Annotated in this window: 205 protein-coding genes, 4 tRNA genes and 1 riboswitch (2 of these 210 cut by a window edge); of the genes, 67 read left to right on the top strand and 142 right to left on the bottom strand. The window is 64.3% G+C overall.

All coding sequences use genetic code 11. The annotated features are described in order from the left end of the window. From PSQ39_RS10210 to pdxR, 4 genes are all read right to left on the bottom strand, one after another. Nucleotides 1–313, bottom strand: the 5' end (the start) of a protein-coding gene (locus PSQ39_RS10210) for an ABC transporter ATP-binding protein (protein ID WP_273926663.1). The gene continues 401 nt to the left of window position 1, outside the view; the window shows 313 of its 714 coding nt (coding positions 1–313); it begins with the start codon at nt 311–313; its stop codon lies off the left edge, out of view. 8 nt (nt 314–321) lie between these two features. After that, nucleotides 322–762: a DUF2141 domain-containing protein gene (locus PSQ39_RS10205; protein WP_273926662.1), complete on the bottom strand. Its 441-nt coding sequence runs from the start codon at nt 760–762 to the stop codon at nt 322–324. 198 nt (nt 763–960) lie between these two features. Then, complete coding sequence (locus tag PSQ39_RS10200) at nt 961–1,968, bottom strand: tripartite tricarboxylate transporter substrate binding protein (RefSeq protein ID WP_273926661.1); 1,008 nt, start codon at nt 1,966–1,968, stop codon at nt 961–963. 135 nt (nt 1,969–2,103) lie between these two features. After that, nucleotides 2,104–3,549: a MocR-like pyridoxine biosynthesis transcription factor PdxR gene (pdxR, locus tag PSQ39_RS10195; protein ID WP_273926660.1), complete on the bottom strand. Its 1,446-nt coding sequence runs from the start codon at nt 3,547–3,549 to the stop codon at nt 2,104–2,106. Nucleotides 3,550–3,627: 78 nt separating this feature from the next. Here pdxR and PSQ39_RS10190 point away from each other — a divergent pair, with 78 nt between their 5' ends. Both PSQ39_RS10190 and PSQ39_RS10185 read left to right on the top strand, forming a co-directional pair. After that, entirely contained in the window at nt 3,628–4,104 is a 477-nt protein-coding gene (locus tag PSQ39_RS10190; protein WP_273926659.1) for an OsmC family protein, read from the top strand. Nucleotides 4,105–4,153: 49 nt separating this feature from the next. Beyond that, entirely contained in the window at nt 4,154–4,609 is a 456-nt protein-coding gene (locus PSQ39_RS10185) for a GNAT family N-acetyltransferase (RefSeq protein WP_273926658.1), read from the top strand. A 20-nt stretch (nt 4,610–4,629) separates the two neighbouring features. Here PSQ39_RS10185 and PSQ39_RS10180 read toward each other — a convergent pair whose 3' ends face one another. After that, a complete protein-coding gene (locus PSQ39_RS10180; RefSeq protein ID WP_273926657.1) occupies nt 4,630–5,229 on the bottom strand; it encodes an NADPH-dependent FMN reductase in 600 nt (199 codons plus the stop codon). A 127-nt stretch (nt 5,230–5,356) separates the two neighbouring features. On the opposite strand from PSQ39_RS10180, the gene PSQ39_RS10175 reads away from it, so the two are divergent. Further along, entirely contained in the window at nt 5,357–5,833 is a 477-nt protein-coding gene (locus PSQ39_RS10175; protein WP_273926656.1) for an EVE domain-containing protein, read from the top strand. Between the two features lie 100 nt (nt 5,834–5,933). On the opposite strand, the gene lpdA (PSQ39_RS10170) is transcribed toward PSQ39_RS10175, so the two are convergent. The 4 genes from lpdA (PSQ39_RS10170) to aceE are packed head-to-tail and all read right to left on the bottom strand — an operon-like array spanning nt 5,934 to nt 12,784. Beyond that, nucleotides 5,934–7,760: a dihydrolipoyl dehydrogenase gene (gene lpdA / locus PSQ39_RS10170; RefSeq protein WP_273926655.1), complete on the bottom strand. Its 1,827-nt coding sequence runs from the start codon at nt 7,758–7,760 to the stop codon at nt 5,934–5,936. Then, a complete protein-coding gene (locus tag PSQ39_RS10165) occupies nt 7,757–8,347 on the bottom strand; it encodes an Ntn hydrolase family protein (protein ID WP_273926654.1) in 591 nt (196 codons plus the stop codon). The genes lpdA (PSQ39_RS10170) and PSQ39_RS10165 overlap by 4 nt, the downstream gene beginning before the upstream one ends. A gap of 46 nt (nt 8,348–8,393) precedes the next feature. Further along, on the bottom strand, nt 8,394–10,049 hold the full coding sequence (gene aceF, locus PSQ39_RS10160) for a dihydrolipoyllysine-residue acetyltransferase (protein ID WP_273926653.1): 1,656 nt from the start codon (nt 10,047–10,049) through the stop codon (nt 8,394–8,396). A gap of 20 nt (nt 10,050–10,069) precedes the next feature. Continuing rightward, on the bottom strand, nt 10,070–12,784 hold the full coding sequence (gene aceE / locus PSQ39_RS10155; protein ID WP_273926652.1) for a pyruvate dehydrogenase (acetyl-transferring), homodimeric type: 2,715 nt from the start codon (nt 12,782–12,784) through the stop codon (nt 10,070–10,072). Nucleotides 12,785–12,956: 172 nt separating this feature from the next. Here aceE and PSQ39_RS10150 point away from each other — a divergent pair, with 172 nt between their 5' ends. The 9 genes from PSQ39_RS10150 to bktB all read left to right on the top strand — a co-directional run bounded on the left by PSQ39_RS10150 (nt 12,957) and on the right by bktB (nt 25,231). Next, nucleotides 12,957–15,503, top strand: coding sequence for a PAS domain-containing sensor histidine kinase (locus PSQ39_RS10150; protein WP_273926651.1), 2,547 nt, complete (start codon nt 12,957–12,959; stop codon nt 15,501–15,503). A 3-nt stretch (nt 15,504–15,506) separates the two neighbouring features. Further along, the gene (locus tag PSQ39_RS10145; RefSeq protein ID WP_019576848.1) at nt 15,507–16,133 is read left to right on the top strand and encodes a response regulator transcription factor; all 627 of its coding nucleotides are present in this window, start codon (nt 15,507–15,509) and stop codon (nt 16,131–16,133) included. An 89-nt stretch (nt 16,134–16,222) separates the two neighbouring features. Beyond that, nucleotides 16,223–17,080, top strand: coding sequence for a bifunctional methylenetetrahydrofolate dehydrogenase/methenyltetrahydrofolate cyclohydrolase FolD (gene folD / locus PSQ39_RS10140; protein WP_273926650.1), 858 nt, complete (start codon nt 16,223–16,225; stop codon nt 17,078–17,080). Nucleotides 17,081–17,111: 31 nt separating this feature from the next. After that, nucleotides 17,112–19,133 carry a M3 family metallopeptidase gene (locus tag PSQ39_RS10135; protein WP_273926649.1) on the top strand — a complete coding sequence of 674 codons (2,022 nt, stop codon included), beginning with the start codon at nt 17,112–17,114 and terminating at the stop codon, nt 19,131–19,133. A 40-nt stretch (nt 19,134–19,173) separates the two neighbouring features. Then, a complete protein-coding gene (locus tag PSQ39_RS10130; RefSeq protein ID WP_273926648.1) occupies nt 19,174–19,854 on the top strand; it encodes a glutaredoxin family protein in 681 nt (226 codons plus the stop codon). 101 nt (nt 19,855–19,955) lie between these two features. Continuing rightward, nucleotides 19,956–22,082 carry a PAS domain-containing hybrid sensor histidine kinase/response regulator gene (locus PSQ39_RS10125; RefSeq protein ID WP_273926647.1) on the top strand — a complete coding sequence of 709 codons (2,127 nt, stop codon included), beginning with the start codon at nt 19,956–19,958 and terminating at the stop codon, nt 22,080–22,082. 24 nt (nt 22,083–22,106) lie between these two features. After that, entirely contained in the window at nt 22,107–22,991 is an 885-nt protein-coding gene (locus PSQ39_RS10120; protein ID WP_337961935.1) for an RluA family pseudouridine synthase, read from the top strand. Nucleotides 22,992–23,162: 171 nt separating this feature from the next. Then, the gene (locus PSQ39_RS10115; RefSeq protein WP_273926646.1) at nt 23,163–23,921 is read left to right on the top strand and encodes an SDR family NAD(P)-dependent oxidoreductase; all 759 of its coding nucleotides are present in this window, start codon (nt 23,163–23,165) and stop codon (nt 23,919–23,921) included. A 125-nt stretch (nt 23,922–24,046) separates the two neighbouring features. Next, nucleotides 24,047–25,231 (top strand): beta-ketothiolase BktB, encoded by a 1,185-nt coding sequence (bktB, locus tag PSQ39_RS10110; protein ID WP_273926645.1) that lies wholly within the window; start codon nt 24,047–24,049, stop codon nt 25,229–25,231. A 110-nt stretch (nt 25,232–25,341) separates the two neighbouring features. Here bktB and PSQ39_RS10105 read toward each other — a convergent pair whose 3' ends face one another. From PSQ39_RS10105 to PSQ39_RS10080, 6 genes are all read right to left on the bottom strand, one after another. Beyond that, nucleotides 25,342–25,551 (bottom strand): DUF2788 domain-containing protein, encoded by a 210-nt coding sequence (locus tag PSQ39_RS10105; protein ID WP_273926644.1) that lies wholly within the window; start codon nt 25,549–25,551, stop codon nt 25,342–25,344. A gap of 2 nt (nt 25,552–25,553) precedes the next feature. Then, the gene (locus tag PSQ39_RS10100) at nt 25,554–26,390 is read right to left on the bottom strand and encodes a DUF2189 domain-containing protein (protein ID WP_273926643.1); all 837 of its coding nucleotides are present in this window, start codon (nt 26,388–26,390) and stop codon (nt 25,554–25,556) included. A gap of 171 nt (nt 26,391–26,561) precedes the next feature. After that, the gene (locus PSQ39_RS10095; RefSeq protein WP_273926642.1) at nt 26,562–26,999 is read right to left on the bottom strand and encodes a universal stress protein; all 438 of its coding nucleotides are present in this window, start codon (nt 26,997–26,999) and stop codon (nt 26,562–26,564) included. Between the two features lie 137 nt (nt 27,000–27,136). Beyond that, complete coding sequence (locus PSQ39_RS10090) at nt 27,137–27,895, bottom strand: 2OG-Fe dioxygenase family protein (RefSeq protein ID WP_273926641.1); 759 nt, start codon at nt 27,893–27,895, stop codon at nt 27,137–27,139. Nucleotides 27,896–28,032: 137 nt separating this feature from the next. Further along, nucleotides 28,033–28,422: a hypothetical protein gene (locus tag PSQ39_RS10085; protein WP_273926640.1), complete on the bottom strand. Its 390-nt coding sequence runs from the start codon at nt 28,420–28,422 to the stop codon at nt 28,033–28,035. Nucleotides 28,423–28,475: 53 nt separating this feature from the next. Then, nucleotides 28,476–28,823: a hypothetical protein gene (locus PSQ39_RS10080; RefSeq protein ID WP_273926639.1), complete on the bottom strand. Its 348-nt coding sequence runs from the start codon at nt 28,821–28,823 to the stop codon at nt 28,476–28,478. Nucleotides 28,824–29,304: 481 nt separating this feature from the next. On the opposite strand from PSQ39_RS10080, the gene PSQ39_RS10075 reads away from it, so the two are divergent. The 5 genes from PSQ39_RS10075 to PSQ39_RS10055 are packed head-to-tail and all read left to right on the top strand — an operon-like array spanning nt 29,305 to nt 32,960. After that, nucleotides 29,305–30,084 carry a GntR family transcriptional regulator gene (locus PSQ39_RS10075; RefSeq protein ID WP_273926638.1) on the top strand — a complete coding sequence of 260 codons (780 nt, stop codon included), beginning with the start codon at nt 29,305–29,307 and terminating at the stop codon, nt 30,082–30,084. Then, complete coding sequence (locus tag PSQ39_RS10070) at nt 30,081–30,881, top strand: transporter substrate-binding domain-containing protein (RefSeq protein WP_273926637.1); 801 nt, start codon at nt 30,081–30,083, stop codon at nt 30,879–30,881. The genes PSQ39_RS10075 and PSQ39_RS10070 overlap by 4 nt, the downstream gene beginning before the upstream one ends. A 30-nt stretch (nt 30,882–30,911) precedes the next feature. Further along, nucleotides 30,912–31,586: an amino acid ABC transporter permease gene (locus PSQ39_RS10065; RefSeq protein ID WP_273926636.1), complete on the top strand. Its 675-nt coding sequence runs from the start codon at nt 30,912–30,914 to the stop codon at nt 31,584–31,586. 2 nt (nt 31,587–31,588) lie between these two features. After that, nucleotides 31,589–32,239 (top strand): amino acid ABC transporter permease, encoded by a 651-nt coding sequence (locus tag PSQ39_RS10060; RefSeq protein WP_273926635.1) that lies wholly within the window; start codon nt 31,589–31,591, stop codon nt 32,237–32,239. Continuing rightward, entirely contained in the window at nt 32,226–32,960 is a 735-nt protein-coding gene (locus PSQ39_RS10055; RefSeq protein WP_273926634.1) for an amino acid ABC transporter ATP-binding protein, read from the top strand. The genes PSQ39_RS10060 and PSQ39_RS10055 overlap by 14 nt, the downstream gene beginning before the upstream one ends. A 34-nt stretch (nt 32,961–32,994) precedes the next feature. On the opposite strand, the gene PSQ39_RS10050 is transcribed toward PSQ39_RS10055, so the two are convergent. The 5 genes from PSQ39_RS10050 to hrpA all read right to left on the bottom strand — a co-directional run bounded on the left by PSQ39_RS10050 (nt 32,995) and on the right by hrpA (nt 43,970). Further along, nucleotides 32,995–33,855: an ion transporter gene (locus PSQ39_RS10050; protein ID WP_273926633.1), complete on the bottom strand. Its 861-nt coding sequence runs from the start codon at nt 33,853–33,855 to the stop codon at nt 32,995–32,997. A gap of 72 nt (nt 33,856–33,927) precedes the next feature. Continuing rightward, a complete protein-coding gene (locus PSQ39_RS10045) occupies nt 33,928–35,583 on the bottom strand; it encodes a methyl-accepting chemotaxis protein (RefSeq protein ID WP_273926632.1) in 1,656 nt (551 codons plus the stop codon). A gap of 753 nt (nt 35,584–36,336) precedes the next feature. Next, complete coding sequence (locus PSQ39_RS10040; RefSeq protein ID WP_273926631.1) at nt 36,337–37,944, bottom strand: methyl-accepting chemotaxis protein; 1,608 nt, start codon at nt 37,942–37,944, stop codon at nt 36,337–36,339. Nucleotides 37,945–38,182: 238 nt separating this feature from the next. Continuing rightward, on the bottom strand, nt 38,183–39,871 hold the full coding sequence (locus PSQ39_RS10035) for a long-chain fatty acid--CoA ligase (protein ID WP_273926630.1): 1,689 nt from the start codon (nt 39,869–39,871) through the stop codon (nt 38,183–38,185). Nucleotides 39,872–40,046: 175 nt separating this feature from the next. Then, nucleotides 40,047–43,970, bottom strand: coding sequence for an ATP-dependent RNA helicase HrpA (hrpA, locus tag PSQ39_RS10030; protein WP_409242022.1), 3,924 nt, complete (start codon nt 43,968–43,970; stop codon nt 40,047–40,049). Nucleotides 43,971–44,236: 266 nt separating this feature from the next. Then, a riboswitch (FMN riboswitch) is annotated at nt 44,237–44,395 on the top strand. 93 nt (nt 44,396–44,488) lie between these two features. Here hrpA and PSQ39_RS10025 point away from each other — a divergent pair. From PSQ39_RS10025 to PSQ39_RS10015, 3 genes are all read left to right on the top strand, one after another. Continuing rightward, on the top strand, nt 44,489–45,007 hold the full coding sequence (locus PSQ39_RS10025) for a 6,7-dimethyl-8-ribityllumazine synthase (protein WP_273926628.1): 519 nt from the start codon (nt 44,489–44,491) through the stop codon (nt 45,005–45,007). Nucleotides 45,008–45,261: 254 nt separating this feature from the next. Beyond that, a complete protein-coding gene (gene argA, locus PSQ39_RS10020; RefSeq protein ID WP_273926627.1) occupies nt 45,262–46,608 on the top strand; it encodes an amino-acid N-acetyltransferase in 1,347 nt (448 codons plus the stop codon). Nucleotides 46,609–46,783: 175 nt separating this feature from the next. Continuing rightward, nucleotides 46,784–47,413: a protein phosphatase CheZ gene (locus PSQ39_RS10015; RefSeq protein ID WP_273926626.1), complete on the top strand. Its 630-nt coding sequence runs from the start codon at nt 46,784–46,786 to the stop codon at nt 47,411–47,413. Nucleotides 47,414–47,482: 69 nt separating this feature from the next. On the opposite strand, the gene PSQ39_RS10010 is transcribed toward PSQ39_RS10015, so the two are convergent. From PSQ39_RS10010 to PSQ39_RS09985, 6 genes are read right to left on the bottom strand one after another with little or no spacing between them, the layout of a single operon-like run. After that, entirely contained in the window at nt 47,483–48,007 is a 525-nt protein-coding gene (locus tag PSQ39_RS10010; protein ID WP_273926625.1) for a disulfide bond formation protein B, read from the bottom strand. A 1-nt stretch (nt 48,008) separates the two neighbouring features. After that, nucleotides 48,009–49,124 carry a sulfate/molybdate ABC transporter ATP-binding protein gene (locus PSQ39_RS10005; protein ID WP_273926624.1) on the bottom strand — a complete coding sequence of 372 codons (1,116 nt, stop codon included), beginning with the start codon at nt 49,122–49,124 and terminating at the stop codon, nt 48,009–48,011. A 20-nt stretch (nt 49,125–49,144) separates the two neighbouring features. Next, nucleotides 49,145–50,062 (bottom strand): sulfate ABC transporter permease subunit CysW, encoded by a 918-nt coding sequence (cysW, locus tag PSQ39_RS10000; protein WP_273926623.1) that lies wholly within the window; start codon nt 50,060–50,062, stop codon nt 49,145–49,147. Further along, nucleotides 50,059–50,943 carry a sulfate ABC transporter permease subunit CysT gene (gene cysT / locus PSQ39_RS09995; protein WP_273926622.1) on the bottom strand — a complete coding sequence of 295 codons (885 nt, stop codon included), beginning with the start codon at nt 50,941–50,943 and terminating at the stop codon, nt 50,059–50,061. The genes cysW and cysT overlap by 4 nt, the downstream gene beginning before the upstream one ends. Before the next feature lie 6 nt (nt 50,944–50,949). Next, on the bottom strand, nt 50,950–51,951 hold the full coding sequence (locus PSQ39_RS09990; protein WP_273926621.1) for a sulfate ABC transporter substrate-binding protein: 1,002 nt from the start codon (nt 51,949–51,951) through the stop codon (nt 50,950–50,952). After that, nucleotides 51,948–52,529 carry an RBBP9/YdeN family alpha/beta hydrolase gene (locus PSQ39_RS09985; protein WP_273926620.1) on the bottom strand — a complete coding sequence of 194 codons (582 nt, stop codon included), beginning with the start codon at nt 52,527–52,529 and terminating at the stop codon, nt 51,948–51,950. The genes PSQ39_RS09990 and PSQ39_RS09985 overlap by 4 nt, the downstream gene beginning before the upstream one ends. Nucleotides 52,530–52,983: 454 nt before the next feature. Here PSQ39_RS09985 and PSQ39_RS09980 point away from each other — a divergent pair, with 454 nt between their 5' ends. Beyond that, the gene (locus tag PSQ39_RS09980; RefSeq protein WP_273926619.1) at nt 52,984–53,595 is read left to right on the top strand and encodes an FMN-dependent NADH-azoreductase; all 612 of its coding nucleotides are present in this window, start codon (nt 52,984–52,986) and stop codon (nt 53,593–53,595) included. 82 nt (nt 53,596–53,677) lie between these two features. Here PSQ39_RS09980 and PSQ39_RS09975 read toward each other — a convergent pair whose 3' ends face one another. The 8 genes from PSQ39_RS09975 to PSQ39_RS09940 form a co-directional block, all read right to left on the bottom strand. After that, complete coding sequence (locus PSQ39_RS09975; protein ID WP_273926618.1) at nt 53,678–54,163, bottom strand: cupin domain-containing protein; 486 nt, start codon at nt 54,161–54,163, stop codon at nt 53,678–53,680. A 155-nt stretch (nt 54,164–54,318) separates the two neighbouring features. Beyond that, a complete protein-coding gene (locus PSQ39_RS09970) occupies nt 54,319–54,807 on the bottom strand; it encodes a GlcG/HbpS family heme-binding protein (protein ID WP_273926617.1) in 489 nt (162 codons plus the stop codon). Between the two features lie 122 nt (nt 54,808–54,929). Beyond that, nucleotides 54,930–55,583, bottom strand: coding sequence for a response regulator transcription factor (locus tag PSQ39_RS09965; RefSeq protein WP_273926616.1), 654 nt, complete (start codon nt 55,581–55,583; stop codon nt 54,930–54,932). Next, nucleotides 55,580–57,076, bottom strand: a complete 1,497-nt coding sequence (locus PSQ39_RS09960) for a sensor histidine kinase (RefSeq protein ID WP_273926615.1) — start codon at nt 57,074–57,076, stop codon at nt 55,580–55,582. The genes PSQ39_RS09965 and PSQ39_RS09960 overlap by 4 nt, the downstream gene beginning before the upstream one ends. 70 nt (nt 57,077–57,146) lie before the next feature. After that, nucleotides 57,147–58,046, bottom strand: coding sequence for an aspartyl/asparaginyl beta-hydroxylase domain-containing protein (locus tag PSQ39_RS09955; protein ID WP_273926614.1), 900 nt, complete (start codon nt 58,044–58,046; stop codon nt 57,147–57,149). A gap of 120 nt (nt 58,047–58,166) precedes the next feature. After that, nucleotides 58,167–60,578: a YgiQ family radical SAM protein gene (locus tag PSQ39_RS09950; protein WP_273926613.1), complete on the bottom strand. Its 2,412-nt coding sequence runs from the start codon at nt 60,576–60,578 to the stop codon at nt 58,167–58,169. Between the two features lie 128 nt (nt 60,579–60,706). Continuing rightward, nucleotides 60,707–61,162, bottom strand: coding sequence for a nuclear transport factor 2 family protein (locus tag PSQ39_RS09945; protein ID WP_273926612.1), 456 nt, complete (start codon nt 61,160–61,162; stop codon nt 60,707–60,709). Nucleotides 61,163–61,372: 210 nt separating this feature from the next. Continuing rightward, nucleotides 61,373–63,286: a B12-binding domain-containing radical SAM protein gene (locus PSQ39_RS09940; RefSeq protein ID WP_273926611.1), complete on the bottom strand. Its 1,914-nt coding sequence runs from the start codon at nt 63,284–63,286 to the stop codon at nt 61,373–61,375. Between the two features lie 105 nt (nt 63,287–63,391). Here PSQ39_RS09940 and PSQ39_RS09935 point away from each other — a divergent pair, with 105 nt between their 5' ends. Beyond that, nucleotides 63,392–64,048, top strand: a complete 657-nt coding sequence (locus PSQ39_RS09935) for an ABC transporter ATP-binding protein (protein ID WP_273926610.1) — start codon at nt 63,392–63,394, stop codon at nt 64,046–64,048. A gap of 48 nt (nt 64,049–64,096) precedes the next feature. Here PSQ39_RS09935 and PSQ39_RS09930 read toward each other — a convergent pair whose 3' ends face one another. After that, nucleotides 64,097–64,228 (bottom strand): DUF3149 domain-containing protein, encoded by a 132-nt coding sequence (locus tag PSQ39_RS09930; protein WP_273926609.1) that lies wholly within the window; start codon nt 64,226–64,228, stop codon nt 64,097–64,099. 213 nt (nt 64,229–64,441) lie between these two features. On the opposite strand from PSQ39_RS09930, the gene PSQ39_RS09925 reads away from it, so the two are divergent. Next, the gene (locus PSQ39_RS09925) at nt 64,442–65,038 is read left to right on the top strand and encodes a 3-keto-disaccharide hydrolase (protein ID WP_273926608.1); all 597 of its coding nucleotides are present in this window, start codon (nt 64,442–64,444) and stop codon (nt 65,036–65,038) included. A gap of 43 nt (nt 65,039–65,081) precedes the next feature. Here PSQ39_RS09925 and PSQ39_RS09920 read toward each other — a convergent pair whose 3' ends face one another. Beyond that, nucleotides 65,082–66,245, bottom strand: coding sequence for an acyl-CoA dehydrogenase family protein (locus PSQ39_RS09920; RefSeq protein WP_273926607.1), 1,164 nt, complete (start codon nt 66,243–66,245; stop codon nt 65,082–65,084). 144 nt (nt 66,246–66,389) lie between these two features. Further along, nucleotides 66,390–68,678: a putative bifunctional diguanylate cyclase/phosphodiesterase gene (locus tag PSQ39_RS09915; protein WP_273926606.1), complete on the bottom strand. Its 2,289-nt coding sequence runs from the start codon at nt 68,676–68,678 to the stop codon at nt 66,390–66,392. A 174-nt stretch (nt 68,679–68,852) separates the two neighbouring features. Here PSQ39_RS09915 and PSQ39_RS09910 point away from each other — a divergent pair, with 174 nt between their 5' ends. The 5 genes from PSQ39_RS09910 to PSQ39_RS09890 all read left to right on the top strand — a co-directional run bounded on the left by PSQ39_RS09910 (nt 68,853) and on the right by PSQ39_RS09890 (nt 73,971). Next, the gene (locus tag PSQ39_RS09910; RefSeq protein WP_273926605.1) at nt 68,853–69,056 is read left to right on the top strand and encodes a putative motility protein; all 204 of its coding nucleotides are present in this window, start codon (nt 68,853–68,855) and stop codon (nt 69,054–69,056) included. 226 nt (nt 69,057–69,282) lie between these two features. After that, on the top strand, nt 69,283–70,488 hold the full coding sequence (locus PSQ39_RS09905; RefSeq protein WP_273926604.1) for an acetyl-CoA C-acetyltransferase: 1,206 nt from the start codon (nt 69,283–69,285) through the stop codon (nt 70,486–70,488). Between the two features lie 44 nt (nt 70,489–70,532). Continuing rightward, entirely contained in the window at nt 70,533–72,674 is a 2,142-nt protein-coding gene (locus PSQ39_RS09900) for a 3-hydroxyacyl-CoA dehydrogenase NAD-binding domain-containing protein (RefSeq protein ID WP_273926603.1), read from the top strand. 77 nt (nt 72,675–72,751) lie between these two features. After that, entirely contained in the window at nt 72,752–73,369 is a 618-nt protein-coding gene (locus PSQ39_RS09895) for a chromate transporter (protein WP_273926602.1), read from the top strand. A gap of 8 nt (nt 73,370–73,377) precedes the next feature. Beyond that, the gene (locus PSQ39_RS09890; protein ID WP_273926601.1) at nt 73,378–73,971 is read left to right on the top strand and encodes a chromate transporter; all 594 of its coding nucleotides are present in this window, start codon (nt 73,378–73,380) and stop codon (nt 73,969–73,971) included. Nucleotides 73,972–74,007: 36 nt separating this feature from the next. Here the strand turns inward: PSQ39_RS09890 and PSQ39_RS09885 are convergent, their stop codons facing one another. After that, nucleotides 74,008–74,901, bottom strand: a complete 894-nt coding sequence (locus tag PSQ39_RS09885) for a helix-turn-helix transcriptional regulator (protein ID WP_273926600.1) — start codon at nt 74,899–74,901, stop codon at nt 74,008–74,010. A gap of 89 nt (nt 74,902–74,990) precedes the next feature. Between PSQ39_RS09885 and PSQ39_RS09880 the strand changes: the two genes are divergently transcribed. Both PSQ39_RS09880 and PSQ39_RS09875 read left to right on the top strand, forming a co-directional pair. After that, the gene (locus PSQ39_RS09880) at nt 74,991–75,458 is read left to right on the top strand and encodes a DUF3237 domain-containing protein (RefSeq protein WP_273926599.1); all 468 of its coding nucleotides are present in this window, start codon (nt 74,991–74,993) and stop codon (nt 75,456–75,458) included. A gap of 46 nt (nt 75,459–75,504) precedes the next feature. After that, nucleotides 75,505–76,518, top strand: a complete 1,014-nt coding sequence (locus PSQ39_RS09875; protein ID WP_273926598.1) for a Bug family tripartite tricarboxylate transporter substrate binding protein — start codon at nt 75,505–75,507, stop codon at nt 76,516–76,518. An 85-nt stretch (nt 76,519–76,603) separates the two neighbouring features. Here the strand turns inward: PSQ39_RS09875 and PSQ39_RS09870 are convergent, their stop codons facing one another. Then, nucleotides 76,604–76,798 (bottom strand): oxidoreductase-like domain-containing protein, encoded by a 195-nt coding sequence (locus tag PSQ39_RS09870; protein WP_273926597.1) that lies wholly within the window; start codon nt 76,796–76,798, stop codon nt 76,604–76,606. A gap of 146 nt (nt 76,799–76,944) precedes the next feature. Here PSQ39_RS09870 and PSQ39_RS09865 point away from each other — a divergent pair, with 146 nt between their 5' ends. Then, on the top strand, nt 76,945–77,202 hold the full coding sequence (locus PSQ39_RS09865; protein WP_273926596.1) for an HNH endonuclease: 258 nt from the start codon (nt 76,945–76,947) through the stop codon (nt 77,200–77,202). A 76-nt stretch (nt 77,203–77,278) separates the two neighbouring features. On the opposite strand, the gene PSQ39_RS09860 is transcribed toward PSQ39_RS09865, so the two are convergent. The 3 genes from PSQ39_RS09860 to PSQ39_RS09850 form a co-directional block, all read right to left on the bottom strand. After that, a complete protein-coding gene (locus PSQ39_RS09860; protein WP_273926595.1) occupies nt 77,279–78,079 on the bottom strand; it encodes an SIR2 family NAD-dependent protein deacylase in 801 nt (266 codons plus the stop codon). An 11-nt stretch (nt 78,080–78,090) separates the two neighbouring features. Beyond that, the gene (rlmB, locus tag PSQ39_RS09855; protein WP_273926594.1) at nt 78,091–78,825 is read right to left on the bottom strand and encodes a 23S rRNA (guanosine(2251)-2'-O)-methyltransferase RlmB; all 735 of its coding nucleotides are present in this window, start codon (nt 78,823–78,825) and stop codon (nt 78,091–78,093) included. Nucleotides 78,826–78,904: 79 nt separating this feature from the next. Then, complete coding sequence (locus tag PSQ39_RS09850) at nt 78,905–79,612, bottom strand: ABC transporter ATP-binding protein (RefSeq protein ID WP_273926593.1); 708 nt, start codon at nt 79,610–79,612, stop codon at nt 78,905–78,907. A gap of 96 nt (nt 79,613–79,708) precedes the next feature. Between PSQ39_RS09850 and PSQ39_RS09845 the strand changes: the two genes are divergently transcribed. Next, nucleotides 79,709–80,314 carry an arylesterase gene (locus tag PSQ39_RS09845; RefSeq protein ID WP_273926937.1) on the top strand — a complete coding sequence of 202 codons (606 nt, stop codon included), beginning with the start codon at nt 79,709–79,711 and terminating at the stop codon, nt 80,312–80,314. A 120-nt stretch (nt 80,315–80,434) separates the two neighbouring features. Here PSQ39_RS09845 and PSQ39_RS09840 read toward each other — a convergent pair whose 3' ends face one another. The 3 genes from PSQ39_RS09840 to PSQ39_RS09830 form a co-directional block, all read right to left on the bottom strand. Beyond that, on the bottom strand, nt 80,435–80,635 hold the full coding sequence (locus PSQ39_RS09840) for a hypothetical protein (protein ID WP_273926592.1): 201 nt from the start codon (nt 80,633–80,635) through the stop codon (nt 80,435–80,437). A 59-nt stretch (nt 80,636–80,694) separates the two neighbouring features. After that, the gene (locus PSQ39_RS09835) at nt 80,695–81,570 is read right to left on the bottom strand and encodes a DUF2189 domain-containing protein (RefSeq protein ID WP_273926591.1); all 876 of its coding nucleotides are present in this window, start codon (nt 81,568–81,570) and stop codon (nt 80,695–80,697) included. Between the two features lie 140 nt (nt 81,571–81,710). Beyond that, entirely contained in the window at nt 81,711–82,943 is a 1,233-nt protein-coding gene (locus PSQ39_RS09830; RefSeq protein ID WP_273926590.1) for a PLP-dependent transferase, read from the bottom strand. A gap of 135 nt (nt 82,944–83,078) precedes the next feature. On the opposite strand from PSQ39_RS09830, the gene PSQ39_RS09825 reads away from it, so the two are divergent. The 3 genes from PSQ39_RS09825 (at nt 83,079) to PSQ39_RS09815 (ending at nt 86,427) form a co-directional block, all read left to right on the top strand. Beyond that, nucleotides 83,079–84,746: a SulP family inorganic anion transporter gene (locus PSQ39_RS09825; RefSeq protein ID WP_273926589.1), complete on the top strand. Its 1,668-nt coding sequence runs from the start codon at nt 83,079–83,081 to the stop codon at nt 84,744–84,746. A gap of 84 nt (nt 84,747–84,830) precedes the next feature. Then, nucleotides 84,831–85,604, top strand: coding sequence for a GGDEF domain-containing protein (locus PSQ39_RS09820; protein ID WP_273926588.1), 774 nt, complete (start codon nt 84,831–84,833; stop codon nt 85,602–85,604). Between the two features lie 4 nt (nt 85,605–85,608). Then, nucleotides 85,609–86,427 carry a MinD/ParA family protein gene (locus tag PSQ39_RS09815; RefSeq protein WP_273926587.1) on the top strand — a complete coding sequence of 273 codons (819 nt, stop codon included), beginning with the start codon at nt 85,609–85,611 and terminating at the stop codon, nt 86,425–86,427. Nucleotides 86,428–86,526: 99 nt separating this feature from the next. Here PSQ39_RS09815 and PSQ39_RS09810 read toward each other — a convergent pair whose 3' ends face one another. From PSQ39_RS09810 to PSQ39_RS09715, 20 genes are all read right to left on the bottom strand, one after another. After that, nucleotides 86,527–87,051: a phosphoribosyltransferase gene (locus tag PSQ39_RS09810; protein WP_273926586.1), complete on the bottom strand. Its 525-nt coding sequence runs from the start codon at nt 87,049–87,051 to the stop codon at nt 86,527–86,529. A gap of 93 nt (nt 87,052–87,144) precedes the next feature. Beyond that, nucleotides 87,145–88,518, bottom strand: a complete 1,374-nt coding sequence (locus PSQ39_RS09805; RefSeq protein ID WP_273926585.1) for an adenylosuccinate synthase — start codon at nt 88,516–88,518, stop codon at nt 87,145–87,147. A gap of 13 nt (nt 88,519–88,531) precedes the next feature. Then, nucleotides 88,532–89,680 (bottom strand): ATP phosphoribosyltransferase regulatory subunit, encoded by a 1,149-nt coding sequence (locus PSQ39_RS09800; protein WP_273926584.1) that lies wholly within the window; start codon nt 89,678–89,680, stop codon nt 88,532–88,534. A 53-nt stretch (nt 89,681–89,733) separates the two neighbouring features. Beyond that, a complete protein-coding gene (locus tag PSQ39_RS09795) occupies nt 89,734–89,922 on the bottom strand; it encodes a DUF2065 domain-containing protein (protein WP_273926583.1) in 189 nt (62 codons plus the stop codon). Nucleotides 89,923–89,931: 9 nt separating this feature from the next. Continuing rightward, nucleotides 89,932–90,840 (bottom strand): protease modulator HflC, encoded by a 909-nt coding sequence (gene hflC / locus PSQ39_RS09790; RefSeq protein ID WP_273926582.1) that lies wholly within the window; start codon nt 90,838–90,840, stop codon nt 89,932–89,934. Nucleotides 90,841–90,851: 11 nt separating this feature from the next. After that, nucleotides 90,852–92,195, bottom strand: coding sequence for an FtsH protease activity modulator HflK (hflK, locus tag PSQ39_RS09785; protein ID WP_273926581.1), 1,344 nt, complete (start codon nt 92,193–92,195; stop codon nt 90,852–90,854). A 40-nt stretch (nt 92,196–92,235) separates the two neighbouring features. After that, nucleotides 92,236–93,408 (bottom strand): GTPase HflX, encoded by a 1,173-nt coding sequence (gene hflX, locus PSQ39_RS09780; protein WP_273926580.1) that lies wholly within the window; start codon nt 93,406–93,408, stop codon nt 92,236–92,238. Nucleotides 93,409–93,468: 60 nt separating this feature from the next. Next, the gene (gene hfq / locus PSQ39_RS09775; protein ID WP_273926936.1) at nt 93,469–93,720 is read right to left on the bottom strand and encodes an RNA chaperone Hfq; all 252 of its coding nucleotides are present in this window, start codon (nt 93,718–93,720) and stop codon (nt 93,469–93,471) included. Nucleotides 93,721–93,851: 131 nt separating this feature from the next. Beyond that, nucleotides 93,852–95,195, bottom strand: coding sequence for a ribosome biogenesis GTPase Der (der, locus tag PSQ39_RS09770; protein ID WP_273926579.1), 1,344 nt, complete (start codon nt 95,193–95,195; stop codon nt 93,852–93,854). 17 nt (nt 95,196–95,212) lie between these two features. Then, the gene (bamB, locus tag PSQ39_RS09765) at nt 95,213–96,355 is read right to left on the bottom strand and encodes an outer membrane protein assembly factor BamB (RefSeq protein ID WP_273926578.1); all 1,143 of its coding nucleotides are present in this window, start codon (nt 96,353–96,355) and stop codon (nt 95,213–95,215) included. Beyond that, on the bottom strand, nt 96,355–97,032 hold the full coding sequence (locus PSQ39_RS09760) for a YfgM family protein (protein WP_273926577.1): 678 nt from the start codon (nt 97,030–97,032) through the stop codon (nt 96,355–96,357). The genes bamB and PSQ39_RS09760 overlap by 1 nt, the downstream gene beginning before the upstream one ends. A gap of 12 nt (nt 97,033–97,044) precedes the next feature. Further along, nucleotides 97,045–98,382, bottom strand: a complete 1,338-nt coding sequence (gene hisS, locus PSQ39_RS09755; RefSeq protein WP_273926576.1) for a histidine--tRNA ligase — start codon at nt 98,380–98,382, stop codon at nt 97,045–97,047. Nucleotides 98,383–98,389: 7 nt separating this feature from the next. Beyond that, nucleotides 98,390–99,694 carry a flavodoxin-dependent (E)-4-hydroxy-3-methylbut-2-enyl-diphosphate synthase gene (gene ispG, locus PSQ39_RS09750; RefSeq protein WP_273926575.1) on the bottom strand — a complete coding sequence of 435 codons (1,305 nt, stop codon included), beginning with the start codon at nt 99,692–99,694 and terminating at the stop codon, nt 98,390–98,392. Nucleotides 99,695–99,696: 2 nt separating this feature from the next. Continuing rightward, nucleotides 99,697–100,671 carry a helix-turn-helix domain-containing protein gene (locus PSQ39_RS09745; RefSeq protein WP_273926574.1) on the bottom strand — a complete coding sequence of 325 codons (975 nt, stop codon included), beginning with the start codon at nt 100,669–100,671 and terminating at the stop codon, nt 99,697–99,699. Beyond that, on the bottom strand, nt 100,664–101,506 hold the full coding sequence (gene pilW, locus PSQ39_RS09740; RefSeq protein WP_273926573.1) for a type IV pilus biogenesis/stability protein PilW: 843 nt from the start codon (nt 101,504–101,506) through the stop codon (nt 100,664–100,666). Before pilW ends, PSQ39_RS09745 begins: the two co-directional genes overlap by 8 nt. Next, nucleotides 101,506–102,657, bottom strand: coding sequence for a 23S rRNA (adenine(2503)-C(2))-methyltransferase RlmN (rlmN, locus tag PSQ39_RS09735; RefSeq protein ID WP_273926572.1), 1,152 nt, complete (start codon nt 102,655–102,657; stop codon nt 101,506–101,508). The genes pilW and rlmN overlap by 1 nt, the downstream gene beginning before the upstream one ends. A gap of 17 nt (nt 102,658–102,674) precedes the next feature. Next, nucleotides 102,675–103,100 carry a nucleoside-diphosphate kinase gene (gene ndk / locus PSQ39_RS09730; protein WP_273926571.1) on the bottom strand — a complete coding sequence of 142 codons (426 nt, stop codon included), beginning with the start codon at nt 103,098–103,100 and terminating at the stop codon, nt 102,675–102,677. Nucleotides 103,101–103,205: 105 nt separating this feature from the next. Then, nucleotides 103,206–104,657, bottom strand: a complete 1,452-nt coding sequence (locus PSQ39_RS09725) for a pseudouridine synthase (protein WP_409242015.1) — start codon at nt 104,655–104,657, stop codon at nt 103,206–103,208. Beyond that, the gene (gene scpB / locus PSQ39_RS09720; RefSeq protein WP_273926569.1) at nt 104,611–105,348 is read right to left on the bottom strand and encodes an SMC-Scp complex subunit ScpB; all 738 of its coding nucleotides are present in this window, start codon (nt 105,346–105,348) and stop codon (nt 104,611–104,613) included. Before scpB ends, PSQ39_RS09725 begins: the two co-directional genes overlap by 47 nt. Nucleotides 105,349–105,489: 141 nt before the next feature. Continuing rightward, nucleotides 105,490–106,533, bottom strand: coding sequence for an RluA family pseudouridine synthase (locus tag PSQ39_RS09715; protein WP_409242014.1), 1,044 nt, complete (start codon nt 106,531–106,533; stop codon nt 105,490–105,492). A gap of 76 nt (nt 106,534–106,609) precedes the next feature. On the opposite strand from PSQ39_RS09715, the gene PSQ39_RS09710 reads away from it, so the two are divergent. Beyond that, the gene (locus tag PSQ39_RS09710; RefSeq protein ID WP_273926568.1) at nt 106,610–107,428 is read left to right on the top strand and encodes an outer membrane protein assembly factor BamD; all 819 of its coding nucleotides are present in this window, start codon (nt 106,610–106,612) and stop codon (nt 107,426–107,428) included. On the opposite strand, the gene PSQ39_RS09705 is transcribed toward PSQ39_RS09710, so the two are convergent. After that, nucleotides 107,388–109,460: an ATP-dependent DNA helicase gene (locus PSQ39_RS09705; protein WP_273926567.1), complete on the bottom strand. Its 2,073-nt coding sequence runs from the start codon at nt 109,458–109,460 to the stop codon at nt 107,388–107,390. The two genes, PSQ39_RS09710 and PSQ39_RS09705, sit on opposite strands and share 41 nt — an antisense overlap. 158 nt (nt 109,461–109,618) lie before the next feature. Between PSQ39_RS09705 and PSQ39_RS09700 the strand changes: the two genes are divergently transcribed. Then, nucleotides 109,619–110,401: a PP2C family protein-serine/threonine phosphatase gene (locus PSQ39_RS09700; protein ID WP_273926566.1), complete on the top strand. Its 783-nt coding sequence runs from the start codon at nt 109,619–109,621 to the stop codon at nt 110,399–110,401. Nucleotides 110,402–110,475: 74 nt separating this feature from the next. Here the strand turns inward: PSQ39_RS09700 and PSQ39_RS09695 are convergent, their stop codons facing one another. The 26 genes from PSQ39_RS09695 to PSQ39_RS09570 all read right to left on the bottom strand — a co-directional run bounded on the left by PSQ39_RS09695 (nt 110,476) and on the right by PSQ39_RS09570 (nt 141,087). After that, entirely contained in the window at nt 110,476–111,153 is a 678-nt protein-coding gene (locus PSQ39_RS09695; RefSeq protein WP_273926565.1) for a hypothetical protein, read from the bottom strand. Next, the gene (zapE, locus tag PSQ39_RS09690; RefSeq protein ID WP_273926564.1) at nt 111,150–112,259 is read right to left on the bottom strand and encodes a cell division protein ZapE; all 1,110 of its coding nucleotides are present in this window, start codon (nt 112,257–112,259) and stop codon (nt 111,150–111,152) included. The genes PSQ39_RS09695 and zapE overlap by 4 nt, the downstream gene beginning before the upstream one ends. 5 nt (nt 112,260–112,264) lie before the next feature. Further along, entirely contained in the window at nt 112,265–113,692 is a 1,428-nt protein-coding gene (gene lpdA / locus PSQ39_RS09685) for a dihydrolipoyl dehydrogenase (RefSeq protein WP_273926563.1), read from the bottom strand. A gap of 117 nt (nt 113,693–113,809) precedes the next feature. Beyond that, nucleotides 113,810–115,063 carry a 2-oxoglutarate dehydrogenase complex dihydrolipoyllysine-residue succinyltransferase gene (gene odhB / locus PSQ39_RS09680; protein WP_273926562.1) on the bottom strand — a complete coding sequence of 418 codons (1,254 nt, stop codon included), beginning with the start codon at nt 115,061–115,063 and terminating at the stop codon, nt 113,810–113,812. A gap of 48 nt (nt 115,064–115,111) precedes the next feature. Further along, nucleotides 115,112–117,988, bottom strand: a complete 2,877-nt coding sequence (locus tag PSQ39_RS09675) for a 2-oxoglutarate dehydrogenase E1 component (RefSeq protein ID WP_273926561.1) — start codon at nt 117,986–117,988, stop codon at nt 115,112–115,114. Nucleotides 117,989–118,274: 286 nt separating this feature from the next. Then, complete coding sequence (locus tag PSQ39_RS09670) at nt 118,275–119,519, bottom strand: GNAT family N-acetyltransferase (protein WP_273926560.1); 1,245 nt, start codon at nt 119,517–119,519, stop codon at nt 118,275–118,277. Beyond that, the gene (locus tag PSQ39_RS09665; protein WP_273926559.1) at nt 119,516–121,282 is read right to left on the bottom strand and encodes a hypothetical protein; all 1,767 of its coding nucleotides are present in this window, start codon (nt 121,280–121,282) and stop codon (nt 119,516–119,518) included. Before PSQ39_RS09665 ends, PSQ39_RS09670 begins: the two co-directional genes overlap by 4 nt. Then, nucleotides 121,279–123,759, bottom strand: a complete 2,481-nt coding sequence (locus PSQ39_RS09660) for a glycoside hydrolase family 2 protein (protein ID WP_273926558.1) — start codon at nt 123,757–123,759, stop codon at nt 121,279–121,281. The genes PSQ39_RS09665 and PSQ39_RS09660 overlap by 4 nt, the downstream gene beginning before the upstream one ends. A gap of 3 nt (nt 123,760–123,762) precedes the next feature. After that, nucleotides 123,763–124,719, bottom strand: coding sequence for a DUF1839 family protein (locus tag PSQ39_RS09655; protein WP_273926557.1), 957 nt, complete (start codon nt 124,717–124,719; stop codon nt 123,763–123,765). Then, nucleotides 124,719–125,630 carry an amino acid--[acyl-carrier-protein] ligase gene (locus PSQ39_RS09650; protein ID WP_273926556.1) on the bottom strand — a complete coding sequence of 304 codons (912 nt, stop codon included), beginning with the start codon at nt 125,628–125,630 and terminating at the stop codon, nt 124,719–124,721. Before PSQ39_RS09650 ends, PSQ39_RS09655 begins: the two co-directional genes overlap by 1 nt. A 1-nt stretch (nt 125,631) precedes the next feature. Next, complete coding sequence (locus PSQ39_RS09645) at nt 125,632–126,840, bottom strand: acyl-CoA dehydrogenase family protein (protein ID WP_273926555.1); 1,209 nt, start codon at nt 126,838–126,840, stop codon at nt 125,632–125,634. Then, on the bottom strand, nt 126,837–127,088 hold the full coding sequence (locus tag PSQ39_RS09640; RefSeq protein WP_273926554.1) for an acyl carrier protein: 252 nt from the start codon (nt 127,086–127,088) through the stop codon (nt 126,837–126,839). The genes PSQ39_RS09645 and PSQ39_RS09640 overlap by 4 nt, the downstream gene beginning before the upstream one ends. Nucleotides 127,089–127,415: 327 nt before the next feature. Next, nucleotides 127,416–128,891, bottom strand: a complete 1,476-nt coding sequence (locus PSQ39_RS09635) for an FAD-binding domain-containing protein (protein ID WP_273926553.1) — start codon at nt 128,889–128,891, stop codon at nt 127,416–127,418. Nucleotides 128,892–128,897: 6 nt separating this feature from the next. Further along, the gene (locus PSQ39_RS09630; protein WP_273926552.1) at nt 128,898–130,097 is read right to left on the bottom strand and encodes an FAD-binding domain-containing protein; all 1,200 of its coding nucleotides are present in this window, start codon (nt 130,095–130,097) and stop codon (nt 128,898–128,900) included. Further along, entirely contained in the window at nt 130,094–130,258 is a 165-nt protein-coding gene (locus tag PSQ39_RS09625) for a DUF2256 domain-containing protein (protein ID WP_273926551.1), read from the bottom strand. The genes PSQ39_RS09630 and PSQ39_RS09625 overlap by 4 nt, the downstream gene beginning before the upstream one ends. Before the next feature lie 222 nt (nt 130,259–130,480). Further along, a tRNA-Pro gene (locus PSQ39_RS09620) sits at nt 130,481–130,557 on the bottom strand. A 26-nt stretch (nt 130,558–130,583) separates the two neighbouring features. Then, on the bottom strand, nt 130,584–131,018 hold the full coding sequence (locus tag PSQ39_RS09615; RefSeq protein ID WP_273926550.1) for a MerR family transcriptional regulator: 435 nt from the start codon (nt 131,016–131,018) through the stop codon (nt 130,584–130,586). 308 nt (nt 131,019–131,326) lie between these two features. Beyond that, a complete protein-coding gene (locus PSQ39_RS09610; RefSeq protein WP_273926549.1) occupies nt 131,327–131,662 on the bottom strand; it encodes an integration host factor subunit alpha in 336 nt (111 codons plus the stop codon). Nucleotides 131,663–131,678: 16 nt separating this feature from the next. Continuing rightward, nucleotides 131,679–134,114 (bottom strand): phenylalanine--tRNA ligase subunit beta, encoded by a 2,436-nt coding sequence (pheT, locus tag PSQ39_RS09605; protein ID WP_273926548.1) that lies wholly within the window; start codon nt 134,112–134,114, stop codon nt 131,679–131,681. A gap of 81 nt (nt 134,115–134,195) precedes the next feature. After that, on the bottom strand, nt 134,196–135,248 hold the full coding sequence (gene pheS, locus PSQ39_RS09600) for a phenylalanine--tRNA ligase subunit alpha (RefSeq protein WP_273926547.1): 1,053 nt from the start codon (nt 135,246–135,248) through the stop codon (nt 134,196–134,198). A 104-nt stretch (nt 135,249–135,352) separates the two neighbouring features. Continuing rightward, complete coding sequence (gene rplT, locus PSQ39_RS09595; protein ID WP_027475500.1) at nt 135,353–135,712, bottom strand: 50S ribosomal protein L20; 360 nt, start codon at nt 135,710–135,712, stop codon at nt 135,353–135,355. Nucleotides 135,713–135,738: 26 nt separating this feature from the next. After that, entirely contained in the window at nt 135,739–135,942 is a 204-nt protein-coding gene (gene rpmI, locus PSQ39_RS09590; RefSeq protein WP_027475501.1) for a 50S ribosomal protein L35, read from the bottom strand. Nucleotides 135,943–136,118: 176 nt separating this feature from the next. Beyond that, the gene (gene infC / locus PSQ39_RS09585) at nt 136,119–136,724 is read right to left on the bottom strand and encodes a translation initiation factor IF-3 (RefSeq protein WP_273926934.1); all 606 of its coding nucleotides are present in this window, start codon (nt 136,722–136,724) and stop codon (nt 136,119–136,121) included. Nucleotides 136,725–136,799: 75 nt separating this feature from the next. After that, nucleotides 136,800–138,707, bottom strand: a complete 1,908-nt coding sequence (gene thrS, locus PSQ39_RS09580; protein ID WP_273926546.1) for a threonine--tRNA ligase — start codon at nt 138,705–138,707, stop codon at nt 136,800–136,802. 297 nt (nt 138,708–139,004) lie between these two features. Next, complete coding sequence (aceA, locus tag PSQ39_RS09575; protein ID WP_273926545.1) at nt 139,005–140,324, bottom strand: isocitrate lyase; 1,320 nt, start codon at nt 140,322–140,324, stop codon at nt 139,005–139,007. A gap of 271 nt (nt 140,325–140,595) precedes the next feature. After that, nucleotides 140,596–141,087: a gamma-glutamylcyclotransferase family protein gene (locus PSQ39_RS09570; RefSeq protein WP_337961378.1), complete on the bottom strand. Its 492-nt coding sequence runs from the start codon at nt 141,085–141,087 to the stop codon at nt 140,596–140,598. Here PSQ39_RS09570 and PSQ39_RS09565 point away from each other — a divergent pair. Then, nucleotides 141,082–142,026 carry a DMT family transporter gene (locus PSQ39_RS09565; protein ID WP_273926544.1) on the top strand — a complete coding sequence of 315 codons (945 nt, stop codon included), beginning with the start codon at nt 141,082–141,084 and terminating at the stop codon, nt 142,024–142,026. The genes PSQ39_RS09570 and PSQ39_RS09565 overlap by 6 nt on opposite strands. Here PSQ39_RS09565 and rraA read toward each other — a convergent pair. Beyond that, the gene (rraA, locus tag PSQ39_RS09560; RefSeq protein ID WP_273926543.1) at nt 142,023–142,529 is read right to left on the bottom strand and encodes a ribonuclease E activity regulator RraA; all 507 of its coding nucleotides are present in this window, start codon (nt 142,527–142,529) and stop codon (nt 142,023–142,025) included. The two genes, PSQ39_RS09565 and rraA, sit on opposite strands and share 4 nt — an antisense overlap. 369 nt (nt 142,530–142,898) lie before the next feature. On the opposite strand from rraA, the gene PSQ39_RS09555 reads away from it, so the two are divergent. The 5 genes from PSQ39_RS09555 to PSQ39_RS09535 all read left to right on the top strand — a co-directional run bounded on the left by PSQ39_RS09555 (nt 142,899) and on the right by PSQ39_RS09535 (nt 145,784). Next, nucleotides 142,899–143,333, top strand: coding sequence for an SWIB/MDM2 domain-containing protein (locus PSQ39_RS09555; protein WP_273926542.1), 435 nt, complete (start codon nt 142,899–142,901; stop codon nt 143,331–143,333). Nucleotides 143,334–143,567: 234 nt separating this feature from the next. Further along, nucleotides 143,568–143,840, top strand: a complete 273-nt coding sequence (locus tag PSQ39_RS09550) for a (2Fe-2S)-binding protein (RefSeq protein WP_273926541.1) — start codon at nt 143,568–143,570, stop codon at nt 143,838–143,840. Between the two features lie 97 nt (nt 143,841–143,937). Beyond that, nucleotides 143,938–144,639, top strand: coding sequence for an energy transducer TonB (locus PSQ39_RS09545; protein WP_273926540.1), 702 nt, complete (start codon nt 143,938–143,940; stop codon nt 144,637–144,639). Between the two features lie 15 nt (nt 144,640–144,654). After that, the gene (locus PSQ39_RS09540) at nt 144,655–145,371 is read left to right on the top strand and encodes a MotA/TolQ/ExbB proton channel family protein (RefSeq protein ID WP_273926539.1); all 717 of its coding nucleotides are present in this window, start codon (nt 144,655–144,657) and stop codon (nt 145,369–145,371) included. 2 nt (nt 145,372–145,373) lie between these two features. Then, nucleotides 145,374–145,784 (top strand): ExbD/TolR family protein, encoded by a 411-nt coding sequence (locus tag PSQ39_RS09535; protein WP_273926538.1) that lies wholly within the window; start codon nt 145,374–145,376, stop codon nt 145,782–145,784. Between the two features lie 126 nt (nt 145,785–145,910). Here PSQ39_RS09535 and PSQ39_RS09530 read toward each other — a convergent pair whose 3' ends face one another. Continuing rightward, complete coding sequence (locus PSQ39_RS09530; protein ID WP_273926537.1) at nt 145,911–146,318, bottom strand: GlcG/HbpS family heme-binding protein; 408 nt, start codon at nt 146,316–146,318, stop codon at nt 145,911–145,913. A gap of 216 nt (nt 146,319–146,534) precedes the next feature. On the opposite strand from PSQ39_RS09530, the gene PSQ39_RS09525 reads away from it, so the two are divergent. Together PSQ39_RS09525 and PSQ39_RS09520 are read left to right on the top strand one after the other, a co-directional pair. After that, nucleotides 146,535–147,236, top strand: coding sequence for a Bax inhibitor-1/YccA family protein (locus PSQ39_RS09525; protein WP_273926536.1), 702 nt, complete (start codon nt 146,535–146,537; stop codon nt 147,234–147,236). A 130-nt stretch (nt 147,237–147,366) separates the two neighbouring features. Continuing rightward, nucleotides 147,367–147,732, top strand: a complete 366-nt coding sequence (locus tag PSQ39_RS09520; protein ID WP_273926535.1) for a hypothetical protein — start codon at nt 147,367–147,369, stop codon at nt 147,730–147,732. A 110-nt stretch (nt 147,733–147,842) separates the two neighbouring features. Here PSQ39_RS09520 and rlmD read toward each other — a convergent pair whose 3' ends face one another. From rlmD to surE, 5 genes are all read right to left on the bottom strand, one after another. Further along, on the bottom strand, nt 147,843–149,381 hold the full coding sequence (rlmD, locus tag PSQ39_RS09515; RefSeq protein ID WP_273926534.1) for a 23S rRNA (uracil(1939)-C(5))-methyltransferase RlmD: 1,539 nt from the start codon (nt 149,379–149,381) through the stop codon (nt 147,843–147,845). Between the two features lie 77 nt (nt 149,382–149,458). Then, nucleotides 149,459–150,457: an RNA polymerase sigma factor RpoS gene (gene rpoS, locus PSQ39_RS09510; RefSeq protein WP_273926533.1), complete on the bottom strand. Its 999-nt coding sequence runs from the start codon at nt 150,455–150,457 to the stop codon at nt 149,459–149,461. Nucleotides 150,458–150,477: 20 nt separating this feature from the next. Continuing rightward, nucleotides 150,478–151,353 (bottom strand): peptidoglycan DD-metalloendopeptidase family protein, encoded by an 876-nt coding sequence (locus PSQ39_RS09505; protein ID WP_273926532.1) that lies wholly within the window; start codon nt 151,351–151,353, stop codon nt 150,478–150,480. A gap of 13 nt (nt 151,354–151,366) precedes the next feature. Further along, nucleotides 151,367–152,200 (bottom strand): protein-L-isoaspartate(D-aspartate) O-methyltransferase, encoded by an 834-nt coding sequence (locus PSQ39_RS09500; protein WP_273926531.1) that lies wholly within the window; start codon nt 152,198–152,200, stop codon nt 151,367–151,369. Further along, a complete protein-coding gene (gene surE / locus PSQ39_RS09495; protein WP_273926530.1) occupies nt 152,197–152,967 on the bottom strand; it encodes a 5'/3'-nucleotidase SurE in 771 nt (256 codons plus the stop codon). The genes PSQ39_RS09500 and surE overlap by 4 nt, the downstream gene beginning before the upstream one ends. A 138-nt stretch (nt 152,968–153,105) precedes the next feature. On the opposite strand from surE, the gene PSQ39_RS09490 reads away from it, so the two are divergent. After that, nucleotides 153,106–154,095: an NADPH:quinone oxidoreductase family protein gene (locus tag PSQ39_RS09490; RefSeq protein ID WP_273926529.1), complete on the top strand. Its 990-nt coding sequence runs from the start codon at nt 153,106–153,108 to the stop codon at nt 154,093–154,095. 61 nt (nt 154,096–154,156) lie between these two features. Here the strand turns inward: PSQ39_RS09490 and PSQ39_RS09485 are convergent, their stop codons facing one another. From PSQ39_RS09485 to PSQ39_RS09465, 5 genes are all read right to left on the bottom strand, one after another. Further along, nucleotides 154,157–156,733, bottom strand: a complete 2,577-nt coding sequence (locus PSQ39_RS09485; RefSeq protein ID WP_273926528.1) for a sensor domain-containing protein — start codon at nt 156,731–156,733, stop codon at nt 154,157–154,159. 136 nt (nt 156,734–156,869) lie between these two features. After that, the gene (locus PSQ39_RS09480) at nt 156,870–158,168 is read right to left on the bottom strand and encodes a voltage-gated chloride channel family protein (RefSeq protein ID WP_337961934.1); all 1,299 of its coding nucleotides are present in this window, start codon (nt 158,166–158,168) and stop codon (nt 156,870–156,872) included. Nucleotides 158,169–158,336: 168 nt separating this feature from the next. Next, the gene (locus PSQ39_RS09475) at nt 158,337–160,430 is read right to left on the bottom strand and encodes a TonB-dependent receptor (RefSeq protein ID WP_273926526.1); all 2,094 of its coding nucleotides are present in this window, start codon (nt 160,428–160,430) and stop codon (nt 158,337–158,339) included. Between the two features lie 227 nt (nt 160,431–160,657). Next, entirely contained in the window at nt 160,658–161,032 is a 375-nt protein-coding gene (locus PSQ39_RS09470) for a DUF2946 family protein (RefSeq protein ID WP_273926525.1), read from the bottom strand. A gap of 170 nt (nt 161,033–161,202) precedes the next feature. Then, nucleotides 161,203–162,777 carry a methyl-accepting chemotaxis protein gene (locus PSQ39_RS09465; protein WP_273926524.1) on the bottom strand — a complete coding sequence of 525 codons (1,575 nt, stop codon included), beginning with the start codon at nt 162,775–162,777 and terminating at the stop codon, nt 161,203–161,205. A 1,166-nt stretch (nt 162,778–163,943) separates the two neighbouring features. Here PSQ39_RS09465 and PSQ39_RS09460 point away from each other — a divergent pair. After that, the gene (locus tag PSQ39_RS09460; protein WP_273926523.1) at nt 163,944–164,243 is read left to right on the top strand and encodes a hypothetical protein; all 300 of its coding nucleotides are present in this window, start codon (nt 163,944–163,946) and stop codon (nt 164,241–164,243) included. A gap of 210 nt (nt 164,244–164,453) precedes the next feature. On the opposite strand, the gene PSQ39_RS09455 is transcribed toward PSQ39_RS09460, so the two are convergent. Beyond that, the gene (locus PSQ39_RS09455) at nt 164,454–166,427 is read right to left on the bottom strand and encodes a PhoX family protein (protein ID WP_273926522.1); all 1,974 of its coding nucleotides are present in this window, start codon (nt 166,425–166,427) and stop codon (nt 164,454–164,456) included. Nucleotides 166,428–166,709: 282 nt separating this feature from the next. On the opposite strand from PSQ39_RS09455, the gene PSQ39_RS09450 reads away from it, so the two are divergent. Next, nucleotides 166,710–166,946: a hypothetical protein gene (locus tag PSQ39_RS09450; protein WP_273926521.1), complete on the top strand. Its 237-nt coding sequence runs from the start codon at nt 166,710–166,712 to the stop codon at nt 166,944–166,946. A gap of 105 nt (nt 166,947–167,051) precedes the next feature. Here PSQ39_RS09450 and PSQ39_RS09445 read toward each other — a convergent pair whose 3' ends face one another. Further along, the gene (locus tag PSQ39_RS09445) at nt 167,052–167,843 is read right to left on the bottom strand and encodes an IclR family transcriptional regulator (RefSeq protein ID WP_273926520.1); all 792 of its coding nucleotides are present in this window, start codon (nt 167,841–167,843) and stop codon (nt 167,052–167,054) included. Between the two features lie 164 nt (nt 167,844–168,007). On the opposite strand from PSQ39_RS09445, the gene PSQ39_RS09440 reads away from it, so the two are divergent. After that, a complete protein-coding gene (locus tag PSQ39_RS09440; protein WP_273926519.1) occupies nt 168,008–168,463 on the top strand; it encodes a type II 3-dehydroquinate dehydratase in 456 nt (151 codons plus the stop codon). A gap of 76 nt (nt 168,464–168,539) precedes the next feature. Beyond that, entirely contained in the window at nt 168,540–169,550 is a 1,011-nt protein-coding gene (locus tag PSQ39_RS09435; protein ID WP_273926518.1) for a TRAP transporter substrate-binding protein, read from the top strand. A 65-nt stretch (nt 169,551–169,615) separates the two neighbouring features. On the opposite strand, the gene icd is transcribed toward PSQ39_RS09435, so the two are convergent. Further along, complete coding sequence (icd, locus tag PSQ39_RS09430) at nt 169,616–170,881, bottom strand: NADP-dependent isocitrate dehydrogenase (protein ID WP_273926517.1); 1,266 nt, start codon at nt 170,879–170,881, stop codon at nt 169,616–169,618. A gap of 275 nt (nt 170,882–171,156) precedes the next feature. Here icd and PSQ39_RS09425 point away from each other — a divergent pair, with 275 nt between their 5' ends. Beyond that, nucleotides 171,157–171,636: a DUF192 domain-containing protein gene (locus PSQ39_RS09425; protein WP_273926516.1), complete on the top strand. Its 480-nt coding sequence runs from the start codon at nt 171,157–171,159 to the stop codon at nt 171,634–171,636. Nucleotides 171,637–171,750: 114 nt separating this feature from the next. Here the strand turns inward: PSQ39_RS09425 and PSQ39_RS09420 are convergent, their stop codons facing one another. Beyond that, nucleotides 171,751–172,332, bottom strand: a complete 582-nt coding sequence (locus PSQ39_RS09420) for a superoxide dismutase (RefSeq protein ID WP_273926515.1) — start codon at nt 172,330–172,332, stop codon at nt 171,751–171,753. Between the two features lie 711 nt (nt 172,333–173,043). Here PSQ39_RS09420 and PSQ39_RS09415 point away from each other — a divergent pair. The 6 genes from PSQ39_RS09415 (at nt 173,044) to adk (ending at nt 176,969) form a co-directional block, all read left to right on the top strand. Next, the gene (locus PSQ39_RS09415) at nt 173,044–173,679 is read left to right on the top strand and encodes a MotA/TolQ/ExbB proton channel family protein (protein ID WP_273926514.1); all 636 of its coding nucleotides are present in this window, start codon (nt 173,044–173,046) and stop codon (nt 173,677–173,679) included. A 7-nt stretch (nt 173,680–173,686) separates the two neighbouring features. Beyond that, on the top strand, nt 173,687–174,112 hold the full coding sequence (locus tag PSQ39_RS09410; protein ID WP_273926513.1) for an ExbD/TolR family protein: 426 nt from the start codon (nt 173,687–173,689) through the stop codon (nt 174,110–174,112). Beyond that, complete coding sequence (gene lpxK / locus PSQ39_RS09405; RefSeq protein WP_409242021.1) at nt 174,109–175,191, top strand: tetraacyldisaccharide 4'-kinase; 1,083 nt, start codon at nt 174,109–174,111, stop codon at nt 175,189–175,191. Before PSQ39_RS09410 ends, lpxK begins: the two co-directional genes overlap by 4 nt. Next, nucleotides 175,172–175,354, top strand: a complete 183-nt coding sequence (locus tag PSQ39_RS09400) for a Trm112 family protein (RefSeq protein ID WP_273926511.1) — start codon at nt 175,172–175,174, stop codon at nt 175,352–175,354. The genes lpxK and PSQ39_RS09400 overlap by 20 nt, the downstream gene beginning before the upstream one ends. Next, nucleotides 175,351–176,130 (top strand): 3-deoxy-manno-octulosonate cytidylyltransferase, encoded by a 780-nt coding sequence (gene kdsB, locus PSQ39_RS09395; RefSeq protein WP_273926510.1) that lies wholly within the window; start codon nt 175,351–175,353, stop codon nt 176,128–176,130. Before PSQ39_RS09400 ends, kdsB begins: the two co-directional genes overlap by 4 nt. Nucleotides 176,131–176,312: 182 nt before the next feature. Beyond that, nucleotides 176,313–176,969 carry an adenylate kinase gene (gene adk, locus PSQ39_RS09390; protein WP_273926509.1) on the top strand — a complete coding sequence of 219 codons (657 nt, stop codon included), beginning with the start codon at nt 176,313–176,315 and terminating at the stop codon, nt 176,967–176,969. Between the two features lie 98 nt (nt 176,970–177,067). On the opposite strand, the gene PSQ39_RS09385 is transcribed toward adk, so the two are convergent. After that, entirely contained in the window at nt 177,068–177,310 is a 243-nt protein-coding gene (locus PSQ39_RS09385) for a TIGR04438 family Trp-rich protein (protein WP_273926508.1), read from the bottom strand. Between the two features lie 106 nt (nt 177,311–177,416). Here PSQ39_RS09385 and PSQ39_RS09380 point away from each other — a divergent pair, with 106 nt between their 5' ends. After that, the gene (locus PSQ39_RS09380) at nt 177,417–177,722 is read left to right on the top strand and encodes a c-type cytochrome (protein ID WP_273926507.1); all 306 of its coding nucleotides are present in this window, start codon (nt 177,417–177,419) and stop codon (nt 177,720–177,722) included. 115 nt (nt 177,723–177,837) lie between these two features. Here PSQ39_RS09380 and PSQ39_RS09375 read toward each other — a convergent pair whose 3' ends face one another. From PSQ39_RS09375 to PSQ39_RS09365, 3 genes are all read right to left on the bottom strand, one after another. Continuing rightward, a complete protein-coding gene (locus PSQ39_RS09375; protein ID WP_273926506.1) occupies nt 177,838–178,650 on the bottom strand; it encodes a polysaccharide deacetylase family protein in 813 nt (270 codons plus the stop codon). Continuing rightward, nucleotides 178,647–179,930, bottom strand: coding sequence for a hypothetical protein (locus PSQ39_RS09370; RefSeq protein WP_273926505.1), 1,284 nt, complete (start codon nt 179,928–179,930; stop codon nt 178,647–178,649). Before PSQ39_RS09370 ends, PSQ39_RS09375 begins: the two co-directional genes overlap by 4 nt. Before the next feature lie 147 nt (nt 179,931–180,077). Then, nucleotides 180,078–181,070, bottom strand: a complete 993-nt coding sequence (locus PSQ39_RS09365; protein ID WP_273926504.1) for a glycosyltransferase family 4 protein — start codon at nt 181,068–181,070, stop codon at nt 180,078–180,080. A gap of 275 nt (nt 181,071–181,345) precedes the next feature. Here PSQ39_RS09365 and PSQ39_RS09360 point away from each other — a divergent pair, with 275 nt between their 5' ends. Next, nucleotides 181,346–182,584 (top strand): hypothetical protein, encoded by a 1,239-nt coding sequence (locus PSQ39_RS09360; protein WP_273926503.1) that lies wholly within the window; start codon nt 181,346–181,348, stop codon nt 182,582–182,584. Between the two features lie 58 nt (nt 182,585–182,642). Beyond that, the gene (locus PSQ39_RS09355; protein ID WP_273926502.1) at nt 182,643–184,097 is read left to right on the top strand and encodes an O-antigen ligase family protein; all 1,455 of its coding nucleotides are present in this window, start codon (nt 182,643–182,645) and stop codon (nt 184,095–184,097) included. Here the strand turns inward: PSQ39_RS09355 and PSQ39_RS09350 are convergent. The 6 genes from PSQ39_RS09350 to PSQ39_RS09325 form a co-directional block, all read right to left on the bottom strand. Beyond that, complete coding sequence (locus tag PSQ39_RS09350; protein ID WP_273926501.1) at nt 184,076–184,981, bottom strand: glycosyltransferase family 2 protein; 906 nt, start codon at nt 184,979–184,981, stop codon at nt 184,076–184,078. The genes PSQ39_RS09355 and PSQ39_RS09350 overlap by 22 nt on opposite strands. Beyond that, the gene (locus PSQ39_RS09345) at nt 184,974–186,245 is read right to left on the bottom strand and encodes an MATE family efflux transporter (RefSeq protein ID WP_273926500.1); all 1,272 of its coding nucleotides are present in this window, start codon (nt 186,243–186,245) and stop codon (nt 184,974–184,976) included. Before PSQ39_RS09345 ends, PSQ39_RS09350 begins: the two co-directional genes overlap by 8 nt. A 13-nt stretch (nt 186,246–186,258) precedes the next feature. Further along, nucleotides 186,259–187,236, bottom strand: coding sequence for a polysaccharide biosynthesis tyrosine autokinase (locus PSQ39_RS09340; RefSeq protein ID WP_273926499.1), 978 nt, complete (start codon nt 187,234–187,236; stop codon nt 186,259–186,261). Between the two features lie 5 nt (nt 187,237–187,241). Then, nucleotides 187,242–188,597 carry a Wzz/FepE/Etk N-terminal domain-containing protein gene (locus PSQ39_RS09335; RefSeq protein ID WP_337961377.1) on the bottom strand — a complete coding sequence of 452 codons (1,356 nt, stop codon included), beginning with the start codon at nt 188,595–188,597 and terminating at the stop codon, nt 187,242–187,244. A gap of 25 nt (nt 188,598–188,622) precedes the next feature. Continuing rightward, a complete protein-coding gene (locus PSQ39_RS09330; RefSeq protein WP_273926497.1) occupies nt 188,623–189,486 on the bottom strand; it encodes an SLBB domain-containing protein in 864 nt (287 codons plus the stop codon). A gap of 439 nt (nt 189,487–189,925) precedes the next feature. Beyond that, a complete protein-coding gene (locus PSQ39_RS09325) occupies nt 189,926–190,651 on the bottom strand; it encodes a GNAT family N-acetyltransferase (protein WP_273926496.1) in 726 nt (241 codons plus the stop codon). Between PSQ39_RS09325 and PSQ39_RS09320 the strand changes: the two genes are divergently transcribed. Beyond that, complete coding sequence (locus PSQ39_RS09320; protein WP_273926495.1) at nt 190,625–190,924, top strand: hypothetical protein; 300 nt, start codon at nt 190,625–190,627, stop codon at nt 190,922–190,924. The two genes, PSQ39_RS09325 and PSQ39_RS09320, sit on opposite strands and share 27 nt — an antisense overlap. A 101-nt stretch (nt 190,925–191,025) precedes the next feature. On the opposite strand, the gene PSQ39_RS09315 is transcribed toward PSQ39_RS09320, so the two are convergent. The 11 genes from PSQ39_RS09315 to PSQ39_RS09265 all read right to left on the bottom strand — a co-directional run bounded on the left by PSQ39_RS09315 (nt 191,026) and on the right by PSQ39_RS09265 (nt 204,470). Beyond that, entirely contained in the window at nt 191,026–191,802 is a 777-nt protein-coding gene (locus tag PSQ39_RS09315; protein WP_273926494.1) for a WecB/TagA/CpsF family glycosyltransferase, read from the bottom strand. A gap of 17 nt (nt 191,803–191,819) precedes the next feature. Next, nucleotides 191,820–193,061 (bottom strand): tetratricopeptide repeat protein, encoded by a 1,242-nt coding sequence (locus PSQ39_RS09310; RefSeq protein ID WP_273926493.1) that lies wholly within the window; start codon nt 193,059–193,061, stop codon nt 191,820–191,822. Nucleotides 193,062–193,430: 369 nt separating this feature from the next. Next, a tRNA-Cys gene (locus tag PSQ39_RS09305) sits at nt 193,431–193,504 on the bottom strand. 51 nt (nt 193,505–193,555) lie between these two features. Next, nucleotides 193,556–193,631 (bottom strand) — tRNA-Gly (locus PSQ39_RS09300). Nucleotides 193,632–193,743: 112 nt separating this feature from the next. Continuing rightward, nucleotides 193,744–196,194, bottom strand: coding sequence for an endopeptidase La (lon, locus tag PSQ39_RS09295; protein WP_273926492.1), 2,451 nt, complete (start codon nt 196,192–196,194; stop codon nt 193,744–193,746). Between the two features lie 126 nt (nt 196,195–196,320). Next, nucleotides 196,321–197,586 carry an ATP-dependent Clp protease ATP-binding subunit ClpX gene (clpX, locus tag PSQ39_RS09290; protein ID WP_273926491.1) on the bottom strand — a complete coding sequence of 422 codons (1,266 nt, stop codon included), beginning with the start codon at nt 197,584–197,586 and terminating at the stop codon, nt 196,321–196,323. Between the two features lie 97 nt (nt 197,587–197,683). Continuing rightward, nucleotides 197,684–198,292: an ATP-dependent Clp endopeptidase proteolytic subunit ClpP gene (clpP, locus tag PSQ39_RS09285; RefSeq protein WP_273926490.1), complete on the bottom strand. Its 609-nt coding sequence runs from the start codon at nt 198,290–198,292 to the stop codon at nt 197,684–197,686. A gap of 106 nt (nt 198,293–198,398) precedes the next feature. Next, a complete protein-coding gene (tig, locus tag PSQ39_RS09280; RefSeq protein ID WP_273926489.1) occupies nt 198,399–199,709 on the bottom strand; it encodes a trigger factor in 1,311 nt (436 codons plus the stop codon). A 73-nt stretch (nt 199,710–199,782) separates the two neighbouring features. Beyond that, nucleotides 199,783–199,869 (bottom strand) — tRNA-Leu (locus tag PSQ39_RS09275). A gap of 216 nt (nt 199,870–200,085) precedes the next feature. Then, nucleotides 200,086–203,256: an efflux RND transporter permease subunit gene (locus PSQ39_RS09270; protein ID WP_273926488.1), complete on the bottom strand. Its 3,171-nt coding sequence runs from the start codon at nt 203,254–203,256 to the stop codon at nt 200,086–200,088. An 8-nt stretch (nt 203,257–203,264) separates the two neighbouring features. Continuing rightward, the gene (locus PSQ39_RS09265; RefSeq protein ID WP_409242013.1) at nt 203,265–204,470 is read right to left on the bottom strand and encodes an efflux RND transporter periplasmic adaptor subunit; all 1,206 of its coding nucleotides are present in this window, start codon (nt 204,468–204,470) and stop codon (nt 203,265–203,267) included. A 138-nt stretch (nt 204,471–204,608) separates the two neighbouring features. Here PSQ39_RS09265 and hpnC point away from each other — a divergent pair, with 138 nt between their 5' ends. The 3 genes from hpnC (at nt 204,609) to hpnE (ending at nt 207,835) form a co-directional block, all read left to right on the top strand. After that, nucleotides 204,609–205,541: a squalene synthase HpnC gene (hpnC, locus tag PSQ39_RS09260; RefSeq protein ID WP_273926486.1), complete on the top strand. Its 933-nt coding sequence runs from the start codon at nt 204,609–204,611 to the stop codon at nt 205,539–205,541. A 91-nt stretch (nt 205,542–205,632) separates the two neighbouring features. Continuing rightward, a complete protein-coding gene (gene hpnD / locus PSQ39_RS09255) occupies nt 205,633–206,472 on the top strand; it encodes a presqualene diphosphate synthase HpnD (protein ID WP_273926485.1) in 840 nt (279 codons plus the stop codon). A 16-nt stretch (nt 206,473–206,488) separates the two neighbouring features. Beyond that, entirely contained in the window at nt 206,489–207,835 is a 1,347-nt protein-coding gene (gene hpnE / locus PSQ39_RS09250; protein WP_273926484.1) for a hydroxysqualene dehydroxylase HpnE, read from the top strand. A gap of 4 nt (nt 207,836–207,839) precedes the next feature. On the opposite strand, the gene PSQ39_RS09245 is transcribed toward hpnE, so the two are convergent. Beyond that, complete coding sequence (locus tag PSQ39_RS09245) at nt 207,840–208,553, bottom strand: HAD-IA family hydrolase (protein ID WP_273926483.1); 714 nt, start codon at nt 208,551–208,553, stop codon at nt 207,840–207,842. Between the two features lie 49 nt (nt 208,554–208,602). Between PSQ39_RS09245 and hemH the strand changes: the two genes are divergently transcribed. Both hemH and PSQ39_RS09235 read left to right on the top strand, forming a co-directional pair. Next, nucleotides 208,603–209,697, top strand: coding sequence for a ferrochelatase (gene hemH / locus PSQ39_RS09240; protein WP_273926482.1), 1,095 nt, complete (start codon nt 208,603–208,605; stop codon nt 209,695–209,697). 139 nt (nt 209,698–209,836) lie between these two features. Further along, entirely contained in the window at nt 209,837–212,272 is a 2,436-nt protein-coding gene (locus tag PSQ39_RS09235; protein ID WP_273926481.1) for a Lon protease family protein, read from the top strand. Nucleotides 212,273–212,301: 29 nt separating this feature from the next. Here the strand turns inward: PSQ39_RS09235 and PSQ39_RS09230 are convergent, their stop codons facing one another. The 8 genes from PSQ39_RS09230 to PSQ39_RS09195 form a co-directional block, all read right to left on the bottom strand. Continuing rightward, on the bottom strand, nt 212,302–213,177 hold the full coding sequence (locus PSQ39_RS09230; protein WP_273926480.1) for an alpha/beta fold hydrolase: 876 nt from the start codon (nt 213,175–213,177) through the stop codon (nt 212,302–212,304). A 68-nt stretch (nt 213,178–213,245) separates the two neighbouring features. Further along, on the bottom strand, nt 213,246–215,360 hold the full coding sequence (locus PSQ39_RS09225) for a D-(-)-3-hydroxybutyrate oligomer hydrolase (RefSeq protein WP_273926479.1): 2,115 nt from the start codon (nt 215,358–215,360) through the stop codon (nt 213,246–213,248). A 97-nt stretch (nt 215,361–215,457) separates the two neighbouring features. Beyond that, nucleotides 215,458–216,540, bottom strand: coding sequence for a branched-chain amino acid ABC transporter permease (locus PSQ39_RS09220; RefSeq protein WP_273926478.1), 1,083 nt, complete (start codon nt 216,538–216,540; stop codon nt 215,458–215,460). 10 nt (nt 216,541–216,550) lie between these two features. Next, nucleotides 216,551–217,534, bottom strand: a complete 984-nt coding sequence (locus PSQ39_RS09215) for a branched-chain amino acid ABC transporter permease (protein ID WP_273926477.1) — start codon at nt 217,532–217,534, stop codon at nt 216,551–216,553. Next, nucleotides 217,531–218,274 carry an ABC transporter ATP-binding protein gene (locus tag PSQ39_RS09210; RefSeq protein WP_273926476.1) on the bottom strand — a complete coding sequence of 248 codons (744 nt, stop codon included), beginning with the start codon at nt 218,272–218,274 and terminating at the stop codon, nt 217,531–217,533. Before PSQ39_RS09210 ends, PSQ39_RS09215 begins: the two co-directional genes overlap by 4 nt. Beyond that, a complete protein-coding gene (locus tag PSQ39_RS09205) occupies nt 218,271–219,035 on the bottom strand; it encodes an ABC transporter ATP-binding protein (protein ID WP_273926475.1) in 765 nt (254 codons plus the stop codon). Before PSQ39_RS09205 ends, PSQ39_RS09210 begins: the two co-directional genes overlap by 4 nt. Nucleotides 219,036–219,170: 135 nt before the next feature. Next, entirely contained in the window at nt 219,171–220,370 is a 1,200-nt protein-coding gene (locus tag PSQ39_RS09200) for a substrate-binding domain-containing protein (RefSeq protein WP_273926474.1), read from the bottom strand. Between the two features lie 85 nt (nt 220,371–220,455). After that, nucleotides 220,456–220,650 carry a hypothetical protein gene (locus tag PSQ39_RS09195; RefSeq protein ID WP_273926473.1) on the bottom strand — a complete coding sequence of 65 codons (195 nt, stop codon included), beginning with the start codon at nt 220,648–220,650 and terminating at the stop codon, nt 220,456–220,458. 22 nt (nt 220,651–220,672) lie between these two features. Here PSQ39_RS09195 and PSQ39_RS09190 point away from each other — a divergent pair, with 22 nt between their 5' ends. Further along, entirely contained in the window at nt 220,673–221,086 is a 414-nt protein-coding gene (locus tag PSQ39_RS09190) for a VOC family protein (protein WP_273926472.1), read from the top strand. A gap of 10 nt (nt 221,087–221,096) precedes the next feature. Here the strand turns inward: PSQ39_RS09190 and PSQ39_RS09185 are convergent, their stop codons facing one another. The 4 genes from PSQ39_RS09185 to PSQ39_RS09170 all read right to left on the bottom strand — a co-directional run. Next, entirely contained in the window at nt 221,097–222,713 is a 1,617-nt protein-coding gene (locus tag PSQ39_RS09185; RefSeq protein WP_273926471.1) for a sigma-54 interaction domain-containing protein, read from the bottom strand. A gap of 74 nt (nt 222,714–222,787) precedes the next feature. Then, nucleotides 222,788–224,290, bottom strand: coding sequence for a tripartite tricarboxylate transporter permease (locus tag PSQ39_RS09180; RefSeq protein ID WP_273926470.1), 1,503 nt, complete (start codon nt 224,288–224,290; stop codon nt 222,788–222,790). Between the two features lie 22 nt (nt 224,291–224,312). Then, on the bottom strand, nt 224,313–224,828 hold the full coding sequence (locus PSQ39_RS09175; RefSeq protein WP_273926469.1) for a tripartite tricarboxylate transporter TctB family protein: 516 nt from the start codon (nt 224,826–224,828) through the stop codon (nt 224,313–224,315). Between the two features lie 129 nt (nt 224,829–224,957). After that, nucleotides 224,958–225,019, bottom strand: the 3' portion of a protein-coding gene (locus tag PSQ39_RS09170) for a Bug family tripartite tricarboxylate transporter substrate binding protein (RefSeq protein WP_273926468.1). The gene runs 901 nt beyond the window's last position; only the last 62 of its 963 coding nucleotides appear in the window; the start codon falls outside the window, past its right edge; the stop codon is at nt 224,958–224,960.

Raw genomic sequence — 225,019 nt, 5'->3', positions numbered from 1 at the left:
GAATCAGGTTGAAGCTCTGGAACACAAAGCCGATGCGCCGGTTGCGGCAGTCGGACAGGGCATCATCGGAGAGCTGACGCACGTCCTGGCCCTCAAAGCACAGCAGACCCTGGTCAGCCTGGTCGATCAGTCCCAGTAAGTTGAGCAGCGTGGACTTGCCACTGCCCGAGGGGCCCCAGATGGCCATGAATTCGCCAGCAGCCACCGTCAGGTCGATGCCGCGCAGGGCCCGAAGGCGGGTCTGCCCGAGCTGAAAGCTGCGCTCAATGCCGCGCAGCGACAGCAGCGGCGCCGTTGAAGAAGCGTCGGTCATTGCGCTCCTCACTGGCCAGACAGGTTGACGAGGACCTGCTGCGCTTCGGCACCGACGCGGACCACGGCGTCCTCAAACTTGGGTGGTCCGAACTTGCCCCGAGCGTCGCGCGAAAAACCATAGGGTTCGGTGGGCATGCCCACCAGGTTGGCGTCCAGGCGCTGGTTGCTGTTGAGGTCTTGGTAGGCCGACACGGCGTAGGCACCCGGGGCCAGGTCCTTGAAGACCAGCTCCACCTGACCGGGCTTGGCCGCCACCATCTGGCCCTGCAACACCTTGCCGCGTGGGAAGCCCGCCGCGTCGTTGAACAAGGCCACCATGACCTGGCCTTCGGCCTTGGCCACGCCCTTGACCACCACGGTCAAATCGGCCGCCTGCGCCAGGCCAGCACCGGCCAAGGCCAGCCAAACACCACACACCCCACTCAAAACACGCTGTTGGAACATCATTGCGACTCCTGGTTGAACAAGTGTCGGCAGTGTCCTTGCGAGCCCTTTGGCGGGCCAGCGGCATGAGACCAAGGCTTGGCAGCGTGTCGCGAAATGCCGTTGGGGCGGATGAAACGACGGCGCGCCCGGCGCCATGTGGGGCGCCAGCGGGCTTCAACCGACGTCCGTCAAGGTCGGCTGGGCCAGGCCCCCCAGGCCTCAATCCGGCTTGATGCCGCCCTCGCGGATCACCTTGCCCCACTTGGCGTTCTCGGCCACCAGGAAGGCATCGAACTCTTCCGGGCTGCCTCCCGCCGGGAAAGTGCCCATGGCCTCCAGGCGCGGCCGCATTTCCTCGCTGCGCACGATGCGGGTGACCTCATCAGACATGCGGCGCAGGATGTCGCGCGGTGTGCCCGCCGGGGCGATCACACCGGCCCAGGTGCTGCCCGTGAAGTTCTTGAAACCCTGCTCAATGAAGGTGGGCACATCGGGCAGGACAGGCAAGCGCTGTTCGCTGGCCACGCCAATCAAACGCACCTTGCCCTGCTTGCCCATGTTGATCAGGCCGGTGGCCGCATCAAAGAACAACTGGATCTGGCCCCCGATCAGGTCGGTCAAGGCGGGCGCCGCGCCCCGGTAGGGGATGTGGACCATGAAGGCCCCGGTCTGCTGCTTGAACAGCTCGGTGGTCAGGTGCACGGCCGAGCCATTGCCCGAGGAGCCATAGCTCACCTTGCCGGGGTTGGCGCGCGCGTAGCGGATGAGTTCTTGCGCGGTCTTGAAAGGCGCATCCAGGGGCACGGCCGCCACCAGGGGCGAGATGCCCATCAGGGACACACCGGTCAGGTCTTTGCGTGCGTCATAGGGCAGCTTGGGGTAGAGCGAGTTGTTGGCCGCATAGGCCGCGATCACCACACCAAAGGTGCTGCCATCGGGCGCACTCTTGGCCACCGCGTCGACGCCGATCATGCTGCCCGCGCCGGGCTTGTTTTCAATCAGCACGGTCTGGCCCAGGCGGGTTTGCAGGCCGTTTTGCACCAGACGCGCCATCTGGTCGGTGAAGCCGCCCGGGGTGTAGGGCACGATCAGGCGAATCGGCTTGTTGGGCCAGGCGCTGCCCTGGGCCTGGACTGCCGGCAGGGCCAGCGCGGCGGCGCCACCCAGGGTGCTGCAGAGCACCTGGCGGCGGGACAGGGAGGCAGAGGTCAGGGGCTTCAGGGACATGGGACGGGCTCCGGCAAACAAAGGGGGTATCGAACCATTCTGTCCGCCCCCATCGCCCCCGCCCATAGGGGCAAGCCCGGCCAGACGGTCACCTGCGTGACCGGGTGGTGCGCGGTCGGCCCTCGCTTCACCGGCTCAGGCAGCCCCCGTGCTCAAGGACTGCCGCAACAAGGGCCCCACCTGCTGGGCTGCCGACTGCAACTCAGCCCGTTCATACCCGGCATAGCCGAACAGCCATCCCCGGCGTGGCGATGTCACCGTGTAGCGCGACAAAGGCGTCAGCACCACACCGCGCGCAGCGGCCTGGTGGCTCAGGGCCAGGTCGTCATGCGGGGTGGGCAGCGGCCAGCACAGGTGCATGCCGCGATCGGAAGACGGCAGTGGCAAGGCGCCCTCCGTGGCCTCGGCCAAGGCCTGAATGAGCTGCTGCTGGCGTTGCTGGTACAGCTCACGCATGCGACGCAGGTGGCGCAGCAAATGCCCCTCGGCGATGAAGCGGGCCAGCACCCACTGGCTGTCACCCGGCGGGTGGCGGTCGCTCAAGGCCCGGGCCATGGCAAAGGCCGACACCCAGGCGGTGGGCAGCACGATGAAGCCCAGGCGCAGGCCCGGGTGCAAGGTCTTGGAAAAAGTGCCCACGTACAGCACCCGATCGGCCTGCGGCAGGCTGCACAGGGCGGGCAGGCGCTGCGCGCCGTACTGGAATTCGCCGTCGTAGTCGTCTTCCACCACCCAGGCTTGGCGGCGCTGGGCCCAGTCCAGCAAGGCCTGGCGGCGTGACAGGCTCATGGCCACGCCCGTGGGAAACTGGTGGGTGGGTGTGACCACCGCCAGGCGTGCATTCGGCCACTGGTCCTCGGCCTGCTCGAGGCACAGGCCTTCGGCGTCCAAAGGCACCGGCCGCACCTGGGCCCCGTGGCCCAACAGGCTGGCCCGGATGCCGGGGTAGCCGGGGTCTTCCACCAGCACCTCATCGCCCACGTCCAGCAGCAAGCGGCCGACCAGATCGATGGCCTGCTGCGAACCTGAACAGACCAGTACCCGCCCCGCATCGCAGCGGATGCCGCGCGAGGCCCACAGCCACTGCGCGATGGCCTCGCGCAGCACGGGCTCGCCGGCCGGGTCCAGGTACTGGGCGCCGGCCCGGCGCTCGCTGGCGCTGAGCTGCCGGCCCAGCCGGTCCCAGGTGGCGAAGGGGAAGCTCGCCACCTCGGGCGCACCAATGCGAAACGCGCTGGCTGCCTGGCGCGGCGGGTTCCAGTGGCGCACCGTCTCGGCCATCAACTGACCGCGCCGCGACAGGCCCAGGGGCAAGGCGCTCAGACCGGGCGCTCCCTTGGGAGGCCTCAGGTTCGGGCTGACATAGCTGCCATCACCCACCCGGGCCTGCACATAGCCCTCGGCCTGCAGGCGCGCCATGGCCCACAGCAAGGTGTTGCGCGACACCCCCAGGGTCAGGGCGTGCTCACGCGTGGCCGGCAGGCGGCTGCCGGCGGGCAGGTGACCGTTCTCCATGGCCTGGCGCAGTTGCTCGTACACCTGTTGGCGCCTCAGCGGCGCGCGTTGGCTCTTTGCACCCATGCGGATTGGCTCCTTCGAAGGCTTCAAAAATTCTTAAACTGAGGAATCATTTCACACAGTCCCAGAACGGATCAAGCCATGAGCCAACACCTCGCCACCGTCCAGTGGCAGCACGACGGCAGCCCCTTCACCCAGCGCCGCTACAGCCGCCGCCACCGCTGGCAGTTTGATGGGGGGTTGCAGGTGCCGGCCTCGTCTTCACCCGACGTGGTGCCCCTGCCCTACTCCGACCCCAGCGCGGTCGACCCCGAAGAAGCGTTTGTGGCGGCCCTGGCCAGCTGCCACATGCTGTGGTTCCTGGACCTGGCATCGCGCGCCGGTTGGGCCATCAGCGACTACCAGGACGCCGCCATCGGCCACATGGGGCCCGATGCGCAAGGCCGCACCGTGCTGCGCGAGGTGCTGCTGCGCCCCGTGTTACGCCTGGGTCCAGACGCCGCTCAGCGCCCCAGCCAGACCGAGCTGGAGGCCATGCACCACCGGGCCCATGAGGCTTGTTTTCTGGCCAATTCCGTGCGCTGCACCATCCGCTGCGAGCCCCGCTGGGCCGACTGATCCCGCGCGCCCCTGTGAGCACCACCCCACGCCTTTTTGAAAGCCCCCGATGAGCCCGAACACCCGCGTCCAAGTGAGCCCACTGCAAGCCTCAGACCATGCCGACTGGCTGCGCCTGGCCCAAGGCTACAAGGCCTTTTACGAGAGCCCGACCTCAGACGAAACCTACGCCATCGCGTGGCAAAAACTGATGGCGGGCGACGCTGTTCACGGCCTGGGCGCCCGCGTAGAGGGCCAACTGGTGGGCTTCACCCACTACCTTTTTCACGCCAGCACCTGGGCGCCCCGCGTGTGCTACTTGCAGGACCTGTTTGTCGACGAGTCGCTGCGCGGGCAGGGCACGGCCAGCGCCTTGATCGAAGCGGTGGCCCAGGCCTCGCGTGCCGCCGGCGCCCAGCGCCTGTATTGGCTGACGCAAACCCACAATGCGCGTGCCCGGGGCCTGTACGACCGGGTGGCGCAGTTTCAGGGCTTCATCCGCTACGAGTACCCCTTGTTGGCCTGAGGCGCAGGCCAGGCCCCAACTCAGGCCGGCCGCACCGCGCGGCTCAGTTGGGCCAGCGCGTCCAGCACACCTTGCACGGCCTGGCGGTTGCGCTCCTCTTTCAGACCGCCCTCGGCATCGAAAGCATCCGCCGCGTGGCCCAGCGCGAACTGCTGCGGAATCACCAGCGAGGCGAAGTTCATCTGCAAAAACTGTCGCACATAGTTGAGCGCCCGCAAGCCCCCCAGCGCGCCAGGCGAGGCCGACAACAAGGCCGTGGGCTTGTTGGCCGTGGCCGCCACGCCCGAAGGCTGACCCGCGCCGCCCTGGATGCGCGACAACCAGTCAAAGGCGTTGATGAACAGCGGGGTCGGAAAGCCGTTGTACTCGGGTGTGAGCAGCAGCAAGGCATCACTGGCCAGCAGGGCTTGCTGCAGTTCGGTCGCGCCCGCCGGGATGCCCTGGGCCAACTCGAAGTCGCCGTCGTACACGGGCAAGGCCAGGGCGCGCAGGTCCAGCTCCTGGGCGCTGAAGCCCGCCTGGGTCGCGGCCAGCGAGGCGGCATGGGCCAGGCGGCGGGTCAAGGAACCGGTGCGGGCGCTGCCAGAGATGATCAGCAGGCGGGGCGAAGTCGACGACATGGTGAAACTCCATCAGGTGGTTGAGGACGGGCGGGCCCGCAGCGAGGGCCGCACGCAGCCCGAGATTGTGCGATGAGACCCCCTGGCCTGGCCGTGTGTCGCCTCACTTTGTGGCGAAAATCACGCGATGAACTCCTCCACCCGCTATTGGCTGATGAAGTCCGAGCCCGAAGAATGCTCGATCGACGACGCACTGGCTGCCCCCGCCGCCACCGTGGCCTGGATTGGCGTGCGCAACTACCAGGCGCGCAACTTCATGCGCGACGCCATGCAGGTCGGCGATGGCGTGCTCTTCTACCACTCCAGCTGCGCCGAGCCCGGCATCGTCGGCCTGGCCCGCGTGGCCTCGGAGGCCTACCCCGACCCCAGCCAGTTCGACCCCGCCTCGCCCTACTTCGACCCCAAGTCCAAGGCCGACGCACCCCGCTGGCTGCTGCGCGATGTGCAGGCCCTGCGCAAGACGCGCCTGCTGAGCCTGGCCGAATTGCGACAACACCCGGGACTGGCCGAGATGAAGTTGCTGCAGCGTGGCAACAGGCTGTCGATCACCGAGGTCAGCGCCGCAGAATGGGCTCTGCTGAGCCCGCTGCTGTCAGGCCACTGAGCCGCAGCGAACCGCAGCGCCCGACAAACGAAAAGCCCAGGCCGTGACCGGACTGGGCTTTGGGCTGGCAGAGGCGCCAAAGCGCCTTCTGAGGCTGACCTTACTTGCGTGCCGGCGGCACGTCCGTGCAGCTGCCGTGGGCGATTTCCGCCGCCATGCCGATGCTTTCGCCCAGCGTGGGGTGCGGGTGGATGGTTTTGCCGATGTCCACCGCGTCGGCGCCCATTTCGATGGCGAGGGCAATCTCGCCGATCATGTCGCCCGCGTGGGTGCCGACCATGCCACCGCCCAGGATCTTGCCGTGGCCATGGACCTCGGGCGAGTCGTCGAACAGCAGCTTGGTCACGCCCTCGTCGCGGCCATTGGCAATGGCGCGGCCCGAGGCCGTCCAGGGGAACAGGCCCTTCTTGACCTTGATGCCTTGGGCCTTGGCCTGGTCTTCGGTCAGACCCACCCACGCTACTTCGGGGTCGGTGTAGGCCACGCTGGGGATGACGCGGGCGTTGAAGGCGGCAGCCGCCAGCTCCTTGTTGCCTTGCAGTTCGCCGGCAATGACTTCGGCCGCCACGTGGGCCTCGTGCACCGCCTTGTGCGCCAGCATGGGCTGACCCACGATGTCGCCAATGGCGAAGATGTGCGGCACGTTGGTGCGCATCTGGATGTCGACGTTGATGAAACCACGGTCGGTCACCGCCACACCGGCCTTCTCGGCACCAATCTTCTTGCCGTTGGGCGTGCGGCCCACGGCCTGCAGCACCAGGTCATAGACCTGGGGCGCGGGGGCGGTACCGCCCTCTTCGGCCGGCGCGAAGGTGACTTCAATGCCTTCGGGCAAGGCGCGTGCGGACACGGTCTTGGTCTTGAGCATGATGTTGTCAAAGCGCTTGGCGTTCATCTTCTGCCAGATCTTGACCAGGTCGCGGTCCGCGCCTTGCATCAGGCCGTCCATCATTTCGACCACATCCAGGCGGGCGCCCAGCGTGCTGTAGACGGTGCCCATTTCCAGGCCGATGATGCCGCCGCCCAGGATCAGCATGCGCTTGGGCACTTCCTTGAGGGCCAGGGCGCCGGTGCTGTCGACCACGCGCGGGTCGTTGGGCATGAAGGGCAGGCGCACGGCCTGGCTGCCGGCGGCGATGATGGCGCGCTGGAAGCCGATGGTCTGGGTCTTGCCGGTGCGCTCTTGCGCGCTGCCATTGGTTTCTTCGACCTGCAGCTGGTGACTGCTGATGAAGTTGCCGTAGCCGCGCACCACCGTCACCTTGCGCATCTTGGCCATGGCAGCCAGGCCACCGGTCAGCTTGCCGATGACCTTTTCCTTGTGGCCGCGCAGCTTGTCGATGTTCACCGACGGGGCGCCAAAGTCCACGCCCAGGTCGGCCATATGGCTGACCTCATCCATCACCGCGGCCACGTGCAGCAGCGCCTTGGAGGGGATGCAACCCACGTTGAGGCAGACGCCGCCCAGGGTGGCGTAACGCTCGACCAACACGACCTTGAGGCCCAGGTCGGCGGCGCGAAAGGCGGCCGAATAACCGCCAGGACCACCGCCAATGACCAGCACGTCGCAGTCCAGGTCGTTGCTGCCCGTGGGGGCAGCGGCGACCGGGGCAGGCGCGGCGACGACGGGCGCAGCCGCCACAGGCGCTGCAGCGGGCGCGGCGGCCGGCGCTGGTGCTTCAGCCGCACCGGCGGCCTCCAGCGTCAGCACCACCGAGCCTTCGGCGACCTTGTCGCCGAGCTTGATCTTGAGTTCCTTGACCACGCCAGCATGCGAGCAAGGGATTTCCATCGAGGCCTTGTCGGACTCGACGGTGATCAGCGACTGCTCGGCCTTGACGGTGTCGCCCGGCTTGACCAGCAGTTCAATGACGGTCACTTCGGAAAAGTCGCCGATGTCCGGCACTTTGATGTCTATCAGGCTCATACGGAACCTTTCAATTTGATCGTGAAGAGGTTGATCGGCGCGGCCGAGTTGCGATCGAATTCGCAGCTCGCGGCCAGGCCGGCTTCGACCACCTCGCGGGCCGTCTTGGCCCGGGCGTAGGTGGCGTGCATGGCGCCCAGCGCAAAGCTGCGTCCAGAGCCTATGCCCCAGAACTCTTTGAACTCGAACACCTCGCGGTAGCTGTACAGCCCGTAGATGCCGCTCGCATTGGCGATCAGCACACTGAACTGGCTGGACTCGTAGGGGTCGTTGTCGTCTTCCTTGGTCTGCAGGAAAAAGGTTTCCTTCAGCAAGGGGTGCAGCCGGGTGAAGGTGTCAAATACCTCGTCTCGGCTGCCCAGACGCAGCTGATCCTGGGGCAAGGCGTTGAGCGCCTTGCGCAGCACGGGAAAGTGGGCCACCGTGCCCGCCATGCCGATGTAGCTGGGCCCGCCATGCGCCTGCACCTTGAAGAGCTTTTCGTTCGCTTCAAAGCGCTGCGACAGGCGGGTGTCGCCAAAGGTCACCAGCGAGTCCGCACCGATGGCCACCTGGCCCCCTTTGCGGACCACGACGACGGTCGTCATGCGATGACCTGCGCCGTGGCGGTGAGCATCATGGCGGCCCGGGTGCTCACAGCAGCACGCGGCGGAAGTCAGCCAGGATCTGGCCCAGGAAGGCGTTGAAGCGCGCGGCAGCAGCGCCGTCGATCACGCGGTGGTCCCAGGTCAGCGACAGCGGCAGCATCAGGCGCGGCTGGAAGGCCTTGCCGTCCCACTTGGGTTCGATCTGGCTCTTGCACACACCCAGGATCGCCACTTCAGGCGCATTGATGATGGGCGTGAAGTAACGCCCGCCAATGCCGCCCAGGCTGGAGATGGTGAAGCAGGCGCCGCTCATGTCGGCCGGACCCAGCTTGCCGTCGCGGGCCTTCTTGGCCAGCTCGCCCATTTCCTGGCTGATTTGCAGCACGCCCTTCTTGTCGGCGTCCTTGATCACCGGAACGACCAGGCCGTTCGGGGTGTCAGCGGCAAAACCGATGTGGAAGTACTGCTTGTAGATCAGCGCGTCGCCGTCCAGCGAGCTGTTGAACTCGGGGAACTTCTTGAGCGCGGCCACGCAGGCCTTGATCAGGAAGGCCAGCATGGTCACCTTGACGCCGCTCTTCTCGTTTTCCTTGTTGGTGGAGACGCGGAAGGCTTCGAGGTCGGTGATGTCGGCGTCGTCATGGTTGGTGACGGCCGGGATCATGACGGCATTGCGCAGCAGGTTGGCGCCGCTGATCTTCTTGATGCGGCCCAGTTCCTTGCGTTCGATCGGACCGAACTTGGCGAAGTCGACCTTGGGCCAGGGGATCAGGCCCAGCTCGGAGCCGCCACCGCCCGTGGCCACCGGGGCCTTGGCGGCTTGCGCCTTGGTTTGCGTGGCGCCGGCCATCACCGCCTGGGTGAAGGCTTGCACGTCGGCCTGGGTGATGCGGCCCTTGGGGCCGGTGCCCTTGACTTCGGCCAGCGGCACGCCCAGTTCGCGGGCGAACTTGCGGATCGAAGGCGAAGCGTGCGGCAAACCAGCCGAGGGCGTGCCCGGCTGGTGGGCCGGCACGGCCGCAGCAGCCGGGGCCGCCACGGCCGCAGCCGCGGCCACGGGGGCCGCTGCCGGCGCAGCGACGGCGGCGGGGGCCGGTGCAGCGGCCGGTGCGGCCGCGCCCACGGCGCCTTCCAGCACCACCACCAAGTCACCGATGTTCACGGTGTCGCCCAGCTTGACCTTGATTTCCTTGACCACGCCAGCATGCGAGGACGGGATCTCCATCGAGGCCTTGTCCGACTCGACGGTGATCAGCGACTGCTCGGCCTTGACCGTGTCGCCCACCTTGACCAGCAGTTCAATGACGGCCACGTCCTTGAAGTCGCCGATGTCGGGCACCATGACCTGCACCGGGCCAGTGGCGGCCGGGGCGGCAGCCACTGGCGCCGCAGCGGCCACGGGGGCAGCCACCGGAGCGGGGGCGGCGACCGGGGCCAGGGCGGCCGCCGGTTCAGCCGCGGCACCCGCCACTTCCAGGGCCACGACGATCGAGCCTTCAGCGACCTTGTCGCCCAGCTTGACCTTGATTTCCTTGACCACGCCAGCGTGCGAGGACGGGATTTCCATCGACGCCTTGTCCGACTCGACGGTGATCAGCGACTGCTCGGCCTTGACCGTGTCGCCCACCTTGACCAGCAGCTCAATGACGGCCACTTCGTCGAAATCCCCGATGTCAGGGACCTTGATGTCTACCAATGCCATGTTTGTGTCTCCTGGCCGCTTCAGGCGTACAGCGGGTTGATCTTGTCGGCTTGGATGCCGTATTTGGCGATCGCTTCAGCCACCTTGGTGGCCGGCACGGTGCCTTCTTCGCTCAGCGCCTTGAGGGCGGCCACGACGATGTAGTGGCGGTTCACTTCAAAGTGCTCGCGCAGCTTGCCACGGAAATCGCTGCGGCCAAAACCGTCGGTGCCCAGCACCTTGTAGGTGCGGCCCTTGGGGATGTAGGAGCGGATTTGCTCCGCGTAAGCCTTCATGTAGTCGGTCGATGCCACCACCGGGCCACCGTGGGCGGCCAGTTGCTGGGCCACGAACGGAACCTTGGGGGTTTCCAGCGGGTGCAGCAAGTTGAAGCGCTCGGCGTCCTGGCCGTCACGGGCCAGTTCGTTGAAGCTCGGGCAGCTCCACACGTTGGCGGCCACGCCCCAGTCTTGCTCCAGCAGTTCCTGGGCGGCAATGCTTTCGCGCAGGATGGTGCCCGAGCCCAGCAGTTGCACGCGCGGGGTCAGCTTGGCGCCTTCCTTGCACAGGTACATGCCCTTGATGATCTGCTCTTCCGTGCCGGGGATCAGGCCTGGCATGGCGTAGTTCTCGTTGAGCAGGGTCAGGTAGTAGAAGACGTTTTCTTGCTTCTCGACCATGCGCTTCAAGCCGTGGTGCAGGATCACGCCGACTTCGTGGGCGAAGGTCGGGTCGTAGCTCACGCAGTTCGGGATGGTGCCCGCCAGGATGTGGCTGTGACCGTCTTCGTGCTGCAGGCCTTCGCCGTTCAGCGTGGTGCGGCCCGAGGTGCCGCCCAGCAAGAAGCCACGTGCCTGCATGTCACCCGCCGCCCAGGCCAGGTCGCCAATGCGCTGGAAGCCGAACATCGAGTAGTACACGTAGAACGGCACCATGATGCGGTTGCTGGTGCTGTAGGACGTTGCCGCCGCAATCCAGCTGCTCATGCCACCGGCTTCGTTGATGCCTTCTTGCAAGATTTGGCCAGCCTTGTCCTCGCGGTAGTACATGACCTGGTCCTTGTCGACCGGGGTGTACTGCTGACCTGCGGGGTTGTAGATGCCGACCTGACGGAACAGGCCTTCCATGCCGAAGGTACGGGCCTCGTCCACCAGGATGGGCACCACGCGCGGGCCCAGGGCCTGGTCGCGCAGCAACTGGGTCAGGAAGCGCACATAGGCTTGGGTGGTGGAGATCTCACGGCCTTCGGCGGTGGGCTCCATGACCGACTTGAACACGTCCAGCGAGGGCACGGTGAACTGCTCGTCCGCCTTGGTGCGGCGGTGCGGCAGGTAACCACCCAGGGCCTTGCGGCGCTCGTGCAGGTACTGCATTTCGGGGGTGTCGTCTGCGGGCTTGTAGAACGGGATGTTCGGCAGCTCGCTGTCTGGCACCGGGATGTTGAAGCGGTCGCGGAAGGTCTTGATGTCCTCGTCGGTCAGCTTCTTGGTCTGGTGAACGTTGTTCTTGCCTTCACCAGCCTTGCCCATGCCAAAGCCCTTGACGGTCTTGATCAGCAGCACGGTGGGCTGGCCCTTGTGCTTGACGGCGGCGGCGTAGGCGGCGTAGACCTTTTGCGGGTCGTGACCACCCCGGCGCAGCGCCCAGATTTGCTCGTCGCTCATCTTGGAAACCATCTCCAGCGTGCGCGGGTCACGGCCGAAGAAGTTCTTGCGCACGTAGGCGCCGTCATTGGCCTTGAACGACTGGTAGTCGCCGTCCAGGGTTTCCATCATGACCTTGCGCAGGGCGCCGTCCTTGTCGCGCGCCAGCAGCGGGTCCCAGTCCGAGCCCCACAACAGCTTGATGACGTTCCAGCCCGCGCCACGGAACTCACCTTCGAGTTCTTGCACGATCTTGCCGTTGCCGCGCACCGGGCCGTCCAGGCGCTGCAGGTTGCAGTTGACCACGAAGATCAGGTTGTCGAGCTTTTCACGCGCGGCCAGGCCGATGGCGCCCAGCGATTCGACTTCGTCCATTTCGCCGTCGCCGCAGAACACCCAGACCTTGCGGTTTTCAGTGTTGGCAATGCCACGGGCGTGCAGGTACTTCAGGAAGCGGGCTTGGTAGATGGCCATCAAGGGGCCCAGGCCCATCGAGACGGTGGGGAACTGCCAGAACTCAGGCATCAGCTTCGGATGCGGGTAGCTCGACAGGCCCTTGCCGTCCACTTCTTGGCGGAAGTGCAGCAGTTGTTCTTCAGTCAGGCGGCCTTCCAGGTAGGCGCGGGCGTACACACCGGGCGACACGTGGCCTTGGATGTACAGGCAGTCGCCACCGTGGTTTTCGCTCTCGGCGTGCCAGAAGTGGTTGAAGCCGGCGCCAAACATGTGGGCCAGCGAGGCGAAGGAGCCGATGTGGCCGCCCAGGTCACCGCCGTCCACCGGGTGGTGGCGGTTGGCCTTGACCACCATGGCCATGGCGTTCCAGCGCATGTAGGCGCGCAGGCGCTCTTCGATTTCGATGTTACCGGGACAACGCTCTTCCTGATCGGGCTCGATCGTGTTCACATAGCCGGTGTTGGCCGAGAACGGCATGTCGATGCTGTGCTCGCGGGCGTGTTCCAGCAGCTGTTCTAGCAGGAAGTGGGCACGTTCTGGGCCCTCACTCTCGATGACCGCGGCGAGCGCGTCCATCCACTCGCGGGTTTCTTGGTTGTCCAGGTCTTGCGCCGGGTTGGCAGCAATGCCGGGCACGTGCTCGGGTTGGGCTGACATGTTTTGTCTCCTGCTAAAGGGGGGTTGACGTCACATTGACTGACCGGGCGAGTGTCGCACAAAAAATTCAAATTTCAAATGGTGCTCAGCCATTTCACATTATGAATTTATGTGAACAAGAAGCTCCGGCTTGCGGGCCTGCCCCCCAGGCCGCTCCCCTACACTTGAGCCCATGCAAACCCCCGAACATGCCGCTCCTCGCCTGGGCGGCCGGCGGCGCACCTTGGCGTGGATCCGACGCTGGTGGAGCCGCCAATCACCCAACCGACAAGACCGTTTCGCCATGCTGGCGCCGCTGGTGGCGGTGCTTTTGTTTTTGGCGGCCATCGCAGCCGCCTTCCTGTACCTGCGGGCGGAAGAAATCGAGCGCGAGCAAGAAGCCGTCAAGCGCGATGTCGAATACGCCCAGCAGCGCCTGCGCCTGCGCTTGCTGGAGCGCCAGGAGCAACTGATGCGCCTGGCGCGGGACGTGTCCAACCGCGAACTCAACCGCAACGACTTCAACGCCCGCGCGGACGGCCTGATCAGCCAGTACCCCGAGCTGCAAATGCTCAGCTGGATCGACGAAAAGCAGCGCGTGCGCGCCAGCCGGGCTGCCCCCACCGTGCCCAGCGCCCAGTTGCTGAGCGTGGGCGAAGTGCTCAAGCGGGGCGAAACCGAAGCCACCTTCAGCCTGACCCGGGACATGCAGCAACCCGTGTACTCCCCTCCCGCTGGCAACGCGGAAGACGGCGCGCTGCTGCAGCTGCATGTGCCGCTCAATGAGCAAGGCCGCTTCACAGGGGTGGTCGCGGGCGAGTACTCGGTCGACGGCCTGCTGCGCTACGGCGCCCCCACCGAGGTGCTGGCCAAGTACGCGGTGGCCTTGGTCGATGCCCAAGGCAGGGTGCTGGCGGGCTCGGCCCTGCCACCGCGCAGCAAAGCCACCCAGTTGCTGCCCTGGGCCGTGAAAGCCAATGAATTCGAGGTGCCCGTCTCGCCGGTGGGTAACAGCTTGCTGCTGCGCGCCCAGGGCTACCGCACATCGCTGGGCCTGATCGGCAGTGGCCAGTTCTGGTTGGTCGGCGTGCTCAGCGCCATGACGGCCTGGATGCTGATCGCCAACTGGCGCCACACCCGGCGCCGTGTGCGGGCCCAGGAAGCGCTGGTGGCCGAGACCAACTTCCGACGCGCCATGGAGAACTCCATCCTGACCGGCATGCGCGCCATGGACATGAATGGCAAGGTGACCTATGTGAACGCGGCCTTCTGCCAGATGACCGGCTGGACCGAACGGGAGCTGGTGGGCCAGATGCCCCCCTTTTCCTACTGGCCCGAGGAAGACCACGCCGCCTTGTCGGCCCGTTTGCGCGACGAGTTGTCGGGCAAAACCATCCAGGGGGGCTTCCAGGTCAAGGTCAAGCGCAAGAACGGGGCCTTGTTCGATGCCCGGCTCTATGTGTCGCCCCTGGTGGATGCCCATGGCCAGCAGACCGGCTGGATGACGTCGATGACCGACATCACCGAGCCCAACCGCATCCGCGAGCAGTTGTCGGCCTCTTACGAGCGCTTCACCATCGTGCTGGAAGCGCTGGACGCTTCGGTCTCGGTGGCCCCGTTGGGCAGCGAGGAACTGCTGTTCGCCAACAAGCTCTACCGACTGTGGTTTGGCGCGCACACCGGCGGCCACCTGCACCTGGTGGCCCAGGCCGGCGTGCCGACCACGCGCACCCAAGAGCAGTCGCTCGACGATGTGGACGGACTGGCCGGCCTGCCCACCGAGTCCCTGACCGCAGCGCAGGCGGAAAACGCCGAAATCTTCGTGCCTGAACTGGGCAAATGGCTGGAAGTGCGCTCGCGCTACCTGAACTGGGTCGATGGACGCCTGGCGCAAATGGTCATTGCCACCGACATCACGCCGCGCCGCCAGGCCGAAGAGCAAGCCGCCGCCCAAGCCGAGCGCGCCCAGAACGCCAGCCGCCTGATCACCATGGGGGAAATGGCCTCCAGCGTGGCCCATGAATTGAACCAACCGTTGACCGCCATCAACAATTACTGCAACGGCATGGTCTCGCGCATCAAGGACCAGCAAATCACCGAAGAGGCCTTGCTGACGGCGCTGGAGAAGACCTCCAAGCAAGCCCAACGTGCCGGCCAGATCATCCAGCGCATCCGCTCCTTCGTGAAGCGCAGCGAGCCCAACCGCACGCTGTCGGACGTGACGGAGATGGTCAGCGAGGCCGTGGAACTGGCCGAGATCGAACTGCGCCGCCGCAGTGTGCGCCTGAGCTACTACGTGGCCGCGCGCCTGCCCCGCCTGGTGGTGGACCCGATCCTGATCGAGCAGGTGCTGGTCAACCTGATGAAGAACGCCTCCGAATCGATTGACGCGGCGGACCGCCCCTCGCCCCGCCGCAGCGTCGAGCTGCGCGTGGTGCCGCGCCAGGTCGAAGGCCTGTCCGCGGTGGAGTTTTCGGTGGTCGACACGGGCGGCGGACTGGCCCCCGAAGTGATGGAACGGCTGTATGAAGCCTTCTTCACCACCAAGGTCGAAGGCATGGGCATCGGGCTCAATCTGTGCCGCTCCATCATCGAGTCGCACAGCGGCCGGATGGAGGCTGAGAACCTCTACAATGGCGCCGACATCACGGGCTGCCGCTTCTCCTTTTGGCTGCCTGTGACACAACAGCCGCTTGACAGCGCTACAAGTTCTGCCGAACAGACAAGGATCCTGGGGTAACGCATGAGTTTGATTCCGAAGAAGGGTACTGTTTATGTCGTCGATGACGACGAAGCCGTTCGTGATTCCCTGCAGTGGCTGCTCGAAGGCAAGGATTACCGGGTTCGCTGCTTTGAATCCGCCGAAGCCTTTCTGAGCCGCTACGACCCGCGCGAAGTCGCCTGCCTGATAGTCGACATCCGCATGGGCGGCATGACCGGTCTGGAGCTGCAAGACCGCCTGCTGGAACGCCGCTCCCCCCTGCCCATCGTCTTCATCACCGGCCACGGCGACGTGCCCATGGCGGTGAACACCATGAAGAAGGGCGCGATGGACTTCATCCAGAAGCCCTTCAAGGAAGAAGAACTACTGGGTCTGGTCGAGCGCATGCTGGAACACGCCAAGGGTGCTTTCAGCGAATACCAACAAGCCGCCAGCCGCGACGCCCTGCTGTCCAAGCTGACCTCGCGTGAAGCCCAGGTGCTGGAACGCATCGTGGCCGGCCGCCTGAACAAGCAGATCGCCGACGACCTCGGCATCAGCATCAAGACGGTCGAGGCGCACCGCGCCAACATCATGGAAAAGCTCAACGCCAACACCGTGGCCGACCTGCTGAAGATCGCACTGGGACAAAACGCCCCGAAGGCCTGATCACCTTTATTTTGCTATCAACGTCATAGCCAACTTCGCCCGCTCAGGACAGCCCGCAGCGGGCGTTTTTACTTGAAAATCGCACCACCATGACCGCCCAACTCATCGACGGCAACGCCCTCTCCAAGCAACTGCGCACCGAAGTCGCCCAACGCGCCAGCGCCCTCAAGGCCCAGGGCGTGACCCCCGGCCTGGCCGTGGTGCTGGTCGGCGACAACCCCGCCAGCCAGGTGTATGTGCGCAACAAGGTCAAGGCCTGCGAAGACAGCGGCCTGCATTCGGTGCTCGAAAAATACGCCGCCGACATGAGCGAGGCCGACCTGCTGGCCCGCGTTGACGCCCTCAACAATGACCCCAGCATCCACGGCATCCTGGTGCAACTGCCTCTGCCGGCGCACATTGACGCGCAAAAAGTCATTGAAGCCATCTCGCCGCTGAAGGACGTGGACGGCTTCCACATCGCCAGCGCCGGCGCACTGATGACCGGCATGCCCGGCTTCTGGCCCTGCACGCCCTACGGCTGCATGAAGATGCTCGAATCCATCGGCTATGACCTCAAGGGCAAGCACGCTGTGGTGATCGGGCGCAGCAACATCGTGGGCAAGCCCATGGCCTTGATGCTGCTGCAAAAGAACGCCACTGTGACCATCTGCCACAGCGGCACGCAAAACCTCAAGGCCCAGACCCTGCAAGCCGACGTCATCGTCGCGGCCGTGGGCAAGCGCAACGTGCTGACGGCCGACATGGTCAAGCCCGGCGCCGTGGTGCTGGACGTGGGCATGAACCGCAATGACGAGGGCAAGCTGTGTGGCGACGTTGATTTTGAAGGCGTGCGCCAAGTTGCCAGCCACATCACCCCGGTTCCCGGCGGTGTGGGCCCAATGACCATTACCATGTTGCTTGTCAACACCCTCGAAGCTGCTGAACGGGCTGCAGCAGGGGCTTGAAGACCGACCACCCGGCGCCAACATCCAAAGCATGAGCAATCCACTTCTCGACTTCTCCGGCCTTCCCCTGTTTGACCAAATCCGACCCGAGCACGTGGCCCCCGCCATCGATGCCTTGCTGGTCGACGCTGAACAGGCACTGGAAGCTGTCACCGCCCCCAGCTTTGCCGCCGACTGGCAAGCCATTGCCAGCGTGCTCGATGTCGCCACCGAACGCCTGGGCCGCGCCTGGGGCTCGATCAGCCACCTCAACTCGGTGGCCGACACGCCCGAGTTGCGCGCCGCTTACAACGAGGCCCTGCCCCGCGTCACCGAGTTCTGGACCCGCCTGGGCGCCGACGAGCGCCTGTACGCCAAGTACAAAGCCATCGACCCGGCCCAGCTCAACCCCGAACAGCGCCAGGCCCACCTGAATGCCGTGCGCAACTTCGTATTGTCGGGCGCCGAACTGCAAGGGGCCGCGCGCGAGCGTTTTGCCCAAATCCAAGAGCGCCACGCCGAAGTCACGCAAAAGTTCAGCGAAAACGCGCTGGATGCCACCGACGCCTTCAGCTACTACGCCAACGAAGACGAGCTGGCCGGTGTCCCCGCCGACGTGGTGCAAGCCGCCCGCCAGGCCGCCGAGGCCGAAGGCAAAGCCGGCTACAAGCTGACGCTGAAAATGCCCAGCTACCTGCCCGTGATGCAGTACGCCCACAGCAGCGCGCTGCGTGAAAAGCTCTACACCGCCTACGTCACCCGCGCCAGCGAGCTGGGAGATGCACGCTTTGACAACACCCCGCTGATCCGCGAGATCCTGGCCCTGCGCCACGAAGAAGCGCAGCTGCTGGGTTACCAGAATTTTGGCGAAGTGTCCCTGGTGCCCAAGATGGCCCACTCGCCCCAGCAAGTGACCGAGTTCCTGCGTGACCTGGGCCGCAAAGCCCGGCCTTACGCCGAAAAGGACGTGGCCGACATGCGCGCCTTCGCGGCGGCCGAACTGGGCCTGGCCAACCCGCAACCCTGGGACTGGCCGTACATCGGCGAGAAGCTCAAGGAAGCACGCTACGCCTTCAGCGAACAAGAGGTCAAAGAGTACTTCACGGCCCCCAAAGTGCTGGGCGGCCTGTTCAAGATCATCGAAACCCTGTTCGAAGTCAGCATCCACCGCGACCAGGCGCCGGTCTGGAACGCGGCGGTGGAGTTCTACCGCATCGAGCGCGGCGGCCAATTGGTGGGCCAGTTCTACCTGGACCAACCCGCGCGCACCGGCAAGCGCGGCGGCGCCTGGATGGACGATGTGCGTGCCCGCTGGCTGCGCCCGGACAACGGTCAGCTGCAAACCCCGGTGGCGCACCTGGTGTGCAACTTCGCCGCGGGCGTGGGCGACAAGCCGGCGCTGCTGACGCATGACGACGTGATCACCCTCTTCCACGAATTCGGCCACGGCCTGCACCACCTGCTGACCCAGGTCAACGAACGCGATGTCTCGGGCATCAGCGGCGTGGAGTGGGACGCGGTGGAGCTGCCCAGCCAGTTCATGGAGAACTTCTGCTGGGAATGGGATGTGCTGCGCCACATGACCGCCCACGTCGACACCGGCGCGCCACTGCCACGTGCCCTGTTCGACAAGATGATCGCCGGCAAAAACTACCAAAGCGGCCTGGGCACCTTGCGCCAGCTGGAGTTCGCGCTCTATGACATGGAACTGCACACCCGCGCCGACGCGCCCGACACCTTCATGCAGGTGCAGGCGGCGGTGCGCGCCGAAGTCGCCCTGCTGCAACCGCCGCCCTTCAGCCGCACGGCCCACACCTTCAGCCACATCTTTGCCGGTGGCTACGCGGCCGGCTACTACAGCTACAAATGGGCCGAAGTGCTCAGCGCTGACGCCTATGCCGCGTTTGAAGAAACGCCCCTGGACGACGGCAGCCACAACCCTGAAACCGGCCGCCGCTACCGGCAGTCGATTCTGGAAGCCGGTGGCAGCCGCCCCGCCATGGAGTCCTTCAAGGCCTTCCGAGGCCGCGAGCCCAGCCTGGAGGCGCTGCTGCGCCACCAGGGCATGAACTGAGCCCCAGCTGTTTGTCACGCTGCCTTCTGGAAGCTGCCCCATGAAGACCTCTGCCGCCGCTCTGCCCCGCCGCCCACGGGCCTCAGCCCCTGTGCTGAGCCTGCTTGCCCTGGTGGCTTGGCTGGCGCTCAGCCCAGGGGGCATGGTGCAGGCGCAGCAGGTCTACCGCATCGTGGGGCCGGACGGCAAAGTCACCTTCTCCGACCGCCCCCCTGAAAAACCCAGCGAGAAAGCGGCCACGGTGCGCACGGCAGGCACGGGGGCGGACGCCAACAGCAGCCTGCCCAGCGAACTGCGCCAGGTGGCCAATCAGTACCCCGTGACGGTCTACACCACCCGCGACTGCAGCTTGTGCGAAGAAGCGCGCCAGTTGTTGATTCGACGTGGCATTCCGTTCGCCGAAAAAACCGTCAGCACCAAGGCCGATGTGGACGCGCTGCGCAAGCTCAGTGGCAGCGACACCGTGCCCAGCCTGTCGATCGGCAGTCAGTTCCTCAAGGGCCTGCAGGAGTCCGAATGGTCCAATTACCTCGATGCGGCGGCCTACCCACGGCAAATCCAGTTGCCGCCGGCATACCGCCGGCCCGCGGCGGTAGCCCTGGCGCCTGCTGAAGCCGCCCCTGCGGCCCCCGCAGAGCGCAAGCCCGCCCCCGCAGCGCCTGCGGTGCCAGTGGCCCCGCAACGCACCAGCCCCACCAACCCGGCCGGCATCCAGTTCTGAGCCCACCCCGTGCCAGCGCCCAGCCCCGCTGATCCCTTGGCGGCGCCCCAGGCAGGCCGCTCAGACCCCCACCCCACTTTGCTGACGCGCCCCGCACCGCCATGACCGTTCCCCCAAGCCCCCTGCCCGAGCCCTTGCTGGCCGACACGCTGGCCCAGCGGGTGGCCGAGTTGGAAAGCCAGAACAAGATCCTGCGCTACAGCCAGGCCAATGCCGAAAGCGCCTCGGAGCGCTTCGAAACCCTTTTTTCCAGCGTCCCGCTGCCCCTGATGGTGGTGGACGAGCACGACATGGTGGTGCAGGCCAACTCCATGGCCCACCGCCGGTTTCAGCCCACGGAGTTTGACCGCCCCCTGGTCTCGCTGATGCCTTTTGTGCGCGAAGACCACCTCCCCAAGGTGAGCCAAGCCTTTGCCCTGGCCCAACACGAAGGCCAGGCCGAGGCCACCGAGGTGGTCTTTGCCATCGGTGACAGCGGCCAGCTCACCGGCGACCTCCATGTGCGCCGCCTGGAAACCCACCAAGAAGGTGCCGAGCCCCTGGTTCAGTACATCTGCGCGGTGATCGACCAAGGCCCACTGCTGGCCGAGCGACAGGCCTTGCAACACAGCGCCAGCGTGCTGCAAGAGCGCAATGAGCAGCTTTATGCCGGGGAGCGCCGCCTGGAGGCGGTGATCAACTCGGCCCTGGACGCCATCATCTGTGTGGACAAGGACCAGCGCATCACGGTGTTCAACCCCACGGCGGCGGCCCTGTTCCAGTGCGCGGCCTCGGACGCCCTGGGTAGCCCGCTGGAGCGTTTCTTGCCCAATGCGAACGAAGCCCTGGGCTTCATGCAGGTCTCGACCCAGGCCTTGCTGGGCGAGCTGACCGCGCGCACCGCCAGCGGCAAAGAACTGTCGGTCGAGGTCAGCGTGTCGGTGGAGCGGCACAACGAAGGCGAGACCACCACCGTCTTCGCGCGCGACCTGACCGCCCGCAAAAAGGCCGAAGCCCAGCGCGAAGTGCTGGAAGCCCAACTGCGCGAATCGCAAAAAATGCAGGCTGTGGGCACCATGGCCGGGGGCATAGCGCACGACTTCAACAACATCCTGGGGGCCATCCTGGGCAACGTGGAGCTGGCCCGGGGCGACCTCAGCGCGGATTCGCCTGCCCTGGTCAGCCTGCAGGAGATCGACAAAGCCGGCCGCCGCGCACGCGAACTGGTGCGCCAAATCCTCACCTTCAGCCGCAACGAGGCCCCCCAGCGCCAGCCCCTGTGCCTGGCCGAGGTGGTGCATGAAACCGAGCGCCTGCTGCACGTCACCCTGCCGCCCGGCATCGGGCTGCGCCTGCACCTGGCGCCCAACACGCCGCCCGTGCTGGCCGACGCCACCCAGGTGGAGCAAGCCCTGCTCAACCTGTGCACCAATGCCATCCATGCCATCGGCGAGCACCGCGGCTGGGTGGACATTCAATTGCAAGCCCTGGAGCCCGACACGCGCAAGCGCGAGCGCCTGGGCCTGCAGCCAGGGACCTATGTGCGCCTGAGCGTGCAAGACAGTGGCCAGGGCATGGACGCCGCCACCATGGAGCGCATCTTCGAGCCCTTCTTCACCACCAAGCCGGTGGGCCAAGGCACGGGCCTGGGCCTGGCCGTGGTGCATGGCGTCATGCGCACCCACGACGGCGCAGCCGACGTGCAAAGCGTGAGCGGTGTGGGCAGCACGTTTTCGCTGTACTTCCCGGCGCTCAGCACCGCCATCGCCCCCAGCGCGCCCCCGGAGGCCGCCCCCCCGCCAGCCCATGCCCCTGCCCCGGCGGAAGGCCAGGCCCCGCACCATGTTTTTTATGTGGACGACGACACCGCCCTGGTGTTCCTGGTCGAGCGCCTGCTGCGCAGGCGTGGCTACCGGGTCACCACCTTCACCGACCCGCAGTTGGCCGCGGAAGCCTTGCGTGCCAACCCGCAGGCCTGCGACCTGCTGGTGACGGACTACAACATGCCTGGCTTCTCAGGCGTGGACCTGCTGCGCGAGGTGCGCCAGATCCGCCCGGACCTGCCCGTGGCCCTGGCCTCGGGCTATGTCACCACAGAGATCGAACGCAGTGCGCTGGCCGAAGGTGCGCGCGCCCTGATCCACAAACCCAATGACGTCGAGGAGCTTTGCGCCACGGTGCAAAGGCTGCTGCTGGCAGGCCCTTGCGGGCCACCAAGTGCCTCCGTCGACACCCCGCCGGCCACCTGAGCCAGGCCGTCTCCGTTTTTTGCCATGGTCACTTTTCAATTGCGCGGCGCCGATGGCCGCCCTCTCCCTGCGGCCCCCGCCGTGCCCCAGGCCAAGGCCCAGGGGCCGGACGTGACACCGCGCCCAGCCCTCACCGGCCGAGCAGCCCGGCGCGAGCGCGCCGCGCAAGCCGCCGCTGCACGCCCGGAGCCGATGCCCGTCACAGCCCCCGGCCAGCTCTGGCTCTGCGGCCCGGCCCTGCCTGCGCCACGCACCCTGCACAGCCCGAACGGCCCCCTGCTGTGCCTGTACGAAGACGACTCGGTGCTGGCCTTTGACAAGCCTGCGGGCATGCACTCCGTGCCTGGCAAGGGTGAAGACAAGCAAGACTGCCTGTCCGCGCGCGCTCAGGCCTTGTTCCCCGAAGCCCGGGTGGTGCATCGCTTGGACCTGGACACCTCGGGCGTGATCGTCATGGCGCGGGGTGCCGAGGCGCAACGCCGGCTCAACCGCAGCTTCGAGCTGCGCCAGGTCGACAAGCGCTACGTGGCCGTGGTGCAAGGTTGCCTGAGCGCCCCCGATGGCCCGTGGGGCCTGATCGACCTGCCCATTGCGCTGGACTGGGAGCGCCGCCCCCTGCACACCGTGGACGCCGCCACCGGCCGGCCCAGCCAGACCCACTGGCACCTGCTCGATGTCGACCCGGCCCAAGACCGCTCCCGCGTGTTACTGGAGCCCTTCACTGGCCGTTCGCACCAATTGCGCGTGCACCTGCAGGCCCTGGGCCACCCCATGCTGGGCGACCGGCTCTACGGCGGCCCCATCGCCATGCCGCGCTCGCCGCGCCTGCTGCTGCACGCCACACAGATCCTGCTACCCCACCCCGTGCATGGTCAGCCCTTGTTCATTGAAAGCCCCGTGCCTTTTTGAGGCGCCTGGTCGGGGCCTAACACCGTGCCCGAGTCCAGCGCAGCGCCGGGCCGGCCCGCCTTGAGGCCGGCCCCAGCAGCTCCGCCCCGCTTTGCCAAGCCCTGGTGTTGCAAACATGCACTCAGGGGCACACACCCTGGCATTTGTCAGCGGTGGCGCTAGCATGGCAGGATGACCACCTCGCTCTACATCCTCACCGGTGCCTCGCGCGGCATGGGCCTGGCCATGGCCCAGCAACTGCTGCAACCCGGCAACACCTTGCTGACCTTGTCGCGCAGTCCCAACCCGGCCTTGGCCGAGGCGGCTGAGGCGGCGGGCATCCCGCTGATCCAATGGGCCATGGACCTGGCCGACGGCAACGCCGTCGCCCATGAGCTGGGCTTGTGGCTGACCACCCTGGACCCGCAGCAATTCGACCGCGCCGTGCTGATCAACAACGCCGGCGTCATCCCGCCGATTGCACCGCTCTCGGCCACACCGGCGGTGGACATCGCCTGGGCCTTGCGCGTTGGCCTGGAAGCCCCCATGCAACTCAGCGCGGTGTTTCTCAACACCACCTTGGCCTGGCGGGCGCGGCGTCAGATCCTCAACATCTCCTCCGGCCTGGGCCGGCGGGCCATGGCCTCGCAAGCGGCCTACTGCGCGGCCAAGGCCGGCATGGACCACTTCAGCCGTTGCGTGGCGCTGGATGAAGCCCAAAAGCCCCATGGCGCCCAAATTTGCTCTTTGGCCCCTGGCGTCATCGACACCGAGATGCAAGAGCAGCTGCGCGGGACCAGCGCCGAGGCCTTTCCGGACCAGCAAAACTTTGCGGCGCTCAAGGCCAATGGCCAGTTGACCTCGGCCGATGAAGCTGCCCGCAGCGTGCTGGCCTGGCTGGAGCGTCCGGACTTCGGCCACAACCCGGTCGCCGACGTGCGCGACACCTGAGGGTCTGAACGTTCAATGCCTGCAGAGCGGGTCACTTCGGTGTCCGTTCCGGGTCAGGCTGCGCGGCTAAGATCAGCCCCGCATTTTTCTACTCATCCCCCTCTGTTCCAGACAGGAGACTCAGCATGTCCCGTGAAGTTGTAGTGGTCAGCGGTGTGCGCACCGCCATCGGTACTTTTGGCGGCAGCCTCAAAGACATCCCCCCCACCGCCCTGGGAGCCCAGGTGGTGCGCGAATCGCTCAAGCGCGCCCAAGTGGACGGTGCCGATGTCGGCCATGTGGTGTTTGGCCACGTCGTCAACACCGAGCCGCGTGACATGTACCTGTCGCGCGTGGCAGCCATCGAAGGCGGCTGCGGCGAAGGCACGCCCGCCTTCAACGTGAACCGTTTGTGCGGCTCGGGCCTGCAAGCCATTGTGTCGGCCAGCCAAGCCATTTTGCTGGGCGACGCCGACATCGCCATCGGTGGCGGTGCCGAGAACATGAGCCGTGCGCCCTATGCCAGCTTGGCCACCCGCTTCGGTGCCCGCATGGGTGACACCAAGATGGTCGACATGATGACCGGCGCCCTGCATGACCCCTTCCACACCATCCACATGGGCGTGACGGCCGAGAACATCGCCGCCAAGTGGGGCATCACCCGCGCCGACCAGGACGCGCTGGCCGTGGAGAGCCACAACCGTGCCGAGCGCGCCACCGCTGCGGGCTACTTCAAAGAGCAAATCACCCCGGTGATGCTCAAGAGCCGCAAGGGCGAAGTCGCCTATGACACCGACGAGCATTTCCGCGCCGGTGCGACGCTGGCTGACATGGACAAACTCAAGCCCGTGTTCATCAAGGAAAACGGCACCGTCACCGCCGGCAATGCCTCGGGCATCAACGATGCCGCCGCTGCCGTGGTGCTGATGGAAGCTGGCACCGCCAAGGCGCGGGGCCTGCAGCCCCTGGCGCGACTGGTGGCCTACGCCCACGCCGGTGTCGACCCCAAGTACATGGGCATCGGTCCGGTGCCCGCCACGCAACTGGCGCTGAAGAAAGCCGGTTTGACGGTCAATGACCTGGACGTGATCGAGGCCAACGAGGCCTTTGCCGCCCAGGCCTGCGCGGTCACCCGTGACCTGGGCCTGGACCCAGCCAAGGTCAATCCGAACGGTTCGGGCATTTCGCTGGGCCACCCGATTGGCGCCACCGGCGCGGTGATCACGGTCAAGGCTTTGTACGAGTTGCAGCGCATCCAGGGCCGCTACGCCCTGGTGACCATGTGCATTGGCGGCGGCCAAGGCATTGCCGCCATTTTTGAACGCGTTTGACCCTCGGGTCCCGGGCCTGCCAGCTGCTGAGCCCGCCCAAAGCAAAGCCCGTGGGCCTGACCAGGCCCACGGGCTTTTTCACGGGGGTCCAGCAGATACCGACCCGGTGCCTATTTGCTGATCATCCACTGGATGATGAATTTGGCAGCAAAGCCGACCAGGCCCAAACCCAGGCCCAGAAACAGCACAAAGGTACCAAAGCGCCCAGCCTTGGACTCCCAGGCCAGCTGACCGATGATGAACACCATGTAGAGCATGAAGCCGCCCACCCCAAAGGTGAGGCCAAAGGCAGAAATCTGCTCTTCCGAAAAACCAAACATCGCTATCTGACCTGAACAGGGGCCACGGACGCATCCCGCGCAGGCAGGGCCGACGCATCCACCAAATCGCGGTATGCATGCCAGCTGGCGTGACCCAACATGGGCATGACCGCAATCAGCCCCATTAAAAAAGAGCCCATGCCCAGCAGCGTGAAGCCCGCGATCAGCGCGGCCCACACAGCCATCGGGACGGGGTTGTCGAGCACGGTGCGCCAACTGGTCAACACCGCCTGCAGCAGGGTGATGCGTCGGTCCAGCAAAAGCGGAATCGACACCACACTGGACGCAAAAATAGGCGCGGCCAACAAGGCGCCCATGGCCAGCCACAGCTCAAACAGCCACCCTTGGGGCGCCGCGACCACGATGCGCAAAAAGTCGATCGGGGTGTGCACGGGCTCAGGGGCCAGCAAGGTGATCAGGGCGGCCGAGGTCAGCACCCAACCCGTGGCCGCCAGGGCCAGCAGGAGGCCGAACTGGACCAGGCACCAATACGGGCTGGACCACTTGTCGACATGGCTTTGCTGCCAGTTCCACCAGGTCTTGAGCACCAAGTCGAGGGAAGGCTCTTCGCCGCGCTCCAGGGCACGGCTCAAGGCGTAGAGGCTGGTGGCCAAAACAGGGGCCACCACCAAAAAGCCTGACAGGGCGCCAGCCAACAACCAAAAGCGGTCGTGCGCTCCCCACATGATCAGCCCCCCCAGCACAGCCAGCACCAAGCCATGGGCGAAGCTGATCCAGCCCGCGCGAGCCATGTCACGCCAGGCCAGGACCAGCCAGGTCAGCGGTTGCATGAGGGTGATGGTGCGAACCAAAGGTGCAGGATCTGTGGAGGCGGACATGGTGATTCAGGGCCGGGATGCGGCACGGGTTGCAGATCGTGCCTCCATGCTATGCCGCTGAGTGCGGCATCGACAGACTCAAGGCCCCGAGAGGCTCCCAAACTAGGGAGAACCATGAGGCTGAAAACCCTCAAGCGACCTGCGCTGGGGCTCCGCTCGCCTGGCCCAGGCTCAGTCCCGAACGACCATCACGGGCAGGTGTGCATCGGACAAGACCTTTTGGGCCACGCTGCCGAGTACCAGCTTCTCAATGCCACGACGGCCATGCGAGCCCATGACAATCAAATCGCTGCCCAGGCTCTGGGCGGTGTCCAGGATGCCGCGGTGGATGGCATGGGCCTCGACCACGGTGGTCTTGACCGGCAAGCCAGCCGCCTCCAGTGTGCTGCGGGCGCCATCCAAGGCCGCATTGGCCTCCGCGGTGGCCGCGCCCAGGTACTGCGATTGGCCATAGGCAAAGTCTGCACCCACACCCGAGAAGGGATAGGGGTCGATCACGTAAATGGCGGTGACATCGCTCTGGAAAGCCTTGGCCAGGCCCACCGCCTTGTCCAATGCCAAGGTGGAGGTGGCAGAACCGTCGACGGGAATCAGAATGTGCTTGAACATGGATCGCTCCTGTAAGTGATGGGGCCAGTGTGCCCGCTGACCGACTCATCCCTATTGACGCGCATCAAATTCAGCGCGGGCAGTTCAAACCCACAGGCTGACCAGACACCGCCCAGTCAGCCGCCCCATGCCTTCGCTCAGCCGGGCAGACCTTGGAACCCACCCGAACGGCAGGTCAACACCAGGGTGTCCCGGTAACCACCGGGGCTCAATGGCTGGATCGGGGTGGACTCATGGATCACGCTTTCGTCGTCCAACAGCAACAGGGACCAGGGCTGGGTCAGGGTGAAGCGCTGGCCATTGGGCCCTTGGGCCTCGAAGACCCGGGTTTCACCGCCCTTGATGCCCTCGCGCGCGATCATGAACACCGCCACCAAGTCCACACCGTCGCGGTGCGCGCCTTCGGGCGTGGGCCGACCGATGCCGTCGGTGGTGTCGATGCGGAACTGGTGCGCCTCAATGAACCAGGGCTGGGCGGGCTCACCCGCAGGGCGTCGCAAGGCAGCGCTGGCCTGGGCCACCGCCGTCAACAAGCGGCCCCAGGCCGGGGAATTCAGGGTCGGGGCGGTCATGGGTTCAAACCAGCGCTCCATGCCACCGTGCAAGGCGTTGTACTCCAGGGGCTGCCAGTGGGCACGGTGCGGCACCGGGTTGACCTCGTCGCCCGTCACCACAAAGCAGCTGTGGCGGCGCCGCCGGTAGCGGCCACCGTCCTTGAGGTAGTTGTCCGGCGGCAGGCCTTCCCAAGTGGGGATCAGGGCTTGCAGATCGGCCAAATCACAATCGGCCCAACGGGCCACGTCCTCGGCCGTCAGCACGGCATAACCGCGTTGACGCAGTTGTTGAGGCACTTGCTCCGGGGACACCGAAGGAGGGGCAAAGGTAGCGGTGGTCATATGGGCGGCTAGCTTAACGCGAGCCGGACCCGGCGAGCGGGCTCCGGACCCAGAACCCCTGTCAAACGCGGTGTCGACAGGCCCTGGTGTTGAGCTGCCACAAGCAGCGCGGCCGCCTTGGGGAGCGATCGCAGGGCTCAATCGGCCGCGCCCTGACTGGCTGCTGATGGCGAGCCTTCGCTCAACTCCGCGCTGGGCGTCGTCGCGGCTGCCGGGCGGGCCGACGCGGGCAACCCCGCCTGGCGCTGCTGCAACCAGCGGTGCGCATCCACAAAATAGACCTGGGCGGCGCAAGCGTGGTGGCGGGCGCAATGCTGAGCCCAATGACGCATTTCCGAGCGGGGCACATACAAGTACAGCACGTTCGCCTGTGGCGAAGGGCCACGCTGGCGCACCTGCAGCGGGCGCTGGTTCAGCACCGGGGGAGGCCCGTCAGGGCCAGGGCTGATGCGGCCGTACACCCCCACCGACAGGTCCGAGCCAGCCACCGCACCAGGGGCCTGTGCCAAGCCCAGGGTGGCGAGCACGCATGCCGCACTGCACCGCAGCCCGCGCAACACAGACGCCACCATGCCTCGGTTCACCGTGCAGCCACGGACTGGGGCGCCGGAACCAACCCGGCCAGCACCGATGGATCGCCCGGCACCGAGACCTTGGACGCTTCGCTCACCCCGCCCCCACCTGCAGCGGTCGCCGGTAAGGCTGACAGGTCGATCTCCCCTTCTGCCTGGGCCAGCGCGGCACCGGCGGGCGACAAGAGGGGCGAACGCCCTTCTGCGTATTGCCAGCTCAAGGTGCCGACCAAGGCCAGGGTGATCAGGCACAAGGACAGGCCCAGCGGCCACAGCGAACGGCTGTGACGCAGGCGATCAAGCCAGCCCAACGACCAGGCCCGACGGGAGATCAAGGTCAGTGATTGGTTTTTCATGGTGTTCAAGCTCCCAAGTAAGTCGGTCAGATCGCCTGTGGCACCAGGCTGGCGGCATTCAGCCAACTGGAATGTGCTTGAAGCGCCCACCAGGGGCCTTACAAGATGTAGCAAGCGCAAAAACATCAATTTCGTTCATAGGTCGAACTTAACCGGTTGTCATTATTGAGAAAAGCAAATGCCGAGCCATTTTTGGGCCCGAAAAAACAATGTTCAAAACCGGTACTTTGTTTGCAAATTGATACACAAATATGAAGGTGACGGCCCGGGCAGCGCCACGGTTGGTTTTTTGCACCGGATCAGACCCATTCAGTGCGTCCATGCACCAGGCTGGTCAGGCGCGACGCACCAAGGACGCGCAAAAGTTCAAGACCAGGCTTCGGCCACTGCACCGGATGTCACACAGTGATGCATCACAGGCCCTGGTTCTGGCTCATCGGGCTTGTATACCAGTGGCACGGAACCTGCTGTGTCTCAGGCAATGACCACCGCCACTGACATCAGCGATCGCATCATGGAAGCCGTGATGGCCCAGAAACTGCCGCCCGGCGCCCGCCTGGGCGAGCAGCAACTGGCCATGTTGTTTGACTGCAGCCGCACCATCGTGCGGGAGGCCCTGACCCGATTGGCCACACGCGGCATCGTCACCGTCAGCGCACGCCGCGGCTGGTATGTGATCGAACCCTCGGAAGACGAAGCCCGCGAGGCTTTTGAAGCGCGCCGGGTGATTGAGTTGGGCCTGCTGCACCAGTTCAAGAACCGCCGAGTCGACGCCGCCGCCATGGCCCAACTGAAGCAGCACCTGGCGCGCGAGCAAGCCGCGGTGGAAGGCTCGGACGTGGGGGCGCGCAGCTTTTTGCTGGGTGACTTCCATGTCTGCCTGGCCGAGTGCCTGGGCAACGCCTTGCTGGCCGACACCTTGCGCGACTTCACCGCCCGCACCACGCTGATCGCCATGCTGTACCAGTCTTCGCACGATGCTGCCCAGTCCTGTGCGGACCATGTCCGCATCGTGGAGGCCCTGGAAGCTGGCGACATTGAGCAGGCCGAAGCGCTGATGGCCGAGCACATCGGCACCGTGCAGGCCGCGCTCCAACCCGTGGCCAGCAGCGATCCGCTGGAGCACCTGCGCCAGGCCCTGTCGCCGGTGGCCAAGGCCCCGGGCAGCAGCCCAGCCCAACCGAATCCCCCCTCGCCCGACGCCTGTGCGTCGGACTCCTCCTCTGAAATCCCCTCGACCTACCTTGGAGCACTGCTATGAAAGCCTTCACCCGCCGCACCACCCTGAGTCTGCTGGGCGCCGCCAGCCTGGCCTGCTGCCTGAGCAGCCCCGTGCAAGCGCAAAACGCGCTGGACAACGTGCTCAAAAGCCGTGAGATCAAGATCGCCATTCCCACCGACTACCCGCCCTACGGCTTTGTCGGCACCGATCTCAAGCCCCAAGGCCTGGACATCGACATGGCCAACTACATCGCCACCAAACTGGGTGCCAAGGTCGAGCTGATCCCGGTGACCAGCGCCAACCGCATCGCCTACCTGCAAACGCAGAAGGCTGACCTGGTGATTTCCACCCTGGGCAAGAACCCCGATCGTGAAAAAGTCATCGACTTCACCGCGGCGTATTCGCCCTTCTTCCAGGCCGTGTTTGCCGGCAAGAGCGTGGCCATCAAGAGCTTTGCCGACCTGGCCGGCAAGTCGGTCGGCGTGACGCGCGGCGCCATGGAAGACCAGGAACTGGCCAAGGTCGCCCCCGCTGGCGTGGACGTGAAGCGCTTTGAAGACCACGCGGCCACCATCTCGGCCTTTGTGTCGGGACAGACCCAAGCGATTGCCACCAGCGCCTCGACCGCCGGCACGATCATGCAGAAGAACCCCAACCTGGCCACCGAGTACAAGCTGCTGCTCAAGGACAGCCCCAACTTCATCGGCGTGGCCAAGGGTGAAGAAAAGCTGCGTCTGAAGGTCAACGAGATCATTGCCGAAGCCAAGAAGTCTGGCGACCTGGACAAAATGTCGCAACGCTGGCTGGGCCGCCCCGCTGGCGATCTGCCGCAGTAAGCCCGACCGAACCCGCACCGGGCTTTTGCCATGCTGATCGAACTTGACTTCCCGGCCGTGCTGGCCGACTGGCCCATGCTGCTGCGCGGCGTGGCCTGGACCCTGGGCCTGACGGTGGTGGGCACCGTGCTCGGGCTGCTGCTGGGCACGGCCTGCGCCTGGGTGCGGGCCCGCAACCTGGGCGACCGCCCAGCCGCCCTGCGCCTGGCGGTGGCCAGCTACGTGGAACTGATGCGCAACACGCCCTTCATCGTGCAGTTGTTCTTTCTGTTCTTCGGCCTGCCGGCGCTGGGGGTGAAGCTCAGCCCCGAAGTGGCCTCGGTGCTGGCCATGGTGATCAACCTCGGCGCTTACTCGGCTGAGATCATCCGCGCCGGCCTGGAGGCCACGCCCAAGGGCCAGATCGAGGCGGCACACAGCCTGGCCCTGACGCCCAGCCAAACCTTCCGCCGCGTGGTGCTGCCGCCGGCGCTGCGCAAGGTCTGGCCGGCGATGGTGAGCCAAATCATCATCGTGATGCTGGGTTCAGCGGTGTGCGGGCAGATCTCCACCCCGGAGCTGAGCTACGCCGCCAACCTGATCCAAAGCCGCAACTTCCGCGCCTTCGAAGCCTTCATCGTCGCCACCGCGCTCTACCTGGGTCTGTCGATCCTGGCGCGCCGGCTGCTGAACTGGCTGGGCCAGCGCTTTCTTTTCGGACACTGACCATGGTTGATTTTTCCCTCTGGGACATCTTGCGCAACCTGATGCTGGCCGCGCGCTGGACCGTGGGCCTGTCGCTGCTGGCCTTCGTGGGTGGTGGCTTGGCGGGCCTGGGCCTGCTGGTGCTGCGGCTCAGCGGCTGGCGCGGCAGCCAAACGCTGGTGGGCGCCTATGTGCAACTGTTCCAAGGCACCCCCTTGCTGATGCAGTTGTTTCTGACCTACTTCGGCCTGGCCTTGCTGGGCGTGAAGACCACCCCGTGGACGGCGGCCGCTGTGGCCCTGACGCTCTACACCAGCGCCTACCTGACCGAAATCTGGCGTGGTTGCGTGGCCGCCATTCCCAAAGGCCAATGGGAAGCCGCCCAAAGCCTGGCGCTGAACTTTGGCGAGCAACTGCGCCACGTGGTGCTGCCGCAGGCCTTGCGCATTGCCGTGCCCCCCACCGTGGGCTTTTTGGTGCAGGTGATCAAGGGCACGGCCCTGGCTTCGGTGATCGGCTTTGTCGAGCTGACCAAGGCCGGCAGCATGATTTCCAACGCCACCTATCAACCGTTCCTGGTCTATGCCTGCGTGGCTCTGATGTATTTTTCGCTGTGCTTCCCCGTGAGTCTGATGGCACAGCATCTCGAAAGGAAACTCCATGGCCATCGTTGACATTGCCGCCCTGCGCAAATCGTATGGCACCCACGAGGTGCTCAAGGGCATCGACCTGCGCGTCGAGCCTGGTGAAGTGATCGCCATCATCGGCAAAAGCGGTTCGGGCAAAAGCACCTTGCTGCGTTGCATCAACGGCTTGGAAGTGTTTCAAGAAGGCGGCCTGGTCGTCAACGGCAAGCCCTTGCTGCACGACAGCCCGACCGCCATGCGGGAACTGCGCCAGCAGGTGGGCATGATCTTCCAAGGCTTCAACCTGTTTCCACACCTGAGTGTGGGCCGCAACATCATGCTGGCCCCCACCCTGGTCAAGCAAAAAGACGCCACCGCCGCAGCCACCCAAGCGCGCCAGCTGCTTGAGCGCGTGGGCCTGGCCGAGAAGTTTGATGCCATGCCCGAACAGCTCTCCGGTGGCCAGCAACAGCGCGTGGCGATCGCGCGCGCCCTGGCCATGGAGCCACGCGTGCTGCTGTGCGATGAAATCACGTCGGCCTTGGACCCGGAACTGGTGGGCGAGGTGCTGCGCGTGGTGGAAAGCCTGGCCGACGAAGGCATGACGCTGCTGATGGTGACGCACGAGATGAGCTTTGCGCGCAAGGTCAGCGACCGAGTGATCTTCATGCACCAAGGCCGGGTGCACGAAATGGGCCCGCCAGCCGAGCTGTTTGGCCAGCCCCAAACGCCCGAGCTGCAACAGTTTTTGTCCTCCTTGCACAACTGAAGGAAGCGCCCCGGGTCCACGCCGTGGGCGGCGATCAGGCCGGCGGCAGTTCAGCGCCGCAATGCTGGCAAAAACGGGCTTCCAGCAGATGGCCTTCGGTCAGGCATTCATGGCAGCGCCGCGTGGTGGGGGGAGCCTGCGGCTCGCGGCGTTGCTGCACCATCTCGGAACTGACAATGCCCGTGGGCACCGCCAAAGTCCCCCAGCCCAGCAGCATCATGGCCGAAGAGATGAAACGGCCCAGATCGGTTTTGGGCGTGATGTCGCCGAAGCCCACCGTGGTCATGGTGGTGATGGCCCAGTACATCGAGGTCGGGATGCTGCTGAAGCCGTTTTCCGCCCCCTCCACCAAGTGCATCACCGTGCCCACCACCAGCACGATCATCATCACCACCGACAAGAAGATCAGGATCTTGCGCCGTGTGGCCACCAGCGCCCGGCCCAGGGACTGGTACTCGCTGATGTAGGCCGATAACCTGAAAATGCGGAACACGCGCAGCAAGCGCATGACCCGCACGTCGATCAGCAGGTGCAACTCGGGCACGAAGAGCGCCAGGTAAGTGGGCAGCAAGGCCAACAAATCGACCACGCCAAAAAAGCTGGTCGCATAGCGCCAGGGGTGGCGCACACAGATCAGGCGCGCCAGGTACTCCAGGGTGAACAGCGCCGTGAACACCCATTCCGCCACATTGAACACCCCGCCCAGAGACTGGCGCAAGGTCTGCACGCTGTCGGCCAGCACCACGCCGACGCTGACCACGATCAAGGCAAACAAGGCGTAATCAAAAAAGCGGCCTGCGGGTGTGTCGGCCTCAAAAATGATGCGAAACAGGCGCTCGCGCCAAGGGCTCAGGGCATGTTGCGGCTGGACCTGAGGATGCAGAGATGACTTCATGGTCGAAGTGTAGGGGCGCCCGCAACCGGCTTCCGCACGGCCACCACCGCCCGGGCGCGAAACCACACCCGTTCAAACGGGCAAGCGAAAGCGCGCCACCTGGGTCGACAAATGGGTGGCTTGCTCGCGCATGGCCGCCGAGGCAGCTGCGGTTTGCTCCACCAAAGCCGCGTTTTGCTGGGTCATGCGGTCCAGCTCCTGCAGGGCTTGGCCCACTTGGTTGACGCCCAGGCTTTGCTCCCGCGAACCCGAGGAGATTTCATCCAGCAAGGCATTGACGCGTTGGGCCGAACTGACGATGTCTTCGATCGTGCTGCCCGCGCGCCGGACCACGCTGGTGCCCAGCTCCACCTGCTCCACGCTGGTGCCGATGAGGGACTTGATCTCGCGTGCCGCCTCGGCGCTGCGCTGGGCCAGCATGCGCACCTCACCCGCCACCACCGCAAAGCCCCGGCCCTGCTCGCCCGCACGCGCGGCTTCCACCGCCGCATTCAAGGCCAGGATGTTGGTCTGAAACGCAATCCCGTCGATGGTGCTTATGATTTCGGCGATGCGGTTGGACGAGCTTCGGATCTGATCCATGGTGAGCACCACCTCCCCCATCACCTGACCGCCATGGGTGGCGGACTGGGCATTCTGGCGCGCCACACGCGAGGCTTCATCCGTGTTGCCATGCGTGACGTTGACCGTGGCTGAGATTTGCTCCATCGAAGCCGCCGACTGCTCCAGGCTGGCGGCGGCCTGCTCGGTGCGGGACGACAAGTCCATGGAGCCCGAGGCCACTTCGTTGCTGGAATGCACGATCTGATCGCTGGATTGGCGCACCTGGGTCACCATGTCGCGCAAAGAGCGCTGCATGTGGCGCAGCTCCAGCATCAGTTGCGCCGCCTCATCGCGGCCCCAGGGGGACGGCGAGGTCGTCAAATCGCCCTCGGTCATGGCGCGCAGGTGGCGGCGGGTCTCCTTCAGCCCCCCATCCATCACGCGGTAAAAGCTCAGGAACAGGTAGCCGGCAAACAGCACCGCCGCCACGGTGATCGACACGTTCAACACCAGCAAACGCTGGGTGTCAGCGCGCAAGTCATCGACGTAAATGCCTGAACCCACCACCCAGCCCCAGGGCTCAAAGCCTTTGACATAGCTGATCTTGTCGACCGGATGGTCCAGCCCCGGCTTGGGCCACTGGTAATTGACAAAGCCCTCGCCCTTGGCTTTGACCACGGCCACAAAGGCTTTGAACAGGGCCAGGCCATTGGGGTCCTTCAAGTCCGACACGTCTTTGCCATTGAGCTCCGGCTTGTAAGGGTGCATGACCACATGCGGATGCAGGTCGTTGATCCAGAAATACTCGTTTTTGTCGTAGCGCAACTCACTGATGGCCTGCTTGGCCATGCCCTGGGCTTGCTCGCGGCTGATCTGACCAGCGACTTCTTGTCGATGGGCCCAGACCATCAGGCCATGGGCGATTTCCACATGTTGCCGGGTGGCGTTCTGGCGGGCCTCCAGGGCTGTTTGGGTGTGGGTGTCCAGTTGCCAGGCCAGCAGGCCCAGCAGAGGCAGCAAAAAGGCCAAGGAGATGATCAAGGCCTTGGACGCGAAACGCAGCTTGCGAAACAAGCGCACCCCAGGTGCCCAAATCCCGTGGTAGCGAAAGAAGCCTGGGTCGGATTCGCGGCGGCGAATCGGTTCGGGCGGGCGCTTGGGATCCAGAGACAGAATGGCAGACATGCGCGAGGCTCCAAAGGTGAGAGAGACTGAAAATCAGTGTACTTAGTTACAAATTATGTCCATTCTCATGTCAGGGTATTTACCATACTGACGGTCAATTCATCAGAGTGAATGGTGGATTGATGGCGCGGAGCTGCTGATTCAACCGGCGATAGCGTGGTCCATGTGCCGCCAGGCAGACTTGGAGCTGTTTGATTTGTAAGGATTTTCTCAACAAGCCGCCCTCAAGCTCACTGGGTACCGACCTCGCCCAAATCAGAGGCTGTCATCGCCAAGCACGATGGCTCATCCATGAAAAATGCACCGCCATGGGGCATCGACAGGCTTCGTGACGGCAGGCGGCCCTTCGTCGCCAGGCAACCCGCAGTTCTCCCCGGTCAGCGTGGACAAACTTGTGGACAAGCCGTGCCCTCTCAGCGGAACAAGGGTCTAAGTCCTTGATTCACAAGAACAATGCTTAAAGCGCCTCATTTTTAGGCAGGGGACAACTTTCGACGCCCTGACCGGGGCTCCAAGTGCCCAAAGACGCCGACGGGGAGCAGATCGAAGCCCCCACATCAGGTTGGCACTGGTGATCGAGGCGGGACCTGGAAAGCGGGCCCAGTTCTCCCCGTCAGCCTGGGACAAGCTTGTGGACAAGCCGTGCCCAGGGCGTTGAAGGCCACGCTAAGTCCTTGATTTCAAAAGACAGTACTTGCACTGCCTGCCATTTAAGCAAACGCATCAGCAAGCGCTTTGCAGGCCCACGCGCCCTCAGGCCAGCAGCCCCGCCGGCACATGCCGCCCCAGCCCGTTGGGCACCGACTCCGAGGGCAGGACAAACACCGACACCGCCGACACCAGGTCATGGGCTTGCGCTTGTAAGCCCTGCGCGGCTGCGGCACTTTCCTCGACCAGTGCGGCGTTTTGCTGAGTCACCTGATCCATCTGGGTGATGGCCAAGCCGACTTGGCTCACGCCGGCACTTTGCTCAGCACTGGCCACGCTGATCTCACTGACGATGGTGCTCACGTTTTGGATGGCCGCCACCACCTCTTCCATGGTGCGCCCAGCTTGGCCCACCAAACGGCTGCCATCTTCAACCCGCGCCACACTGTCGGTGATCAGGGTGTTGATCTCCTTGGCGGCGGCCGCGCTGCGCTGGGCGAGGTTGCGCACCTCGCTGGCCACCACGGCAAAGCCCCGGCCTTGCTCACCGGCGCGCGCAGCCTCCACCGCAGCGTTGAGGGCCAGGATGTTGGTCTGGAAGGCGATGCCATCGATGACACCAATGATGTCCGCAATGCGGTGCGAGCTGTCGTTGATCCCCTGCATGGTGCTGACCACCTGCCCCATGACATGGCTGCCCTTCAGAGCCACCTGGCTGGCTGTGTCCGCCAAGCCGTGGGCGTGGTGGGCATTGGCCGCGTTCTTTTTGACGGTTGAGTCCAGTTCTTCCATCGACGCAGCGGTTTCCTGCAAGGCCGAGGCCTGGCGCTCGGTGCGCTCGCTGAGGTCGTGGTTGCCCGTGGCGATTTCGCCGCTGGCCGCCGCCACCTGGCGGGCATTGCGGCGCACGGTGCTGACGGTGTGCAACAGGCTGTCCTGCATGCGGCGCAGCGCCCCCAACAAGCGGGCAGTTTCGTCGCGGCCGCGAACCTCGATGTTTTGTGTCAAATCGCCTTCAGCCACCCGATCGGCCACCCCCATGGCCAGGGTCAGGGGGCCGGTGATGCTGCGGATGATGAACACCGCCACGCCAATGCTGGCCAGCACGGACAGCAGCACCATGCCCAGGGCCCAGCCGGTGGCCTGGGCAATGTTGCGCTCGGCATCCTGCTCATCGCGGGCTGCACGCTCATTGACTCGCACCACCACCTGGTCAATGACCTGGCGATGCGCTTCATAGGCGCGCCGGATTTCGGCCGTGGCCGCCGTCACCGCGGCAGCGTCCGAACGCTGCACTGCAGGGAACAACTGAGATTCGAACAGGCTGAAAATTTGCAGGGCCGGCACATGGGCCTGTTCCAGAATCAAGCGAGCCAAGTCGGGCTCCAGTTGGGCCTGCTGCCAATACTGGCGCCGCTTGTCATAGTCTTTGCGCAAGGCCTCCATGCGCTGGCGCAGCGCGGCTTGCTCAGCCGCCCCGGACGTGTCGGCGAACTGCAGGGTGACGAGATAAGGCTCCAGCACGTACAAGGGCGGCGGCAAGACATCCGCCACCAGGTCCTTGCTCTGGACGATGCGCTGGTACAGCGGGCCGTTGACCTTCAGTTCATTGAGGGTGTGGAAAGACCACCCTGCACACAGGCCAAATCCCAGAACAAACACCCCCAACAGGAGGACGAAACGGGTGCGAATGGTGGTGTTGGACAGGGTCATGGTGGCCTCAAAAGGTGAAGGCTCGTGGATCTTCCTTGATACCGAGCCCGCAGCGAAGATGAGTTCGCTGACGTACGAAAGCTTTTTTGTGCCGAATTGATTTGATATTTATGATTTTATTGATTTATTCAATCCTGTAAAGTGATTTTATTTACCATTTATAAGGAGGAATGCCTGGACTCAGACGCAAAAAAGCCGGGACACGCCCGGCTGCTGCTTGGGTGTTGAGGGGGCCGACTCAGGGGCTTGGCTCGGCCTCCTGCAAGGCTCGCCACATGACCTTGCCGCTGCCGCTCTTGGGCAGGGCCTGCACGAACTGCACCACGCGCGGCACCTTGTAGACGGCCATGTTCTCGCGGCACCAGTCAATGATCTCGGCCTCGGTCACATGGGCGTGGCTGGCCCGTAGCACCACCACGGCTTTGACCGACTCCCCCCGGTACGCGTCTTTGGTGGAGATGATGCAAGCCTCCTGGATGGCCGGGTGGCGAAACATCAAGGCCTCCACCTCGGCCGGCCAGACCTTGAAGCCCGAGGCATTGATCATGCGCTTGAGCCGGTCGGTCATGAAGAAGTAACCGTCCTCATCAACCCGCCCCATGTCCCCCGAGCGGAAGAAGCGCTTGCCCTCGAGCTCGATGAAGGCACTGGCCGTGGCGTCGGGTCGCTTCCAATAGCCCTGGAACACCTCGGGGCCGTGGATCACGATTTCACCGGCCTCGCCCTGGGGCAGCTCTTGCAAGGTGTCAGGGTCGATGACGCGGGCCTCGGTGCTCATGAACGGAATGCCCAGGCACTGCTGCTTGGGCGCATCCACCGGGTTGGTGTGCGAGGGGGCCGAGGTTTCAGTCAGGCCATAGCCTTCGACATAGCGCAGGCCATAGTTCTCCAGCAGGCGCTGGGCCACGGCCTGGGGCATGGCCGCCCCGCCGCCGCCGATGTAGACCAGGGACGAGAGGTCGTAGCTGGCAAAGTGCGGGCTGGCCAGCAAGTCAATCACCATGGTGGGGATGTTGGTCCAGTTCGACACCTTGTAACGCGAGATCAAACGCCCGGCCAAATCGCGGTCCCAGCGCGGCATCAGAACCAGCGTGCCCCCGGTGTAGATCGTGGTGTGCATCACACTGACCATGCCCGTGATATGGAACATGGGCACCACGCACAGGACCACACTTTCGGGCGTGGCCGTGCCCCACAGGCTGCCCGCCACGGCGTTGTGCATGATGCTCGAATGGATGTGGATGCACCCCTTGGGCAGGCCCGTCGTGCCACTGGTGTAAGGCAGCAGGGCCATGTCCGTCCCGCACGTCGAGGGTTCGGGCGCTGGGCCTTGGCCCTGCACCGCCTCGCTCCAGCTGCTGACTTGACCGCCCTCCAGGGTGGGCAGTGCGTGCTGGGTCAGCAGCCAGGACTCCCAAGCCGCAGGCAGGGTTTCGCCCTGCATCTGTGTGGGATCAAAACCGTCGGTGAATTGCGTCACGATCAGGTGCTGCAGGCGCTGCGCCTCGGGCAAGGCGTTGCTGGCGCGGGCCAGCTCGCCCGCCAGGTCCCCCGTGGTGAAGGCCACCTTGGCGTCAGGGTCGACGATGTAGTGTTTGAGCTCTTCGGCCCGGTTCATGGGGTTGACGGGCACCACCACCGCGTTGGCGCGCAGGATCGCGAAATGCGCGATCACCAATTGCGGGCAGTTCTGCATGCTGAGCAGCACGCGGTCCCCCCGGCGCACACCCAGCGCATGCAGCCGGGCCGCAAGCTGCTCGACCTGGGCCATCAACTCGGCATAAGGGTACCGGCGCCCCAAGAAGACCAAAGCCGCCTTGTCGGGGTAGCGCTTGGCGCTGACGGCCAGGTTGTCCCACAGCGGTGTGGCAGGCGGGGTGATGGCGTGCGGTAGGCGTTTGGGCCAGAACTTGTAGTGCGGTCGCATGAGGTCTCCTTGAGGCTCAGCTTACAAGCCCCCCTGCTCACGCACATCGGGGAAGCTCCGGGGGCCTCAGGTCGCCTGGGTGACCGACGGCAGCCCCGGGCTTGGGGCTGCAAACCAGCAGCCAGGGCCCCATCACACGATACCCATTGGATCGGACATCGCCGCGCCTGGGGACTCAGCTGTTGATCTGCGCCCAGGCCTTGTCCAGGCGTTTGACGCTGACTGGCTGGGGCGTGCGCAGTTCCTGCGCAAAGAAGCTCACGCGCAATTCCTCCAGCAGCCAGCGGAACTCCTGCATGCGCGCGTCCACCACGCCCTTGCGTTCGGCCACCAAGCGCCAGTAACGCTGCTCCTGCGGACGCAACTCGGCCAGACGGCTGGTGTCACGCGCCGGGTCGGCCCGGTACTTGTCCAAACGCAAGGTGATTGCCTTCAGGTAGCGCGCAAAGTGCTGCAATTGGCCCCAGGGGGTTTGCGACAGGAACTTCTTGGGCACCAAGCGCTGCAATTGCTGAGCGCAGTCGGCGCTGGCCTCGGGGGCGTTCTTGCTGTCCTTGATCTTGCGCGCCGCAGCGGCGTACTCCACCAGGATGGTGCCGGCCAAGCGGGCGACCTCATTGGCAATCAGGGTGAGGCGCCCTCGCCCTTCCTCGATGCGGCGCTTGAAAGCGTATTCGTCCGTGGGCAGCGGGTCGAGCAAGAAGGCACGCTCCAGCGCCAGGTCCAGGATCTGCTCGCGCAACTCCTCCTGCGTGCCCAGGGGCATGAAGGCCACGGCCATCTTTTGCAGCTCGGGGATGTTTTTCTCGAGGTACTTGAGCGCGTCCTTGATCTGCAGCGCGAACAAGCGGCGCAGGCCGGCGCGGTGCTTGGTGGCCGCCACCTCGGGTTCGTCAAACACCTCGATGCTGACGGCGTCACCCCCATCGATCAGGGCGGGAAAGCCAATCAGGGTCTGCTGGCCCCGGCGGATCTCCATCAGCTCGGGCAGCTCGCCAAAGGTCCAGGCGGTGTAGCGTTGCTCGGCACTGCGCGCCGGCGCCGCCGGCGGAGCGGCCGTGGCCGCCTTCTTGCCTTGGGTCGCTGCAGCGGTCGACACAGCCGCGGCAGGGGCGGGCGCCGCCGCCACCTTGAGGCCCGCCAGGGCCTGGAAGGCCCCGCGTGCCTTGGAGCCCAGCTCCGCCTTGAGCGCGCCCAGGTTGCGCCCCGTGCCCAGTTGCCGCCCGTGCTCATCGACGATGCGGAAGTTCATGAACAGGTGCGGCGCCAGCATGTCGAGCTTGAAGTCGGCCCGCTTCACATCCAGCTGCACCTGCTCGCGCACCAGCTTGAGCAAGGCTTCGGTCAGGCTGCCATGGCCAAACACGGCGGGCTCGTTGAGCTTCTCGGTCAGGCGCGTGGCGCTTTCGGGCAGCGGCACCAGGCGGGCGCGCGGCTTTTGCGGCAGGCTTTTGAGCAAGGCCTGCACCTTGTCCTTGAGCATGCCGGGCACCAGCCACTCGCAGCGGTCTTCATTGACCTGGTTGAGCACGAACAGCGGCACATCCACCGTCACACCGTCCTTGGCGTCGCCGGGCTGGTGCAGGTAGGTGGCCACGCAATCCACGCCGCCCAGGCGCACATGGCGCGGGAAGGCGCTGGTGGTGATGCCGGCCGCCTCGTGGCGCATCAGCTCTTCACGGGTCAGCTGCAGCAGCTTGGGGTTGAGGCGCGAGGCCTCCTTGAACCAATGCTCCAGCGTGGCGCCGCTGTACACGTCGGCGGGCAGCAGTTGGTCGTAGAAGGCGTAGATCAGCTCTTCGTCGACCAGCACGTCCTGGCGGCGCGATTTGTGCTCCAGGTCCTCGACCTGGCGGATCAGTTTTTGGTTGGCGGCCAGAAAGGGCAGGCGGGTCTCGAACTCACCCTCGACCAGGCCCTGGCGGATGAAGATCTCGCGCGCGGCCACCTGGTCGATGCGGCCATAACTGATGCGGCGGCCGCTGTAGACCACCAGGCCGTAAAGCGTGGCGCGCTCATAGGCCACGACCTCGGCGCTGCGCTTTTCCCAGTGCGGGTCGAGCATCTGTTTCTTCAACAGGTGGCCGCCAATCTGCTCCAGCCACTGGGGCTCGATGTTGGCAATGCCGCGGCCGAACAAGCGGGTGGTCTCCACCAGCTCGGCGCAGACAATCCAGCGCCCTGGCTTCTTGCGCAGGTGGGCGCCAGGGTGGCGGTGGAACTTGATGCCGCGCGCGCCCAGGTACTCGCCTGAGGGGGCTTCTTCCTCCATCTTCCAGCCCACGTTGCCCAGCAGGCCAGCCAGCATGGACAGGTGAATCTGCTCGTAGCTGGCGGGGTTGCGGTTGATGACCCAGCGGTGCTCGGTCACCACGGTCAGCAACTGGCTGTGGATGTCGCGCCACTCGCGCAGGCGGCGCACATTGATGAAGTTCTGCCGCAGCAGGTTCTCGTATTGGCGGTTGCTCAGCTTGTGGGTGGCAGCCACCGGCTCGGGTGGCGCGATGATGGCCGGCGCCTGCAAGCGCTGCGCCACCGGCAGAACGGCCGCGCTGGCCCGGCGCTGGGGCGGCGGTGGTGGCGCGACCTGGCCCCGCTTGGTCAGGGCAATGGCACCGCCCTTGGCGTCGGCCAGCCACTGCCAGAGGCGGATGTAGCCGCTGAATTCGCTCTTCTCATCGTCCCACTTGGCATGCGCCTGGTCGGCCTGCGCCTGAGCCTCCATGGGGCGGTCGCGCACATCCTGCACCGACAAGGCGGCGGCGATCACCAGCACCTCTTCGAGCGCATTGCGCTCGCGCGCCTCGATGATCATGCGGCCCACGCGCGGGTCCAGCGGCAGGCGGGCCAGTTCCTGGCCCATGGGGGTCAACTCGTTGGCGTCGTCCACCGCGCCCAGCTCGGACAGCAGTTGGTAGCCATCGGCAATGGCCCGACCGGATGGCGCTTCGAGGAAGGGGAACTCCTCCACCACGCCCAGGTGCAAGGACTTCATGCGCAAGATCACGCCGGCCAGCGAACTGCGCAGGATTTCGGGGTCGGTGAAGCGCGGGCGGCCGGCGAAGTCTTTTTCGTCGTACAGGCGGATGCAAATGCCGTCAGCCACCCGACCGCAGCGGCCGGCGCGCTGGTTGGCGGCCGCCTGGCTGATGGGCTCGACCAGCAGCTGCTCCACCTTGCTGCGGAAGCTGTAGCGCTTGACGCGCGCGGTGCCGGCATCGACCACGTAACGGATGCCGGGCACCGTGAGCGAGGTTTCCGCCACGTTGGTGGCCAACACGATGCGCCGGCCCGTGTGACCGTCAAAAATGCGGTCCTGCTCGGGCTGGGACAGGCGGGCGAACAGCGGCAGGACCTCGGCGCTGCGCAGGTGCGGCACATGGGCCAGGTGGCCGCGCAAGTGGTCAGCGGCTTCGCGGATCTCGCGCTCGCCGGGCAAGAAGACCAGGATATCCCCGCCCACCCGGCCCTGCCACAGCTCGTCCACCGCGTCGGCAATGGCCTCGTTCAGGCCGTGGTCGCGTGACTCTTCAAAGGGCCGATAACGCTGCTCGACCGGGAAGGTGCGGCCCGACACATAAATCACCGGGGCGGGCCCCTTGGCCGAGGCAAAGTGCTCGGCAAAGCGGTTCGCGTCGATGGTGGCGGAAGTGACCACCACCTTGAGGTCCGGACGGCGCGGCAGGATCTGACGCAGGTAGCCCAGCAAGAAATCGATGTTCAGGCTGCGCTCATGGGCCTCGTCGATGATCAGGGTGTCGTAGGCCTTGAGCAGCGGGTCCGTCTGGGTCTCGGCCAGCAAGATACCGTCGGTCATCAGCTTGACCGAGGCGTCCTTGGACAGCCGGTCCTGGAAGCGCACCTTGTAACCCACTACCTCGCCCAAGGGGGTCTTGAGCTCTTCGGCAATGCGCTTGGCCACCGAGCTGGCGGCAATGCGGCGGGGCTGGGTGTGGCCGATCAGCTGGCCTTTTTGCCCTGGTGCTGCGTTGAGCTTGCCGCGCCCAAGGGCCAGCGCGATCTTGGGCAGCTGGGTGGTCTTGCCAGAGCCGGTCTCACCGCAGACGATGATGACCTGGTGCTGGGCCAGCGCCGCCATGATCTCCTCGCGTTTGCCCGAGACAGGCAGCGATTCAGGGAATTCAATCTGGAGCGGGGCAGTGGACAAGGGCAGGACCGGTGGGGACAAGACAACCCGACATTATCCCCGACACCTGCGCACCATGCCGCCCCAGCGACAGGCCCCTCGGCCGCACCGATGCCGGCCCAGGCCACGCCAGCCCCCGGGGGCTGTCACCCCCAGCACCCACGGGGCCATCGCGAGGGCCCTAGAATTCATGCCGCTGAGGTGCATGCCTCAGCAACAAGCGTTCTCAGGGCGGGGTGAAATTCCCCACCGGCGGTGATGGCCAGGGCAACCTGGCACGAGCCCGCGAGCGCCCGGCCACCGCTGCGTGGCCGGGGTCAGCAGACCCGGTGTGACCCCGGGGCCGACGGTCACAGTCCGGATGAAAGAGAGCGCGACCCCCTGCCCTGCGGGCCGGCGCGTCCCTGCGCCGGCGGCGGTGCGGGTGTTCGTGCGCACCCTGATTTCTGGCAACCCTTATTGGTCACACCATGAATCAGAAAGACTTTTCCCTTCCTCCCCTCGGCGAAGCCGACTCACTGGCCCCGGTCAGCCTGCCAGCAGGCGCCCGTTTTGCCTTCATTGAAGCCGCCTGGCATGCCGACATCGTGCAGCAGGCGCGCGCCGCCTTCCTGGTCGAAATGGCCCGCCATGGCGTGGGCGCCGACGCTGTGGACGTGATCGGCGTGCCCGGCGCGTTCGAGATCCCGCTGCACGCCAAGCGACTGATCCAGAGCGGCCGCTACCAAGCCATCGTGGCCTGCGCACTGGTGGTGGACGGCGGTATTTACCGCCACGAGTTCGTGGCTCAGACGGTGGTCCAGGCCCTCATGACGGTACAACTGGACAGCGATGTGCCGGTGATCTCCGCCGTGCTGACGCCGCACCACTTCCACGAGCACCTGGAGCACCGCAAGTACTTCCAGAACCACTTCAGCGTGAAGGGCACCGAAGCGGCCCGCGCCTGCGTTCAAACAGTGGCCAGCCTGCAGCAACTGCCCCGGACCTGAGGCCCTCCGCTGCGCCCGGCCCCCAGCCCGCACTGGGGGCTCAGGGGCTGAAATGGCTCCAACCTCAGCCCCTGCACCAGCCCCTCTGCCGGGGCTGAACCGGCGCCAGCAGGCCGCACAGGCGCTCGCGTCCAACCCCGTTACGCTGCACTGCAACAGCAGCGCGCTACACTTTGCAACCCCGCCTTCCGGCCCGCCCTCGGCGAGCGCCCGAAGATTGCCTGCCACCCCGCTCTGCCGCACGCTCCACGCCCATGTCCGCTGTCTTCAATTTCACGTTTGTGCCTTGGTTTCGCTCCGTGGCGCCTTACATCCACATGCACCGGGGCAAGACCTTTGTGGTGGGCATCGCCGGCGAGGCCATTGCGGCCGGAAAGCTGCCGCACATCGCACAGGACTTGGCCCTGATCCAGAGCATGGGCGTGAAAGTGGTGCTGGTGCACGGCTTTCGGCCTCAGGTGAACGAACAACTGCGCGCCAAGGGTCAGGAGCCCAAGTACGCCAACGGCATCCGCATCACCGACGAGATCGCCCTGGACTGCGCCCAGGAGGCCGCGGGCCAACTGCGCTACGAAATCGAAGCCGCCTTCAGCATGGGCCTGCCCAACACGCCCATGGCGGGCTCCACCGTGCGCATGATCTCGGGCAACTTCCTGACCGCGCGCCCGGTCGGCATTGTGGATGGCGTGGACTTCAAGCACTCGGGCCTGGTGCGCAAGGTGGACGTGGCCAGCATCCAGCGCTCGCTGGACTTTGGCGCCATGGTGCTGCTGTCGCCCTTTGGCTTCTCGCCCACCGGCGAGGCCTTCAACCTGAGTATGGAAGAAGTCGCCACCCGCGTGGCCGCAGAAATGCAGGCCGACAAGCTGATCTTCCTGACCGAGGTGCCCGGCATCCGCCTGGATCCGCTGGCCCCCGAGGGCGAAGACAACCCCATCGACACCGAGCTGCCCCTGGCGGCCGCCGAAAAGCTGTTGCTCAAGTTGCCCAAGGCCGAGGTGCCCACCGACACCGCCTTCTACCTGCAGCACTGCGTGCAAGCCTGCAAGGCCGGCGTGGAACGCAGCCACATCCTGCCCTTTGCAGTGGATGGGGCCTTGCTGCTGGAGGTCTATGTGCACGACGGCATCGGCACCATGGTGGTCGATGAAAAACTCGAAGAGCTGCGCGAGGCCACCGCCGACGACGTGGGCGGCATTCTGCAACTCATCGAGCCCTTCGAAAAAGACGGCACCCTGGTCAAACGCAGCCGCACCGAGATCGAGCGCGATATCGAGCTCTACAGCATCATCGACCACGACGGCGTGACCTTTGCCTGCGCCGCGCTGTACCCCTACCCCGAGGCCCGTACCGGCGAGATGGCTGCGCTGACCGTGTCGCCGCAGAGCCAGGGCCAAGGCGACGGCGAAAAAATCCTCAAACGCATCGAACAACGCGCCCGCGCCATGGGTTTGCAGAGCATTTTTGTGCTGACCACCCGCACCATGCACTGGTTCATCAAGCGCGGCTTCCAACCGGTCGACCCCGACTGGCTGCCCGAAGCGCGCAAGCGCAAGTACAACTGGGACCGCAAGAGCCAGGTGCTGGTGAAGAAGTTCTGACGGGAACGCCCCTGGGTTTCCCCCAGGATCAGCGGCAAAAGAACAGATTCAGCGCGACAACCGGGCTCCAAAGCCGCCCCGGCGCGCTATATTGCGTGGACCGTCCCCAGCCCAGCGCCACTGCCGATGGGCGGCTGGGGAAAAAACTGTTTGCCAACGCCGCATCCGACCCACCATGACCGAACCGACCGACTCCCTCTTTGTCCACAGCCAAAACGAAGTCGACGTGCACTTCCGATTGGGCCAGCTCACGCGGCAACTGCATGACTCGCTCAACGCCCTGGGCATTGCCGAGAAGCTGCATGGCGCGGCCGAAGAACTGCCGGACGCCAAGAGCCGCCTCAGCTACATCGCCCGACTGACCGGCGAAGCGGCCGAGAAAGTGCTGAACTCGGTGGACAAGACCAAGGAGGCGCGCGAACCTGTGGACGTGGAAACCCGCCGCCTGACCGAGCTGATCGAGCGCTACCCAGGCACCACCTTCACCGGCAAGGACTTGCTGACCTACCTGCACCTGGTCAGCCGCTCCAACGCGGCGATGGACGAGAACCTGACCGACATCATGATGGCGCAGGACTTCCACGACCTCACCGGCCAGGTGATTGCGCGTGTGGTCAACCTGGCCTCGGACATCGAGAAACAGTTGCTCGACCTGCTGGTGAGCACCGCGCCAGAAGCGGGCGGCAACAGCACCCCGATCGCGACCAAGGACCTGCAAGGTCCGGTGGTCGACGGCCAGGCCAACCGCGAAGTGGTGACCAACCAGTCGCAGGTCGATGACCTGCTGGCCAGCCTCGGCTTCTGAGCGCCCAGTCAGCCAAGAAAAAACCGGCCGCCAGGGCCGGTTTTGCTTTGGGGCGTGGCGCGCCGCAGCTCAGAAGCCAGAGCGGGAGCCCGCCTGGCGCTGACGGATCAAGCCCAGCACCGCGCCCGTGCCCAGCAGCACAAAGGTCACAAAAGACCAATTGGCGATCGAGCCACCGAGAAAGGTCCAGTCCACCGCAGCACAGTCGCCGCTGCCCTTGAACACCATGGGGATCACGCGTTGCAGCGGGAAGGCCTCGATCATGCCGTACAGGTCGCGCCCGCAGGTCATGATTTCAGGCGGGTTCCATTGCAGCCAGCTCTGGCGGGCGGCGACAAAAGCGCCAAAAGCCGATGTCACCAGGATCAGGCCGCTGCCCAGCAACCAGGCGCCCCGGCGCGACGACAAAGCGGCCAAGGCCGCCCATACCGCGACCAACAACAAGGCATAGCGCTGGACGATGCACATGGGGCAAGGCTCCAGGCCCACCACGTGTTGCAGGTACAGCCCAAAAGCCAGCAAGGCCAGGCAGGTGGCACTGGCCAGCGCCAGCAAGAGGCGCGGTGCGCGATCAAACCAATTCAGCAGAAACAAGTCACTGTCCTTCAACAAACACGCGGGCTCGGCGCGGTGTCACCACCAGCGTCTCGCCTTCGCGGAAGCCCAATTCACGGAATTGCTGCGCAGGGATCTGCGCCTCAATGATCGTGTCCTGAGCGGGATTTTCCGCTGGTTTGTTGGATTCGGTCGGAATAAGTTCCAAACGTGCGATCGGTCCCACCACAATCGCGCGGCTCAACTGGGCCACGATCCCGCTGGGGCGGCCCGATGCATCCACGCCCGCACCAGGCGAGTAGCGCTCCACATCGAGGTCGTGCGGGCGCACATAGGCAAACGCCTTGGCGTTTTGCGCACTGGCGTGCTCAGGCGAATCGAGCTGCAAGCCATCGAGGTGGACCAAGCCCTCGTGGGCGCGACCGTGAAACAGGTTCACGTCACCCAGGAAGCCGTAGACAAAGGGGCTGGCCGGATGGTCCCACACTTCTTGCGGCGAACCACTTTGCTCGACCTGGCCCTGGTTCATCAGCACCACGCGATCGGCCACTTCGAGGGCTTCTTCCTGGTCGTGGGTGACGAAGATGCTGGTGACATGCAACTCGTCATGCAGGCGGCGCAGCCAGCGGCGCAGCTCTTTGCGCACCTTGGCGTCCAAGGCACCAAAAGGCTCATCGAGCAACAGCACTTTGGGCTCGACCGCCAGGGCGCGCGCCAAGGCGATTCGCTGGCGCTGGCCACCCGAAAGTTGGGAGGGGTAGCGGTCGGCCAGCCAGTCCAGTTGCACCAGCTTGAGCAGGTCGTGCACCTTGGTTTTGATCTGGGCATCGCTGGGGCGCTGAGCGCGGGGCTTGACGCGCAGGCCGAAGGCGACGTTTTCAAACACCGTCATGTGACGAAACAGCGCGTAATGCTGGAACACGAAACCCACTTGGCGGTCGCGCACATGCACGTCGGTGGTGTCTTCACCCGAGAACAGAATGCTGCCCGCGTCGGCGGTTTCGAGGCCGGCAATGATGCGCAGCAAGGTGGTTTTGCCGCAGCCCGAGGGGCCGAGCAAGGCAATGAGTTCGCCCGAGTCGATGTCGAGGCTGACGTCCTTGAGGGCGTGGAAGTCACCAAAATGCTTGCTGACGTTGCGGATCTGAATGCTCATGAAATGGGTCCTCAGCTGGCTTAGACAGCGGGGGTGGAAGCGATGGGGGCAGTGGGTGTGTGGGGAGCTTCGGGCGGCTGAGCCTCGGCGTCACGCATCTCTTGCGCGTGGCGCCACTCGACCAACGACTTGATGACCAAGGTCACCAAAGCCAGCAAAGCCAGCAAGGAAGCCACGGCGAACGCCGCCACGGACTGGTACTCGTTGTAGAGAATTTCGACATGCAGCGGAATGGTGTTGGTCTGGCCCCGGATGTGGCCCGACACCACGGACACGGCGCCGAACTCGCCCATGGCCCGGGCGTTGCACAGGATCACGCCATAGATCAGACCCCACTTGATTTTGGGCAGGGTTACCAGCCAGAAGGTCTGCCAGCCACTGGCGCCCAGCACGATGGCGGCTTGCTCTTCGTCGCTGCCCTGGGCCTGCATCAGCGGGATCAGCTCGCGCGCCACAAAGGGGAAGGTCACGAACACTGTCGCCAGCACAATGCCCGGCACGGCAAAGATGATCTTGATGTCATGCTCGGCCAGCCAGGGGCCAAACCAGCCTTGGGCACCGAACATCAGCACATAAATCAGACCAGCCACCACGGGTGACACCGAAAAAGGCAGGTCGACCAGGGTCGTCAAAAAAGACTTGCCTGGGAATTCAAACTTGGCGATCGCCCAAGCGGCAGACACGCCAAACACCAGGTTCAGCGGCACGGCGATGGCCGCCGTGATCAGGGTCAGGCGAATGGCGGACCAGGCGTCCGGCTCCTTCAAGGCCTCGAAGAAAGGGCCCACGCCTTTGCGCAAGGCCTCGGTGAACACAGCCGCCAGAGGCAAGACCAGGAACAGGAACATGAACACCAGAGCGATGCCGATCAAGGTCCATTTGACCCAGGTGGCTTCGGTGGTGCCTGCTTCAATGCGGGAAACTGGGGCTTGGCTCATGCGGGGGCTCCGGTGTGGCGACGCTGCCAGGCTTGCAGCGCGTTGATGACCAGCAGCAGCACGAAGGAGATGACCAGCATCACCACGGCCACGGCGGTGGCGCCGGCGTAGTCGTATTGCTCCAGCTTGCCGATGATGATCAGCGGGGTGATCTCAGACACCATCGGCATGTTGCCGGCGATGAAGATCACCGAGCCGTACTCGCCAATGGCCCGTGCAAAGGCCATCGCAAACCCGGTCAACAAGGCGGGGGCAATCGAGGGGAAGATCACGCGGGTGAAGGTCTGCCAACGCGTGGCGCCCAGGCAGGTCGCGGCTTCTTCCAGCTCTTTTTCTGCGTCCTCCAGCACCGGTTGCACCGTGCGCACCACGAAGGGCAGGCCAATGAAGATCAGCGCCACCACAATGCCTGCGGGCTTGAAAGCGAGCTGAATGCCGTGGGGCTCGAGGTACTGCCCCACCCAGCCATTGCCAGCCAGCAAGGCCGTCAGCGAAATGCCCGCCACGGCCGTGGGCAGCGCAAAAGGCAAATCGACCAAGGCATCGACAATCTTCTTGAACGGGAAGGTGTAGCGCACCAACACCCAGGCGACCAACAGGCCAAACACCACATTGACCAGGGCTGCGATCAGCGAGGCCCCAAAGGTCAGGCGGTACGAAGCCAGCACGCGCGGTGCTGTGACCGCGTTCCAGAACTGGTCCCAACTGAGGGTTGAGGTTTTGAACAGCAAGGCCGACAGCGGAATCAACACGATCACACTGAGGTACAGCACGGTGTAACCCAGGGTCAGACCGAATCCAGGCAACACGCGTTTGGCGCCCCCGGCGCGGCGCACCAGGGGGTTGGCGGGGCTGGCCCCCGTCACAGAAGAAGCACTCATCTTGTTTTACTTGCCACCGGGGCTGTAGAGCTTGTCGAACTGACCACCATCATTGAAGTGGACTTTTTGGGCTTCGGCCAAAGAGCCGAAGTAATCAGACACCGCGAAGAGCTGAATGGGCTTGAACACCTCGGCGTGCTTTTTGAGCACGGCCGCCGAGCGCGGGCGCAGCGCGTGTTTGGCGGCAATTTCCTGGGCTTCATCGGAATACAGGTAGTCAAGGTAAGCCTTGGCGAGATCGCCCGTGCCCTTCTTGGCCACGGTGCGTTCCACCACCGCCACGGGGTTCTCCGCGATGATGCTGATCGAGGGGTGAACCGCGTCGACCTTGCCTGCGCCGAACTCACGGTCCACCGACACCACCTCAGACTCGAAGGTCACCAGCACGTCGCCGATGTTGCGTTGCAAGAAGATGGTGGTCGCGTCGCGCCCGCCCTTGGCCAGCACGGGCACGTTCTTGTAGAGCTTGCCCACAAATTCCGCCGCCTGGGCGTCGGTGCCGCCCTTCTTGCGCACATAGCCCCAGGCCGCCAGGTAAGCCATGCGGCCATTGCCACCGGTCTTGGGGTTGACCACGATGACCTGGATGCCGGGCTTGATCAGGTCATCCCAGTCCTTGATGTTCTTGGGGTTGCCGTTGCGGGTCAAAAACAGCATGGTCGAGCTGGTCGGCGAAGCGTTGCCGGGGAAGCGCTTGGCCCAGTCCTTGGCCACCACGCCGGTGCTGGCCAAGAAGTCCACATCGGTGGTGGTGTTCATGGTCACGACATCGGCGTCCAGGCCGTCATTGACGGCGCGCGCCTGGGCGCTGGAGCCACCGTGGGCCTGGTCGACCTTCACGTCCTTGCCGGTGGTCTTCTTCCAGTGCGCCACAAATGCAGCGTTGTAGTCCTTGTAGAACTCACGCGCCACATCGTAGGAGGCATTGAGCAAGGTGGTTTGAGCGCTGGCCAGAGAGCCAGCGGCCAGGGCCAAGGCGGCCAGGGTCAGCTTGAAGTGGGTTTTCATGTCGATTCAAGAGTCGGTTGGAGAGGGGCCGAGGCCACGCCCAAAGCGAGGTCGCCAGCCAGCGACTGCAACAACGCCAAACCCAGAGGCCATTCACCATGCCCAGACTCGACATGGATGTGGCCGGCGTCCTGCAAGCGAACAAACTCGCTGCCCCAGGATCGGGCGTAAGCCCCCGCCAGGCGGATCGGACAGAAGGGGTCGTTGCTGCTGGCCACAAGGATACTTCGATATGGCAAACGCTCACACGGCGCCGGGGCAAAGTCACTCAGCACGGCGCGGCGCTCGGGGTCGGCTGGCGCCACCAACAGCGCGCCTTGAACGCGCCCCAGGACCTCGGTGGGCAGATGCACCACCGCCATGCAACCCAGGCTGTGGGCGGCCAAGACCACAGGGCCGGAAGCCTCCTCGATGGTGCGCGCCAAAGAACCCACCCAAGCCGCCCGGCTGGGGGTAACCCAGTCGTCTTGGTGCACCCGTTTCGCCGTCGGCAAGCGCTCGGCCCACAGGCTTTGCCAATGGCCTGGTCCGGAATCGCGCCAGCCCGGCACGATGATCACTGAAGGGGTGGCCGCCATGCGCTCAGTCCCTGGCGAGGACCCGGCGCATTGGCCGGATCATGCAGCAGTGGACAGAGATGAGATGGGGCATAGGGCATCCTTGACTTGGGTTAGGCTGCGATTCTGCGAAGAAACACTTAAAACAAGAACGAATACTTCGTTGTTTGTTTATCCGTAATTCAACATATAGATTGACCACGGGGCCCCTGCCGCCTTGCGCGGACCGCAGAGCGCGCCCTCACAGCCTCCCGACTTGAGCCCAGGGACGGCAGCCAGGTCATCCCACCCGCCCCCGCCCTGCAGAGACCTGAACCCAGTGGGTCAAGCCATGCAGCATGACGATCACAGCGCCCCGGCTGATTAGCTACACCAGCAAGACAATCAATTCCAAAATTGACGGCTTATCAAAGATTGGATCGGCCTGGACAATATTCCCATCGCCCCAGCGGCATTCAACACCTCAGGATTGACCATGAAACTGCTTCACATTGACTCCAGCGTCCTTGGCGACAACTCCGTGTCGCGTCAACTCACGGCCCAGACCGTGGCCCAATGGAAGGCCAGCCATGCCGACCTCGAGGTGAGCTACCTGGACCTGGCGACCCAAGCCCCCAACCACCTGAACATGGATTCGCTGGGCTTTCGCCTGCCCGCTGGCACGGCCGAACTGAGTGCCGTGCAGCAACAAGAAAACGCGATCTCGGAAGCCCTGGTGAGCCAATTCCTGGCCGCTGACGTGATCGTGGTGGGGGCGCCGCTGTACAACTTCAGCATCCCCAGCCAACTGAAGGCCTGGATCGACCGCATCTGCCAGGCCGGTCGCACCTTCCGCTACACCGCCAACGGCCCTGAAGGCCTGGCAGGCGGCAAGAAGGTGGTCGTGGTGTCCACACGCGGCGGCAAGTACGCCACCTCGGAAGCCGGTCGTGCCATGGAACACCAAGAAACCTACCTGACCACGGTGTTCGGCTTCCTCGGCATTCGCGATGTAAGCATCGTGCGCGCCGAGGGCCTGGCCATGGGGGACGCGGTCAAGAGCGAAGCACTGGCCTCGGCCCAGGCAGAGATCGCCGCCTTGGCGTAAAGCCATCCCTGGGCCCATGGGCCCGGCCTCCCTGTCAAGCAAAACGGCCCGTCAAGGGCCGTTTTGCTTGATACCCCCCGCGTCACGCCTGGGTGCTGAGATTCAAGCGCCGCCACAGGCGAATCAAGCGACCCGGCTCGTGCAGGCTGAAGGCCTTGCGGGCCAATTGCGGCACGTGCCAAGTCGCTCGCGTGCCGGCCAAAAAGGTCGCCGTGTCGCCCGGCTTCAGGGTGAACTGGCGGCCCTGGTAGGTGACTTGCACCTCGCCCTCGAGCAGGTGCACGGTTTCATCAATCCAGAAATGCCACTCAAAAGTGCTGGGGCCATCACAGGCCCACAAGCCCGTGGTGGTCCGCCCATCGTGTGAGCGCCTAATTTCCGTCGCCCGAAAATTGGGCTTGCCATCGATCACCCACTCCGGGTTGACCTGGAATTCGGACAGGGGCCGGTGCACCGAGCCGTCCGAGGCGGGCTCGGCCCGTTTCAAATAAAGCGCTGCGTCCACCAAACTGGTGGCTGCCAGCGCCAACAGAGCCCCTCCCAGGGCTGCAGCAATGGTCTTCTTCATAAGTGTCAAGAATTATGAAGTTGATTGACCATTCAGCCAAGTTTCCTGACCGCTTACCCCCATCCCACGGGGGTGTTCGCGGGAGGAATTCACACACAGCGAAAGCACGAACGAGCAGCCGCTCCGCGCTGTGCTGCCACGCCACCCAACGCGGTTTACTTGAGCAGGTCTTTGACCTTGTCCAGCGCTGCCTGGGCGCACTGCTCATCCAAGTGCCCCCCCGGTGCGCCACCCACGCCCACCGCACCAATGGTTTCGTTTCCGACCTTGATGGGCACGCCACCGCCAACCAGCAGAAAACCAGGGATGTGCACCAGGTTGGCGGCGGCAGGGTTCTTTTGGGCGTTTTCCATCATCGCCAGGGTGGTGTTTTTGGCCGAGGCCGAGGTGAAGGCTTTTTGCTCGCTCGCGCCCAGGGTGTGGGGGCCCGCCAGGTCCGCGCGCTGCACGGCGCGGACACTGCCAGAGCGGTCCACCACGGTGGCCGTGACGGCGTAGCCATTGGCAGCGCAACTCGCCACGCTGGCGGCGGCAATTTGGTTGGCCAGTTCCAAGGACATGTTGCGCTCGGTGCGCACCGCTTGGGCCTGGGCCGCGCCCGCCATGCACAGCGCCACAGTGATCAGGGCCAAAGGTTTTTTCATGGTGTCTCCAAAAAGGTAGGGGCCGGAAGGCCGAAGGAAGCGGTGCCAAGCACCGTGCCGCTACTTTAGAAAACGAGTCCTGCCCCGTCCATTCGGGCGCCTACGCGTGCGCCTGCGTAGAACTACGGAGCCGCTGGCGTAGCCCCCTCCACCGCAGCCAGGGTCTCGACCAGTTCGGCGTAGCCGCGAATCAACTGGGCCAGGGACTGCGCTTCGAGTTTGGCGAACACATTGGCGCGGTGGGTTTCAACCGTGCGTGGCGACAGGGCCAAGGCACGTCCGATCTCCTTGTTGGTCAGCCCCTGCACGATCAGGCCCAGCACCTCGCGCTCACGCGCTGACAGCTGGGCGAACCGTTGGCGCGCACTGCGGTCAGCCTGCCAACGTTGGCGCGATTTCACGTGCTGGCGCACCGACGCCTGCAAGGTGTCGATCAGCAGTTCGTCATCGACAGGCTTTTCGAGAAACTCCGTGGCGCCCGCCTTGAACGCCCGGCGGCACAAATCCACCGTGCCATGCCCGGTCAGCATGATCACGGGCTGGTCCACCCCCTGGGCCACCAAGCTGTCCAACAGGCTCAGGCCACTGATGCCCGGCATGCGCACATCGAGCACGATGGCGCCAATGCCCTCACGGTCGAACTCCGCCATGAAAGCCTGCGGGTCGGCCCAGGTGCAGACCCGCAGGCCAACGGTGCCGATCAGCAAGGCCAGGCTGGCGCGCACGGCCTCATCGTCGTCGATCAGGTGGATCACAGGAGACAGCGTGGTGTTCATGGCGAGGCCAGCGGTAATGAAAGGGTAAATTCAGCGCCCCGAGGCGAGGCCTGTGCCGCCGTCAGCGAGCCCCCCATCCCCGAAGCCAGGGTCTCGCACAGGCTCAGCCCCAAGCCCAAACCCCCTTCCCGGGTGCTGAAGAAGGGTTGAAACAAGCGCGTCATGACCTCAGGACTCAGGCCAGGGCCATTGTCTGTCACGCGCAGAGCCCCCATCGGGCCTTGGGCGACCAGGCGCAGCGTGATGCGGCCCGAGGCGGTCGGCGTGCTGTCCAGCGCCTGCAAGGCGTTCATGAGCAGGTTGTGCACGATTTGCTCGACCGCCACGGGGTCGGCCAGCACGGCGGGCACCGGTGAGGACAGGATCAACTCCGCCTGAACTTGGCGCCGTAGCAGCTCTGGTTCCAGCAAATGCAGGGCCCCCCGCACACAGGCCTCCAGGTCAAGGGCTTGCAGCGCCTGGCCCAGGGCCGGTCGCTCGACCACACGGCGCAAGCGCCCCACCACGTCGGCAGCACGGCGCGCTTGCTGAACAGCCTGGGCCATGGCCTCGCGCACCAGAGGCAGTTCGGGCGCTTCCTCATCCAGCAAACGCGCTCCCGCCCGGGTGTTGGCCAGGATGGCCGTCAGCGGCTGGTTGAGCTCATGGGCCAGGCCAGCGGCCAATTCGCCCAGGGTGTTGAGGCGACTCACCTGTCCCAGGCGCAGCAGCTCCTCAGCACGTCGTCGGGCTTGCGCCTGCCCACGCCAAGCCCGCCACAAGACGCTGGCGCCCAGCACCAGCGCCAGCCAAGCCCCCAACCCGATCCAGGGCCAGTCCGCCCAGCCCACGCGACCTTGCAGCACCACTTTGAAGGGCTGGCTCTCCGCCGCGAGCTTTTTCTCAAAGTCAAAACGCCAGACAGCGCCCTCAAAACCATCCGACCGAGCGCTCAAGGAGAATGCCGGCCACCCCGGCAAGGCCAAGCGGACGGTGACGGGACTGCCCTGCGCGGGAAAAGGCCACTCCTCCCAAGGCACGGTTTGCAGCAGATCGATTTGCAAGGCATAGGCCCCCGGCCCGGCCGCGGCGACCAGCCCATAGCGCCCTTGGGCCCAATCACGCGCGTCCATGCACAGCGCAGGCTGCGACTGCGCGCGCGAGCTGCGCTCGGCCGCCTCTGCGCACGCCCAGTCAGCCGGCCAAGACTGGCCCGCCAAGCGTTGGCGCACTTGCACGATTTGCGGGTAGACCTTGGACAAGGCCTGCAGACCTGACAGCGCCAAGGAAGGCGGTGCGGCGGAGCCCATCCCCACCGTGGCCAGGGTGGCCAAAATGGCGTCGTGCTGCACCACCCGCTGGCTCAGCAGGCGGTGGGCAATGCGGGCCTGGGTGTCGAATTCCTCGTGCAACTGCGCCACGCGCCACTGCAGCAGGGCCACGACACCGAGGCAAGCGAACAGGCCAGCGGCCAGCCAGGGCGCGTGTCGGGACCAATGAGAGCGGACGTGCATCGCCCGATTTTGCACCCCTCAGGGCATCGCCCGAGGCGGTGCGCCCGCCCCCCGGTGCCGGCGTGCCCGGTCAAACCCATAGCAAGAGCGCCAGCAAGCCACCGAGGATCAGCCACTTCAGCAGGTAGTACAGCGTGCGGTTGCGCGCTTTGAGCCCCTTGCCCCAGACACGCGCCAGGTAGGCCACGGCAAAGAAGCGGTTCAAGCCACCGGTGTGGTCCACCGCCGTGTTGGGTGAGCTGGCCGCTCCCACCACATGGCGCCCAAACCAGCGGTTGAAAGCGCGCAGCCAAGCGCCCGCGACAGGCCGCTCGACATCACAAAAGAGGATCAGCCGGTCCTGCTCGGTCTGGTTTTCGGCGTGGTGGAGGTAGGTCTCGTCGAAAAACACCGCCTCGCCATCGCGCCAGCTGTAGCGCTGACCATCGACCTCGATGAAGCAGCGCTCGTCATTGGGCGTGGCCAACCCAAGGTGAAAACGGATCGAGCCGGCGTAGGGGTCTCGGTGACGCACCAGGCGCGCGCCTGGCGGCAGGTGCGCGAACATCGCCGCCTTGACCGAGGGCGCTTGCTGCAGCAAGCCCACCGTGACTGGGCACAGCTGTTGTGCTGAGGGATGCGGTTGGTCGTACCACTTCAGGTAGAAACGCTTCCAGCCGGTGCGAAAAAAGGAATTGAAGCCGATGTCGTTGTAGCCGTCAGAGGCCTTGATGCGCCCGAGTTCGGCCAGGTGCAAGCCCTCGTCGCGGATCGCCTGCCAATGCTGCACCAGCAACTGCATTTCGGGAAAGTGGCTGGCCGCTAGATAGGGCTGGTTAGGCACCTGGGACAGGCTGTAGAGCAGCACATTGACCGGCGCAAAAAAGGTGGAGTGGTCGGTGATCTGGCGGAACGCCCCCAGGCGAACCCGCCCCCGAAAATGCACCACCAAGGTAGTCAAGACAAACAAACTGAGGATGGCCCACTTCACGGCGTCGCCTGGCGAAAGTTGAAGCCTGCCATCCTAGGGGCGGGCAGGCGCCCGCTTTCGCTTCAACTCGACCGGCCAAACCCCGAGTTCCCCCAGGCGTCGGCAGATTCCGGCACAGGCTCAGCGAGCGCCCTTGCGGGGCTTGCTGGCACCCACCGGTTTGCCGCCGGTGACACGGGGAGGCAGGCCCGTGTGCTGGGTCAGGATCCGGCCCTTGGACGGCACGGCGGCCTTGCCCAGCGCAGGTCCGCGCGCACCCGCTGGCGCGGCCCCCAAAGGCTTGCCCGTGGGCTTGGCGGACACCGGGGTCGAGTTCTTGCGCCGAGCGCTTTGGTAGGCCCCATCGGTCATGGGCTGGAACGTCGGGATCAAGTGCTGCTTGCCGTTGCCGATCAGGTCGGCCCGGCCCATGGTCTTGAGCGCTTCGCGCAGCAAGGGCCAGTTGTTCGGGTCGTGGTAGCGCAAGAAGGCCTTGTGCAGGCGGCGGCGCTTTTCACCGCGAACGATGTCCACCGCCTCGCTGTCGCGCGTGATCTTGCGCAGCGGGTTGCGGTTGCTGTGGTACATGGCCGTGGCCGTGGCCATGGGGCTGGGGTAAAAGGTCTGCACTTGGTCGGCGCGAAAGCCATTGCGCTTGAGCCACAGGGCCAAGTTCATCATGTCCTCGTCGCTGGTGCCCGGGTGGGCGGCGATGAAGTAGGGAATCAAGAACTGCTTCTTGCCCACTTCCTCCGAGAACTTCTCGAACATCTGCTTGAACTTGTCGTAGCTGCCGATGCCGGGCTTCATCATCTTGGACAGCGGACCTTGCTCGGTGTGCTCGGGCGCGATCTTCAGGTAACCGCCAACATGGTGCTGCACCAGTTCCTTGACGTACTCAGGGCTTTTCACCGCCAGGTCGTAGCGCAGGCCAGAGCCAATCAAGATCTTCTTGATGCCCTTGAGCGCGCGGGCGCGGCGGTAGATTTTGATCAGCGGGTCGTGGCTGGTGTTGAGGTTCTGGCAGATGCCCGGGAACACACAACTGGGCTTGCGACACGCGGCCTCGATCTCCGGCGTCTTGCAGCCGATGCGGTACATGTTGGCGGTCGGGCCACCCAGATCGGAGATCACGCCGGTGAAGCCCTTGACCTTGTCGCGGATGTCTTCGACCTCGCGGATGATGGATTCTTCAGAGCGACTCTGGATGATGCGGCCCTCGTGCTCGGTGATGGAGCAAAAGGTGCAGCCGCCAAAGCAGCCGCGCATGATGTTGACGCTGAAGCGAATCATCTCCCAGGCCGGGATCTTGGTGGCGCCATCGTGGCCACCTTGCTCGTCAGCGTACGCCGGGTGAGGGCTGCGGGCGTAGGGCAGGTCAAAGACCATGTCCATCTCGGCCGTGCTCAGCGGAATGGGGGGCGGGTTGATCCACACATCGCGCGCGGTGACGCCATCGCCATGGGCTTGCACCAGGGCGCGGGCGTTGCCGGGGTTGGTCTCCAGGTGCAGCACGCGGTTGGCGTGGGCGTAGAGCACCGGGTCGCTCTTGACGGCCTCGTACGACGGCAGGCGGATCACGCTGCGCTCGCGCGGAGGCACCTTGATCTTGCCCTGCAAAGCCGGGTTGGGCACAAAGTTCAGCGGCTTGATCAGCGGGTTGACGGCCGCAGAGCCTTGGGCTTCGGCGCGCGCGGCAGTGGCAGCCGCTTCGTCTTCCTTGGCGCAGGTGGCGCCTTGCTCACGCGCCTGGTCCGAGATCATCAAGTAGGGGTTGACGTGGGCTTCCACACGGCCGGGGGTGTCGATGCTGGTGGAATCGATCTCAAACCAGCCTTGGCTGGACTCGTCACCCGAGCGGCGGATGAAGGCGGTGCCACGCACATCGGTGATCTGCTCCACTGGCTCGCGCGCGGCCAGACGGTGGGCGATCTCGACAATGGCGCGCTCGGCGTTGCCATAGAGCAGCAGGTCGCACTTGGCGTCCACCACCACGGAGCGACGCACCTTGTCAGACCAGTAGTCGTAATGCGCGATGCGGCGCAGCGAGCCTTCAATGCCCCCCAGGATGATGGGCACGTCCTTGTAGGCTTCCCGGCAGCGCTGGCTGTAGACGATGGCGGCCCGGTCGGGGCGCTTGCCGCCAACATCGCCCGGGGTGTAGGCGTCGTCTGAGCGGATTTTGCGGTCAGCCGTGTAGCGGTTGATCATCGAATCCATGTTGCCGGCGGTGACGCCGAAAAACAGGTTCGGCTTGCCGAGGACGCGGAATGGGTCGGCGCTTTGCCAGTCGGGCTGGGCGATGATGCCCACGCGAAAGCCCTGTGCCTCCAGCATGCGGCCAATGACGGACATGCCAAAGCTGGGGTGGTCCACATAGGCGTCGCCCGTGACCACGATGATGTCGCAGCTGTCCCAGCCCAGTTTGTCCATCTCCGCACGGCTCATGGGCAGGAACGGTGCCGTGCCAAAGCGTGCCGCCCAGAACTTGCGGTAGCTGTTCAGGGGCTTGGCGGCGCGCGCGAAAAAGGACACGTCAACGGGGGCGTTCATGCAGGTGCTTCTTGGGGGTAACCCTTTATTTTACCGGTGGGGTCGCCCGGCCTGCCCTTGCCAGTACGCTTTGCAGGGCTAATCAAGGGGCCCGCCAAGGCACGGGCCGATTCGCAAGCTTGGCAAGCTCAGTAAACACCACCGACCTGATGGGACACGGCCTCGGGGTTGTCGGGCAGTCCCAAGGCCTCTCGCTCGGCGCCATCCAATTCATGGCTGCGTTCGTAGATTTTGAGTTGGCTGACGAGGTCGTCTTGCAGCGTGTAGTGCGATGCAAACCCAACGCGCAGGTACTGGTGGGTCTTCCGAAGCCAAATGACCAGCTCGCCAAGGGCGATGGCATGCGATCCCTCGACAATGAACTGCCGCAATTCAAAGCTTTGCGGTAGGACATCGGCACGGTATCGATCAATGAAAGTGGCCAATTCCTCGCGTGTGCGCAAAGCCCCTGACCACGGAATAGCCGCAGAAGGCTGTGGGATGTCGAAAACCAGGTCTTCCGTGAAAAGCCCTGCCATGACCACGCCAGGGGCGCGAAGCTCAACCTGACCAAAATAATGGGCCAAGGCGCGGCGTGTGCGCATGGTGACGCCTTGATCGGGTACCGGGGCATGGATCCAAGCAGCACGGGAAGTCAGTGACATGAGCGAACCTCTTTCCTTCGAGAAGGCGGAATTCTCCCAAATTCGATTGAAACAATCAACAAAACAGCTAATTTGATTCAAGTATCAAAAAAATCAGCATTTTATTTGCTCAAATCTTCGACCGCGCCCCGCGACGCCAGCGAATGCCCCTCAGGCCCGCGCGGCCAAGGCCCGCGCAATGTGATGGCGCTTGACCGTGGTTTTGGGCACATGGAAGTCAAACCAGCTCCGCACATCCTGGTCCAGACCGATGCCGTGCATGTAGTTGTAGATGGCCTTCTTGAGACCGACGCCCAGGGCATCGTGGTCCACGCCGCTGGGGTCGCGGAAGGCAATGTCATTGCGCGCAAACTGCCCTGGCGGCAGCGGCACCAAGGTCACGCCGTAGTCCTGTGGGTTCTGGCCCACCGGTGAATGCACGGTGCACACAAAGCGGTGCCAGAAGCCCGACTGGATGCAGCCGTTCTCAAAGAGCTGGCGCACATACTCCAAGGCATCCACCGTGTCCTGCACGGTCTGGGTCGGAAAACCGTACATCAGGTAGGCATGAACCAGAATGCCCGCGTCAGTCAGGCTGCGCGTGACCCGCGCGACCTGCTCGACCGAGACGCCTTTCTTCATCAGCGTCAGCAACCGGTCCGAAGCCACCTCCAGTCCACCGGAGATGGCGATGCAGCCACTGTCGGCCAATTGCTGGCACAGCTCCGGCGTGAAGGACTTCTCAAAACGGATGTTGCCCCACCAGGAGATGGAGGTACCTCGCTGCTGCAGTTCCTGGGCCAGGGCTTTGAGCGACTTGGGTGGCGCGGCCTCGTCCACAAAGTGAAACCCGGTCTGGCCGGTCTCGGCCACGATGGCTTCAATGCGGTCCACCAGGGTGGCAGCACTGGCGGTCTCGTAACGCGAGATGTAGTCCAGACTGACGTCGCAAAAGCTGCATTTCTTCCAGTAGCAGCCGTGCGCCACGGTGAGCTTGTTCCAGCGCCCGTCACTCCACAGCCGGTGCATGGGGTTGAGCATGTCCAGCAGCGACAGGTAATGCTGCAACGGCAGACCGTCCCAGGTCGGGGTGCCGACCTGCTCAAAGGGCACGTCAGGCTCGGCGAAGTTGATCCAGCGCACCGCCGCACGGTCGGCATCGCGCACAAAGGTGCGCACCAGGCGCTGCTGCGAGCGCCGGCCCTGCACATGCTCCAGCAAGGCCAGCAAGGGGCGTTCGCCGGCGTCCAGGGTCACAAAGTCAAAGTAGTCGAACACGCGGGGGTCGGCCAGTTCACGCAGCTCGGTGTTGACAAAGCCTCCGCCCAGCACCGTCACGATGTGCGGGTGCTGCGCCTTGATGCTCTGGGCCATGCGAAACGCAGCATAGACCGCCCCTGGAAAGGGCACGGACACCAGCACCACGGTGGGCGCGTGGCGCTCGATGGCGGCCAGAGTCAAGGCATGCAGGGTGCGGTCCACCAGGTTGTGCGGATCGGCCAGCGCCTGGGCCAAAGGGTCGAAGGTGGGCTGGGCCGCAGCCAGCGACTCGGCATAGCGCACAAACTCAAAGCGCGGGTCGACCGCATCGCGCAGCACGTCCGCCAGGTCATTGAGGTAGAGCGTGGCCAAGTGGCGGGCGCGGTCTTGCTGACCCAAGGCGCCGAAGGCCCAGGCCAAGGGGTCTTCGCCCTCCTCGGCCAGATACACCTCCAGCGACTCAAAACGCGGCCCCTCGGGCAAAAACTGCCGGCTGGCAATGCGGTGTGCCAGGGTCAGGTCCCGGCCCTGCAAGAAAGCCATGGTGGGCGCCAGCGTGGCCAGGTAACGGTCAAACTGCGATAGAAACAGCTGCACCCGGGCGGTCTGTGGGCGGTCGGGCTCCGCTTCGATGTGGTCGCGCACCTGCTGCAAACCGGCAGGCGAAAACAGCTGCAGCACCAGCGCCAAAGCCAGGTCCTCCTGCACGGCCTGCACCCCCTGGGCACGCAAAAAACCCGTCAGATAAGCGGTGGAGGGGTAAGGCGTGTTGAGCTGCGTCATCGGGGGGATGAGCGCCAAAACGCGAACGGGAGCAGCAGACATGAGCGAAGAACGGGGCAAGGGACAGGGACGACGCGGCTGAAAACAGGCGTCTGTGGATGCGATGATCATAGGCGTAGCCGCCTTCACTGACTTCACCTCGCCACCATGACCCCGTCATCTTCTTTGCTGCTGATCCGTGACCTCCACCTCGCCTACCCTGCGGCGGCGCGCCAGCCTGCCGTGCCCGTCTTCAGTGGACTCAGTGCCACCATCGCCCCCGGCGTGGCCTGGATTGGTGGTGGCGAAAGCCGGGGCAAGACCAGCCTGTTGCGCTTGTTGGCTGGTGAACTCGCGCCTCAGCGCGGCCAACTCCAACTGGGCCCGTTGGCCTGGACGGCGCCCCAGGTCGCCCCGAGCGCCTGGCGCCCCCAGGTGGCCTGGTTTCCCCACCAGACCGAGGGGCAGGATGACTGGCGGCCTGCCCAGTGTTTTGAGCTGGCGCGTCAGCGCCATGCCAGCTTCAGCGATGAGGCCCTGAGCGACCTGGTGGACGGGCTGGACCTGACCCAGCACCTGGACAAATCGCTCTACATGCTTTCCACCGGTACCCGGCGCAAAGTCTGGCTGGCGGCCACCCTGGCCAGCGGCTGCGCGCTGACCCTCATGGACGAGCCCTTTGCGGCCCTGGACAGGAACTCAATCGACTTTTTGCGCGAACTGCTGCAAGACGCGGCCCAACACCTCCAGCGCGCCTGGGTGCTGGCCGCCTACACCGCGCCCGCCGGCGTGCCGCTGAGCACCCGCATCGACCTGGGCGACTGAGCCTGGACCTGAGCGCGTCCGGCCCGCACCAGGGCCGTGGCCATGCACTCAGCGCGGCCCGCGGCCGATTTTGTTGAGAAACAGGCTCAGAAAAAACACGCCCATGCCCAGCATGAACAGGATGCCGATCAGGCTCATCAGCCCGTAGTCGGTGGAGATCAGGTCGTGGAACAGCTTCATGGGGCACCTCTTTGCTCGATGGTCAACAGAAGCCTCCACTGTGGGACCTGGCATGGCGCCAGCCTTGAGAAAAATCAGGGTGCTGCGCGGGACTAGCACATCACTGACCTGAATCAAAGCTTAAGACCCGGCTAAAACCGCATAGCCGGTTCGTCTGGCCGGCTGTATGCTGCGACGGCCCCAGTCCGAGGGCATCAAAGAGGAGATCACTGCATGAACATCGTTCGCTGGGGCGCCACCGCTGCCGCCATCACCGCGCTGACTTTGACGGGCTGCGCCAGTCCGGGCCCCAATGCCGGTTTCACCCCCCTGCTCGGCTCGGCCCAGGGCCTGGCCGCGTTTGACCGGGTGGCAGAAGCCAACTGGACCCTGGTCGATGGGGTGCTGGCCGCTGACCAGGGCGGCAAGGTGCCGGCATACCTGGTGACCCGGGAGTCCTACCAGGACTTCGTGATCCGGGCGGAGGTCTGGGTCAGCGACGACGCCAACAGCGGCATCTTCTTCCGCTGCGCTGAGCCCAAGAACATCACGGACAAGACTTGCTACGAAGCCAATTTCTTCGACCAACGCCCAGACCCAAGCTACGGCACGGGCGCGATCGTCAACATCGCCAAGGTCAACCCCATGCCCAAGGCCGGTGGCCGATGGAACACGATGGAAGTCACGGCCAAGGGTCCCCAACTGACCGTCGTGTTGAACGGTCAGAAGACCGTGGACGTGCAAGACCGGCAACTCAGCAAGGGCCCCGTGGCGCTGCAATGGGGCCGTGGCACGGTCAAATTCCGCAAGGTCGAGATCAAGGCACTCTGAGCCGGCTCAGCCCACCCCGGGGGCTGACAGCGCCTCCCGAGGCTCAGCGCCCGCTCAAACCCATGGAGCGGGCGATGACCTCTTTCATGATCTCGTTGGTGCCGCCGTAAATGCGCTGCACGCGCGCATCGGCATAGGCGCGGGTGATGGGGTACTCCCACATGTAGCCATAGCCGCCGTGCAACTGCACGCATTCGTCCATCACCTTGCATTGCAGGTCCGAGCACCAGTACTTGGCCATGCTGGCCGTGGCGGTGTCGAGCTGGCCCGCCTCCAACAACTCCACGCATTTGTCGACAAACACGCGCGCCACCTGCACCTCGGTCTGCAATTCGGCCAGGGTGTAGCGGGTGTTCTGGAAAGCGGCCACGCTTTGACCAAAGACCTGGCGCTGCTGCACATAGTCCAAGGTCCAGCCAATGGCAGCCTGCGCGGCAGCCACCGCGCCAATGGCAATCTGCAGGCGCTCCCAGGGCAGCTGCTCCATCAGGCCAATGAAGCCCTGGTTGAGCTGGGCCTCGCCGCCCAGCAGGTTGTCGGCCGGCACACGGACATTGTTGAAGAACAGCTCCGAAGTGTCCTGCGCCTTCAGGCCCAGCTTCTTCAAGCGCTGGCCTTTCTCAAAGCCCGGCATGCCCTGCTCGACCAAAAACAGGCTGGTGCCCTTGGCGCCCGCGCTCGGGTTGGTCTTGGCCACGACGATCACCAAATCGGCATGCCAGCCGTTGGTGATGAAGGTCTTGCTGCCATTGAGCAGGTAGCTGCCATCCGCTTGCAGCAACGCGGTGGTCTTGATGCCTTGCAGGTCGCTGCCCGCCGCGGGCTCGCTCATGGCGATGGCGCCCACCATCTCGCCGCGGGCCAGGCGCGGCAGGTAGCGCTGTTTTTGGGCCTCCGTGCCGTAGTGCAGCAGGTAAGGCGCGACGATCTCGCTGTGCAGGCCAAAGCCAATGCCGCTGTAGCCGCCGGCAGAAAGCTCCTCCATCTGCGCCACCGAGTAGCGTCGGTCCGCACCCGCCCCCCCGTAGGCCTCGGGCAGGGACATGCACAGGAAACCGTTCTCGCCGGCCTTGCGCCAGACCTCGCGGTCCACATAGCCCTGCTCCTCCCAGGCCGCGTGATGGGGCGCGATCTCCTGCAGGCAAAAGCGGCGGAAGCTGTCGCGGAAAGCCTCGTGCTCAGGGCTGAACAGGCTGCGTTCGATCATGGTCTTGTCTCCTGATGGGGCTGCACGTGCCCGTGACAGAGCCGTGCAGTTGATTTTTAAAAAGCAAATGCTTTGTTAAATTATGCCCAAGAAGGACGCATCTGCGAACCGCGCTGCCAACCGCCGTCAGCCATGTCCGTGCACTCAACCGGGCGCCAAATCACGAACACTGTCGAGCCACTGCTCGGTGGGCATGGGGCGCCCCAGCCAATAGCCCTGAAACAAGATGCCTGGCAGGCGCTGGGCCATGAAGTCGGCCTGCGCCTGGGTTTCCACACCCTCGGCGACCACGCGCAGCCGAAGGCGCTCAGCCACCAACAAAATGCTGTCGACGAGGGAGGCATCGTCCGGGCTGTCTTGGGCGCACTGGACAAAGGTTTTATCGATCTTGAGTTCATGGATCGGCAGACGCTTCAAATAGGCCAGCGACGAATAGCCGGTGCCAAAGTCGTCCAGTGAAAACTCAATGCCCAGGGCCGCGAGTTGGCGCATCTTGTCCACGGCATCCTCGAAGTCGCCGATCACCACGCCTTCAGTCACCTCGAGCGTCAGTTGACCAGGGTCGGCCCCGCTCTCGCTCAAGCACGCCTGCAGGTGCTCGACGAAGCCTGGACGGGCGAACTGCCGGGGACTGAGATTGACCGACAGCCGAAACCCAGGCACGGACGGGGCTTCACGCGCCAGCCAGCGGCAGGCCCGCGACAACACCCAATCGCCCACCGCCACGATCAGCCCGGACTCTTCAGCCACCGGAATGAACTCGCCGGGCGGCACCAGGCCACGCTGCGGATGCAACCAACGCACCAGCACTTCGGCACCACACAGGCGGCCGTCGGTGTTGATCTGGGACTGCAGGTGAATGACCAACTCGTCGGCCGCCACAGCGTGACGCAGTTCCCGCTCCAGGGTGAATCGGCGCTCAGCGACTTCGGCCATGCCGGGTGAGAACAGGCAGCTTTGCCCAGCCCCCTGGGAACGCGCATCGTGCAAAGCCATCCCACTGCGGCGCAGGCCTTCCAGCGGGCCATCGCCCTTGTGTTGCGGAAACAGGGTGATCCCCAGGCTGCAGGCCACGCGGCAACTGTCATGGCTCGCCCCCTCCCCGGCGGCGGTCGGCAAGTCCAGAGGCGCCTGCAAAAGATCATGCACCTGCGTGGCAAATGCCAGCGCATCCGCAGCGGTCACCCTGTCGTCCTGCCCCGGGCGGGCGGGCAAAAGAATGGCAAATTCGTCGGAGCCCAAGCGGTAAGCATGCGCGCCCTCGGGCAGGTGCTCGCTCAAGCGCAGCGCCACGGCGCGAAGCAACTGGTCACCCACGGCATGGCCTCGGGCCTCGTTGAAAGTGCGAAAGCGCGCCAGGTTCAGCTGCAGCAAAGGCCTGGACACCGTCGCGCGCGCACTGAGTCCTTGCAAGCGCTCCAGCAAGGCGGCGCGGTTGGGCAAACCAGTGAGGCTGTCGAAGTAGGCCAATCGGTGAATTTCGGCCTCGGCACGGCGCCGCTCCGTGATGTCGTGCTTGATCTCCACCCAATGGGTGACCGCGCCGTCGGGTTGCCGCACCGGCGCCACCACCAGCCATTCCACACCAGGCTGGCCATCGCGCCGGCGCCGCACCAATTCGCCGCTCCAGGTCTGGCCTTGCAATCGCGCGGCTTGAAGATCCGCCTGCTGTTCGGGACTCAGGCCCCGGGTGGATACCTCCCCGGACAAGCCCCCCAGCGCCTGGCCAGGCCCCAATCCCAAGCTTTGCTCAAAAGCCGGGTTGGCGTACTCGATGCGCTGGTCGAGGTTGGTGATGACCAGGCACTCCGGACTTTGCTCCACGGCCAATTGAAGCTTGCGCAACTCAAGCTCTCGGCCCGCCAGGTCCGCTGCCGTTCGCTGAACCTGCCGCAACTGCCCCAGGTAGCTGTGCCGGGACATCAAGGTCATGTAGGCGGTGAGCACCAAAATACCGGTCAGGTAAATGCCGTAGGCGATGTGGTTGTCAAAATCCGCCGGTGGAATCAGGGCCTGGGTGTCCGCCCATAGCAGCGCGCCAAACAGGCCTGCGGTGCACAAAGTCAAGGCCACCGTGGCGCGGATGCCCAGCACCCAGCCCGCGAACACCACCATGACCAGAAAATTCAGCAGATTGGGGCCCCGCACCCCCCCGTTGTTGATCGTGACCAGGGTCGCCAGCACCCACATGCCCCAGACCACACAACGCGCCGCAAAAACCACCCGCCCCCGCGCCACACCCAACACCGTGACCAGGCCCAGCAACACCGCGCCGAGGTGCAGCCAAACGTGAAGCCAGGGCACCTCGTCCTGGCTCAGCAAAGCCAGCAAGATGCCGAACGCAGCCAAGAGCACGGTCCAGCCAGCCACCTTGACCAAGGCAACCAGCGTGGCGTCGTCCTCCTTCGGTCGCGAAAACAACGCAAGGGGCATGTTCGCTCACTGAAGCGGGAAAGCCCCATGCTAGCGCTCTGTTTACAAGTTGGGAATATGCCCAAGCCACCACAACCCGCTTCCTTGGCCATGGCGCCCACTCAGGCATTGGGCCAAATCCGTCACAAACCCGTTACATTCCAGAAACGCAGCCCGCGCACCTCTGGAGCACTCATGAACATCAGCAACACCCCTGCCGTGCAATCCGCCACCGCGGGTGCCCAAAGCACACCCGACGGCCTCAGCGCCTTGGTGCTGCGCAAAGCGCTGAACACCCAGGCCACCGCCGCGGCACAGTTGATCCAGAGCCTGCCCCCCGCGCAGCCTGGCCTGGCCAGCTCGGGTTCGCTGGGCACCCAGCTCAACACCTACGCCTGAGGCCGCGCGCCAGCGCCACCCAACCCGCCTCCCCCCACCACCCGCCCGCGTGCCACGCCGGCGGGTTTTTTCATGCCCGAACGGCGCGCCTGCTTGACGGCTGACGGAAGCTTGCGGGTGTCTCTATTTTTACAGAGCGTTTGCTTTTCAAAATATATACTGCGCCCCAAACCCTGCGCTGCGGCGCATCCGGGCGCCTGCCGCCCCACCCTGCTGGAGACCTGCCATGACCGAAGCCTATGTGTTTGACGCCATCCGCACCCCACGCGGCAAAGGCAAAAAAGACGGGAGCCTGTACGAGGTCAAGCCCGTGAACCTGCTGGCGGGCTTGCTGCAAAACCTGCAGGCGCGTAACGGCTTTGACACCGCCCTGGTCGATGACGTGGTGATGGGCATCGTCTCGCCGATTGGCGAACAGGGTTCGGTGCTGCCCAAGGTGGCCGCCCTCAAGGCCGGCTGGGACTTCCGCTGTGCGGGCGTCCAGGTGAACCGCTTTTGCGCCTCAGGCTTGGAAGCCGTCAACCTGGCGGCGCAAAAAGTGCGCTCAGGCTGGGAGGACCTGGTGGTCGCCGGCGGCGTGGAAAGCATGAGCCGCGTGCCCATTGGTTCGGACGGTGGCGCCTGGGCGCAAGACCCTGAAACCAATTCAGCCACCTTGTTTGTGCCGCAAGGCATTGGCGCTGACCTGATCGCCACCTTGGACGGCTACAACCGCCACGATGTAGACGCCTTTGCGCTGGAGTCCCAACGCCGCGCCACGGCTGCGCGGGCCGCCGGCCACTTCACGCGCTCGGTCGTGCCGGTGCGTGACGCGCTGGGCCAAACGATTCTGGCGCAGGATGAATTCATCAAACCGCAGACCACGATGGAGGGACTGGCCGGGCTCAAACCCTCGTTCGAGCAACTGGGCGCCCTGGGCTTTGACGCGGTCGCTTTGCAGCGCTACCCCCAGGTCGAGCGCATCCACCATGTGCACCACGCCGGCAACGCCTCGGGCATTGTGGACGGTGCCGCCGCCGTGTTGATTGGCTCGGACGCCGCAGCCCGCCAGCATGGCCTGACACCACGCGCCCGGATCGTGGCCACCGCCCTGAGCGGCGCCGACCCCACCATCATGCTGACAGGCCCGGTGCCCGCCACCCGCAAGGCACTGGCCCGCGCGGGCTTGAGCGTGCAAGACATCGACCTGTTCGAGGTCAACGAGGCCTTTGCCGCCGTCCCCATGCGCTTCATGAAAGAGTTGGGCGTGCCGCATGAGAAGGTCAACGTCAACGGTGGCGCCATCGCCATGGGCCACCCACTGGGCGCCACCGGCGCCATGATCCTGGGCACCTTGATCGATGAGCTGGAACGCCGGCAATTGCGTTACGGCCTGGCCACACTGTGTGTCGGCGGCGGCATGGGCATTGCCACCATCGTCGAGCGCCTCTGAGCCCCCGCGCCCGCCCTCCCCCACAGAACGACGGAGACATTGCCTTGAACACCATCCGCTACGAGCTCGCCGACGGCATCGCCACCCTCACCTTTGACGAACCGGGTTCGGCCGTCAACACCATGTGCCAAGCCTGGCAGCAAGACCTCACCGAGGTCACTGCCCGCGTGCTGGCCGACCGAGCCCAGCTCAAAGGCCTGATCCTGGCCTCGGCCAAGACCACTTTCTTCGCTGGCGCCGACCTCAAGGCCACCATGCGCCTGCAAGCCGAAGACGCCCCCCGCGTCTTTGCCGAGATCGAGCAAACCAAGAAGAACTTCCGCACCCTCGAAACCCTGGGCATTCCCGTGGTCAGCTGCCTCAACGGCACAGCGCTCGGTGGCGGTTGGGAAGTGGCCCTGATCGGCCACCACCGCATCGCCGTGGACAACCCCAAGATCCAATTTGGCCTGCCCGAGGTGACCCTGGGTCTGATCCCCGGCGCCAGCGGCATCACCAAAATGACCCGTTTGCTGGGCCTGATGGGCGCCCAGCCCTATGTGCTGGAGGCCCGCCTGTTCACCCCCCGCGAGGCACTGGACCTGCAACTGGTGCACGCCTTGGTCAACAGCCCCGAGCAACTGCGCGCGGCCGCGCTGGACTGGATTGCCGGGCACCCGGAGTCGCGCCAGCCCTGGGACGACAAGAACTACAAAATCCCGGGCGGCACCCCCAGCAACCCCAAGATCGCCAGCGCCCTGACCGTGGCCCCCGCCATGCTCAAAAAGAGCACGCGCGGGCTCTACCCCGCCCCCGAAGCGGCCCTGGCCGCCATGGTGGAAGGCGCGCAGGTGGACTTCGACACCGCCTTGCGCATCGAAAGCCGCTACCTGGCGCAGCTCATCGTCAGCCCCGTGGCCAAGAACATGATCAACACGTTCTTCCACAACATGAACGCGATCAAGAGCGGTCAGTCGCGCCCCGGCACCAGCCCGCGCTACCAGCCCCAGAAAGTGGGCATTCTGGGTGCGGGCATGATGGGCGCGGGCATCGCCTACGCCCAGGCCAGCCGGGGCATCCAGACCGTGCTCAAAGATGTGAGCCTGGAGCGCGCGCAAGCGGGCAAGGCCTACAGCCAAGCCCTGACCCAAGCGCGGGTCGACAAAGCCAAACTCAGCCTGGCCGCGCAGCAAGCCCTGCTCGACCGCATCGAAGCCACCGACCAAAGCGCCGACCTGCAAGGCTGCGACTTGATCATCGAGGCCGTTTTCGAGAACCGCGAACTCAAGGCCCAGGTCACCCGGGAAGCCGAGCCCCACCTTGCCAGCGGGGGCTTCTTCGCCAGCAACACCTCGACCCTGCCCATCAGCGGACTGGCCCAGGCCAGCATGCGGCCCGAGCACTTTGTCGGCATCCACTTCTTCAGCCCGGTGGACAAGATGAAGCTGGTTGAGATCATCCGCGGCCAGCAAACCGACGACGCCACGGTGGCGCGTGCCTTCGATTACGTACAGGCCCTTGGCAAGGTGCCCATCGTGGTCAACGACGCGCGCGGTTTTTACACCAGCCGCACCTTCGGCACCTTTGTCATGGAGGGTGCCGCCATGCTCAGCGAAGGCATCCCCGCGCCCGTGATCGAAAACGCCGCCATGCAAGCCGGCATGCCGGTGGGCCCGCTGGCCGTGCTGGACGAAACGGCGCTCAGCCTGAGCGTGCATGTGCTGGACCAGACCCGGGCCGACCTGGCCGCCCTGGGCCAGACCTACACCGCCAGCCCCGGCGAGCTGCTGGTCGAGCGCATGGTCAAGACCTTGCAGCGCCCTGGCCGCGCCGGTGGAGGCGGGTTCTACGACTACCCGACGGGGCAGAAAAAGCGGCTCTGGCCTGAACTGCGCCCCTTGTTCGAAAAGCCTGACCAGCCCTGGGATCTGCAGGAGGTCAAAGACCGCCTGCTCTACCGCCAGGCCATCGAGACCGCGCGCTGCCTGGCCGAGGGCGTGCTGGGCAGCGTCCACGACGCCAACATCGGCTCCATCTTCGGCATCGGCTTCCCTGGCTGGACCGGGGGCACGATGCAGTTCATCTACGGCACAGGCATTCCGGTCTTTTTGGCACGGGCCGAACAACTGGCCCAGCGCTTTGGCCCCGGCTTCGCCATCGACGCGGCCACGCGCCAGGCCATTGAGTCCCATCGACCGGTGTACTGAGCAAGGTGTGCCCCTGCGACTGCTGACTTCGTCAACCGAGCCGGCGCGAAAGGGGGCACCCTGGCGATAATGGAGCCATGCCTACGTCGCCCCCAGACCACGCCCCCAACACTGCGGGCGAGACCTCTCCCCCCGCCCTGCCCCGCCCCCAACCCCAGTCGCTGAGCGATCTGTTTTTCTCGTTCAGCATCCTCGCCTTGCAAGGCTTTGGCGGGGTGCTGGCCGTGGTGCAGCGCGAACTGGTGGAGAAAAAGAAATGGATGACGAATGAAGAGTTCGTCGAAGAGTGGGCGGTCGCGCAGATCATGCCCGGCCCCAACGTGGTGAACCTCTCGGTGATGATTGGCGAGCGCTACTTTGGCTGGCGCGGTGCCTTAGCGGGCTTGGCCGGGATGCTGACCTTTCCGACCCTGGTGGTGCTGGGCGCTGCCCTCCTGTACGCCCACTTCGCCCAGAACCCCCAAGTGGCCGGCGCCCTGCGCGGCATGGCGGCCGTCGCCGCTGGCATGGTGGCGGCCACGGCCTTCAAACTGGCCGCACCGCTCAAAAAACACCCCCTGGGCCAGGGCCTGTGCGCACTGCTGGCGGCCCTGTGTTTTGCCATGGTGGGGCTGCTGCACTGGCCGCTGGGCTGGGTGGTCCCGGGCCTGGGCCTGGTGGCCTGTGCACTGACCTGGAGAAAGCTCAAGCCATGAACCTGCACATGAGTCCCCTCGATTGGCTGCACTTGATGCTGCACTACATGTCGCTGTCCCTGCTGGCCGTGGGCGGCGCCATCACCTTGGTGCCCGACATGCACCGCTACCTGGTGCTGCAACAGCGCTGGTTGACCGAAGCCCAGTTCAATGCCTCGATTGCCATCGCGCAGGCGGCCCCCGGGCCCAACGTGCTCTTCATTGGCCTGATGGGTTGGAACGTGGGCTTGAACGCGGCCGGCGCCAGCGGCGCCGACAGCGTGAGTGGTCAGGCCGCCCTGTTGGGCCTGCTGGGCATGGGTTTGACGCTCATGGGCATGCTGCTGCCCAGCACCGTGCTGACCTGGCTGGCCACCCGCTGGGCCGCGCGCAACCGCGAGCGCCGCAGCGTGCGCGCCTTCAAGCAAGGCATGGCCCCCTTGGTGGTGGGCCTGCTGCTGGCCACAGCCTGGACCTTGGGCAGCGCCAGCGGCAGCCCGGCCCGCGACGGGGCGCTGTGGGCGCTCAGCGCGGTGGCCGCGGTGATCGTTTGGCGCACCCGCATTCACCTGCTCTGGCTGCTGGCTGCGGGCGCGGTGCTCGGGGCTTTGGGCTGGGTTTGAGCCAGGTCTGGGCTGACCTGGCCCGCGGGCTGCGGCTCAGTCCGTTGGGCTCAATACCCGGGCAAAGAGTTCGTTTCGAAAGTGAATGCCCAAGCGGGCAAAGGCGCGATTGCGGTAGGTTTTGACGGTGGGCAGGCCCAGGCCCAGGTCGGCCGCGATGCCTTCTTGCGTCATGCCTTGCAGCAGGCGCTCACACACCTCCAACTCGCGCGCGGTCAAACTGGCGCACAGGGCTTGCAAACGCTGGCGCAGTTCAGAAGGTTCGAGCGCCATCCCTCGAGGGGCAGGCGTGGTGGATCCCAGGTGAGAGGGGACGGCTGGCGCATGCTGAGCCACTTGCAAATGCTTGCGAACCAAGGCCAACAAGGCCGGTGACAAGGCCTCGAAATCGCTGACCTGGGCGTCCGTGAACGCACGCTGGTGTTGGTGGCGGTAAAAATTGACGGCGAAAAGGTGGTCTGGCCCCTCGGTTTGCACAATGGACAGGCGCTCGGCCACGCCGTGGGCCTCGTAGATGCAGGCCCGGTGCTCTAGGGTGACTTCGCGTGCGCTGATGTGGCACAGTTGCAGACTGCCCGGAGCCGCCGCAGCCGACTCCAGGTGCAGGCTGCGGTCGGCACGGTAAGGGCCAGCCAGGTAGGCCTGCCAACAGTCGCGCGTGGTGTCTGGCACACCATGGCTGCTCGACATGAACAAGGCTGGCCGACAACCCAGGCCTGTGCGATACACCGCCCAGGACGCCGCGGGCAAGACTGGCCCCAGGTTGCGCAGCAAACCGGACTGGAAGCCGGGCTCGCCCAGTTGGTCAATGGCCTGCGCCAGTACCCCACCAGCAGCGGCCAGGGCTGAAGCGCCGACAGCACCGCCCCCCGCCCGAGCGCCCACCGACGCCAAGCGCCCGTCTGCCCCCGGGGGCGACCACTTTCTCATGAACCATGCTCCATGCCTGTCATCTTCAGGGATGACAGGCTGGTGACGCCACCGGACTTACGCTAGGGCAGTCCTGATTCGGAGCCCCCATGCCTGACTTCGCCCCGCCCTCGTTTCGCCCCTTTGCCGACCTGCAAGTCCAGGTGGGTGCGCCCCAGGAAGTGGGGGCCACGCCACGCGGCCGGCGCCGCGTCATTCCCATCCTGGGCGGCCAGGTGCAAGGCCCGGGCTGGACGGCGCGGGTGCTGCCTGGCGGCGCTGACTTCCAACTGCTGGTGAGCGACACCCTGGCGGAACTGGACGCGCGCTACGTGCTGGAGACCGAAGCCGGCGAACTGATTTACGTGCAAAACCACGCTTTGCGCAGCGGCCCCCCCGAGGCCATGGCCCGCCTGGTGCGCGGCGAACCCGTGGACCCCGCCCTGATTTACTTCCGCTGCAGCCCCCGCTTTGAGACCGCAGCCCCCTCGCTGCAATGGATCACGGAGCGCTTGTTCATTGGCGTGGGCCAGCGCGAGCCCAGCCAGGTGCTGATGCGCTTTCACGAACTGCTTTGACCGCCCCAGCACCGCTTGATTTGCCCGAAAAACCAAAGGAGACACCATGACCTCGAACCTGCCCAAGCCCCTGCGCCGCCACACCCTGGCCCTCGCTCTGATCGGCAGCACCCTGGGTGCGCTGAGCCTGGGCGCCCAGGCCCAAACCGCCGCAGCGCCCTACCCCAACAAACCGGTGCGCATCATCGTGGGCTTTCCCGCCGGCACCGGGCCAGACATCGTGGCGCGCCAACTGGCCCAGAAACTGTCAGAAGCCTGGGGCAATGCGGGGGTGGTGGTGGACAACAAGCCCGGCGCCGGGGGCTTGATTGCCGCCAGCGAGGCCGCCCGCGCCCCCGCCGACGGCTACACACTGATGCTGGGCGAAACCGGTCAACTGAGCATCGCCCCCAACAGCTACAGCCGCCTGCCCTACGACCCCGTGAAGGACTTCGCCCCCGTCAGCCAGGTGGTGACGGCCGACTTCGTGCTGCTGGTCAACCCCCAGAAGGTGCCCTCGCGCAATGCGCGTGACTTTGTCGAATGGACACGCAGCCAAAAAGGCATGTTCATGGCCACCTTCGGTGCGGGCACGCCGGGGCACTTTGGCGCGTTCATGTTTGGGGATGCCGTGGGCATGAAACCTGAGGCCGTGCACTACAAAAACACCACCGATGCGCTGGGAGGCCTGTTCAGCGGCGATGTGCAGGGTGTGTTCGCCAGCGTGGGTTTGGCCGCGCCCAATGTGAAGGCGGGCAAGTTAGTCGCCCTGGGCAGCACCGGCGCCACCCGCACGGCGGCCCTGCCTGATGTACCGACGTTGCGAGAACAGGGCTACAGCAGCCTGGAATTCAACTCTTGGTTTGGCATCGTGGCACCCGCCAAGACCCCGCCCGAGTTGCTGGCCCGCTTGAACGCTGACATCACCAAGGCCGTGCGCTCGCCCGAAGGCAAGCAAAAGCTCGAAGATGCCGGCTTCAAGGTCACGGGGACCAGTCGGGAGGAATTTGCCCGCATCATCGCAGCGGACACCGCCACCTGGGGCAAGGCCGTGGCCGCCACGGGCTTCAAGGCGGACTGAGCACCAACTCGCACCACCTCGGCCACACAGAAGCCTTCAGCAAGGCCAGGCGCGGAGTCAGCGCCAGGGCCGCCCATGACCAGCCTCAGCCCGGTGCAGACGCTGAACCGGACGGTGCTGGCTGGCGCGCCCGCCAGGCACGCAAGTCCTGCCGGTACTGGTCCATGGCCAAGTCGTGCAGGTCCACCACGCAGGGGTCACAGCCATTGCCACAGCAGCTGTCCAGGTCCAAGGGTGGAGGTGGCAGGGGTTGGGGGTCGGTCACAGAAGCGTCGCTCATGGCGGACGATTGTGGCGCAAGTGCCAAGTCCTCATTCGCGCCCAGCCCTTGGGTCGGACCCAACCCGGGCTCGAAAAAATGAGCGTCCTCATCGCCTATGCTCGGTCCTGCGCCGGCACCTTGACCGGTTTCAATGCATCCGCCCCATGAGCAGCCTGACCCTCGCGCGCGAAAAAATCTACCGAACCGTGGCCCGCCAACTGCATGGCCAAGTGCCCTGCTGGGTGTGTGGCGAGCATGTGCCCCATGCCGAAGCGACACTGGAGCACATCCAGCCGCGCAGCGAAGGTGGCAGTGGCCACCAGGACAACCTGGCCATCAGCCATGCGCGCTGCAACCACCAGCGGCACAACCAAAGCGCCGCCAGCCCACCGCCTTCACTGCGTTTGACTTCAGAGGCTTGATCGCCAAGCGGTCTGGCGCTGGCCAGGGTGGCGGCTCGGCTCGGGCCCCCCAGAGCGCATGGCCCCACCCGGGGCTTCAAAGCCCATCCAGCAGTGCAGGCAGCCCAAGGGCTGAGCCGCTCACCAAACGCAGCGTGGCCAACGGGTCCAGGTCGGTGGGTTGCGGGTTGAGCACCAACACCCTGGCGCCTGCGCTGTGCGCCAGCAGCACCAAGCCCGCGGCAGGATGAACTGCTCCGGCCGTGCCCACCACCAGCATCAAGTCACACCGCTGGGCCGCGCGTTCGGCTGTGCGCAGCACCGTCTCCGGCAAGGGCTCACCAAACCAGACCACGCCAGGGCGCACCAGGCGACCACAACCTGCACAACGTGGCACACCGCCAGCGGCTGCGCTCGTCAAAGCCGCTTGATCGGGCGACTGGCCGGATTCGGAGCAGCCTGACGCATGCTCATCGAGCCAGCGGTTGGCATTCAACGCCCCATGCAAGGCCAGCACCTCGGGGCTGCCGGCTTGCTGGTGAAGACCGTCGACGTTTTGCGTGATCAGGGTGAGGCGACCCGGGTGGCGTTGAGCAAAGTCCGCCAGGGCTCTGTGGCCCGCATTGGGCCGGGCCAGGGCCACGCGCTCTCGCCGCTGGCGGTACCAGCCCCAGATCAGGTCGGGGTCGGCCCGAAAGCCCTGCTCAGTCGCGAGTTGCTGGGGGTCGTAGCGCGACCAATGGCCGTCCAGCGCGTCGCGGAACGTGGGCACGCCCGACTCCGCACTGACGCCGGCGCCCGTGAGCACCGCGATCCGTTGGGCCTCTGCCACCCAGGTTCGGGCTAGAGCGAGGGCCGGGGCCTCTGGCAGGCCCGCGACCAGGGTGGGGTCTGTCACGGACCGTCCTGTCAGCTGCGCTGGCGCAGGGCCTCGTACAGGCACACGCCGCTGGCCACCGAGACGTTGAGGCTTTCCACCGCACCCGCCATCGGGATGCTGACCAGCTCATCGCAGGTCTTGCGCGTGAGTTGGCGCATTCCGTCGCCTTCAGCGCCCAGGATCAGGGCCGTGGGACCTTTGAGGTCCACCTGGTACAAGGTCTTGGGCGCGTCACCGCTGGTGCCAATGCACCAGATGTTGCGTTCCTTGAGCTCACCGAGGGTGCGCGCCAGGTTGGTCACCATGAAGTACGGCATGGTCTCGGCCGCGCCACTGGCCACCTTGGCCACGGTGGCATTGATGCCCGCCGCATGGTCTTTGGGGGCGATCACGGCATGGGCACCCGCGCCGTCGGCCACCCGCAGGCAAGCACCCAGGTTGTGGGGATCGGTGATCCCGTCCAACACCAGCAACAAGGGCGGGCCTTGGACTTGGTCGAGCAAATCGTCCAGCGACTTGATCTGCACCGTCGGTTCGACACGGGCAGCGACGCCCTGGTGGCCATGGCTGCCGGCGAGCTTGGCCAGGCGCAGGCCGTCAGCCTCGATCAGGCGGACACCGGCCTCGCGCACGCGGTCCAGGAACTGGCGCATGCGCGCATCACGGCGCGTGGGCTCGAAGTAAATTTCGATGATGGTCTGGGGCGCGGTCTTGAGCCGCACGCCCACGGCGTGAAAGCCGAACAGCACTTTGGGGGATGACATCCTCCGATTATCGGGCATCGGCCTCCAGCGGCGGCCCGCCCCCAGGCACGCAGCGCCAAGCCGACGTCCAGCCCTGGCTTCAAAGGCTGTCGTTGGGCCCCGTCTCGGCCTGGATTTGGCCGGCTTCAATCACGATGCGGTGCTCGCAACGCGCCGCAATGCCCCGGTCGTGGGTGACCAAGACCAGGGTGGTGCCGAATTCGCGGTTGAGCTCGAACATCAAAGACATGATCTTGTCGCCGGTGGCAAAGTCCAGGCTGCCTGTGGGCTCATCGGCCAGCAGCAAGGCGGGCTGGACCACAAAGGCCCGGGCCAGCGCCACGCGCTGCTGCTCACCGCCTGACAGCACGCGGGGGTAATGGCCCAGGCGCTGGCCCAGACCGACACGGTGCAGCATCTCGGTGGCGGCCTGGCGTGCGTCGCGCCGCCCGGCAAGCTCCAGCGGCAACATGACGTTCTCGAGCGCGCTGAGGTTGCCCATCAGCTGGAAGCTCTGGAAGACAAAGCCCACCTGGCGCGCACGAAGGGCGGCCCGGGCGTCTTCATCGAGCGCAAACAAGTCCACGCCACCGAGCTTCACGGTGCCACGCGTGGGCGTGTCCAGCCCAGCCATGATGGACAGCAAGGTGCTTTTGCCCGAGCCCGAGGCGCCGACAATGGCCGCAGTTTCCCGCGCCGCCAGGCGGAAATCGATATCACGCAAAATGTCCAGGGTGCCGGTGGAATCGGTGACGGACTTGAACACATGGTCCACCGAGATGATCGCGGGCGTGAGGGGTTCGGACATGAAAGGCTTTGCGTTTTGAATCAGTTGAAAAATCAGCGGCCGGTGGCGGACACACAGCGCCCACGGCGTCACTTTATCCGCAGTGTGTTGGGTGGCATCGTCGCAGGGTCATGTGGCGGCTTGGTGAAGGCACAAAACAAGGCCCCGCCTTTGGTCCTGGTGGTGGGCGACTCGCTGAGCGCCGAATATGGCCTGCGCCGAGGCAGTGGCTGGGTGGCCTTGCTGGCCGACAAAGGCCGACAGGAAAAGCCGCAGTTCGAGGTGCAGAACGCCAGCATCAGCGGCGACACCACCTCGGGCGGGCGATCACGGTTGCCAGCTTTGCTGGCCCAACACAAGCCGCAGGTGGTGGTGATTGAACTGGGGGGCAATGACGCCTTGCGGGGTCTGCCGATCAAGATGACCGAGGACAACCTGACGCAGATGGTGCAGGCCTGTCAGGCCGCCGGGGCCCGCGTGCTGCTGGTGGGGATGCAGGTGCCGCCCAACTACGGTGCGGCCTACAGCGAAGACTTCAGCCGGGCCTTCGGTCGCGTAGCGACGGCCCAGAAAACCGGCTTGGTGCCCTTTTTGCTCAAGGGCGTGGCCGACCGGCCCGACGCCTTGCGCCTGTTCCAGGCCGACCGCATCCACCCGACCGAAGAGGCGCATCCGCAGATGCTGGCCAATGTGTGGCCGGAACTGCGCCGCTTGTTGCGCTGATCAAGCCGTCTTGTGAGACGCGGGCTTGAGCATGCCCAGGAGCGCTCAGCGCGGGTGATGGCCCGCCCAAGCGGTCTGTGCGCGGCTCGGCAGTGGGCCCATCAACGCGCAACGATGAACTCAGGCCGCCGGAGGGGTGTCGGTGGCGGGGGCGACGCTGCTGGGCGTGTCGCCGGGCTGTTCGGAGAACTCGTTCCCACTGTCGGTGGACTCACCACCAGGCGTCTTCCGATCCGCTTTGGCCTTCAGCTTTTCTTCTTTCTTGCGTTTCTTCGCCAGTTCCTTCTGACGCTTTTCGTAGCCATAGTTCGGTGTTGCCAAGTTGGGTTCTCCTTATCCAGTTGAAGTCCACTGTAACACCGGGCCCGTCCCCTCCAGGCTCAGGCCTGCGTGGAAGTTGGCTCTGGCGACGCTGGCGATGACCCTGGCCACTGAACCGCGCCCCGATAAGCATGCCAGGTCGCATGGCCCAGCCAGGGCCCCAACAACACCAGCCCCAGGCCCCAGGGCCACAGCGCCAAGGCGACCAAGACGGTGATCAAAGCGCCCCAAAACAGCATCACCCCCGTGTGGCCCAGCACCACGCGGATGCTGGTGATGGCCGCGGTGATGGCGTCGGTGTCGCGGTCCAGGATCATGGGAATGGAGACCACGGCAATCGAGAACACCAGGCTGGCAAAAATGCCGCCCACCACGGTGTAGACCGCGACAAATTCCCAGTTCTCCGGGTTGAACACCGCCTGGATGACGCCTGTGGTGGACGGCATGCCGGTGTTGAAGAACACCGCAAACACCACCAGAGAGGCACGCCCCCAGATCAGTTCAAGCACCATCAAGACCAGCACCAGCATGGCCATGCTGCCCATGTGCTGGTCCCAGCAGACGATGGACCGCCCCAACTCGGGCTTCAGACCGAGTTCACGGCGGCGGCTGGCGTCGTACAGGCCCATGGCCAAGAACGGCCCCAGAAGCAGGCAGCCGGACGCGATCGACATGGTGTATTCGGGATTGCTGCGGAACACCCAGCCCAGCAACAACGCCATGCCCCAAAAACAAACGCCGTAAAACAGCGCAATGCCGGGCGCCGCGATGAGGTCGGCCGCGCCGCGCGCCAACCAACGCCAAGGATCTGAGAAGTGCAGCGGCGCGAGGCGCAGGCGGGAGGCCTCGGCGCTGTCGGGGGCGTGACCCGATTCAGGGGTGTTGGGGGGAACGGATGCGCCCGGAACCGGGTCGTGTGCAAGAGGTGCTGCCATGGGGTGCCTGAGCCTTTGCGCAAGAAAGGGAGCTGAAGAAGCCCCCTCAGGCTAACCGGCACCCTGGTCAGGCGCTACTCAGGAAACTACCAAGCTTGGGCCTGGGCTGCTCTTTCAAGCGGCCCAAGGGCCCGTCCAACTCACAAAGACGGCAAGGCCGCGGCGAGGGCCTGCGCCAGATCGGCTTGGAGGTCCGTCACCGCTTCCAAACCAATGGAGAAACGCACCAGGTGACCGTCATGCAAATGCGGCGTGGGCTGGTGGCGCATGGAGCGCAGCGCGTAAGGCACAACCAGGCTGATCGGCCCGCCCCAGCTGTAGCCGAGTTTGAAGAGCTTCAGGGCATCGCAGAACGCGTCCACCTGAGCGGGGCTGTAACGCGAGTCCAGCAAGATGCTGAACAAGCCCGCCGCTGCACCCGCTCCCCCATCGGCGGCGCCACACAAGGCCTGCCATTGGGCATGTCCCGGCGCGCCAGCCAAGGCGGGGTGCAGCACCTGAACCACTTCGGCGCGTTGCTGCAGCCAGCCCGCGAGTTGGCGGGCTGCGTGGTCATGGGCTCGGTAGCGCAAGGCCGTGCTGGGCAAGGAGCGCAGCAGGGTCTCGACGTCATTGGCGCCCACGCCCAGTCCCAGGCGCATGTGCGTGCCCTTGATGCGCAGGTGCAGGGCCTCGTCGCGGGTGATGACGCTGCCCATGAGCACATCGCCCCCGCCGCTGGGGTACTTGGTCAACGCATGGGCGCTGATGTCCACGCCCCAGCCTTCACCGAAATCAAAGGGGTTGAAGGCCAGGCCAGCGCCCCAGGTGTTGTCCAGCGCACTGATCACGCCGTGCTCGCGGCACAGCCGCGTCAAGGCCGGCAGGTCGGGAAACTCCATGGTCACCGAGCCCGGCGCTTCCAACCAGACCAGGCGGGTGCGCGGCCCCAGGCGCTGCGCCAAGTCCGCGGGCGACAAGGGGTCGTACCACTGGTGGCTGATGCCCCAGCGCGCCAGCTCGCCCTCAGCCAAAGCCTTGTTGGGACCGTAGGCGTTGTCCGGAATCAGCACCTCATCACCGCTCTGGAGCAAGGCCAAAGCCACATTGGCCAGGGCAGCCAGCCCGCTGGGCACCAAAACGCACTGCAGCCCCCCTTCAAGCTGGCACAAACGTTCTTCGAGCGTGAAGGTGGTGGGCGTGCCGTGCAAGCCGTAGGTGTAGCCGTGGCGGCTGCGCCAGTCGCGCGTGCGCATCGCTGCCGTGTTGGGGAAGATGACGGTCGACGCCTTGTAGACGCCAGGCTGGGGCGCCTGAAAACCGGCTGGGGGCTGATAGGGGTGGTGAATCAGCGCCGTTTGGGGCTGCTGGGTGGGCTGTTTGGGCTCGTTCATTGCGTCATGTTATCGCCGCGCTGTGCAAGCGCGGGTCAACATCGGCACCGCGATGTCTGGCCCCGCATTGGAATGAAGATGGCTTTGGCCGCAAAATGACCACCTATAGACATCCAAGCCCCCACGGTAACTGCCTTGATCAACGACCGCCTGCACCGCCTGTTTCCCTTTCTCAATTGGCCACGGCCTTCCAAGGCCTTGTTGCTCAATGAGTTTGCAGCCGGCATGACCGTGGGCCTGATGCTGCTGCCCCAAGGCGTGGCCTATGCGGCCTTGGCGGGCATGCCCCTGGTCACCGGCATTTACGCCTCCATCGTGCCCGCTGTGGTGGCCGTGTTGTGGAGTTCGTCCACGCGGCTCGGCGTCGGCCCCACCGCCTTGAGCAGCCTGCTGATTGGCGCCTCGCTGTCGGGCCTGGCCGAACCCGGCAGTGACACCTGGGTGTCGCTGGCCGTTTGGCTGGCGCTGTTTTCGGGTGGCCTGCAACTGCTGTTGGGCTTGGGACGCTTTGGCTGGCTGCTGAACCTGGTCAGCTCGCCCGTCTTGTCGGGCTTCACCCAAGCCGCTGCCCTGCTGATCCTGGGCTCGCAAATGCGGGCTCTGAGCGGCATGCTGCCCGAGGCCACCGATTGGCTGTCGCCCAACGCGCACGATCTGAACGCTGTGGGCTTCGGACTGGGCTCCCTGCTGCTCCTGCTGGCCGCCAAACGCTGGGTGCCACGCTGGCCAGCCGCCATCCTGGTGGTGATCGGCGCTGGGGCGCTGAGTGCCTGGACGGGTTTTGCCCAACAAGGGGGCGCGGTGGTGGGCGCCTTGCCCGCAGGCCTGCCCAGCTTTTACTGGCCAAGCGCCCTGCCCTTGAATGCATTTGGACAACTGATCATGCCGGCCCTGGTGATCACGCTGATCAGCTTTCTGGAGACCGCCTCGAGCGCCAAGGTAGAGAACCAGCGTGGTGGCACCCAGTGGAACGAAAACCAGGACCTGATTGGCCAGGGTCTGGCCAAAATAGCCTCGGGCCTGAGTGGCTCGTTTCCGATCAGCGCCTCGTTTTCACGCTCGGCCGTCAATTTGTACGCGGGGGCCAAAACCGGTTGGGCCACCTTGTTTTCGGTGCTGCTGGTGGTGGTGGTGCTCCTGTTCCTGACGCCTTACATGTTCCATGTGCCGCAGGCCGTGCTGGCCGCGATTGTGGTGGCCGCCGTGCTCAACCTGATCAAGCCGCAGCAGTTGCTCGGGCTTTGGAAGATTTCCCGGGTCGAAGCCGTGACGGCAGCGGCCACCTTCGCGCTGACGCTACTGACAGCACCGCAACTCTACTGGGGGGTGCTGGCCGGGCTGATCGCCAGCCTGACCCACTTTCTGTACCAGCGCCTGCACCCCCGCATCATCGAGGTCGGTCTGCACCCCGACGGCAGTCTGCGTGACCGGCATTTGTGGCATCTGCCGCTGCTGGCCCCCGATGTCCTGGCCTTGCGCATGGACGCGGAGTTGGACTTTGCTTCGGCCAGTACCTTGGAGCGCCATGTGGTGGACCAACTGGCTCAGCGGCCGGACACGGCGGCCGTGTGTCTGTTTGCCCAGCCGATCAACCGCATCGATGTGACCGGGGTGGAGGCGTTTCAGCAAATCACACTGTTGCTGCACGAACGCGGTATAGCGCTGTTCATCAGTGGGCTGAAATTGCCCGTGGACACCGTGCTGCGCCGGGCGGGCTGCCTCCAGGAGGGACCGCTTTTGTTCACAGGTCGCACCGATGCAGAAACTCTGACCTTGTTGCAAAAATTCACCATTCAACGGTAAAGCCGGGTAGAAGGCCGGCTTTTCTCGGGCGAGCGAGACGAACGGTACTGTTAAACTTGCCCAAACTCTTGTCCAAGACCCTTCGTGTCCTCCAACCCGGCCCCTGCATCGATCGAACTCAGCCAACTGCGCCTCGATACCGCACAGGCCTTGCTGGCCTCGGATGAAGAAATCACTTCACCCGAAGCGGACTCCCCCACCGGCTACCTGCAACAGCTCATCGACGGGCTGTGCGAGTTGTCGCTGAAAGACCCCCTGACTGGCTTGGCCAACCGCCGCCAATTCCGGGCGGTGCTGGATCGCGAAGTCGACCGCGTCACCCGAACCGGCGAATCGGCGCTGCTGTTGATGCTTGACATTGACCACTTCAAAGTCGTCAATGACACCTACGGCCACCCCGCTGGTGACATCGTCCTGCAGGCCGTGGCCCAAACCCTGGCCAGCTGCGTGCGGCCCATGGACACCCTGGCCCGCTACGGCGGAGAAGAGTTCGCCGTGGTCCTGCCCGGCTGCCAAGCCGCTTTCGGCGAGGCGGTCGCCGAGCGCATCCGCAGCATTGTGGAAAGCACCTCCATCGCCATCGAGCCCGGTCTGCAAATCCGGGTGACGGTGAGCATTGGCGGCTCCTTCACCCTGCCCTGGGTCAAGGCCAGCATCCCGACCTGGATTGAGCGCGCCGATCATCAGTTGTACCGAGCCAAATCAGAGGGCCGCAACCGCGTCTGTCTGGACTTCCCACCCGACAGCACCGTCAGTGCGGAGGAGAAAGGTTTGCTTTTTTACCACCTGCCCGACCCCACGACAGACGAGATGGCCCCCCCCATCAGCGACCCGGCCGACAGCGCCAACCGAAAGTGAATAGATGAGCGAAGCGCTGAAACCCACCCTCCACCCAGCCGCCGTATCGGCCAAGGTCATGGCCATCACCAGCGGCAAAGGCGGCGTCGGCAAGACGTTCGTGGCGGCCAACCTGGCTGCTGCCCTGACACGCCGAGGCCAACGTGTGCTGGTCCTGGACGCCGACCTGGGCCTGGCCAATTTGGACGTGGTGCTCAACCTGCACCCCAAAGTCACCCTGCACGATGTGTTCACGGGCAAAGCCACGGTGGACCAAGCCATTGTCAAAGCCCCAGGCGGCTTCTCGGTGTTGCTGGCAGGCTCGGGCATGGTTGAATACTCGCGCCTGACCCCCGAGGTGCGTGACGAATTCGTGCGCGTGCTCAAGGGTTTGCTGCCGCGCTTTGACGTGGTGCTGCTGGACACCGGCGCGGGCATTTCGGATGTGGTGCTGTTTGCCATCTCGCTGGCCGGCGAAGTGCTGATCGTGGCCACGCCTGAGCCGACCTCGCTGACCGACGCTTACGCAGCCATCAAGGTGCTGTCGATGCAGCAAAAGCGCCGCCATGTGCGAATGATCATCAACCAGACTGTCCGCCCAGGCGATGGCCGCGCCATCACGGGTCAGTTGCAGCAGGTGCTGGACCGCTTTGTGAGCACGGACACAGGTCGCCCAGTGCGTTTGATTCACCTCGGTGACATTCCGGCCGACCCCTCGGTGCGCGACGCCGTGATGCGCCGTCAGCTGCTGTCGCTGAACAACCCCAACAGCCCGGCTGCGCTGGCGATTGCCCAGTTGGCCAATAAGATCGACGAGACCGTGTTGACGCCAAACGGGTCCTGACCCCCCTGAGGCTCCGCCCATGAAAAAAGCCCCGCATGTTGCCATGCGGGGCTTTTTTTCGATGGGCCTGCCGCAGCAGGCCGCCTCAGGTCAGAGGGCTCAGATCTTCCACTTTTCGAGCAGCTTTTCGGGCCGCAGGCTGTCGTAGCTTTCGAAGGGTTGGTGGATCCAGGGGTTGCTGGGCAGGTACTCCACCGAGTAGTCAGGGCTGAAGATCGAGACCTGCTTGGTCCAGATCACGGCGCTGCGCAGCTCCGTGATGGGGCTGTAGTTGGTCTTTAGCATGTTGATCACCGCGTTCAGCGTGTGGCCCGAATCAGCCAAGTCATCGACCAGCAGCACGCGGCCAGCGATTTCGCCCTTGGGCGTGGTGATGAAGCGGGCGATGTCGAGGTGGCCCTGCACCGTACCGGCTTCGGCACGGTAAGAACTGGTCGACATGATGGCCAAGGGCTTGTCAAAAATACGGCTCAGGATGTCGCCTGGGCGCATGCCGCCGCGAGCCAGACACAGGATGGTGTCGAACTGCCAACCCGATTGATGGATCTTGATGGCCAGTTTTTCAATCAGGCTGTGGTACTCGTCGTAGCTCACGTACAGGTGTTTGCCGTCTTCGGTCAGCATCGGATAGCTCCTGGGTGGAATAACCAAAAAAGCCCGCTGCGCTCAGGCAGCGGGCTCATTATTGTTGAAATTGTCGGAGAAAGTAAAAACCAATCAGGCCAGGTAGGGGTGGCGCATCATGATGGTGTGGTCGCGGTCCGGGCTGGTCGAGATCACGTGGATGGGAACCCCCGTCACTTGCTCGATGCGCTGCAGGTACAGGCGTGCATTGATGGGCAGCTTGTCGTAGTCGGTCACACCCACGGTGCTGTCAGTCCAGCCTTCGATGGTTTCGTAGATCGGCTTGCAGCGGGCAATGTCGTCCGCGCCCATCGGCAGGATGTCGGTCAATTCACCGTCGAGTTCATAGCCCGTGCACAGCTTGAGCTCGGACAGGCCGTCCAGCACGTCAAGCTTGGTGATGCACAGACCCGTCAGACCGTTGACCTGGGCACTGCGCTTGAGCAGCGCGGCATCGAACCAGCCGCAACGGCGGCTGCGTCCCGTGGTCACACCCTTTTCAGCACCGATGGTGCTCATGTGCCAACCCGGTGTGCCTTCCTTTTCCCAATCGAGTTCGGTCGGGAACGGGCCACCGCCCACGCGGGTGCAGTAGGCCTTGGTGATGCCCAGGATGTAATGCAGCAGGCCCGGACCCACACCTGAACCTGCAGCGGCATTGCCAGCCACGCAGTTGCTCGAGGTGACATAGGGGTAGGTGCCATGGTCCACGTCCAGCAAAGTGCCTTGAGCGCCTTCAAACAGCAGGTTGGCACCCTTTTGGTGGGCGTCATTGAGTTCACGCGAGACGTCGGCCATCATGGGCTTGAGCAATTCGGCGTGGCGCATGGCTTCGTCGAACACCGGCTGGAACTGCACTTCACCGTTCACGATGTAGGGCTTGAGTGCGTCGCCGAAGACGAACTGACCCGAACCCAGGAAAGTGGTCAGCACATGGTTGTGCAGGGCCAGCAGCTCGCGCAGCTTGGCGGCAAAACGCTCGGGGTACTTGAGGTCTTGCACGCGCAGGGCGCGGCGAGCGATCTTGTCCTCGTAGGCGGGGCCAATGCCGCGGCCGGTGGTGCCGATCTTCTCGGTGCCGCCTTGTTCACGCGCGGCTTCACGGGCCACGTCCAATGCGGCGTGGAAGGGCAGGATCAGCGGGCAAGCCTCGCTGATGCGCAGGCGCGAGCGCACTTCAACGCCCGCCTTTTCCAGGCCTTCAATTTCTTCAAACAGCTTGGCGGCCGACAGCACCACACCGTTGCCGATGTAGCACTTGACGCCAGGACGCATGATGCCGCTGGGGATCAGGTGCAGTGCCGTCTTCACGCCATTGATCACCAAGGTGTGACCCGCGTTGTGACCGCCCTGGAAGCGAACCACGCCTTGGGCGCTCTCGGTCAGCCAGTCCACGAGCTTGCCCTTGCCTTCGTCGCCCCACTGGGTACCGACGACAACCACATTACGACCGCTTGTCTTATTCATCACTGTATTTATTTCAAAGGGATTTCACGACCCACTGACCGGCACTGGAGACCAGTTGGCGATCGCAATGGAACTCATCGACTTCACTCTCATGGCCTGGCAAGACACAGACCACTGTTTCGCCTTGTTCGCGCAAGGCGGCCACCGCCGCGCGCAAGGCCGAATCCAGACCCCAAGGCGCCCGGATGGCGGCCTTGAGTGCACGCGGCGCCACCACCCCGACCAGCTCGCGCAGGTCCAAGCTGAAGCCCGCGGCCGGTCGGTTGCGACCAAACACCGCACCCACCTCATCGTAGCGACCGCCCCGTACCAAGGCGTCGCTGGCGCCCGGCACAAAGACCGAGAAGCGTGCGCCGCTGTAGTAGGCGTAGCCGCGCATGTCGGCCAAATCAAAGGTGACGTTGACGTCACCCAATTGGGCAGCGAGCCAGCGCAGCTGGGCAATGGCCTCCAACAGGGCTGGGTGAGCGGCGAACACACGGCTCGCTTCGTCCAGCACGGAGACATCGCCATACAGACCCGGCAGGGCTTGCAGCAATTCCCGCACGGGGGTTGGCAACTGGGCGGTGATCGAACGCAACTCACTGCCCGCTTTGGCGGCCAAGGCTTGTTGCAGGTCGTTCAGACGGGCAGGCTCGATGTCCAGACCACGGAGCAAACCACGCAAGATCCGAGCATCGGCCAGATCGACGCTGACGCCCGACACCCGCGCTGAGCGCAGGCATTCCAGGGCCAGTTGCACGGCCTCAAGATCAGCTTCAGGACCGGCGTGGCCGTAGATCTCGGCACCAAACTGCAGCGGCTCCCGCGTGGCATGGGGACGGTCTGGTCGGGTGTGCAGCACCGGGCCGCAGTAACACAGGCGGGTGACCCCTTGGCGGTTGAGCAAATGGGCATCGATGCGGGCCACCTGCGAGGTGGTGTCCGCACGCAAACCCATGGTTCGGCCCGAGAGCTGGTCCACCAGTTTAAAGGTCAGGAGGTCGAGCGCTTCGCCGGTACCGGTCAGCAGCGATTCAAGGTGCTCGAGCAGCGGCGGCATTACCAACTCATAGCCGTAGCCACGCGCCGTGTCGAGCAGGGCGCGGCGCAGTTCTTCGATGTGCCGTGCCTCAGAAGGCAGGACATCGGCAATGTGATCCGGCAGGACCCAAGCAGACATGGATAAAGGGGGGGCTGTTAAAACCGCGATTTTACAGATGTTGGCGGGGCCACTCAGGAGAGTGCCCACACCAAGGCCAAACCAGCGAGGATGCTGAGCAGGCCTACGAAGCGAATTTGACCGTCTTGCAACTGCAAAAGACGGCTGAACGTTTGGCGCCAGCCACCGGGTGAAATGAAAGGGAACAGCCCCTCAATCACCAGGACGAAGGCCAGCGCCAGCCACAGGGCATCGAGCTCCAAAACCGGGACTCACTTCTTGGCGGCGGCCGCACCAGCGGCACCAGCCCCGCCGCGGAAGACACGGAAGAACTCCGAGCTGGAAGGGTCCACCACCACGACATCGCTCTTCTTGTTGAGCGTGGCCTTGTACGCATCCAGGCTGCGGTAGAACTGGGCAAAGGCCGGGTCCTTGCCAAAAGCCTCAGCGTAAATGCGGGCGGCCTCGGCGTCGCCCTCGCCCTTGATCTGCTGGGCTTCGCGGTAGGCATTGGCAATGGTGACTTCGCGCTGGCGGTCAGCGTCGGCTCGGATTTTTTCGCCCTCGGCTCCGCCGGTGGAACGCAGTTCATTGGCCACGCGCTTGCGCTCGGCCTCCATGCGGCGGTAGACCGACTCGGTGATGGCGTCCACATAGTCGACACGGGTGATGCGCACATCGACCACGTCAACGCCCCAAGGCTTGGCGCCCTTGACGACCGCCAGCACTTCGCGGCGCACGTCGGTCATCAGCGCATCGCGCTTGAGCGAGAGCAGCTCTTTCACGGTGCGCTTGTTGACTTCCTCCTGGAAGGCATTGCGCACCACTCGGTTGAGCTGATTGGCGCCCGCGCTTTCGTCCAAGCCCACGTTGCGGATGTATTCACCCGGATCCGTGATGCGCCAGCGCACGTACCAGTCGATCACGACGCGTTGCTTCTCGGCCGTCAGCATGGGCTCGATGTCGTTGCCGTCCAGCGTCAGCAGGCGCTTGTCGATGTAGGACACATTTTGGAACGGCGGCGGCAACTTGAAGTTGAGGCCGGGCTCGGTGATGACTTCCTTGATCTGCCCCAACGCATAGACCACCCCAAACTGGCGTTGATCGACCACGAACAAGGTGGAGCTGCCCAAGGCCAGCAGGACCAGCAGGGAGGAAATGAAAAATCCGATTCGGTTCACGAAGCTACTCCCTATCGCGAGTCGCGATCACGCGAGCGGCCGTTGTCACGGGCCCGGGCGTCGCTGGAAAAATTGGAACTGCTGCTGGCTGGCGCTTGCGCCGCCGGCACCGCTGCCGGCGAAGCCGCGTCCACAGGCGCAGCCGTTGCAGGCATCTGCAGCAGCTTGTCCAAAGGCATGTACAGCATGTTGCCACCTTGGCGAGACTCGATCAGCACCTTGCTGACGTTGCCGTAGATCTGCTGCATGGTGTCGATGTACATGCGGTCACGGGTGACCTGAGGCGCCTTCTGGTACTCGGTCAACACCGACTTGAAGCGCTGAGCATCCCCCTGCGCCTGGGCCACGATGCGGGCCTTGTACGCGTCAGCCTCTTCCTTCAGGCGCGAAGCCGAACCCACGGCACGCGGGACCACGTCGTTGGCATAGGCTTGGGCTTCGTTCTTGGCGCGCTCGCGCTCTTGACCGGCCTTGAGCACATCGTCAAAAGCCGCCTGCACTTGCTCGGGTGGGCGCACGCCACCTTGCTGCAGGTTGATGCCGACCACCTCGACGCCGACCTTGTAGCGGTCCAGGATGCTTTGCATCAGGGCGCGCACACGCGGGGCGATCTGGTCGCGCTCGTCGGCCAACGCCGTGTCCATGCGCATCTTGCCCACGACTTCGCGCACCGCGGTTTCAGCCGCCTGCACCACGGCTTCGCCAGGGTTCTTGGACTCGAACAACCAGGCACGCGCATCGTTGAGGCGGTACTGCACCGCAAACTTGATTTCGACGATGTTCTCGTCCTCGGTCAGCATGGCCGACTCACGCAAGCCCGTGCTCTTGATCACCGTGTCGCGCCCCACATCCACCGAGCGAATTTGGGTCACGAACACCAATTCATGGCGCTGAATGGGGTACGGCAGACGCCAGTTGAAGCCAGCGCCCACAGTCGACTTGTAACGGCCGAATTGGGTGATCACCGCTTGCTGACCTTCTTGCACGATGAAGAAGCCGGTGCCCAGCCAGATCAGCAGCGCGACCGCCGCGACCAAGCCAACCCCCAGACCCGCGTTCTTCAGGTCGGGTTGGTAACCACCACCCGAGCCCTTGCCACCGGAGCCGCCGCCTTGGCCACCACCACTGCCGCCAAAAAGCTTGCCCAGCTTGCGATTGAGGTCACGCCACAGTTCATCCAGGTCTGGCGGCTGAGCGCCCTGCCCTTTGTTCGGCTCGCGGGAGTCCTTCTCAGGACGACCCCGTTCACCCGACGAATCATCACCGCGCCCCCAGCGGGGGTCGTTGAGATTGAACATCCCCCTGATGCGACCGGACACCGATGTCCAGCCCAAGGCCTTGGTATTGAAGTTCATTAGCGTTGCTCTTTTCTTGTTCGTTCCCGATTGTGCCCAATCAGACCGGTTCAATGGCCAATTCCGGGCCACCGTCTCCGGGTTCTCCAGGCTGAGCGTGGGCCAGAGCCAACGCGGCCAACTGCTGGCGCAGGACGGGCAAACCTTCGCCACTGCGCGCACTCAAAAACACCCGTGTAACCTGCCGTCCTTCGAGCTCGAAGGTGTCCAGAAGGTTCAACGGCTTTTGCTCGGCCTCAATGGCGTCGAGTTTGTTGAAGACCAGCAGCTGCGGCACATCGGCCGCGCCGATTTCGCCCAGAACGCGCAGCACTTCCTGCAGCTGCTCTGGGTAGTCAGGGTTGGCGGCGTCCACCACATGCAGCAGCAGATCGGCGTCCGCCGCTTCTTGCAGTGTGGCCTGGAATGCGTCGATCAACCCGTGAGGCAAATCGCGAATGAACCCCACCGTGTCGGACAAGGACACCGAACGCCCAGCCTCACCCAGATAGAGCTGACGGGTGGTGGTGTCCAGCGTGGCAAACAACTGGTCAGCGGCATAGGCGCGGGCCTTGACCAAGGCATTGAAGAGCGTGGATTTGCCGGCGTTGGTGTAGCCCACCAAGGAGATGTTGAAGGTGTCGCGGCGCTCGCGTTGACGGCGCTGGGTGTTGCGCTGACGCTTGACCTTTTCCAACCGTTCTTTGGTGCGCTTGATGGACTCACCAATCATGCGGCGGTCCAGCTCGATCTGGGTTTCACCCGGACCGCCGCGGGTGCCAATGCCACCGCGTTGACGCTCCAAGTGGGACCAGCGCCGCACCAGGCGGGTGCTGATGTACTGCAGCCGAGCCAGCTCCACCTGCAGCTTGCCTTCGAAGCTGCGTGCGCGCTGGGCAAAGATTTCGAGAATCAGCAAAGTTCGGTCGTTGACCGGGAGGCCGAGGTGGCGCTCCAGATTGCGCTGCTGCGCAGGGCTCAAGGACTGGTCAAACAGGACCTCGACCGCACCGTGCTGCTCGGCCATGAAGCGGATTTCGTCGGCTTTGCCGCTGCCCACAAAAAGGGCAGCATCGGGAGCACGGCGTTTGCAGGTGATGCGAGCCACCGGGACCAGGCCTGCGGTTTGGGCCAGCAAGCCCAACTCTTCGAGGTCGGCATCGAAATGGGGACCACCCAGGTCCACCCCCACGAGGATGACGGGGGTGGGCGCCGGAGAATTCTTGTCAGTCAAATGTACGAAGCCTGTAAAAAAGCCGGCCGCCCCCCTCTCGGGGGACGGCCGGCTTCCGTATCACTGAGCGGCTGCGGTATCTGCAGCTTCGGCAGTGGAGAAGTTCACAGCACGCCCCGGCACAATGGTCGAGATTGCATGCTTGTAAACCATCTGAGTCACGGTATTGCGAAGCAACACCACGTACTGATCGAACGACTCGATCTGGCCTTGAAGCTTGATACCGTTGACGAGGTAAATCGACACCGGCACATGCTCACGGCGCAGTGCGTTCAGGAATGGGTCTTGAAGAAGCTGCCCTTTATTGCTCACGATATTCTCCGTGTTCAAAATGTTGTTGGAAAGTGCCACCTTACCACAGGCCTTGACCCGCACAAGACACAAGGCTTTATTTAACAGTCCACAGGTACACCAAAGCTGGCGTACCTGGGATCAGTCTGGCATCAGTCGCTGTCTTTGTCAGCGTAGGGGTTGGCCGAGGTCTTCAACTCAATGCGCAAAGGCGTGCCCACGAGGTTGAATTCCTTGCGGAAACGACCTTCCAGGAAGCGCTTGTAAGCCTCCGTGACGTGCTCCAACGAATTGCCGTGGATCACGATCACTGGCGGGTTCATGCCACCTTGGTGGGCGTAACGCAGCTTAGGGCGGTACATGCCGGTCTTCTTGGGCGTCTGGAACTGCACCGCCTCCAACAGCAGGCGCGTGAGCACCGGCGTGGGCATTTTGCAAGTCGCCGACTTGTGGGCTTGCGCGATGGCAGACCACAAAGGACCCAGCCCCTGACGCTTGCGCGCCGAGATGTAGTGCAGCGAGGCAAACTTCAGGAACGACAGGCGCGTTTCAATCGAACGCTCCACCAGTTGACGCTGGTATTCATCGACCGCATCCCACTTGTTGATGGCGATCACCACGGCACGGCCGCTCTCCAAGATGTAGCCTGCAATGTGCGCGTCCTGGTCGGTCACGCCTTGGGTTGCATCCAGCAAGAGCAAGACCACGTTCGCCGACTCAATCGCCTGCAAGGTCTTGACGACAGAGAATTTCTCGATCGCCTCAAACACCTTGCCCTTGCGGCGCAGGCCCGCCGTGTCGACCAATTCATAGCGCTGGCCTTGGCGCTCGAAAGGCACCGAGATGGCGTCCCGCGTGGTGCCCGGCATGTCGAAAGCCACCAGGCGTTCCTCGCCCAACCAGGTGTTGATCAGAGTGGACTTGCCCACATTGGGTCGACCTGCCACCGCCAGCTTGATGACGCCCGCATCCGCTTCTTCAGCATCTTCTTCGGGGTCGGGCAAGTGAAGCGGCTCGAGGGCCAGTTCGACCAAACCGCGAATGCCTTGGCCGTGTGCCGCTGACACCGGGTAAACCTCGCCCAGGCCAAGCTCATAGAACTCGGAGAGCTGCATGCCCTCCTTCATGCCTTCGGCCTTGTTGGCCACCAGCACGCAGGGCTTGCCCAGGCGACGCAGGTAGTTGGCGATGTCGTGGTCTTGGGCCGACAAACCGGCACGCGCATCGACCACAAACACCACCACATCCGCCTCGGCCACAGCCTGCTGCGTCTGCTTGGCCATTTCTTTGTAGATGCCGCTGGCGGCATCGGGCTCGAAGCCGCCGGTGTCAATCACGATGTACTCGTGCTTGCCTTGACGGCCGTTGCCGTAGTGGCGGTCGCGGGTCAGACCGGCAAAATCCGCGACGATGGCGTCGCGGGTCTTGGTCAGACGGTTAAATAAAGTTGACTTGCCGACATTGGGGCGCCCGACAAGCGCAATCACTGGTTTCATGAAGCATCACCGCCGCATCATTCCGGACGGAATGCAAACACGCCACCCTTGCGGGTGACCACTATCAAAACCCCATCCGCCAGCACCGGTGCCACCACAATGGGCGAGCCGTCGGTGCTCAAACGGTTGAGAAGACTGCCATCCTCACGGGACAGCAAATGCACGAAGCCAGCATCGTCGCCAATGGCGATCGAGCGACCCAGCAACAAAGGAGCGGTCAAGCGACGGTACTGCAGACGGTCGCTGGACCAAAGACGTTCACCGTCGGCACGGCGCCAGGCGACCAAACGGCCATCGCCTTCCGTGCTGAACACCGTCGCGGCATCGCCATGGACACCAACATAACCATTGGAGGGCTTGCTCCAACTGACCGTGCCGCGGTTGGTTTGCACGCAACCAATGGCGGCCTGGAAGGCGCGCGCGCACACCGAATCATCGACACGGCTCACCCGGCCCACCAGGTCAACCAAGCGCTCCACATCGTTGGTACCCCGCGGGGTGGCCAAGGGCGCTTCCCAACGGATGCTGCCGTTGGAGGGATTGAGGCCGGTCAGACGCGACGACAGCCCCACCACCAGGGTGTCGCGCACCGCCATCAGCACGCCGGGTTGCTGCAGCACCAGGGCTTCGCCCGGGCGCTGTTGGCTCCAGAGTTTGCGACCCGTCTGGCCATCAAAGGCCTGCACCGAACGGTCAGCCGCCAACACAAACACGCGGCCACCGGCCACCAGCGGTGCTGTGAACACCTGGGCTGACAACTTTTGGCGCCACAGCTCACGGCCTGCGGCAAGCACCACGAGCTCGTTCTCGGTCGTCACGACCGCCGCCTGCTGCCCATCACCACCGACACCAGCGGACAACTCGCCCTTGGCATCAGCACGCCAGAGCTCACGCCCAGACGACACATCCAGCGCCGACACCTGACCGCGCGAAGAGGCCACCGTGACCACCGATCCCGTGACCTGGGCTTCCGCAGAGAAGTCCAGCGCACCGATCTGCGCCGACCACGCGGGCTTGACGCCCACCAGGGCCACCACGGGCTGCAACTCGGCTGGCTTGGGGCGCCCCGAGCTGGAACTGCAAGCCGTCAAAAAAACCAGGGAGGCGGCCAGCACCGCCGTCAGGGCTGGGCGGGTGACGAACTGGCGGGAAGAAAGCATCACTTCTTGTCCTCGTTTTGGGTGGCAGCGCCGTCCTTGACATCAACGCCCAAGGCATTGAGCTTGGCCTCGACCAGGCGACGGTATTCAGTGCGCAGATCCAGCGATTTATAGGCCTTGCGGTACTCAACCACGGCTTCGTCGGCCTTGCCTTGCAAGGCCAGAACATCGCCTTTGCGATCGGCCGCCAGGGCTTCAAACTCACGCGGGACGCTGGTCGACAGCGTCTTCAGGGCGTCGTCATAGGCCTTGGCCTCGATTTGCAGAGACACCAGACGCAGACGCGCCACGGCCTTGATGCCGTCATCGCTGCCTTCGTTGATGACCCAGGTCAGAGCCGCAGTGGCCGCGTCGTTGTTGCCCTTTTCAGACAACAACTGGGCGGCCAGCAAACTGCCTTGGGCCGCGTAGGTGGTGCGACCATACTTGGCGCGCAGGTCTTCTTGCACGCGTGCGATCTTTTGCACGTCCTGCGCAATCGCGGCGCGTTCCAGTTCGTCATACAGCGCCGAGGCTTGAGCCGCCTGGGTGCGTTGCCAGTACTGGTAACCATTCCAAGCGGCCACACCCGCCAAGATGACGATCAACACCCAGGTGATGGCATTGCCATAACGGGTCCAGAAGTGCTTGAGCTGGTCGAGCTGTTCTTGTTCTTCGAGGTCGAGATGAGAGGCCATGGGATTCTGGAGTTAATGTTGGGATTGTAGGGTGATCGCCCACTGCGCCAGGGTGGCCAGCGGTTGGGCTTGCTGGGCCCCGCCCGCACCATCGCGCAGCGCTTTCACGGTCACTTCGCCTCGGGCCAGCTCATCACCACCGAAGATCAGGGCGTAACGGGCGCCACTGCCATCGGCCTTCTTGAACTGCGACTTCATGCTGCCCCAAGACTCGGCCGAGCCTGCGTGCATTTGCACCGACACGCCCAAAGCGCGCAACTGGGTCAGGGTGCTGAGCACCTGCGGCAGCGCAGCGGCATCGGGCACGATGGCGTACACATCCGGCGCCGGGGCCTGGGTCGGCGCCTGCTCTCGCAGCAACTCCAGCACGCGCTCCACCCCCAAAGCCCAGCCCACCGCTGGTGCGGCCTTGCCGCCGATTTGTTCGATCAGGTAGTCATAACGACCCCCGCCGCAAATCGTGCCCTGCGAACCCAGACTTTCAGTGATGAACTCAAACACCGTGAGGTTGTAGTAGTCCATGCCGCGCACCAAGCGCGGGTTGATGGTGTAGGCCACGCCGCAAGCGTCCAAAATGCCCTTGACCGTGTTGAAGTGCGCCAGCGAGGCCTCACCCAAGAAATCGATCAAACGCGGTGCGGCTTCCACGACCTCGCGCATGGCGGGGTTCTTGGTGTCCAGGATGCGCAGCGGGTTGCTGTAGAGGCGGCGCTTGGCGTCCTCATCCAGGGCGTCCTGGTGCTGCTCGAGGTAAGTGATCAGGGCGGCGCGGTGGGCGCGACGTTCGTCAGGCTGACCCAGGCTGTTGAGTTCCAGGCGCACATCCTTCAAGCCCAGTTCTTGCCAAAGCGCATTCGCCAACAAAATCAGTTCGGCATCCACTTCCGCACCCGGAAAACCCAATGCTTCGGCTCCGATTTGGTGGAATTGGCGGTAACGACCGCGCTGTGGGCGCTCGTGGCGAAACATCGGGCCCATGTAGTACAGGCGCTTGCCACCGTCGTAGAGCATGGAGTGCTCGGCAACGGCCCGCACCACACCGGCGGTGTTTTCGGGGCGCAGCGTCAGGGCCTCGCCATTGAGCTTATCTTCAAAGGAGTACATCTCCTTTTCGACGATGTCGGTGACCTCGCCCAGACCGCGCACGAACAGGGGCGTGGGCTCGACGATGGGGGTGCGGATGTTGCGGTAGGCGTGACGCGCCATCAATTGGCGCACCTTGTCTTCCAGCCACTCCCAGCGCGCCGATTCTGGCGGCAGGATGTCGTTCATGCCTTTGACGGCAGAGAGCTTTTCAAATCGGGGCGCAGACGCCGCAGCCGCAGCGGCTGCCAGGGGTTTCTCGGACATAGCTTTCTCAGACAGACTTGGTGGCAGACGCCGCAGCGGCCGCACCAAAGCGCTTTTCAATGTAGTTTTCGACGATCTGGTGGAATTCGGCAGCGATGTTCTCGCCGCGCAAGGTCAGGGCTTTTTCACCGTCAATGAAGACCGGTGCAGCAGGTGCCTCGCCGTTGCCCGGCAAGCTGATGCCAATGTCGGCGTGCTTGCTTTCGCCCGGGCCGTTGACGATGCAGCCCATGACAGCCACCTTGAGGTTTTCCACCCCCGGGTACTGCGAACGCCACACCGGCATCTGGGCACGCAGAAAGTCATCGATCTGCTTGGCCAACTCCTGGAAGGTGGTACTGGTGGTGCGACCACAGCCCGGGCAGGCCGTGACGCTGGGCACGAACACCCGCAAACCCAGGGCTTGCAGAATTTCGGAAGCGATCACCACCTCTTGGGTGCGGGCTTCACCGGGCTGGGGTGTCAACGACACGCGAATGGTGTCGCCAATGCCCTCTTGCAGCAGGATGGACAAGGCGGTGGCCGAAGCCACCGTGCCCTTGGTGCCCATGCCGGCCTCGGTCAGGCCCAGGTGCAAGGCATAGTCGCTGCGGCGTGCCAGCTCGCGGTAGACCGCAATCAGGTCCTGCACGCCACTGACCTTGCAGGACAGAATGATCTGATTGCCAGCCAAGCCCATTTCTTCAGCGCGCTGCGCCGAAGTGATGGCCGAGGTGATCAGCGCTTCGTACATGACCTGGCGCGCGCTCCAGGGCTGGGCGCGCTGGCTGTTCGTGTCCATCAGGCTGGCTAACAGCTCTTGGTCCAGACTGCCCCAGTTCACGCCAATGCGCACCGGCTTGTTCCAGCGAATGGCCGCATCAATCATCTGACCGAACTGGCGGTCGTGCTTGTCGCCCTTGCCCACATTGCCTGGGTTGATTCGGTACTTGGACAAAGCCTCGGCACAAGCTGGGTGCTCAGTCAGCAAACGGTGGCCGTTGTAATGAAAGTCGCCGATCAATGGCACGGCAATGCCCATGCGGTCGAGCTGCTCGCGGATGTGCGGCACAGCCGCTGCGGCCTCGGGCGTGTTGACCGTGATGCGCACCATCTCGGAGCCCGCGAGAGCCAATTCCTTGACCTGGATGGCCGTGCCGATCACGTCCACCGTGTCGGTGTTGGTCATGGACTGCACGCGCACGGGCGCATCCCCCCCCACGGTGACGTGGTGACTGCCCCAGGACGTCACCGCCTGGCGCGAACGACGGGGACGCGGCTGGGAGGTCGCAATCGGTTCCAGGCCCCACACCGGGGCGGCACGCTCACTCATTTTCACTTCACCTCGAACCGGGCCACGTTTTCACGGGCCACAGATTGCAAATCAAACGGCTGACCGCGCACTTGTAACTGCGTCACATCGACCTTACCGACCACCACGGCAAAAGGCGCCTGGCCCGTGGCCGTGGCGGTCTCCCCTGCGCTCAGGGTCTTTTGCAGAGTCACGGTGCCACGGGCATCGGTGACTTTGATCCAGGAGGTTCCGGAGGCACTGAAACTGAGCACCGACGCCGCGGCCGGTGCGGCCGCCTCTGCGGGGGCTGGCGCCGCCGCAGGCGCCGCCACTGGAACCGGCTTGGCTTCAAGCACCGGGGCAGCAGGCGCAGGGGGTGAGGCCGGCAGCGGCGGTGCGGAGGCCGGGGGGGAGCTGGCCTGGGAACTGACGATGTCCGAACGGGTGCCTGGCGCAGCCACAGCGGCCGGCTCGGGACTGGCAGACGCTTGAGCCGGCGTGGTGGCGGGTTCAGGGGATGCCAGCTCGGCTGGCGTCGACAGCACCGGCGCAGGCGCCGCGTCCGAAAGTGCCGAAATCTCACTGGCCCGCGGCCATAAGTAAATGGCCAAGGCCCCCACGCACAAAAGCGGCACCGCCAGCAAGGTGGGGTTGAACCACTGCTCGGGCACCAGACGCAGGCGACGCTCATGGGGCGCCCTGAACGGCGTGTTGATGCCCGCATCGTTCGGGTTCAGGCGAGGCTGCTGGGTTTGCGGCAAGAGCGCCAGAATCGGCGTTGCATCCACACGCAAACTGCGGCACACGCTGGAAGCCAGGGCGCGCACAAACACGGCATCAGGCAACTGGTCAAAGCGGTCGGCTTCCAGCGCCTCCAGCTTGCTGACCGGGACTTTCAAGGCCACGGCCAAAGCGGCCACATGCATGCCTGCTGCTTCGCGGGCTTGTTTCAAAAGCTGGCCCGCCGAAGCCTGTGGGACGGGGGGAGTGCCCGCCCCGAGTTCCAACTCACTCATCAAACGCTCCCCGCTCGTAGGACATCAGCTCCCGGGACTGCGGGAACCGCTTTTTCAACTGCTCTGCCAGCTGCTGCATGGCCACTCGATCACCCAGGCGTCGCTCCACACGAATGCCCAACCACAAGGATTCGGCATTTGCATACTCGCTGTTGTTGAGGCGGCGGATGTAGAACTGCGCCCGCGTCAGGTCCGCACGCTGGTACAACAACACCGACAGGTTGAAGCTGGTGATCGGGTTGGCCGCATCGAGCTCAAAAGCCTTGCTGAGGTTTCGCTCTGCTTCGGCCTTTTGCCCCGCACGGGCCTGACAGAGGCCTTGAGCCATGTAGGTTTTGGCCTTGTCGCCATAAAGCACATTGTTGAGCGCTTGATTGAACGCCTCGCTGGCCTCGCTGTAGCGCTTGCGCTGGCACAGCATCCAACCATAGTTGTGCAACACATTCGAGTCGCGCGGGCTCAGCGCCAGGGCGCGCTTGAAAGCTTCTTCGGCCTGGCGATCATCGTCCAAGCGCATGTAGATCAGGCCGCGCAGGTTGTACGCCTCGGCAAAGCTGGGGTCCGCCACCAGGACCTGGCGCACCTCGTCCAGTGCCACCACGGTCTTGCCTTGGTCAAAGTAGTTCGATGCGAGCTCCAGGCGAATCCGGGCTCGCCGACGGGCCTCACCCTCTTCGACCTGGGCGTTGGCTGCGTCGCTGACGTCCTGTGCGCTGGGCACCGCCGGGTTGCTGCCACAAGCGGACAAGCCGAAACCTGCCCCGGCCAAGCACAGCGCAGACAGTCCGCTGCAAACGGTGCGACGAAGCCATTGCCAGTCCATGGCAGTCTCCATCAAGCCTCCTTGTTGTTGGCAGTCAAATCGGTCACGGGCTTGAGCACGATGGTGCGCTGCTGAGCGATGCGCTCATTCACCCGCGTTCGGTCGCGCACATCACCCGCCAATTGGCCACAGGCAGCGTCGATGTCGTCGCCCCGGGTTTTGCGCACCGTGGTGACGATACCAGCATCAAGAAGGATTTTGGCAAAGGCCTGCACCTGGGGCGCTGGCGAACGCAGCAAACCAGATGCGGGGAAAGGATTGAAGGGGATGAGGTTGAATTTGCACCACACCCCTTTGCCAGTGGCGTGCTGGCGCACCAGCTTCACCAGTTGCTGGGCATGTTCGGGCGTGTCGTTGACGCCGTCGAGCATGCAATATTCGAACGTGATGAAGTCGCGCGGTGCAAATTCCAGGTACTGATTGCAAGCGTCGAGCAACTCGGCAATCGGGTACTTCCGATTCAGCGGGACCAGGTTGTCACGCAGCGGGTCGTTGGGCGCGTGCAGCGACACGGCCAAGGCCACAGGACAGTCCTGCGACAGGCGCTGCATCATGGGCACCACACCCGAGGTCGAGACCGTGACACGGCGGCGCGACAGGCCGTAGCCATGGTCGTCCAGCATGGTCTTGAGGGCCGGCACCAAGGCGCTGTAGTTCTGCAAGGGCTCGCCCATGCCCATCATCACCACATTGGAGATCACACGATCCGGGGTGTTCAGGTGGCGGCGCAGAAAATGCTCGGCAAACCACAGCTGGGCGACGATTTCGCCCGTGCTCAAGTTGCGACTGAAGCCTTGATGCCCAGTCGAACAAAAACGACATCCCACGGCGCAGCCGGCCTGGGAGGAAATACAAAGCGTGCCTCGATCGTCTTCTGGGATGAAGACCGCTTCGACGGCATTGCCATCCCCGACATTGAACAGCCACTTGATGGTGCCATCTGCGGAATCATGGCGACTCAAGACCGACAGGCCCGCCACATGGGCATGGACCTTGAGCTTCTCGCGAAGCGATTTGGCCAGATCGGTCATCTGGTCAAAGTTAGACTCACCACGCTGGTGGATCCAACGGAAAAGCTGGGTGGCGCGGAACCGCTTCTCACCCAGCTGGTCGCAGAACGCAGCCAACCCGTCAAGGTCAAAATCAAGCAGATTGGCTGTCATTGCATGCGCGCGCCGAATTAACGGGCGTAAACGTTCAGGCCAGCGAAGAAGAAGGCGATTTCAACGGCGGCGGTTTCCGGAGCGTCCGAACCGTGCACGGCGTTGGCGTCGATGCTGTCAGCGAAGTCAGCACGGATGGTGCCAGCGTCAGCCTTCTTCGGGTCGGTAGCGCCCATCAGTTCACGGTTCTTCAGGATGGCGTTTTCGCCTTCCAGAACTTGGATCATGACGGGGCCGGAGATCATGAAGTCCACCAGGTCCTTGAAGAAAGGACGGGCAGCGTGCACAGCGTAGAACTGTTCGGCTTCAGCGCGCGACAGTTGGGCCAGGCGAGCAGCGGCGATCTTCAGACCGGCAGCTTCGAAGCGGGCCAGGATTTGACCGACGACGTTCTTGGCAACGGCGTCAGGCTTGATGATGGAGAGGGTACGTTCGATGGCCATGATGAATTCCTGAAACTGGTTTTTTGTAATTTTTGCCACTTGGCAAAACCTCGGATTCTAACCCGGTCCTGTGCAATTGCCTTGACACCGGGTCAAGCAAGGGCTTTAGCGGCTGCGACCACCGCCCCCACCGCCACCGCTGCGGCGGCCACCGCCGCCGGTGCCCCCGAAATTGCCACGCCCACCGGCGCCACGCGGGCCTCCACTGGACGGCTTGTTCTGGCGAGCACGCGAGAAGCTGTCCGCACCGATGTAGCCCACCGAAGTCTTCATCGGATCGGGCTGACCGCCGGCCGGTGCCGGACGCGGAGCGCGGTCCGGACGACGGCCCGCCGTCACCCCAGTGGTCAGCGGGTCGGGCTGACCTCCGCGCTTGAAGTCCGTGTTGCCCCGCGGGCCGGGACCCGCTGGGCGGCGGCGAGGGGCATTGTTGGGGCGCTTGCCACGCGCAGCGCCGGCCTCATTGGACGCGCGCGCCGGGGCGTCTTCACGCACACCGGCAGCCTGCACCAGGCCACGGATGTCACCCTCATCCAACTCGACCCAGGCACCGCGGCGCAGACCACGCGGCAGCACCATGGCGCCATAACGGATGCGGATCAGGCGGCTGACCGCGTGGCCCACGGCCTCCAGCATGCGGCGCACTTCGCGGTTGCGGCCTTCAGAGATGGTGACGCGGTACCAGCAATTGGAACCCTCGCCGCCACCGTCTTCGATGGAGCCGAACTGGGCCATGCCGTCGTCCAGCTGCACACCGGTCAACAAGCGCTCTTTTTCTTCCTTGCTCAAAGCCCCCAGCACGCGCACGGCGTACTCGCGCTCCAGGCCAAAGCGAGGGTGCATCAGCTGATTGGCCAACTCACCCGAGCTGGTCAACAACAACAAACCTTCGGTGTTCAAGTCCAGGCGGCCCACCGACTGCCACTTGCCCTGTTGCAGGCGGGGCAGGCGGCGGAACACCGTGGGGCGGTTCTGCGGGTCGTCGTGGGTCACGACTTCACCAACCGGCTTGTGGTAGGCAATCACGCGCGGCGGCGGCGGGTCGATGCGGTAGCGAATCGGCTTGCCGTTGACCTTCACCTGATCGCCATACTGCACGCGCTGACCGATGTGAGCGGGCTCGTTGTTGACCGAGATGCGCCCTTCCAGGATCAGCTGCTCCATCTCCAGACGCGAGCCCAGACCCGCCTGCGCCAGCACTTTGTGCAGCTTCGGGGTCTCGACTTGGGGTGCCAGCACGCGCTTGAGTGGTGCAGCTTCCGTCGGCTCGGACGCTTCTTCCGCATCGAATTGGCCAGACACCACGTCTTCAAAACGAATGGCGGGCGCCTCCGGGGCGGCGGCAGCGCGCGGGCTGCGTTCGCTGCGCGGGCCGCGTTCGGTGGGCGCAGCGTCAGCGCTCCCCAATGCGCGGGGCGGCTTGGCCGAGCGCTTGCGTGCCGGGGTGACAGCGTCGGCGGCAGCGGCGGTTTCGGGACTCACATCGGAATCCGATGGGGGCTTGACTGAATCATTCATGGGCGTGGCCTGTCCCGGGGACAGTGAAGAGATCGCCATCGAGTCCCGGGAGCTCGGAGGCGTTTGAATCGGTGCCAGCAACAGGGCTGGCGGCAGGCTGCTCGGCCGTCATGGCGATGGAGGCGGGGGCGGGTTCCGCCACGCCGTCACCCAAAGGCAACTCCGGCTCGTCCAGGCCTGGCCCGGACTGCAGCGATTGAAGAATGCGGGCCTGGTGCTCGGCATCGTCGAGCGCGGGCAATTGATCCAGCGAGGCCAGACCCAGGTCATCCAAAAATTGGCGGGTGGTGGCAAACAATGAGGGCCGCCCCACGGTTTCGCGATGGCCAATCACCTCCACCCAACCACGGTCCTCGAGCTGTTTGAGCACCAAGGAATTGACCGTGACGCCGCGGATGTCTTCGATGTCGCCCCGGGTCACCGGCTGGCGGTAGGCAATGATCGCCAGTGTTTCCAGCGCGGCACGGGTGTAGCGCGGCGGCTTTTCAGGGTTCAATCGGTCCAGGTAGGGCCGCATCTCGGGCCGACTCTGGAAGCGCCAACCACTGGACACACAAACCAACTCCACGCCGCGCTGCGACCACTCGGATTGCAGCTCGGTCAGCAGCGATTTGAGGGTGTCAGCACCCAGCACATCATCGAACAGCACCCGCAGCTCGCGCACCGACAAAGGCTGCGTCGCACAGATCAGAGCGGTTTCGAGGATACGCCGGGCATCCGTCGTGTTCATGGTCAAAAATTTCCGGGGTAGGCGCCCGGGAGGGCCGAAGGCCGTCACGGGGGCAAGGAGCAACAAGGCGGTCGAGAAGCCAACCGAGGGTCGGGGAGCAAGTCCCAGACCGGGGTCCGGGCGTCGAAGGCGGGGCGATGATCAGCCCTGGGGCGCGCTGGACGCAGTGCCCGGATTGTAACGCAGACCCCAATCGGCCAACGCAGCCTGCAAATCCGCCGGCAATGCGATTTCAAAAGCCAAGGGCTCCTGACTCGTCGGATGGGCAAAGGCCAGACGCCAGGCATGCAAGGCCTGACGCGCCATGCCCGCCGCCGGCGCCCCCCCATACAGCCCATCGGCCAACAAGGGATGCCCCAGGTGGGCCATGTGCACGCGAATCTGATGGGTACGGCCCGTGTGCAGCTTGCAACGCACCCAGCAACCCTGGTCCGTGGACTCCAGCAATTGGATGTCGGTGCGGGCGGTCTTGCCGGATTGATGGTCCAGGTCCACCACGGCCATGCGCAGGCGATTGCGCGGATCGCGGCCGATGGGGGCTTCCACCGTGACCGAGCGCGAACCGACCCAGGGTCGGTGCGCCAGGGCCAGGTATTGGCGGCTGACCTCGCGGGCAGCGATCAGCTGCACCAGCCGGTCCATGGTCAAGCGGGTTTTGGCCACCACCATCAGCCCACTGGTGTCACGGTCCAGGCGGTGCACGATGCCCGCACGGGGCAGCAAGGACGCCCCAGCGTGATGGGCCAGCAGGCCATTGAGCAAGGTGCCGCTCCAGTGCCCTGGCGCGGGGTGGACGACCAGGCCTGCGGGCTTGTTGACCACCAACAAGTCGGCGTCCTCGTACACCACGTCCAAGGCCATGGCCTCCGGTTTGAAGGCCTGGCTCTGCGGCGTCGGACGCAACTCCACCTGCAAACGATCGCCCACCTTGACCTTTTGCGAGGCCTTGCGCACGGGCTGGTCGTTGAGCAGGACCGCGCCCTCCTCGATCAACTGCTGCAAGTAGCTGCGTGAGAATTCATTGACCAGTTCGGTCAAGGCCTTGTCGAGCCGACTGCCGTGTCCAGCCAAAGGAACTTCACCCACGCGCAGCTCGCTGGCGCTGTCGTCGGTGCCCTCGTCAGCGGCCGCATCGGCCTCGTCTGACAGGGTGGGTTCATCCAGCAGCGCGTCAAGCGCGGGCAAGAGACGGGAATCCTGGGCTGGCGCCTCAGGCCCCGCCGATATAATCAATTTGCTTTGCTTCAAGAGGTTTCCAGTGATGCTACGTGCCAAATTATCCGTGGTCCCCGCGTTCGCGCTGGTTGCCTCCCTGTCTGCGCTGTTGATGGGCTGCTCCAGCACCACCAATGTCGACAAGACTGCCGGCTGGAGTACCAGCCGCATTTACAGCGAAGCCAAGGACGAAGTCAGCGCCGGCGCTTACGACAAGGCCGTACCGCTGTTCGAGAAACTGGAAGGGCGTGCCGCAGGCACTCCCTTGGCCCAACAGGCCGAGTTGGAGAAGGCCTACGCCCAGTACAAGGCCGGCGAACAAGCCCAAGCCATTGCGACCTTGGACCGCTTCATCCGTCTGCACCCCGCCAGCCCGGGGATGGACTATGCACTCTACATGAAGGGCATTGTCAACTTCAACGACAACCTGGGCCTGTTTGCCAACATCACGCGCCAGGACTTGTCTGAACGTGACCAAAAGGCGGCCAAGGACTCCTTCGAGTCCTTCAAAGAGCTGAGCACCCGCTTCCCCGACTCGCGCTACACGCCCGACGCCCGCCAGCGCATGATTTACATCGTGAATTCGCTGGCCCAGTACGAAGTGCATGTGGCGCGCTACTACTACTCGCGCGGCGCCTATGTGGCCGCCATCAATCGCGCCCAAATCGCGGTCACCGAGTACCGCGATGTGCCGGCAGCCCAAGAGGCGCTGGTGATCCTGGCCAAGTCGTATGACGCCCTGGGCATGACCCAGCTGCGCGACGATGCGCGCCGCGTGCTCGAAAAGAACTACGCCGACGGCGCGGATCTCAGCAACCGCAGCCTCAAGAACAAGGCGTCGGATCCGTGGTGGAAGATCTGGTAAGTCTTCCTTCAGGCGAGCGCAACGCGGCGAGCGCCTGCATCAGCGCCGCCTGATCCACCAGGCAGGGCATGGCGGGGAGTGCAGCCAACAAGCGCGCGCCATAGCTGCGCTGCAGCAGGCGCTCATCCGCCAGCACCAGCACCCCTCGGTCATGCTCGCTGCGAATCAAGCGGCCTGCCCCCTGCTTGAGCGCCATGGCGGTCTCTGGCAACACAAAATCCTGAAACGGCGTGCGCCCCTGCGCCTTGAGCGCGGCGCTGCGTGCCAAAACCAAAGGGTCGTCCGGCACCGGAAAAGGCAGCTTGTCGATGACCAGCATCTGCAACGCCGGCCCGGGCACATCCACCCCCTCCCAGAAGGCCCCTGACGCGACAAGCACGCAGGGCCGCTCCCCGTCGCCCTGGCGAAAACGCTCCAGCAAGCGTCGGCGGGAGCCCTGCCCTTGCACCAGCACCTCAATGCCCGAGCCCTGCAGCCCCTCTTGCAAGCCCTTGGCCAGCTCCCCCAGGGCGCGCAAGGATGTGGCCAACACCAAGGTTCGCCCTCCCAATTGACGCACCGGCGCCAGCAGCCATTGCGACAAGGCCCAGGCGTGGTCTGGGTCTTGCGCTTCGGGCAGGCCTTCGGGCACATGCCAGGCGGCCTGGCGTGCATAGTCAAAGGGACTGCCCACCCGCAGCACCTGGGCCACATCGCCCAGTCCACAGGGCTGGGTGAACCAGCTCAAAGCCTCATCCAAACCCAAGGTGGCTGAGGTGAAAATCCACGCAGGCCGAGGGCTTGCGAGGCCCGGGGTGAGCTCAGCCTCGCGCTGCGCCGGGGACGATTCAGCCGCCATCAAGGCTTGCAAGTGCTCGGCGATGTGCAAAGGCACCTCCAGCAGGCGCGTGTGGCGGCCAGTTTCCAACCAACGCACAGTGCCCCCGCCCTCCCCTGCCTGGGTCAGGCTGGTCAAGACACCACGAAGCTCATCGGTCCGCTGGGCCAGCCGACGCAGCTCTGGCGCGGCCTCCTGGGTCAGGGTCAACGCCTGGTGCACCCGGGCCAGCAGGGCCTGCAGCCCGCTCAGGCGCTGCTGCCAAGCTGTCGCCTCCAGGCCTTCAGGGCTGAGTCCCAGCCACTGCAGACGCGCCTCGGGCCGACGGGCCGCCGCTGCGACCCAAGTCTCGAAGTCCCGCATTTGGCGCTCCATCAGCGACGCGAGTTCGGGCCAAGGTTGAAAACCCCGCGCCCAGCGCGTGCCCTCATCCAGCAACTCGGTGGCGAGACGGCGCCAACTGCGGGCACTGAACTGGCGCCCCATGAACTGCACACCGATCTCATTGAGCCGATGGGCCTCGTCAAAGATCACCGCCTGCCGGCTGGGCAGAAGCTCAGCCACCCCAGCGTCACGCAGTTGTTGGTCGGAAAAAAACAGGTGGTGGTTGACCACCACCAAATCCGCCGTCAAGGCTTGGCGCCGGGCCTCGTTCACATGGCAAGCCTGCCAACCAGCACAACGGGTGCCCAGGCAGTTGTCGCGGGTGGAGGTGATCCAGGGGATCAAGGGAGAGACGTCGTCCAATTCAGGCAATTCCGCCAAATCGCCCGTGCGCGTGCCCTGGGCCCAATGCTCGACCTGGGCCAGTTGGCGCCAGGCCTGGTCATCGAGGTGGTGCGCCTCGCGCCGGGCCTGGGACAGGCGCTGGGTGCACAGGTAACTGTTGCGCCCCTTGAGCAGCGCCACCCGCCTCGACAGTCCCAGGGCCTTCATGAGGCGCGGCAGGTCCCGGGTGAACAGCTGGTCCTGCAAATTGCGCGTCGCCGTGGACAGAATCACCCGCTGTGCACTGAGCAACACAGGCAACAGGTAGGCATAGGTTTTACCCACCCCGGTCCCAGCCTCGGCCACCAGCACACCGCCTTCCTGCAAGACCTGGCCCACCGCCTGGGCCAACTGCAGCTGTGCTGACCGGGGCTGAAAACCAGGCTGCGCCTGTTGCAGTGCACCGCCTGGCCCCAGCGCGGCCGTGACCTGATCCAGCCAGGTCATGCGGACTCCCGCCAAATGGGCGCGCGTCGAGATTGGACGCCTTGCAAGTCGGTTTTACCCCCCAGATTGAACCGCCAATCGTCACGACGGAAACATTTCTTGACACGATAATAGAGCGCTCTGTTCACCGAATTTCCTGCTGGTTGACGCCCCACATCATGACCCAAGGTTACCGACTTACCGCTTCGACCGGCATCCACAAGGGCGATCGAGAATACCAACAGGATCAGGTGGCCTTGCTGAGCCACCCGCGCGTCAACGGCTGCGTGCTGGCTGTGGTGGCCGATGGCATGGGGGGCCGCAGTGGCGGGCGCAAGGCGTCCGACCAGGTCATGATGAGCGCACGCCAACTGTTTGAGCGCTTCGCGCCAGAGGATGACACACCGTCGTCCCTGCTCGAACAACTGGTGCACGAAGCCCACCTGGTGATCAAGCTGACCGCTATCTCGGCGGAGCAGGAGCCCCACAGCACCCTGGCCGCCTTTCTCATCATGCCCAATGGCGAGTGCCACTGGATGCACACCGGTGACTCGCGCATCTACCACTTCCACGAGGGTCAATTGGTCAAGCGCACACTGGACCACTCCTATGTGCAAGCCTTGGTCGAGCGCGGCGAGATCAGCGAAGAGCAGGCCAACAGCCACCCCCAGTCCAACATCCTGGTGGGCTGCCTGGGCACCGAAGCCGAGCCTCCCATGGCTCGCCACCAAATCAGGTGCCTGCGGCCCGGTGACACCCTGATGGCCTGCAGCGACGGGGTCTGGCACTACTTCACCTCGGCCGAGCTGGGCTCGGTGCTGGCCGGCCTGTCACCGCGTGAAGCCACCGAGTTCTTGATCGACAAAGCGCGCCAACGTGCGCGCGGCGGCGGCGACAACCTGTCTTTGGTGGTGGTGCGGGTTGAGCCTCTGGCGGCGCCCGCTGCCAAACCCCAGCCCTGACACCGGGCCTCCCAACTCCAAGCCAACACCCAGCCCCCGCCTGAAAACAGCGGTTGATTGGCCCGGCTCAGGGCTCAGGGCTTGACGGCGGGCACCGCGCTGGGCGAGGGCAAAGGCGCTGCGCGAGCGCCGGCCCGGTTCTTCAGGTCCTGCTCCAGCTGCTGCCGATGCTGAGCCGCATCGCGCACCTTGTCGTCGTAGCGCTTTTTCTCGTCGGCCGCCGCTTGGGCCTTGAGTTGTCGGTCCGCGTCTTCTTGTTGAGCCTGCTCCAGGCGGCGCTGTTGCTCGGCGCGGCGGTCAGCCCGCTCCTTCACCTGGTTGACGGCATCAGTCGCCTTCTTCTGGGCGTTTTCCTGGCGATCACGCTCCGTGCGCTGGGCTTGTTGCTCACGGTTCATCAAATCGATGTCGCGCTCAGGGGAAGACACCTTTTCCTCGATCCGGCGCAATTGCTCAGCGGAACGAAAGCGGCGTTCCCGGTCGTTGAGCTGGACCTCTTGGCGCTTGAGGTCAGACAGCACCTCGCGGTGCTTGATCCGGCTTTGGATCAGACAGTCGTTGACCGCGAAACGCTGGTAGCAACCAGACTCGACCCCCTGCTGGCGCAGCATTTCAGCGGCCCGCTCTTGCTCGATGCGCAGCCGTTCGACCTCCACGGGGTTCACTGGGGCAACGCTGGGGGTGTCGGCGAATGCACCGAGCGCCCCACACAAAGCCCACGCCAGGGCAGCCGAGCGCCAGACCGGACTCATGTCAGCCCCGTGTCGACCACGCGGCGTTCCAGCGCCAGGAACTCAGCCGAACGCATCTCGTTGAGACGCGACACGGTGCGCGGAAACTCATGCGACATGGGCCCTTCGGTGTAGAGCTCTTCCGGCGCCACGGCTGCCGACATGATCAGCTTGACACGGCGGTCATACAGCACATCGACCAGCCAGGTAAAACGCCGCGCCTCAGACGCCATGCGCACCGGCATGTGGGGCACGCTGCTGAGCAGCACCGTGTGGAACTGGGTGGCGATTTCGAGGTAATCGTTTTGCGAACGCGGCCCGCCGCACAGGGTTTTGAAGTCAAACCACACCACGCCACCGGCCTTGCGCAGGGCATGGATTTCACGCGACTCGATGCGCATGATGGGGTCTTCTTCCTTGACCTCAGCCAGGCGCTCAAAGGCCTCGCGCATGTCCGCGTCGGCCTGGGCGCCCAGGGGCGTCATGTAGGCATTGACCTGCTCCAGCGTGCGCCGACGGTAGTCGGTGCCGTTGTCCACATTGACCACTTCCATGCGCTGGTTGAGCAGGTCGATGGCGGGCAGGATGCGGTCGCGGTGCAGCCCATCGGGGTACAGCGCGTCCGGCTTGAAATTTGACGTGGTGACAAAGCCCACGCCGTTGTCGAACAAGGCGACCAGCAAGCGGTGCAGGATCATGGCGTCGGTGATGTCCGCCACGTGGAACTCGTCAAAACAAATCAGCTTGTAGCGCTTGGCAATGCGCGCGCCCAGCACATCCAAAGGGTTCACCGTGCCTTGCAAGGCCACCAACTCGCGGTGGACTTCACGCATGAACTCATGAAAATGCAGGCGCACCTTGCGGCGCAGCGGGACGGCGTTGAAAAAGCAATCCATCAGAAAGCTTTTGCCCCGCCCGACCCCGCCATACATGTACACGCCACGCGGGATCTGTGGCCGATTGATCAGCTTCTTGAGCGAATTGGAGCGCTTTTCCTTGTAGTCAGCCCACTCGTTGGCGCAGCGTTGCAAGGCCTCGACGGCCCGAAGCTGCGCGGGGTCACTTTGGAAACCCCGCGCTTGAAGCTCCGCCTGGTAGGCGGAGAGAACGGCATCAGATCCCGACATGCGAATCAGAAGTTCAGCGTGCGCTTGTCAACAGCCAGCGCAGCTTCTTTGGTCGCTTCCGACAGCGAGGGGTGGGCGTGGCAGATGCGCGCGATGTCTTCGGCGCTGGCCTTGAACTCCATGGCGACCACGGCTTCGGCTATCAGCTCGCTGGCCATCGGGCCCACGATGTGAACGCCCAGGATTTCGTCGGTGGTGGCGTCAGCCAAGAACTTCACCATGCCGGTGGTGTCGCCCAAGGCGCGGGCACGGCCGTTGGCCAGGAACGGGAAGGTGCCGGCCTTGTACTTGACGCCATCGGCCTTGAGCTGCTGCTCGGTGCGGCCGACCCAGGCGATTTCCGGGCTGGTGTAGATGACCCAGGGAATGGTGTTGAAGTTGACGTGACCATGTTGGCCGGCAATGCGCTCAGCCACGGCCACACCTTCTTCTTCCGCCTTGTGCGCCAGCATCGGGCCACGCACCACGTCACCCACGGCCCACACGCCCGGCAGGTTGGTCTTGCAGTCGCCGTCGACCACGATGGCACCGCGCTCGTCGAGTTGCAGGCCCACCGCTTCGACATTGAGGCCGATGGTGTTGGGCACGCGGCCGATCGAGACGATCAGCTTGTCCACGTCCAGCGACAGGGCTTCACCCTTGGCGTTGGTGTAGGCCACGCTGACGCCCGCGTCGGTGGTCTTGATCTCGCCGACCTTGACGCCGAGTTCGATCTTCAGGCCTTGCTTGTCGAAGGCCTTCTTGGCTTCCTTGGCGATCTGTTCGTCGACCGCGCCCAGGAAGGTCGGCAGACCTTCGAGGATGGTGACTTCAGAGCCCAGACGGCGCCAGACCGAGCCCATTTCGAGGCCGATCACGCCAGAGCCGATCAGGGCCAGCTTCTTCGGCACAGCGTTGATGCGCAGGGCGCCGTCGTTCGACAGCACCTTGACTTCATCAAACGGGGTACCCGGCAGCGCGCGGGCGTTGGAGCCCGTGGCGATGATGATCTGCTTGCCGGTCAGGGTTTCGTTGGCGCTGCCAGCGACCTGGATTTCGTAACCGCCTTCGACGGCCTTGGCGAAAGAGCCACGGCCATGGAAGAAGCTGACCTTGTTCTTCTTGAACAAGTACAGGATGCCGTCGTTGTTTTGCTTCACGACGGTGTCCTTGCGGCCGATCATCTTGGCCACATCGATGCTGACGTCCGACACCTTGATGCCGTGGTCGGCAAAGTGGTGGTTCGCTTGCTCGAAGTGCTCGGACGACTGCAGCAGGGCCTTGGACGGAATGCAACCGACGTTGGTGCAGGTGCCGCCGGGGGCCGGGCCACCCTTTTCGTTCTTCCATTCGTCGATACATGCGACCTGGAAGCCCAGTTGGGCTGCGCGGATGGCCGCGATGTAGCCGCCAGGGCCGCCGCCGATCACGATGACGTCAAATTGTTTGCTCATAAAAATCTCTTGAATCAGTTGAAACAAAACCCACCCGGCTGCGCGTCAGCCGAGGCGACAACCGGAGTGGGTTAGGCAAACCGGTCAGGCCGGTCTGCAGGGGTCACTCAAACCCGCTCAGATGTCGAACAGCAGGCGCGACGGATCTTCCAGCGCTTCCTTCATGGCGACCAGGCCCAGCACGGCTTCGCGGCCGTCGATGATGCGGTGGTCATAGGACATGGCCAGGTAGTTGATCGGGCGAACCACCACTTGACCGTTTTCGACCACGGCGCGGTCCTTGGTCGCGTGCACGCCCAGGATGGCCGATTGCGGCGGGTTGATGATGGGGGTCGACAGCATGGAGCCGAAGGTACCGCCGTTGGAGATCGAGAAGGTACCGCCGGTCATTTCTTCAATGCCCAGCTTGCCGTCCTTGGCCTTTTGGCCGAATTCAGCGATCTTCTTTTCGATGTCGGCAAAGCTCATTTGGTCGGCGTTGCGCAGGATCGGCACCACCAGGCCACGCGGCGAACCGACAGCGATACCGATGTCGAAGTAGCCGTGGTAGACGATGTCGTTGCCGTCGACCGAAGCGTTCAGCACCGGGTACTTCTTCAGGGCGTGCACGGCAGCCTTGACGAAGAAGCTCATGAAGCCGATCTTGACGCCGTGTTCCTTGGTGAAAGCGTCCTGGAACTTCTTGCGCATGTCCATGACCGGGGCCATGTTCACTTCGTTGAAGGTGGTCAGGATGGCGTTGGTCGATTGCGATTGCAGCAGACGCTCGGCCACGCGGGCACGCAGGCGGCTCATCGGCACGCGTTGTTCCGGGCGATCGCCCAGGCTCGGGGCAGCCGGTGCAGCCACTTGCGGCAGCGACTTGGTGGGAGCACCCGTCGGGATCACCGACGGAGCGGCAGCCGGCTTGGCGCCAGCAGCGACCGCACCCAGCACATCACCCTTGGTGACGCGACCGTCCTTGCCGGTGCCAGCGACGGCACTGACCGACAGGCCGTTGTCGGCGAGCAGCTTGGCGGCGGCGGGCATGGCCACATCAGCCTTGGAGGCCGAAACGGCAGCAGCAGCCGGGGCGGCAGCAGGTGCAGCGGCCGGGGCGGCGGCGGCAGGAGCGGCTGCGCCAGCCTTGCCTTCGGTGTCGATGCGAGCGATCAACTGGTCGGCAGTGACGGTGGCGCCGTCGCCTTGCACGATCTCGGCCAGCACGCCCGAGGCGGGCGCCGGCACTTCGAGCACGACCTTGTCGGTTTCGATCTCGATCAGGATTTCGTCGGCGGTCACGGCTTCGCCGGCCTTCTTCTTCCAGTTCAGCATGGTGGCTTCGGCCACGGATTCAGACAGCTGGGGGACTTTGACTTCTACGATTGCCATTTCAATTCTTTCAGTATCTTGTTCTGGTTCGAGGGGGTAGAGATGACCTTACTTGGTCAGCACAAAACCCTTGAGCTTGGCGAAAGCGCCGTCGACCAGCGCCTTTTGTTGTTCCTGGTGCAGGTGCGAGTAACCCACGGCCGGCGAAGCAGATGCTGCGCGACCCGAGTAACCCAGCTTCTGGCCGTCCAGCATGTTTTCGTGGATGTAGTGCTGCACGAAGAACCAAGCACCTTGGTTTTGCGGCTCGTCCTGGCACCACACGATTTCGGTGGCGTTCGGGTACTTCTTGAGCTCAGCGGCAAAAGCCTTGTGCGGGAAGGGGTAGAGCTGTTCGACGCGAATCACGGCCACGTCGTCGGCCCCCTTTTCGTCGCGCTTCTTGGCCAGGTCGTAGTAAACCTTGCCCGAGCAGGCGATGACGCGCTTGACCTTGTCGGCCTTCTTGCTGACTTCGTCCTTCTGGTCGCCAATGACGGTCTGGAAGCTGCCCTTGGTGAATTCGACCAGCGGGGAGGTGGCGTCCTTGTTACGCAGCAGCGACTTGGGCGTCATGATGATCAGCGGCTTGCGCAGGTTGCGCACCATCTGACGACGCAGGACGTGGAAGATCTGGCTGGCGGTCGTCGGTTGCACCACTTGCATGTTGGTGTCGGCCGACAGCTGCATGAAGCGCTCCAGGCGGGCCGAGCTGTGCTCAGGGCCTTGGCCTTCGTAGCCGTGCGGCAGCATCAGGGTCAGACCATTGACGCGGCCCCACTTCACTTCACCCGAAGCGATGAACTGGTCGATCACCACTTGGGCGCCGTTGGCGAAGTCGCCGAACTGGGCTTCCCAGATCACCAGGGTGTTGGGGTCGTTGGAGGCGTAGCCGTACTCAAAGCCCAGCACCGCCTCTTCAGACAGGATGGAGTCGATGACCACGAACGGGGCTTGGTTCTCAGCCACGTTTTGCAGCGGCAGGTAGGTACCGGTGTCCCACTTTTCACGGTTTTGGTCGTGAATCACGGCATGGCGGTGGGTGAAGGTGCCACGGCCGCAATCTTCGCCGGACAGACGCACGGGGTAGCCACTGGCCACCAGGGAGGCAAAGGCCATGGTTTCACCCATGCCCCAGTCCACTGGGATGTCACCACGGCCCATGGCAGCGCGGTCGTCGTACACCTTCTTCACGAGCTGGTGCGGGGTCACGCTGGCCGGGATGGTGGTGATCTTGGTGGCCAGACGGTGCCATTCGGCAGCCGGGATGGCGGTGTCACCCGCGTCGGTCCACTTCTTGCCCAGGTAAGGGCTCCAGTCCACGGCGAACTTGCTCTTGAAGTTCGTCAGCACCGGGTCAACGGTGTGGCGGCCGGCATCCATGGCGGCACGGTATTCCTTGACCATGTCGTCGCCCAGGGTCGCGCCCAGGCCTTGGGTGGCCAGCTTGTCGGCGTACAGACGGCGCGTGCCCGGGTGGGCGGCGATCTTCTTGTACATCAGCGGCTGGGTCAGGCTGGGGGTGTCTTGCTCGTTGTGGCCCAGCTTGCGGAAGCAAGTGATGTCCACGACCACGTCCTGGCGGAATTCCATGCGGAATTCAAGCGCCAGTTGCATGGCCAGCACGACGGCTTCAGGATCGTCACCGTTGACGTGCAGCACCGGGGCCTCGACCATCTTGACGATGTCGGTGCAGAACGCGCTGGAGCGCATGTCGCGCGGGTCGCTGGTGGTGAAACCGATCTGGTTGTTGATGATGATGTGCACCGTGCCGCCCGTGGTGTAGCCACGGGTTTGGGCCAGGGCCAGGGTTTCCTGGTTCACGCCTTGACCGCCGAAAGCAGCGTCACCGTGCACCAGCACCGGCAGCACTTGGTTGCCCAGCGGGTCGTTGCGGCGGTCCATGCGGGCACGCACCGAGCCTTCGACCACCGGGTTGACGATTTCCAGGTGCGAGGGGTTGAAGGCCAGCGACAGGTGAACCGGGCCGCCAGGGGTGGTCACGTCGGAGCTGAAACCTTGGTGGTACTTCACGTCACCGGCCGGCAGTTCTTCAGGCGCGGTGTGGTCGAACTCGGCGAACAGGTCCTTGGGCATCTTGCCCAGGGTGTTGACCAGCACGTTCAGACGGCCGCGGTGGGCCATGCCGATGACGATTTCTTGCACGCCCTTGGCGCCAGCCGATTGGATCAGCTCGTCCATGGCCGCGATGAAGCTCTCACCGCCTTCGAGCGAGAAGCGCTTTTGACCGACGTACTTGGTGTGCAGGTAACGTTCCAGGCCTTCGGCAGCGGTCAGGCGGTCGAGGATGTGCTTCTTTTTGTCAGCGCCGAAATTCGGCTTGCTGCGAATGCTTTCCAGCTTCTTTTGCCACCAGGCCTTTTGGTCCTGGTCGGTGGTGTGCATGTACTCGGCGCCAATGGTGCCGCAGTAGGTTTCACGCAGGGCGTTCAGCAACTCGCGCAGGGACATGGTGTCCTTGCCGAAGAAGGTGTTGCTGATGTTGAACACGGTCTCTTGGTCGGCATCGGTGAAGCCGTAGTAAGAGGTTTCGAGTTGCGGAATTTGAGCGCGCTCGGTGCGCTTGAGCGGATCCAGGTCGGCCCAACGAGCGCCGACGTTGCGGTAAGCAGCGATCAGTTGTTGAACAGCGGTGCGCTTGCGGCCCATTTCGGCGTCGGCACTGGCCAAGACAACCTTGGTTTGACCTTGCTTGGCGCGTTCGGCGAAAGCGTTGATGACGGGCAGGTGGGGCACGTCACGGGCATTGGAGCCGTCGACGGCAGGCACGTGCTGCAGGGCGTCGAAGTAATCGCGCCAGTTGTCAGGCACGCTACCGGGGTTGGCCAGGTAGTTTTCGTACATCTCTTCAACGTAGGGCGCGTTGCCCCCGAAGAGATAGGTGTTGCCTTGGTAGGCTTGGTAGACAGACGAAGAATCGCTCATATTCCGCTGACCTCCGCTTCCCTGAGGGAAACATTAGCTGGTTAGTAAACCTTCCGCGACACGGCTGAACCGGTTGGCGGATGCGACAGTGGCTGGGGAAGGGCCTTATGCGGACGCGATTGTGCCACTAATCCCAGCCCAGGGACAGGAATGTCTGACTTGTCTTGGTGCGCGAAAGTACGTAGAGACGCCAGCGCGGTGCGCGATTGGCCCCGCCCGCCATGCCTGGGCAGCCCCTTTTGCACAGGGCTGGGGCGAGCGCACCGGGAGCGCGCGTTCGCTCGCTTCAAGCCGCCCGCTGGGCGCTTTGAGGCGGCAGAAGGGATGCTTCCGCCGCCTCGGCCTGGGCATCTTCAAGGGCTTGTTGCGCCGCCTGCTCCGCCGTCAGGTAGCCCGCGCTCAGGCCCCGGCGTCGCACCAAGGCCCTCATCAAGAATCGGTTGATCGGGCCCGCGCCGGCCAGATAGTGGTCACCAAACAAGCGCTCTTGCGGGCCCCACCGGGTTTTGGAGACATCACGCCCCACGGACAAATTGACCGTGCTCAAGCCTTGGGCCTGGGCCCATTGGATCAACTCACTGACCAAGGTGGTCATGACACTGAAACGGCCCCAGGCAGGCTCATAGCCTGAGTAATAGAGATACAGCTCTTGCCGCGTCTGGAAGGCCAGCCGCATGGCCACGGCCTGCCCGGACACACGAAGGACAAACAGCCGCACCCCGAGGGCCGCCCCCTCCCCGGCCTGATCCAACAATCCATCGATGAAGCGGCGGTGCTGGGCCGACTCAAAATAGTCGGGGTGGGCAATGGTGTCAGCCTGGTCAGCGCGCAGCCCATGGAGGCGGTAGAACTCAGGCAGTTGCTCGCGCAAGGCGGCCGGATCGCTCAGCACCTCCAACTGGGGCGACAAGCCCTCGCGCGCCAGCGAGTTGTAACAGCGGCGCAGCGACTCCTTGATGTTGCGCTTGAGGCCCGTCTTGAAGGCCGGCCAGTCCGAGCCCGGCTGCAGGACGTAATTGGGCACCTCGCGCTGGCCCAAGCGAACCAGTCCGCTGCGCCGCGCCAACTCCTGGCCCAGCACATCGCTGGGCAGGATGACCTGGTGCATGCCGGGTTGGCGCTCGACCAAGTCCAGCCAATACCGGGCCACGGCCGCTTCGTAGCCGGGCAGGACCAAGGGGGTGCGCAGCTCGGTCAGATTGGGATCGGCCCCCAGAGGGCGCCATTGGCTGATCAAGACCAAGGGCCCCCAGCCCGACAAAGAACGCACCAGCGGCCAGAGGCCCACCAAGCGCCCCTGCTCCCGCAGCAGCATCAAGGACAGGTGGTCACGGCGAAAGCGGCTCTGGACCGCAAAGGTCTGCCACCAGGCCCAGCACCACTCCGGGGTCTGGAAAGGCAAGGCCGTGGGGATTTGCGCCAACAAGCCCAACCACTCGGCGCGGTGGGGCGCCAAGTCGGCCAAGCAGCTCAGAGGGATCCGTTGAAGCTGCAGGCCGGTGACTTTGTCAGGGGCGTCAAGAACACTCATGCGGGTCTCGCGGCAGGCGTGCACAAGGCCTCGCCCACCTGTCGAATCAAGGTTTGCAAAGACGGCGGGTCGATGAACATGTGGTCGGCATCGGCCACCAAATGCAAAGCCACACCGGGCTGGCGGGTCAGTCGCTGACCTTGGCGCCCAAACAAGGCCTCCAGCTCATTGAGGCCGGCATCGGTGTCGCCATAAATCAAGGTGATGGGCAGGGCACGGCGGGTCAGCCGCGCCATGCGCTCTTGCACTTCGGCTTGCTGGGGCAACAGCACCCAGCCAGCGGGCAGGCTGGCCTGCACGCGGCTGGCCACGCGCAGACTCAGTCTGGCCACGAGTCGCCGAGTGACGCCCCACACATGCACTTCGCCCGCCAACAGACGGCGCCAGAAGTCGAGCGTGAAGATGATTTGCTTGTAGCGCCCCATGTGCTTGAGTTGCACGCCATCGCCGGCTTCACTGCTGCCCACTGGCGCCTCGAGTTCCGCGCCAAAGGGCTCGCCCTGCCACAGAAAACTTTGCAGATTGACCAGCAACAAGCGCCCCATGCGCGGGTCCTGGACGGCGGCCTGCAAGGCCAGGTAGGCGCCCGAGCACAAACCGAACACTGCCGGCTGAGCCCAGCCCTGTTGCTGCAGGCAGTCCAAGGCAGCGCTCACGTCCTCAATGGGGGCCTCGGTGTACATGGCCCAATTGCGCCCACGCTGCACCGGCAAGCTGTTTCCATTGCCACGCACATCGACGCGCAGCGAACTCACCCCTTGCACCGCCAAGGCCCGTGCGAGCTGAACCGCGCTGCGGCTTTGCCCCGCACTGGGGTTCCCGGCGGTGTTGAGAATCAACAAGCAGGGTGAGTCAGCCCGGGCCGATGAGGCCTCGCAGCCGGGCGGCGTGCACAGCACACCGGCCAAGCGGCCTTGCGGCCCCAAGCGCAGCGAGCGCTCGGTGCCTTGGGGCAAGTTCAGGGCTGACGGCGCTGGCAGATCAAGCCTCGGGGCAGGCTGCGGCACAGCAGCCGGCAGAGGCAAGCCCACCAACCATCGGACCAGCTCCGAAAAGGCCACCTCAGGCACGGTGACCAGATGCGAGTAAGCGCGCAGGCTCACCAAATCCTCCGCGGCTTGGACGCGCCAACCGGTTGCACCCGCCTGAGCCAAGCCGCCCGCCAGTTTCTCGGCCGCGCGCAATCCGGTGTCGCTGAGCACCAAACCATGGGGTGGTGATTGCTGCAGCAAGGCCTGCCAATCCAGCCCTGCCAGCGTCTGGCGCGACGCGGGCGACAGATGCCAGCCGTCCTGCACCAGGGCAGCGTCTGCAGCCACGCCCTGCCCCGCTTTGAGCGCCAGCTCGCGCAGCACCAGGCGACCGGATGGCACCGGTGCCAGCAAAGCCAGCCCCAGCAGACCGGGGCTGCGGGCCGCCACTTCAGCGGCCAGCAAGGCGCCCATGCGATAACCGCACAGGCTGACCGCCACGCCAGGCCACTGCCGCTGCACCCAGGCCAGCAAAGCCTGCAAGGTGTTCAAAGACTCGGCGATGGCGTCGGCGTCGGGCGCCAGGTCCACACCATCGTCTTGGTCGGGAAAGCTGAAACGCAACACCCCCAGGCCGGCTTGGGCCAAGTCCTCTGCCAAGGCCACCAGGGGCCGATAGACGTACAGCCCCTCATCCCCCAAGGTGTTGCACAGCAGAACCACATGGCGCAGATCGCCCGAGGCCGGGGCATGCCACTGGACCGGGGTGTTGTGGATGACGATGGGCGTCATGGCGCGTCTCCGGCTGCCGGCGTCGAACGCTCGATCGCTTCGCTGAAACGAATCCAGCGCTCGCTGAGGCTGTTCAAGGCCCCCAAACTGCCGCCCGCCAGCGCGGGCTCCACGGTCACGCCTTCGCGGGGCTGCAGGCGGATGCACTGCTCCACCCCGGGTGGCAGGTGGAACCAGTCCACCTCAGGCCGGTGACTGGCACTGCTGAAATGCAGGTACTGGCTGAAGCGGCTGGCCGTCACATACAAGGCCAGCCCTTGGTCGTCGCGCTCGAGGCGGGTCTGCCAACCCAGTTCGGCCCGGGGCAACGCCCGCTGCGGCAGGTGCACCGCCCACCCCAGAAGGGCCTGGCTGCGGGCCGCACGCAAGGTCGCCACGCACACGTCGTGCGCTGGGGGACCAAAACGGTAAGCGTAAGTGGTGTCGAAAAAGCGCCCCAACAGCTCGGTGCTGCTGAAACGCTGCTGACCGCGACCCGCCACCGTGAAGCGGCGCTGCCCCTCGACGACCACGCGCTGACCGTCACGCAAAGCCTGCAGGCTCAGCACCAGGTCCAGCGCTTGATCGCCCTCGTGCACCACGTGCAGATCCAGGCCATTGAGGCCTTCATCGGTGATCAACAGTTGCAGGGGCTGCCAGTGCCGGGACAGGGCGTGCCAGACAGGCTTGGGTTGCCCCGCCTCGTCCAGCAGGCCCCAGCCAGCACCGGGGCGCAGATCGCGCCACTGCCAAACCAGGCCGCCGGCGCAGGGGCTGGCTGCTCGACGCCACTCCGAGAACACGGCCTCGACCAAGTCACAGGACACGGCGCGGCCCAGATCCAGGTAGCGGACCGGGTCTTCACGGCGCAGGCGCGCGGGCTCCACGCCATAGAGCGTTTGCACATAGTGGTCGCGAACATCGTCAAAGTCCCAGGAGGCGCCCAGGTCGCGCGGCGTGCCCCGCTTCCAGTGGGTGTCCAGCGGATGGCGCGCCAAATCGGCTGCCAGGTCGGCCTCGGCGGGCACATGGGCCAGGGCCAGGCACTCGCTGGCAAATCGCACTTGGGCCCGGCGTGCATCGTCGAAGCCACGCATGTAGGCGCCCACGCCGTAGTAGTGGCTGACGCCTTGCGAGGTGTTGAACACTGGCGCCCCACCCCAAGGGGTGTTGGCCACGTAGGGCACGTCAGGCCGCAGCGCCGCACTCAGGCGCGCAAGCAGGCCGGTGAACACGCGGTCGTCCTCAGGCCAGTCCACGCCCAGCATCTCGGCTTGCTGGCGCACCTCGCTGCCGCCACACAACATGGCCAAACAGGGGTGCTGGCGGGTGCGGGTCAGGAAGTAGGTGGCCTCTGTCTGCAGTTCGGCCATGAAGGCGGCATCCCGCGCAGGGTAGTCAAAGTTGGCCAGCATGAAGTCCTGCCAGACCAGCAGACCAGCCCGGTTGCAGGCGCGGTAAAAGGCCTCGTCTTCGTACCACATGGTGCCGCCCACGCGGACCATGTTGGCGCCGCCCTGGACCAGCCAATCGATTTGGCGTTGCAAAGCCGCCGGGTCCGAGCGCAGACGCAGCAAATCAGTCGGCGTCCAGCACACACCTCGGCAAAACACCGACAGGCCATTGACGCGCAGGGCAAAACCACCCTCGGTCGTGTCCACCGTGACGTGACGAAACCCCAGTTCACCCAGGTCCTGGCTCAAGGCAGGGGCCTCTGGCACCTGCACGCTGAGGGCATGGCAGGCCGGCACGCCATGCGTGTGTGGCGTCCACAGCGCAGCGCCTGGGACGATGCCCTCAAAACAGTAGACGCCCGCCCCCACCGGCTGCAAGGCCAGGCGCTGACCAGCACACAGCAAGTAAGGCAAAGCTGGCAACGGGGTTGGGCCCTGCAAGCGCAGGCTGAGGTGGGCCTGGCCCTCCCGCGCCTCGGCCTGCACGCTTTGCATCGACCAAGCCGGAGACGGTGCATCCGCGGGCACAAAGCGCACGGCTTGGTAGGGGCCCAGCGGCACCCACTCGGGGCACCAGCCTGGCATGTGGCCCAGCAAGGTCTGGCGCACATCGCGCAGGGAAGCCGGCTGAATCATGCGGGGCCGCCAACGGGCCCGACCAGCCCGCTTGGGTGCCGAAGCTTGGCCGCGCACGCACAGGTACAACTGACCGGCCGCCTGAGCAGGCAAGTCCAATTCAAGGGGCACACCCATGTGGGCATGGCGACCCAACAGGGTCGAACCCAACCAGATTTCGACCGAACCGGCCAAACCGTCCATGTGCAGTTTTCCAGCCGGGCTGGCAGGCCAGTCACAGCGGTACCAGAAGTCGCTGCCTTGCAGCGCGCGCGGCGCGTTCAGGTCGAAGCGACCGGCGGCGGCCAAGGCTTCGCACACCGTGCCCGGCACGGGTGCTGGCAGCCAGGTGCCCTCACCCACCGGCGGTTCACTCCATTGCCCTGCTGCGGTTTCCTGCAGGGTCCAGTCAGACAGGCGGGAGCTCATGGCTCAGTCGCGGTAGGGCCGCAGGCCGACCATCACGGCATCCCAATGCGCAGCGATGTCGTTGAGGATCAGACCGGAGTCGTCAGGGCGCTGTCGGGCCACGGCCCGGACCACGCGGAACTGCATCAGCTTGGCCTTGGCCGCGATCTGATCGCAATGCTCGGCCAAGGGTTGCAAAGCCTCGTCACCCAGCCAGCGAAAGAACGCTTCAAGCAGGCCAAACACCGAACCGAACTGGCGGAAGTGGTTGAAGGCGTAGAGGTGGAAATAGTCATTGCCGCGCGCAATGACCCTGGCCAGGTCGGCGTCGTACTGTCGCTGGTAGGCCCGAAACGGGTTCTCGCCTGGCGCACCGGCCAGGTGTTGGCGCAGGGCCTGGCGAGCCGCGTCCTTCAAGGCCTCGCCTTGCAGGGCGGGCTGCTTGCGCAGCAGGTACTCGGTGTAGGGCAGCAAGGCGCCCGTGGCCTGGCGGTCTTGTGCATCCACCGCGAACAGGGCCGCGTAGTCGTCACCACTCAGGGTGTAAAAGCCCGAGTTGTGGAAGTAACTCAGGGTCTGGCGCACCGGGTCGATGGCCTGAATGCCAACCGTGGTCTTGCTGTGCTCTCGGTGGTACGAGGTGCCCGCCGTGTCCGGCAGGTGGAAGCCATCCAATTCGACCAGCACCAGGTGGCCCCGATCAACCTGGGTCACGATGTGGTCCTGCAAACGATCGTACAAAGCCAATTCGCGCAACACCAGGCCGTGCATGCGGCTCAGATCCGCCGCATCGAATTTGCAAAAACCGAACTGGTCACCCTCAAAGTCCAATTGCACCAAGGCGCCCATCAGCGCTTCCGGAGCCAGGCCCAGGCTGTGCAGATAGCCGATCCACAGGTCCAGGCTGCAGTTGGACTGGGGCCAGTGGCGTTCGGGGGCGTGAACAGGGTGCGGGGTGAAAACAGGCGCGACCGCGGGCATCAAAACCCTCCAAGCACCGCTTGCACCTCGGTAGGCCAGGCCTTGGGGTCGAACCCATGGTGGCGGAACAGCGCCAGGGTGATGCGCTCCAGACCAAAGCCCACGCAGGCGGTGTGAGCGACTTCATCGCCCGGGGTGCGCAGCGCCCAGATCAGGCCAAAGTGGTCCATGTGGTAGTTGAAGCTCAGGCAGGCGGTCGGGCTCTCTTCGCTGTTGACGGGCACCAGCAATTCGAATTTGAGCTTTTGCTCGCGCTGGCTGGCGGCCAGCACGCGGCCTGCTCGGCCAAAGAAGGGGTCGTTGGCGACGTCGATGATCAAGGGGAGGGCCAGCGAGCGCATCATCTTCTCGCCCTCTTCCAGCCAATGCTGGCGGAAAGCCAGCACCTGGTCGGGGGTGCCCATCCGCACATATTCGCGCATGCGGAACAGTTGCAGGCGGGTGGGCTCCAGCGAAGGCTCATGGCGGAAGCAGTAGGACAGCAGGTCCAGGGTCACGCCCTCTTCGCTCAGGGGGCCGCGACGCGCGATCACGGGGTAGGAGGGGTAGCAGGCTGCAGGCGTCAGCACCACGCCCGAGGCTTTTTGGCCTTCGGTCCAGTCCTTGCCCTCGGCAACACAGTCCAGCACGCGGCGGTGCTCGCGCTCGTCACCGCAAAAGCAGTGCACAGTGCCGGCAAAGTGCGGGAAGGTCTTGAGGTACTCGCTCTCCTCAAAGTTCTGCTGCGAGATGGCGGGCGGAAAGCGCATCACCTCGGCCTGCTGAGCAGCCCCATGGCGGCTGATCAGTGCGTCGAGCTTGTTGAGGATGTCTTCAAAAACGCCACTCTTGCCATACAGGCCATCGACCCCCATGGGGATCAGGTGGCCGGCGGCAATCAGTTGCTCAAGGAAAGTGGGGGTGGCATCCATGTCAGGCAAGTCCAAACTGCAAAGGGTCCAGGAGCAAGAAGCTGCTCATGGTTTCGATCAGGCGCGCGTTGTTGATCATCAGGGGCGCGGAGTGCAAGTCACGCAGGTGGCGGCCCATGGCAGCCGGGCTCTCGGTGCGGTAGCCGGCAAAGCCCACCGTGCTCAAGGACTGCTGGACCACGGCCAGGCAACCTTCGGACATGGTGCTCTTGAGCAAGGTCAGGTCGGTGGTCAGCGACATGGGCAAGGGACCATGGCCCGTGGCCAGCGCTGCTTCAAAGCGGGTGATGGCCGACTGCAGGCGAGCGTGCAGCAACTGCATCTGGGCCACCAGATCGGGCAACTGGGTCGCTGCAGCAGGCAGGTTACCCCCACCGGCCTTCATGGCCGCACGCAGGTGGGCACGCACTCGCAGCAAGGCGCTGTTGGCGATGCCAAACCACACACTGGCCCACAGGATGTGGGACACCGGCAACATGGTGTTGGCAATGATGTCGGCAAAGGGCGCTTCGAAAATCTGCTCGGCGGGGGCCTGGGCCCGAATCATGAAGGCGTCGCTGCAAGTACCGCGCATGCCCATGGCGTCCCACTGGCCGGTCTTTTCGAGTTGGTATTGGTCCTTCAGCACCGTCACCATGACTTGGCCGTTGGGCGGGGCCTGCTCGTCGGCCCGGGCGGTGATCAACAAAGCATCGGCGTAGGCGCCGTAAGACACCACCGAGCCATGCTTTTGCAAGCTGAAATGATCACCGTCACGCTGCACGGCGGCCAGAGAACGGCGAATGTCCCCACCCACGCCCACCTCGGAAGTGACCGAGCCAAGCAGCAATGATTCAGCCACCACGCGCTGTTGCAGTTGACGGTACCAAGCGGACGATCCCGCGTGGTGCACCACCGACGACAGCTTGATCTGATGCATGGCGAAGATCATGCCGCTGGCCCCGCAGGCCGCGCCGATCTGGTGGCACATGGCAGCGATCTCGCGCAGGCTGTGGCCTGGACCCCCGAGCGCCTTCGGAACCCACGCCGCCAGCAGGCCGGAGTCGCGCATGGCCTGCACCGCCTCCGCAGGGAAGCGCCCTTCGCGGTCCACCGCATCGGCATGGCGAGCGGCTGCGGCAGCAATGGCTGCGGCACCGGCGCGCCAATCCGACGCGACGCCAGAGGCTGAAGCGTCCGTGGTCAGCTCACGCTCGACGACGGCGCTCATGCGGAATGCTGCTCAGCCTGCAACTTGCGCAACACCGCGGCGAGGGCCGAGATGCTGGAGAAGGTCGCCCGGTTCAAATGCTCGTCAGGGATCTCAACCTCGAAGCGGTCTTCCACCGCCAACATCACATTGACGATGGCCAGGCTGTCCAAACCCGCTGCAAACAGGTCGGCGTCGTCATTGAGCCCTTCCAGGGCCTGTGCCAAGCGACCTTGCTTGGCAAAAATCTCACGCAATGCGGTGTTCATGGTTTTTCGGGAGGAAGAATCGGGGGCGGCGGCGTGGCGAAGCGGTCTGTGCGGCAGGTGCCACCGTAAGTACAACAAGCCGCCACATTAGTAACAAAATGCTTCGGTGATCATAGCCTCATCACCCCCCCCTTACAACCGAGCACGCCCCTCTTGAAGCCCTCCGATCTGGACGATCGGTGAACTAATTGGCATGGCCCGTCAGGCCCCACCCACAAGGTGATATCGAATCACCTCCATCGGGTGAGCAATGCCATTTCTCTCCTCCTCAGCCCCCCCCCTGACTGCCCCATCTGCCCTGGATGGAAAAGCGGCCTGGCACAAGGCTCAGAACAAACTGCCCTGCGCCTCATCCACCACAGGCGGGCGGCGAGACCGGCTTGGGCTGGGAGGCAAGCCACTTTTGCGAGACCCATGCTGCTGCTGAATGGCCGCCGCCTCGGCCCGTGCTTCAGGCTGCTGGCGCAGCCCATACAACTGAAGCTTGATCCGGGCCAGCGCAGTGCGCTCGTCCACGATGGGCTCAGGGTAGGCGCAACTGCCGTACTCCGGCAGCCATTGGCGTCGGTACTGGCCCTGAGGGTCATGGTCGAGCGCCTGCTTGGCGGGTGAGTAGATGCGCAAGGTGTTGATGCCTGTGGTGCCGGATTGCATTTGCATCTGGCTCCAGTGGATGCCGGGCTCAAAATCCAAGAACTGCCGGGCCAAAAACAAGCCGGGCTCACGCCAATGCAGGCCCAGGTGGTAGGCCGCAAAGCTGACCAGCATCGCCCGCATGCGGAAGTTCAACCAGCCCGTGGCGCGAAGTTGACGCATGCAGGCGTCCACCATGGGGTACCCCGTTCGGCCCTCACACCATGCCTGCAACAAGGCCTGGTTCACCGGGTCTGGATGCACGCCATCCCCTGGACGCAAGCCATCCACCGATCGGGCCAGGTTACGCCACTCCAGATCGGGTTGATCTTCGAGTTTCTGCATGAAATGACAGTGCCAGCGCAGACGCGAAGCAAAGCCACGCAGGCCATAGGCCAGATCGCGGTCCGGTGTGCCGAGCAGGGTCGACGCCGTGGCCTGGTGCACACACCGCATCGAGATGGTGCCGAAGGCCAAGTGGGCACTGAGCCGACTGCAAGCGGTCTCAGCCGTCAACGGGCTCGACAGAGCCCTCCGGTAGTCACGCCCCCGCCCCGCCAAAAAGCCCTGCAAGGTGTCCCAGGCCACCCACTCGCCGGCGGGTGGTGGCTGCACGGCCGGCGCCGACAAACCCAGATCGCCCCAGTCAGGGATCGGCTCAGGCGCCAGACCCGCAGGGCCTTTGAAGCCGCGCACGCGCGGGGCCTCAAGCGCATTCATGCGCTGCGCCCAACGACCAGCCCAGCCACTGCGCGAACGCAAGCGGCGCACCACACCGGTCTGCGCCCATTCGCGCCAGACGACCCCTTGGTGGCGACACCAGTCGGCCACCGCCAGATCGCGCGTGTAGCTCCAGCCGGGGCCGGTTTCTTCATGGCTGAGCAGGTGCGTGACGCCGAACTCGTCACGCAGGGCCTGCAACACCGGCACCGCCTCTCCGACACGCACCAACAAAGGCAGACCACGTGCGGCCAGATCCACCCGCAGGGCCGCCACAGCATCCAACAAAAACGCCACATGGCGAGGATCGCACTCCGGGCTGCGGAGCCAGCTGGGCTCGATCAGCACCAAACCAAGGGCGCACTCAAACTGCTGGGCCTGCGCCAGGGGGGCGTGGTCACGCACACGCAAATCGCGCTTGAACCAGACCAGAGCCGTGGGCGCCGCCATGTTCACTCAAGCCCGCTGCAACAAGGTGTCCCGTACCGCACCGCGGGCGGGGACTGCCTGCTTCCACCAGGCCGAGAACGAATCACAGCGCCCAGCCACAGGCGCGAACACGGGCTCGGGCGCTTGGCACTCAGCCCACTGAGTGAGCCAGGGGCTCACATGCGGCTCATCCAGGCAGCGCACCCGGCGCGCTGCACCCAGGGCCGCCATGATCTGTGTCGACTCGCCATGCCAGCGCAACGGGGTCAACTCAGCCATGCGTTGCCCGACGAATTGCCAGCGCCGCTCGCTCCAGGGGTGCTGCCGGTGAAAATCGGCCACCGACAACGCCAACACACACACGTCTTCCGACAAGCCCTCAGGCGAGGGCCCCAGACTCCAGGGATGGACCAACCACACGTCCCGTCCGGCCACGTCATGAGCAAGGGGCGACGTGAAACCCAAGACAGCCGGTGGCGCACTTCGCAAACCAGGCTCAGCCAAAGGCTCCACGCCTGGCAAATGGGCCACCGAGGGCTGCCAAACGGGGTCCCGCGCTCGGCGTTCCAGGGTCTCGTAATCCGTGTCGACCACGCTGCCCGGGCTGTGCCAAGGCGCCGGCGCGAATCGAGCGACATTCTCGGCATTGAACAGATAAGGCTTGCTGCTGCTGGTGCCTGCCACCCACTGCCAACTCATGAAATTGCTGGCCAGGTCGCCGTCCAGCAAATGGCCGTACAACCAATCGGCACCGACACGCCAATGCACTTTGCGCACATGCACCACGTAGCTGGCCAACCAGAGGCGCGCGTGGTTGTGCAGGTAGCCGGTGTGATAGAGACATCGCACAGACTGGTCGATCACCGGAACCCCGGTGACGCCCTGACGGAGGTCATTCGGCAGGCTGAGGGCATAGGCGGCCTCAGTCAAAGGCCCCGCGTGAACAGATTCACCCACCGCCGCACCCCGGTGCGCCCACACATGGCGGTAATAAGCACGCCAGCCCAACTCGAACACCAGCTTGTCTTGCACCTGCAAAGGGTAGCGCGCCGTGACCGCGCGCAGGACCTCGTCAGTGCTGAGCAAACCGTGGGTGAGGTAGGGCCCCAGACCCGTGGCGCCGGCCGCTAAATGGTTGCGGGTACGTGCATAGACCTCAGGATCCACCGACGCCAAGCGGGCCCGCGCGGCGCTGAGAGTGGGATCAAAAGATGGATCCGAGTTCATGCCGACCCCTTGGCGCGCCGGCAGGCCTCAGAGCAGTACTTGACCTCGTCCCAGGTCTTGGCCCAGCGGCGCCGCCAGGTCATGGGGCGCCCACAGGCGACACAAGGTTTGCTCGGCAAAGATGACTTGTTACCCCGAAAGGAGTGGTGGTTGGCGCTCATGACTCAGCTTCTTTGCCACCGGTTCAGGCAAAGTGGCCCCGGCAGCGAGCAAATGGTAGCGAGGGCACATGAAGCATGCCGAGGGCCAGCCAATAACCCCCAAGGCAAGGCACATCAGCCAACTCCAATTCAGCCGAGGTGCTCGGATTGAGGTGAATCCCCATTCGGAAAAGAAAAACGGGCCTCAGCTTTTGGCTGAGACCCGTTGGTCTTCGAATAAAATGGTCGGCGTGGCGGGATTCGAACTCGCGACCCCTTGCACCCCATGCAAGTGCGCTACCAGGCTGCGCTACACGCCGACAAGAATTAAATTATATAACGGTTTTTAGGCGGCTTCGGCGAGAAGCTCAAAAATCTCAACTAATTCTTGCCGAAGGCCTTGCAACTCATGGGATGGCACGGCCAGCAAGGCTGCCGACATTTCATCGTTCACGCCCTTGGTTCCTTCGACAGCGATGGCCGCGGCCTCATCGCCGAGCGAGGCAGCCACTGACAAGGCGGCACCAGCCCCCTCTTGCAGCTTGTTGCGCGCCCCACTGATGGTGAAGCCCTGGTCATACAGCAGGTCACGGATGCGGCGAATCATCAACACCTCGTGGTGCTGGTAATAGCGCCGGTTGCCCCGGCGCTTCATGGGACGCAACTGCGTGAACTCCTGCTCCCAGTACCTGAGAACGTGAGGCTTGACGCCACACAACTCGCCCACTTCTCCAATGGTGAAGTAGCGCTTGACTGGGATGGGGGGCAAGGCGTTTGCCATGGGAATCTCTGACGACACGGAAAGCTTTTAGGGTACTTCAGCAGCGGCACAAACGCCAGACAGCCGATCAAGACAAACGAGAGTTAATTCCGAATTGACGGAAGCAGGCAGATCACAGAGAACAGCGGGCCAAGCCACGAAAAAAACCTTGAAGCCAAGGCCTCATCAGTATGCCTCCCGCCCAAGCGAAGGGGAATGAAAACGCCAAAGATGCCGCGCCTCCAATGCCCCCGCGCGAAGGGAGACCTGCCGGGCCGCCACGCCAACCGAAGCCAGATCAGCTCAGGCGACGCGGGGCGCCCTTCAACTCAACTGCCCTCGCCCTGGATCTGCTCTTTGAGCTTGTGGCTGGCATGGAAGGTCACCACACGGCGGGCCCGAATCGGGATCGCTTCGCCGGTGCGTGGGTTGCGCCCAGGACGAGGCGCCTTGGTGCGGATCTGAAAATTGCCAAAACCCGAAATCTTGACATCATCGCCGCGCACCAGACTTTCAGAGACCAGGTCAAAGAACGCATCAACCATGTCCTTGGACTCGCGCTTGTTCAAGCCAATGTGCTCGAACAACAAGTCAGCCAACTGCGCCTTGGTCAGCGCAGGGGTCTCCAGATCGTCGACTGCAAATTCGATTTCAGGGCTCACCATAGGGCTGTGGTCCTCGTCAAACACGCAAACGAGCGCCAGTGTCCGCCTCAAGCTGCTTCAGCACAGCTTGCACGGTGGCTTCGATTTGCTCGTCGGTCAGGCTGATTTCGCCGCCATGCAGGGTCAGGCGAATCGCCAGGCTCTTTTCACCCACGCTCAGACCCGAGGGTGCGGCGGAAGCGTCTTTTTGCGGCTTGGGGCGGTACAAGTCAAACAGCGTCACATCACGCAACAGACCACCGGTCGCAGCGGCACGGATCGACTGCTCGACGGCCCCAAAGCTGACCTGATCAGCCGCCACCACAGCGATGTCTCGCGTCACAGGCTGCAGGCGAGAGACGGCTTCAAAAGCCGGCACCTGACGCGCCAGCACGGGATCCAGCGCCAGCTCAAACAACACAGGCGAGCTGGCAAAGCCCCACTTCTGGCGCCAGCGCGGGTGCAACTCGCCCACGTGACCGATCACTTCGCCGTTCAAATGCACGGCAGCCGTGCGACCTGGGTGCAAAGCGGGGTGTTCAGCAGCGACAAAGCTGGGCTTGAACGGGGCCAGCAAAGCCTCCAGATCACCCTTCACGTCATAGAAATCAACAGCGCGCTCGGCCAGGCCCCATTGGGTGCTGGCCTGAGCCCCCCAAGCAGCACCCGCCACCCGCATGGGCTGATGGAACCCTGCCACCGTGGTGATGGAGTCGGTGACCGACGCATCCCGCAGGAAGACGCGGCCCAACTCGAACACGCGCACTCGCGAGGCTTTGCGATCGATGTTGAACTTCAGCACCTGCAGCAAAGAACCGATCAGCGAGGAGCGCATCACGCTCATCTGGCTGGCAATGGGGTTGAGCAGCTTGATGGGCGCAGGGTTGCCGGCGAGCTCATGTTCCCAAGCTTCTTCAACAAAGCTGAAGTTGATGGTCTCTTGGTAGCCCAGACCGGCCAGCTGACGGCGCACCGCAAAGGGGCTTCGCTGGTTCTCCGCGCGCAGCTTGGGCGTGATCGGAGCCAGCGGGGGCGTGGTCGGCAGGTTGTTGTACCCCACCATGCGCGCGACTTCTTCGATCAAGTCTTCTTCGAGGGTCAGGTCGAAACGGTAAGACGGCGGCGTCACGGTCAGCGTGCCCTCGCCTTCCGACACGTCGAGCCCCAGACGGCGCAGCGCCAACGCACAGCGCTCTTGCGACAGCGGCATACCGATCACCTTGACGGCGCGCGCCACGCGCAAGGTCACGGGTTGGGGCGTGGGCACGGTGACGCGAACATCGTCCACCGGACCGGCTTCGCCGCCACAGATGTCCAAAATCAACTGGGTGATGCGCTCGATGTGCTCCACCGTCAGTTCAGGGTCCACACCGCGCTCGAAACGGTGACCTGCATCGGTCGAGAAGTTGTAGCGACGCGAACGCCCGGCCACCGCCTTGGGCCACCAGAAAGCGGCTTCCACATAGACATTGCGGGTGTCGTCGGAGACTGCTGTCGAGTCACCGCCCATGATGCCGGCCAAGGACTCGACCTGCTCGGCGTCGGCGATCACGCCGACTTCTTCATCGACGGTGATGGTGTTGCCGTTGAGCAGCTTGAGCGACTCACCGACACGACCCCAACGCACGTCCAAGCCACCGTGGATCTTGTCCAGGTCAAAAATGTGCGAGGGACGGCCCAGTTCGAACATCACGTAGTTGGAGATGTCGACCAAGGGGGCTACGCTGCGCTGGCCGCAGCGCGCCAGGCGGTCCACCATCCACTGTGGAGTGGCGGCACGCGGGTTGACGTTGCGCAGCACGCGGCCAGAAAAGCGACCACACAGGTCCGGTGCGCTGATGCTGACAGGCAGGCGCTGGTCATGGACGGCAGCCACCGCAGGGAAGCTGGGGCTCTTGAGCGGCGCTCCAGTCAACGCCGACACCTCGCGGGCAATGCCGTGAACACTCAGGCAGTGGGCCAGGTTGGGCGTGAGCTTGAGGGTGAACAAGGTGTCATCGAGGTTCAGGTACTCTCGGATGTTCTGACCCAATGGCGCATCAGCCGGGAGTTCCAGCAGGCCACCATGGTCATCGGACAGCTTCAGTTCGCGCGCCGAGCACAGCATGCCCTGGCTCTCGACACCGCGCAGCTTGCCGACCTTGATCAAAAAGGGTTTGCCGTCGTCGCCCGGGGGCAACTCGGCCCCCACCAAGGCGCAAGGGACGCGGATGCCCACGCGTGCATTCGGCGCACCGCAGACGATGTTGAGCAGCTCGGGCTGGCCCACATCCACCTGGCACACGCGCAGGCGGTCAGCGTTGGGGTGTTGCTCAGCCTGCTTGATCTCGCCCACGACGATTTTGGTGAAAGGCGGCGCCACGGGCGTCAACTCTTCCACCTCCAGGCCCGCCATGGTCAGGGCTTCGGACAGCTCAGCTGTCGTCAGCGGCGGGTTGCAGAATTCACGCAACCAGGATTCAGGAAATTGCATAGTCAGAACTCGGTGAATGAGAGGCTGGGCCGGCCTCGCCGCGATCGCGCGACGCACCCGGCAGACCCGCCCCGAAAAAACTTACTGGAACTGGGACAGGAAACGGATGTCGCCATCAAAGAACAGGCGCAAATCGTTCACCCCGTAACGCAGCATGGTCAGGCGGTCGGGGCCCATGCCGAAGGCAAAGCCAATGTATTTTTCGGGGTCCAAGCCCATGTTGCGCACCACGTTCGGGTGGACCTGGCCCGATCCGGCCACTTCCAACCAGCGGCCGGCCAGGGGGCCGCTCTGGAACTGAATGTCGATCTCAGCGCTGGGTTCGGTGAAGGGGAAAAAGCTGGGACGGAAACGCAGGACCAGGTCGTCCGACTCAAAGAAAGTGCGGCAGAAGTCGGTGAAGACGACCTTCAAGTCCTTGAAGCTGACATTGGCGCCAATCCACAAGCCTTCGCACTGGTGGAACATGGGCGAGTGTGTGGCGTCGCTGTCGACTCGGTAGGTTCGGCCCGGAGCAATGACACGGATTTCGGGCATGGTTTCGCCGGCATCGAGCAGGGCCCGGTGGCTGTTCACATGCTGCACCGCGTGGCGAATTTGCATCGGGCTGGTGTGGGTGCGCAGCAGGTTGGGCGCCTTGGCCGAACCACCTTCCACATAGAAGGTGTCGTGCATGGAGCGCGCCGGGTGATCTTCAGGCGTGTTGAGTGCGGTGAAGTTGAACCAGTCGGACTCAATTTCAGGGCCTTGGGCCACATCAAAACCCATGGAGCCGAAGATGCCTTCGATGCGCTCCAAGGTCAGCGAGACCGGGTGCAAACCGCCCTGCCCGGCCTGACGGCCCGGCAGGCTCACGTCCAGCGCTTCAGCCTTGAGTTGGGCGTCCAGTTCGGCATCGGCCAGGGCCTGACGGCGCGCGTTCAATGCGGCCTCAATGGCTTGCTTGGCCTGGTTGATGACGGCACCACGGGCCTTCTTCTCATCAATCGACAGGCTGGCCAATCCCTTCATCAACTCCGTGATGCGGCCCGACTTGCCCAGAAACACCGCTTTGGCGTTCTCCAGATCGGCCGGGGTGGCAGCTTGCTCAAAACCTTGTCTGGCGCTGTCGACCAGTGCGTCCAACTCGTTCATAAATTCTCTTGTCAATGAAAAAGGGCTAAAGCTTTATGAAAGCCCTAGCCCTTGTTTCTTGTTCGCAGCGCCCCACGGTGAAGCGGGGCGTAGCCGTGAAAAAATCAAGCAGCCAGCTTGGCCTTGACTTGGTTCACGATGCTGCCGAAGGCAGCCTTGTCATGCACAGCGAGGTCGGCCAGCATCTTGCGGTCGATCTCGATGGAAGCCTTCTTCAGGCCGTTGGCGAACTGGCTGTAGGTCAGACCCAGTTCACGCGCAGCGGCGTTGATACGGGCGATCCACAACTGGCGGAACACACGCTTCTTGGTACGGCGGTCGCGGTAGGCATATTGCCCAGCCTTCATGACCGCTTGTTTGGCGATCCGGAAGACATTACCGCGGCGACCACGGAAACCCTTAGCAAGGGCCAGAACTTTTTTGTGACGGGCACGGGCCGTTACACCACGTTTGACGCGAGGCATTGAATTACTCCTTGTTCGTCAGTTGATTACAGGCCAGCACCAGGCAGCATTTGCGCCATGTGACCCATGTTGGTCTCATGCACAGCCACTGCACCACGGAGGTGACGCTTGTTCTTGGTGGTCTTCTTGGTCAAGATGTGACGCTTGAAGGCTTGACCGCGCTTGACGGTGCCACCCGGACGAACTCGAAAGCGCTTCTTTGCGCTGCTCTTGGTCTTCATTTTGGGCATGTGAATGCTCCTTTTCATTGTGCTCGTGAGGCGTCTGCAAACTCCTTGCAGCCTTGATGGCCCCGAGCCACTTGGTCGGTCAGGTGTCTTGCAACACCCGACCTGGGCACCAGGTCGGAACCTGCACCCTGCCACCAGACACCCCAAGGCGCCCGGCAGTGTTCTTTGTCAAACCATCACGCTGCGCTGGTCGCGGCTGGTGCGGCATCAGGCTTGACAGCCACCGACCGACGCTTACCAGGGGCGATCATCATGACCATCTGACGCCCTTCCAGCTTCGGGAACTGCTCGACCACGATGAGGTCAGCCAGTTCGTCACGAATCCGTTGCAACAAGGCCATGCCGATCTCTTGGTGGGTGATTTCCCGACCACGGAACCGCAAGGTGATCTTGCATTTGTCGCCATCGTCCAAGAAGCGCTTGATGTTGCGCATCTTGATGTTGTAGTCGCCGTCATCAGTCCCTGGACGGAACTTGATTTCTTTGACTTCGATGACTTTTTGCTTGGACTTCGCTTCAGCAGCCTTTTTTTGCTCCTGATACTTGAACTTGCCGTAGTCCATCAAACGACAGACAGGCGGGTTCGCTGTGGCCGCAATTTCAACCAGATCCACATCCAGTTCACCCGCCATGCGGAGTGCTTCCGCCAGGCTGACGATGCCGATGGGCTCGTTCTCAGGGCCGGAAAGACGAACTTCCGGGGCCATGATTTCACGGTTCAGACGGTGCTTGCGCTCTTCCCGCTGGCGGCGATCACGAAATTCAGTAGCGATGGCTCGAATCCTTAAAACAATATGCTACAAAAAACGTAGCTTCAACCGACGATGCACGCCGGCTAAAGCTGGTTTCACGAAAAATCAGGCTTTAGAAGCGATGTCCGAGGCGATCAGTTCAGAGAAGGCTTCAAGGGACATCACACCGAGGTCTTTGTTCCCCCGGGCGCGCACTGCGACGGCACCGGCTGCCTTCTCTTTGTCACCGACGACAAGGATGTAAGGAAGCTTTTGCAACGAATGCTCCCGTATTTTATACGTAATTTTCTCGTTGCGCAGATCCAATTGAACCCTAAGCCCTTGATTCTCAAGCAATTTGGCCAGATCGCGACAGTAGTCTGCCTGGGAATCGGTGATGTTGAGCACCGAAACATGCACCGGCGCCAGCCATGTGGGCAGTGCGCCCGCGTGCTGCTCGATCAAAATCCCGATGAAACGCTCGAGGCTGCCCACGATGGCGCGGTGCAGCATGATGGGCCGGTGGCGTGAGCCATCTTCACCCACAAACTCCGCATCCAGACGCTCGGGCATGTTCGGATCCACCTGGATGGTGCCGCACTGCCAAGGACGACCCAGCGCGTCTTTGAGCGTGTACTCGATCTTGGGACCGTAGAAAGCGCCCTCACCCGGCAGGTATTCAAACTCGCAACCCGAAGCGCGCAGACCTTCGGCCAGGGCGTTTTCAGCGCGGTCCCAGCTCTCTTCCGAGCCAATGCGTTTTTCAGGGCGGGTCGACAGCTTGTAGATGATGTCGCTGAAGCCAAAGTCTTTGTAGACCTTTTGCAGCAAGGTGGTGAAGGCGACCACTTCCGATTGGATTTGGTCTTCAGTGCAGAAGATGTGGCCATCGTCTTGCGTGAAGGCCCGCACGCGCATGATGCCGTGCAAACCCCCGGTGGGCTCGTTGCGATGGCATTGGCCGAACTCGCCAAAGCGCAGCGGCAGGTCACGGTAGCTCTTGATGCCTTGCTTGAAGATCAGGATGTGACCCGGGCAGTTCATGGGCTTGAGCGCGTAGTCACGCTTTTCGCTCTCGGTCGTGAACATGTTTTCACGGTATTTGTCCCAGTGACCCGTCTTCTCCCACAGCGACTTGTCGATGATTTGCGGGCCCTTGACTTCCTGATACCCATTCTCACGGTAGACGCGGCGCATGTACTGCTCCACCTCCTGCCACAGGGTCCAGCCCTTGGGATGCCAGAACACGGTGCCGGGCGAGTGCTCGTCAATGTGGAACAAGTCCAGCTCGCGCCCCAGCTTGCGGTGATCGCGCTTCTCCGCCTCTTCGAGCATGGTCAGGTACTGCTGCAACTCGTCCTTGGTGGTCCAAGCCGTGCCATATACCCGCTGCAGCATTTCATTGCGGTGATCCCCACGCCAATAGGCGCCGGCCACCTTCATGAGCTTGAAGAACTTCAGCTTGCCCGTGCTGGGCACGTGGGGGCCGCGACACAGGTCTTCGAAATTGCCTTCGCGATAAAGCGACACATCCTCATTGGACGGGATGCTCGCAATGATCTCGGCCTTGTAGTGTTCACCCAAGCCCTTGAAGTAAGCCACCGCCTCGTCACGCGGCAGCACTCGGCGCACCACGGGCTCGTCCTTGGCGGCCAATTCACCCATGCGCTTCTCGATGGCGGCCAGATCTTCAGGCGTGAAGGGGCGCTTGTAGGAGAAGTCGTAGTAAAACCCGTGCTCGATCACCGGGCCAATGGTGACCTGGGCATCCGGGAACAGCTCCTTGACCGCATAAGCCAGCAAGTGGGCTGTCGAGTGGCGGATCACCTCCAGACCGTCGGCATCTTTGGCGGTGATGATGGACAGTGGGCTGTCCGCCGTGATGGTGTGGCTGGTGTCCACAACTTTGCCATCAATCTTGCCGGCCAAGGCTGCCTTGGCCAGGCCAGTGCCGATGGAGGCAGCCACTTCGGCCACGGTCACGGGACCGGGAAATTCACGTTTGGAGCCGTCGGGGAGCGTGATCTGAATCATGTTGTCTGTGGGTTGAGCAGAGAAAAACGGACAAGAAAAAAGCGCGGTGAAGGCCGCGCTTTGATCTGGGAAGCAAGAAAAGTGAGCAGGCGCGAACCTTGGGCCTCAAGAGGCCAGGAGAGTCTCCGGGGTAGTTCGCGGTGTCATAACCAGTCTTGCCTTTCTCGCTCTTGCAGGTTGAGATCTCTCGATTTTAACGGCAAGCCCAGTGACTGCCAACTTTGAGACGGCAAGAGCACCTCCGACAGCCACAAAAAACCCGGCCGAAGCCGGGTTGAAAGCGGAGTCTCAAACAGATCAGTGGAACTGTTCTTCTTCGGTCGAACCGGTCAGCGCGGTCACGCTGGACTTGCCGCCTTGGATCACCGTGGTGACGTCGTCGAAGTAACCCGTGCCCACTTCTTGTTGGTGCGACACGAAGGTGTAGCCACGCTCGCGGGCAGCGAACTCGGGCTCTTGCACCTTTTCGACGTAAGCCGACATGCCGCGGGCCACGTAGTCTTGGGCCAGGTCGAACATGCCGTACCACATGTTGTGGATACCAGCCAAGGTGATGAACTGGTACTTGTAACCCATGGCACCCAGTTCGCGCTGGAACTTGGCGATGGTGGCGTCGTCGAGGTTCTTCTTCCAGTTGAAGGAAGGCGAGCAGTTGTAAGCCAGCATCTTGCCGGGGTGCTTGGCATGCACGGCATCCGCAAACTTCTTGGCGAACTCGAGGTCAGGCGTGCCGGTTTCGCACCACACCAGGTCGGCGTAGTCGGCATAGGCCACAGCGCGCGAGATGGCTTGGTCGATGCCCTTCTTGGTCTTGTAGAAGCCTTCGGCGGTGCGCTCACCGGTCAGGAAAGGCTTGTCGTTTTCGTCATAGTCGCTGGTCAACAGGTCGGCGGCTTCAGCATCGGTACGGGCAATCACCAGGGTCGGCACGCCGTAGACGTCGGCAGCCATGCGGGCAGCGATCAGCTTTTGCACCGCTTCTTGGGTCGGCACCAGCACCTTGCCACCCATGTGACCGCACTTCTTGACCGAAGCCAGTTGGTCTTCGAAGTGAACGCCACCGGCACCAGCGCGGATCATGGCCTTCATCAGTTCGTAGGCGTTGAGCACGCCACCAAAACCAGCCTCAGCATCGGCCACGATCGGGGCGTGGTAGTCGATGTAGCCCGCATCGCCGGGGTTCACACCCTTGGACCATTGAATTTCATCAGCGCGGGTGAACGCGTTGTTGATTCGCTCCACCACCTTCGGCACCGAATCCACGGGGTACAGCGACTGGTCCGGGTACATGGCCGAGTACTCGTTGTTGTCGGCGGCGACTTGCCAGCCCGACAGGTAAATGGCCTTGATACCAGCCTTGACTTGCTGCATGGCTTGACCACCCGTCAGAGCGCCCAGGCAATTGACGTAGGGCTCGTTGTTGACCAGGTTCCAGAGCTTTTCTGCACCGCGGCGGGCCAGGGTGTGCTCGACTTGGAAGGAGCCACGCAGACGCACCACGTCAGCGGCGGTGTAACCGCGCTTGATGCCCTTCCAACGGGGGTTTTGGGCCCAGTCCTTTTCGAGGGCGGCAATTTGCTGTTCGCGGCTCAATTGTTCGGTGAGGGATTGCGGCATGTGTTCACTCCTGGTTGATTAAAAGGGGCCGGCTTCGTTGCTGATGCAATTGCGATGCCGATGGACTAACTTTAAGTCTTCTATAAGAGTCAAAGACAATCTTATGTCTTATACAAGACATTTTTTTATTCTTTTAAAAACAACAACTTATCAACATCATTCCTCAATACGAAATACCATTTCTCATATTGAGAAAATTGCCGCAGTGCAGCACCGCTGATTTTTCACATTAAGAAATCCAAAAATGCCAGATGAAATAGGTTGACCCGACTCAACTGGCAGAACGCTCCATCACGTGGCGCATCCAGTCGCCGTGCCCAATTTCGGGGCGAGCGCGCACCCGACTCGGGTGGATCTCATACACCAGGCAGGTGCGAGCATGGCCTTGCACCATGACGCTGATCTGACGCCGCTGGTACTCGTCGTCCTCAGCGCCCGAAATTTCTTCAATGCGGTCCAGAACCGCCTCCAGCGCCGGCGTGATGGCATACACCTCACCCACCACATCACAACCGCCAGGGTCGCTGGCTGACAACAAACGCAGACCCGGGTAAGGCCCGAGGTCAAACAACTGGCCTCGCAAGTGAGCCGTCCCCACCCATTCGGGCTCAGGGTCCAGGCGGTTGATGTCGTTGCTACCGCCACGCCGCAAAGTGCCATACACAAAGACCCAAGTCAGAGCCGCTGCACGCGCGTCGGACGCGGAGCCCCCCTGCGCATCGGGCATCATGGCGTTCGTCATTGTTTCGGTGAATTCATGCACGTCGATTCCTTGTCCAAATCCTTGTCGCCCAGCCGTCCCGTGGCCTGCCTGTGTCTGGCGGCCAGCATGGCCCTGGTGGGCAGCTATGTGGCGCTGTCCAAGCCACTGACCTTGATCCTGCCGGTTTTTTTGCTCGCCTGGTTGCGTTTTGGCATTGGGGCCCTGGCCATGGCGCATTGGACACGCCGCCCTGCGCAAGAAGCCCCCATGAGCCCCAACACCCGCAAGCTGGTGTTCCTCGAGTCCCTGTTCGGCAACTTTCTTTTTTCGATCCTGATGTTGACCGGCGTCAGCATGACCACCGTGGTGGCCACGGGCGTGATCATGTCTGCCATTCCCGCCTGCGTGGCGCTGATGAGCTGGCTGTTTCTCAGAGAACACATTTCAGCCCGTGTCATGGCGGCCATCGCGCTCGCCGTGCTGGGCATCAGCCTGTTCACGCTCAACAAGCCCGATGCAGGGCCCATCGCGACCACCGGCAATCAGGTGTGGTTGGGCAACCTGTTGGTCATGGGTGCCGTGCTCTGCGAAAGCGCCTATGCCGTGATCGGCAAACGACTCACAGGCGCCCTGGGCGCGCGGCGCATCAGCGCCCTGATCAACCTGTGGGGCCTGGCGCTGACCACCCCACTGGGGCTTTACCAAGCCCTGTCTTTTGACTTTGGCAGCGTGGACCTGCGCTATTGGCTGCTGCTGGTGTTCTATGCCTTGGCCGCCAGTGTCTGGACAGTCTGGCTGTGGATGACTGGGCTGCGCACCGTGCCCGCTGCACAAGCGGGGCTGTTCACGGTGATGCTGCCGCTGACAGCGGCCACCGTCGGCGTCTTGTTTCTGGGTGAGCCGATGACAGGACTGCAAATGATGGCTTTTGGCATTGCCCTGGCCGGCGTGGTGCTGGCCACCCTGCCAGAGCGAGCGGCCGCCCAGTCCGAGCCTTAAACCAGGGCCTGATGGGCCACGACGATGCCATCGGCATCGGCATACAGCCAGTCACCTGGCTGCACCCAGACGCCCTGGATTTGCACCGGGACATCGCGCTGGCCCTCGTTGCGTTTTTCGGTCGGCAGCGGAATCAAGGCCAGGGCCCGGATACCCACCGACTCGGCATTGAGTTCGGCCACATCACGCACACAACCATCCACCACCACGCCAGCCCAGCCATTGAGCGCCGCCGACTTGGCGAGGTTGCCACCGACCAGTGCCCGGCGCAGCGAACCGCCACCATCCACCACCAACACACGGCCCAGGCCTGGCTCATCCAAAGCCTGCTTGACCAGGGTGTTGTCCTCAAACACCTTGAGCGTCACCACCGGCCCAGCAAAGGCCGCGACCCCACCGAAGGACTGAAACACGGGCGGCAAGACGCGAAAGCGACCACTGCCATCGTTCTTATGGAGGTCGCACAGATCGCAGGTACTGAAGGCGGGAGCAGAGACTGTCATGGTGCAAGCTACTTTCTGAGTGAAAAGGGGAGAACAGACTCCCACCCCAGGGCCTCGCGCAAGAGATGGGCCATCAGCCCCAGAGCATACAAAACAAGACGCGCTTCACCACCAAGCCGAGAGGCAGCTCATCACATCAGATGCCAACAGGTCAACGCACCGACAAGCGCCCCCTACCGTGGCAGCAGGGACCTTGCGCCACAAGGCCTGGCCCCAAATGGGTGCAGCGACACATGGACGCAACAATGAAGGGCGAAAAAGATGCGTTTCCCCTTGGAAAGCCGTTTTTTCTCCATTAGCATCCGGTATGCCAGCAGGAACGCAGTGTTTGGCTGGTGATTAGTCAACTTCCAAAAGGAAAATTCAATCATGGCAACTGCAAAGAAAGCCCCGGCAAAAAAAGCGCCTGCTAAAAAGGCCGCGCCGGCAACCAAGGCTGCGACTCCTGCCAAGAAGGCAGCGGCTCCTGCTGCCAAAAAAGTAGCTGCCAAGGCCCCCGCCAAAGCAGCCGCTGCACCCGCCAAGAAGGCGGCAGCCAAGGCACCAGCCAAGAAGCGCACGCCCAACGCGGCTTTCATGAAGGCTTTGACCCCCAGCGCTGCACTGGCCGCTGTGGTGGGCAACACGCCCCTGCCCCGCACCGAGATCGTCAGCAAGCTCTGGGTCTACATCAAGAAGCACGACCTGCAAGACAAGGCCAACAAGCGCTTGATCAATGGCGACGCCAAGCTCAAGGACATCTTCGGCAAGGCCCAGGTCTCCATGTTTGAACTCGCCGCCCTGATCGGCAAGCACGTCAAATAAACGACCTTCGGTCGAACAAAGAAGCCACCGCAAGGTGGCTTTTTTCATGGTGTTGTGCCGAATGACATCCAAGGCCAGACCCGTTGGCGCCATCCAACGCACGGCCATGCGAGGTCGGCACATGGGATGAAGCACCTCGGGCCCAGCGCTCAATCAAGAAGTTATTGCAAATGCGATAGATTCGCATTTATACTGAGACTCCTTTCAACAGCCAGCCCAACCTGCCTGTACGCCATGATTGTCTGTGTTTGCCGCCGAGTGTCCGACCGCGAAATCGCCCGCCATGCACGCGCTGGCATGAGCTTTGACGACATCCAGTTCGAACTGGGGGTCGCCACCCAATGTGGCCGCTGCGAAGGCTGCGCCCGCGACGTCGTGCAACAGTGCAGTGCTTCCCATCCTGTGGCCGCCATTCATGCGCAGCCCCAAGGCCAGGTCATCCAGCTCGCCAGCCACATCACGGAAAGCAGAGCATGGAACTCCTCACATCACTCGGCGGCAGCCTGATTCTCGTCATCGGTTCGGCCTGGTGGATTTTTCGCAAGTAAGCTCGGGCATGAGCTGACCCACTGGTTCCTGCCCCCCCCTCTTTTTCATGACAGCCATGCCATCCCCCTCCTCGCAGGCACGCGTGTTCCTGCCGGCCATGAGCCGCAACACGGTCATCGTGATCGGTGTCGTGCTGTTCCACGTTGCGGCCCTGTGGGCCTTGCAATCGGGCCTGATCCGACGCGCCGCCGAAGTCATCGTGCCCGCCGAAATGCTCAGTGAACTGATCGAGCCGCCCAAGCCCAAGGCCCCGCCACCACCGCCGGCACCGCAACCCAAGGTGGTGCCACAGAAATCGGTCACGCCGCGCCCCAGCCCCTTGCCGCCGGCGCCGCAACCTGTGGCCATCGCTGACCCGACGCCCGCCCCCAACGCCCCGACAGGAGTGGCCGCGCCGCAGCCGCCCGCTCCGCCCATGGCGGCCCCAGTGGCTGCCGCACCGCCCTCCCCTCCGGCACCGCCAGCGCCAGTCAAGGTCGAGCTGCCCTCCAGCGACGCCGACTACCTGCAAAATCCCAAGCCCACCTACCCGGCCATCAGCAAGCGCTTGGGTGAACAAGGCAAGGTGATCGTGCGGGTCTTGATTGGTGCCGACGGCCTGCCTCAGAAGGCCGAACTCAAACAGTCCAGCGGTTTTGACCGGCTGGACCAGGCCGCGCTGACCACGGTCATGCGCTGGCGCTATGTGCCAGGCAAACGCGGTGGCGTGGCCGAGACCATGTGGTTCCAAGTGCCGCTTAATTTTGTTCTTGAATAATTCACGGAGTTTTAAATGGAAACCGAATTCGGATTGGCCCACGTCTGGGCCCAAGGCGACCTGGTCACCAAAGTGGTGGCACTGCTGTTGCTGGGCATGTCCCTGGCCTCGTGGATCGTGATCATCCTCAAGGCCCTGGACATCATCAAATACAAGAAGCACGCCCACAACGCGGAAGACTTCTGGCACAACCCCGACTTCAGCAGCGGCCTCAACAGCCTGGGCACGGACAACGACAACCCCTTCCGCCAACTGGCCCTGGCGGGCCGTGACGCGACCGACCACCACAGCAACACCAAGGTGCACCTGCACGACAGCCTGGACGTCAGCGACTGGGTGACGCGCTGCCTGCGCAATGGCATCGACGAGTTCACAGCGCGCCTGCAAGGCGGCCTGGCCGTGCTGGCCTCCGTGGGCTCAACAGCCCCGTTTGTGGGCCTGTTCGGCACCGTCTGGGGCATCTACCACGCGCTGCTGGGCATTGGCTCGGCAGGCCAGGCGACCATCGACAAAGTGGCTGGCCCAGTCGGCGAAGCCCTGATCATGACCGCCCTGGGCCTGGCCGTCGCCATCCCCGCCGTGCTGGGCTACAACGCCCTGGTGCGTGGCAACAAGGCCATCTTGAACAAGCTCAACAGCTTTGCCCATGATCTGCACGCCTTCTTCGTGACCGGCGCCCGTGTGCACGCAGGCGGATCGGGCACCGTGGTGCCGCTCAAGAAAGGCAGCTGAGCATGGCTTTCGGACGTCAGGACGAATCCGATGAGGTGATGAGCGAGATCAACATGACCCCGCTGGTGGACGTCATGTTGGTGCTGCTGATCATCTTCATCATCACCATCCCGGTCATGAAACACTCGGTGAACGTGGACCTGCCACGCGCCAGCAACCAGCCACAAGATGCCAAGCCCGAAACCATCCGCCTCTCGGTGGCGGCCGATGGCAGCTACTTTTGGAACGAGAACCGCGTCGAAGACGGTGCGTTGAAGGCCATGCTGGACAACGCCGCCAGCCAGCAGCCCCAGCCCGAACTGCACCTGCGCGGTGACCGCGAGGTGCGCTACGAGCGCGTGGCCCAGGCCATGGCCGCGGCCCAGCTGGCGGGCATCCGTAAAATCGGCTTCATCACCGAACCAGCCCGCTGAGTGGGCAGCGCCCGGGCTCATGCCCGCGCCAGTGCCCACAAAAAAAGCCGTCCCGAGGGACGGCTTTTTGTTGAGCTCAGCGAACACCGAGCCCGCCCCGAAAGGCGCCCCGGTGAGGCCGTCACCTCAAAGGCCGATGGCGGCGATGCCAGCCTTGGCGATCTGAGCGTCTTCGCTCGACTTGACGCCGCTCACGCCGACGGCACCGATGCATTGGCCGTCCTTCAGGATGGCCACGCCGCCTTCGAGCAAGCCCTTGATCTCGGGCACGCTCAGGAAAGAGTAACGGCCACCATTGACGATGTCCTCGTAGACCTTGCTCTCGCGGCGGCCCAGGGCAGCCGTGTGGGCTTTGGCGGGGGCAATGTGCGAGGAGATGGCCGCGGCGCCGTCCAGGCGTTGCAGCCACAGCAGGTGACCGCCGTCGTCGACGATGGCGATCGTCACGGCCCAGTTGTTCTTGATGGCTTCGGCTTCAGCAGCGGCCGCAATGGCCTTGACGTCGGACAATTCGAGCACGGACTTGGTTTTCATGGATGACCCTTCTTGACAAATCAATTCAACACAGCCCTCAAGGATAACGGTGCTGTGACACACACAGTGGGCTGCCCTGTGAAAAACAACTTTCACTTTCAGTCGACGAACGAGCGATCAAAGCCCTTCAAACCTTCGGCCCTCTTTAAAAAGCATGGGGGCTCCCCACATAGAATCCAGGAACCGCTGTTGCGGTGCTTCAATGGAGATTCCGTCATGAACCAACCTTTCCAGAACGTCGATCTGTCTGTCGGCTACGGTCAGGCGCTGTCACAAGAACAACGCCACCGCGTGCTGCGCAACACCTACTGGCTGCTGGCCTTGAGCCTGGTTCCCACCGTGCTGGGTGCCTGGGTCGGTGTCGCGACCAATTTGGCCTCCGTCCTCAGTGGCGGTGTCGGCTTGGTCGTCTTTTTGGCCGGGGCCTTCGGCTTCATGTTCGCCATCGAGAAGACCAAGCATTCAGCCACGGGCGTGCCTGTGCTGCTGGGCTTTACCTTCTTCATGGGCTTGATGCTGTCGCGCCTGATCTCCATGGTGCTGGGCTTCAAGAATGGCCCTGAGTTGATCATGACGGCCTTCGGCGGTACCGCCGGTGTGTTCTTCGTCATGGCCAGCTTGGCCACGGTCATCAAGCGGGACATTTCTGGCATGGGCAAGTGGCTCTTCGTGGGCGTGCTGGTGTTGCTGGTGGGCAGCTTGGTGAATGCCTTTGTGGGCTCGACGGCTGGCATGCTGGCCCTGTCGGTGGCCTCGATTGGCATCTTCAGCGCCTACATGCTCTATGACCTCAAGCAGATCATCGACGGCGGTGAGACCAACTACATCTCGGCCACCCTGTCGCTGTACCTGGACCTGTTCAACGTGTTCCAGAGCTTGCTGTCCCTGCTGGGCATCTTCGGCGGCGAACGTGACTGAGGGCAGCTCAGCGCTCCTCCCAAAAGGCCCTGCGGGGCCTTTTTTCATGCCCGACCGCGACAGCCCTGCCAACTCGTTCAACTCGGCGCGACTAGTGCCGATAATGAACTCAACACCACCGTCGGGTTGAATGATGTTTTTTCGCTTGCTTCTCCTTGTCCCAGCTTTGCTGCTCGCCGGTTGCGACATTCCCGGCCTGGGGCCTGACCCCAAGACTGTGCAACGCGAAGCAGACTCCAAGGCCACAGGCAGTGCCTGCCGCTACGCCCAGCGCGGCATCGAGGACTGCTACACCCTCAACCCCAAGGCCTTGAAGGCGGCGGTATTTGAAGGCTGGAAGGAAATGGACGCCTACATGCGGGAAAACAAGATCGAGGGCGCGCCCTCGGTGATCCCGGTGCCGGTGGCCCCCCCGCCTCCAAGCGACGCCAAGCCCAAGGAAGAAGTTGTCGAAGAAGCCAAGCCGAAAAAAGGCAAGGGCTCGGACAAGCACTGAGTCTGACCAAACTCTGCTTGGATCCAAGCCCCAGCGGGCTCAGGGTGTGCCCGTTGCACCAGGTCCGCCGCGTGGGGCGCGGCCAAACCTGAACTGATAGCTGCGGGTGTTTACAACCAAGCCTCGGTGCGTTCAAAGACCGCCATGCTCTCCACGTGGGCGGTGTGCGGGAACATATTGACAGCGCCAGCGGCCACGCAACGGTAGCCCCCCTGGTGCACCAACAAACCTGCGTCGCGAGCCAAGGTGGCGGGGTTGCAACTCACATAGACAATGCGCTTGGGCGCTGTCCAGCCAGCCGGCAAGCTGCCGGGCTGGGCCAGGTGCTGCTGGTGCAGGTCGCTCAAGGCCTTGGCCAAGGCGAATGCCCCTTCGCGTGGAGGATCGACCAACCAGCGATCGGCATAGCCATCGGCCACCAGCATCTCAGGCGTCATCTCGAACAGGTTGCGCGCCACGAAGCCCGTCGGGCACAGCGCGCCACCGGCGGGCCGAGTCGCCTGGTTGGCCAAGTAGTTCTCGCGCGAGCGGGCCACCAGGGTCTCGCTGCCCTCAATGCCCAGCACCTCGCGGGCCTGGGTCGCCAATGGCAGCGTGAAGTTGCCCAAGCCACAGAACCAGTCGATCACGCGTTCATCGCGCTGCACCTCAAGCAGGCGCAGGGCCCGCGTCACCAGCACCCGGTTGATGTGCGGGTTGACCTGGGTGAAGTCAGTCGGCTTGAAAGGCATGGTGATGCCGAACTCAGGCAAGGCATAGGACAACACCGGACTGTCGGCCTTCATCAAGCGCACCGTGTCAGGGCCTTTGGACTGCAACCACCACTGCACGCCATGCTGATCGGCGAAGGCCTGCAAGCGCTCCAGATCGGCTGCGCTCAGCGGCTCCAGGTGGCGCAGTACCAGGGCGGTGACATGGTCACCGCAGGCCAGCTCGATTTGCGGGCAGGTGTCGCGCGCTTCCATGCCAGCGATCAGCTCGCGCAAAGGCAAGAGCATGGCGTTGACATGAGGCGGCAGCACGGGGCACTCCCGCATGTCGGCCACATAGCGGCTCTTGCGTTCGTGGAAGCCCACCAGCACCGTGCCCTTTTTGACCACATGGCGCACCGACAGGCGCGCACGGTAGCGGTAGCCCCAGGCCGGGCCTTCAATCGGACGCAGCAGGTTCTCGGCCTTGACCTTGCCCAGGTGCCAGAGGTTGTCCTCCAGCACCCGCTGCTTGACCGCCACCTGAGCGCTGACTTGCAAGTGCTGCATCTTGCAGCCGCCGCAAGCGCCAGCGTGCAGGCCGAAGTGAGCACAGCCAGGCCGCACACGCTGTGAGGACTCGCGGTGAATTTCGGTCAGCGTGGCTTGTTCCCAGTTGTTCTTCTTGCGGTTCACCTGGGCGCTGACCAGCTCAAAAGGCAGGGCGCCATCAATGAACACCACCTTGCCGTCGGCGCGGCGGGCCACGCCTTGCGCTTCCAGGTCCAAGGCATTGACGGCCAGCCAGCCAGGGGGCAACTCGGTCCCCGGGGCCAGCAGGTCGCCGTGGCCAGGCACAGTGGAGTCAGCAGGGGCCTCTGCCGGGGTCTCGGCAGCGACAGTGGAGAGACCTGGAGCGGCGGTCTCAGTGGGCGTGGAATGCAAGGAATCGGTTGTCATGCCCCAATTGTCTCAGGACCGGCGGGTGCCCCTGCGCAAAGTGCGCCCCCCACCGCCACCAGCACCTCGTCCACGAATCACAATAAGGCGTCGCGGGTGATGCCCTGGCGCGCCAAAGACCGCTTGAGCTTGAACAAGGCTTCGTTCTGAATCTGCCGGACCCGCTCGCGCGTGAGGCCCAAGCGCTCGCTCAGCACCTCCAGGGTCTCGGGCTCGCGGTCGTGCAGGCCGAAACGACCGGTCAGCACCTCCTTCTCGCGCGCGGACAGGTTGTCCACCCACTGGTCCAGCAGCAGCTCCACCTGGTGGTCCTGCGTGACACCGGTGGGGTCCAGGTTGTGCTCATCGACCAACATGTCACCCAGCGTGTGCTCATCACCGGATCGATCCAGCGCGGCATCCAGCGAGCGCGGGGCCTCGGCCAGGGCCAGCAATTCAGCCACCTCCTGCACCTCCCGGCCCAAGAAGGCGGCCACGTCCTCCACGCGCACGCCATCGGGGCGCTGAGCGGCAAAGCTGGGGTCGTTTTCCAGAGAGCGGCGCGCACGCAGCACCTGCTGCAGCTCGCGCACCACATGCACAGGCAGGCGCACCACACGGCTTTGGTTCATGACCGCCCGCTCCACCGCCTGCCGAATCCACCAGGTGGCGTAGGTGGAAAAACGAAAGCCGCGCTCAGGCTCGAATTTGTCGATGGCGTGCATCAGGCCCAGATTGCCCTCTTCGATCAGGTCGGACATGGGCACACCCCGGGCCGCATAGCCCTTGGCGATGCTGACCACCAGGCGCAGGTTGTGCTCGATCATGGACTGCCGCGCCTCGAAGTCACCAGCCCGCGCCCGGGTGGCGACCTCGAACTCTTCCTGGGGGGAAAACAAGCGCGTGCGGCGTACTTCGCGCAGGTACAGGGTCAGCGCATCCCCGCCTTCGGCATCGGCCGCCAGGGGCTCGATCAAGGGCCCGGCATCGCCCTCCTCGACCGGATCGTCTTCAGCGTGGCCCGGACTGCGGCCTGACGACTCAGGCTCAAGCGCATCGGAAGGACCAGAGGGACGTTCACCGTTGCGCTTTTTCATGGCCTGACCTTGTGAAGAGGCTAGCGGGCTGGCAGGTAGCGACTCGGATCCACCGGCTTGCCCTGCCGGCGGATTTCGAAATGCAGTTTCACACGGTCGGCATCGCTGTTGCCCATCTCCGCGATTTTTTGCCCCTTGCGCACCGCCTGGTCCTCTTTGACCAACAGCAGTTGGTTGTGCGCATAGGCCGTGAGGAAGGTGTTGTTGTGCTTGAGGATGATCAGGTTGCCATAGCCACGCAGGCCGGCCCCGGCATACACAACACGGCCATCGGCGGCGGCCAGGACGGGGTCACCCGCCTTGCCTGCCAAGTCCAGGCCCTTGTTTTTGGCTTCGTCAAAGCCCGCCAGCAAGGCGCCCGACGTGGGCCACATGAAACCAGGGTCGTCTTCGGAAGGCGCTGCCGCGGCCGGCGCTGCGGGCGCTGGCGCTGGGGTGGCGGTGGCCGTCGGTGTGCCGTTGGCGCGCGTGCTGCCGGCCGGGACCGGGGCCACCACCGCGGCGCCCACGGGACGGGTGACAGCGCCGCTCTCGGCCACCGTGGCGCTCGGCGGCACCACGCGCAGCACTTGGCCGACTTCGATCAGGTTGGGGTTGTCCAGGCCGTTCCAACGCACCAGGTCACGCCAGTTTTGCCCCGTCTCCAGACCGATGCGGATCAGGGTGTCGCCAGGCTTGACGCTGTAGTAGCCAGGTTTGCCGGCGTTCTCTGCGCCCGGCAGGGGCTTGACCGGAGCAGCAACCGCGACCGACGGCGCCACGGCCTCACCAGAAGACGATTGCGCGCCACGTTCTTCCACCGGTGCCCGGTTTGTGGTCTTGGAGGCGCATCCGGCCATCAGCAGCGCCACCACCACCATCGACCCCACTGCACCCCGACCTTGCCAACCCCACATAGATATCTTCCCTTCAAGCGATGCCCGATTTTAGAGGGACAAAGTGCACCGCCTCCAAAACCGTTTGCTGCAAACCGTGAAGGGTTTTGTCAATCACGACCAAAGCTTGCTTGCCATCCGCCATGACGGTTGGCGCCACCAAGCGCCCGCCCATCGCCAACTGCTGGCACCAGGCCTCGGGCACGGCCTCGCCACCAGCGGCCGCCACGATGCCCGCATACGGCGCGCCCTTCTCAAAGCCAAGCATGCCGTCGCCCAGCAGCAGGTGCAGATTGGCCAGACGCAGCGGGCGCAGGTTGTCGCGGGCTTTCTCGTGCAGGCCGCGCAGGCGTTCAATGCTGTAGACCTCGCGCGCCAGTTGGCTGAGCACCGCGGCCTGGTAGCCGCAGCCCGTCCCGATCTCAAGCACGCGGCTCAAGCCGCCAGCGCTCTGAGCGATGGGCGCCTGGGTCAGCAGCTCCAGCATGCGGGCCACCACATTGGGCTTGGAAATGGTCTGCCCCAGGCCGATCGGCAGGCTGGTGTCTTCATAGGCCTGGTTGACCAGTGCGCTGTCGACAAAGCGGTGCCGCTCCACCGCGCCCATGGCTGCCAACACAGCTGGCGACTGCACGCCCTGTGCCGCCAACTTTTGCACCATGCGCTGGCGCACCGCGGCCGAGTCCATGCCCAGGCCGGTGGGCATGGCCAGGCTGGGCGGCCGGTCACCCGCGCTGGGACGCAAGGGCTTGGCAGCGGCAGGCCGCGTGGATGCAACCGCCAGCGGCGCGGACGTGGCACTGCGCGCACCGGGGCTGGCCACCGCCTGATCAAGCCGAGCCGGAAAACCGGGGCGCCGGTTGTTCATGCCCCCGCCCCGGCGTGGAGCTTGGCAGCGGTCTGCACCCAGTCACCCAGGTGGTCGTGGTCGGTCAGGTCCACCTTCAAGGGAGTGATGGCGACATGCCCCAGGGCGGTGGCATGGAAGTCCGTGCCTTCGGCCTCGTCCATGGCTGGGCCAGCGCTGCCGATCCAGTACATGGTCTCACCACGCGGGCTTTGCTGCGTGATCACCGGCTCCGCCGCGTGACGGCGGCCCAGGCGGCACACGCGTGCGGGCTTGAACTGGTCCAGCGGCAGGTTGGGCAGGTTCACATTGAGCAACCAGGGCTGGCTGCCCAGCATGGCTTGGGCCTGCACCTGCTGCACGATCTCACGGGCCTTGAGAGCAGCCGACGCCAGCTCGCCCCAGCCTTTGTCGACCTGGGAGAACGCAATCGAAGGGATGCCGAACAGATAGCCTTCCATGGCCGCACCCACGGTGCCTGAGTAAATGGTGTCGTCGCCCATGTTGGCGCCGTTGTTGATGCCGGACACCACCAAATCGGGGCGGTAACCCAGCAGGCCCGTGAGGGCGATGTGCACGCAATCGGCCGGCGTGCCATTCACATAGCGAAAGCCATTGGCAGCGCGGTGCACATACAGCGGTGAATGCAAGGTCAGGGCATTGGACTTGGCGCTGTTGTTGTGCTCGGGCGCCACCACCTCCACATCGGCCAGGGTTTTCAGGGCTTCGTACAAGGCCACGATGCCGGGCGCCTGGAAGCCGTCGTCGTTGGAGATGAGGATTTTCATGTTGGATCGGGTGTTGAGCGGATTGTAGGGGCCGGCCCCGCCGTCCGGTGGGGCACTTGGGCCACCGTCGCTACAGCGACACAGGTCGCACCAGAGCGGCCCCTATGATCACCCGACTGTTTTTCTGGAGACCAAAGAATGCATGCATGGCTGTGTGAAGACCCGGTGGGTGTGGACGCCCTCAACTGGAAGGAACTGCCCACCCCCAGCCCCCTGGCCGGCGAGGTGCTGATCGAGATCAAGGCAGCCAGCCTGAACTTCCCCGACCTGCTGATCGTGCAGAACAAGTACCAGATGAAGCCAGCGCTGCCCTTTGTGCCGGGATCTGAGTACGCGGGCGTGGTCGCGGCGGTGGGCGACGGCGTGACCCACCTCAAGGTGGGCGACAACGTGGCCTGCCTGTCGGGCACCGGCGGCTTCGGCACCCACACCATCGCAAAGGCGGCCTTGTGCATGCCGCTGCCAGGGGGCTTTTCGCATGTCGATGCAGCCGCGTTCATCATGATTTACGCCACCTCCTGGCACGCGTTGATCGACCGTGCGCAATTGAAAGCTGGCGAAACCGTGCTGGTGCTGGGCGCCGCCGGGGGCGTGGGCACGGCCGCCATCCAGATCGCCAAGGCCGCTGGCGCACGCGTGATCGCCGCAGCTTCGACCGACGAGAAATGCGCGCTGTGCCGCCAGATCGGTGCCGACGAAACCATCAACTACAGCCAAGACGCTGTGCCCAATGCCTTCCGCGAGCGCATCAAGGCCCTGACCGATGGCAAGGGCCCGGACGTCATTTACGACCCGGTGGGGGGTGACTTTGCCGAGCCGGCCTTCCGCTCCATCGCCTGGCGTGGCCGCTACCTGATCGTGGGCTTTGCCTCGGGCCCGATTCCCAATCTGCCGCTGAACCTGCCCCTGCTCAAGGGGGCGTCCCTGGTCGGCGTGTTCTGGGGTGACTTCGCGCGCCGCGAACCCAAAGCCAACGCCGCCATGATGGGCGAATTGGCCCAGTGGTACGCACAAGGCAAGGTCAAGCCCGTGATCGACCGCACCATGCCCATGGCCGAACTCAAGGCGGCCTACGCCCACATGGGCTCGCGTGGCGTGATGGGCAAGCTGGTGATGACAAACCCCTGATCGGGCAGCTGGCCCGGGTCACCCCGGGCCAGAGCCAACCCTCTCAGCGCGGTTCAGGGCATCAGCTCAGCGCGGGCGGCGCCTGCAAGAAGCGTTCGGCCAGCGCCTCGGGGCGCAGCGGGCGTGCAAAGTGGTAGCCCTGGGCGTACGTGCATTTGAGCGTGCGCAGTCGCTGCGCGATGGCTTCGGTCTCCACCCCTTCGGCCAGCACATGCAAGCCCAGGCTCAAAGCAAGCGAGATGATGCCGCGCACGATGGCGGCATCGTCGGGGTCATCGATCACGTCGCGCACAAAGGATTGGTCGATCTTGATCTTGTCGAACTTGAAGCGGCGCAGGTAGGCAAAGCTGGAATAGCCGGTGCCAAAGTCGTCGATCGACAAGGTCACGCCCAGCGCCTTGAGCTGACGCAGGGTGTTCATCACCGCCTCGCCGTCGTGCAGCAGCACGCTCTCGGTCAACTCCAATTCGAGGCGCGCCGGGTTGACGCCGGACACCACGAGTGCCTCTTCCACCTGCTCCAGCACCACGCCACGCTGGAACTGCCGCGCCGACAAATTGACCGCCATCATCAGCTCGGCGTGACCGGCCTCATGCCAGCGCTGCAGTTGCTGGGTGGCCGTCAACAAGACCCAGCGGCCCAGGGACTCGATCAGGCCAGAGTCTTCCGCCAAGGGAATGAAGACCCCTGGTGGAATTGGGCCGCGCTCGGGGTGGTCCCAGCGGCACAAGGCTTCAACGCCAATCATGCGGCCACTGGAAAGCTCCACCAGCGGCTGGTACTCCAGGCGCAAAGCCCCGGTCTCGATGGCCAAGCGCAGGGACGCCTCCAATTGCAGGCGCTCCAGGGCCGCCTCGTTCATGCTGGCGGTGGCAAACTGGTAGGCCCCACGCCCGGCACGCTTGGCGGCATACATGGCGGCATCTGCGCGGCCAAACAGGGCGTCAAAGCTGTCGCCGTCCGACGGGTACAGCGCCACCCCCAGGGAAATCGACACATTCACCGGCAAGCCCTCAAAGACCACGGGCTGGGCCACCGCATCCATCGTGGCCTGGGCCAGGTGGGCGGCGTCGGCCGTGCCTTTGATGCCGGATTGAAGCAACACGAATTCATCGCCACTCAAACGACCGACCACCGCCTGAGCCCCGGCAAATTGAGCCAAGCGTTGCCCGACTTCGCGCAACAAAAAGTCGCCTGCTGCGTGGCCCAGCGAGTCGTTCAGGGTTTTGAAGTTGTCGATGTCCACCACCAACAAGGCCATCCCGTCGGTGTTGGCCCGGGCGCGCTCCAGCGCGGCCTGGGCGTGCAAAGCCACTTGGGTCCGATTGGGCAGACCCGTGACCACGTCCTGGGTCGAGAGGTAGGCAATCTTTTCTTCAGCCGCCTTGCTGGAGCTCAGGTCCGAGATGGCCGCCACGTAATGGGTGATCTCCCCGCTGCTGCGGTGGCGCAGGGCCGACAAGGTGAGCCACTGCGGAAACACCTCACCGTTCTTGCGCCGGTTCCAGACCTCGCCAGCCCAGCGCCCCTGCTCGTTGACCTCGCTCCAGATGTGGGTCTTGAAGCCAGGGTCGTGCTGACCGTCGGCCAGCAAATTGACCTCACGCCCCACCAATTCCTCCGAGCTGTAGCCGGTGATGTCGCAAAACGCCACGTTGGCCATCATGACCTCGTGTTGGGCGTCGCTGATCAAGATGCCGTCGGAACTCTGGTCCAGCACACGGCCAGCCAACTCCAGCTTGGTGGCGGCGCTGCGCTGGTCGGTCACGTCACGGCGGATCACCAGCATGTGCAGGCGCTCGTCATCGCGGCCAAAGGTGGGCACACGCACCACATCAAAGGAACGCTGTGAGCCGTGTAAATCGACCGCCATTTCTTGCACGTGGGACACCCGCCCCGACTGCCAGGTGGCCTCTTCGTTGAGGGCACTCAGGCGCAGCGACTCCGCCATGGGCAGGCCGAGGTTGGACAGCTCCAGATTGGTCTTGCCGATGGCGTCTTTTTCGGTCAAGCCCAGCACGGCCAGCGAACCTGGGTTGGTCAGCAACCAACGGCCCTGACCATCCTTCAGGTAGACCATGTCGGGCAGGTGACGGAACACCGAGCGCAGCAGGCGGTCGCGCCCTCGCAGCACCTGTTCGGTGGCCAGACGACGGCTGACGTCGGCCCCAGTCAACCAAAAAATGCGCTCGCCCGAACTGGCTGGCGGCAATGGGATGCTGGTCCAGGAAAAGCGACGCTTCTGCCCGTTGCGGCAAGTGAAGGTCCACTCGAAATCGCTGCATTGGCGCCCCAAGGGAGCCAACTCTTGCAGCTTGCGCGCCAGGTAATCGGGGTCGGGGCACAACAGGGTCAGGCCCAAGGGGTTGCCCAACAAATCAGCCGCCTGGTAGCCCAGGGCCTGCTCGGCAGCCCGGTTCCAGAACAGGAGACGCGGCGAGCGGTCGACCAACAAAGCCATCACTGGCTGGGGCCACTGCGCCATCAAGGCCTGATGCAGCACGCCCACGCTGGCCACATCGGCCACCGCATCCAACTCAAGGTCGGCGCTCTGCGTATCGGGCAGCTCAAAGCTCAGAAAGTCAGGCTGGGTCTCCCCGCCCTCTCCATCCACCAAAGGCGCCAGAGACTGGGGCAAGGTGGCCTCGGCAAAATCAGCCTGTGCACCCGAAAAGGGGTCGTCTGGCAGAGCTTGGGAGGGGTGAGAGGGGTGCCGCATGGTGTTACATACTGTAATGTAGGACGGCGGCACTGGAAACAGGATTTCCGTAAAATCAGCGCCCTGGCGGGCGGTCTTGTCCCGGCGGTCGGGCCGGCAGATCGCCCAACTTCCAGGCTGGGACTTCCTGACCCAAGGGGATCGCGACCAGGCGCTGCGAGCGGTAAATGCTGCTCCAGCCAGAAACGCGAAAGCTGATCGCGCAGGCCAGCAAAGCGTACAGGCCGATCTCTGCACCAAACAACTCCATGGCCATCAAGGTGCAAGCCAACGGGGTGTTGGCGGCTCCAGCGAACACGGCCACAAAGCCCAGCGCGGCCACCATGCCCAGGGGCAAGTGCAGCCAGGGGGCGAGTGCATTGCCCAGGGTGGCACCGATGTAGAACAGAGGTGTGACCTCGCCCCCCTTGAAGCCGCTGCCCAGGGAGGCCACGGTGAACGCGATCTTGGCCGCAAAATCCCAGGGCGCCAGCGGCTGCTGAAACGCCTCGACGATGACCGGGATGCCCAGGCCCGCGTATCGCCAGCCGCCAACCCACCACAGCACGGCCGCCAGCACCGCCCCCCCCAGAGCCGGGCGCAAGGGGGCATAGGGCACGCGGCGCTTCATCCACGCCGCCAGGGCCTGGGTGCTTTGGGCAAAGGCCCGCGCCACCCCACCAAACACCACCGCGGCCACTGCCACGGCCACCACCGACCACGCGCTGATCGGCGCCACAACCCCCAGGGTGTAGTGGGTGTGGTGCGCGCCCCAGGCCGTGGTGACCTGGTCGCCCACCAGGGCAGCCACCGCGCAGACCAGCAAGGCGTCGTGGCGCAAGCGGCCCAGGGCCAGGACCTCCAAGGCAAAGACCGCGCCCGCCAAAGGCGTGCCAAACACGGAAGCAAAGCCGGCGCTGATGCCCGCCAGCAGCAGCAGACGGCGCTCATCCGGCCCCAAACGCAGGCGCTGGCTGATCTGGTCGGCCAAGGCGCCGCCCATTTGCACCGCCGTGCCTTCGCGCCCCACCGAGGCGCCCACCAAGTGAGACGCCACGGTACTGAGCAAAATCAGCGGGGCCATGCGCAGCGGGACCGGTTGCTGGGCTTCGCGGTACACCTCGTCGATCAGCAGGTTGATGCCCCCTTCCACCGGCTGCCCCCAGCGCAGGTAGATCCAGCCGACGGCAAAACCGAGCACCGGCATGAAGAGCACCAGCCAACGGTGGGACTCCCGCAGCCCGGTCACCTGGTCCAAGGCCCACAGAAACAGGGCGGAAGCCGAGCCCGCCAAGGCCCCAGCCAGGCTGGCCAGGACCAAGCCTTTGAGTGCGGCGGGGAGCAAAGAAAGCAAGGCGGGAGGCTGGGGCGGCATCAGGAGGTCCGAGGCTGAAGACGGGGCCGGTTGGCGTCAGAATTTTCACACGGAAAGTCAGCGCCAGTCGAACAGCGCCCCAGCACAAGGCCCCGCCCGGGACAAGCGGAGGCCCTGAACGGTCCACCAGGCCCCTCTTCCCTCAGCGGCCGCAGCCCGTTGCCAACATCAGAAGGTCCAGCCCAAGGTGGCATAGAAGGCCCGACCATCGCCCGGCGCGTGGCCCCAGGAACCACTGTCATACCAGACGTACTCGTAGCGGCGGTTGGCCAGGTTGCGCACCTGCAGTTGCAGGTTCAGGCCACGCTGGATCTGCCAGCGCGCGCTGAGGTTGAGCAACACGTTCCCGCCAAACTTACCGAGGGTGTTGCTGCGCTCAACAAAATAGCTGCCCTGGGCCGTGCCCCAGGCGGACAGCTTCCAGTCGCTGTTGAGTTGGTAGTCAGCGCCCAGCGAAGCCAAGTAATGAGGCACGTTCTCCACTTCCTTGCCCTGGGTGGTGGGCGCGCTCGGGTCAGGCGCGGTGATGCGTGCTTCCTGGTGCGAGTAGTTGACCCAGGCCGAGGCACGGCGGTCCGGGCGCCATTGCGCCTGCAGGTCCACGCCGCGGCGGCGGGTGCGACCGATGTTGCCCAACCCGCCCGGATCAGGCAGACCATCCACGCCCAGGGTGCGTGCCACTTCGCCACTGGCCTTCTGCTCCCAGTAGGCCACCCGACCATCCAGGCCCGGTGCAGGGCTGAACTTCAAGCCCAGTTCCCAACCATCGTTGAGTGACGCCTGCAGGTCGCGCGCCTGGGTGAGGCCTCGGTAGCTGTCGATGCCCGTGCCGATCTGGAAGCTGCGCCCCAGGTTGGCATAGACGCTGGCGTTGCGCCACGGGGCATAGACCACGCTGAGCTTGGGCTGGGAGATGGTGCCGTAGGCGTTCAGAGGCAAGGTGGTACCCGCCAAGCGGTCACGGAACTGGCCGCTGAACTGGTCCACGCGCAGGGCGGGCACGATCTTCAAGGCCTCGGTGGGTCGCACCACCGCCTGCACATAGGCGCCGGTGTTGTTCAGGCTGAAGTCCCAGTCGCGGAATTGCGAAGTGCGCACGCGCTCGACCGTGCGGTAACGCTGGCTGACATTGGTCTGGCGTTGAAAGTCCACGCCACCTTCGAGCACCAACTCTTTGGCCCAAGTCACCGTGGGTCGCCACGTCAGGGTGCTGATGGCACCGGTCTGCGCTTCCTCGGAGTCACGCTCTTGCTGCACGCCAGCCTGAGTGAAGCGCACCCAGCGCTGGTTGCTGTACTCGTTGCGGTAAGCGCGGGTGCTCCAGGACAGCTGCTGGCCCAGCTCCGTATCGAAGTACAGGCCCAGTTGGTTGGTGTGGCGCGTGCTGCGATCAGCCGAGGCATAACTGGGCGAGGAGCGCGGCGCACTGGCTGCAGCCGCAGCGCTGAGGTAACCCGACTCCAGCGCATCATTTTCATAGTGGCGCAGGCTCAGCCCGACGCGCTGGGCACCATCCTCGGTGGTGTAGAACCACTTGCCAGCCAGGGCCAGCTTGCGCGCATTGGCGTGGTCGCGGTAACCGTCGGACTCGCGCGAGGCCACTAAGTAGTTCTGCGTCCAGCCACCGGATTCAATGCCTTTGGCCACCTGCACCTCGCGGGTGCCAAAGCTGCCCACGGTGGTGTTGATCTGGGTCTCATGGCCCCCCTGGCGTGTGAAGACCTGGGCATTGCCTGCGATGTTGTGCAGCCCATAGCGCGGGTCATTGGTGCCGCGCACGACCTCGATTCGCTCGATGTCCAAGGGGAAGACCGCATCCAGAAACGGCATGCCGCCCGCGTTGTCGTTGGACGGAATGCCGTCAATCAGCAGCTTGACCGCGTTGACCCGACCTTCGCCATTGAAGCCGCGAAACGAAAACCGCCCTGCGTCCGTGCCCTGGCGAAAGGGCGTCACCAACACGCCCGGGGCTTTTTGCAGCAGCTCCCAACTGAAATCGACCGACTGGTCCTGCAACTCAGGACCGCCCAGCACGTCAACCGAACTGAGCACATTGCGCGAGGGCAGCGCGCCCTGGGCCCGGTCCGTGATCTGGACTGTTCCCAGGGTCAAGGTGGAGTCCGCCGAGGCAGCAAGGCCACCTTGCTGGGCATGGACCCCAGCAGCCTGGGCCCAGCCCAGCACGATCAGGGCCGACAGGGCCAAGGGCCGGGCGGGCAAACGACGGGTCGCTCGCGGCGACGAAACAAAAGAAGACTTCATGATTCAAAAAACGGTTCGGCCTCCGCCCAGGCGGAGTGCCCGGCTCCAGACCCACGGTCCTGGAGCCCCAAAAGGGCAGCGTGCCCGCCCCGCCCCGCCCAAACAGGCAGGCACAGGCGAAGGCGAACCGAGTCAAGCCGTCAAGAGACGGTCTCGGCTGGCCGGCAACACTGAAGAAAGAGAGGCAAGGCATGGGCCGCGACAGGACCCAGCCGCTGCGGCTGCACTCAAGCGCTCGCAGGGGGGCCGCGCGGTGGCAGTGGCGCCGCCGTCAGCGCGGCCATGCGGGCCGCCGGGATGCTGCGCGCTTGATAACTCAGCGGTGGGGCCAGGCCCGGTACGGTGGGCCGGGGCCAATCGCTCAGGCCTGGTAGGCTGCACAAGGGGCAGTCCAGGCTGTGCGCGCCACCCTCTGCAGCGGCCTTGTCTGGCACCGCCTCGCCATCGGCCAGCGGCAGCAGCTTCAAGGCGCCATTGGCCGAACACACCAACTGCAAGGCCTGAGGTGCAACCCAAGGCGAGGCCAGGGTCACACCGAAAGCACAGACAAACCACAGCAGCAGCAGCTGGGTCAGGGTCCGGGCATGGCGTAAGCGGTGCATTGGCCGATTATCTGGCAATTCGATGCGCTCATCCGGGGTACGCCGAAGCCCCTGCGCGCGCACCCATCGCATTTCAGGACGGGGCTTGGGCCTGGCCACATCCCACCACCGCGGGCATCGATGCCAGGACAAAACCGCCCGGCATTGCAGGCCCCAAAGGCCCTGAAGGCTCAGCGCAGGAGGACCTGGGTTCTGACGGGGCGCCGGAACGCATTCACGGCATTGACCAATTGCGTGGCCTGGTGGCGCAGCGCCTGCGCCGCGGTGGCACTGTCCTGGACCAAGCCGGCATTCTGTTGGGTGTTCTGGTCCAACAAAGTGATGGCCTCCCCCACCTGCCCAATGCCCTGGGTCTGCTCGCGGCTCGCAACCGAAATCTGCGTCATCAAGGCCGTGAGCTCTTGGTTGGCCTGCACCACCTCCGTCATGGTCTGCCCGGCCTTGTCGACCAGGTCGGTACCGGCCTCCACCCGCTCCAGGCTCGCCGTGATCAGCGACTTGACGTCCCTCGCGGCCGCCGTGGTTCGGCCAGCCAGGCTGCGAACCTCGCTGGCCACGACCGCAAAGCCCCGGCCTTGTTCACCCGCCCGGGCGGCTTCGACTGCGGCATTGAGAGCCAAGATGTTGGTTTGGAAAGCAATCCCATCAATCAAGCCGATGATGTCGGCAATCTTGCGGGAGCTCTCGTTGATGCCCTTCATGGTGTCGACCACTTGGGCCACCACCTGACCGCCCTTGCCCGCCACGTCGGAGGCATGGCGCGCCATGACGTTGCCCTCGTCGGCGTTGTGGGCGTTTTGCTTGACTGTCGAATGGAACTGTTCCATGGCGGCGGCGGTACGCTCCAGCGCGCTGGCCTGCCCCTCGGTTCGCGCCGACAAGTCGGTATTGCCGCGAGCGATTTCATCGCTCGTGGAGGCGACCACGTCCGCACGGTTGGCCACGTCATCGAGCAAGGCCTTGAGGTTCAAGCCCGCCTGGTTCACAGCCCGCATCAGCATGCCGATTTCGTCCACGCGGTTGAAGCCAGAAAGCTTGGCGGGCTGGCCGCTGGCCACGTGCTGCGCTTCACGGTAGATGGTGCGAACAGGTTCAATGATCTGCTGCTCCAGGAGGGCAAAACACAGGGCCACGCCCATCGCCGCCCCTGCAACGGTGCCCTCAAGGACGCCCCCGGCAGCGCCGGCAAGCCAGGCACCGAGCACCGCCACCAAGCCACCCAACAAACAGGCCATCAGGCCGCGCGAGCGCAGACCCATCAATTGCATCACGGACATCGCGCGGGTCCAGCCGGTACGCACGAGCAGGCCTTTGTGCAAGGCCATGCCCCTGAGTTGGCCCACGCGCATCCGCTGGTACAGCGACTCGGCGGCTTGCACCTCCTGCACCGAGGGCTTGGTGCGCACAGACATGTAGCCCACCACCTGACCGCCGTGCTCAATCGGCGTGGCATTGGCGCGCACCCAGTAGTGGTCCCCGTTTTGGCGCCGGTTCTTGACCAGGCCAGTCCAGGACTGCCCCGCTTTCAGCGTGCTCCACATGTCGGCAAAAGCCTGCTCGGGCATGTCGGGGTGGCGCACCAGGTTGTGCGGCTGGCCCAGGATGTCATCGCGGGCAAAGCCGCTGACGTCCACAAAAGCTCTGTTGGCGTAAACGACGTGACTTTGCAAGTCCGTGGTGGACATCAGCGTGGCCCCATCTGGGAAGTCGAAGTTTCGTTGCGTGACGGGCGTGTTGTTTCTCATGGGAAGTTCGCTTGGGTGGGTAGGTTTGGATCGTGCAATCCCCACAGAGCCCCGGGACAGCCCCGAGCTGCGTGAGGAGGCGGTGCGTGATCCGCAGAGCGTGCAGTGCACAAAGCCAGCGCGACAAGGACGACGGCGACGGCGACAGTCAAGAGCCTGGTGCGGATCGCCGACCCGCTGTGCTGACCCTCAAGGTCCAGGCTGACCAGCAGCTTGTCGTTGTGGTGAACGATGTTTCAAATGGAATGACCGCCGCTTCATGGGCTGGCCTGAGGACAGAGCTGTGGGGCCGAAGCGCCTGTTCGCGTTTGATTGGATGAAAAAAATGGAGCACGACCCCAGGCCTCATGAGCGGACAAGGCGCGATGGTACCGATCCAAATAATCCGAATACGTTTCGATAACTTTGTTATGTTTAGCAACAAAAAAGCAAGCAAGCACCAATGCGAGCAAGGCATCCAGGATCACAAGGCCCAATCCAGCCACAAGACAAACTTTTGCTGACGGCTGTATTGAATAATTGCTCATGCACTCAACAACATGAATATAGACAAAATCAAGAAAAACCAAAATCAAACATCCATGGACAGGGAAATCGGTTGATTGTCATTCACCCAGAATCGAGACCCTTGATGCAAGTCAACAAGCAAATGATTCTCCGTCCTGAGAATCCAACTGGACGGCGAGCCATCCAGTGAAGCCGCCTCTTCAATCGATCTCTTTCAAGCCCATCAAAAAGAGTGCAGCAAGATTGAACAAGAAAAAAACATCCGACATTCCAAAATCATCTAGCTTGTGATAGCTAAGCACGGCAGCGGCTGACGTAGTCCGCCGTCGGTGCGAGGCGTGGATTTCACGCCGAGCTTTCGGACTCAAACCACGGTCAGAAGGCAGAGGGCCGCCAGAATCGTCCATCGACCATTCACCCCCCTGATTTGAATCATTTCTCATGCATCATGGATGCATCCAATCCATGCACAAGAGCATAAGCTAGCACACCTTGTTCATTATTGGATTTTCCAGCCAAGCAAGGTGCGCCCATCCAAGCGCTCGAACCGAAACCGTTTGGGCATCTAAACTGAAGCTTCGTCGCTGATTCAGGGGCGCATCGAATCGCCAAATAAAAACCTGTCTTAGAACATCTCCTCTGTAACCAAGGAGATGACCATGAACGTTCCAACATCAGGCTGGTCCAATAAAAATGGAACCAGTGGACGCCAGTGCGGCTGCACCACCTGGAAACAGCATTGGATTAACTTCAATCCATCCAAAATGAACTGGCCGGTTATTTGTTCCATTGAAGGATGCAAAAATACGCCCACGCTGGGCGCTCACGTGATCAACAGCCGAGTCTCAGGGGAATACATCATCCCGGCGTGTGACGCCTGCAACAAGCGCTCCGACAGCTTCACGCTGCGCACAGGCTTGAGTCTCGTCAGCGCTAACAAATCGAAGACCTGCCAATAAGCGGGCCAGATTGAAGGATTGAATCAAGCCCCACCATCTGAACTGAAGGGGCCGCCCTTGCGCATCAAAAACAAAAACGGCAGGGCGGCAAACCGCGTCGGCGCACAAAAAAAGCCCCCACCTGCTCCCAGGTGAGGGCTTTCAAAACACTGGCCTGGTGCGCTGTTGCGCCCAGGCCGTGCTGTGCCGATCAAGCGGTCAATCGAGGGATCAACCCGTCAGCTTCATTTGCGAGGGGGCGGCGGTCAGGTAACCCACTGCAGCGCTGAAGCGGTTGTTGTAGTTGGCGCGCACCAGCGGGTCCAGCGTGGTCTTGACCTTGTCGTGCAGGCCAGTGCCACTGGCGTTGGTGATCCAGTCGCCCGGGTGTTGGAAGTTGGCGGTGATGTAAGTCCAACCATTCAGATCGTCAACCACGCCCAGACCGGTGGATTCGGCGCCCGAGGGCATCGAGGCGATGCGGCTCAACACCTTGGTGTCCACGTTGTAGGCCCACAGGAAGTTGTTCACGTGGTAGGCGCTGTCCTCGCCGATGAACAAGGTGCGCAGCTTTTCGGAGAACTTGATGTTGTCCGGTGCGCCGATCTTGTCAGCATTGGCCAGGTTGCCCAGGGCGTCCGCCGTGGCCAGGTCTTCGCCGATCAGCAGGGTCTTGGTGAGCGAAGGCACCCATTCGCTGTTGATGGCCGCGCCCGCGGTGTCCTTTTGGCTGCCGGTCAGGGTGTGGGCCAGGATGCCACCAGCGTTCAAGGCCTTTTCGATCGTGATGTTGAAGGACGAGTCCCAGGCAGCGTTGTTGCGCACCATGGAGCTCTGCATGTTTTGCAGCGCCGAGTAGGCGATCTTGTCCTTGATGTTGACGGTCGTGCCTTCCATCTTGGTGAAAGCCATCGAGCCCCCCTTGAGCGCGGCGTAGCGATGGGTCTCCAGGAAGGCAGCCGCCTTCTCCATGCCGGCCTTCAGGCGCACCCACTCCACCTTGCCGCTGATGCGGATCTGGGTGTAGGTGGCGTCCTTGGGGTCCACGGTGGCGCGGTCGAAGATGTCCGTGGGCTTGAGCTTGTTGGCCAGGGCCAGGATTTCAGCGCTGGTGGCCGAGCCCAGCTTGATCCAGGTGACGGCGGCGCCAGCGCCTGCCGGGTCCAGCGACCAGCCCGTGCCAAACTTGGCCACGTACAGCGAGCCCGAGGACAGGTCTTTTTCACGGTCGGCCACGAACATGAACAGGCCGCTGTTGGTGGCGTCATCGCCCATCAGCGCGGTGCGGTTGTCGGGCATGACCTGGATCAGCTCGTGCGAGATGCGGCCCAGGCAGTAGTGCTTCTTGATGCTGCCGGTGCCGTCAGGGTTGACCGTCACTTCGGGCATGTGGCCGTAGTGGTAGGGGTTGGCCTTGGTCGCATCGCCATACAGGTTCTTGCTGTAGGCCTGGAACATCGTGTTGCTCGAGATGGTGAAGGCGTCCGGTTCGTACTCTTCGCTGGACAGGTGGGTGCTCCAGGGCGAGAGGCTGCTGGCGCAGGTGATCCACAGGCCGTTGGCGCTGGAGGTGTCCACATTGCTGTACTTCAGCAGGGTCAGCTTGCCGGTGGCTGGGTCTTGGTCCAGGGTCAGCACGGCGATGGGCGACGGCAGCTTGCCGTACATGTCGGTCACACCGTCTTGGGCCCAGGTGGTGTATTCGAACTGCACCACGGCGTAGACCACATTGCCCTTGGCACCGGTCACGGTGGAGGCGGCATCCAGCTTCAGCAGCGAGGTGCCGTCCGGCGAATCGGAGAAGAACTGACGCTCTTTGCCGGCCACGGTGCTGTCGATGATGGCCTTGTTGTTGATGTCGTAGTAAGCACCCGCCAGGACCGTGCCGCCCTTGCCATCAGGCACTTGGGTGCCGGTCAGGAAGAAGGGTTGGTAGGCCAGGCTGTAGACACGTTCTTCGCCGTTGCTCAGGCTGACCTTGAGGCTGGAACCCACCTTGGTCGTGGCCATGTCGGCCGGGGCCGACAGGTTGGGTGCGCTCATGCCAGTGAAGCCGGCGCTGAGCATGGTGACGACCGAGGTCGAGCCGCCGCTGCCACCGCCGCAGGCGCTGAGCATGGAGGCCATGCTGCCTCCGGCCAGGGGCAACATGGGCGCACTGGCAAACATCTTGAGCAGGTGACGACGCGAGGAGGTGTGGGACATAGAGATTCAGCTTCCTGAGAACTGCCAGACCGTGGCAACTTGTTAAAACAACGTAAAGAGATTGTTGGGTCTGTTGATGAAAGTTCAGTGACAGAAGAGGCCGGGCTGGGGTCAATTCAGACACACCTGGCAGCTTCAAAAAGGTTGGTTCGCGCGCCGCCGCACGCGCCCGAAACGAGCCAAGTCCCTGGTATGCATGAAAATGCAGGCGACTGGTACGGTGACGGGAGTCCCTTCTCCTCACAATAGACCGTCTCAATGGACCGCTTGGAAATACCCACAATGATGGATTGGACCCCGATAGTCTTCGTGACCTTCAAGGTGCTCGTGCTGGGCATCGGCATGTTCTACGCCATCAAGTGGCACTACGACCAAGGGAAAAAGAAGGAAAACAACACCGGCGCCGTGCTGCGCGCCAGCGGCAAGGTGGCCGCTGTCTTTGTGCTGTCGCTGTTGGTCCTGGGGCTGCTCACCTTCGACTTGGCCCAGGCGCTGGGCTTGGACTTGAGCCTGCCTTGACGGCGAGGGAGCGACGCACTGCGCTCTTCCCGAGTTCATGAGTGGCCCCAAGCTCCAGGCGCCCAGCCCGCCTGACCTGGATGCCAGCCGACCCGCCCCAGCTCTTCAAGACCGTCCCAACTGCGGCTTCCCCGACAGCGTGGAGACCCGGCTGAGCGGCCCCAGCTCCGCCGTGGCGGCCAGCAAGGCCGGCGCCAATCGTTCCATCGCAGCCAGGGTCCAGCGTTGCCGTGGACCGGCGATGCTGACCACGCCCACGGTGTCTTGACCGCGCACCACCGGGGCTGCCAGCGCGCTCATGCCCGGGGCAAACACTTCATCAATCACTGCATAGCCGCGGGTGCGCGCGGCCTCCAGCATGCCCAACAGGCCCTGCACCGTGGTGGGCGCCTTGGGGCCATAGTCTTTGGGCTGGCCAAAGCCCTGCTGGCTGACCAAGGCCAGGGCGCGCTCGTCACTCAAAGTCAGCAACCAGGCGTGGCCTGAGGCGGTGCAGGACAGGCGCGCCTCCATGCCCATGTCGGGGTCGTAGCGCAGTCCCAGGCGGGTGCCCTGCGACTTGGCCACCCAGACCAGGCGATCCCCGTCGACGATGGACAAACGCACAAGCTCCCCAGACTCTTTGGCCAGCCGCTCCAGAATGGGTTCAGCGATGTCGACGATGCCCTTGCTGCTCAGCAACTCCAGGCCCATCGACGCAATCTTCACGGTCAGCAAGTAGTTCCCCTGGCTGCGCGCCTGGCGCACGAAGCCGCGCCGGATCAAGGCCGTGAGAAGTCGGTGACAAGCGCTGTGCGGAAGGTCCAACTCATCGGCCAAGGCTGTCAACGACATGCCTTCGGGTTGCCCGCAGAGTTGTTCAAGAAGCGAGAGGCCGCGGTCGAGGGCGAGCGTCATGGGGCGGGTCCTGGGCGAGGGGTTATGGCGTCCATGGTCCGCATGCGAGGGTCAGCTTCGGAAGCCTTGGTGCACAATTTTTCATTATATGGAACAGGTTTCCAAAATGGAATTGATGGGCTTCAAGCTGCCCACAATGCAAGCCATTCACAGCAAAGGTCCCCATGACGCATCCACTTTTCATCTTGAACGGCTCCAACTTGAACATGCTCGGCACCCGCGAACCGGGCTTGTACGGCACGACCACCTTGGCCGAAATTGAAGCGGCTTCCCGTCAGTTGGCTCAGTCGCTGGACTTGGCCGTGGACTTCCGGCAGACCAACCACGAAGGCGTTCTGGTGGACTGGATTCAAGAAGCGGCCCAGCAAGACGCGGCGGTGATCATCAACCCAGCCGGTTTCTCGTTTGGCTGCGTGCCCGTGCTGGATGCCTTGAAGCTGCTGCGCAAGCCGCTGATTGAGGTGCACCTCACCAACATCCACCAGCGGCCCGCCCCGTACACGCACTCCCTGGTGTCACAGGCTGCACACGGTGTCATCTGCGGGCTCGGCCCCCATGGCTACCTGTTGGCCGTGCGTGCGGTGGCCGAGCGACTGGCCAGCGCACCCGGCGCATCTTGATGCGGGGATCGTGGGCCCCAAGCCCCTGACCCGCGCGCAGAACACCCCCCATTCAACAACAACACCCGGAGACCCCATGAACATCAAACTGATCAAATTAGCCGCCATTTGCAGCCTCGTGGCAGCTGGCACGGCGGCCATGGCGCAGGACATTCAAGAGCGCACGATCAAGATCGGGCACCTGAACAACACCGACCACCCGACCAGCATGGGGGTGAAGAAGTTCGCAGAAATCGTCACCGCCAAGAGCGGCGGAAAAATCAAGGTGACTGAGTTCGCCAGCAGCCAGCTGGGCAATGAAATGCAACAGCAGTCCGCGCTGATGGGGGGCGTGCAAGAAATGCTGGTGGCCTCCACCACCTCGCTGACCGGCATTGTCAAAGAGTTCGGCCTGCTGGATTTTCCGTTCCTGTTCAGCCACCCGCGCCAGGCCGATGCGATGGTCGACGGCCCGTTGGGCCAGATGCTCAAAACCCGGCTGAACGACAAAGGCATCGTTGTGCTGGGCTTTTTTGACCTGGGCTTTCGCAACGTGACCAACAGCAAGCGTCCCATCACCAAGGGAGAGGACTTGGATGGCCTGAAGCTGCGTGTGATCCCGAACCCCGTGTTCGTGGAGACCTTCAAGGCCTTCAAGGCCAACCCGCTGCCTTTGCCTTTTGCCGAGCTGTATGGGGCCCTGGAAAGCAAGACGGTCGACGGGCAAGAAAACCCCTACGCCGTGATCCTGTCGAACAAGTTCTATGAAGTGAACAAGTACGTCAGCGAAACCAACCACGTGTACGCCACCAACCCCATCCAGGTCAGCAAGAAGTTCTGGGACAAGCTCAGCCCGGTTGAGCAAAAACTGCTGCAAGACGCGGCCAGCGAAGCCCAAAACTACCAGCGGGTGGTCAGCCGAGATGTGTCGAGCAAGGCCGTCAACGAGCTCAAGGCCAAGGGCATGGTGTTCAACCAGATCGCCGAGGCCGAACAGCTGCGCATGCGCGCCGAGGTCAAGGCGGTGCACGACAAGTTTGCCGCCTCCTACGACCCAGCGGTGGTCAAGCTCTTCAAGAGCGAGCTGGAACGCGTGTCAAAACTCTGAGCCTGAGCGAGGCCGCGCGGGTTTGCCCCCACGCGGTCATCGGGCCTCTGAATGAGGCTCGCCCTTCAGAGGTCCATCTGCGCGATCATCACGTCGCCAAAGCCGGAGCAGCTGACCTGGATCGCGCCCTCCATCAGGCGGGCAAAGTCATAGGTCACGCGCTTGCTTTGCACCGCGCCTTCGAGCGCGCGGATGATCAAGTCAGCGGCTTCGACCCAACCCATGTGGCGCAGCATCATCTCGGCCGACAAGATCTCCGAGCCAGGGTTGACATAGTCCTTGCCGGCGTAGCGCGGCGAGGTGCCGTGGGTGGCTTCAAACATGGCCAGGGTTTCCGACAGGTTGGCGCCCGGGGCAATGCCCATGCCGCCCACCTGCGCAGCCAGCGCGTCGGAGATGTAGTCGCCGTTGAGGTTCAGCGTGGCCACCACGCTGTACTCGGCCGGGCGCATCAGGATCTGCTGCAGGAAGGCGTCGGCAATGCTGTCCTTGATGACGATGTCTTTGCCGGTCTTGGGGTTCTTGACGCGCACCCAGGGGCCGCCGTCGATCAGCTCGCCACCGAACTCCTTCACCGCCAGGTCGTAAGCCCAGTCGCGGAAGGCACCTTCGGTGAACTTCATGATGTTGCCCTTGTGCACGATGGTGACGCTGGGCTTGTGGTTGTCGATGGCGTATTGGATGGCCTTGCGCATCAGGCGCTCGGTGCCTTCGCGCGACACGGGCTTGAGGCCAATGCCCGAGGTGTTGGGGAAGCGGATCTTGTTGATGCCGAACTCGTCCAGCAAGAACTTGATCAGGCGCTTGGCCTTGTCGCTCTCGGCCTCGAACTCGATGCCGGCGTAGATGTCTTCCGAGTTCTCACGGAAGATCACCATGTTGGTCTTTTCGGGTTCCTTCAGCGGCGAAGGCACGCCCTTGAAGTACTGGATCGGGCGCAGGCAGACGTACAGGTCCAGCTCTTGGCGCAGGGTCACGTTCAAAGAACGGATGCCACCGCCCACCGGGGTGGTCAGCGGGCCCTTGATGGACACCACATGGTCACGCACGGCGTGCAGGGTTTCGTCGGGCAACCACACATCGGGGCCATAGATTTGCGTGGCCTTTTCGCCAGCGTAGACCTCCATCCATTGGATCTTGCGCTGGCCACCGTAGGCCTTGGCCACCGCTGCGTCGACCACCTTGATCATCACCGGCGTGATGTCACGCCCCGTGCCATCGCCTTCGATGAAGGGGATGATGGGCTGGTCAGGCACGTTCAAGGTTTTGTCCGCATTGACCGTGATCTTCTGGCCTTGGGCAGGAACCTGGATGTGCTGGTAGCTGGGCATGAACTGGGGTCTCCGATGGAAGCTGAAAAAGTGAGGTCAGCGGGTGAGAAAAAGCCTCAAAGATTCTAGCGGCAAAAGCTTTTGGGTCCGGCTGTCAAGCCCGGGTTTGGCCGGGCCGCCTCAGCCCATCAGGAGCCTGCTCGCCACGCCAGGGCAGCCGCACCAGACGCGCGAGCCTGTCGCACCCAAGCAGGACCTCATTTACGCCAAAATGAAGGCTTGGCGGCCTGCCAGTTCGGCCGCATGTTGACGGCTTTCGACCAGGATATTTGCCCATGTTTTTGCCCCGCCGCGCGCTGCGCCACGCCCTCTTCGCTGCCGCCCTGTCGGCCCTGCTGCCTTTCGCGGGCGCCAGCGCTTGGGCTCAAGAAGGACCTCAACTCAACCTGCCGCGCACCAAGCTCGGCGCGGGCATGTACCAAATTGATGTTCAGGTGGCTTCTTCCGGCCTGGAGCGCCAGATCGGCCTCATGAACCGCAAAGAGATGCCCCAGCAAGAGGGCATGTTGTTTGTGTTTGAGGTGCCCGCGGTGCAGTGCTTCTGGATGAAAAACACCTTGCTGCCGCTGACGGCTGCCTTCGTGGCTGACGACGGCACCATTGTCAACTTGGCAGACATGAAGCCGCAAACCACCGACTCGCACTGCAGCAGCCAACCGGTGCGCTATGTGCTGGAGATGAACCAGGGCTGGTTTGCCAAAAAAGGCTTCAAGGCCGGCCTCAAGCTGCGCGGTGCGCCTTTCGAGGGCCGCTGAGCCCAGCACCCGACCGAGGCACGCGCTGCCCGCCACGCCCCTCAGGTGGCGCCCCAACAAAAAAACGGCCCGAGGGCCGTTTTTTCATGGGAGCAAGGCTTCAGCGCCGTCGCATCAAGCGAAGTTGGCTTCAGCGAATTCCCAGTTGACCAGCTTGTCCAGGAAGGTCTCAACGAACTTCGGACGCAGGTTGCGGTAGTCGATGTAGTAAGCGTGTTCCCACACGTCCACAGTCAGCAGGGCCTTGTCAGCGGTGGTCAGCGGGGTGCCAGCAGCGCCGGTGTTGACGATGTCCACCGAGCCGTCTGCCTTCTTCACCAGCCAGGTCCAGCCCGAACCGAAGTTGCCCACGGCCGACTTGACGAAGGCTTCCTTGAAGGCGGCATAGCTGCCCCACTTGGCGTTGATGGCCGCAGCCAGGGCGCCCGAAGGTTCGCCACCGCCAGCAGGCTTCATGCAGCTCCAGAAGAAGGTGTGGTTCCAGATCTGGGCAGCGTTGTTGTAGATGCCGCCGCTCGAGGTCTTGACGATCTCTTCCAGGGTCTTGGTTTCGAACTCGGTGCCCTTTTGCAGGTTGTTCAGGTTCACGACGTAAGCGTTGTGGTGCTTGCCGTGGTGGAACTCCAGGGTTTCCTGGGAGTAGTGGGGGGCCAGCGCATCGATGGCATAGGGCAGTGCGGGCAGGGTATGTTCCATGGTTTCCTCGTGTGGTTTATCGTGAAAAAACAGCTTTGCTGGCGCATTGTAGGAACTAAATCGCTGTGCGACGCGAGCGCAGGGGATCAACCTCGCGTCAGGCCGGGTTGCACACCCGCTGCGCTGCGCAGCACCCCAGGCACTGGCGATGGCCATGCCCATCAGCCCGGCGGCCAAAGCCACCCGCCCGCACTGGGGAGCCCCTCTGTGCCCGCCTGGGACACACCAAGCGGGGCCGGGGCCAGCAGCCTGTCTGGGCTGAGCAGCCCCGTCTTTCCTGAGGCGCCGCATCCACCCCCAGATTTGGCGCCGCGCAGGCGCCCACACCGCTTGCCAGGTGGCGCCAATCCGAGCTTTTGACCTCCAGGGCCCCTGTTTTCAAGGGCTGGCAGGCAAGGCGGCGGCTTCAGTACTCCACAGGGCCGCGCCTGACCCGCCGGCCAGCACTACCGCGCTGAATCGACCGCAAACCCAGCAAGCACGTTGTAAGCCCATGATTTCATTGAAATTTTTACTGGTCATTTTTTAGTCAAAGTGTTGAAACGCCCATTTGGCGCCGCTTTGCCGGGCGCGTGACGAAGTTCTTCACAAAGTTATCCACAGATTTTGTGGGTGACTGGTCCGTACACCGAGTCGTGACGGCTTGGTGCGGCGCCAGGTCAAAGCTCCGCCATAATCCGAGGCGATTCCTTACCCCTTGGGAGAGACGTTTTGTTGTCGATCATTCAAGCCGCCGGCTGGCCCATCTGGCCCTTGCTCGCCTGCTCCGTGCTGGCGGTGGCGCTCATCCTTGAGCGTTTTGTCAGCCTCAAAGTCTCCCGCGTGGCCCCTCCCAACCTGCTGGATGAAGCCATCACGGTCTCGGCCCAGGGCACGCCCTCAGCCGAGGTGGTGCAACAGCTCGAACAGAACTCGGCCCTGGGCGAGGTGCTGGCCAGCGGCTTTCGCGCGTTGAACCAAAACCCCCGTTGCAGCGACGACGACCTGCGCGCCAGCCTCGAAGGCACGGGCCGCAGCGTGGCCGCACGGTTGGAAAAATCGCTCAGTGCGCTGGCCACCATCGCCTCCGCAGCCCCCTTGCTGGGCCTGCTGGGCACCGTGATCGGCATGATTGAAATTTTCGGCTCCCAGGCCTCGGGCCCGGGGGTCGCCACCGGCGCCAGCAACCCGGCCTTGCTGGCCCACGGCATCTCGGTGGCGCTGTACAACACCGCTTTTGGCTTGATCGTGGCGATTCCGTCGTTGATTTTCTGGCGCTACTTCCGCAGCCGGGTCGATGCCTACCTGCTGACCCTGGAATTGGCCGCCGAGCGCTTTGCGCGCCACCTGAGTCAACTCAGGAAGTGAGCCCGGCATGAACTTTCGACCGCGCCGCCGGGACGAGCCCGAGATCAACCTGATCCCCTTCATCGATGTGCTGTTGGTGGTGCTGATCTTTTTGATGCTGTCGACCACGTACAGCAAGTTCACCGAGCTGCAGCTGCGCCTGCCAGAAGCCGACGCCGAAACCCAGCGCGACTACCCCAAAGAGTTGATCGTCAGCATCACCAGCGAGGGCCGCTATGCCATCAACAAGGCGCCAGCCCCAGCCCAGAGCGAGGCGCTGTCCATGGCCCTGGCCGAGGCGGCCAAGGGCGGGCGTGAATCGGTGCTGATCATCAGCGCCGACGCCAATGCCACGCACCAGTCCGTCATCACAGTGATGGAAGCCGCACGCCGCATCGGTCTCACGCAAATCACCTTCGCCACCCAAACGCCTGCCAGCGCCAAAACGCGCTGAGCCGCCGCGCCATGCCCTCCCCGTCCACGCACCGCACCGATGGCGGCCAAGCCTACTTGTTGCGCCAGTGGCAGCAGCGGGGCCTGCTGGCCTGCCTGCTGTGGCCGCTCGCCGCACTGCTGGGGGGGCTTGTGGCAGCCCGGCGCTGGCTGTACCAGCGCGGTTGGCTGGCCAGCGAGCGCGTGCCTGCCGTGGTGCTGGTGGTGGGCAATGTGGTCGCGGGCGGTGCCGGCAAGACCCCCACCGTGCTCGCGGTGGTGGACCATTTGCGCCGCCAGGGTCTGGCGGTGGGCGTGGTGTCCCGGGGCCACGGTCGACAGACCCAGGACTGCCGCGAAGTGCGCCCCGACAGCCTGGCGCCCGAGGTGGGCGATGAGCCCCTGCTGGTCCAGCGCCGCACCGGCGTGCCCGTGTTTGTCGCCCGGCGCCGGGCCCAGGCCGCCCGGGCCTTGCTGGCGGCCTACCCCGCCACCCGCGTGATCGTTTGCGATGACGGTCTGCAGCACCTGGCGCTGCAGCGCGACATCGAGCTGTGTGTGTTTGACGACCGCGGCGTGGGCAACGGCTGGTTGCAACCAGCGGGCCCCTTGCGTGAGCCCTGGCCACGCGCTGTGGACCTGGTGCTGCACACCGGCGCCCAACCCGCCTTTGCTGGCTTTCGTGCCCGGCGCCACCTGGCCGATCACGCCGTCAACGCGCTGGGCGAACGCCGGCCCTTGGAGGCCTTCCAAGCACAGGCAGTGCATGCCCTGGCCGGCATCGCCCAACCCGAGCGCTTTTTCACCATGCTGGAACAGGCCGGATTGGTGTTGGCGAGTCGCACCCCCCTGCCCGACCACCATGACTTCAGCCAAGGCCTGCCGGAACCGGGTGCGCCAGGGGGGTTGTGGCTGTGCACCGAAAAAGACGCCCACAAGCTGTGGCCGCATTGGCCACAGGCCTGGGCCGTGCCCCTGGTCTTCGAACCCGAGCCCGCTTTCTGGGCTGCTTTGCAAGTGCGGCTGGACGCAGCGCTATCATCGCGGCCTCCCGCCTCCCACTCACCTTCACCGATCTCGCATGGACAGCAAACTTCTTGAACTGCTGGTCTGCCCTGTCACCAAGGGCCCCTTGACCTTTGACCCGGTCCGCCAGGAACTGGTGTCCCACAGCGCACGACTGGCCTACCCGGTGCGCGACGGCATCCCGATCCTGCTCGAGAACGAAGCCCGCACCCTGAGCGACGAGGAACTGGGCCTGTGAGCTACACCGTGCTGATCCCGGCACGGCTGGCTTCCACCCGCCTGCCGGACAAACCCCTGGCCGACCTGGCCGGCCTGCCCATGGTGGTGCGCGTGGCACGCCAGGCGGCGCTGAGCCAGGCCCAGCGCGTGGTGGTGGCCGCCGATGACGCCCGCATCGTGCAAAGCTGCCTGGAACACCAGGTGGAAGCCGTGTTGACCCGAGCCGACCACCCCTCTGGCAGCGACCGCCTGGCCGAGGCCTGCGACCTGCTGGGCTTGCCTGACGATGCGGTCGTGGTCAATGTGCAAGGCGATGAGCCGCTGATCCAGCCCGGTCTGATCGACGCTGTGGCAGCCTTGCTGGCCCAGCATCCCCACGCCAGCATGAGCACGGCCGCCCACCCGATCGACCACCTGGACGAGTTCAACAACCCGAATGTGGTGAAAGTGGTGCTGGACGCGGCTGGACTGGCGTTGACCTTCAGCCGCGCGCCCATTCCGCACTCACGCGACCAAGCTGGTCAGGCCTGGTGGCAAAACGCTTCAGGGCCGGCGGCAGGCCTTCAGCCCCTGCGTCACATTGGCATCTATGGCTACCGGGTGGGCTTTTTGCGCGCCTTCCCGAAACTGCCGCAGGCGCCGCTGGAGGTGCTGGAGTCGCTCGAGCAGATGCGCGCTGTCTGGCACGGTCACCGCATTGCGGTGCACATCAGCACCGAGGCCCCCGGCCCCGGCGTGGACACACCGGAAGACCTGGCCCGCGTGCGCGCCCTGCTCGCCAAGACCACGGCCTGAAACCAGGCGGTCGAGGTCACGCGATCCGCGTCATCGCTTTGTCACCCACGTAAGGATGGCGCAGGGCTCGCCATGCTATCCTCTGGATCAAATTGAGCACTGCGTCTACCGTGGCCTCCCACGGCCATCTTGCGCGTAGCCAGCGGTGCCGGCTGATTTGACACTATCCTCCGAGGACATCCATGAGACTCATTCTGCTGGGCGCGCCAGGCGCGGGTAAAGGCACGCAAGCCACGTTCATCTGCCAGAAGTACGGCATTCCCCAAATCTCGACGGGCGACATGCTGCGCGCCGCCGTGAAGGCGGGCACCCCGCTGGGCCTGGAAGCCAAGGCCGTGATGGAATCCGGCGGTCTGGTCAGCGACGAACTGATCATCAACCTGGTCAAGGAACGCATCGCTCAGCCCGACTGCGCTTCGGGCTTCCTGTTCGACGGCTTCCCGCGCACCATCCCGCAAGCCGACGCCATGAAGGCCGCCGGCGTCAAGCTCGACTACGTGCTCGAAATCGATGTGCCTTTTGACGCCATCATCGAGCGCATGAGTGGTCGCCGCTCGCACCCCGCCTCGGGCCGCACTTACCACGTCAAGTTCAACCCCCCCAAGGTCGAGGGCCTGGACGATGTCACGGGCGAAGCCCTGATCCAGCGCGAAGACGACAAGGAAGAAACCGTCAAGAAGCGCCTTGAGGTGTACAGCAACCAAACCCGTCCCCTGGTTGACTACTACGGCAACTGGGCCAAGGCCGATGCCGCCGCCGCCCCCAAGTACCGCGCCATCAGCGGTATCGGCGGTGTGGATGCGATCACGGCCCGCGCTTTCGAAGCACTGAGCAGCTGAACGACAGCCCTGCCGGAAAAACAAAAGCCGCTCACCGAGCGGCTTTTTCTTTGGGCACAGACTGGCTGGAGATCAGCCCCGGGGCCTGCTGCGCCAGGTCAGCGGCGCTTGCGGGCGACAAAGCCCAGCGCTTCTTTTTGCTTGTCGATGCGCTCTTGCTTGCGCTTTTGCATTTTCTCCATGGCCCGCCGCTTGGTGTAACCGGTGTGATCCGCCCAGACCCACCACAGGGCCGCCAAGCCAAACGGCGCCAACACGAGGTACCAGTTCCAGGCCGCCACAGGCCCCAGCTCCAGGTACTTCAACAGCAACAGCACCACACCGACACCCAGAAAAAACATCACACGACTCCTGAGTCAGGATTAGCCCTGGACGTCTCGCGCGCTGCGCCCAGGCAATTTACAATTCGACCCAGTCAATGTACCCCAACCCTCACCCGAGACCACGATGAAACGCACTCTCCTGACCCTGGCAGCCGCTCTGACTGTTGCTGCTCCGGCCATGGCCGATCTGGCCCTGGCGACGTCCAAGAACTGCATGGCCTGCCACGCCGTCGACAAAAAAGTCGTGGGTCCTTCCTACAAGGACGTGGCCGCCAAATACGCAGGTCAAAAAGACGCTGCGGACAAACTGGCCAGCAAAATCATCAAGGGTGGCTCTGGCGTGTGGGGCCCGGTTCCGATGCCCGCCAACGCGCAGGTGAATGAAGCTGAAGCCAAGAAGCTGGCCACCTGGGTGCTGGCACAGAAGTAAGCCAAGCGCATACCGCCTGAACCAGCCTGCCGGCTTTTGCCTGGCAGGCTTTTTCTTTTTCAGGGGCACAGCCTCCCTCGGCCACCCTGCTGCTCTGGCCGAAGCACGATGGCCTTCAGTGCGGCGTGGCGCCCCGGCTGCGCAAGTGGGCGATGGCCTGCCCGACCGGCAACAGCAAGCACCCCGCCTGCTGGGCCAGCCGCAGCGCTTGGGCCAGTTGGGCAGGGGTGCAACCCCAGGGGCCCGGCTGATCAGCCACGGCATGGGTGTACAAAATCAGCCAGCCACCACAGGCCGCCGTGGCCTCGATCTGGGCTTGCAAGGCGGCAGCACTGAGGCCACTGTCGTAGAGCGGCTGGGCCAGAAGGCCACTGAGGTCGGCCTGGCCACGGTGGATGCCGGGCCGGGTCAGTCGAACCGACTCAAAGCCCGCGCCCACCAGCGGCTTGGACAGCAGGCCATAGTCGCCCAGCGGAAACGAAAAATGGCGCGGTGCAGCCACCCCCACCGTGTCGGTGAAGAAGCGCGCATTGCGGGCCAACTCCTCGCGCAAGCGTGGCAGGCCGAGCCCGGTGACGGGCTGGTGCGAAAAGGTGTGGCAGCCCAGTTCGTGACCTTGTGCGGCCAGTTGCTGCAAGTCGCGCACCGAGTGGCAGCGGTGGCCCTGCTCATCCTGGTCGGTCAAGCCACCGGCGATGTACCAGGTGCCTTGGGCTCCATGGTGGGCCAGGATGTCCCGGCCCTCGCGGCAGGCGCTGGCCGGTGCATCGTCAAAACTCAAACTGATGACGCCCGGCCCGGCACCCCAGGCCAGTGGACGGCGTGCCACGCGGCGCGCCAACCAGCGGTTACCAGTGCCAAGGAGCTGACCGACACGGCCCGTCCAGCCAGGCGCAGTCAAAGACGCAGGGAGGGCGAGCGCGCTCATGGCCGCCGCACCAGGCGCCCGCGCTCAGCCGTGCCTGCCAGGCTTTCGTAGGTGTATTCCAGCCCCAGGCGCAGCACGTTCTGGGCGATGACCGCACCGCCGGCCACGCTGGCGTAGCGGTCGCGCGACCCTTCGACATAGGCGCGCCAACCGCGCGCCAGGCTGTAGTCCAGGCTGCCCCCGATGCGGGTCAGTTGGTTGTCCGGCTGGCGGGGGATCGCGCCGAGCGCCCCGGGTTGATTTTGTTGGCGCTCGTGGCTGGCCAAGGCGCGCAAGCGGGTCAGCTCAGACCAACGCCAGCCCAGCCCCAGGCGCACGCCGCTGGCCAGGTAGTAGAGCGTCGAGGGCGTGGCCGAGTCGTAGACCTGGCGGAACCACTCGACATCCACGCGGCTCATCGGCGAGTGCTGGTAGGTCCCGCGCAGGTTTGCCACCGTCAAGCCAAAGTTGTTGGGCCCCAGGTTCTGATAACTGCGCTGCAAATGCCCGACCCGCGCACCGAAGCGGGTGAGCGGGCTGTAGGCCCAGTCCACATCGACAAAGCTCAGTTGGTCGTGGTAGCGATCGTCCAGCACGGCCACATCGGCCGCGCTGCGGTTCGGGTAGTCCACCGACAGGCGCCGCTGGCCCACGGTGAGGGTGGAGCCCAGCGGGGACAGGTGGCGCAGCGCCAACTGCACGGCGTTGTCATTGCGGTCCAGGTACTGGTTTTGGGCGGCATCGTGCCGCACCGAGATGCGCTCCAGCGTCAAAGGCAGCTCCAACTCGGGCGTGGCGCGCAAGGCCACTTCCGAGCTGGTCGTTTGCTGGCGCACCAGATCGCGCACCACCTGCACCGCGTTTTGCGGCTGGTACAGGCGCTCATCGGTGGCATAGGCCACGCGCCCGCGCAGCAGGGGCGAGGCCTCCCAGACCAGGCGGGACTCAAACTGGCGCGCTTCGTGGTCGAGCTGGTTCTGGCTTTGGTACTGGCGCCGGCCCAAAGCAGCATTGATCTCCAGCCTGGTGCTGTCGGACAGCAGGGGCGCAATCAGTGCAGCGCGCACGTCGACGGACATCACGCTGTCGCTCTGGCGCGTGACGCCCGGCGTGGTGTTGCGGTCAGACAAGCGCAGCGGGTTGCTGTCGTTGGCCCAGGAGGAATCCAACTGCACCGCCACCTCGACCACGGCCTGGGCGGGTGCGCACCAGACCAGCGCACATGCCACCGCCACTGCACTGGCACGAACCAGGGGACGGGAGCGAGCGGCAAAACAGGGCAGCAAGAGCATGGACAGCATCGAGAGGTGAACGGAGGAGGGCCTATCAAAAGGCCAAGGCACGCTTTTCATTATCGGGCCTGGTGGCCGGAACCGAGCCGCTCAAATCGAGGAACCATCCACTCGTCACTCGCCTCGGGACCCAGCCCGCTCGGCCAACTGCCCGGCTCAGGCCCAGCGGTCGAGCATCACCTGCATGCGCGCGCACTCCGCGGCCACCGACAGGTGGGCATGCACATGGACCCGGGCTGCCGCCCCGAGGCGGGCCCGCCAAGCCGCATCGAGCCACAAAGCCTGCAGGCGCTCGGCCAGCGCCGGCGCGTCCCCTGCGGGCACCAGCAAACCATTTTCTCCGTCGCGCACGATGTCTTCGGTGCCGGGGCAGCGCGTGGCCACCACGGCCCGGCCGAACATCATGGCCTCGATCAAGGCCACCTGGCCCGAGGCGGTCTGCAGGTTGGCGATCGGCACCACATTGAGGGTGGCGCGCTGGCACAGCGCGCGGCAGGCCTCCCGACTGAGCCCACTCAAGACCTCCACCTGGGGCGGCAGGGCCAAGCCCTCCAGGGTGCGCGCGGGGGCCACGATCACGGTGCGGTAGCCCAGGCCCTGGACCGCCTTCAGCAAGGTGGGCCAATCGCGGTTGGCCGAGCCCATGGCCAGCACAAAAGGCTGCTCCCGGTCTTCCTCCAGCCAGGGGTCTTGCAGTTCTCGCCCCAAAGGGACGTAGTGAAAGCGGTCTTCGGGCAAATCCAACCACGCGCTGTAGTTGCGTACCTCCTGCCGGGAGTGCACCACGAAGGCATCGACCGAACGCAAAACCTGGCTCGCCAAGCGCTGCTTCAGGCCGCCATAGAGACCGCCCAGGTTGAAGGTCCAGGCCACCAGCGGCCCTGAGCGGCGGGTCAGTGTCTTCATGGCCGCCGCCGTCAGGGCCAAGGGGGGAAATGCCGTCAGCAGGCCCTCGGTGCGGCGAGACTCCCGATGGGCTCGGGCGTTTTGGCGCATAAAGTCACCCCAGTCGCTCAAGGACGCTCGGGCGCGCAAGGGGTCGTGCAAGTAGTGCGCGGGCACGATGTTGAACTGGTGCCGCTGGAGATGCTCGGTCATCCACAGTTCGTGGCGCGCCTGCAGGAAAGGCGTGAGGACGTGCCACTTCATGGACGTAGGGTCAAGGTCAAGGTGGTCAATCGGTTCGGACGCAGGCGGGGACGATCCCAAGCGCTGGGTCTGGAAGCGGCAGCCCGTCATGCTAAGGGCCAGGCACCCTCCGCCAGCAACGGAGAGTGGGCATATTTCACACCACTGGCCGGCGTCCTTCGCCCTCAACGGCATAATTTGCAAAATTTTGCAAGATGCTGCGTTTTATGCCCCTCAGCCCTTGCCCCGGCCGGCTCGACCCAGGCCACCTCCCCCTCCTGATCAGGACATCTGCCATGGAACGAAGCACTTTGGTGGCCCGCTGGCGCACGGCCCTCGCCCTGGTGGGCCTGGGCGTGGCTTGGCTGCTCAGCGCTCAACTGGGCCTGGCTGCGGCCGCCGGCCCCCAAGACAAGGCCCGCGCCTCGGACAAGCCCAAGGCCAGCAGCCCATCCAGCAACACCCATGGGGCCCTGGACAAGCTGCCCCTGGCCCAGCGCGCGGGGGCCCTGGCCCAGGCCTTGGGACGCCCCAAGCGCTTGCTGGTCGGCGTGGGCACCACGGACACTGGCACGGTGTTGGGCCAAGGCCTGTCGCCAGACATTTACGACCAATACCTGAACGGCGTGGGCAGCGACTCCTGGCTGAGCTGGAACAGTCCCTCAGGCGCCTATGTGGAGCGGGTGATCCAGCACGCCGAGATGGTCGGTGCCGTGCCCATGTTCACCCTCTACCAAATGGCAGCGCGCGGCGACAGCAACCTCAGCGGCCTGACCGACCCCAGCTTCATGGGCCCGTATTGGAGCCAGGTGCGGCTGCTGTTCCAAAAGCTGGGGCGCTATGGCCAGCCCGCCCTGGTCAACCTGGAGCCCGACTTCTGGGGCTACACCCAGCGCGCCCAGGCCGATCCGACCCGCATGCCCGCCCTGGTCAACCCCAACCCCGACTGCGCTGGATTGCCCGACACCGTCGCCGGCGTGGCGGCCTGCCTGCTGCGCACGGCCCGCCTGCATGCGCCACGCACCTACGTCGGTTTTCCACCGTCCATGTTCGACGATCTGCGCGCCACCGATGTGGCCTACATGCAGAAGCTGGGTGCGGGCCAGGCCGACTTTGTGGTCATGCAAACCCAGGACCGCGATGCGGGCTGCATGGAAGCCCAAAACCGCGCCGCCGCCTGCGTGCGCAACGGGCGCCATTGGTACTGGGACGACGTCAACCCCCAGCCCAGCAACGGACACAGCTTTGCGCAGCACTTTGCCGAGGCGCGCCGCTACTTTGAAGGGCTGCAAAAGCCTTTGTTGTGGTGGCAGACGCCGCTGGGCGTGCCCGCGGCCCAGCCCAGCAGCAGCCCGCCTTGGCGGGACAACCGCGTGCGCTACTTCTTGACGCACGCCAACGAATTGGTGGCGGCGGGCGGCGTGGGCGTGGTGTTCAGCCCGGGTGAACGCAGCCAGACCACCTTGCGCACGGACGGTGGACAATTCAAGACCCTGTCCAAGGCTTACTTCGCCCAGCCCGCAGCACTGCCCTGACGCAGCCCCAACCACCAAGACGCCCAAGCACACGGCACTGACCACCCCATTGCACTGCATGCCAGCCACTGCCCCGTACACGCCAGCGACGCCCCACCTGGGGTCGACGCCCTCCCCTGGCCCAGCCTCCGGGCCGGGTTTGGAGCATTGGCTGACGGGATTGCTGATGGTCTTCAGCCTGGCCTGGGCGCTCTTGCCCGCAGGCCTGTCCTGGGACTTTGCGGCCGAGGGCGATGCCAATCTGCGCGAGGGCAACTTCATCATCCAGCTGCAATGGAGCACCCTGTTCCTGATCGCGGGCTGGGTTTGCTTGCGCCGCTTTGTGCGCTTTCAAGAGGTGGTCAGCGGCCTGAACCCGTTTTTGCTGGCCCTGTTCCTCTACTGCCTGATGAACACGGGCTGGTCCCTGTTGCCGATGGTGACCCTCAAGAAGGTCATTCAGTTTGGTGGCCTGCTGATGATTGGCATGGCCTTCCAGGTCAGCGAAATGAGCCACACACGCTGGCTCAAGCTGACGGTGGGCACCTTGCTGCTGTTCCAGGTGCTGTCGCTCTTTGCGGTGGTGCTGGTCCCCGATATCGCCATCGAGTACACCGGCATGGCCAACGGGGCCTGGGAGGGCGGGGCCTGGCGCGGCGTGACCGACCAGAAGAACAATTTCGGCATCATGAACGCCTTTGCGGCCATGGCCTGGGTGGCTTTGTTCTGCACGCCCCAATCGAGGCTGAGCCCCTTGATGTTTGGACTGGCCCTGGTTTTTTGTGGCGTCAACCTGGTGATGTCCAAAAGCACGACCAGCCTGCTGGTGACGGTGATGGGCGTCGGCTTCTTCTTGCTGTTTCGCTGGAAGTATGTGGCCAGCGAGTTCGTCACCAGCCGGGTGCTGGTGGTGATGGCCTGCCTGTTGCTGATCTACCTGCACGTGCTCTATGTGGTGCAAGGCCGGCTGCCCACCTGGGATGAGTTCTTCAAACCCGTGGCCGACCTGCTGGGCAAAAGCACGGACATCAGCGGCCGTTTTGACATCTGGGAACTGGTGATCCAGGAGATCCAGCGGCACCCCTGGCTGGGCATTGGTTTTGGTTCCTTCTGGATGGGCAAGGGCAGCGCCTCCCAGCCCATCATCGATCACATGTACTGGGTGCCCTTTCAGGCGCACAACGGCTACCTGGATGTGCTCAATGAACTGGGCGGCATGGGCCTGCTGCTGTTTGCCGGCTTCATTGTTCACCACCTGATCAGCCTGTACCGGCTGTCACGCTTTGATGCCAGCGAAGCCGCGTTCCATGGCGCACTGATCGCCGTGATTCTGGTGCACAACGCCACCGAAAGCTCCTTCTTGCGCGGGGTGAACTTTCTGGCCGTGCTGGTGGTGTTCTCGTCGATCGCAGTCAACAGCTCGCTGCGCCGCCACCGATTGGCTCAGAGCGCCGACATCCGTCCAGCAGGTCCCCCGCCTGGGGACCTGGCCTCCCGGTCCGAACCCGAAGCTCAGGCCCGGTATTCGAGGTAACGTGCCCCGGCCAGGGCGCTGAGCTTGCCGCACTGGGCACAGGCCGTGCGCAGCCAGAAAAAAGCCCGCACCCGGGAACGCGGCCAAGCGGCCACGGCCAGCAGCAGCGACGCCCCCAACTGCGCCAGGGCCCGCGCGCCCAGGACGGTGGCACGCCAGGCGCGTTGGGCACCCGCCAGTGGGTACAGCTCGACCCGCACAAAGGTCTGGGCCCCACGGTAGGCACGGCGCAGGATCCACCCTGAGCGCGCGCGATCGGCTGGCACCTCTTCGGTGACCGTGGCCTCATCGCACCAGACAAAGCGATACGCCGCGCGGTGCAGCAGCGAGAAAAACAAGGTGTCCTCCCCGCCCGATCGACCAAATGCCGGGTCAAACGGCCCCGGCAGCGATCGGACCATGGCCGCCCGCAGCAGCACATTGCCCGTGCGCGAGTCCTCCGTGAACACCGGAGTGCCCGTGGCAAAACGGCGCCGCTCAAAAAAGCCACCTTCACGCATCCAAGCGGGCGTGGCCTCGGTGTAGCGCGCCAGCACAGGCGCCATCACGCCGTCGGCGCCTGTGGCGACCTGGGTCTGTAGCAACAAGGCCAGCCAGTCGGGCCCCGGCTCTTCGTCATCGTCAATCAAGGCCAGCCAGTCGCCTCGGGCCTGGGCCACGGCCGCATTGCGCGCCAGGGCGATGTTGGGCTGGGGCACGTGCACGGTGCGAAGTGGCAGCCGATCAGCCCAGGCCTGGAGCACGGGCAAAGCGCTGTGGGCCGGGTCGTTGTCGACGACCACAATTTCACTGGGCGGGCATTGCTGGGCAGCGAGGCGGGTCAGCAAGGCGTCCAGCATCTGCGGACGGCGGAAGGTGCAGACGCACACACTGATCTCAGCCAAGGGCAGGCTCCCGGTTCAAACGGCGGCGCTGGAGGTGCAGCAACACCAGCAACAAGAGGGTGTCCACCGTTTCCATGACGATCAAGGCCAGCACCGCGCCCAGGGCGCCCCAACGCGGGATCAGCACACCGGCCACCGCCATCATGACCACCACCACCACGCAGCCTTCGATGAACAACTGCCGAAAGGCCCCCATGCTGACCAGCCAGGTGGTGGCAATCGTGCGCGCCACGCTGACGACAAAATAAGCGCCCCAAGCCCAAACCAGGGTGTTGATGCCCTGGTACTTGGCGCCCAGCACATGGGTTTGCAGCCAGGGCAGGCCCAGCACCAGCAGGCCGATGTAGGCCAGCGACAGCAGCTCGATGCCGCCCAGCGAACGCCAGGTCAGCCGGTTCAGCGTGCGCCAGTCCCGCGCATGGATCAGGCGCCCCGCCAGCGGCCGGGCGACGCGGGACCAGGCCACCACCATCAAGCCCACGGGCACCAACAACAGGCGCGAGGCACTGACTTCGGCGGCGGCCTCCACGCCCGACAGGGCCGACGCCAGGTACAAAAAGCTGTAATTGCCCAGCCAGCCCACGGCCGTGCCTGGCACCGCCCAGCGGCCCTTGTCCCAGATCTGGGCCAGGGTGTGGCGCCAGGGCTCGGGCTCAGCGTCCGGGGGCACGGGGGCCGGCGAGCGCCCCGCCAGCCAAGCCAGGGCCTGGGCCAGGCTCAGGGTGGCGAGCACGCTGGCTGCATTGGCATGCTCCGTGACAATCAAGAGCCCGCCGCCCAGCAAAGCGCTGACCACGTAGACCCCGTCACTGCGCAGCAAGCTGGCCATGTCGGCATGAAGAAACCAGACGGTGCGGCGGTACTCGCGCAAAGTGGTCATGACAATGAACACCGCAAAGGCCAGACCCACCGGCCCGGCCGACACCTCAGGCACGCGCGTGGCGACCACCCAAGCCGCTGCCGCGCCCATCACCACGCCCAAGACCGAGCCTCCGAGCACTTGAAAGCGCTGCAGGCGCTGAATGACCAGGGCCTGTTGGGATTCGCGCATCTGGGGCGCCAGCGTGGTCAGCGGGCTGCCGATCATGGCCTCCAGCACGCCCACGGCGAACAAGGCCGCCGCAAACAACTGGGAATAGAGCCCGTAGTCGCTCTTGGTACCAAAGCGGATCAGGCACATGCCCACCGCGAAGTTCAGGCCGCTGAGCAGGACCTGATCCACGATGGACAGCAGCGAATGCGTCCAAAACGGCTTTGCCGACAAACCCAGCCCCTGCCTAGCGAGGGGCTCGGCGCAGCGGCCAGCGCCAGGCCGCAGGCCACCAACGCAGACCCCGCACCGTGGTGGCGGTGGCTGCATAACGCGCGTCGTAGCGGTTGTACACCGTGCCAAACATGCGCACGCCCACCGACTGCAAGGCCTCGACGGTCTCGCGCAGTTCAGCGATGCGGGTATGGTGCTCGCGCCCGACCACCAAGGCGGCGCCGACCTGGCGCGCAATCACCTTGCTGTCAGAAGAATCCATCGAAGCCGGGGTGTCGACCACGATGACATCCAGGTCCAGCGAGAGCTGCTGGATCAGCTTGGACAGGTTGGGGTCCTGCAAGATTTCCAGCGGGTTGGGTGGCAAAGGCCCCGCCGGCAAGACGTACAAATTGGGCAGCACCATGGTCATCACATCCAAGGTGATGGCACTGCGCCCGGACAGCACGCCCGACAAGCCCTTTTTGTTGTTCATGCTGAAGTAGCCATGCACTTTGGGCGAGCGGAAGTCCGCGTCGATCAGCAGCGTGCGCTTGCCCACCTGGGCGAAAGAAAACGCCAGATTGGCCGCCAAGTAGGTGCGGCCCTCGCCCGCCCCGGGGCTGACCACCGCCACCTGCAGGGGGCTGAGGTCACGGCCTTCGAGCAGCAACTCGGACCGGATGCGTCGGATCGCCTCGGCCTCCGGGCTGTAAGGGGCATTGGCGATGGGCAGCGGACAACTCGGGTCCTGGCCCAAACGCAGGTCAGAGGCCGTGACGTAGTTGAACTGCTGGGCCAACACCGCCTGGATGTCGCCCTCGGTCAGCAATTGCAGGCGCACCGCCGCTTCACCGAAGCGCAGTTGCGACTGGTCCTGCAACTGGATGATCTTGTCCACCTGGGCGCGCGTGAGGCGACCCGCCTGGATGAACAGCTCGCCCATGCGGTCGCTGCTCATCACCGGGGGCACCGGGGCGGCCTGCGACTCGAGTAAAGGTTCAAATTTCATGCGATTCAGACCGTGGACTTGCCAATCTGGCCGAACAGGCGCAGACCCAGGCCGCGCTCCATGTCTTCCAGGCAGCGCAGGCGGCGCACCGCGATTTCAAGCAGGAAGGACAGGCCCAGGCCCAGCACCAAGCCCACCAGCACCGACATCAGCACGCTCTTGGTGATTTGCGGCTTGGCATGCTTGAGCGGCGCCTCGGCCTTGCGCAGCACCGACAGGCTGGTCCCATTGACCGTGCCCAGCATCAGGATTTCATCGTACTTGGCCACCGCCGTGTTGTAGACGCGCTGTGCGCTTTCCAACTGGCGTTGGTAGGAGCTGATCACGTCACGGTGGCGCTTGGACTCCAGCACCGAGCGCTGCTGCTCGTCCATGCTGCGGCCCAGGGCGCGCTCTTGATCGGCCAGGCGCATGCCCTCCAGGCGAATGCCTTGCAACACCGCCTTGGCCTCGCGCTTGAGGCGGTCCAGCAGCACCGCACGCTCGTCTTGCAAGGCGACCAGCTTGGGGTGCATCTTGCCGTAGGTGGCTGACAGGTCGCCGATGCGGCGCTCCAGGTCGGACAGGCGCAACTTCAGTTCGGCCACGCGCGGCTGCTGGGCGATTTCTGGCACCTCAGGAACTTCGTTGCCGGAGTTGATCATCACGTCGAGGGCGCGCATGCGGGCTTCGTACTCCTGGCGCTGGGTGCGCAGCAGCAGTTGCTTGGTGGACAGCTCGCCCAGTTGGCGCGAGCGGTTGTCCAGGCGCTCGTCGGTGTCAACGATCTGGGCCTTTTGCTGGTACTCGGTGAGCTTGTTCTGGATGCCGTCAATTTCTTCGCGCAAGAGCTTGAGCTGCGCGTTGTACTGCTCCAGCCGGGCCCGGGCGGGCGCCACGCTGATCTCGACATTGATGTCCATGTAGGCCTTGATCAAGGCATCCAGAAAATCGCGAGCCCCTTCGGACGACTGGTCCGAATACTGCACTTCAACAATGCGGCTGGAACGGCGCAGCTGGATCTCGATGCTTTTGGACAAACGCTCACGCAGGAGCTGGCGGCTTTTCTCGGCGCCGGGCTTGTCCATCAAGCGCAGGGTGTCGATCACCCGGTCGATCACCTCGTTGCTGCGGATGATGTCCACCTGGGTCAGCAGGTAGCTCTCGTCGAGCATGGCGGGAAACTGCCGCCCGCTGATGGGGTCGTTCACCCGGTACTCGATGAACAGCTCCGACGATGACGTGTAGGTCTTGGGAATCAGCAGCACGGCCGCCGTGGTGGCGAGCATGGTCAGCAAGGTCACCAGGAAGATCGTCGGCAGACGAAACTTCAGCATGGCACCGAGCTGATTGAGGGTCAATCCAACCGGAAAGTGGTTCATCAGGTGTTCGCGTCCGGCCAGGGCATCAGAAGATGCGTTCTTTCACGTAAATCACATCGCCTTCCATCACGCTGTCGGTGAGGCGTGGCGCCAGTTCACGCCCATTGGGTGCGTCGGCTTGGCGGTGGATGTTGATGCGGTTCATCGAGCCGCGCTCGGTGACGCCGCCGCTGATCGACAGGGCACGCATCACGTTGAGGTCGGGCTCCATGGGGTAGCTGCCAGGGCGGCGAACTTCGCCCAGGATGTAGAAGAACTTCTGCTGCCCGACGTAGACCATGTCGTCATTGCTGAGCACCAGATCGAGAGAGCTGCGGTCAGGGGTGTTGACCCGGTCCAGCCGGATCGGGATGCGGATGCGCTGCGCCGGGTCAGTCCCGGCACCAGCACCGCTGGCCGACCCATCGCCCTTGCGCAGCAAGAAGGCCACGGTATCGGCCTTGGGCGTGAGCCCACCGGCCGTGGCCAGCAGGTCCAGCACGGTGAAGCGGCCCTGAATGGGGTAACGCCCAGGCTTGACCACCTCGCCCAGCACCGACACCACCTGGCTGCGGTTTTGCCGAACCGTCACCGAGACCTCTGGGTTGAGCAAGAACTCACGTTCCCGCAATCGGCGCGCGACCAGCTTTTCGACATCGGATGAGGTCAAGCCAGCCAAGCGGATCAGGCCAATCAGGGGCAAGGTGACCTCGCCGCCCTCGGTCACCGAGACCTCGGCCGACATGTCGGGCTGACCAAACACGGTGACCTGCAACACATCCCCGGCACCGATGGCCGCGGTGCCAGCTGCCAGCACGGGTGCCGCGCTGTCGGCGGCAGGCGAGGCTTTGGGTAGATCGGCGGACTTGATCTCCACCGACGGCGCGGGAACCGAAAGCGAGGGCTTCACGGCAGCCGACGCTGGGCGGGCTGGGGTGACAGGCACGGGAGCCGACGACGCTACGGGAGCTACGGGAGCTGAGGGAGCTGAGGAAGCGACCGGCACGGCGGGCGGGCGGGAAACCGTGGTCGGCGCCACAGCAGGTGCGACCTGCACGGCGCGTGCTGGCTTGGATGGCTCCACCGCTGCCGCGGCCCCGTCCCAGGCCAAATCAAACGGCAGGTTGGACACCAAAGGCGCCGCCGGCGCCCAACCCTGAGCGCAGCAGAGCAGCAGCGCCAGGAGCTTTCCGGATCTCATCAACAGACGACGCAAGGACAAATTCATTCAATAGCCACTCAGGATGGACGTGTGATTCTCAACGGTCAATGTGGCCGCAGCCGAGGGCCTGCGAACGCTGGATAAAAACCCCATGCCCCAGCCAGCCAGGTGGAACACAGTCCCGAACTCAAGAGGATCGTCTGGATACCAGACCTTTACCCGAGCGCCAAACACGCCCCAAAATTGTAGTCTTCAACCAGCGTTTTTGGGCAGTCTTTGCGAGCACCGCCTGAGCCAACCAGGCCGGACTGGAAACCGCCCCCTCCCCCAAAGGAATGGCACCGGTTTGAAAGCGCAATTTATAAGGCTGAGTGCCGCGGCCCAAATCAAACAAATTCAAACCCTCTCCTTGTGCGGCCTCGGCCATGCCCATGAGCAACAACAAGCCCGGCGAATAAGCTGAAAACGCGGGGTCATACGTGATAAACCAAATATGGCATTGGTCCGCTTGGCGCAAGCCTAAATGGCAGGCCACCAACTGGTCACCCGCATACAGCACCGACAACAGCCCTGAAAAAGGACCGGCTTGCGTGGCAAAGACCTGATCCAAGGTGCCCCGTATCCAGGGAAACGCCAGGGGATTGCTGCCCAGCGTGCTGAGGAACTGTTGCGACTTCAAGGCAATCAGGCGCTCAAATGCCGCCGGGTCCCGGCTGTTCATCTCCAGGCGCAAAGGACCGATGTCGCGCTCGATGCGCCGGCGCGCATTGCCCACCGACTGGAAGATGCCGGCCGAGTTCTTGCCCGCCAGGGCCGAAAGGCGCTTGCGGTAAGCCTCAATGCCTCCATCCAACTGCATGATGGGAGAGCTGGTTTCAAAGCGCACATGGTGCGCAAAAGTGGACTGGCTCAAGGGCAGGTGATCGAAAGCGAAATACCGCCCACCACAGGCCCGCAACAAGGCCTCGGGCGCCACCTCAGCCCGCTTCTCCAGGATCACGCCGTGGTAGTCATTGAGGATGTAACCCGCCGAGGACAAACGCCCCCATCGGTCGCGGTGGTGCGGGAAAAAACCGCAAACACGACCATCGTGCTCGATCACCGCCAGGCGCAAATCCAGCGCTTGCTGCCCAATGATGCGAGCAAAACCCGGCTGATAAAAAGGACTGCCCAACTCCGGGCGTGACAAGGCCAGGTCCTGCCAGACGCTGTAAAGGTCGTCGCTCAGTTCATGAGCCGCAAGAATGGATATTTTCAAAGTCAATGCGGGCGATCAGCCAAGCGCCATCAAGCCACGGAGCGGCCTTGTTCGCGCCGCTCCTGCCAGACCAGCCAAAGAAACACCGGCGCTTGTAGCAAGTAACGCCGCCAGAGATGCACCGGGTCGGAAGTCAGGCGCCAGAACCACTCGAGGCCCGAGTCCTGCATCCAGCGCGGGGCTCGGCGCTTCAGGCCCAGCGCAAACTCCTGCGCTGCGCCCACGCACACAATCACGCCGGACTCCAACTGACGCACATGGCGCAAGGCCCAGCGCTCCTGCTTTTCAAAGCCCAGGCAGACAAAGATAAAGGCCGGCTGACAAGCTCGGATGTCGGCCACAATCGCCGCCGCTTCTGCGCCCCGGGGGTCAAAATTCATCGGCGGGCAACGCACCATTACATCCAGCCCAGGAAAACGCTTGGCGTAACGGTCCAACAGCAGCTGCTCCTGACCCGGACGCCCCCCCAGCACATAAACACGCTGCCCCGTCTTTGTGCTGTTTTGGCACAAAGCCACAAACAGATCAGCGCCGGTCACGCGCGATGGCAAGGGCTTGCCGAACCAGCGACTGGCCCAGACCACGGGCATGCCGTCGGCAAAGGTGTAGTCCGCGGTGGCGTACAAAGCCTTCAACTCGGCGTCGCGGCTCAATCGCACCACGTGGTCCACATTGGTGGTCACCACCACTTTCGGGCCTTTGGTGGCAGCGGCATGCAGCAATAAATCAGTGGATTGCTGAAAATCGAGCGGCAAAATATCAAGCCCGAACAAGCGCACGGGACCTGGAACGTTATCAGAGGGCATGAATGGATGAGTGAGTACTAGGTTTCGTCTTTTTGTTCTGACGTGATTCGCCATTGACCGCCATCCATCAACAGCACGAAACGCTTTTTGGTTTGATCTCGGTATTTGGCCGAGCTGTAACGCTGCTCCGCCAAAATGCTGAACCGATCTGCACCCACTCCCTTGACGCTGATGAGTTTCAGTGACACGTCAATGAACCCTGCCTCGTCGAAAACGCGTTTTTTATATGAAAGCCACTGTCCGCGCGATTTAAAACCGGCAGGCAGGTAGGTCGGTAGGTAATGGCTGCTGTAAGCCGTCAGCGAACGCTGACGCCAATCGAGCCGCCAAGCCTCCAAGGCCGCCAGGGCCTGCAAACAAGATGCTTTGGACGCCGCCGGGCACAGTGCCGCATCGGCGGGCATCGGGTTCGAAGCCGTCGCTTCAGGAGCGGAGGCCACACCGACGTCGGTGGGGGCCGGCGCGGGTCTTGGCACTGGCTCAGTCCCCCGGAGTGACACCGCCGATGCCAGTGCAGCAGACGGCTCGGTCCTGGTAACAGACATCTGCGATGCCCCGGACAAAGCAGGCGCTGCAAGGACTTGCGCGGCGCCCGAACTGGGCGCTGCAGCCACAGCGGCAAGCGCCAAAGCCGTCGGAGTCGGCACCCGTGCCGGCAGTGCCGCGGTCACCGCTTCGTTGGATACCGCCGCGGGCTGTGACACCGCCTTGGGTGCTGAATCGACCACCGCCCCGTCCCGGATCAAAGACTCAATGACTTGGTTCTTGCGCAACAACGCTTGGCGATTGGGGTCCAAGTCCGCGGCCAGCTTGAAACTCTTCCACGCCAAACCAAGGTGGATCTTGCCCAGACTTTCATGGTGACTGGCTTGCTTGGGCGCCAAGCTCGCGGCCTTGGCCAGGGCCTCACGGGCCCCTTCCAAGTCGTCGCTGCGCGCATGGATGGCGGCCAGGTTCACATACGGCGCCGCCTGTTGCGGGTAGCTGTCACGCAGTCGCTCAAAAACTCGGCGCGCTTCGTCGGTATCGCCCAACTGCATCAAGACAATGCCGCGCTTGAGCTGCATGTCGGGTGGCAGTGCCCCCTGGCGCTCCACCCGCTCAATCAAGGCCAAGGCATCGTTGTAACTGCCATCGGCAATCAGGGCATCCAAACGGCTTTTCAACTCCGTCGACACAGGGCCTGGCACGGGGGTCTGCCCCGCTGCCGGAATGCCGCAGGCAAGTGCCACCAAGGCAGCACCCAGCATCACAGGCATTCTCATGGATTGGAACTCCGGGTCGATGTTGAAAAATGCGGATCCCGTTGATCACCGCAAAGGGCAGTTCAAGCAGCCGCCAGGGCGCAGACCGAACTGATGAACAAGGGTCAGGCTGGCTTCTCTCTGAAGCTTAGCCAGACAATTTTTACACATTTTTTCAAGTGCACCGGAAGGGGTGGCGTCAATTAATGTGAAGGATTCGACGGAAGGCTGAGGCGGGGTTGCGCCTTGCACACGGTGTATGCAGCGAACGGCGACACGCCAGACCAGAGGATGTGGGCGCCAGACAGTCCTTGTGGAACGCAGGGACGAAAAAAAGCCCGGCTGAGCCGGGCTGCGTCATCGTGACCGATGAGAAATGTATTCTGGAGGCGCGATCCAGAGTCGAACTGGACTAACCGGATTTGCAATCCGGGGCATAACCGCTTTGCTATCGCGCCATGTGGGCTTGCCACAAAAAAGAGAAGTTTTGACTTCCCTTCTTGGAAAACTGGAGCGGGAAAAGAGTCTCGAACTCTCGACCTCAACCTTGGCAAGGTTGCGCTCTACCAACTGAGCTATTCCCGCATGTGCAACATCACTTCTCAATCATGTTGCGAGCTTCAAATTATAGCGTCATTTTGGGGTGATAGAAGCGTCCTGGCTTGAAAAAGCAAACCGCTTCTTCACCCCGCTTGACTCAATGTTTGAGGCTGTCGGTCGAGGCCGCTGCCGCTGCCGGCACCGCTGGGGCAGAAGCGGCGGCGGCGGCCGCTGCGGCAGCCGCCACCTCCTCGTCGGTCAAGGGGACGGGTTGACGCTCAAGAGCGACTTCCAACACCTTGTCGATCCAGCGCACCGGGACGATCTCCAAACCGTTTTTCACGTTTTCGGGAATCTCCTGCAGGTCCTTGACGTTCTCTTCGGGGATCAGCACGGTCTTGATGCCACCGCGCAAGGCGGCCAGCAGTTTTTCCTTGAGCCCACCGATCGCCGTGACCTCGCCACGCAAGGTGATTTCACCGGTCATGGCCACATCGCCGCGCACCGGAATGCCGGTCATGGCCGAAACGAAAGCGGTCGCCATCGCCGCGCCAGCGCTCGGGCCATCCTTGGGGGTGGCGCCATCGGGGACGTGGATGTGGATGTCGTTCTTCTCGAACACTTCGTTCTTGATGCCCAAGGCCCGGGCACGGCTGCGCACCACGGTGCGGGCGGCCTCGACCGATTCCTTCATGACATCGCCCAGGGAGCCGGTGCGCGTGATCACGCCCTTGCCCGGCATCATGGCGGCTTCGATGGTCAGCAAGTCGCCACCCACCTCCGTCCACGCGAGGCCAACGACTTGACCCACCTGGTTTTGCTGCTCGGCACGGCCGTAGGTGTACTTGCGCACGCCCAGGAACTCATGCAAGTTCTCGCCATTGACCACGACTTGCGGTGTCATCTTCTTGAGCAGCAACGCCTTGACCACCTTGCGGCAGATCTTGGACAGCTCGCGCTCCAGTGAGCGCACACCGGCTTCGCGGGTGTAGTAACGCACCACATCACGCACCGCCTCTTCGGTCACCAGCAACTCGCTGTCCTTGACGCCGTTGTTGGTCATTTGCTTGGGCAGCAGGTACTTCAACGCGATGCTGGTCTTTTCGTCCTCGGTGTAGCCCGAGAGGCGAATGACTTCCATCCGATCCAGCAAGGCGGGCGGGATGTTCATCGAGTTGGAGGTGGCCACAAACATCACATCGCTGAGGTCGTAATCAACCTCCACATAGTGGTCGCCAAAGGTGTGGTTTTGCTCGGGATCCAAGACCTCCAGCAGTGCACTCGATGGATCACCCCGGAAGTCCGTGCCCAGCTTGTCGATTTCATCGAGCAGGAACAGCGGGTTGCGCGTGCCGACCTTGGTCAGGCTTTGCAACACCTTGCCCGGCAAGGCCCCAATGTAGGTGCGGCGGTGCCCCCGGATCTCGGCCTCGTCGCGCATGCCGCCCAGGGCCATGCGAACGTACTTGCGCCCCGTGGCCTTGGCAATCGACTGACCCAGCGAGGTCTTGCCGACGCCCGGTGGGCCGACCAAGCAAAGGATCGGCGCCTTGACCTTGTCCACGCGCTGTTGCACCGCGAGGTACTCGAGGATGCGGTCCTTGACCTTTTCGAGGCCATGGTGGTCTTCATTGAGCACGCTCTCGGCGTTGCCCAGGTCGTGCTTGATCTTGGTCTTCTTGCTCCAGGGCAGACCGATCAACACGTCGATGTAGTTGCGCACCACGGTGGCCTCAGCCGACATGGGCGACATGAGCTTGAGCTTCTTGAGTTCGCTCTCCGCCTTCCTCAAGGCTTCCTTGGGCATCTTGGCGAGCTTGATGCGCTTCTCAATCTCTTCGATGTCAGCGCCCTCTTCACCTTCGCCCAGTTCCTTCTGGATGGCCTTGACCTGTTCGTTCAGGTAGAAGTCGCGCTGGTTCTTCTCCATTTGGCGCTTCACGCGGCCACGGATCTTCTTGTCGACGTTGAGGATGTCGACTTCACGCTCCAACTGCTCGTACAGGTTCTCCAGCCGCTCTTTGATGCTGGCCAAATCGAGCACAGCTTGCTTGTTGTCCAACTTGAGAGGCAGGTGGGCCGCAATGGTGTCCGCCAGACGGCCTGGATCATCGATGCTGGCGATCGAGGTCAGGATTTCAGGCGGAATCTTCTTGTTGAGTTTGACGTACTGGTCGAACTGCTGCATCACCGCACGGCGCAGGGCTTCGATCTCGCTGGCCTTGGCGCCTTCCGCTTCGGCCGGGCTCAAGGGCAGCACGGTGGCGGTGAAATGCGTTTCAGCGTCGTCGATCTTCTCGACCGTGGCGCGCTGCTGCCCCTCAACCAACACCTTGACGGTGCCATCGGGCAGCTTGAGCATTTGCAAAATGGTGGAGACGCAGCCGACCGAGAACATGTCGGCCACCGAGGGCTCGTCCTTGGCGGCGGTGCGCTGGGCCACCAGCATGATGCGGCGCTCAGCCTCCATCGCAAGTTCAAGGGCCTTGATGCTTTTCGGGCGACCCACGAACAGCGGGATCACCATGTGAGGGAACACCACCACATCGCGCAAAGGCAACAGCGGCAGGTCGAGAGGGCTGGCAGGCAGGGGAGCTTGTCCGGACATGAATATCCTTTGGTTACCTGGTGAATATGGTCCGCAAACGGCGGATTTCAACCCACCCAAAGTGCAAGGACTTCGGTGCGGATGGGTTGAATCCGGTCGTCACGGCGCGGTGGCCAGGCAATGCGCTCAAGCCTTCTTGGCTGCTTCGTGGTAGACCAGCAGCGGCGGCTTGTTCTCTTCGATGGTGGACTCGTCCACCACCACTTTTTCGACGTTCGAGACGTTGGGCAACTCGTACATCGTGTCCAGCAGCGCGTGCTCCAGGATGGAACGCAGGCCGCGGGCACCGGTCTTGCGCGCCAAAGCCTTCTTGGCAATGGCTTGCAGAGCGGCCGGACGGATCTCCAGATCAACCCCCTCCATGGCCAGCAGCTTGCTGTACTGCTTGATCAGCGCATTCTTGGGCTCGGTCAGGATTTGCACCAGGGCCTCTTCGGTCAGCTCAGCCAGGGTCGTGACCACCGGCATGCGGCCCACCAATTCGGGGATCAGACCGAACTTGATCAAGTCTTCAGGCTCGATCTCACCGAACATGTCGGTCAGGCTGCGCTGCTTCTTGCTCTTCACCGAAGCGCCGAAACCGATGCCCGAAGCCTCGGTGCGGTTCTCGATCACCTTTTCGATGCCCGCGAACGCGCCACCACAGATGAACAGGATGTTGGTGGTATCGATCTGCAGGAAGTCCTGGTTCGGGTGCTTGCGACCGCCTTGGGGCGGCACACTGGCCATCGTGCCTTCGATCAGCTTCAACAGGGCTTGCTGCACACCTTCGCCCGACACATCGCGGGTGATCGAAGGGTTGTCCGACTTGCGTGAAATCTTGTCGATTTCATCGATGTAGACGATGCCGCGCTGAGCGCGCTCGACTTCGTAATTGCAGCTTTGCAGCAGCTTTTGAACGATGTTCTCAACGTCCTCACCCACATAACCGGCTTCGGTCAGGGTGGTGGCATCGGCCATCACAAAAGGCACGTCCAGCATGCGGGCCAGGGTCTGGGCCAGCAAGGTCTTGCCAGAGCCCGTGGGGCCGATCAACAAGATGTTGCTCTTGGACAGCTCCACCTCGTCTTTGACGCCCTTTTCCTTGTGGCGCAGGCGCTTGTAGTGGTTGTAGACCGCCACGGCCAAAGTTCGCTTGGCCACTTCCTGGCCAATCACGTAGTTGTCGAGGTTGGCCTTGATTTCGACGGGCGTCGGCAAGTCGCCGCGCGCCTCACGCCCCACCTCAGTCGCAGGCAGTTCATCGCGGATGATTTCATTGCACAAGTCAATGCATTCGTCGCAGATGAAAACCGATGGTCCGGCGATCAGCTTCTTCACTTCGTGCTGGCTTTTGCCACAGAAGGAGCAGTAGAGGGTTTTTTCGCTGGAGGAGCCTTTTTTCTCGGCCATGTCGGAATGCCTTGTAACGCGTAGTTCTAGATGATAGCGAAATAAAAAACGGCGTTTTCCCATCCTGGGAAACGCCGTTCAACCTGCCGGGTTTCGCTCAGGGGCGTTTGGCAATGACTTGGTCGATCAGACCGTAGTCCTTGGCCTCATCGGCCGACAGGTAGTAGTCGCGCTCGGTGTCGCGCTCGATCTTTTCAAGCGGCTGACCGGTGCGGTCGGCCAAGATCTTGTTGAGCTGTTCGCGCGTCTTCAAGATTTCACGGGCGTGGATCTCGATCTCGGTCGCCTGGCCTTGGGCACCGCCCAGGGGCTGGTGGATCATGACCTTGGAATTGGGCAGCGAGTAACGCTTGCCCTTTTCACCGGCGGACAACAAGAAAGCGCCCATGCTGGCCGCCATGCCGATGCACAGCGTGGACACCTGCGGTTTGATGAAATTCATCGTGTCGTAGATGGCCATGCCGGCGCTGACCGAACCGCCGGGCGAGTTGATGTAGAAGGAAATGTCCTTGTCCGGGTTCTCGCTCTCCAGGAAGAGCAACTGCGCCACGACCAGGTTAGCGGTCTGGTCGTTCACCGGGCCCACCAGAAAAACCACGCGCTCCTTGAGGAGGCGGGAGTAAATGTCGTAGGACCGTTCGCCACGACCCGATTGCTCGATGACCATGGGGACCATGCCCAGGCCTTGAATGTCCAGTGCGCTCATGCTTATTTCTCTCCAAGAGGAATCGATACTGTACCCAAAAATGAAGTGGGGCTTGTGCAGCAAAGCACAAGCCCCGACAGTTCACTTCAAGGTGAAGAGATCAGAATCAGGCTTGACCCATCAGCTCGTCAAAAGCAACTTGCTTTTCAGTGACCTTGGCGCGGGCCAGCACGAATTCGGTCACGTTGTTTTCGATCACAACGCCTTCGACTTCAGCCAGGCGGTTGTTGTCACCGAAGTACCAACGCACGACTTCAGCCGGCTTCTCGTAGCTGGCAGCCAGCTCTTCGACGTGGGCCTTCAGTTGCTCAGGCTTGGCTTGCAGTTCGTTGGCACGAACCAGCTCGGCCACCACCAGGCCCAGGCGCACGCGGCGCTCGGCTTGAGGACGGAACACTTCGTCAGGGATCGGGGCCTTGTCAGCGTCCTTGATGCCGCGTTGCTTCAGGTCGGCGCGGGCGCCTTCCACCATGCGAGCGACTTCAGCGTTGATGCTGGCATTGGGCAGGTCGAGTTCGGCCTTGCCAACCAGGGCGTCCATCACGGCTTGCTTGTTGCGGGCCAGCAGACGGAACTTGACTTCGCGCTCCAGGTTCTTCTTGATGTCTGCGCGCAGGGCTTCCACGGTGCCTTCAGCGATGCCCAGGGACTTGGCCAAAGCGTCGTTCACTTCGGGCAAATTGGCGGCTTCGATCTTCTTCACGGTGACCAGGAAGTCGGCTTGCTTGCCGGCCACGTCCTTGCCGTGGTAGTCGGCCGGGAAGGCCAAGGGGAAGGTCTTGCTTTCGCCAGCCTTCATGCCGCGCACGGCATCTTCGAATTCCTTCAACATCTGACCGTCAGCGATCAGGAACTGGAAGTCTTCAGCCTTGCCGCCAGCGAAGGGTTCGCCGTCGATCTTGCCTTCGAAGTCAACCGTCACGCGGTCGCTGTCTTGAGCCGCTTGATCTTGACCACGTTGGGCAAAGGTACGGCGTTGCTTGCGCAGGATTTCCAGGGTCTTGTCGATGGCAGCGTCGTCCACTTCGGCCGACAGCTTTTCGACTTCAGCGGTGCTCAGGTCGCCGATCTTGACTTCGGGGAACACTTCAAACACGGCGTCAAAGGTCAGCTCGCCTTCGGGCGCGCCTTCTTTTTCGGTGATGCGGGGCTGGCCAGCAACACGCAGCTTGGCTTCGTTGGCGGCCAGGGCAAAAGCCTCGCCCACCTTGTCGTTCATCACTTCGTACTGGACGGAGTAACCATAGCGCTGGGCCACCACGGCCATCGGCACCTTGCCAGGACGGAAACCGTCCATCTTGACGGTGCGGGCCATGCGCTTGAGGCGCGTGTCCACTTCAGCCTGGATCGCGGTGACGGGCAAGGTCAGCGTGATCTTGCGTTCGAGTTTCTCGAGGGTCTCAACGGTAACAGCCATCAAATTCTCCTGATATGGCATGGCAGGCTGCGTGATCAAGCACGTCGTCGCCTGGCGTGAATAAGTTTTTTGGTGGTGCGCGGGGGGGGACTCGAACCCCCACACCATTGCTGGCGTCAGGACCTAAACCTGGTGCGTCTACCAATTTCGCCACCCGCGCGCCCTGCAAAACAAAACAGGTGATCAGCTCACACTGACCACCCCAACGAAATCGGTCAACCTTCTATTTTAGCGGCTTGGAAAGCCGGTTTTGGCGATCCACCTGGCCGAATCTGTGGGCAAACCCTTGGAAAGGCTCGAAAAACAAGCACTTTCCAAGGGCTCAGGCCCAGTCAGGCGCCCGCCAAGCACCAGCCAGGCCTGTGCCAACGCAGACTCAAGCCACCTCGATGGCGGGGCGCTTGACGCGGAACCAGGCCGCATACATGGCCGGCAAAGCCAGCAGGGTCAGCAGCGTGGCGACGATCAAGCCACCCATGATGGCCACCGCCATCGGGCCCCAGAACACGCTGCGCGACAGCGGGATCATGGCCAAAACCGCCGCCGCTGCCGTCAGCACAATGGGGCGCAAGCGCCGCACGGCCGACTCGACAATGGCATCCCAGGCCGGTACGCCGCGCGCCCGGTCCTGCTCGATCTGGTCGATCAAGATCACCGAGTTGCGCTGGATCATGCCCATCAAGGCAATCACCCCGAGCAAGGCCACAAAGCCAAACGGACGGTTCAGCAGAATCAGCGCCCCAGCCACACCCGCAATGCCCAGCGGGCCCGTGAGGAACACCAACATGGCACGGCTGAAGCTCTGCAATTGCAGCATCAAGAGGGTGAAAGTGATGAACAACATCACCGGCAAGCCGGCCGCGATCGAGGCCGAGCCCTTGCTGCTCTCCTCCACCGCCCCGGCCACCTCAATGCGGATGGCCTGCCCCGCCGCCGCCCAACGCGCCTCCAGCGCCTTGAGTTCAGGCAGCAACTCGGCCGTCACCGTGGCGCCTTGCAGGCCTTCCACGATGTCGCCCTGCACGGTCACGGCGTAGTCGCGGTTCTCGCGCCACATCACGCCTGGCTCCCAGGTGAACACCGGCTTGGCGATCTGGGTCAACGGAATGGAGCGACCCGAGGCCGTGGGCAAGTAGGCATTGGCAATGTCGGTGATGGCATTGCGCTCGTCCAGAGGTTGGCGCAGCACGATGTCGATCAGCTTGTCGTTCTCGCGGAACTGACCCACGGAGGCACCGGTCAGGATGGCCGCCGCCGCTTGGGCGATGGCCTGGCTGGTCACCCCCAGCGCGCGCGCCTTGGCCTGGTCCACCTCCAGGCGGATGACCTTCACGGACTCGTTCCAGTTGTCGTTCACGCCGCGCATGTTCTTGTTTTCGCGCAGCACCGCCTTGACCTCGTCGGCGCGCTCGCGAACCAGGGCCGGGTTGGCACCCATCACGCGGAACTGCACCGGGTAAGGCACGGGCGGGCCGTTGGGCAGCAGCTTGACGCGGCCACGCACCTCAGGAAACTCCTCGGCCAGCAGGGTCGGCAGCTTGATGCGCAGCGACTCCCGGATCTTCAGGTCCTGCGGCAGGATGATGAATTGCGAGACGTTGGTCTGCGGGAACACCTGGTCCAGCGGCAGGTAAAAGCGCGGCACGCCCGAGCCCACCCAAGTGCTGACGCTCTGGACGCCCACCTCTTCGCGCAGGCGGGCTTCGACGCGGCGCGTCACCGACTCGTTGGCGGCAAAGGAGGTGCCTTCAGGGAACCAAATGTCGACCAAGATTTCAGGGCGGCTGGAATCCGGGAAGAATTGCTGCTGCACCTTGCCCATGCCCACGATGCCCAGCACAAAGATCAGCACGGTGGCACCAATCGTGATCCAGCGGTGCGCCACGCACCAGGTCACGGTGCGGCGGAAGCTCTTGTAGAAGGGCGTGTCGAATATCTCATGCGGCCCATCGCTGTGACCGCCGCCTTCCTGCGACGCCGTCACATGCGGCGGACGCTTGAGCAACAGCACCCCCAGGTAAGGCACAAAGTAAACCGACACGATCCAGCTCAGCACCAGGGCGATCACTGTCACCGCGAAGATGGCAAAGGTGTATTCACCGGTTTGCGACTTGGCCAGGCCAATGGGCAAAAAGCCCGCGGCGGTGATCAAGGTGCCGGTCAACATGGGCATGGCAGTGATTTCGTAAGCGAAGGTGGCGGCACGCACCCTGTCGTAGCCCTCCTCCATCTTGGTCACCATCATCTCTACCGCAATGATGGCGTCGTCCACCAGCAAGCCCAGCGCAATGATCAGCGAGCCCAGCGAAATCTTGTGCAGGCCAATGCCCCAGTACCACATGGCCAAAAAGGTCACGGCCAACACCAGGGGAATGGTGATGCCCACCACCAGACCGGGGCGGATGTCGATGTAGTAACGGCGCCAAAGCGGGTTCTGCCCCGGGCGCTTGTGCAAGCCCAGGCTGATGAAGCTGACCGCCAACACGATCACCACGGCCTCGATCAACACCTGCACAAACTCACCCACCGAGCGGGTCACCGACTTGGGCTGGTCTTGCACCTGCACCAGGCTCACGCCCGCAGGCAGGCTTTGTTCGATGCGCTGCGTGGCGGTCTTGAGCGACTTGCCCAGAGCGATGATGTCGCCGCCCTTGGCCATGGAGACCCCCAGCGCAATCACTTCATGCCCGTTGTGGCGCACCTTGACGCTGGGCGGGTCGACATAGCCGCGCGTGATGGTGCCAATGTCGCCCAGACGGAACTGGTTGCCCGAGCTGCCGCGGATCGGCATGGCGCGCAGTTGCTCGACGGCCTCAAACTGGCCCTGCACCCGCACCTGTACCACGTCCAGCGGGGTTTGCACGGCGCCCGCGCTCTCCACTGCGTTTTGCGCATTGAGCTGGGCCAGCACCGCGTTCAAGTCCAGGCCCAATTGGGCCAGGCGTTTTTGCGAGATCTCGATGAAGATCTTCTCGTCCTGCACGCCAAACAATTCGACCTTGGCCACGTCGGGCACGCGCAGCAGCGACTGGCGCACGTCATCGGCAAAGGTCTTGATTTCAGCGTAGCTGAAGCCGTCCGATTCGAGCGCGTAGATCACGCCGTAAACGTCGCCAAACTCGTCATTGAAGAACGGACCCTGCACGCCACTGGGCAGGGTGTAGCGGATGTCGCCAATCTTTTTGCGGACTTGGTACCAGACATTGGCCACCTCGCTGGCCCGCGAGGTGTCTTTGATCTGGAAGATGACCTGCGACTCGCCCGGCTTGGAGTAGCTGCGGATCTTGTCCGCATAAGGCACTTCTTGCAGGGTCTTTTCCAACTTGTCGGTGATTTGCTCAGCCACCTGCTGGGCAGTCGCGCCTGGCCAGTAGGTGCGCACCACCATGGCCCGGAAGGTGAACGGCGGGTCCTCATCCTGGCCCAGCTGGAAGTAGGCGGCAAAGCCCAGCAACAGCAAAACGACCAGCAGGTAGCGGGTCAGCGCCGGGTGATCCAGCGCCCATTTGGAGAGGTTGAAGCCTTCTTTGGGTTGCACTTGCGTCATGTCTGGCCTCACTTGCCCGAGCCAGCCACAGCGGCAGCGGCGGGAGGTGCGTCGGCGGCGGCAGCGGTGGGCGCGGTGGGGGACTCACTCATGGCAGCACCGGCCACGGCCTTTTTGGGTTGGTAAAGGCTGACCTTTTGCCCTGGCGACAGCACGTGCACGCCCGCGACCACCACCTGGTCACCGGGCTTGAGGCCCCCGGCGATGACGGCTTCATTGCCGTCTGCGGTGGCAATTTCCACCGGCTGCAGGCGCACTGTCATGCTGCTGGGGTCCAGCAACCAGACCGCCGATTTGCGGCCTTCCTGGCGCAAGGCACTGGTGGGCAACTTGATCACAGCGACTTCCGCGCGGGCCAGGCCTTGCGGCAGCACATTGACGGTCGCGCCCAACGCCGGGGCGCCCTGGCTCGGCAGCGCCACCTTGACCGAGTAGGTGCGCGTCACCGGGTCGGCACTGGCCGCCACCTCGCGCACCTGGCCTTCAATCTGGCGGTTTTCAGACCACACCTTGACCACCACATTGGCGCCCACCTTGACCCCAGCGACCTTGTCCTCTGGCACCGCAAAGACCACGTCACGCGGTCCATCCTGGGCGATGCGCACCACCGGCGAGCCAGCCTGCACCACCTGGCCAGGTTCGGCCTCGATGGCCGTCACCACGCCCGCCACATCCGCCACCAAGGAGGTGTAGGCAATTTGGTTGCCCTGACTGGCGAGTTGGGCCTGCGCCTGCTCCAGCGAAGCCTGGGCGGATTTGAGGGTGGTTTCCCGGCGCTGCAACTCCGAGCCGCCAATGAAGTTCTTGTCGAACAGCTCTTTGTAACGGCGGTAATCGGCAGCGGCCAGATCGCGGTTGGTCTGGGCCGATGCCACTTGAGCGCGGGCAGCGTCAGCACCCAACTGGTAGTCCTGTGGGTCCAACTGGGCGAGGACCTGCCCCACCTTCACGCGCTGACCCAGCTCGGCCTGGCGGCGGATAATCTTGCCGGCCACGCGAAAGCCCAGGCGAGAATCGACGCGCGCCTTGACCTCACCGGAGTATTCGTACACCGAGCCCAGCGCGCTGGGGCTCACCGTCAGCACCTTGACCGAGCGCACCGGCTCAGCAGCCGGTTCGGGCTTGGAGCACCCCGCCAGCCACAAGGCCGCCGAGAGGCTCAAGGCCCCGGTCAAAAGGGTTCGAGCACGGGAAGAAAGCGCAAAGACGGGCATGACAAAACCTGCTGTACAAGGTGCGGATGGGGGGACTTGAAGTGGCGGAGAAGCGCCGCCGCGACAGAGACAAGATGTCAATGAGGCCTTCAAGTTGTATTAATGACTCACTGGTTAGTAATCTAAGGGATTGTTCTGATGCATGTCAAGCCAGCGCACCACGCCTCACCCAGCCCAGCTTCAGCGCTTGGGGTCGACGCGTCCAAAGTGTTGCCTGTCACCCACTATGAGAACTTCCCCGTGGCCTCCTGGTTGTGTCCGCCGCGCCTGCGCGCGCCGATCGCGGCGCTCTACCATTTCGCGCGCACGGCCGACGACCTGGCCGACGAAGGCCCCGGAACGGCCGAACAACGCCTGTCCGAGCTGAGCGCCTACCGGGCCCAGATGCACGCCGCCCTGGCCTCAGGGGCCGCCGAGTCGAGCGCCAGACAGGACGCCGCCGCACCCGCGCTGTGGACCGGCGTGCTGGGGGCGCTGGCGCGTCAGCACGCGACCTGGCATTGGCCTGTTCAACTGCTCGACGACCTGCTCGACGCCTTCATGCAGGACGTGGCCTGGACCCAGGCCCAGCGCCTCTACCCCGACCGCGCCACCCTGCTCGACTACTGCCGGCGCTCGGCCAACCCCGTGGGTCGCCTGCTGCTGCACCTGCACCAGGTCCAGGATGCAGAGGCCTTGCAACAAAGTGATGACATCTGCAGCGCCTTGCAGTTGGTCAACTTCTGGCAGGACCTGCGCCAAGACATTCCGCGCGGGCGCCACTACCTGAGCGAGGCCGACTGCCAGCAGCACGGCGTCACCCGGGCCCAACTGCAAGCGCTTGAATCCACCCCGGCCACACAGGCCCTGGTGCAAGCCCAACTGGACTGGGCCGAAGCCTTGATGCGGCGCGGCGCCCCCTTGGTGCACCGCCTGCCCGGGCGCGCGGGCTGGGAATTGCGCCTGGTGGTGCAAGGTGGCCTGCAGGTGATCCGGCGCCTGCGTCAGCCCCGCCACGACCCACTGCGCCGGCGCATCAAACTGGGCCGCAGCGACTACACCGCCATGCTCTGGCACAGCCTGTGGATGTGACAAGACCCCCCAGGTCCCGCGCCTCCAACTGACCCGAGCCCAGCCCCGGCGACAAGATGGGACAATCGAGGGCGAACGCCAAGCCAGATCCATGACCCCAGAAGACTACGTCCAGCAAAAAGCGGCCGCCTCCGGCAGCAGCTTTTATTACGCCTTTTTGTTCCTGCCCAAGCCGAGGCGCGCCGCCATCACGGCCTTCTACGCCTTTTGCCGCGAGGTGGACGACGTGGTCGACGAGGTCAGCGACAGCGGCGTGGCCCACACCAAACTGGCCTGGTGGCAAAACGAAGTGCGCCAAGCCTTTGCCGGCCAGCCCAGCCACCCGGTGATGAAGGCCCTGATGCCCCATGTGCCGGTCTACGACCTGCGCCAGGAGCAGTTTCAGGCCGTGATCCAGGGCTGCCAAATGGACTTGGAGCAAACCCGTTACCTGGACTACCCCGGCCTGCAACGTTACTGCCACCTGGTGGCCGGTGTGGTGGGTGAGGTGTCGGCCCGCATCTTTGGCCAGACCGACGCGCGCACCACCGACTACGCCCACACCCTGGGCCAGGCCTTCCAACTGACCAACATCATCCGCGACGTGGGTGAGGACGCCATGCGCGGCCGCATCTACCTGCCGGTCAATGAATTGCAGCAATTCGACGTCAAGGCCCACGAGGTGCTTCAGCGCGTGCACTCCGACCGCTTCGTCAAGCTGATGCAGTTCCAGGCTGAACGCGCGCATGCCCTGTACGACCGTGCCCTCAGCCTGCTGCCGGCCGCTGACCTGCGTGCGCAAAAGCCCGGCCTGATGATGGCCAGCATCTACCGCACCCTGCTGCGGGAGATCGAGCACGAAAACTTCCAGGTGCTGCACCAACGCATCAGCCTGACCCCGCTGCGCAAACTCTGGCTGGCCTGGAAGGTCCAGGCGCTCGGCCGTGTCTGAGGGGTCCGCTCGATCCTTGCAAGCACCCGCCAAACCACGCGTTGCCGTGGTCGGCGGCGGCTGGGCCGGCCTGGCCGCCGCCATCGCTGCCAGCCAAGGCGGTGCCAGCGTGCACTTGTTCGAGGCGGCGCCCCAATGGGGAGGCCGCGCGCGCCGCCTGGGCACGGAACCCGGCCAGGCCGGCTTGGACAACGGCCAGCACATCCTGATCGGTGCCTATGCCGAATGCCTGCGCTTGATGCGCCTGGTCGGCGTGTCGCCCGAACAGGGCTTGCTGCGCCTGCCGCTGAGCCTGCGCTTTCCCGACGGCCAAGGCCTGCGCCTGCCCGCCTGGCCAGCGCCGCTGGACGCCGTGGCCGGCATCCTGGGGGCGGTGGGCTGGTCATGGGCCGATCGCCTGTCGCTGCTGCGCGCCACCTTGCGCTGGCAATGGGGCGACTTTGAATGCCCGGCGTCGCTCAGCGTGCTGGACCTGTGCCAGGGCATCCGTCCCCGCGTCATGGCCGACCTGCTGGAGCCCTTGTGCGTGTCGGCCTTGAACACCCCCATCGGCGAAGCCAGCGGGCAGGTGTTCCTGCGCGTGCTGCGCGATGCGCTGGCGGGGCCCTCGGGCAGCTCGCACCTGCTGCTGCCGCGCACCGACCTCAGCGCTTTGTGGCCCGAGGCCGCCGCCCGTTGGCTGCAAGTCCAGGGCCACAGCGCGCTGTGCAGCCACCGGGTGCACAGCTTGAGGCGCTTGAGCGGCGGGCGCTGGCAGCTCGACTTGGGCGACACCGTGGGTGCCCCCGCCACCGAGGCCTTTGACCAATTGATTCTGGCCTGCCCACCCGGCGAGGCCAGCCGCTTGCTGGAACAGGCCCAAGGCCTGGCCGACGGCCACGCCCGACCGGTGCAGCGCTGGGTGCAACAGGCCCGTGCCCTGCGCTTTGAGGCCATTGCCACCGTCTACGCCCAGGCGCCCGGCCTGCGCCTGCCAGCGCCCTTGCTGGCCCTGCGGCCCCAGGCCGAGGCCCCCGCCCAGTTTGTGTTTGACCGTGGCCAGTTGGGGGGCTCCCAGGGCTTGTTGGCCCTGGTGGTCAGTGCCAGCAGCACCGACCGCGAGTTGCTGACCCAACAGGTGCTGCGCCAAGCCCGCGCCGAACTGAGCCCGCTGGGCCTGAAAGATCTGCACTGGCAGCAGACCGTGGTCGAGAAGCGCGCCACCTTCGCCTGCACGCCCGGCCTGCAACGCCCCAGCCAAGCCGTGCTGACCGGTCTGCAAGCCTGCGGCGATTACTGCGCCGGTCCCTACCCCGCCACGCTCGAAGGCGCCGTGCTCAGTGGCAGCGCCGCCGGCCGGGCCGCCGCCTTGGGCCTGGTTTGAAGGTTCAGGCCGGGGACTGAGGCCCTTGGCCCAGCCAGGCGCACAGCTCGGTCAGCGACTGCACCGTCAGGGGCGCCGGGTGCTCATGCGTCCAGGCCTGCTGTTCTCGGTTCAGCCACACGGCCTGCAAACCTGACTGCAGCGCGCCCACGGCATCCAGTGCGGCGTCGTCGCCCACATGCAGCACTTCGTGCGGGGCCACGCCCGCGGCCTCGGCGGCGGCGTGGAAGATGCGCGGATCGGGCTTGGCCACCCCAAAGTCGCGCGCGTTGAGCGCGGCCTTGAAATACGGCGCCAGCCCCACTTGCTCGATGTCGGCATTGCCGTTGGACACCGCCACCAGCGGGTAGCGCGCGGCCATGAATTGCAGGCTGGGGTGCGCGTCGTCAAACATCGTCACGCGTTGGCGCTCAGCAAAGAAAACGTCAAACGCGGGTTCGGCCAGATCGGTCGGGTCGCCCGCTTGCCCCAGGGCCAGGCGGATGGACTCACGCCGCAGCGCGCTCAGGTCGGCGCGCAGGTCGGGCCGCAAGTCCACCATGCGGTTGCGGATCTCGCGCAGCGCACCGGGCTGGGCAAACAGCTCGGCGGTGCGGGGGGCGTGGTCCTGCAACCACTGCGCCAGCACCTCTTCGGCGCGGGCAATGGTGGGCCAGATGGGCCATAAAGTGTCATCAAGATCGAGGGTGATGGCCCGGATGCGTGCGAGGTCGAGCATAGGTGGCCGAGAATACGGCATTCCGAACATCCCCAGGTCCAGCCCTTCTATGCGCTCCAAGTTTGCCCCCGAACCTGCCTTCCGCCACGGCCAAGCCGCCCGCACCGGCGTGCTGCTGTGCAACCTGGGCACGCCCGAAGCACCCACCGCGCCGGCGCTGCGCCGCTACCTGGGCCAGTTCCTGAGCGACCACCGCGTGGTGGAAATCCCGGCCCTGCTCTGGAAGCCCATCCTGCACGGCATCATCTTGCGCGTGCGCCCAGCCAAGTCGGCCGCCAAATACGCCAGCGTCTGGACGCCCGACGGCTCACCGCTCAAGGTCTGGACCGACAAGCAAGCCAAGCTGCTGCAAGGCTGGCTTGGCGAAGCGGGCCACCAGGTGCTGGTGCGCTACGCCATGCGTTACGGCAACCCGTCCATTGCCAGCCAGCTGGACGCCCTGAAGGCCGAAGGCGTGACCCGCATCCTGATCCTCAGCGCCTACCCGCAGTATTCGGGCACCACCACGGCCAGCGTGTTCGACGACGTGGCGGACTGGGGCAAGCGCCAGCGCCACTTGCCCGAACTGCGCTTCGTCAACCACTACCACGACGACCCGGGCTACATCGAAGCCCTGGCGCGCCGTGTGGAGGCCCACTGGCGCGAGCACGGCCAGCCCGACCAGCTGGTGATGAGCTTCCACGGCGTGCCGGCCCGCACCCTGCAACTGGGCGACCCCTACCACTGCGAGTGCTACAAGACCGGCCGCCTGCTGGCCGAACGCCTGGGCATTCGCCCGGACCGCTTCAAGATCACCTTCCAGTCGCGCTTTGGCAAAGCCAAGTGGCTGGAGCCCTACACCGAGCCCACCTTGATCGCCCTGGCCCAAGCCGGCACCCAGCGGGTGGACGTGATCTGCCCCGGCTTCACCAGCGACTGCCTGGAAACCCTGGAAGAAATCAGCCAGGAAGCACGCGAAGCCTTCCTGCACGCGGGCGGCAAAGACTTCCACTACATCCCCTGCCTGAACGACAGCCCGGCCTGGATCGATGCCCTCAGCGCCCTGACCCAGCGCCACCTGGGCGGCTGGCCGACCCAGGTGGCCAGCCAGGTCGAGCAACAAGACGCCCGCGACCGCGCGCTGGCCCTGGGTGCCAAGAACTGAAGCCCCTGGGTCCCCCCGGGCCTGGCCCGGCGGCGACACGTTATGCTTTTCGTCTCACAACGGGTCGGCTTAGCCGCCCCAAGAGCCGGCCTCCCCAGCGCCTAGGCGGCACGGGGACCGGCCCGCAAACCCTTTTTTCATGCCTGTTCAGCCCCTCCCGTCCCTGCCCACCTGGCCTGCTGCGCCCACCTTGCCGCTGGCCCAATTGCGCCGCCAGATCCCGCCCGCCGAGCTGGGCTTTGCCAGCACCGCCGAGCTGATCCACCTCAGCCCCGGCTGGATCGGCCAGCAGCGGGCACGTGAGGCCACCGACTTCGGGCTGCACCTGGACGCCCCCGACTACCACCTGTTTGTGCTCGGTGAGCCTGGCAGCGGCCGCAGCTCCTTGCTGCGCCAGGCCCTGCACGAAGCGGCCCAGCAGCGCCCCGTGCCGCCCGACCTGGCGTTCCTGCACCACTTCGAGCAGCCCCTGCGTCCCCTGGCCTTGCGACTGCCACCCGGCCAGGGGCGGGTGCTGCGCCAAGCCCTGCAGCAACTGAGTCGCCAACTGCCCACCGACATCCCGGCGCAACTGGAGGGCGCCGAGGTGATGCTGGCCGCCGAGCTGATCGAGACCGGCTTTGAGCGCGAAGAAAAGCACACCCTGGCGGGCCTGGAAGACCTGGCCACCCGCCACGGCTTCAAGCTGGGGCGCACCGGGGAAGGCGACAGCGAGCGCCTGCAACTGCTGGTGCGCGAGGACCGCAAGGCCGGCCCGGACACCGGCCCCAGCGACGCTGAAATCCTGGTGCGCCGTGAGATGGCCCAGGCCCTGGCCCGGCTGCGCGAGCGCGAACAGGCCCGCGACCAGGCCTTGTCCGAGCTGCAGGAGAAAACCCTCAAGCCCTGGCTGCAGTCCGTTTTCGAGCGCACCCTGGCCAGCTTCAGCGGCCTGACCGAGGCGGATCAAGCCCTGCTGCACCGCTGGTCACAGGCCGCCCAGCGCGAGGCGCTCGACGAGATCGAGCTGTTTTTGCCGCGCGCCGGCGAGGACGACGAGGCCGACCGCAAAGCCGATCTGGCCCATTGGCAGTCCTGCCTGAAGCTGAACCTGGCGGTCGACCAGGCCGAGCAACGCGGCGCGCCCGTGGTGATCGAGGACAACCCGCAAATGCGCAGTCTGTTTGGCTGCATCGAACACCCGGGTGGCGAAGACGCCGGTCCGCCCGACCACAACGCCATCCACGCCGGCGCCCTGCTGCGCGCCCACGGCGGCTACCTGATGCTGCACCTGGCCGACCTGGCCGAAGACGAGGGCTTGTGGGACCGCTTGCGCCGCTTCCTGCGCTCGCGCCTGCTGCAAATCGAAGACGCGGGTGGCAGCGGTGCCCCGGCCGGCGCCAGCCTGCAGCCTGAGCCCCTGGCCCTGAGCCTGCGCCTGGTGCTGATCGGCACGCCTGACGCCTACTACAAGCTGCAAGACAGCGAGCCCGAAATGGCCCGGCGCTTCCGCGTCAAGGTGGACTTTGCCGACCGCTTTGCCGACCACCCCGACCACCGCCAGGCGATGGCCATCTGGATGGGCCAGCGCTGCCAGGCCCTGGGCCTGCCCCAGGTGGACGCCAGCGGTGTGGCCGCCTTGCTGGAGCAAAGCCACCGACTGGCCGACGACCAGGGCTACCTGAGTGCCCAGCTCGGTAGCGTCGAAATGGACCTGATCGAAAGCGCCGCCGCCTGCCGCCGCCGGGGAGCGCCCTGGGTCAGCGCAGCCGACGTGGCCAGCGCCCTGCAAGCGCGCGCCCGGCGCCACAACCTGCCCGAGCAGGAGCTGCTGGAGCGCATCCGCCATGGCGAACACCTGCTGTCCACCGAGGGCCAGGCCCTGGGCCAGGTCAACGCCATGAGCCAGATCGACACCGGCGACCACCGCTTTGGCGTGCCCATGCGCATCACGGCGCGCACCCAGGCCGGGCACGGTGGTGTGCTCAACATCGAGCGCGAGGTCAAGCTGTCCGGTCCCATCCACGACAAGGGCGTGATGATCCTGCAAGGCTTTTTGCACCAGCTGCTGGCCGAACAAGCCCCGCTGGCGCTCAGCGCCTCGCTGGTGTTCGAGCAGGAGTACGACGGCGTGGAAGGCGACTCGGCCTCCTGCGCCGAGCTGTTCGCCCTGCTCTCCGCCTTGTCAGGCCTGCCGCTGCGCCAGGGCATCGCGGTCACCGGTGCCTTGAACCAGCATGGTGAGGTGCTGCCCGTGGGGGGCCTGAACGAAAAAATCGAGGGCTGGTTCCAGGTCTGCCGCGACGCCCGGCTCAGCGGTGAGCACGGGGTGCTGATTCCGGCGCGCAACCAGCGCCAACTGATGCTGTCGCACGAGGTGCTGGCCGCCGTGGCGGCGGGCCAGTTCAAGGTCTACACCATGGCCCATGTGGCCCAGGGCATGGAACTGCTCAGCGGCCGCCGCTTGCTGGGCTGGGACGCCGATGCAGCAGTGGCTCAGCCCAGCGTGCAAAGCCTGGCCTTGCAGACGCTGGCGGCCTACCGCCGGGCCTGCCTGCGCGCCCAAGGCGGGGCGCGGGGGCGCCGCCGGGGCTGAGTGGCCTCCCCGGCGCTGCGCGGCTGGGGTCAGCTGGCCGCTTCGGCGCGGTCGATGAAGTCGCTGACCCAGTTCAGCTGGTCAGGCACATTGAGTGCGGGGGCGTGGCCGCAGCCGGCGACCTCAATGACCGAGGTCTGGCCGCGCAGGCCCGGGCCTCGGCGCAGCATCTCAGCGGTGGTCTCGGGCAGCACCAGGTCGGACTCGGCGCCGCGCAGGCACAGCACGGGCAGGTCCAGCGCGTCGTAATGGTCCCATATCAGGTAGTCGTCGGGGTGGTGGGTGAACTGCATCACCATGGCGGGGTCGTAGTGCGGCGTGACCCGGCCGTCCGGCAGGCGGCGGGTGGAGGTCTCGGTCAGGCGCCGCCACTGCGCATCGCTGAGCCAACCATAGGGCTTGTAGACCTGGCGGAAAAAAGCTTCCAGCGCCAGCACCGAGTCAAACACCGGCGGCTGGCCCGCGTAGGAGCGGATGCGCTCGATGGCGGCCTGCGCCAGCTGCGGCGCATTGTCATTGAGCACCAGGCTCTTGAGCCGGCCCTTCAGCCCAGGCTGAACCCGGCCTGCCGCGCAGACCGTGCCGATGGCCCCACCCATGGAGGTGCCCACCCAGTGCACGCGCTGCAAGCCCAGGCCGTCCAGCAGGCCCAGCGCCAGCTGGGCATAGAAGGCCAGGGTGTACTCGCGCTCGGGATCGGGGCTCCACTGGCTCAGGCCGCGCCCCAGGGTGTCGGGGCAGATCACGCGGTAGCGCGCGCTCAGGTGCTGGGCCAGCTCGTCCATGTCACGGCCGGTGCGCGCCAGGCCATGCCAGGCGATCACGGCCGGGGCCTGGGCCGAGCCCCACTCGGTGAAGTGGATTTCACGGCCAGCGCATTGGAGGTAGTGGGAGGACGGGGACATGGGCAGGGTTCCGGTTCAGGCGAAGGCCCGCAGGCCTTCGCGTCGGTCAATGGTCGTGGCGAGGTGACTCAATCGGGAATGGTCACCGTGTTGCCGCTCAGGGCAATGCGGTCCGCCTCGGCTGGCACGGCCTGGGGGGCCGGCACGTTGGCGGCGCTCAGCGCTGGCGCGGCGCCCGCGGTGCCGCCCCGTGGCGTGGTGCGCACCACCTGGGACGGCGGCAGGGCCGTGCCGTTCTTCAGCTTGGCATAGACCGAATCCAACGCCCGGTTCAGGTACAGGTGCAGCGGCACGAAACGGCTGTCGTAACCCGGCAGCACCGTGGGCAGGCCAATGAAGCCATCAAAGTGCTGGGCGTTGGTCACCTCGAGGTAGCTGAGCTGGCTGTTGGCGCCTTCCACCACCTTGTTGAGCGCCAAGTAAGGGCGCGAGGTGTGGTTGACCGGCAGCAGTGGGTCAGAGCGGCCATGCACGATCACGGCAGGCTTGCCACGCAGGTTGCCGCTGCGGCGGGTTTCGTCAATGCCCGCATTGACGCGCTGGGCCGCGGCATCGACGCCGGTGACCAGGCTGCGCAGGCAGCTGGCGCCGTCGATGTTCATGTCCGCCAAGCCCGTGCTGGGCGAGGTCGAGAACAGATCACGCACAGCGCCCGTGGGGGCCTTGTTGTTCACCAGTTGCACGCCGGCCGAAGGGGGCACACCGTTGCCGGTGGCGTACATCGGCGCCAGCGCGGCAGCGCTCATCGCCGTGGGCACGCCCGCCGCCGTGGTGGCGGCAAAGCTGTAGCCGCACAGGTGGTCCTGCACGCCAAAACGGCCCAAGGCGTTGGCAAAGGTCACTGCCACGGCGGGCGCCACTTCAAAACCGGCCAAGGTGGCGATCTGGCTGCCGGCCTCGGGCTCCCAGCCGTAGTCGCGCAGACGCTGCCAGGACTCGCTGGCCTGGGCGGCGGTGGTCGTGGCGTTGAGCAGGCCGCGCGCCTTCAGCGAGCTGCAACGGTTGGTCGCCAGGACGCCGTAGACCGCAGGCAAAGCGTAAGTGGCCTGGAAGGGCGTGCCGACCATCTCGGGGGCGAGCGCGGCGCAGGCCGAGTACAGGTGGGCGTGGGTGGTGAAGTCGAGCAAAGTGCGCGAGTTCACGCCCTGCACTGCCGAGCCGCGCTTGACCACCACATTGGCATTGCGCGGCATTTCGATGGCGGGCTCGCCCACGGCCAGACCGTCGATCAAGCCCTTGCTGTCTTGCTCCAATGCCGCAATGGCTGCGCCGCCGCCGTTGGACACGCTGGAGGCGATCACCAAGGTGTTGTCCGGAAAGAAGGCCCGGCTGCGCTGGCCGCCACCCAGGTCAGCGCCCAGGCGCTGGTTCAGCACATAAAAAGCAAACTCGACCGCTTGCAGGGTGTACTGGCCCCAGTCTTTTTCAGGATTGCGCTGCGAGTGCGCGTGCTTGAAGGCCAGGCGGTTCGGCGTGCTGGCGTTCAGGCTCTGCAGCTCGCTGGCGGACAAGGGCGCCTTGAACTGTGCGCCACTGCCGGCCGCACTGCGGGTGGCCCGGGTGCCATCGATCAGGGGCACGGTGTCGCTGGCCAGGTCATGGCCGGCACTGCCCGTGCCCTTGTCGGTGTAAGCCACGGCACAGCCCTTCTTCAAGCCCCATTCACCGGTGCTGATGGCGCCGTAAACGCCGCGCGAGCCTGAGGACGTGGCCGTCACGATGCAGGGGTTGTCGCGGTCAAAGGTCGCGGGCACCTGCACCACCAACGTGACGTTTTGCAGGCCGCTGCCGTCGTCGCTGAAAGCGGTGTATTCACCGCCTGCGATCAGGCCCTCCCCCGTGGTCACACTGCCGGACGCGGTGACATTGGGCCCATAAAACGTGCCGTAGCCGCCTGCGGCCGTGGTGTCGACCAGCCCCCGGTAGCTGTTGTAGATGGCCGCACGGCGCAGCTCGGCGGCGGTGGGTTGGAGCGGGTTGGCGTAACTGGGCGGCACAGCGCTTTGCAGGCCGCTCTTGCCCAGGCCTGCGCTCAACAAGTCGTTGCTGACGCCGTCGTACTCGACGCTGCTGACCACGCCCAGGAAGCTGGGCTTTTCATTGACTGGACCGTTGCCGTCGCTGCCGCAGGCCGTCAGGCCCAGGGCCATGGCCGAAGCCAGGGCGGTGAGAGGAAATCGCATGGTTTTGTCTCCTGGAAGTTCTTGTCACGACACACTCATCGCGGCCCAGGCCGCCAGGGCCTGGGTCCGGGACACGGACACAGCGCGGGCCGATCGCTCAGTGGCCCGCCGCCTGCTTGTTCTCACGGGCGGCCCGCAGCCGCCCCACCACACCGGTCGGGAAGTAGTACACCGACAGCACAAACAACAAGCCCAGCCAGAGCAGCCAACGGTCGGGCGACAACAGGGACGACAACCAGGGCAGGCTGGCCGTGGCCTCGCTGCCCCAGCGCAGCAAGTCCTGCAGGTAGCTTTGCGCCACCAGGAACAGGGCTGAACCGATGGCCGCGCCGTAAATGGTGCCCATGCCGCCAATCACCACGATCAGCAGCACGTCCAGCATCAGCTCGAAAGACAGCGAGGTGTCCGGCCCGTTGTAGCGCAGCCAAAGCGCCAGCATGGCACCGGCGAGGCAGGCGAACAGCGCCGACAACATGCTCGAGACGGTGCGGAACACCACCACGCGGTAGCCAATCGCCTCGGCGCGGAACTCGTTTTCGCGGATCGCCTGCAGCACGCGGCCAAAAGGCGAGTTGACGATGCGCAGCAAGGCCAGCAGCAGCGTCACCGCGAGCACGAACAAGAGGTAGTAGCAGATCAGCCGGCCATCCAGCGAGACGCCCAGGAAAGGCTCCTCGGCCCACTCGAAGCTGGGCGACAACACCTCGGGCACCTTGAAGGTCAGGCCGTCCTCGCCCCCGGTCAGCTCGGACAGCTGCGAGGCCAGGGTCTGGAAAGCCGAGGCCACGGCCAGCGTGATCATGGCAAAGAAGATGGCGCGCACCCGCAGCGAGAACAGGCCCACCGCCAGCGACAGCAGCAGCGACAGCAAGAGCGAGGCCCCCAGGCCCACGGCCAGCGCCTCCCAGGTCGGCCCCAGGCGCGTGGTGGCAATGGCAATGCCGTAGGCCCCAATGCCAAAGAACATGGTGTGGGCAAAGCTCACGATGCCGGTGTAGCCCAGCAGCAAATCAAAGCTGGCCACCAGCACCACAAACACCAGCACCTTGGCCGCCACATTCAGCGCCTTGATGCCCGGAAAGATGAAGGGCGCGAAGGCCAAGGCCAGCAACAGGCCCAGCAACAGGGCCGCGAGCCACTTGCTGCGCGGCAGGTCGTGCGAAATCAGTCGAGTCAACATGGTCGGGGCCTCAGCGGTTGGTCACCGGGTAGACGCCTTGCGGGCGCCACAGCAGCACCGCCACCATCAGGGCGATGTTGGAGAACAGGGCCAGCTTGGGCAGCAAAAAGCCGGTGTAGTTGGCCATCAAGCCGACCAGCAGCGCGCCAATCAGGGCCCCACCGGTGGAGCCCAGGCCGCCGATGATGATCACGATGAAGATCAGCACATTGACCTGTGCGCCCATCTGCGGCACCACGTTTTGCTGGTACAGGCCCCACATCACGCCGCCCAGGCCGGCCAGCGCACTGCCCACCACGAAGACGCCGACAAACAGGCGCCGGATGCGGTAGCCCAGCGACTCGACCATCTCGCGGTCTTGCACGCCGGCGCGGATCAGCAGGCCAATCTTGGTGCGGTTCAAGGTGTAGGCCAGCACGCCAAACACCAGCAGGCCCACCACCACCGCCACCACGCGGTAGCGCTCGATGGCCGCGTCGCCCCACAGCCAGGCACCGCGCATGCCTTCGGGCAGCGGCAGCGGGATCTGCTGCGGGCCCCAGATCACCTTGATCAGCTCTTCGCCAATGATCATGCCGCCCATGGTGATCAGGATCTGCTTCAGGTGCTGGCCGTACACCGGGCGCACGATGTAGCGCTCAAACGCCAGGCCCAGCGCGCCCGACACCGCCATGGCGATCAGCATGGCCGGGAACACCGCCACCAGGTTGCGCCACAGCTCGGCCGATTGGGTCCAGTCGCTCATCGCGCCCAGCACGCTGGTGGCGACAAAAGCGCCCAGCGCAATGAACACACCGTGGCCAAAGTTCAGCACATCCATCAGCCCGAACACCAGGGTCAGGCCCGAGGCGATGATGAACACAATCATGCCCATGGCCAGGCCGGCCACGGTCAGGGTCAGCCAGGTCGAGCCCGAGCCCACCAGGGGCAAGGCGATCAAGGCCAGCAGCGGCACCAGGGCCAGCGGCTTCCAGTCCAGTTCTTTGAAATTCATAGCGCCAACCCCAGCAGCGAACGCTGCAATGCCTCGTCTTCGGCCAACTCGGCCATGCGCCCGGCATGGACCACGCGGCCGTTGTCCATCACCGCCACGCTGTCACCCAGGCGTTTGGCGAAGTGGATGTTTTGTTCGACCAGCAAAATGGTCACGCCGCTCGCCTTGAGCTGGGCGAAGGCATCGATCATGTTGTTGATCATCACCGGCGCCAGGCCCTTGCTGGGCTCGTCGATGATCAGCAGCTGGCGCGGCTCGACGATGGCGCGCGACACCGCCAACATCTGTTTTTGCCCGCCCGACAGCTTGCCCGCCGGGTGGTTCCAGAACTTCTGCACCGCCGGGAACAGGCCAAAAATCCACTGCAGCCGGGCCTCGTCGATCTGGGCCACGGTGCGCGCCTGGCGCGCCGCCAGCAGCATGTTCTCTTTGACCGTGAGGTCCGCGAAGATGCCCATGTTCTCAGGCACGTAGGCGATGTCCAGGCCTGCGATCTGCGGTGTGTGCAGGCGGCTGATGTCGCGCCCGTCGAATTGCAGGCTGCCTTGCGAGGCCTGCCACAGGCCCATGATGGTGCGCAGCGTGGTGGTCTTGCCCGCGCCGTTGCGCCCCAGCAGCAGGGTCAGTTCGCCGCGCGGCACCACCAGGTCCACGCCGTGCAGGATGTGGTACGCCCCGATGTGGGTGTGCACGCCCTGCAAGGTCAACAGGTTCTTGGAATGGGAGGCGGTGGGACTCATGCCGCCTCCTTGGCCACGCCGAGGTAGGCCTCTTGCACCACGGGCAGGGCAATCACCGTGGCCGGGTCGCCATCGGCCACCAGGGTGCCGTTGTGCAGCACGATGATGCGGTCGGCCAGCTCGCGCACCACGTCCATCTTGTGCTCGACCAGCAGGATGGTCTTGCGCTTGTCTTTTTTCAGCTCGCGGATCAGGTTCAGGATCACCGGCGCCTCGTCGTGGCTCATGCCAGCCGTGGGCTCGTCGAACATGAAGACCTGCGGCTCCAGCGCCATCAACAAGGCCACCTCCAGCTTGCGCTGGTCACCGTGTGGCAGGCTGGCCACCTGCACCGCCTGCTGGTGCTGCATGGCCACGGTGTGCAGGATCTCCAGCGCGCGCTCGGTCAGCGCGCGGTGGTCGCTCCAGATGCTCCACAGGTTCAAACCATGCCAGTGCGCGCCGGAGCGCATGGCCTGCACAGCCAGGCGCACGTTCTCCAGCACGCTCAGGTGCGGAAACAGGTTGGTCAGCTGGAAGGCCCGGCCCAAACCCGCACGGGTGCGCGCCGACACCGGGGCCTGGCTCAAGTCCACCCCGTTGAGGTGGACCGTGCCACTGCTGGCCGGGATCTGGCCCGACACCAGGTTGAAAAACGTGGTTTTGCCCGCCCCATTGGGGCCGACGATGGCGGTCAAGGTGCCGGGTGCGAAACTGCACGAGACGGCATTCACCGCCACGTGTCCGCCAAAGCGGACCGTGAGGTCTTGGGTTTGCAGCATGGAGCGTGGTACCTGAACCCGCCCGGGACGCGGGCGGTGTTGCGGGACAGGGAGGGCGCGGACGGCGGTGCCATGCGCGCAGCGGCTGGTGCCAAGCCCGCCGGGCACCGCCCGGCGAGCTGGCAGAGCGGGTGCTCAGCGCTTGTTGCGGATGGGCACGTTCATTTCTTCGGGCTTGATCTCACGCACCAGCTCGGGCACCCCCCAGGCAAACGCCGGGTCGGCCTTGATCTTGAAGTGGTACATGCTTTGCATGGCCTGGTGGTCTTCAGCACGGAAGGTCATCTTGCCCTTGGGGGTGTCAAAGCTCATGCCTTCCATGGCCTTGATCAGCTTGTTGGTGCCGGTCTCGCCATTGGTCTTCTTGAGCGCGGTCACCACGGCCATGGCCGACGAGAAGCCGCCGGCCGTGAAGAAGTCCGGCGGGGTCTTGAACTGCTTGTAGTGTTGGGCCACCAGCGCTTCATTGACCGGGTTCTTCGGGATGCCAAAGTAGTAGTAGGTCGCGCCTTCCATGCCGGGGAAGTTCTTGTAGGCGGCCATGGCGGGCAGGATGTTGCCGCCGGTGGCGATCTCGATGTTGTAGCGCTTGAGGTCCAGGTCGGCGATCTTGAAGGGGTTGCCCGCGCCGGCCCAGATCACAAAGATCACCTTGCGGCCCGGTTGGTCCTTGAGCTTGTCGATCAGGCGCTGGGCCCCGGCGGTGAAGTCGGTGGTGCTGGTGGGCAGGTACTCTTCGTGCACCAGCTTGGCGTTCTTCAGGGCGTCCTTGAAGGCCTTCACGCCATCGCGGCCAAAGGCATAGTCCTGCGCCAGGGTGGCGATGGTGACGCCGGGCTTGTCGAGGGCCACGGCGTTGGAGATGGCATCTTGCGAGCTGTTGCGGCCGGTGCGGAAGATGTACTTGTTCCACTTGTCACCGGTGATGCTGTCGGCCACGGCGGGCTCGACGATCAGGATCTTTTTGTACTCTTCGGCCACTGGCAGCAGGGCCAGCGCCACGCCCGAGGAGGTCGGGCCCACGGCCAGGTCAGCCTTGTCGTCGGAGTAGGCCGAGGCCAGCAGCGACTTGCCCAGGTCAGGCTTGCCCTGGTCGTCCTTCTCCAGCACCACGATCTTGCGGCCATTGACCGCCATGGTGCCGCCCGTGGCGTACTCCAGGCCCATCAGGAAGCCGGTCTGGGTCTGCTTGCCATAGGCTTCGAGCGGACCGGTCTTGCTGTAAATGTGGGCGATGCGGATGTCGCCCGTCTGGCTCAAGGCCGGGCTGACGCTGAAGGCGCTGCAAACCAGGGCGGCGAGCGCGGGCAGGCCGATGAGAGCACGTCGGTGCATGGAGGTCTCCTGTTGTGTTGGCTATCGAGCACCATCATTGCACAGGGCGTGCCAGGACGAAAAGGCTTGATTTCAAAAGACTTTTTCACACCAGCACATCAATTGACTGAATTTCAGACACATGAAATGCCTGAATTTCAGCCATCTGGATGATTTTCAGACAGCCGCCAATCCACCCACCGGCTTGCACCCAGCGAGCCAGATGTCGAAACCTGAGAACCTGTCGTGGGTCATCCCCCTTGTCAAAATAACTGTATGCAAATACAGTCATTTTCTTCATCACCCCCCAGGACCCCACCACCATGCTCGACCACATGACCTTCCGCGTGACCGATATCCAGCGCGCCAAAGCGTTTTACAGCGCGGCGCTGGCTCCCCTGGACTACAGCCTGTCGTATGAAGGCTTCCATGGCGTGAACATCCTGGGTTTCGGCTACCCGGACGCCGCCGAGCCCACGGGCCAAAAATCCGATGTCTGGTTCATCGATGGCCCCTCCCCTCACGGCGGTCCGCCGGCCACCACAGGCTGCCACCTGGCCTGGCGCGCCAGCAGCCGGGCCCAGGTCGATGCCTTCTACCAAGCCGCCATCGCGGCAGGCGGGCGGGACAACGGCGCCCCCGGCCTGCGCCCGGACTACCACCCCGACTACTACGGCGCCTTTGTGATCGACCCCGAAGGCAACAACATCGAGGCGGTGTGCCACCTGCCAGCCTGAGCCCCGGCCCTCAGCGCCCCTCACCCAGCCGTTCGTAAAGCGTCGCGCGCGAGATCCCCAGCAGGCGCGCCGCCGCCACCTTGTTGCCACGGGTGTGGTGCAGGGCCCGGGCGATGGCTTGCTGCTCCAGCGCGGCCACTTGCTCGGCCAGGGGTTGAATCGCCGCCGCCGCCACATTGGCTGTCAGGCCCACGGGGGCCGTGTGGTCCGCCACCGGTGCAGCGGAGAATGCCATGGCCGGGCCGGGCACGGGCGGAGGCCTGACCGCCAGCACCGGGTCCAGGCCCGAGTCCTGCAACACACCTTGCAGCAAGCCCACATCAATCTGGCCCGATTCGCTGCGCAAAGCGGCCTGCTCCAGCACGTTGCGCAGTTCGCGGATGTTGCCGCGCCAGGGTTGGGCCTGCAGCAAGGCGATGGCCTGTGGCGACAACTCTGGCGGCGCGCTGCTGTTGCGCAAGGCCATGTCCTCGCCCAGCACCTCGACCAGGGCCACGATGTCGCTGACGCGCTCACGCAGCGGTGGCACGCGGATGGGCAGCACGCCCAAGCGGTAATACAAGTCCTCGCGAAAGCGACCTTCGCGCACCAGCGCGGCCAGGTCGCGCGAGGTGGCCGCGATGACCCGCGCATCAAAAGGCAGCAGGCGGTTGCTGCCCAAGGGCTCGATCTCGCCTTCCTGCAGAGCACGCAGCAGCTTGGCCTGCAAATTCAGTGGCATGTCGCCGATCTCATCGAGGAACAAGGTGCCGCCGTCGGCCAGGCGGAACTTGCCCTCACGGCCCTTGCGGTCGGCGCCGGTGTAGGCACCCGGGGCCACGCCGAAGAACTCGGCTTCCAGCAAGGTGTCCGGCACCGCCGCGATGTTGACGCTGACAAAGGGGCCACTGGCGCGCGACGAGGCGGTGTGCAGCGCGTGCGCGAGCAGCTCCTTGCCCGTGCCGGTTTCGCCCAACAACAGCACCGGGCTGGCCGACTGGGCCGCGCGGCGCGCCTGGCGCTTGACCTCGACCGCGGCCGGGCTGGTGCCCACAAAGCTGGCGAAGGTGTATTTGGCGCGGCGCTGGCCGTCGGGCGCGCTGAGCTCGCGCTTGCGCTGCACAGCGAGTTCGCGGCGCGCGTCATCCAGGTCCTGCTGCAAGCGGGCGAACTTGCTGATCAGGGGCTTGAGCGTGGTCTCCGGGTGGTCAAACAGCACGATGCCGATGGCCCCAATCACCGCCCCGCCCTCGTCGCGCAAAGGCAGGCGGCTGACCACAAAAGTGCCGGCCTTGTTGGTCAGCAAGTCGATCATGATGGGCTCGCCGGTCTCCAGCACCCGGCGCATCTGGGTGTTTTGGATCACCTCTTCGACCAGGTGGCCCTGGAACTGGTCAATGGACGAGAACCCCAGCGCGGGCAGAAAGCGCCGATAGCCCTCATTGACCCAGACGATGCGTCCGGTGTGGTCGACCAGGAACATGCCCTGGCTGATGCTGGAAAACAGCTGGAACATCGACCGGGCCGCCAGCGCCAGGATGCTGTCACCGTCCAGGGGCAGCGCCTCATGCCTCGCTGGCGCTGCCGCAGCGCCAGGTTCAGCGCTGAAGTCGGCGGGAGAGGGTTCTGGAACAGAGGGCGCAGGCATGGCCGCGATGGTAGCGCGGCTCAGGGCCCTGCGCCGTGTGTCAAGTCACCAGCGCCGTTGAACCCAGCCCAGGCTCAGAGCCGGGCCAGGGCACGGCGATCGGCCCAGCGCTTGATCAGGCGCGGCAGCACCAGCACCGACACCACCACCACCAGCAGCGTCAGCGACATGGGGCGTTGCAAAAAGATGTCCCAACGCCCTTCGCCGATCGACAGCGCGTTGCGCATCTGCGCTTCGGCCAGGGGGCCCAGGATCATGCCCACCACCACCGGTGCGGTGGGGAAATCAAAGCGGCGCATCACGACCCCCAACAGACCAATGCCGTACAGCAGCACCAGGTCGAAAGCCGACTGGCGCATGCCATAGACCCCCAAGGTGGCAAACACCAGAATGCCTGCGTACAGGTACGGCTTGGGAATGCGCAGCAACTTGACCCACAGGCCCACCAGCGGCAGGTTCAGCACCAGCAGCATGACGTTGCCGATGTACATCGACGCGATCAGCGCCCAGACCAGGCCGGCGTTGGTGTCAAACAATTGCGGGCCCGGCTGGATACCGTAGTTCTGAAAAGCGCCCAGCAAGATCGCCGTGGTGTTGGAAGTCGGGATGCCCAGGGTCAGCAAGGGGATCAGCGTGGCGGTGATGGCCGCGTTGTTGGCCGCCTCGGGACCCGCCACGCCTTCGATGGCGCCCGTGGTGCCAAATTCCTCGGGGTGGCGCGAGAGCTTCTTCTCGGTCGCGTAGCTGAGGAAGGTCGGGATCTCGCTGCCCCCCGCCGGGATGGTGCCGAAAGGAAAGCCGATGAAGGTGGCGCGCAGCCAGGCCGGCCAGGAACGCGCCCACTCGGCCCGCGTCATGTGCGTGCTGGTGAGCTTGTTGCGGGTTTCCTGCACCCGGCCTTCGTACAGCACGTTGTACAGGGCCTCGCCCACGGCGAACAACCCCACCGCGATGAGCACGACCTCGACGCCATCCATCAACTCAGGCACACCCGCGGTGTAGCGGGCCTGGGCCGTGATCTGGTCAATGCCTACCAAGCCCAGGGCCAGGCCGATGAACAAGGCGGTCAGGCCGCGCAAGGTGCTCTTGCCCAGCACCGCGCTCACGGTGGTGAAGGCCAGCACCATCAGCATGAAGTATTCCGGCGGACCCAGCAGCACCGCGTACCGTGCCAACAGCGGGGCAAAAAACGTGACCAGCACGGTCGCGATGGTGCCAGCGACAAAAGAGCCAATGGCCGCCGTGGCCAGTGCCGCGCCCGCGCGGCCGTTCTTGGCCATGCGGTTGCCCTCCATGGCCGTCACCATCGACCCGGCCTCACCGGGGGTGTTGAGCAGGATGGAGGTGGTCGAGCCGCCGTACATGGCGCCGTAATAGATGCCCGCAAAAAAGATCATCGAGGCCGTGGGCTCGACCTGGGTGGTGATGGGCAGCAGCATGGCCACGGCCACCGCCGGACCGATGCCGGGCAGCACGCCCACCGCGGTGCCAATCAGGCAGCCGACAAAAGCCCACAACAAATTGACCGGGGTGGCCGCCGTGGCAAAGCCACTGAGCAAATGGTTCCAGATGTCCATGTTCAAACTCCGCGAGGCCGGCTCACAGCCAGCCGGTACCGGTCAGTCCCGGCAAATTGATGGCCAGCAGCTTGGTGAACATCCAGTACACCGGGGCCGCAATCAACAGGCCGATGCCCGCGTCCTGCAGCAAGGCGCGCAGGCTCAGGTTCAAGCGGCCTTCGGCGCTGCGAAAACCCCGCACCGCCAGCACAAAACACAGGGTGCAACTCAGCACAAAGCCCAAGGTGGTGATCAGCCAAGCATTGAGCAGCAGGGCGGCGCTGACCCAGGCAAAGCCGGCCCAGTGGCCGCGCTCGGCGCCCGAGGCTTCTTCCAGCTGGCGAAAACCACCACTGAGGCTGTGCACCAGCAGGCCCACGCCGCACAGGCCCAAGGCGGCGCTGACGACCCAGGGCAGAAAGTTAGGGCCGACACCGGCGTAACCCGCGTCGGACGAGATACCCGTCGCGCCCCAGGCCAGCAAACAGGCCAACAACAAGACGGCCAGACCCACGGCGGTCTGCAGACGCGGCGAACTGGATGAGTGAGAGGACATGAAGAAAAGGCTCCAACAAAAAGCAGCAGGCAGCACCGCCCCGCCCCGGGCGGCGCCGGGGGCGGATCAGACGAGAAATAGCGCGCCAGCAACCAGGACCGCCCCGACACGGGCCGCCCTGGCGCGGGCTCAGACCATGCCGGACTTGACCATGGTGGCGCGCAGGCTGGCGAACTCTTCGTCGACGAAGT

The organism is Curvibacter microcysteis, assembly GCF_028649455.1.
GTDB classification, from domain to species: Bacteria; Pseudomonadota; Gammaproteobacteria; order Burkholderiales; family Burkholderiaceae_C; genus Curvibacter; species Curvibacter microcysteis.
The sequence above is the reverse complement of the archived record's forward strand: the minus strand, read 5'-3'. Positions and strand labels throughout refer to the sequence as shown.

What these genes read in the sequence shown, in the direction of transcription:
- PSQ39_RS10205 (WP_273926662.1), bottom strand. Translation starts at nt 762, where the DNA reads ATGATGTTCCAACAGCGTGTTTTGAGTGGGGTGTGTGGTGTTTGGCTG.
- PSQ39_RS10200 (WP_273926661.1), bottom strand. Translation starts at nt 1,968, where the DNA reads ATGTCCCTGAAGCCCCTGACCTCTGCCTCCCTGTCCCGCCGCCAGGTG.
- pdxR (WP_273926660.1), bottom strand. Translation starts at nt 3,549, where the DNA reads ATGGGTGCAAAGAGCCAACGCGCGCCGCTGAGGCGCCAACAGGTGTAC.
- PSQ39_RS10190 (WP_273926659.1), top strand. Translation starts at nt 3,628, where the DNA reads ATGAGCCAACACCTCGCCACCGTCCAGTGGCAGCACGACGGCAGCCCC.
- PSQ39_RS10185 (WP_273926658.1), top strand. Translation starts at nt 4,154, where the DNA reads ATGAGCCCGAACACCCGCGTCCAAGTGAGCCCACTGCAAGCCTCAGAC.
- PSQ39_RS10180 (WP_273926657.1), bottom strand. Translation starts at nt 5,229, where the DNA reads ATGTCGTCGACTTCGCCCCGCCTGCTGATCATCTCTGGCAGCGCCCGC.
- PSQ39_RS10175 (WP_273926656.1), top strand. Translation starts at nt 5,357, where the DNA reads ATGAACTCCTCCACCCGCTATTGGCTGATGAAGTCCGAGCCCGAAGAA.
- lpdA (WP_273926655.1), bottom strand. Translation starts at nt 7,760, where the DNA reads ATGAGCCTGATAGACATCAAAGTGCCGGACATCGGCGACTTTTCCGAA.
- PSQ39_RS10165 (WP_273926654.1), bottom strand. Translation starts at nt 8,347, where the DNA reads ATGACGACCGTCGTCGTGGTCCGCAAAGGGGGCCAGGTGGCCATCGGT.
- aceF (WP_273926653.1), bottom strand. Translation starts at nt 10,049, where the DNA reads ATGGCATTGGTAGACATCAAGGTCCCTGACATCGGGGATTTCGACGAA.
- aceE (WP_273926652.1), bottom strand. Translation starts at nt 12,784, where the DNA reads ATGTCAGCCCAACCCGAGCACGTGCCCGGCATTGCTGCCAACCCGGCG.
- PSQ39_RS10150 (WP_273926651.1), top strand. Translation starts at nt 12,957, where the DNA reads ATGCAAACCCCCGAACATGCCGCTCCTCGCCTGGGCGGCCGGCGGCGC.
- PSQ39_RS10145 (WP_019576848.1), top strand. Translation starts at nt 15,507, where the DNA reads ATGAGTTTGATTCCGAAGAAGGGTACTGTTTATGTCGTCGATGACGAC.
- folD (WP_273926650.1), top strand. Translation starts at nt 16,223, where the DNA reads ATGACCGCCCAACTCATCGACGGCAACGCCCTCTCCAAGCAACTGCGC.
- PSQ39_RS10135 (WP_273926649.1), top strand. Translation starts at nt 17,112, where the DNA reads ATGAGCAATCCACTTCTCGACTTCTCCGGCCTTCCCCTGTTTGACCAA.
- PSQ39_RS10130 (WP_273926648.1), top strand. Translation starts at nt 19,174, where the DNA reads ATGAAGACCTCTGCCGCCGCTCTGCCCCGCCGCCCACGGGCCTCAGCC.
- PSQ39_RS10125 (WP_273926647.1), top strand. Translation starts at nt 19,956, where the DNA reads ATGACCGTTCCCCCAAGCCCCCTGCCCGAGCCCTTGCTGGCCGACACG.
- PSQ39_RS10120 (WP_337961935.1), top strand. Translation starts at nt 22,107, where the DNA reads ATGGTCACTTTTCAATTGCGCGGCGCCGATGGCCGCCCTCTCCCTGCG.
- PSQ39_RS10115 (WP_273926646.1), top strand. Translation starts at nt 23,163, where the DNA reads ATGACCACCTCGCTCTACATCCTCACCGGTGCCTCGCGCGGCATGGGC.
- bktB (WP_273926645.1), top strand. Translation starts at nt 24,047, where the DNA reads ATGTCCCGTGAAGTTGTAGTGGTCAGCGGTGTGCGCACCGCCATCGGT.
- PSQ39_RS10105 (WP_273926644.1), bottom strand. Translation starts at nt 25,551, where the DNA reads ATGTTTGGTTTTTCGGAAGAGCAGATTTCTGCCTTTGGCCTCACCTTT.
- PSQ39_RS10100 (WP_273926643.1), bottom strand. Translation starts at nt 26,390, where the DNA reads ATGTCCGCCTCCACAGATCCTGCACCTTTGGTTCGCACCATCACCCTC.
- PSQ39_RS10095 (WP_273926642.1), bottom strand. Translation starts at nt 26,999, where the DNA reads ATGTTCAAGCACATTCTGATTCCCGTCGACGGTTCTGCCACCTCCACC.
- PSQ39_RS10090 (WP_273926641.1), bottom strand. Translation starts at nt 27,895, where the DNA reads ATGACCACCGCTACCTTTGCCCCTCCTTCGGTGTCCCCGGAGCAAGTG.
- PSQ39_RS10080 (WP_273926639.1), bottom strand. Translation starts at nt 28,823, where the DNA reads ATGAAAAACCAATCACTGACCTTGATCTCCCGTCGGGCCTGGTCGTTG.
- PSQ39_RS10075 (WP_273926638.1), top strand. Translation starts at nt 29,305, where the DNA reads ATGACCACCGCCACTGACATCAGCGATCGCATCATGGAAGCCGTGATG.
- PSQ39_RS10070 (WP_273926637.1), top strand. Translation starts at nt 30,081, where the DNA reads ATGAAAGCCTTCACCCGCCGCACCACCCTGAGTCTGCTGGGCGCCGCC.
- PSQ39_RS10065 (WP_273926636.1), top strand. Translation starts at nt 30,912, where the DNA reads ATGCTGATCGAACTTGACTTCCCGGCCGTGCTGGCCGACTGGCCCATG.
- PSQ39_RS10060 (WP_273926635.1), top strand. Translation starts at nt 31,589, where the DNA reads ATGGTTGATTTTTCCCTCTGGGACATCTTGCGCAACCTGATGCTGGCC.
- PSQ39_RS10055 (WP_273926634.1), top strand. Translation starts at nt 32,226, where the DNA reads ATGGCCATCGTTGACATTGCCGCCCTGCGCAAATCGTATGGCACCCAC.
- PSQ39_RS10050 (WP_273926633.1), bottom strand. Translation starts at nt 33,855, where the DNA reads ATGAAGTCATCTCTGCATCCTCAGGTCCAGCCGCAACATGCCCTGAGC.
- PSQ39_RS10045 (WP_273926632.1), bottom strand. Translation starts at nt 35,583, where the DNA reads ATGTCTGCCATTCTGTCTCTGGATCCCAAGCGCCCGCCCGAACCGATT.
- PSQ39_RS10040 (WP_273926631.1), bottom strand. Translation starts at nt 37,944, where the DNA reads ATGACCCTGTCCAACACCACCATTCGCACCCGTTTCGTCCTCCTGTTG.
- PSQ39_RS10035 (WP_273926630.1), bottom strand. Translation starts at nt 39,871, where the DNA reads ATGCGACCGCACTACAAGTTCTGGCCCAAACGCCTACCGCACGCCATC.
- hrpA (WP_409242022.1), bottom strand. Translation starts at nt 43,970, where the DNA reads ATGGCGGCGCTGGCCCAGCACCAGGTCATCATCGTCTGCGGTGAGACC.
- PSQ39_RS10025 (WP_273926628.1), top strand. Translation starts at nt 44,489, where the DNA reads ATGAATCAGAAAGACTTTTCCCTTCCTCCCCTCGGCGAAGCCGACTCA.
- argA (WP_273926627.1), top strand. Translation starts at nt 45,262, where the DNA reads ATGTCCGCTGTCTTCAATTTCACGTTTGTGCCTTGGTTTCGCTCCGTG.
- PSQ39_RS10015 (WP_273926626.1), top strand. Translation starts at nt 46,784, where the DNA reads ATGACCGAACCGACCGACTCCCTCTTTGTCCACAGCCAAAACGAAGTC.
- PSQ39_RS10005 (WP_273926624.1), bottom strand. Translation starts at nt 49,124, where the DNA reads ATGAGCATTCAGATCCGCAACGTCAGCAAGCATTTTGGTGACTTCCAC.
- cysW (WP_273926623.1), bottom strand. Translation starts at nt 50,062, where the DNA reads ATGAGCCAAGCCCCAGTTTCCCGCATTGAAGCAGGCACCACCGAAGCC.
- cysT (WP_273926622.1), bottom strand. Translation starts at nt 50,943, where the DNA reads ATGAGTGCTTCTTCTGTGACGGGGGCCAGCCCCGCCAACCCCCTGGTG.
- PSQ39_RS09990 (WP_273926621.1), bottom strand. Translation starts at nt 51,951, where the DNA reads ATGAAAACCCACTTCAAGCTGACCCTGGCCGCCTTGGCCCTGGCCGCT.
- PSQ39_RS09985 (WP_273926620.1), bottom strand. Translation starts at nt 52,529, where the DNA reads ATGGCGGCCACCCCTTCAGTGATCATCGTGCCGGGCTGGCGCGATTCC.
- PSQ39_RS09980 (WP_273926619.1), top strand. Translation starts at nt 52,984, where the DNA reads ATGAAACTGCTTCACATTGACTCCAGCGTCCTTGGCGACAACTCCGTG.
- PSQ39_RS09975 (WP_273926618.1), bottom strand. Translation starts at nt 54,163, where the DNA reads ATGAAGAAGACCATTGCTGCAGCCCTGGGAGGGGCTCTGTTGGCGCTG.
- PSQ39_RS09970 (WP_273926617.1), bottom strand. Translation starts at nt 54,807, where the DNA reads ATGAAAAAACCTTTGGCCCTGATCACTGTGGCGCTGTGCATGGCGGGC.
- PSQ39_RS09965 (WP_273926616.1), bottom strand. Translation starts at nt 55,583, where the DNA reads ATGAACACCACGCTGTCTCCTGTGATCCACCTGATCGACGACGATGAG.
- PSQ39_RS09960 (WP_273926615.1), bottom strand. Translation starts at nt 57,076, where the DNA reads ATGCACGTCCGCTCTCATTGGTCCCGACACGCGCCCTGGCTGGCCGCT.
- PSQ39_RS09950 (WP_273926613.1), bottom strand. Translation starts at nt 60,578, where the DNA reads ATGAACGCCCCCGTTGACGTGTCCTTTTTCGCGCGCGCCGCCAAGCCC.
- PSQ39_RS09945 (WP_273926612.1), bottom strand. Translation starts at nt 61,162, where the DNA reads ATGCGCACACGCCGCGCCTTGGCCCATTATTTTGGTCAGGTTGAGCTT.
- PSQ39_RS09940 (WP_273926611.1), bottom strand. Translation starts at nt 63,286, where the DNA reads ATGTCTGCTGCTCCCGTTCGCGTTTTGGCGCTCATCCCCCCGATGACG.
- PSQ39_RS09935 (WP_273926610.1), top strand. Translation starts at nt 63,392, where the DNA reads ATGACCCCGTCATCTTCTTTGCTGCTGATCCGTGACCTCCACCTCGCC.
- PSQ39_RS09930 (WP_273926609.1), bottom strand. Translation starts at nt 64,228, where the DNA reads ATGAAGCTGTTCCACGACCTGATCTCCACCGACTACGGGCTGATGAGC.
- PSQ39_RS09925 (WP_273926608.1), top strand. Translation starts at nt 64,442, where the DNA reads ATGAACATCGTTCGCTGGGGCGCCACCGCTGCCGCCATCACCGCGCTG.
- PSQ39_RS09920 (WP_273926607.1), bottom strand. Translation starts at nt 66,245, where the DNA reads ATGATCGAACGCAGCCTGTTCAGCCCTGAGCACGAGGCTTTCCGCGAC.
- PSQ39_RS09915 (WP_273926606.1), bottom strand. Translation starts at nt 68,678, where the DNA reads ATGCCCCTTGCGTTGTTTTCGCGACCGAAGGAGGACGACGCCACGCTG.
- PSQ39_RS09910 (WP_273926605.1), top strand. Translation starts at nt 68,853, where the DNA reads ATGAACATCAGCAACACCCCTGCCGTGCAATCCGCCACCGCGGGTGCC.
- PSQ39_RS09905 (WP_273926604.1), top strand. Translation starts at nt 69,283, where the DNA reads ATGACCGAAGCCTATGTGTTTGACGCCATCCGCACCCCACGCGGCAAA.
- PSQ39_RS09895 (WP_273926602.1), top strand. Translation starts at nt 72,752, where the DNA reads ATGCCTACGTCGCCCCCAGACCACGCCCCCAACACTGCGGGCGAGACC.
- PSQ39_RS09890 (WP_273926601.1), top strand. Translation starts at nt 73,378, where the DNA reads ATGAGTCCCCTCGATTGGCTGCACTTGATGCTGCACTACATGTCGCTG.
- PSQ39_RS09885 (WP_273926600.1), bottom strand. Translation starts at nt 74,901, where the DNA reads ATGAGAAAGTGGTCGCCCCCGGGGGCAGACGGGCGCTTGGCGTCGGTG.
- PSQ39_RS09880 (WP_273926599.1), top strand. Translation starts at nt 74,991, where the DNA reads ATGCCTGACTTCGCCCCGCCCTCGTTTCGCCCCTTTGCCGACCTGCAA.
- PSQ39_RS09875 (WP_273926598.1), top strand. Translation starts at nt 75,505, where the DNA reads ATGACCTCGAACCTGCCCAAGCCCCTGCGCCGCCACACCCTGGCCCTC.
- PSQ39_RS09870 (WP_273926597.1), bottom strand. Translation starts at nt 76,798, where the DNA reads ATGAGCGACGCTTCTGTGACCGACCCCCAACCCCTGCCACCTCCACCC.
- PSQ39_RS09865 (WP_273926596.1), top strand. Translation starts at nt 76,945, where the DNA reads ATGAGCAGCCTGACCCTCGCGCGCGAAAAAATCTACCGAACCGTGGCC.
- rlmB (WP_273926594.1), bottom strand. Translation starts at nt 78,825, where the DNA reads ATGTCATCCCCCAAAGTGCTGTTCGGCTTTCACGCCGTGGGCGTGCGG.
- PSQ39_RS09850 (WP_273926593.1), bottom strand. Translation starts at nt 79,612, where the DNA reads ATGTCCGAACCCCTCACGCCCGCGATCATCTCGGTGGACCATGTGTTC.
- PSQ39_RS09835 (WP_273926591.1), bottom strand. Translation starts at nt 81,570, where the DNA reads ATGGCAGCACCTCTTGCACACGACCCGGTTCCGGGCGCATCCGTTCCC.
- PSQ39_RS09830 (WP_273926590.1), bottom strand. Translation starts at nt 82,943, where the DNA reads ATGAACGAGCCCAAACAGCCCACCCAGCAGCCCCAAACGGCGCTGATT.
- PSQ39_RS09815 (WP_273926587.1), top strand. Translation starts at nt 85,609, where the DNA reads ATGAGCGAAGCGCTGAAACCCACCCTCCACCCAGCCGCCGTATCGGCC.
- PSQ39_RS09810 (WP_273926586.1), bottom strand. Translation starts at nt 87,051, where the DNA reads ATGCTGACCGAAGACGGCAAACACCTGTACGTGAGCTACGACGAGTAC.
- PSQ39_RS09805 (WP_273926585.1), bottom strand. Translation starts at nt 88,518, where the DNA reads ATGAATAAGACAAGCGGTCGTAATGTGGTTGTCGTCGGTACCCAGTGG.
- PSQ39_RS09800 (WP_273926584.1), bottom strand. Translation starts at nt 89,680, where the DNA reads ATGTCTGCTTGGGTCCTGCCGGATCACATTGCCGATGTCCTGCCTTCT.
- hflK (WP_273926581.1), bottom strand. Translation starts at nt 92,195, where the DNA reads ATGAACTTCAATACCAAGGCCTTGGGCTGGACATCGGTGTCCGGTCGC.
- der (WP_273926579.1), bottom strand. Translation starts at nt 95,195, where the DNA reads ATGAAACCAGTGATTGCGCTTGTCGGGCGCCCCAATGTCGGCAAGTCA.
- bamB (WP_273926578.1), bottom strand. Translation starts at nt 96,355, where the DNA reads ATGCTTTCTTCCCGCCAGTTCGTCACCCGCCCAGCCCTGACGGCGGTG.
- PSQ39_RS09760 (WP_273926577.1), bottom strand. Translation starts at nt 97,032, where the DNA reads ATGGCCTCTCATCTCGACCTCGAAGAACAAGAACAGCTCGACCAGCTC.
- hisS (WP_273926576.1), bottom strand. Translation starts at nt 98,382, where the DNA reads ATGTCCGAGAAACCCCTGGCAGCCGCTGCGGCTGCGGCGTCTGCGCCC.
- ispG (WP_273926575.1), bottom strand. Translation starts at nt 99,694, where the DNA reads ATGAGTGAGCGTGCCGCCCCGGTGTGGGGCCTGGAACCGATTGCGACC.
- PSQ39_RS09745 (WP_273926574.1), bottom strand. Translation starts at nt 100,671, where the DNA reads ATGAGTGAGTTGGAACTCGGGGCGGGCACTCCCCCCGTCCCACAGGCT.
- pilW (WP_273926573.1), bottom strand. Translation starts at nt 101,506, where the DNA reads ATGGAGACTGCCATGGACTGGCAATGGCTTCGTCGCACCGTTTGCAGC.
- rlmN (WP_273926572.1), bottom strand. Translation starts at nt 102,657, where the DNA reads ATGACAGCCAATCTGCTTGATTTTGACCTTGACGGGTTGGCTGCGTTC.
- ndk (WP_273926571.1), bottom strand. Translation starts at nt 103,100, where the DNA reads ATGGCCATCGAACGTACCCTCTCCATCATCAAGCCTGACGCCGTTGCC.
- PSQ39_RS09725 (WP_409242015.1), bottom strand. Translation starts at nt 104,657, where the DNA reads ATGGCGATCTCTTCACTGTCCCCGGGACAGGCCACGCCCATGAATGAT.
- scpB (WP_273926569.1), bottom strand. Translation starts at nt 105,348, where the DNA reads ATGAACACGACGGATGCCCGGCGTATCCTCGAAACCGCTCTGATCTGT.
- PSQ39_RS09710 (WP_273926568.1), top strand. Translation starts at nt 106,610, where the DNA reads ATGCTACGTGCCAAATTATCCGTGGTCCCCGCGTTCGCGCTGGTTGCC.
- PSQ39_RS09705 (WP_273926567.1), bottom strand. Translation starts at nt 109,460, where the DNA reads ATGACCTGGCTGGATCAGGTCACGGCCGCGCTGGGGCCAGGCGGTGCA.
- PSQ39_RS09700 (WP_273926566.1), top strand. Translation starts at nt 109,619, where the DNA reads ATGACCCAAGGTTACCGACTTACCGCTTCGACCGGCATCCACAAGGGC.
- PSQ39_RS09695 (WP_273926565.1), bottom strand. Translation starts at nt 111,153, where the DNA reads ATGAGTCCGGTCTGGCGCTCGGCTGCCCTGGCGTGGGCTTTGTGTGGG.
- zapE (WP_273926564.1), bottom strand. Translation starts at nt 112,259, where the DNA reads ATGTCGGGATCTGATGCCGTTCTCTCCGCCTACCAGGCGGAGCTTCAA.
- lpdA (WP_273926563.1), bottom strand. Translation starts at nt 113,692, where the DNA reads ATGAGCAAACAATTTGACGTCATCGTGATCGGCGGCGGCCCTGGCGGC.
- odhB (WP_273926562.1), bottom strand. Translation starts at nt 115,063, where the DNA reads ATGGCAATCGTAGAAGTCAAAGTCCCCCAGCTGTCTGAATCCGTGGCC.
- PSQ39_RS09675 (WP_273926561.1), bottom strand. Translation starts at nt 117,988, where the DNA reads ATGAGCGATTCTTCGTCTGTCTACCAAGCCTACCAAGGCAACACCTAT.
- PSQ39_RS09670 (WP_273926560.1), bottom strand. Translation starts at nt 119,519, where the DNA reads ATGAGTGTTCTTGACGCCCCTGACAAAGTCACCGGCCTGCAGCTTCAA.
- PSQ39_RS09665 (WP_273926559.1), bottom strand. Translation starts at nt 121,282, where the DNA reads ATGACGCCCATCGTCATCCACAACACCCCGGTCCAGTGGCATGCCCCG.
- PSQ39_RS09660 (WP_273926558.1), bottom strand. Translation starts at nt 123,759, where the DNA reads ATGAGCTCCCGCCTGTCTGACTGGACCCTGCAGGAAACCGCAGCAGGG.
- PSQ39_RS09655 (WP_273926557.1), bottom strand. Translation starts at nt 124,719, where the DNA reads ATGCCCGCGGTCGCGCCTGTTTTCACCCCGCACCCTGTTCACGCCCCC.
- PSQ39_RS09650 (WP_273926556.1), bottom strand. Translation starts at nt 125,630, where the DNA reads ATGGATGCCACCCCCACTTTCCTTGAGCAACTGATTGCCGCCGGCCAC.
- PSQ39_RS09645 (WP_273926555.1), bottom strand. Translation starts at nt 126,840, where the DNA reads ATGAGCGCCGTCGTCGAGCGTGAGCTGACCACGGACGCTTCAGCCTCT.
- PSQ39_RS09640 (WP_273926554.1), bottom strand. Translation starts at nt 127,088, where the DNA reads ATGAACACCGCATTGCGTGAGATTTTTGCCAAGCAAGGTCGCTTGGCA.
- PSQ39_RS09635 (WP_273926553.1), bottom strand. Translation starts at nt 128,891, where the DNA reads ATGGCGGCGCCCACGGCTCTGGTCTGGTTCAAGCGCGATTTGCGTGTG.
- PSQ39_RS09630 (WP_273926552.1), bottom strand. Translation starts at nt 130,097, where the DNA reads ATGAACTCGGATCCATCTTTTGATCCCACTCTCAGCGCCGCGCGGGCC.
- PSQ39_RS09625 (WP_273926551.1), bottom strand. Translation starts at nt 130,258, where the DNA reads ATGAGCGCCAACCACCACTCCTTTCGGGGTAACAAGTCATCTTTGCCG.
- PSQ39_RS09615 (WP_273926550.1), bottom strand. Translation starts at nt 131,018, where the DNA reads ATGGCAAACGCCTTGCCCCCCATCCCAGTCAAGCGCTACTTCACCATT.
- PSQ39_RS09610 (WP_273926549.1), bottom strand. Translation starts at nt 131,662, where the DNA reads ATGGTGAGCCCTGAAATCGAATTTGCAGTCGACGATCTGGAGACCCCT.
- pheT (WP_273926548.1), bottom strand. Translation starts at nt 134,114, where the DNA reads ATGCAATTTCCTGAATCCTGGTTGCGTGAATTCTGCAACCCGCCGCTG.
- pheS (WP_273926547.1), bottom strand. Translation starts at nt 135,248, where the DNA reads ATGAACGAGTTGGACGCACTGGTCGACAGCGCCAGACAAGGTTTTGAG.
- rplT (WP_027475500.1), bottom strand. Translation starts at nt 135,712, where the DNA reads ATGCCTCGCGTCAAACGTGGTGTAACGGCCCGTGCCCGTCACAAAAAA.
- rpmI (WP_027475501.1), bottom strand. Translation starts at nt 135,942, where the DNA reads ATGCCCAAAATGAAGACCAAGAGCAGCGCAAAGAAGCGCTTTCGAGTT.
- thrS (WP_273926546.1), bottom strand. Translation starts at nt 138,707, where the DNA reads ATGATTCAGATCACGCTCCCCGACGGCTCCAAACGTGAATTTCCCGGT.
- aceA (WP_273926545.1), bottom strand. Translation starts at nt 140,324, where the DNA reads ATGCCGCAATCCCTCACCGAACAATTGAGCCGCGAACAGCAAATTGCC.
- PSQ39_RS09565 (WP_273926544.1), top strand. Translation starts at nt 141,082, where the DNA reads ATGCACGTCGATTCCTTGTCCAAATCCTTGTCGCCCAGCCGTCCCGTG.
- rraA (WP_273926543.1), bottom strand. Translation starts at nt 142,529, where the DNA reads ATGACAGTCTCTGCTCCCGCCTTCAGTACCTGCGATCTGTGCGACCTC.
- PSQ39_RS09555 (WP_273926542.1), top strand. Translation starts at nt 142,899, where the DNA reads ATGGCAACTGCAAAGAAAGCCCCGGCAAAAAAAGCGCCTGCTAAAAAG.
- PSQ39_RS09550 (WP_273926541.1), top strand. Translation starts at nt 143,568, where the DNA reads ATGATTGTCTGTGTTTGCCGCCGAGTGTCCGACCGCGAAATCGCCCGC.
- PSQ39_RS09545 (WP_273926540.1), top strand. Translation starts at nt 143,938, where the DNA reads ATGCCATCCCCCTCCTCGCAGGCACGCGTGTTCCTGCCGGCCATGAGC.
- PSQ39_RS09540 (WP_273926539.1), top strand. Translation starts at nt 144,655, where the DNA reads ATGGAAACCGAATTCGGATTGGCCCACGTCTGGGCCCAAGGCGACCTG.
- PSQ39_RS09535 (WP_273926538.1), top strand. Translation starts at nt 145,374, where the DNA reads ATGGCTTTCGGACGTCAGGACGAATCCGATGAGGTGATGAGCGAGATC.
- PSQ39_RS09530 (WP_273926537.1), bottom strand. Translation starts at nt 146,318, where the DNA reads ATGAAAACCAAGTCCGTGCTCGAATTGTCCGACGTCAAGGCCATTGCG.
- PSQ39_RS09525 (WP_273926536.1), top strand. Translation starts at nt 146,535, where the DNA reads ATGAACCAACCTTTCCAGAACGTCGATCTGTCTGTCGGCTACGGTCAG.
- PSQ39_RS09520 (WP_273926535.1), top strand. Translation starts at nt 147,367, where the DNA reads ATGATGTTTTTTCGCTTGCTTCTCCTTGTCCCAGCTTTGCTGCTCGCC.
- rlmD (WP_273926534.1), bottom strand. Translation starts at nt 149,381, where the DNA reads ATGACAACCGATTCCTTGCATTCCACGCCCACTGAGACCGCCGCTCCA.
- rpoS (WP_273926533.1), bottom strand. Translation starts at nt 150,457, where the DNA reads ATGAAAAAGCGCAACGGTGAACGTCCCTCTGGTCCTTCCGATGCGCTT.
- PSQ39_RS09505 (WP_273926532.1), bottom strand. Translation starts at nt 151,353, where the DNA reads ATGTGGGGTTGGCAAGGTCGGGGTGCAGTGGGGTCGATGGTGGTGGTG.
- PSQ39_RS09500 (WP_273926531.1), bottom strand. Translation starts at nt 152,200, where the DNA reads ATGAACAACCGGCGCCCCGGTTTTCCGGCTCGGCTTGATCAGGCGGTG.
- surE (WP_273926530.1), bottom strand. Translation starts at nt 152,967, where the DNA reads ATGAAAATCCTCATCTCCAACGACGACGGCTTCCAGGCGCCCGGCATC.
- PSQ39_RS09490 (WP_273926529.1), top strand. Translation starts at nt 153,106, where the DNA reads ATGCATGCATGGCTGTGTGAAGACCCGGTGGGTGTGGACGCCCTCAAC.
- PSQ39_RS09480 (WP_337961934.1), bottom strand. Translation starts at nt 158,168, where the DNA reads ATGCCGCCCCAGCCTCCCGCCTTGCTTTCTTTGCTCCCCGCCGCACTC.
- PSQ39_RS09475 (WP_273926526.1), bottom strand. Translation starts at nt 160,430, where the DNA reads ATGAAGTCTTCTTTTGTTTCGTCGCCGCGAGCGACCCGTCGTTTGCCC.
- PSQ39_RS09470 (WP_273926525.1), bottom strand. Translation starts at nt 161,032, where the DNA reads ATGCACCGCTTACGCCATGCCCGGACCCTGACCCAGCTGCTGCTGCTG.
- PSQ39_RS09465 (WP_273926524.1), bottom strand. Translation starts at nt 162,777, where the DNA reads ATGAGAAACAACACGCCCGTCACGCAACGAAACTTCGACTTCCCAGAT.
- PSQ39_RS09460 (WP_273926523.1), top strand. Translation starts at nt 163,944, where the DNA reads ATGAACGTTCCAACATCAGGCTGGTCCAATAAAAATGGAACCAGTGGA.
- PSQ39_RS09455 (WP_273926522.1), bottom strand. Translation starts at nt 166,427, where the DNA reads ATGTCCCACACCTCCTCGCGTCGTCACCTGCTCAAGATGTTTGCCAGT.
- PSQ39_RS09450 (WP_273926521.1), top strand. Translation starts at nt 166,710, where the DNA reads ATGATGGATTGGACCCCGATAGTCTTCGTGACCTTCAAGGTGCTCGTG.
- PSQ39_RS09445 (WP_273926520.1), bottom strand. Translation starts at nt 167,843, where the DNA reads ATGACGCTCGCCCTCGACCGCGGCCTCTCGCTTCTTGAACAACTCTGC.
- PSQ39_RS09440 (WP_273926519.1), top strand. Translation starts at nt 168,008, where the DNA reads ATGACGCATCCACTTTTCATCTTGAACGGCTCCAACTTGAACATGCTC.
- PSQ39_RS09435 (WP_273926518.1), top strand. Translation starts at nt 168,540, where the DNA reads ATGAACATCAAACTGATCAAATTAGCCGCCATTTGCAGCCTCGTGGCA.
- icd (WP_273926517.1), bottom strand. Translation starts at nt 170,881, where the DNA reads ATGCCCAGCTACCAGCACATCCAGGTTCCTGCCCAAGGCCAGAAGATC.
- PSQ39_RS09425 (WP_273926516.1), top strand. Translation starts at nt 171,157, where the DNA reads ATGTTTTTGCCCCGCCGCGCGCTGCGCCACGCCCTCTTCGCTGCCGCC.
- PSQ39_RS09420 (WP_273926515.1), bottom strand. Translation starts at nt 172,332, where the DNA reads ATGGAACATACCCTGCCCGCACTGCCCTATGCCATCGATGCGCTGGCC.
- PSQ39_RS09410 (WP_273926513.1), top strand. Translation starts at nt 173,687, where the DNA reads ATGAACTTTCGACCGCGCCGCCGGGACGAGCCCGAGATCAACCTGATC.
- PSQ39_RS09400 (WP_273926511.1), top strand. Translation starts at nt 175,172, where the DNA reads ATGGACAGCAAACTTCTTGAACTGCTGGTCTGCCCTGTCACCAAGGGC.
- adk (WP_273926509.1), top strand. Translation starts at nt 176,313, where the DNA reads ATGAGACTCATTCTGCTGGGCGCGCCAGGCGCGGGTAAAGGCACGCAA.
- PSQ39_RS09385 (WP_273926508.1), bottom strand. Translation starts at nt 177,310, where the DNA reads ATGTTTTTTCTGGGTGTCGGTGTGGTGCTGTTGCTGTTGAAGTACCTG.
- PSQ39_RS09380 (WP_273926507.1), top strand. Translation starts at nt 177,417, where the DNA reads ATGAAACGCACTCTCCTGACCCTGGCAGCCGCTCTGACTGTTGCTGCT.
- PSQ39_RS09375 (WP_273926506.1), bottom strand. Translation starts at nt 178,650, where the DNA reads ATGAGCGCGCTCGCCCTCCCTGCGTCTTTGACTGCGCCTGGCTGGACG.
- PSQ39_RS09370 (WP_273926505.1), bottom strand. Translation starts at nt 179,930, where the DNA reads ATGCTGTCCATGCTCTTGCTGCCCTGTTTTGCCGCTCGCTCCCGTCCC.
- PSQ39_RS09365 (WP_273926504.1), bottom strand. Translation starts at nt 181,070, where the DNA reads ATGAAGTGGCACGTCCTCACGCCTTTCCTGCAGGCGCGCCACGAACTG.
- PSQ39_RS09360 (WP_273926503.1), top strand. Translation starts at nt 181,346, where the DNA reads ATGGAACGAAGCACTTTGGTGGCCCGCTGGCGCACGGCCCTCGCCCTG.
- PSQ39_RS09355 (WP_273926502.1), top strand. Translation starts at nt 182,643, where the DNA reads ATGCCAGCCACTGCCCCGTACACGCCAGCGACGCCCCACCTGGGGTCG.
- PSQ39_RS09340 (WP_273926499.1), bottom strand. Translation starts at nt 187,236, where the DNA reads ATGAAATTTGAACCTTTACTCGAGTCGCAGGCCGCCCCGGTGCCCCCG.
- PSQ39_RS09335 (WP_337961377.1), bottom strand. Translation starts at nt 188,597, where the DNA reads ATGAACCACTTTCCGGTTGGATTGACCCTCAATCAGCTCGGTGCCATG.
- PSQ39_RS09320 (WP_273926495.1), top strand. Translation starts at nt 190,625, where the DNA reads ATGGTGCGCAAAAGTGGACTGGCTCAAGGGCAGGTGATCGAAAGCGAA.
- PSQ39_RS09315 (WP_273926494.1), bottom strand. Translation starts at nt 191,802, where the DNA reads ATGCCCTCTGATAACGTTCCAGGTCCCGTGCGCTTGTTCGGGCTTGAT.
- PSQ39_RS09310 (WP_273926493.1), bottom strand. Translation starts at nt 193,061, where the DNA reads ATGCCTGTGATGCTGGGTGCTGCCTTGGTGGCACTTGCCTGCGGCATT.
- lon (WP_273926492.1), bottom strand. Translation starts at nt 196,194, where the DNA reads ATGTCCGGACAAGCTCCCCTGCCTGCCAGCCCTCTCGACCTGCCGCTG.
- clpX (WP_273926491.1), bottom strand. Translation starts at nt 197,586, where the DNA reads ATGGCCGAGAAAAAAGGCTCCTCCAGCGAAAAAACCCTCTACTGCTCC.
- clpP (WP_273926490.1), bottom strand. Translation starts at nt 198,292, where the DNA reads ATGAGCGCACTGGACATTCAAGGCCTGGGCATGGTCCCCATGGTCATC.
- tig (WP_273926489.1), bottom strand. Translation starts at nt 199,709, where the DNA reads ATGGCTGTTACCGTTGAGACCCTCGAGAAACTCGAACGCAAGATCACG.
- PSQ39_RS09270 (WP_273926488.1), bottom strand. Translation starts at nt 203,256, where the DNA reads ATGACGCAAGTGCAACCCAAAGAAGGCTTCAACCTCTCCAAATGGGCG.
- PSQ39_RS09265 (WP_409242013.1), bottom strand. Translation starts at nt 204,470, where the DNA reads ATGCCCGTCTTTGCGCTTTCTTCCCGTGCTCGAACCCTTTTGACCGGG.
- hpnC (WP_273926486.1), top strand. Translation starts at nt 204,609, where the DNA reads ATGCATGTCAAGCCAGCGCACCACGCCTCACCCAGCCCAGCTTCAGCG.
- hpnD (WP_273926485.1), top strand. Translation starts at nt 205,633, where the DNA reads ATGACCCCAGAAGACTACGTCCAGCAAAAAGCGGCCGCCTCCGGCAGC.
- PSQ39_RS09245 (WP_273926483.1), bottom strand. Translation starts at nt 208,553, where the DNA reads ATGCTCGACCTCGCACGCATCCGGGCCATCACCCTCGATCTTGATGAC.
- hemH (WP_273926482.1), top strand. Translation starts at nt 208,603, where the DNA reads ATGCGCTCCAAGTTTGCCCCCGAACCTGCCTTCCGCCACGGCCAAGCC.
- PSQ39_RS09235 (WP_273926481.1), top strand. Translation starts at nt 209,837, where the DNA reads ATGCCTGTTCAGCCCCTCCCGTCCCTGCCCACCTGGCCTGCTGCGCCC.
- PSQ39_RS09230 (WP_273926480.1), bottom strand. Translation starts at nt 213,177, where the DNA reads ATGTCCCCGTCCTCCCACTACCTCCAATGCGCTGGCCGTGAAATCCAC.
- PSQ39_RS09225 (WP_273926479.1), bottom strand. Translation starts at nt 215,360, where the DNA reads ATGCGATTTCCTCTCACCGCCCTGGCTTCGGCCATGGCCCTGGGCCTG.
- PSQ39_RS09220 (WP_273926478.1), bottom strand. Translation starts at nt 216,540, where the DNA reads ATGTTGACTCGACTGATTTCGCACGACCTGCCGCGCAGCAAGTGGCTC.
- PSQ39_RS09215 (WP_273926477.1), bottom strand. Translation starts at nt 217,534, where the DNA reads ATGAATTTCAAAGAACTGGACTGGAAGCCGCTGGCCCTGGTGCCGCTG.
- PSQ39_RS09210 (WP_273926476.1), bottom strand. Translation starts at nt 218,274, where the DNA reads ATGAGTCCCACCGCCTCCCATTCCAAGAACCTGTTGACCTTGCAGGGC.
- PSQ39_RS09205 (WP_273926475.1), bottom strand. Translation starts at nt 219,035, where the DNA reads ATGCTGCAAACCCAAGACCTCACGGTCCGCTTTGGCGGACACGTGGCG.
- PSQ39_RS09200 (WP_273926474.1), bottom strand. Translation starts at nt 220,370, where the DNA reads ATGCACCGACGTGCTCTCATCGGCCTGCCCGCGCTCGCCGCCCTGGTT.
- PSQ39_RS09195 (WP_273926473.1), bottom strand. Translation starts at nt 220,650, where the DNA reads ATGAAGAAAATGACTGTATTTGCATACAGTTATTTTGACAAGGGGGAT.
- PSQ39_RS09190 (WP_273926472.1), top strand. Translation starts at nt 220,673, where the DNA reads ATGCTCGACCACATGACCTTCCGCGTGACCGATATCCAGCGCGCCAAA.
- PSQ39_RS09185 (WP_273926471.1), bottom strand. Translation starts at nt 222,713, where the DNA reads ATGCCTGCGCCCTCTGTTCCAGAACCCTCTCCCGCCGACTTCAGCGCT.
- PSQ39_RS09180 (WP_273926470.1), bottom strand. Translation starts at nt 224,290, where the DNA reads ATGGACATCTGGAACCATTTGCTCAGTGGCTTTGCCACGGCGGCCACC.
- PSQ39_RS09175 (WP_273926469.1), bottom strand. Translation starts at nt 224,828, where the DNA reads ATGTCCTCTCACTCATCCAGTTCGCCGCGTCTGCAGACCGCCGTGGGT.